Source organism: Rhodoferax sp. (assembly GCF_028689295.1).
Taxonomy (GTDB): domain Bacteria; phylum Pseudomonadota; class Gammaproteobacteria; order Burkholderiales; family Burkholderiaceae_C; genus Rhodoferax.
Genome location: NZ_JAQTWL010000001.1, coordinates 1 through 224134 on the forward strand (window position 1 = coordinate 1; position 224134 = coordinate 224134).

A 224134-nucleotide genomic window follows, 5' to 3' on the forward strand; every position below is an offset into this window, starting at 1 on the left:
ACTTTTTTGACTTCTGCGCCAGCACCGTCCAGCGGCTTCACGTCGGTGATGACGGGCAGGGCAGCTGGGGTTGCGCCGGGCGCAGCCTGGGCCGCTGGTGTCGTGGAGGTTTGGGCATGCGTCAGGCTGGAGAGCAGAGTGATTGCCAGCGCCGTAGCGCAGGCGCAGGACTTGAACATTCGAGCGATGTTGATTTGCATCATGGTTCCTAAAAAAGATGCTTTGGGGGGGCAACTGTCAGCAGTGTGCTGTCCATACCAAAGAAATGACCGCCACAATATGGAAAGGTTTCCATTTTATCCTGAAACAGGCATTGGACGTCATGGCCATGACCTCCGTGTTTACCCTATGCCACCAGCGCCAGCGCGCCAAAATCGCCCACGCGCTCGCCCAGGCCGGCACTGACCAGCTCGCAGCCATCGGTCAGTGCGGGCAACTTGCCATGCACCACGGCGCGCAATCGCGGCAAGAGGTAGTCGCGGTGATGCCAATAAACACTGCCGCCCATGCTGATGCGCTGCAGGTCGAGCGTGACGATCAGGTTGTAGAGCATGCGCCCCATCACCCGGCACAGGTCGTCGATCAGGTCGATGGCCTTGGCATCACCCGCGTAGGCCGCTTTGAAAAGCGCTGCGGCATCGGGGTAACCCAGGGGCTGAAAACGCCGCGCAATGGCGTTGCCGGCCACCAGCCCTTCCACATCGCCCACGTTGCCGCAGCCGCACAGGGCGTCCGAGTTATCGCTGACAAACAGGTGCCCGGCGTGGCCGGCATTGCCATTCTTGCCGCGCAGCACCTGGCCATCCACACACAACCCGGTGCCAATGCCGGTGCTCCAGGTCACGTAGGCACAGTTGGCCATCGGCTGGCCGTCAATTTGCAGTGCGCCCCAGCGGCGCTCGGCTTCCAGTGCGCCAATGCCGTCGTTTTCGACCCGCACCTGGGCAAATGTGGCGCGCAAGGGCGCTTCGAGCAGGGCGGTTTGCCAGTCGTTGGGCAGGCCGCGCGCCTTGCCCGCCAGGCCGCCGCAGATGTTGGGCGCGGCCAGCTCGACCAGGCCCTGCTTGAGCACGAAAGGCCCGCAGGAGGACACGCCCACGCGCGCTATTGCCGAGCTTTGAACCCCGGCCAGCGCGCAGCTCTGGCCGATCATCCGGATGATCTGCTGCGCCAGCGCATCGTTCTGGCCACGGGTGGCGGTGGGCTCGGTGAGCTTGCCGCGGCTGCCCCGCGCATCGACGATGTTGACGGCCACCTTGGTGCCGCCAATATCGACACAGGCGACTGGGGCGCGGCCGGCGGGCAGGCGAAAGCCATCGGTTAAAACGTGGGTTGTCATAGGAGGTGTTTCCATAAATGCATCGGTCCGGTACCTGCGCGTGAACCCAATATGCCGACCATGGGATGGAGTCTATACGGCGGTCGGTGACAGTTTTGCCATCAAACTATTTATTATTTGATTTTTGACGGCTGATGCTTCTTTGTAGTTCTCGTTCAAGTCCAAGGCCATGGCAAGGCTGATCAATTGATTGACACTGCTGATTCCGGTGGGCTTGAGACTTTGTAAATTCAATTTACTTGCATAGCCCCACCAAAACTCTGCAATGAAGGGCGAACACCATTGGCTCCACGGCTTTGTTTCTGCAATGAAATGAATAACAATGGAATTTCCACTTGAGACTATATTATTCCAGTCACTCCGCTTGGTGCGGTTAGGAAATACCTGACGATTCCATTTTGGATCAAGAGCAATTTTTCTCATTTCAGCATATTTATTAATAATGCATTGATCCATCAATGTTATTTCATTTTCGAATATCGAATAAATATCCCGGCATTTGGCTAGAAAAGCATCCTGCCGAAATCCATCAAGGTTCATCAGCATTACCCCGGAGTTGATATAACAATCCTCCTTTGCTCTTGGTATTTTGCTATTTTCTCCTTTATAAATATCTTCAACTCCCGCAATATAATTCCGCGTGACATCGATTTGATACAACGCCGACAAATCTCCCTGCACAAGGGTATCGGAGTCGAGGTAAATTATCTTGTCTTCTTTGACGAGGTCTGGTATCAACAATTTCAAGTAAACCGCTGGACTGAAGTGCTCTGTGATTTTCCAGTTGGTAAAATATTCATCACGGACGCCAATCAAAGAAATGTCGATTCCAAATTTTATTTTTATTTGATTGATCGAATTCATGCCCGCCAATGCGTCTGCTGGAACCAAGCAATAAATTTTTAATGGATGATTGGTGTGAAGAAAAAGTGAAAAAATGGATACTGCCGCATAATCCGCATATTTTGCGTCAAAACAATATACGACCGGTATAGGTGATTTCATTTTGGATTCAACGAATTGGTAACTGCCAGGGATAGTCTGAATAACATGCTACCACGCGCGGTAACAAGGCTCGCTTGACCCTACGGTCGAGATTGGGAATGTGCTCATTTGCTCTCGTGATGCGCATTCGCGGGCTAGAAAATGGGATGGTACATAAGCCACCAACGTCTGAATTCAGGGGCGACCGGCAGCTTTATCGCTGGGCGTCCCTTGAAATGATGGGTTAGCGCGTCTTTCGCTCAATTGACGTTCGACGAGCGGCCAATTGTTCTCAAACCGCAACAAGTCCTCAACCCCATACCGATTGTCCAGAGACTTGTAATTGACAGGCCTCACCCATCCCTTCGGATCCATCCAACGTGTATAGGAAGCAATGCACGCCTCTTGAATATCAGATTTCTGGCAAATGAAAAACCGATCTGCAGCGCTGGTTTTGCCAAGCACGATACAAATGTAGATCAAATCTGGATGCTCTATGTTCTTAGGGCCACCATTGACTTGTTTTTTCGTTACTTCATCCATTTCGATATGGAGCCACATATCCGCGCGACTAGGCCACGTACTTCCACGAGAAGTCTTTACCTGAATCGGAATCGTCTGCAATGTGTCATCGCACACAAGAAGGTCATATTCGGGAACGTTGCCGGTGAAGGTTGTAGCGATGAATCCCCTGCGTCCGAGCTCTGCGCAGGCAAGGTATTCCCCGATCTGACCCGCGAGCTTATTTGAGAGACCTGTCGCCATTTTGATGCGCTAACGTGGAGTTGATCGGCCTACGCGGCTTTTTGCGCAGGTCCGGTGGAATGATGGGCTAGCCATTTTTTGGCGAAATACCTTCAACCACTTCAACGCCCAGCATGTTTCGCATGGGAATAAGTGACTGAGGGAGCTTTGATTCCAGGACAAGTAATGCTCGTGCGTTTTGTGGCCGTGACTCGGTGACCAATACTGCTTCCATGACAGCCCGGTACTTAACGCACTGGAATAGCCCCCTGACAATATCGCCTTCAGCCGATATGGAGGACTTGACCTCCGCGGCTACCCAGACTTTTTTGCCATTAAATGAGACGTCCAGGCTGTCCCCAGACGGTAACGGAAATTCGGTGGTACCAGTTGGGGTGTTCGCGCCGAGCCCGATGACTTTTGGGTTCCGTGCGACATACGCCTTGAGAGCCTTGTGATCTTCGCTCTCGCCGCCACCGAAGCCGCCGGTAGCTTTGCTTACGAAAGGCGAGAAATCGGACGTTGTTGATTCAAGTTCGAGAGCATCGAGAACTTCATGCCATCGGGGGTACGAGAACACATGCTGAAGTTCTGCTTCAACGATTGCTCTCTTCTGTCGAAGCGGAAGCGTTGCAAAATCTTCTTTCTTCACGAGGAACCAACCGATGCCTTCTCCAGGCAGGCCCGTACTCTTGTTGACAACAAGGCATTGAATCGGTGGCACCTTGGATTTCCATGCTTTGGAAAGTCGCTCCAGAGACTGCCCGATGCTCCCAAGCACGTAGTTGAGGTTGCGCGGGTTAGGCATTCCCAACTCTTCAGCGAGACTGGAATAGAAAACTGGAGCACCGGCCTTCGCTTGGCGGACAAGCAAAGGGAGTGCTGCGCGAGCTCTCACCTGATATGCCTTGTCTCCCGAGATTGGTTCAGAAATTGTGGCAGTGCTCATGATGGCCTCGAACGTAGTGTTAGCAGTCTGCTTTTGTTTGACCATCAATAATCTCGTCGATTAGATGGGGCTTCCACACCACCCCCAACTGCGCTTCTAAAGATGACGCACCAAGCCGGCCCGAATATATGCCTGCGAACATGTCACCTTCGCCAAACCAATCATCATCTGCAATTTCTGTGGCCTGCGGATTGTTCTTATAGAACCCACGGTATCGAGAGATCACCGGAGAGCCAGACATGCCTGATCTCGTTGCTGTATCCACGAAATATTGTGGTTCAGATGTTCCTGGTTCGGACGCGACGCTCGCCCGCTTCCAAACTGGTAGGCCGTGGGAGTTCATTATTCCCAAAGGGTAACCAAGGACAAACACATCGTGGGAGACACGAAGACTCATCTTCTCGAACGGCATGTCATTTAGAACAATTGCTTTGAACTTTTCGCTTGGGGAAACAGGCAATGCTCCAATGTCTATCGCGCTGCCGGCAGTTGGATGGTGATACCACGCTGGGGTTCCATTTTCGATTAGCGATATGTCAAACCACTCGCGTTTGATGACTGGAGCGTTTAAGCACATGTAACAAGAGACGGCATCCGGAACCCCCCCATGATTTGCCAACGGCTTTCTGGTTATGGGATCTCTGCCGGAAAAGTTGTGCCAGTTAGAAATCAAGAACAGCCCACCATTTCGGCGATAGAAAAAGGCAGTCCCAACAGCAAGTTCAGTAACTCCGAACTTCATCTTGATGAAGACCGGAACCTGTGAGAACGGGTCAGTCGCGACGATGGCCATAGACTGCTAACTCAATATAAGGAGACAGCAACCTGTCTCCCTAACATGGCGCATGTCGCCGTAACACCGGAACAAAAAAACGACTGAAACCCGCATGGAATATAGGTCTCCGACGGCTTTCGTTCAATGGCAAGGGTCATAACAGTTCCAGAAATGCCAGCACGCGGATTTTTACGTCAACACGGGTGCCGGGTCAGTTGGGAGCAAATGTTTCGCCTGAACTATAGTCCATTGAGTGGCGCACCTGAATGACTCCCGCTGCAGCCCTTCGCGCGAACCAAGCTGACGATGTGAGCCAGAAACGTCGCCCGCAGAAATCGGGGACCATGCGCGACCCTCCGCCACAGAATTTGGTCCCCCAGCGTCCCAAAACCCCATTGGTGCGGTGCCTGAATCCCTGGTGGTCAGGTTTTATGATCAGACGCCGGGTGCCAAAGCGGTTGAAAGCTTTGGCATTGAATCTAAACTCGCACCATCTTTCTGAAACCAACTTTTCAAGCTGACGCATCATGACCCAATCCCAGGCAGCCCTGCACACCTCCAACATCACCTCACTGCCGCTGCTGGCGCGCGGCAAGGTGCGCGACAACTACGCGGTGGGTGACGACCGCATTCTGATGGTGGCCAGCGACCGCATCAGCGCCTTCGACGTGATCATGGGCCAGCCCATTCCGGGCAAGGGCGTGTTGCTGACCCAAATGGCGCTGTTCTGGTTTGACAAGTTGGGGCCGAAGGGCCTGAACATCTGCCCGATCCACCTCACCGGCGAGGCGCCCGAGAGCGTGGTCACGGCCGCCGAAATGCCGCAAGTGGCGGGCCGCTCGATGCTGGTCAAGCGCCTCAAACCCATTCTGGTGGAAGCCGTGGTGCGCGGCTACCTGGCGGGCAGCGGCTGGAAGGAATACCAGGACAACGGCGCGGTGTGCGGTGTCAAACTGCCCGCCGGTCTGAAAAACGCCAGCAAGTTGCCCGAGCCCATTTACACCCCGGCGGCCAAGGCTGAAATGGGCGACCACGACGAAAACATCACGTTCGAGAAGACCGTCGAGATGATCGGTGCTGACCTGGCCACGCGCATCCGCGACATCAGCATTGCGCTGTACAAGGCGGCCAGCGCCTTTGCAGCCACCAAGGGCATCATCATTGCCGACACCAAGTTCGAGTTCGGCCTGGACCGGGACGGCACCTTGATGCTGATGGACGAGGTGCTCACACCCGATTCGTCGCGCTATTGGCCCGCCGAGAGCTACCAGGAGGGCGTCAACCCGCCCAGCTACGACAAGCAGTTTTTGCGCGACTGGCTGGAAACCGCGCTGGTGGCGGGCAAGCCGTGGAGCAAAAGCCCGCCGGCACCGCACCTGCCGCGTGAGGTGATCGAAAAAACCGCGGCCAAGTACCAGGAAGCGCTGCACCGCCTGACGACCTGAGGTCACAACCCGATATCACCACGGATTTTTCGTGGCGTTTCATAATGGGCCTGTGTTCAACAACCCACAGGAGACCGACATGGCCGCGAAAAAGATTCTGATGATTTGTGGTGACTATTGCGAAGACTACGAAACCATGGTGCCGTTCCAGGCGCTGCTGGCCGTCGGCCACACGGTGCACGCGGTGTGCCCGGACAAAAAGGCCGGTGACGCCATCAAGACCGCCATCCACGACTTCGAGGGCGCGCAAACCTACAGCGAAAAGCCGGGTCACAACTTTGCCCTGAATGCCACCTTTGCCGACATCAAGGCGCAGGACTATGACGCGCTGGTGCTGCCCGGTGGTCGCGGCCCGGAGTACCTGCGCACCTACCCGGCGGTGGTGGCCATGGTGCGGCACTTTTTTGATGCCAACAAACCGGTGGCCGCTATTTGTCATGCTGCGCAATTGCTGGCTGGGGCCGATGTGCTCAAGGGCCGCTCCTGCTCAGCTTACCCGGCCTGCCAGGTCGAAGTCGAGCGCGCCGGCGGCACGTATGCCCAGATTCCGATTGACGCGGCGTTCACTGAAGGCAATCTGGTGAGCGCGCCCGCCTGGCCCGCGCACCCGGCCTGGATTGGGCAATTTCTGGCGCTGCTGGGCACCAAAATCACGCTGTAAAGCATGTCCACCCGCGTCCGGCGCGGGATCAGTTGAGCATCATGCTCAGCTGACGCCGGTACTGCGACACCAGCGCCGCCTGCGGGTCTTCCTGCACGGTGGTCTTGCCCAGCACCTCGATGCCGCCTGCGGTTTTGCCGGTGGCCTGCGCCGCCGCCTTGGGCTTGGGCGGGGTCAGCAGTTCCAGAATGGCGACAAAGGTTTTGCGCGGCGCCTCATCGCCCCACTTTTTGTCACGCATGATGATTTCCAGCAGCTCGTCCATGGCTGCGGTCCACTCGCCCACGGCCATCAGCAGGCGGGCCTTGGCAAAGCGGGTGTCGAAGTCGCGCTTGTTCAGGGCAATCTTTTCGTCAAACTGCTCAATTGTCCAGCTGGCATGGGGGCCGGTGGCTGCAAATTGAATCGCATTGAGCCACTGCGACAAGGCTTCAAAGCGCAGCTGGCGCGGAATCTCTGACAGTTTGGGGGCCAGCGTGGCCTCGGCTTCTTCCAGCCCGCCCTGTTCGATCAACAGTTTGATGTAGTCATAACGGGCGTCGTCGTTGCCGGGGTCGGCGGCCAGCGCGTCGGCCAGCTTGGCCAGCGCCGCCTCGGTGTCGCCCGCCTGCAGCAGTTCCTGGGCGGCATCGGCCTCGGCTTCTGCCATCAGTTCGCCCTCGCTGGGCAGGTGCTTGTCCAGGAAGGCGCGTACTTGAGTGGCCGTCTGTGCGCCCATGAAGCCGTCAGCCGGCTTGCCGCCCATCATCAAAATGCAGGTGGGAATGCTGCGGATGCCAAAGGCCTGGGCCAGTTGCTGTTCTTGGTCCGAGTCGATCTTGACCAGCGTGAAGCGGCCCTGGTAGTCCACTTCGAGCTGTTCCAGAATGGGGCCGAGCGACTTGCACGGGCCGCACCAGGGCGCCCAGAAGTCGATCAGGATCGGCTGGGTCATGGAGGCGGCAATGACCTCGGTTTCAAAATTTTGGAGGGTGACTTCAATCATGTTGTTTACTCGCAGGGGTCAAACGTAAAATTCGGGCATGAACTCAATACAAATCGGTGTGCTCATGGGCTCCAGCTCTGACTGGGACACCATGCAACACGCAGTCCACATTCTCCAACAGTTCGGCATCACCTACGAGGCCAGGGTGGTCTCGGCGCACCGCATGCCCGACGATATGTTTGCCTACGCCGAAACGGCGGTGGGTCGTGGCCTCAAGGCCATTATCGCGGGTGCTGGGGGTGCCGCACACTTGCCCGGCATGCTGGCGGCCAAGACCACGGTGCCGGTGCTGGGTGTGCCGGTGGCCAGCAAACACCTCAGCGGTGTCGATTCGCTGCACAGCATCGTGCAAATGCCCAAGGGCATTCCGGTGGCCACGTTTGCCATTGGCGCTGCCGGGGCTGCCAATGCCGCGCTGTTTGCGGTGGCCATGCTGGCCAATTCAGACATTGTGTTGCGCGCCAAGCTCGACGATTTTCGTGCTGAACAAACCCAGATGGCGCGCGGCATGACGCTGCCTCCCAAGTTATGACCGGGCCGATGTTGTTGCCCGGCGCAACGGGTTTGAATGGCAGCGGCCAGCAAACCACGCTCGGCGTGATGGGCGGCGGCCAGTTGGGACGCATGTTTGTGCAGGCCGCGCAAGCCATGGGCTATTTCACCGTGGTGCTCGACCCAGACGTGATCAGCCCCGCGGGTTTGGTGAGTCATTACCACATCAAGACCGGCTATCTCGACGAGCAAGGCCTGACGCAACTGATGCAGCGCTGTGCGGCCGTCACAACCGAGTTCGAGAACGTGCCCGCAGGTGCCTTGGCCACCCTGGGTGCCGCGCGCCCGACCGCTCCCAGCGCCGATGCCGTGGCCATTGCACAAGACCGCATCAAGGAAAAAGCGCATTTGGCGCGCTCTGGCGTGCCAGTGGCGCCCTATGCGGTGATCGAAACGGCGGCGCAACTGGCTGCGGTGGCCGATGACTTGCTGCCCGGAATTCTGAAAACCGCACGCTTGGGCTACGACGGCAAAGGCCAGATGCGCTGCAGCAGCCGCGCCGAGCTGGCGAGCGCTTGGGAGGCGCTGAAAAACGTACCCTGTGTGCTGGAGCAGATGCTGCCGCTGGCCGCCGAGTGCTCGGTGATCGTGGCGCGCGGTTGGGATGGCACGTGCGTCAATTTTGCGCCCCAGCTCAATCTGCACCGCGAGGGCATTCTGGCCGTCACCGAGGCCCATGCGGGCAATCTGCCGCCAGCGCTTGCCAGCCAAGCGGTGAAAGCAGCCCGCACGATTGCTGAAGAACTGAACTACGTCGGCGTGCTGTGCGTGGAGTTCTTCGTGTTGCAGGAGGGCTCGCCCGAGCGCGCCAGGCTCGGTGGCCTGGTGGTGAACGAGATGGCGCCGCGCCCGCACAACAGCGGCCACTACACGCTCGATGCCTGCGATGTGTCGCAGTTCGACTTGCAGGTGCGCACTTTGGCCGGCCTGCCCCTGGTTCAGCCGCGCCAGCACAGCGCCGCGGTCATGCTCAATTTGCTGGGCGACCTTTGGGTGGATGGTGCCACGCCGGCGTGGGACAAGGTGCTGGCCTTGCCGGGCGTTCACCTGCACCTGTACGGCAAGCTCAAAGCCAGCAAGGGCCGCAAGATGGGTCATTTGACCGTCACCGCTGCCACGCCCGAGCTGGCCCGCAGCATGGCGCTGGCTGCGGCCAAGATACTGGGCATTGCGCCATTTTGAGCCGCTGCACCAAACGCATCCCGTCATGGCGAGCGTAGCGCGGCCATCCATGCCATGATTTTGCCTGGTCATATACCTGAATCCATAGCACAAGCTGCTCATTGCATCAGGGCAGGTGGCTTGCTGGGCTTGCCCACCGAAACGGTGTACGGCTTGGCCGCCAACGCGGACGATGACGCGGCGGTCGCGCAAATTTTCAAAGCCAAGGGTCGACCCGCCGACCATCCGCTGATCGTTCATGTGGCCGATGCCAGCGCGGTGGCACATTACGCATCCGAGGTGCCGGAGTTTGCCAGGCAGTTGATGGCCGCCTTTTGGCCCGGCCCGCTGACGCTGATCCTGCCGCGCCGCTCCGGTGTGGCCAATGCCGCCGCCGGCGGCAACCCCACCATCGGCCTGCGCTGCCCGTCGCACCCCGTGGCCCAAGCGCTGCTGAAGGCGCTCATGGATTGCCGCGCTACGCTCGCAATGACGGCCAATTCGTCAGAACCCGTCATTGCGAGGAGCGAAGCGACGCGGCAATCCATGCCTTTGTGCGTTTGGGGCCTGGCTGCCCCGAGCGCCAACCAGTTCGGCCGCGTCAGCCCGACCACGGCCGCCCATGTGCAGGGCGAGTTTGGCGACGACTTGCTGATTCTGGACGGCAGCGCCTGTCGCGTCGGCATCGAGTCCACCATCATCGATTGCACCCGTGGCCAGCCAGTGCTGCTGCGCCCGGGTGCCATCACGCCACAGCAGGTGCAAGCGGTTTGCGGGTTGAGGGTGGTGTCGAAAGATGAGGCGCTCGCCCAGGAAACCCCGGCTCCCAAGGCCTCCGGGACACTGGAATCCCATTACGCGCCGAAAGCCAGGGTGCGGCTGATGACCGCCCAGGCCTTGCAGACGTCACTGGACCTGCTGGGTGCTGACATCGCTGGCAAAGCGTCAAAGGGGGGCTATCTGGTGGCTACCTATTCGCGCGCCATCCTCAAAACCGCCAATGCCCAGGTGTTATGCCGACGCATGCCCGATGACGCCGCCGCCACGGCACAGCAATTGTTTGCGGTGCTGCGCGCGTTCGACGCGCAAGGCGTCAAATTGATCTGGATCGAATCGCCGCCCGCCAGCCCCGACTGGGACGGCGTACGTGATCGCCTGCAACGGGCGTCAGCGGCCTGATCACCCGTGCATGCAGCCAGTTAGAGCCAGCCCGCCTGATGCAGGTTGGTGGTCACCAAGTCAGCCAGCAGTTTGTAGCCGTAGGGCGTGGGGTGGACGGTGTCGGCAAACAGGTACTTTGACACATCACCAGGATTCAGGTTGCTTGCATTGCACACCAGCGAGCTGCCAAGCGCGTTGGGGCTCGGAGCTGTCAAATTACAAGCCGGCTGCGTCACGTTGCTGAGCCCATAGCTGGATGGGTTGGCGACCTGATTGCGGTTGTCGGCAAAGGCATCGACCACGCGGACGCCAGCAACGCCTTGTAACTCGGAAGCCAACACCTCATTGAACCAAACGACCATGTTGAGGATGAGCCCCTGTGTTGCCTGGCTTTGAGCGAGGGCCGAGGGGGTCGAGCTGACATCGGGCAAATTCACCACCGCAACATACCTTGCACCTTTGCCGACGACCTGGGTTTTGATGTAGCCGGCAAGTTCCTTGGCGGCCACGCCCATGGGCAGAACAGCCTCGGCAGCGCCATTGTTCTGGCCGTAGGCTGCGCCTGCGGTTGCGCCTGCAGCCTGAGCGGTTGCGACCAACGGGCCATAAACAGCCGGGTTTGCCACGGCAGAATTGCCCGGTTGAACCGCCGCAGCGCCAACGGCTGCTCCAACCACTGAGGCATCAGTATGTGCAGGGTTTGCCGCTTCAGTTTGAAGCGCCAAACCGATCGCCTGTGCAGCAGACGCCGGGTCGGTCGCACCCGCGGCAAGCTGACCGATCAGTGAGCTCGCAAAGGCCTGAGAACCAGCGGCTGTTGCTTTGGCGACCAATGCATCCAGCAATCGCAACGCATCATTGCCACCGGCCATGACGGTCACCAGTTCGGTGCCGCTGAAGCTGCCCACTTTGCCCAGATGGGTGGCGATCTGCGTGATGATCGGCACTGTCAATTGGCCCAACGGGGAATTAACCGGCGCTGCGGCGCTGCCGGGGCCCACAGGATCGGTCACGCGGGCGCCACCCTGAGCGTAATTGGTGCACCCCGGATGGTCCACCACAGGAATGGAAAATCCTTTGGATGGGTCGCCTGTCAGGCCGGTTTGTGCCGGGCAGGGCGCGGCAACGCCAATTTGCGCCGCCATGAGTTCCGTCCAGTTGTTGCTTGGAATGGCTCCAATGATGCCATTGACGCTGTAGGTGCCACCTCCGAGCGCTGCAACGGTGCCCACTTTGTAGGTACCCACATCGCTCAAACTGTCGCCAAACGACACCAGCGCGGTGTACTGGATTGCTGGCGCCTGAACGACAGTATCGTCGCTGCCGCCACAAGCCACCACCAGCAGCGCCGCCGCCAAGGTGGCACCAAGAATTTTGAATTGCTTCATCTACTGTCTCCAAAAGATTAAAAGAACGACCGTACTATTTAACGCAAAGATCGTAACCGTTTGCAGCCGGAAACGTGACTCGGGTAAACCCGCGAGCGTTGCTCCAATATCTCAGCGATAGCGCAGTTTCATCACCAAAATGGCGCTCGCCAGTGCCAGGGTGATGCAGTTGGCAATCACCACCGGCCAGGCGCCCAACATCAGGCCGTAGATCAGCCACAGAGCCACGCCCAAGGTGAACGCGCTGTACATGCCCAGCGAGATGCCCCGGACATCCTTGGTGCGGAAAGTGTGCAGCGCTTGCGGCAAAAAGCTGACGGTGGTCAGCACGGCGGCCAGGGTGCCGATCAGGTCAGTCAAAGTCATGGTGTTCAGAAAGTGGGGGCAGCGCGCCGGTTGGCATCACCGGGCCAGATTGTCCATCACGGCCCAGTCGATGAGGGCATCCAGCGCCGGGCGCACCGCTGCGGCGTTGGGGTGATTGACGATGGCCACCAGCGCATAGCGCTTGCCGCTGGCGGCGTGCACATAGCCCGCCAGTGCGGTCACCTCCTTCAGGCTGCCGGTTTTCAGGTGAGCGCTGGCGCTGCTGGCCTTGCTGCGCTTGAGCGTGCCGTCCACACCCACCAGGGGCAGTGATGACATCAGCTCGGGCATATAGGGCGAGGCGTAGGCCAGTTGCAGCAGCTGCCCCAGCTGCTGCGCGCTGATGCGGTTTTGGCGTGACAGTCCCGAGCCGTTGTCAATGGTGGGGACATCGGTGGCGCTGATACGGCGCTGCCACCATTGGCGCACGGCTTCACGGGCTGACGCGGGGGTGGCGGGCGCGGGCAGGCCCAGGGTCAAAAACAGCTGCTGCGCCATCACGTTGTTGCTGAATTTGTTGATGTCGCGGATCACTTCGGCCAGCGTGGGCGAGGTGATCTCGAACGTGGCGGACTCGGCAGGTGCCGTGCCGCTGCGCACTGTACCGCTCAGCTGGCCACCCAAGCTGCGCCACAGGCCCTCAATGACGCGGGCGTTGTAGCTGGCGGGGTCGGCGTAGGCGACGGGCCACACTTTTTCGCCGCAGCTTGCGGGGTAGCCGCCGTTGAAGCGGATGCGTGTGGGTTCGGAAAAATCGGCTTTGAGGTTGGCGCGGTAGTCGCCACAGGCCCCGTTGCTTGCTGATTTGCCCTGGCTGAGCGGTACGCTTGTCTGCAGTTGCACGCCCCACAACGGCGGATCAAATTGCACGCGGGCACTGTTGGTCAGTGGGTCTGGCACAAATGTCATCACCACCGATTTGAAATTGATCAGCAAGGCATCGGGCCCAGCGTTGTACGGTCGCAGGGGCTCGCTGTCAAATTCGGCCGGATCCGTGGCGGGCGCCTCGAAAGCACTGTTATCCAGCAAGATGTCGCCAGCAATGGTGTGAATGCCCAAACTCTGCAGGCGGCGCAGCAGCAACCAGAGTTTTTCAAGCACCAGCTTGGGGTCGCCCTGCCCCCGGATGATCACGTTGCCTTGTAGCATGCCGTTGACCACCGGGCCATCCACCCAGACCGGTGTGGGCCAGGTGTAAGCCGGTCCGAGCAGATCGAGCGCAGCAGCGGTGGTAACCAGTTTCATGACCGACGCTGGGTTCATGGGCTGGTCTGCGCGGTGGCTGAGTCGTGGCTCGGTACGGCCGTCGGCGTCCCGTACCAGCAGGGCAATGGCGTCGGTCGGCACCTGGGCACGAGTAAAAGCTGCCTGCACCGCGCTTGGCAAGGCTTGCGCTAGGGCACTTGCGTCGCAAAGGCTGGTCAACACGCAAAGCAAGGTGTTTGCGAGGTAGCGTGTCAGGGGTTTGATAGCTTGCATTTTTCTATTATGAAGTGTCGGGTGGTCGCCGATCGGTTGTTGCACTATTCTTGAGTCTGTTGTTTGAAATGGAGCGTTGATCCCCATGGAAAAAATCATCCTCATCACGGGCGGCGGGCGTGGCATTGGCGCAGCCTGTGCGCAGCTGGCAGCCCGGCAAGGCTACGCCGTTTGCATCAGTTTCATAGCCGATGAGGTCGCAGCCACCCAAGTCGTTTCCGCCATTGAAAGTGGCGGCGGCAAGGCGTTGGCGATCCAGGCCGACGTGTCTGACGAGTCTGATGTTGAACGCTTGTTCGGCGCGGTGGACAAGCGACTTGGGCGCTTGAACGCGCTCATCAACAATGCGGGCATTTTGTTTCCGCAGATGCGCGTTGAGCAAATGGATGCGGCGCGCATCAATCGTCTTTTGGCAATCAATGTGACCGGCAGTTTTTTGTGCGCACGCGAGGCCGTGCGGCGCATGTCAACCCGGCACGGCGGTCTGGGCGGCAGCATCGTCAACGTTTCTTCGCGCGCCGCAGTCCTTGGTTCGCCGGGAGAGTATGTTGACTATGCGGCCTCAAAAGCCGCACTGGACGCCTTGACGATCGGCTTGTCGAAGGAGGTGGCCAATGAAAAGATACGTGTCAATGGCGTGCGCCCAGGTCTGATTCATACAGCCATACATGCCAGCGGTGGCGAACCGGGCCGCGTCAGCAGGCTGCAGTCGTCGGTGCCCATGGCGCGCGGTGGCGATCCGCTGGAGGTGGCAAGGGCCGCACTGTGGCTGCTCTCGGATGAGGCCTCTTACACCACCGGATCATTCATTGACGTGTCGGGTGGACGTTGACCGGGCAAACTACAGCGTGTGCCGAGGTGGTGGGTAAACCTGGATATTGGTGCCAGAAAGCAAAACGGGTTAGCAGTCGAAAACCGCTAACCCATTGATTTTATTGGTCGGAATGAGAGGATTCGAACCTCCGACCCCTTCGTCCCGAACGAAGTGCGCTACCAGGCTGCGCTACATTCCGATTTTTTGCCGTGGAACGTCAGGATTGACGCTCCAACAACTGAGCCGCCAATTGTATCAAACACTGCCTGTGCGCATTGTCTGGCAACTGCTCTGCGGCGGAGATGGCGCGGCGCGCTTCGTCTGCGGCCGCCTGGCGCGCCACATCGAGCGCGCCAGTGGCTTGCACAATGGCTACCACTCGGTCGATCAGCTCAAGCTTGCCGGTTTCGATAGCGCTTTGAATGAGTTCACGTTCGCTGGCACTGCCGCGTTGCATGGCGGCGATCAGGGGCAGCGTGGTTTTGCCCTCGCGCAGGTCATCGCCCAGGTTCTTGCCCATCACGGTGGCATCGCCGGTGTAGTCGAGCACGTCGTCTATCACTTGAAAGGCAGTGCCAAGTGCTTGACCATATTCGGCACAGGCGGCCTCTGTGCTTGCGTCTGCACCCGCCAGAATGGCGCCCACGCGCGCGCTGGCTTCGAACAGTTTGGCGGTTTTGGAACGGATCACCTGCAGGTAGCCCGCTTCATCGAGCGCTGCGTTGTGCATGTTCATCAACTGCATGACCTCGCCTTCGGCAATGATGTTGGTGGCGTCTGCCAGTACTTCCATGATGCGCATGCTTTGCGCATCGACCATCATCTGAAAGGCGCGGGAATACAAAAAATCGCCCACCAGCACACTGGCCGGATTGCCAAAGGTTTCGTTGGCAGTGGCGTTGCCCCGGCGCAGCGATGAGTCGTCCACCACGTCGTCATGCAGCAGGGTGGCGGTATGTATGAACTCCACCACAGCCGCCAGGTTGAAGCGCTGCGCGCCTTTAAAGCCGAGCGCGCCGCAAATCAACAGCAGCAGCGCGGGCCGCAGCCGCTTGCCGCCGGCCGAGATGATGTAGCGGGAAACCTGGCCAACCAGCGGTACGCCAGAGTCGAGGCGTTGCGCAATGACCGCATCAACCTCGCGCATGTCCTGCGCGATGATCGCCGTGGCGTTGTTATTTTTGGAGTGGGTGGCGTTCAAGACGGTGGCTCGGTTAGTTGCGCGCATTATAGAAAGCCCGTGCGCGACTTTTGTCTGCCTGAAACCTCAATTGGCTATGAATCGGTACTTTTCGAAACTTGTGTGATAATTACGGGCTCTGCGAAAATTCGTTTGCAGTGTTAATCTTTGAAGAGGTCAATATGTACGCGGTCATAAAAACCGGTGGCAAGCAATATCGGGTTGCTGCTGGCGAAAAAATTAAAGTAGAACAGATTGCTGCGGATGTAGGCCAAGAGATTGTGATCGACCAGGTTCTGGCAGTCGGTAGCGGCGCAGAACTCAAGGTGGGCACACCCTTGGTGTCCGGTGCAACTGTCAGTGTCACGGTGCTGGCACACGGCAAACACGACAAGGTCAGCATTTTTAAAATGCGCCGTCGTAAACACTATCAAAAACGTCAAGGTCATCGTCAACAATTCACAGAACTGCTGATTGGTGCGATTACGGCCTGACAATTTTGCGGGACAGATCTTTAGCTCTGTCCCCAACTGATTAAGAAAGAGAATCATGGCACATAAAAAAGGCGGCGGCTCGACGCGAAACGGGCGCGATTCCAAGCCCAAAATGCTCGGTGTGAAGATGTTTGGCGGCCAGCTGGTCGCTCCTGGTGCGATCATCGTGCGCCAGCGCGGCACCCAGTTCCACCCTGGTGCCAATGTCGGCATCGGCAAAGACCACACGCTGTTTGCATTGGCTGAGGGCCATGTGTCGTTCGCCATCAAGGGCGCTCTGAACCGGCACACCGTGAGCGTGACAGCAGCAGCTTAAGGGCTGACGTGCGTTCACACAAGACCCTGCGCGCGGCGCGGGGTTTTTTATTTATGAAACCTTGTTGGGCAAGCGCAGTGACGGAAAGCGTGCTGGCTCTGTACTCAACTAACCCGAGCCATTGTGGGACAGACCAACTTCGCTGAGCGCAGCGAAGTTGGTCTGTCCTCAGCTGATCAAGATGAAATTTGTTGACGAAGCCTACATTGACATCTCCGCCGGAGACGGTGGCGCTGGCTGCGTCTCGTTTCGGCATGAAAAATACAAAGAATTTGGGGGGCCTAACGGCGGCGACGGTGGTCGTGGCGGCCATGTGTTTGCGGTGGCAGATCCCAACCTCAATACCCTGGTCGATTACCGCTTCTCGCGTCGGCATGATGCCCAGCGCGGCCAGCATGGCATGGGTTCCGACATGTTTGGTGCCGCAGGGGATGACATCACGCTCAAAATGCCGGTGGGTACCATCATCTCTGATGCCGAAACGGGCGAGGTGCTGTTCGAGTTGCTCAAACCCGGCGAGGTCATCACCATTGCCAAGGGTGGCGACGGTGGCTTTGGCAACCTTCGCTACAAAAGTGCCATTAACCGCGCGCCCCGCCAAAAAACACCGGGCTGGCCAGGTGAAAAGCGCAACCTTAAGCTGGAACTCAAAGTGCTCGCCGACGTCGGGCTGTTGGGCATGCCCAACGCGGGCAAATCGACCTTGATCACGGCGATATCGAATGCGCGCCCGCGCATTGCCGACTATCCGTTCACCACGCTGCACCCCAACCTTGGCGTGGTGCGCGTCGGGCCTGAGCAGAGCTTTGTGGTGGCCGATCTGCCCGGTTTGATCGAAGGTGCCTCCGAGGGCGCTGGCCTGGGGCACTTGTTTCTGCGTCATCTGCAGCGCACACGTTTGTTGCTGCATGTGGTCGATATGGCGCCCTTTGACGACGCTGTCGATACCGTGGCACAGGCCAAAGCGATTGTCAACGAACTCAAGAAATACGATCCGGCGCTGTACAAGAAGCCGCGCTGGCTGGTGCTCAACAAGCTCGACATGGTTCCGCTGGAAGAGCGCGAGGCCCTGGTCAAGGATTTTGTCAAGCGCTTCAAGTTCAAGGGCCCGGTGTTTGAGATATCGGCATTGACGCGCGAGGGCTGCGAGTCGTTGATCAAGGCGGTTTACAAGCACATCAGCGCCCAGCAAAAGCTGGAACTGGAGCCTGAGGTCATCGACCCGCGCTTTGCCGGGGCGGTTGAACCCGGTCAAAAATGACTTGTCCAAGAAGGTCCAATGGCTCAAGAACAAGAGAACTTAGTATTGCGTGATGCGCATCGCGTGGTCATCAAGGTGGGTTCCAGCCTGGTGACCAACGAAGGCCGGGGGCTGGACGAGGATGCCATTGGCGAATGGTGTCGGCAAATGGCGGTGCTGGTGCATCAGGGGCGCGAAGTCATCATGGTTTCCAGTGGCGCCATTGCCGAAGGCATGAAGCGGCTGGGCTGGGTCAAGCGGCCGCATGAGATTCATGAATTGCAGGCTGCGGCGGCCGTCGGGCAGATGGGCCTGGCGCACATGTACGAGACCAAACTGCGCGAAAACGGCCTGGGCAGTGCTCAAGTGCTGCTCACGCACGCCGATCTGGCGGACCGCGAGCGCTACCTCAATGCGCGCTCCACGCTGCTCACGCTGCTCAAACTCGGTGTGGTGCCGGTCATCAATGAAAACGACACGGTCGTCAATGACGAAATCAAGTTTGGCGACAACGACACGCTGGGTGCCTTGGTTGCCAATCTGGTGGAAGCGGATGCGCTGGTGATTCTGACCGATCAAAAGGGGCTGTTCACGGCTGATCCGCGCAAGGACGCCAACGCAGAGTTTGTGCATGTGGCGCAAGCGGGTGATGCCACTCTTGAGGCCATGGCCGGTGGCGTTGGTTCCAGCCTGGGGCGCGGCGGCATGATCACCAAGATTTTGGCGGCCAAGCGGGCAGCGGGTTCGGGTGCTTCGACCGTGATCGCCTGGGGACGTGAGCCTAATGCCTTGTTGCGCCTGAGCCGGGGCGAGGCCATTGGCACGCTGTTGGTGGCGCCTACCCAAAAAACCCAGGCGCGCAAGCAGTGGATTGCGGACCATCTGCAATTGCGCGGTGCGGTGACCGTGGATGCCGGCGCTGTGGCCCGCCTGCAGGGCGATGGTTCGAGCCTGTTGCCCATCGGCATGGTGGCAGTCGAGGGCGATTTTTCGCGTGGCGACGTGATTGCCATCCGCGATCCCCAAGGGCTTGAAATTGCCCGTGGCTTGGCCAATTACGCCAGTACCGAGGCGCGCCTGATTTGCCGCAAGCCCTCCAGCGCGTTTGAGGGTCTGTTGGGATACTCGGCTGAGCCCGAAATGGTGCACCGCGACAACCTGGTTCTCAAACGCTGATCAGTGCTGCTGCCGGCATTGTTGAGCCGAGCTAATTGGCCGTGAGCTTTCTGAGGATGTCAGCCGCCGAGTTGGCACTGGCGTTCCCTTCGCAGGCGCCTTGACGGGCCAGTGCCAGTGCGTGTTTCGAGGGCTGCCTGTCATCGAGTCCACGCCACTCAGGCTCTTTCACGATCGTCCAAAAGCCGTTGGCGTTGGCTCGGGCATAAGTTTTGACCTCACCCGTGTTACAGCGAATGCCTTCATAAAACGCATTTAACGAGCCACTGGGGCTCATTGCCACCATGACATAGCGCACGATACCATCCGGCGTGATGGCCAGGGTGCCGGGATCAACGCCAAATTGCATGCTCACATAAGGCGGCATGTCGATGGCGATCCGACGGTTGGGGTCAAACTTGGGCGGCGCGGGAACTTCTGTTTCTTGCCAGTCGGGGTTATCAACCAGGCCTTGTGCATGCACACCGATAGAGCAGCAGACCATTCCCAAGACCAGCCAGCGTTTGCACCTTGAAGGCCAGAGTCTTGGGAACTGTGATTCACACATGCTGTTGTCCCGCCTGGGGATCGGATTCCAGGGTGGCCCCCGGCGGCATCTCGAAACTCGCATCGGGCATGTCGGCGCACGATTGCTCCAGATCAAGCGGCCGGATGCCCTGGCGAAGAAAACGGTTGCGGTAGTCATTGCGCGGCAAAAAGCGCGACAACTCGGTGAGCGCCGTCACATAGACCTCGCGCTTGAATTCCACCACGGCATCTAGCGGCACCCAGTAGTCGTTCCAGCGCCAGGCGTCGAATTCAGGGTGGTTGGTGGCGCGCAGGTTCAAATCCCAGTCATGACCAACGAGTTGCAATAAAAACCAGATTTGTTTCTGGCCTTTATAAAAACCGCGCGAGTCGCGGCGAATAAAACGGTCTGGCACCTCATAGCGCAACCAGTCACGGGTGCGGGCCACGATGCGAATATGTTCGCGCAGCAGCCCAACTTCTTCATGCAGTTCCCGAATCATGGCTTGCTCGGGGGTTTCACCCCGGTCAATGCCACCCTGCGGAAACTGCCAGGAGTGCGTCCGAATACGCTTGCCCCAAAACACCTGATTCTTCTGGTTGAGCAGGACGATGCCGACGTTGGGCCTAAAGCCGTCCCGGTCAAGCATAATCAAACCCCAATTTTTAAATTAGCTTGATTATGCACAGCATGAGCCGTGCGGCAAGCGACATAACCCTGACATATTGCCGGATATCCCTATGCGAGCCTCTCAATTTTTCATTTCCACCCTCAAGGAGGCCCCGGCTGATGCCGAAATCGTCAGTCACAAGCTCATGATGCGCGCCGGCATGATCAAAAAACTCGGCGCCGGCATTTACACCCTGATGCCCATGGGGCTGCGCGTGGTCAAAAAAGTGGAGGCGATTGTGCGCGAAGAGATGAATCGGGCTGGCGCCGTTGAACTGGCCATGCCGGTAGTGCAGCCAGCCGAGTTTTGGCAGGAAACCGGCCGTTTTGAGAAAATGGGCCCGGAGTTATTGCGCATTAAGGACCGCCACGGGCACGACTTCGTGATCCAACCGACCAGCGAAGAGGTGGTGACCGACATTGCGCGCCAGGAAGTCAGAAGCTACAAACAGCTGCCGAAGAATTTTTACCAGATCCAGACCAAGTTTCGCGACGAGCGCCGTCCGCGTTTTGGCCTGATGCGCGGACGCGAATTCATCATGAAGGACGCCTACAGCTTTGACCGTGATCAGAACAGCGCCAAAGCCAGCTACCAGGTCATGGCGCAAGCCTACCGGCGCATTTTCGACCGATTTGGTCTCACTTACCGCGCCGTGGCGGCCGACAGCGGCGCGATCGGGGGGGATTTGAGCGAAGAATTCCAGGTGATTGCCGCCACCGGCGAAGATGCCATCGTCTACTGTCCGGGCAGCGACTATGCCGCCAACATGGAAAAAGCAGAAGCGCTGGCACCCGCAGGCCCGCGCCCTGCTGCCGCACAAACCATGACCAAGACCGCGACGCCGGGCAAGAGCACCTGCGCTGCAGTGGCTGAACTGCTGGGTGTGCCGCTGAAAAACACCGTCAAATCCTTGGTGCTGGCCACCGACGCACTCAACGAACTTGGTGAGGTGGTTCAAACGCAGGTCTGGTTGCTGCTGCTGCGCGGCGACCACGACATGAACGAAGTCAAGGTCAACAAGTTGCCGGGCTTGCAGGCTTTCCGCTTTGCCAGCCTCGGTGAGATTGAAGAGCACTTTGGTTGCCTGCCTGGTTACCTAGGTCCGATCGGCCTGAAAAAACCGGTGCAACTCGTGGTGGATTGTGAAGTGGCGGTGATGAGCGACTGGGTCTGTGGCGCCAACGACGCCGACTTTCACATCACCGGCGTCAACTGGGGCCGTGACCTGCCCGAGCCAGCGCTGGTGGCCGACTTGCGCAACGTGGTGGCGGGAGATGCATCGCCCGATGGCCAGGGTGCGCTGGTGATCGAGCGCGGCATTGAAGTGGGCCATGTGTTTTATCTGGGCACAAAGTACAGCCGGGCCATGAATGCCACCTTTTTGGACCAGAACGGCAAACCCCAGTTCATGGAAATGGGCTGCTACGGCATCGGCATCACGCGCCTGCCCGCCGCCGCCATCGAGCAAAATCACGACGAGCGCGGCATCATCTGGCCCGACGCCCTGGCGCCTTTCACCGTGGTGCTGTGCCCGATCAATGCTGAGCGTTCGCCAGAGGTCAAAGCCGCTTCAGAGCAGCTTTATGCCGAGTTGCTGGCCGCCGGTGTCGATGTGTTGCTGGACGACCGTGGCGAGCGCCCGGGCGCGATGTTTGCCGACTGGGAGTTGATTGGCGTGCCGCACCGCATTAACATTGGCGACCGCGCCCTGAAGGAAGGCAATGTGGAATACCAGAACCGTCGAGACGCCGTTCCCAGCGCGGTGCCAGTCAGCGGTATTGTGGGCCAACTGCTGGCCAAGCTCAAGGCCTGAGGGGCGAAATCAATCAGCGGCGCAAGAAAGAAATGATGAATCTGACCCGGCGCGTTCTTCTTGGGAATGCCTTATCGATCCCGCCATGGTTCGCTGGGAGCGGCGCGCTTCTTTTTCAAGCGCCATCCTGGGCCGGAATGCAGGTTGAAGAGCCGCTGGCCGACTCGGTTCGCACGGCCTTGAGTTCGGCCATTTCCAACCAGGCGCCACCAGTGCCAGAGTTTCACGACACCGAGTCTCGGCTGCGCTATTTGCGCTGGCTGGGGGCCATGAGCGAACGATTGGTCAAGAAAAAATCGGACTGGACAACCCGCAAGGAATTTCTGCAAACGGTCTGGTACGAGTCCATGCGTTCAGGGCTGGATGTGTCGCTGGTACTGGGTTTGATCCAGGTGGAGAGCAACTTTCGCAAGTTTGCCGTGAGCAGCGCGGGCGCGCGCGGTTATATGCAGGTGATGCCCTTCTGGACGCGGCTACTGGCCGATGGCGATGCCGGAAAACTGTTTCACATGCAGACCAATCTGCGCTTTGGCTGCGTGATTTTGCGCCACTACCTGGACCGCGAAAGAGGTGACTGGTTCATGGCGCTGGGCCGCTACAACGGCTCACGGGGCAGGGCGCCTTACCCGCAGGCCGTGTTGACTGCGCAGAAGGTCTGGCTGGCTTAAGTCAGTGGGCCGGCGTGCCCAGCATGGTCTGCAATTCACCGTTTTCGTACATTTCCATCATGATGTCGGAGCCGCCGATAAATTCGCCCTTGTAAAAGAACTGGGGAATGGTGGGCCAGTTGCTGTAGTCCTTGATGCCAGCGCGAATGCCGTCGTCTTCGAGCACGTTGACGGTTGTGATGGCTTTGGGATCTACGCCGCAGGCTTTCAGGATTTGCACCGCGCGGCCCGAGAAACCGCACTGCGGAAAGCTGGCTGTGCCTTTCATGAAAAGCAAAATGTCGTTGTGTTTGACCAGGTCGTCAATGCGTTGTTGTGCGTCGCTCATGCTGGGTATTCCTAAGTTTAAAAACAGGCCGGATTATTTCACTTTTGAAGCGTCGTGGGGGTGAAACCCTGACGCGTTTAGGGCTGCTTGCGTCAATCAACATCAATAGTGGGGTGGTAACTCGTCGCGCAGGTTGCGCGGGGTGGCCATGTCTTCTGGCGGCGCTTGCTGGCGCAGCCAATGTACTTCGCGCTCCAGACGGTCGATCTGTTCCTGCTGGCGGATGATGATCTGGTCGAGCTTGTCGAGCAGGTCTTCGGCAAAACTGGCCTTGACTTCCAGTTGGGTCAGTCGGTCTTCGGTGTGAGTCGGTGCCATCATGGGTTGGGTTTCGGGTTGAGTTGTCCGCCGCTGCAGCGCTCGATGCCCGCCAGGTCCCGGCGAGACTGCACCGGTGCGAATCCTGCCTGTGTCAGCAAGTTGCGCACCGCCTGCGCCTGATCGTAGCCGTGTTCCAGCAGCAGCCAGCCGCCCCGTGCCAGATGTCTGGGCGCCTGGGTGATGATCTGGCGCAGGTCGTCCAGACCATCTTCACCGCTACTGAGCGCTTGTGCTGGCTCGAATTTGAGCGTCGCCAGGTGCTGGTCAAGCTCTGCAATATACGGCGGATTGGCGACGATGCATTTGAATGATTCGGAGGCGTCAGGCAATGCTGCAAGCCACGCCCCCTGATGGAAGTTGACGTCCAGCTTGAGCCGCTGGGCATTGGACTGGGCAACGGCCAGAGCGCCAGTGCTTAAATCGGTAGCGTGGACTTCAAGCGTGGGTTGGCTGGCCTTGAGCGCCAAGGCGATGGCACCGCTGCCCGTGCCCAGATCCAGCACACGGTGCCCGCCGTCCAGAGTCTCCAGCGCCCAACTCACCAGCGTCTCGGTGTCGGGCCGGGGCACCAGCACACGGGCATCCACCCGCAAGTCCAGCCCAAAAAATTCCTTGTGGCCTGTAAGGTAAGCCAGCGGCTCGCCGGCCAAGCGTCGTTGCACCAGGTTTTCCAGAGAAGCGGCACGCTCGGGCGGCAACGGATCGATGTCGTGCGCCAGCAGCCAGCCGCGTTGTGTTTCGGGTCGGTCCAGCACGTGCAGTGACAACAACTGGGCGTCCAGTCTATCCAATCCCCTGCTTTGCAGGCTGGCGAGCGTTTGCCCCACGGTGGGTTGAGCCGACTTGACTGTATTCATTGCGTCTCAGGCATTGAGTTCGAGTGCTGCCAGTTGCGCGGCAGCTTCGTGGGCCTGCAGCGCGGTCACGACATCGTCCAGATCACCTTCCATGATGGAGAGCAGCTTGTACAGCGTCAGGTTGATGCGGTGGTCGGTAAGCCGCCCCTGCGGAAAGTTGTAGGTGCGGATGCGGTCGCTGCGATCGCCGCTGCCGACCAGGCTTTTGCGCTGGGCAGCGTCTTTGGCGGCGCGTTCGCTACGGTCCTTTTCATGGATGCGGGCCGTGAGCACCTTGAGCGCCTGCGCCTTGTTGCTGTGTTGGCTGCGCCCGTCCTGGCATTCGGCCACGATGCCGGTGGGCAGGTGGGTGATGCGCACGGCAGAATCGGTCTTGTTGATGTGCTGACCGCCGGCGCCGCTGGCGCGGTAGGTGTCGATGCGCAGGTCCGAGGGATTGATTTTGATGGCCTCAGTATCATCGGGCTCGGCCAGCACCGCCACGGTGCAGGCGCTGGTGTGGATGCGGCCCTGGGTTTCCGTGACCGGCACGCGCTGCACGCGGTGACCACCGGACTCGAACTTGAGCGCGCCATAAACCTGGCCGCCTTCGACTTTGATCACCACTTCCTTGTAGCCGCCGAGCTCGTTCATCGATTCGCTCAAAATCTCGGCGCGCCAGCCGCGCCGGTCACAAAAGCGCAGGTACATGCGCGCCAGATCAGCCGCAAACAGGGCTGATTCGTCACCGCCGGTGCCGGCACGGATTTCAATAAAGGCATTGCGCGCGTCATCGGGGTCCTTCGGCAGCAGCATGCGCTGCAACTCGGCCTCGAGCTGCTGCAACTCGGCGCGCGCGGCCTCGATTTCTTCTTGCGCCATCTGCGTCATGTCCGCATCATCTGCTGAACTTTGAAGCAGATCCTGGGCGGCCGCCAGATCAGCTTCGCGTTGCTGGTAGCGTTGCCAGCGGCTCGCCACGGCGGCCACTTCGGTGTGCTCACGCGACAGCAGCAGAAATTGCGCCATGTCGTTCATGATGTCGGGGCGTGACAGCAAAAACTCCAGTTCTCCCAGGCGGTCGGTGTAACGGGCAAGTTGCTGGCGAAGAAAGGGTTTCATGAGGCAGTGGGCAAGGTGATGGGGCGACGATTTATTTGTATGGGCGATCTGATGGCTGTCATTGCGGTCGTCACCGCAATCAATGGATTTCTGCGACAGCCCCGACCCGGTCTGGGGGGTGCCAGGACAGCTATCGTTCTTTGCGCAAAAAGAAGTGCTGGATGGCGGTACTGGCGTGCTCGCGCGCCTTCGCATCGCCTGCGCGCAACTCGGCCATGGCGCCGTGCAGCATTTTTTGCGTCAGCCCCTTGGACAAGGCTTCCAGCACGGCGTCCACATCAGCGCCCTTGGCCAATAGCTTGCGGGCGCGGGCAATCTCATTTGCGCGCCACTCGTCGGCCTGGGCGTTGAGCTGCTGAATCAGGGGCACAGAGCCACGCTGGTCGATCCAGTGCATGAAACTCAGCACGCCGGCATCGACAATGGCCTCGGCCTGCGCCACCGCCGCCTGGCGGCTGGCCTGCGCGGTTTGCACCACGCTGGAGAGGTCATCGACGGTGTACAGGTAGATGTCTTCCAGCGCTTTGACTTCCACCTCGATGTCGCGCGGAACGGCCAGATCGACCATGAACATGGGGCGGCGTTTGCGCTTTTTCAAAGCACTTTCCACCGTGCCCAGGCCAATGATGGGCAGCGTGCTGGCGGTGCAACTGATGACGGCGTCAAACTCGTGCAAGCGATCGGGTAACTCGGCCAGGTGCATGACCTCGCCGCCGAAACGGCTGGCCAGCTTTTCGCCGCGCTCCAGGGTGCGGTTGGCGATCACCATGCACTTGGGCGTTTTGGCGGCAAAGTGGGTAGCGCACAGTTCGATCATTTCGCCCGCACCAACAAATAGCATTTTGACTTCGCCGAGGTCCTCGAACAATTGCCCGGCCAGGCGCACGGCGGCAGCGGCCATGCTGATGGAGTGCGCGCCGATTTCGGTCGAGGTGCGCACCTCTTTGGCCACAGCAAACGAGCGCTGGAACAACTGGCTCAGCGTGTTGCCCAATGCGCCGGCGGCTTCGGCGGCGCGCACCGCGTTTTTGATCTGGCCCAGAATCTGGGTTTCCCCCAGTACCATGGAGTCCAGCCCGCTGGTGACGCGAAACGCATGGCGAGCGGCGCGGCTGTCTTCGAGGGTATAGGAATGGGTACGCAACAGTGCAGGGGAGACACCACCGGTCTCGGCCAGCCAGTCGAGCGTGTGCTCCAGCTGGGGTTGTTCACCAGCGCAATAAATCTCGGTGCGGTTGCAGGTGGAGATCAGCGCGGCTTCGGGCTGGTTTGGCAGCGATTCGCGCAAGCCCCGCAAAGTGGGTTCGACCTGGTCGATGGCGAACGCGAAGCGACCGCGCAGGTCGAGCGGCGCGGTCGTGTGATTGATGCCTAATGCCCAGACTGCCATGACTGGATTATAAAATCTCCCGCCATGTGCTTTGACTTGCATCATTTTTTCTTTTTTCCTCAAGGTCTTTAATGAATCTGCTGGCACTGCTCAACCATGTCATCAACTTCGCGGCGCCCGCTGCGTGGCTGGCGTTGCTGCTGCCGTGGCTGGCCCGATTGCTCTTCAGCAAAAGATCGTCACGTTTTCCTCTGCGCAAGCAGGCGGTCGTCATTTTTGTTGCAGGTCTGCTGGTCTTGCTGATCGGCTTGGTGACGTTCGGTCAGGACGGCAAGATGATGACTTATATGGCCCTGACGCTCACTGCCGCCACCAGCCAGTGGGTCATGCTCAAAGGCTGGCGGGGCTAAACAAGTCCACCCGGTCGGTGATGATGCCATCCAGACCCAGGTCCAGCAGACGCCGGGCCGTGGTTTTATCGTTGACGGTGTAGCTCAGGGTCCTGAACCCGGCGCTTTTGGCTTGCGTCATGCTGGACTGGTCCCACAGGAGGTGGTCACAGATGATGGCCACACAGCCCAGGCGCAGCGCAGTTTTCAGCCAGCCGGGCCACAGCGCATCCAGCAGCAGACCCCGTGGCAGCTCCGGCTGCGCCTGCATGGCGGCTTCCAGCGCGGTCACGTCAAAGCTGCTCAGGAGTGGTGGCACGGCGGCGTTTTGCCACAGGCGGGCTGCCTCTCGGGCCACCACGTCACCGGTGTGGCGCTCCAGGCCGGGTGTGGGCTTGATCTCGATATTCAAAAAAAAGCCATTGCGCAGGCAATAGCGGGCAACGGCCTCAAAAGTGGGCAGCGGCTCGGCGGCAAAGGCGCGTGAATGCCAGCTTCCGGCATCGAGTTGGGCCAGCGTGCTCCAGGTATGGTCGCCAGCCGTGGCGCCGTGCTTCGCATCCAGCGTATCACCGGCATTGGTGGTGCGCGTCAGGGTGTCATCGTGCAGCAAAAAAGGCACGCCGTCGCTGCTCAGTTTGACGTCGCATTCGAACATGCGGTAGCCGTGGCTGGCGCCAAGAAGAAAAGCGGCCAGCGTGTTCTCGGGCGCCAGTTTGCCGGCGCCCCGGTGGGCGATCCAGCGCGGGTAGGGCCAGGGCCGGGGGGCTGGCATGGTTTATTTTTCCTGCGTTTCGCGACGCAGGGCAGGGAACAGGATCACGTCGCGGATGCTGCTGCTGTCGGTGAGCAACATCATCAGCCGGTCCAGGCCGACGCCGCAACCGCCGGTGGGCGGCATGCCGTACTCCAGCGCGCGGATGAAGTCGTGGTCATAGTACATGGCCTCGTCGTCACCATCGTCCTTGGCGGCCACCTGGGCCTGGAAGCGGGCGGCTTGTTCTTCGGCGTCATTCAACTCCGAGAAACCATTGCCGAACTCGCGCCCGGTGATGTAGAGCTCGAAACGCTCTGTGACTTCCGGACGGGTGTCGTTGGCGCGTGCCAGGGGAGAAATTTCGGTCGGGTGCTCCATGATGAAGGTGGGCTGCCACAGCTGTTCTTCCACGGTCTCCTCAAAGTACAGCACCTGCAGGCTGGCCAGGCTGCGCGTCGAGATGTGATGCTTGGCCTCGGTGATGCCCAGCTTTGGCAGCACCGAGCGCAACCAGGCAGCGCTGTCCACTTTCAGGCCCGAACCGTTGTCGAGCATCTGACCCGCTTCGGTGTACTTGCAAATGGCTTCATGGATGGTCAGGCGCTCGAACGGCGGGGACAGATCCACCGCCCTTCCGCCGTAAGTCAGCTGCAGCGTGTCCACCGCCTTGTGGGCGGCATCGCGGATCAGCGCTTCGGTGAAGGTCATCAGGTCCTGGTAGTCCCAGTAGGCCGCATAGAACTCCATCATGGTGAATTCGGGGTTGTGGCGCACGCTGATGCCTTCGTTGCGGAAGCTGCGGTTGATCTCGAACACGCGGTCAAAACCGCCGACGATCAGGCGCTTGAGGTACAACTCGGGCGCGATGCGCAGGAACATCTGCTGATCCAGCGCGTTATGGTGCGTGGTGAAGGGCTTGGCATTGGCACCGCCGGGGATCGGGTGCAGCATGGGCGTTTCCACTTCCAGAAAGTCGTGCGCCACCATGAATTCGCGTATGCCGCTGACCGCCTTGCTGCGCGCGATGAAGCGATTTTTGGTCTCTTCATCGGTCATGAGATCGACATAACGCTGGCGGTATTTGATCTCCTGGTCGGCCATGCCGTGAAACTTGTCGGGCATCGGCCGCAGGCTCTTGGTCAGCAGGCGGATGCTGCTGGCGTGAATCGACAGCTCGCCGGTTTTGGTCTTGAAGACCAGGCCTTCGGCTGCCACGATGTCGCCCAGGTCCCAATGCTTGAAGGCCGCATAGATGTCTTCACCCACATCGTCGCGCTTGATGTAGATCTGGATTCTTCCCGTGCTGTCCTGCAGCGTGGCAAAACTGGCCTTGCCCATGACGCGCTTGAGCATCATGCGCCCGGCCAACTTGGCTGTTGCGCCTTGTTCGATCAGACCTTCCGGGGTTTGCCCGGCGTGGGCGGCAAACAGGTCGGCGGCATGGTCGGTCGGCTTGAAATCGTTCGGAAAGGCGGGGCCCTTGCCCTCGGTCTGAGCCTGGCGCAGGGCTTTGAGTTTTTCGCGCCGCTCCAGAATCAACTGGTTTTCGTCCTGTGCCATCGGACTGGGTGCGGCGGCGGTGGTGTGGTCAGACATGTGGGGCAATCTATAAAAGCAGCCAAAGGATCGCCAGCAAGGCAGATAGAGGTTTGGCAAAGCCTCGTATTTTAAGAGCTTGAGGGCTCACCGTTATGCCGCCGCTATGATGCGCACTGCTTTACAACAGCGCATTGGTGCCATGCTTTATCAGATTGTTTCTTTGTTGCTCGAGGTGGTCGCAGGCATTGTCAGCGGTGCCTGCCTGCTGCGGCTGTACATGCAGGCGCTGCGCGTGTCCATGTCGGCGCGTTCGGGCAACCCGCTGGGGCGGTTTGTGTTTGCCCTGACCGACTGGATCGTCTTGCCGCTGCGGCGCGTGTTGCCTGCGCTCGGCGTGCTCGACAGCGCCAGCCTGGTGGCTGCCTTTTTGTTGCAACTGGCCAAGTTTGCCTTGCTGTGGCTGCTCGCCGGCGCGGGTGGCGGGCTGTTTGCGTTGCCCGTATTGGCGCTGTTCGGCTTGCTGGGCATGGCCATTTCTGGCATGACGGTGGCGGTGATTGTTTATGCCGTGCTGTCCTGGGTGCCCGCGCCATCGGTCCTCAGCGAGGTGATGGCGCGTCTGGTCGAACCCCTGTTGCGACCCATTCAGCGCGTGGTGCCGCTGGTGGGTGGCATTGACCTGTCGCCACTGGTGCTGCTGCTGGTGCTGCAAATGGCGGCGATCGTCCTGGGGAACCTGCAGGCGTTGGTCTTGCGTATGGGGTGAGCGCTGCCAGGGATAAAAAAGGCCCGCTGACTTTGCAATCAGCGGGCTTTTTCGGATGACGGGGTCAGTTAGCGATCGGTTTTGGAAAAGCGCTTTTGCGCGTCACGTGGCACGAACACCTTGCCACCACCGGCGGGTTTGGCAAACGCCGGTTTGCCGAACGCGGGTTTGCGGGTGGCAAAATCACCGCGCGGAGCGGCACTGGTGTTGCGGTCGCCGGCAAAGCGGTCGTTGAAGCCACCCTTGCGCTCGTAGCTGAAGCCTTCGCGAGGGGCGCTTTCACGCGGTGCAAAAGAGCGTTCTTCACGGCCAGCAAAACCGCCGCCGTTGCCCTGGTAGTTGCCTGCCCCGACCATGCGCGGTCCGCCGGCATTTCTGTCGGCGAAGCCACCACGCGGGGCATCGAAGTTGCCGCGAGGCGCATCAAAACCACCGGTGCGACCACCACCGCCAAATTTGCGGTCACGGCCGTTGAAATCACCGCCGCCACGGCTGTCGCGACCGCCAAAATTACCGGGGCGCGACTCGGGAGCACGTTGTTTGGGCTCCAGACCGGGAATGGTTTCGGCCTTGATCGGCTGGCGGCTGTAGGCTTCGATATCAAAAATCTTGCGGCGGTCGCGCAGCTCGGCAAACGTGACGGCCAGACCATCACGCCCGGCGCGGCCGGTGCGGCCGATGCGGTGGGTGTAGTCTTCAGCTTTCATGGGCAGGCCAAAGTTGAACACGTGGGTCACGGTCGGCACATCCAGGCCGCGGGCTGCCACATCGGTGGCCACCAGAATTTGCACTTGGCCCTGGCGCAATGCCATCAAGCGGCGGTTGCGCAGGCCCTGGCTCAAAGCGCCGTGCAAGGCGACCGCATCGAAGCCCTCTTGCTGCAGGTCGTTGGCCAGACCGTCACACTCGATCTGGGTGCTGGCAAAGACAATCGCCTGGTTGATGGTGCTGTCGCGCAGCCAGTGGTCGAGCAATTTGCGTTTGTGCTGGGCGTTGTCGGCCCAGAACAGCACCTGCTTGATGTTGGCGTGTTTTTCCTGCGGACTGTCGATGGTGATGCGCTGGGGCTCTCGCATGACGCGGGCGGCCAGTTGCTGAATGCGCGGCGCAAAGGTGGCGCTGAACATCATGGTTTGCTTGCGGCCAATGGTGAGTTGGTTGATTTCAGCCAGATCGTCCGAGAAGCCCAGGTCGAGCATGCGGTCAGCCTCATCGACCACAAGGAATTGCACCTGGTCGAGCTTGATTTGCATTGAGCGTTGCAGGTCGAGCAGGCGGCCCGGGGTGGCCACCACCAGATTGGCGTTTTGCAACTTGGCAATCTGCAACTGGTAAGGCATACCGCCGACGATGTTGGCCACGCGCAGGCCGCGGCAATGCTGCACCAGGTCGATGGCGTCGTGCGCCACTTGTTGGGCCAGTTCACGCGTCGGGCACACAATCAGGGCGCCGGGGGTGGGGGCACTGAAGTGGCGCGGGTTGGTCGGGTCCTTGCGCTTGGCGCGTTTCGGGGGTGCTTCACCCTTGGCAGCGGCTTCAGCCACAGCGCGTTCGTATTCGGCGCGGGCGTCGATTTCAACTTGTTCTTGCTGTTTGAGCAAGGTATGCAGCACCGGCAACAGGAAGGCGGCTGTTTTGCCGCTGCCAGTCTGGCTGGAGACCATCAAGTCGATGAAGCGGGCGCTGTTGCCGTCGTCACTGACACCTTGCATGGCCAGCGGAATGGTCTTGAGCTGCACCGTGGTGGGCTGGGTAAAGCCCAGGTCTTTGACCGCCTGGATCAGTTCCGGGGCCAGGCCCAGCGTGACAAAGCCGTTGGGAATGTCGGCTGCGACCGGGGCAGCAACTTCAGCGTCAGCCTCGGTGGCGTCAACGACGTCGTGGGGCAGCAGGTTGATGTCGTTGGAGATAACTTCGGCAGACGAGAGTTCGCCAGCCGCTAAAGTAGCGTCAGTCATGAAATATCCTAAAAAACGAAGAGCGCCGCAAGTTGTGCGGCTGCTCCGTTCATGGTTAAAAAACATCAACCATCAAACGGAACCGGCTCTGACTCAGCTAGGTGAGTGCGTCGAGAAGCTGGGAGGTCTTTTTAAGGCAGGTTGAAAACAACCTGGCACGAGACCCAGTGAATGTTGGGAGATGTACAAAATACGCTGTGATTTCAGCGAAGCCGCAAATTATGCCACAGATTCTGGTTTCTACTGCGTTGGCACGCCAAACGGTCATGGTTCAGTTTGAACGAAGGGTGTTACAAATTTGTTCGCGCGGGTTATGGCACCGTAATCTGCGTAAGGAGTCCTGAAAACAGAGGCAAGATAAATCTGGTGTTTTATCGTAAATTGACGCCGTTTTTCGATCTGAGTATTCTGGTGATCGTTAGCTATGTGAGTGAACCTGGCTAACGATCCCTACTTGATTTGTTGTTTGTTTATAGCGGCATCCATCAGAAATTCATGGCTTCTGCCATAAAATTCGTTGAAGTTCAAGGGTTAAGCCCCATAATTCGCAATATGGCCACTTACAGCACAAGCCTCGTCGCTAACGCCTTCTTATACAAGGCGCGGCAAAGCGGTGTCCAAATCTCACACATGAAGTTGCAGAAGATGGTTTTCTTCATGCACGCATGGAGTCTTGCTTCCATCGGTGCGAGTTATGTGAACGAACGGCCGGAAGCATGGCCCTATGGCCCCGTCTTCGATACTTTGTATCACGAGTTGAAGAGCTTCGGTTCGCGCAACATTGATGCATACCTGATGCAAATGAACTCCGAAACTGGAGAGCGGCAGGCTCTGGTTCCGGTCTTTTCAGACAGCGCATTTTGGGGGCTACTAGAACAAGTTTGGAATCGTTACAGCTCATTCTCAGCCCTCCAGCTATCTGCGCTGACGCATGAGGCGGGCGGCCCCTGGGATCAGGCGCGTCAGACATGTGCTGGGTGGCTTCCAGACGAAGCCGTTCGCGATTACTACAGGCCACAAATCCCGCATGTCAACTGACTCCGGATTGGGAGGCGAACCGGCCACCGCTCCCACTGGCGCAGCGCAAATAGTACCGCCCATCAAAGCACCGTCTAAAAAATTTTGGCAGTTTGGACAAGAGCGGGATGAGCGCAAGCAGATCGAAAAAGATGGCTCCCAAAGCCACAATGTTCGTCGCTTGGCAGCGTACGGCGGTGTCGTTGTCTCTGCGATCTTGTACTTGGCAGGCTTGGGAGTTATTGCTCTATTTCTCGGATTGATCCCCGGTCACGGAAGAGTTGACCCGTCGATGTGGCATATTGTTGTGGCCGTGCTGGTTGCGCTGTTCACCGTCCCCACGGTACTGGTGATTGCGATCCTCAAGGTGACATCGCCGAGCCATGCAAGTGAATTGCCGACAACGGCGCATGAGGCCCTCGGGAAGATGTTTGAAAAGGTCGTAGACAAGATATGCGGCTGAGCTAACCCGCCTAGGCGGGTTTTTATTGCCCCATCGTGTCCATCATCATCACGATGTCTTCCATATCCCAAAGGAAGTCAGCAACACCCGCCTCCATCGCTGGTGTCGTCTTGATCGAAGTGTGAATCTTGACAAAGTTGTAAACCATGAAATAGAAGCTGACTGCGTGCATGTGGTTTTGCAGCTTCTTGCTGAATGCGTTAGTCAGCCGCGTGAACCTGCGCATCCCCATCCGCATGGAAAGATTGGCCCGCTCCACATGCGATGTACTGATGTGGTCCGCGTCTGGATTGCCATAGACCCGGAGCTTTTCGCAGCTTGTCATCGTTGCCGGGCTGTAGCGGCGTTTTGATTCTTTCAAGCCTTCATCGGCATAGGTCTTGTTGAGCACGCCATAGTCCACCTTGCCCTTGAAAGCGTGCTCTACTGCTTCTGGATAGACCCTGAGACCATCGGTACTCAGTTGGACCCGAACAGCCAGGCGCGAAGCCAGGTCATCCATGAATTCATAGGCGCATTCGCGGCTGCGGGTACCCACCAGCCAGCAAGGCATCAGCTTGGTTTCCGGGTCAATCGCAGTGAACGTGTAGCAGTCACCGTTTCCATTTTCGTCGTCGGCAGGGACGTTCTTTTGCTTCATGCCGATGAAGCTCCAGATTTCGTCAACTTGAACTTTCTTGATCGTGAGTTTGCGCATGGTGCGATCTTGGTACAGAGCGCAGGCTTCGCCAGCGTCGGCCAGCAGTTTGAGGATGGTGTTCTTACTTTTGCCGGTGATGCGCGACGCTGCATTGATGCCTATACCCTCTGATAGAGCATTCAGGATTTGTACGCGGTCTTGGGTGGAGAGCTTGTTCATGTTACTGGCACCTTTATTAAAGTGAATTATATGCCAGAGTGAAAGAAAGTCAAGAAACAAACGAGAACAAAAGAGCCTCGTTAAATAAACGACTAAATTTATATGCGCGAAGCGGAACGCTCACCACAGAACGGGGTGAGCCTTAGCCGTAAAAGCAGGGCTTGACCGTAGCCAAGCCCTGATGTAGCATTCGAGAGCTACCTAGTCAGTCTAATAAAGTTCGCTGGATGCTATCCATGCTCCCTCCAATCTTTACTTAGTGCCCTTGTTCGGGCTTGGTTGCAAATTGAAAGCCTCAGTGTGTTGCGCACTGAGGTTTTCGCCTTTTATGGAAAGGGAATACCTATTTGGTGTACTCCCCTTCCCCTCAAAAGTTCTGACGATCTTCCCGTCTTCTACCAGCTTAGCCAACTCTGCGGAGATACGAGCTTTGGGAGATTTGCCAGCAACCTCATAACCGCTAGCCGCCATTACGTCATGAACCAGTGGTGCGGTGAACTCTTGAGAACCCAATTTAGAAACCACAGCCCAAACGTCACTCGGAAAAGTACTCGTAGTTGTTGTCACAGAAAATTTCGAAAGGTCGATGACGCCTTTCATATCTGTAGCTACTTGTGGCGCAGGGATGACACGTTGCGATTCAGCAACAACGGTAGATTTTTTCGCTTTTGAAACAAGGTATTCAAGGACGGCCTCTTCTTTAATGAGGTCTATGCGAGTCTTCTCAATTTTTTCTTTTAGTTCTTCAATCTCATTCTGGATAGAGCTATGAATTGCAGTCATTTGAACCGTCCTTGCCTATCGGCGTTGCTACTAATACGAAAATTATAGATGAAACACAAACGATACACAAGAGACTAAATACATTTAAATCGAAACGAAAAAGCAAAAGCCCGCACTTGGCGGGCTTTGCAATTGATTGCACCACAGTTATTTCTGCCATCGGGCCTGTGCTGCTTTCTTGGCTAACTCTGATCTCTCTTCCTCGGAAAGCTCGGCCATGCGCTTAGCGCCCCCTTTTAGCCCGCCCTTGCGGCTGTTCTCCTGCCTGGGCGTAGTCACAGGCTTAGGCTTCTCCCCCGTAGCTTGCTGAACCACGTCAAAAGCAACTTGGGTGAAATCTTTTTTAGTCATACCGCTACGATAGCAGACTGATCTGTTTCAGGCTATGGTTTGTAACTTTTGAGATTTTCAAAGTGAACCATGACCCGCCAAACTCGATCAGTCAGGCAGTTTTATGAAGTGTGTGCGGTAGTGTTCCAACTCGTCAATGGACTCATGCACGTCGGCCAATGCGGTGTGGCGCTGCTTCTTTTTAAAACTCTTGTACACCCCGGGCGCCCAGCGCTTGGAGAGTTCCTTGAGCGTGCTGACGTCCAGGTTACGGTAGTGGAAAAAAGCCTCCAGCTTGGGCATGTATCTGGCCAGGAAGCGGCGGTCCTGGCCAATGCTGTTGCCGCACATGGGTGTGCTGCCTTTGGGCACGTACTGGCTCAAAAATTGCAGCAGAATTTGCTCGACTTCAGCTTCGTCCATCGTTGATGCCTTGACCTTGTCGGTCAGTCCGCTTTTCCCGTGCGTGCTCGTGTTCCATTTGTCCATTTTGCCGAGCAGGTCGTCGTTCTGGTGGATCACCAGCACCGGGCCCTCGATGCGCCGGGTCAAATGGGCATCGGTGACGATGACCGCAATTTCAATGATGCGCTCGTGCGCCGGGTTCAAGCCCGTCATCTCGCAATCCAACCAGATCAGGTTGAGGTCCGATTTGGCCAGGGGCGCGGGTTCAGTGGGGGTGTTGGCATTGTGCATGGCCCGAATTGTCACCGATGGCCTAAACTTCGCGCTCATGACCGACATGCCATTATCCACTTCACTCGCTTTGATCTCCTTGTTTGTCGCCGCTCTGGGTTTCGGTTTGTTACTCAGGTTCTGGCTCAGTTCGCGCCAGATTCGCCACGTGGCACAGCATCGCGAGCAGGTTCCCGCCGCTTTTGCGGGCACCATTTCCCTGGCTTCGCATCAAAAAGCGGCCGATTACACGCTGGCCAAGGCGCGCCTCGGGCTGTTGGAGATGGCTCTGGGCGCAGCCGTGCTGCTGGGCTGGACACTGCTCGGTGGACTCTCTGCATTGAACCAGGCGCTGATGCAGTGGATCGGCGATGGCATGACCCAGCAATTGGCCTTGCTGGTGGCATTTGTGGTGCTCAGTGGTGCGATCGATCTGCCGCTGTCGTGGTACCAGACCTTTGTGCTGGAACAGCGCTTTGGGTTCAACAAAATGACGCTCAAACTGTGGCTGGTTGACCTGCTCAAATCCAGTCTGATCGGCGCTTTGATCGGCTTGCCGATTGCCGCCTTGATTTTGTGGATGATGGCGGCCATCGGTAACCTATGGTGGCTGTGGGCCTGCTTGTTCTGGATGGGTTTCAACGTGTTGCTGCTGGTGATCTACCCGACGCTGATTGCGCCGCTGTTCAACAAATTTGCGCCGCTGGAAGACGAAATATTGCGCTCGCGTGTGACCGCCTTGATGCAACGGTGCGGCTTTTCTGCCAAAGGCCTGTTTGTCATGGATGGCAGCAAGCGCAGCGCCCATGCCAATGCTTATTTCACCGGCTTTGGCGCCGCCAAGCGGGTGGTCTTTTATGACACGCTGCTGGCCAAGCTCAGTGCCCCCGAAGTGGACGCGGTGCTGGCGCATGAGCTGGGGCATTTCAAACACAAACACATCATCAAACGCATCGTTTCGATGTTTGCCCTGAGCCTGGCCGGTTTTGCGCTGCTGGGTTATTTGACTCAGCAAGTCTGGTTTTACACCGGCCTGGGGGTTCAGCCCAACGTGGCCTCTGCGAACGACGCGCTGGTCCTGCTGCTGTTCATGCTGGCCATGCCGGTGTTCAGCTTCTTCATTGCGCCGCTCTTCGCCCAGTTGTCGCGCAAGCATGAGTTTGAAGCCGATGCCTATGCGGTCAGGCAAACCAGTGCGCAGGATCTGTCGACAGCGCTGCTCAAGCTCTACGAGGACAATGCCGCCACGCTGACGCCTGACCCGCTGTACGTGCGCTTTTATTACTCTCACCCCGGAGCGACGGAACGCCTGGCGCGCATGCAGGGTGGTGCCTCGGCGGCAGTTTGAGTTTTTGAGTTAAACATGCCTTTAAACCAACACTCACGGGCCTTCACGGCGACTGAAATTGTGACCAAACTGGTTAAGCTGGAGGGCTGGCGCTTGAGCGGAGATGGCGCCGAGGTGGTGATCGAAAAAACCTTCCGTTTTGCCGATTACGCCCGGACTCTGCTGTTTGTCAACGCCGTGGCCTGGCTGGCCCAGGCGCGCAACCATCACCCCGAACTGGTCGTGCAGTTCGACCGCTGCGTGGTGCGCTACAGCACGCACGATGTGGCTGGGCTCTCGCAGGCAGACTTTGACTGTGCGGCCGCAGTGGACGCGCTGCCTGGCGCTGCCAAGCCAAAGCTTTTATGAACCACGCGCAACGTGTACCCGGCCTGATCGTGGCCAACTACGGGCGTCACTTTTTGGTTGAGAACGAGGCAGGTGAGCGCCTGATTTGCCACTCAAGAGGTAAAAAAAGCCAGGGCGTGGTGGGCGACCGGGTGTTGTGGCTGCCCTCGCAGGACGAGGGAACGATTGAAAAAATTGAGCCACGGCGCAACCTGTTTTATCGGCAGGACGATGTGCGCACCAAGCTGTTCGCCGCCAACTTGGATCAGGTGCTGATTTTGATCGCGGCCGAGCCCGAATTTTCCAGCAGCCAACTCTCGCGCGCCCTGATTGCCGCTGAAGAGCAACACATCACGCCGATCATTGCACTCAATAAAAGTGATCTGGCCGAGCCTTTTGCCCGCGCCTGGAACTGGCTGGCGCCTTACCGCCACATGGGTTATGACGTGCTGGCGCTGTCGCTCAAGGACGAAGCCGCAAGTCGTGCTGCCCTGAGCCAGCGCCTAGCCGACAAAACCACGCTGGTGCTGGGTCCGTCGGGGGCGGGGAAAAGCACGCTGATCAACTGCCTGATTCCCGGTGCACTGGTGCAAACTGGCGTTTTGTCACAAGCCCTGAGCAGCGGCAAACACACCACCACCAGCACCACCTGGTACTGGGTGGATGCGGAAAAAACCACGGCCTTGATCGATTCGCCCGGGTTCCAGGAATTTGGCCTGAACCACATCGACCCAGCGCAGCTGGCGGCCTACATGCCAGACCTCAAGCCCCATGTGAAAAACTGCAAGTTCTACAACTGCAGCCACTTGCACGAACCCGGTTGCGGTGTGATTTCTGCGGTAAATTCAGACAACAAGCCTGACAGCATCAGTGTGAACCGCTATCAGATTTATGGCGATCTTTATGCTGAGCTGAAGCAGATGCGGCGTTATTGATTTGGCAGGTCAGGCCTTGGCTGTGACCAATTTGGCCAACGCCGCAACCACCTGATCACATTGTTTGGGTGTGCCCACGCTGATGCGCAAATAGGCGTCGATGCGGGCTTGTTTGAAATGCCGCACCAGCACACCCTGGGCGCGCAAGCCAACAGCGAGATCAGCGCCCTCATGGTTGGGGTGACGGGTAAAGACAAAATTGGTTTGCGACGGCAGCACCATAAAGCCCAGGTCTTCCAGCGCCAGTACCATGCCTTCGCGGCTGCTCATCACTGCCTGGCGGGTTTGCTCAAAATAGCGCTGGTCTTCAAAGGCAGCGACGCCACCGGCCAGCGCCAGCCGGTCCAGCGGGTAGGAGTTGAAGCTGTTCTTGACGCGGTTCAGCGCCTCTATCAAGTGGGCCTGGCCACAGGCGTAGCCGATGCGCAAACCCGCCAGCGAGCGTGACTTGGACAGCGTGTGCACTACCAGCAGGTTCGGGTAGCGGTCGATCAGGGCCATGGCCGTTTGACCGCCAAAGTCCACATAGGCCTCGTCGATCAGCACCACCCGGTCCGGGTGCATTTGCAGCAGGGTCTCAATGTCGTTCAGTGGTAGGCCGATGCCCGTGGGCGCATTGGGGTTAGCAATCACCACGCCGGCGATGGCCTGGTCGGCCGCACAGGCGTAGTCGGCCACGTTCAGTTGCAGGCCTTCGCGCAGCGGCACGGTGCGCACAGCAATGCCGTACAAGCCGCAATAGACCTTGTAAAAGCTGTAGCTGATGTCGGGCATCAGCAGTGGGCAATCCTGCTGGAAAAAGGCAAAAAAGGCATGCGCCAGCACTTCGTCAGAGCCGTTGCCCAAGAACACCTGTTGTGGCTTGACTCCGAAGTTGTCGGCAATGGCTTGGCGCAGCGCTGTGCCATCGGGGTCGGGGTAAAGCTGCAGGCCCTGTTGCGCGGCTTGCTGAATGGTCGCTACCACGCGGGGCGACGGGGGATAAGGGTTTTCGTTGGTGTTGAGTTTGACCAGATTCGCCATTTTGGGTTGCTCGCCGGGCACATAGGGCACCAGTTGTCCGACGATGGGGCTGATGAATTGGGGGTTCAAGACAGGGTTCTCTTTAAAAGTTGTCGCGGTTGATGACTGAACAATGCAAGTTGGATTTTGAATTCAATCTCAGGCAATGAATCGTGCCAGCGTCAGGAGTGCCAACAGAACAAGCCACATGACCACGGCACGCCAGACCAGACCCACCAAAATGGCCAAGTGCGCCAGCTCAGGCGGCGGGCGCAGGATGAAACTATGGGCCGATGCCAAACCCTCCGTTGCGGGCGAACTGGCGGCGTTTGCTGCCAATATCTGAAGGTTTATGGCGCCGGCAGTGGCGGCCAGCACCAGGCCATCGTTGTCAGTGCCTGATTGCGCCGCGTAACGGCGCCATCCATCGATGGCCTCTTCGAAATTGCCGACCACGGCAAAGCCCAGTCCAGTGATCCGTGCCGGAAGGGCGTCGATCCATTGCCATGCCGCCAGTGCATTGGTTTGCAGGGCTTGGCTGATAGGCTGCTGCAAGGCCCGCCCTTTGTAATGCCAATATCGGGCGACAAATTCGGCCAATCGGTACAACACCGCACCCATGGGACCGAAACCAAGTGCCGCCAGCACTGAAAACCAAGCCAGCACCCCAAAGACATGGCGATGGGCGGCCAGTACGGACAGTTCGATGACCCGGGCAATGATGTCGCTACGCGACCAGGACTGGATGTCGATGTGTTGCCACTCGGCTAGCAGCGAGCGCGCCAGCGCGTCGTCATCGTTGGCCAAGGCATCGCGGACCTCGGTGAAGTGAAAACTGAACTGTCGAAAGCCAAGCGAGGCGTACAGCACCAGAGAACTCCAGAGCAGCGCCAGGGGCCAACCGACCCAGAAGGCCAGTGACCAATAAATCAACAAGGCCAGCCCGGATGGCCCGCCCACAGCGAGGCCCCAAGCCAGCCAGCCGTGCAGTGGCTTGCCGGCATCCAGATTACGGCTGCAGAAACGCACCCACGAACGCATGGCAGCATGGACGGGGTTGCCGCGGCCCAAGGGACGCGCCTGTTCCAGTAACAGGGCAAACAGCACAGAGATGAAGCTCATGTCTGAATCATAGCGGCTGCATGTCTCAGGCTTGCAAAAAACGGTAAAAGTTGCGCAACATGCCAGCTGTGGCACCCCAGATAAAGCGCTCGGTGGTCGCGTCGCGGTAGGGCATCGACAACCATTCACGCTGGACGCCTTGCCAATCCATCCGATGGTGGCGATGGTGAGCCGGGTTCATCAAATAGACCAGTGGCACCTCGAACACATCTGCGACCTCGAACGGGTTGGGGTGCAACACCATGTCGGGTGAAATCAGGGCCACTACCGGCGTGACATGAAAAGCCGAGCCCGTGACATAGACCGGCAACTGGCCCAGCACTTCCACAAATTGCGCCGCCAGACCAATTTCTTCCAGAGCCTCGCGCAGGGCGGTCGCAACCGCGTCCGTATCCGTGTCATCCACCTTGCCGCCCGGAAATGCGATCTGCCCAGAATGGGTCGACAAGTGCTGCGTGCGCAGCGTGAGCAACACTGTCGGCTCCGGGCGCTGCACGATGGGCAGCAACACTGCGGCGGGCATGGGCGTGCGCTCCATAAACTTTTTCTCATGCAGGAACTCGGCCTGCCAAGCGGGCGGCGCGGCAAACCGCGATCGCAAGGCGTCAGCTTGCAGTGCCGCGGGGTGCACGGCTGGCAGATGGCGGTCCACCTGGGTCACCGGCACTTTACGCGGGTCTAGTTTGGGCGCGGTCATGGGAATCTGGCGATAAAAAGTCGAAAAAAAACCGCCACAGTGAACTGAGGCGGTTTTCTAAGCGGCGTGCTGGCGTATCAAGCGGCGCTGGCTGCCACCGTTTTACGCGCTGGCAATTTTTCCTTGATACGTGCCGACTTGCCGCTGCGGTCACGCAAGTAGTAGAGCTTGGCACGACGCACATCACCACGGCGCTTGACTTCAATGCTGGCAATCAGCGGGCTGTAGGTCTGGAAAGTGCGCTCGACACCTTCACCGCTGGAGATTTTGCGTACCGTAAAGCCGCTGTTGAGACCGCGATTGCGCTTGGCAATCACCACGCCTTCGTAGGCTTGCAGACGCTTGCGGGTGCCTTCAACCACATTCAAGCTGACGACAACGGTGTCGCCCGGGCCAAATTCGGGGATGGTTTTGCCAAGACGAGCAATTTCTTCTTGCTCAAGGGTTTGGATAAGGTTCATAGTTTCTTTCAAAGATCATGTCAGCACCAGCGTCACTATGACGCATGCCACTGTGCAAAGCACCTTGGCGGTCTTACGGAGGATCGGGAAGCCCGCAATTATAGCTTGAGAGAACAGCCTCATCCGTTGTGTCTAAATAACCAGCATTGCGGGCCAGTTCAATCAGTTCAGGACGCAGGCGTTGCGTGAGCAGCAAGCGTTGGTTGCGGCGCCAGCGCTCGATGTTGACATGGTGGCCGCTGAGCAGCACGTCGGGGACGGCCCGGCCCTGCCAGATTTCGGGGCGGGTGTAATGCGGGCAATCCAGCAGTCCATCGAGGGCCGGGTTGAAACTGTCCTGGGCATGGCTGTCTGCGTCTCCCAGCACGCCGGGTTGCAGGCGGGCAACGGCGTCGAGCAGCGCCATGGCGGCAATTTCTCCGCCAGACAGCACAAAGTCGCCCAGACTGATTTGCTCGGTGACATGGGTGTCGATAAAGCGCTGGTCAATGCCCTCATAGCGACCGCACACCAGCACCGCACCACGACTGGCAGCCCAGCGGGTGACCATGGCGTGGTCAAGGGATTTGCCGACCGGGGAAAACAAGACGACGGGTACGTCATCCGGGCGCTCGCAGCTAATGCTGGACAGGCACTGCGACAGCGGTTCGACCATCATCACCATGCCGGGACCGCCGCCGAAGGGCCGGTCATCGACCCGGCGGTAATTGCCCTGGGCAAAATCGCGCGGGTTGTGTAACCGCACATTGACTTGTCCAGACTCGAAGGCGCGACGGGTAACGCCCGTGCTCAAAAATGGCGCAAACAATTCCGGAAACAGCGTCACCACATCAAATTGCATGGGGCTGCTCTTAATAATCAGCTTGCCAATCCACCAGAATGCGGCGCTCGCCCAAGTTCACATCATCAATGTAAACCGCGACAAAAGGAATCATGATTTCCACCGTTTTGCCATCGCGCACTTGGTCGATCACCAGCACGGTTTGCGGGCCGGTGGTCAACAGGTCGCGCACATGGCCCAGGGACACGCCTTCGCGGTTGATGACGTCAAGCCCGATCAAGTCGACCCAGTAGTACTCGTCTTTTTGGGCGCTGGGAAAGCTGCTGCGCGCAATGAAGATGCGGGCACCGCGCAGACTGTCGGCCGCATTGCGGTCGTCGATGCCGTGCGCGCAAGCGACCACCATGTCGGAGTGGATTTTCGCTTCCTTGATGCGTAACTTGCCCACGCCAGAAAAGGTTTCGACACCTTTTTCAGTGGGCAGCAGAAACCAGATTCTGGAAGAAAAAAGCGCCTCGGGGTCGGCGCTGTAAGGGAGAACCTTGAACCATCCCTTGATGCCCCAGGCATCAAGGATGCGCCCGACTTCGATGGCATCTGCCGGTAATTCGGCAGCCTCCAGGCCGGGCAGCATCAACAACAATCAGGCTGCTTTGGCAGCAGATTGTTTGATCAGACGTTCAACGGTGGGGGAAGCTTGCGCGCCAACGCTGCGCCAGTAAGTCAAGCGGTCCTGGGCAATACGGATGCTTTCTTCGTTGGCGGTGGCGATCGGGTTGTAAAAACCGATGCGTTCGATAAAGCGGCCATCGCGACGGGTGCGTTTGTCAGCCACCACAATATTGAAAAACGGGCGAGCTTTTGCACCGCCACGGGCGAGTCGAATGACGACCATGATGTATCCTTTGGGGAAGTGGAATGACTTCCACGAAAATTGGCATTTAACCTGGCGTTTGAGACACGCGACATAACCACCCGGTTATGCGACACGCCAGACAGCCGCACATTATATCGTTGACAAACGCCATGCCCATCATTCGCCCCTGTCAAACTGACGACATTGCACAAATTACCGCCATCTATGCCCATCATGTGTTGCACGGAACCGGCACTTTCGAGATCGATCCGCCGTCTGAGGCGGACATGGCGCAACGCCGCACCGATGTTTTGAGCAAGGCTTTGCCCTATCTGGTGGTGGTTGATGGCTCACAAACGCTGGGTTTTGCCTATTGCAACTGGTTCAAGCCGCGGCCGGCTTACCGTTTTTCAGCCGAGGATTCCATTTACCTTGCGCCAGCGGCAGTCGGGCAAGGCCTGGGGCGCACCTTGTTGGCCGAACTGATGGCTCAGGCTGAGCGCGCCGGTGTGCGCAAATTGATCGCAGTGATTGGCGACTCGAATAACCTGGGGTCGATCAATGTCCACCGCAGCGCCGGTTTTGATCATGTGGGCACGCTCAAGTCCTGCGGCTGGAAGTTCGGGCGCTGGCTGGATGTGGTCATGATGGACAAGGCTTTGGGGCAGGGCGACAGATCGGCTCCGGCCTGAGCGCTTGGGCAAACCTCAGAACACCTGCAAGCTGATCCAATAGGCCACTGCTGCGACAAACGCACTGGCTGGAATGGTCAATATCCAGGCCCAGATGATGTTGCCGGCCACGCCCCAGCGCACCGCGCTGGCGCGCCGTGTGGCACCCACTCCCACAATGGCGCCGGTGATGGTGTGGGTGGTCGAGACCGGTACACCCATGGCGGTGGCCAAAAACAAGGTGATGGCGCCGCCGGTTTCGGCACAAAAACCGCCGACGGGCTTGAGTTTTGTGATTTTTTGCCCCATGGTTTTCACAATGCGCCAGCCACCCAGCATGGTGCCCAGGCCAATGGCGCTGTAACAAATCAGGATGACCCAGGTTGGTGGGGTGCTGTCGGCCACGTTGGTGTAACCGGTGGCGATCAACAGCATCCAGATGATGCCAATGGTTTTTTGCGCATCGTTGCCGCCATGCCCCAGGCTGTAGGCGCCAGCCGACACCAATTGCCAGCGCCTGAACCATTTATCCACCTTGAGCGGTCTGAAACTGCGAAAACTCCAGGAGACCCCGATCATCATGGCGGATCCCAGTAAAAAACCCAGCAGGGGTGAGACAAAAATAAACACGACCGTTTTCAGAATGCCGGCAGAAATCAGCGAGTCAACGCCTGCCTTGGCGATGGCAGCTCCCACAATGCCGCCAATCAGGGCATGTGACGAACTGCTGGGGATGCCGTAGTACCAGGTGATGAAGTTCCAGGTGATGGCGCCGACCAGGGCGCCAAACACCACGTGGGTATCGACCACGCCGGGCAGCACGATGCCCTTGCCCACCGTGGCCGCCACGCTCAGGTGAAAGATAAAGATGGCGACGACGTTGAAAAATGCGGCAAAGACAACGGCTTGACCCGGTTTGAGCACGCCGGTGGAGACCACGGTGGCGATGGAATTGGCGGCATCGTGAAAGCCGTTCATGAAGTCAAAGACAACGGCCATCATGACCAGAACCACCACCACCCACAGCGCGGCTTGTACCGTTTCCATAGTCCAGAACCTCGCGCCAATCAGGAGTTCTCGAGGACCACACCCTCGATCAAATTTGCCACGTCCTCACAGCGGTCGGTGATGGTCTCCAGCAATTCGTAAATGGCCTTGAGCTTGATGAGTTCGCGCACATCGGGTTCCTCGCGGAACAATTTGCTCATGGCGGTGCGCATCACGCGGTCGGCATCGCTTTCAAGCTTGTCAATTTCGTCGCAGGTCTTCAGCGCTGCTTCGGCGGTGGAGGCCTCGGCAATTTTGCTCAACAACTGCACGGCATCGCGCACCCGCTCGCAGCACTTGACGCTCAAGTCGGTGAGCCGTGTGATCTCATCCGTCATGTGATGCACGTCGTAAAGGGCCATGGTCTCGGCTGAATCCTGGATCAGGTCGGCGACATCGTCCATGGTGTTGATCAAGCTGTGAATCTGCTCACGGTCGATCGGCGTGATGAAAGTTTTGTGAAGCGCCTTGTTGACCTCATGGGTGATGCGATCTGCTGCGCCTTCGGCCTGGTTGACCTCGTTGTGGAATTTTTGACGAAGCGGCAGGTCACCATAGTTGGCCACCAGATTCGAGAAAGCACGGGCCGCCGCAACGATGTGATCTGCGTGCTGGTTGAAAAGTTTGAAAAAATTGGTGTCGCGGGGGAGCAGTTTGCCAAAAAACACGGAGAACTCCTTGGGGATGTTTCAAAACCATGACGGTTTGAAGACTTGCCTGAGTTTAACTGTCGGCGCATGATCGCCAGAAACAAAAACGCCCCGTAGCGCAAGCCACGAGGCGTTTTTTAAATCTGAACGACATCATTCAGGATGCCGTCTGCTCAAGTCCCGTCAGGCTGTAGCAGTGTCTTTCACCAAAGCCGCGGCATCGGTGTAATCCTGCACCTTGTCAAAGTTCAGGTATTTGTAGATCTTGCTGCTGTCCGCCGTCAATACGCCCATGTCGGCCATGTACTCTGCTTTGGTCGGAATGCGACCCAGCTTGGAGCAGATGGCGGCCAGCTCGGCGCTGCCAAGATACACGTTGCTGTTCTTGCCCAGACGGTTCGGGAAGTTTCGTGTTGAGGTGGAGAACACCACCGCACCTTCTTTCACCTGCGCCTGGTTGCCCATGCACAGGCTGCATCCCGGCATTTCCATGCGCGCGCCAGCGCTGCCCAACACGCCGTAATGGCCTTCTTCGCTGAGTTGTTTGGCGTCCATCTTGGTGGGTGGGGCCATCCAAAGTTTGACCGGAATGTCGCGCTTGTTTTCCAGCAATTTGGAGGCGGCGCGGAAATGGCCGATGTTGGTCATGCAGGAACCGATAAACACTTCCTCGATCTTGGTACCGGCCACGTCAGACAGGGTTTTGACGTCGTCCGGGTCGTTCGGGCAGGCCACGATCGGCTCGTGAATGTCAGCCAGGTCGATCTCGATCACGCTGGCGTACTCGGCGTCATCATCACGTTTGAGGAGTTGTGGATTTGCCAGCCAGGCTTGCATGGCCTTGATGCGGCGGTTGATGGTGCGCACATCCTGGTAGCCGTTGGCAATCATCCACTTGAGCATGACGATGTTGCTGCTAAGGTACTCGATGATCGGCTCTTTGTTGAGGTGCACGGTGCAACCGGCGGCGCTGCGTTCGGCGGAAGCGTCTGAGAGTTCGAATGCTTGTTCGACCTTGAGGTCTGGCAAGCCTTCAATTTCAAGAATGCGGCCGGAGAACACGTTTTTCTTGCCCTGCTTGGCCACGGTAAGTTCGCCCGCCTTGATGGCGTAAAGCGGAATGGCGTTGACCAGGTCGCGCAGCGTGACGCCCGGCTGCAAGGTGCCTTTGAAGCGCACCAGTACGCTCTCGGGCATGTCCAGCGGCATGACCCCGGTGGCAGCGGCAAAGGCGACCAGGCCCGATCCCGCCGGGAAGCTGATGCCGATCGGGAAGCGGGTGTGGCTGTCGCCGCCGGTGCCCACGGTGTCAGGCAGGAGCATGCGGTTGAGCCAGCTGTGGATGATGCCGTCACCCGGGCGCAGCGGAATGCCGCCGCGGTTGCTCATGAACTCGGGCAACTCGTGGTGCATTTTGACGTCGATTAGTTTGGGGTAAGCAGCGGTGTGACAGAACGACTGCATCACCAAGTCGGCGCTAAAGCCCAGGCAAGCCAGGTCTTTCAGCTCGTCTCGCGTCATCGGACCGGTAGTGTCCTGTGAGCCAACGCTGGTCATTTTGGGTTCGCAATAAGTGCCAGGCAGCACGCCTTGGCCTTCAGGCAAACCGCAGGCACGACCGACAATTTTTTGCGCCAGGGTGAAGCCCTTGCCGGTGGCCTTTGGGTTTTGCGGCAGGCGGAACAGGGTGGACACCGGCAAGCCCAATGCCTCGCGAGCCTTGGCGGTCAGGCCACGGCCGATGATCAGCGGGATACGGCCGCCAGCGCGCACTTCGTCCAACAGCACGTCGCTCTTGAGCTTGAATTCGGCAATGACTATGCCATCTTTCAGGGCTTTGCCGTCATACGGACGCAACTCGATGGTGTCGCCCATGCCCATTTGGCTGACGTCGAGCTCGATCGGCAGGGCGCCGGCATCTTCCATGGTGTTGTAGAAAATCGGCGCAATCTTTGCGCCAAGGCAGACACCGCCAAAGCGCTTGTTGGGCACAAAGGGAATGTCTTCTCCGGTGAACCAGAGCACGCTGTTGGTGGCCGACTTGCGACTCGACCCGGTGCCGACCACGTCGCCCACATAGGCGACCAGGTTGCCACGGGCGCGCAGGTCTTCGATGAACTTGACCGGTCCGCGCTTGCCGTCTTCTTCAGGCGTGACGCCGTCGCGCTTGTTCTTGAGCATGGCCAGGGCGTGCAGCGGAATATCCGGGCGGCTCCAGGCATCAGGTGCCGGGCTCAGGTCGTCAGTATTGGTCTCACCCGTGACCTTGAGCACGGTCAGCGTGATGCTTTGCGGCACTTCCGGGCGGCTGGTAAACCACTCGGCATCGGCCCAGCTTTGCAGCACCGCTTTGGCGTGTGCGTTGCCTTTATCGGCTTTTTCCTTGACATCATGGAACTGGTCGAACATCAACAGGGTTTTTTTCAGGGCAGTGGCGGCCACCTGGGCCACGGCCGCGTCGTCGAGCAGGTCGATCAGCGGGGTCAGGTTGTACCCTCCGAGCATGGTTCCGAGCAATTCAGTCGCTTTTTCACGGCTGATCAGCGCGCATTTTTCGGTGCCGTGCGCCACGGCAGCCAGGTAGCTGGCCTTGACCTTGGCGGCATCGTCAACACCCGCTGGCACGCGGTGGGTGATCAATTCGACCAAAAAATTTTCTTCGCCCTTGGGCGGACTTTTCAACAGCTCAATCAGCGCAGCGGTTTGCTGCGCGGTGAGTGGCAGGGCGGGAATGCCGAGTGCGGCGCGTTCGGCGACGTGGACACGGTAAGTTTGCAACATGGGGAACTCCTTTAAATCAAAAAATGCGCTGGGCGGTGATAGGGGTGGCGTCAGTCGGTCAAGAAGAAATGACGGGCAAGGGTCTAAGGATGTTATTTGCCATCATCAGGCAGAGAAAAAAACCTGGGCAGGATCATGGTTTTGCAAACTGGCGGTTTGATGGGCGCGCACCAGCACTTGCCAGAAATAACGGTAACTGGCGCGGTCATGCAAATGGCCATCGACTGAAATCGGCGCCCAGTCTGCGGCATGCGCGGCACAGACGATGCGGCTGGCCTGATCCACCTCATGGGCCACCGGTGCAAAGGCTGCCAGAATCGGTCGAATCTGATCCGGGTGGATGCTCCACATCCGTCCAAAACCAAGGGCACGACTGGCGTAACTGGCAGCCTTTTCCAGTCTGGCAGCGTTCTTGAACTCGGTCACCACGCAGTGTGAAGCCACTTTGCCGAAGGCGTGACAAGCCGCTGAAAGAGCCAGCTTGGCGCGCACCACCAGCGGATGGCTGAATTGATCAAGATCCTCGGGCCGACTGAGTTCGGACGTGCCCATGGCGCTGGCCGGAATGGCACCGCCATGGGCTGAGACAAAGTCCATCAAACCAAAGCTGAGTGATTCAATGCGGGGGTGCGCGGCGATGGCCGCCACATGGTGCACTGCCAGCGGCGACTCGATCAGAACGTGAATCGGCAATTGGGTGGTGCGACCGCTGGAATTGGCCGCCTGATCAATGTGGATCAGGGCAAGTTCGAGGTCGGCTACACAATCAACCTTGGGGATCATCACATGGCACAAGGACTTTGCGGCGCGCCCCACAATGATCTCGACATCTTGCTCAAATGCCGGGTGATCGACAGCATGCACCCGCGCCGCAATTCGGGACAGACCATGATGAGGCGAATGCCGGCTCGCAGACCATGCGTTTTCAGCAAGCCCTGCGACCATCTCGGCATGGTCTCTTTCTGCGCCAATTGGCGCCCCGTCCTCGCAATCGAGCGTGACATCAAAAACACAGGTGCCGAACTCTTGCGCCAGTTCGGCCTGCAAGGCCAAACTTTTGACCATGCGCGACTGCACGCCGCAGTAGTGGTCGCACACCGGCAAGGGTGTAGCGGCTGCCGGGCCGAGCAGTACGTCGCGCGGGTGGGTCACGAGCCTGACTTTGGACTGGGGATTACAGCAGGTGGGCGACGCCGGCCTGCTCGTCCTGCAGTTCCTTGAGCGTCTTGTTGATGCACTCCTGGCTGAATGCGTCAATGGTCAAACCTTCGACCAGCTTGTACTCGCCACCTTCGCAGGTGACCGCGAAACCAAATAGGGTGTCCTTTGGAATGCCATATTGGCCATCCGATGGAATTCCCATGGTGACCCACTTTCCACTTGTTCCCAAGACCCAGTCGTGCATGTGGTCGATGGCGGCATTAGCAGCCGAAGCAGCCGAAGACACGCCGCGGGCTGCAATGATGGCTGCGCCGCGTTTGCCCACGGTCGGCAGGAAGGTGTTGGCGTTCCAGTCGGCGTCGTTGATCATGTCCTTGACGCTCTCGCCGTTGATGGTTGCGAATCGGTAGTCGGCGTACATGCTTGGAGAGTGGTTGCCCCAGACCGCCATTTTTTCAATAGCAGCCACCGCCTTGCCGGTCTTGGAGGCCAATTGGCTCAAGGCGCGGTTGTGGTCCAGGCGCATCATGGATGTGAAGTTTTTGCGGGGCAGATCGGGCGCGCTCTTCATGGCAATGTAGGCATTGGTATTGGCCGGGTTGCCCACCACCAGCACGCGCACATCGCGGCTGGCCACGGCATTGAGAGCCTTGCCCTGCGCGGTGAAAATTTCGGCATTGACAGCCAGCAGTTCGGCGCGTTCCATACCGGGGCCACGGGGGCGAGAACCGATCAGCAGGGCGTAGTCCACGTCCTTGAAAGCGGTCATCGGGTCGCTGTGGGCTTCCATGCCGACGAGCAAGGGAAAGGCGCAGTCTTGCAGCTCCATCATCACGCCTTGCAGGGCCTGTTGGGCTTTTTCAACCGGCACTTCAAGCAGGCTCAGCACGATGGGCTGATCTTTGCCCAGCATTTCGCCGGAGGCAATACGAAACAGAATGGCGTAACCAATTTGACCTGCTGCGCCGGTAACGGCAACGCGGACGGGCTTTTTGCTCATGGTGAAATCTCCAGAAGGGTTAAGAAAAAATTCAGTGAGTGCAGGGTGAACAGCTCGCAGTCACCTGTTTAGAGCGCCAAGTGTACTCTCGAAAACCCTAAATTTTCAATTTGTCTTATGTCTTATATAAGATATGATTCGGAAAAAACGACAACACCATCCATCGAGACAAAACCACCATGCAAACCTTTCCTGAACCTGTCACCGAGCCCGCCATGATGTCACCCGAGGTCGCCATTTCGCAGGCGTCCATGGCAACGCCGGCCTTCAGTCCCTTGTATCGGCAGATCAAGGGATTGATCCTCAACAGCTTGCGCGCCGGCGAATGGAAGCCCGGCGAACTGATTCCCAGTGAAATGGATCTGGCGGCGCGCTTTCATGTGAGCCAGGGAACGGTGCGCAAGGCCGTTGACGAATTGGCTGCCGAAAACCTGCTCCTGCGCCGGCAAGGCAAAGGCACTTTTGTTGCAACCCATGCCGAACAGCAGGTGCAGTTCCGTTTTCTCAAACTGGTGCCTGACAGCGGCACCCGGGGCAGTGAAGGTCCGGCGCAGCGCGACATCATCGAATGCAAGCGCAGCCGAGCCAGCGCCGACGTGGCGCGGGCGCTGGCTTTGCGCAATGGCGACAACGTTCTGCAGGTGCGCCGGGTACTGAGCTTTGGCGGTGCCCCGATCATTCTGGAGGATATCTGGTTGCCTGCAGCACCTTTCAAGGGCCTGTCAGCGGAACAACTGGCCAACTACCAGGGCCCCATGTACGCCCTGTTCGAGACCGAGTTCAATATGCGCATGGTGCGCGCCGAAGAAAAGATACGGGCCATTGCGGCAACAGCGCAGCATGAGCAACTGTTGAAGGTGGCGCCAGGAACCCCGCTGTTGAGTGTCGAGCGCGTTGCCTACACCTACCGCGATGAACCCATGGAACTGCGCCGTGGCTACTACCGGACCGACACGCATCACTACCACAACACGCTTGGTTAAATGGCTTCTTTCCTGGATGTCAGCTTGAAGTCCGTTTGACGTGTCATCCTTCCATATTAAAAGAAAATGTTTGACTGACATCAAACAACCGAGGGGTCTGGTGCTTGCTGCATTGCAATAGAATTTACGAGTTCTTATTTCACACGCGGTTATCCAGTCGTTAACTAACCAAGAAAGCATCGTATGTCTGAAACAACGGCTAGCACAGCAAAAAAAAATCCCGAGTTCTACAACATTGATGGCGCGTCGCTCATCAGCTACCGATGGCCACTGGCGTCGATCGCTTCCGGCATGCACCGGGTCAGTGGAGCCATTCTGTTTTTCCTGATGCCGTTCATCATCTGGATGTTTGACAACTCCATTTCCTCCGAGATTTCATTTTTGAAATTCAAGGCCGCCTTCAACGAGGGCATGCTGGGTTTGCCTGGTTTCATCTGGAAATTGGTGGCTTTGGGCATCATCTGGGCCAGCCTGCACCATTTCATCGCGGGTCTGCGCCACTTATGGATGGATACGCACCACGAGCAGGTCACCAAGGATTTCGGTCGCCAGACAGCGGTTACGGTGATGGTGCTGACCCTCACACTGACGCTTGTGCTGGGTGCCAAACTTTTCGGTCTTTACTAATCATTCTGGAGTCATTCATGTCTGTCAATTTCGGATCCCACCGCCTGGTCGTTGGCGCTCACTACGGCATGCGCGACTGGCTGTCGCAGCGTGTCACCGCCGTCATCATGGCTTTGTTCACTGTGCTGGTGCTGGCGCAACTGGTTTTCAGCAAGGGCCCGATTGGCTACGAACTTTGGGCTGGCATTTTTTCTCCGCAATGGATGAAGTCGCTGACCTTCATGGTCATTCTTTCCATGCTCTACCACGTGTGGGTTGGCATGCGCAACATTTTTCAGGATTACGTCAAACCTTACGGCGTGCGTTTTGTCATGCACGTGTTTGCCATCGCCTGGCTGGTCGCCTGCACCGGCGGTGCCATCGAAGCCCTGTGGCGTCTGTAAGCCTGCGGCAAAACGACAGGTCTTTGTGCGCCCGGCTTACGTCAGTGCGTGCAGTATTTCATAACCAAGACAAAACTTATCATGACTGCAACTTCCAAAATTTCTACGCGTAAATTTGACGTCGTCATCGTCGGGGCCGGCGGCTCCGGCATGAGCGCGTCGCTGCAACTGGCCAATGCCGGCCTGAACGTGGCGGTGCTCTCCAAGGTGTTCCCAACGCGTTCGCACACAGTGGCAGCACAAGGCGGCATTGCCGCATCGCTGTCCAACATGAACGAAGACAACTGGGACTTCCACTTTTACGACACCATCAAGGGCGGCGACTGGCTAGGCGACCAAGATGCGATCGAGTTCATGTGCCGCGAGGCACCCAAGGTGGTTTACGACCTTGAGCACTACGGGATGCCCTTTGACCGCAACCCGGACGGCACGATTTACCAGCGCCCGTTCGGCGGCCACACCAGCAACCATGGTGAAAAGGCCGTGCAACGCGCTTGCGCTGCGGCTGACCGCACCGGGCATGCCATGCTGCACACGCTGTACCAGCAAAACGTCAAGGCACGCACCAACTTCTTTGTTGAATGGATGGCCCTCGACCTGATTCGCGACGCCGACGGCGACGTGGTCGGCGTGACCGCGCTGGAAATGGAAACCGGTGAATTGCACATCCTGCAGGCCAAGAACGTGCTGCTTGCCACGGGCGGTGCCGGGCGCATTTTTGCCGCATCGACCAACGCGTACATCAATACCGGCGACGGCCTGGGCATGGCGGCGCGCGCCGGCATCCCGCTGCAGGACATGGAGTTCTGGCAATTTCACCCCACCGGCGTCTACGGCGCCGGTGTGCTGTTGACTGAAGGCTGTCGCGGTGAAGGCGCCATCTTGCGCAACAGCAACGGCGAGCGCTTCATGGAGCGTTATGCGCCGGCCTACAAAGACCTGGCAACGCGGGACTTTGTCTCGCGCTGCATGGACCAGGAAATCAAGGAAGGTCGCGGCTGCGGACCTAAAAAGGACTACATCAACCTCGACATGACGCACTTAGGGGCCGACACCATTGCCTTGCGGCTGCCGAGCGTGCAGGAAATCGGCCACAACTTCGCCAATGTGGACATCACCAAAGAGCCCATTCCCGTGGTGCCCACCAACCACTACCAGATGGGCGGCATCCCCAGCAGCATTTCCGGTCAGGTGGTTGCGCCAAAAAATGGCCAGCAAGAAATCGTCAATGGTCTGTATGCGGTGGGTGAATGCTCATGCGTCAGCGTTCACGGCGCCAACCGTCTTGGCTGCAATTCCTTGCTTGACATCATCGTGTTCGGTTTTGCGGCGGGCAATCACATCATCGAGCAATCCAAGAAGACCGCCAGCCACAAGCCGCTGCCGGAAGATGCCGCAGCCCGGTCCCTGGATCGCTTGAATCAACTTGACAAGAGTACTTCGGGTGAGTACTCGCAAGTGGTGGCTGGCGACATCCGCGCCGCGATGCAGTTGCACGCTGGTGTGTTCCGCACGCAGGCCAGCATGGACGAAGGTGTCAGGAAGATTGCAGCGCTGCGTGAACGCGTGGCGGGCATGGGTCTGAAAGACAAGTCAAAGGTGTTCAACAGCGACCGCATCGAAGCGCTCGAAGTGGACAACATGATCGAAGTCGCGCAGTCCACCATGGTCTCAGCGGCCGCCCGCAAGGAATGCCGCGGTGCCCACAGCGTGCTCGACTACGACCGCCCGGCCGACGACCCCACATGCCCGCTGGGCCGTGACGACGTCAATTGGCTCAAGCACACGCTCTGGGACAAGGCCACCAACAGCCTGAGCTACAAGCCGGTGGTGCTCAAGCCTTTGACCGCCGAGTCGATCGCCCCCAAAGTCCGCACATTCTGATCCGGAACAGTCAAGGAGAATTCATATGGCCAAACGTACCTTCCAAATCTACCGCTACAACCCAGACACTGACAGCAAACCCTATATGCAGACGCTGGAGTTGGAGCTCGACGGCAGCGAACGCATGTTGCTCGATGTGCTCGTCAAGCTCAAGGCACTTGATCCGACCCTGTCGTACCGGCGCTCCTGCCGCGAAGGCATTTGCGGCTCGGATGCCATGAACATCAACGGCAAGAACGGTCTGGCCTGCCTGATCAACATGCGCACCTTGCCCGACACCATTGTCTTGAAGCCGCTGCCGGGTCTGCCGGTGATCCGTGACCTGATCGTTGACATGACGCTGTTCTTCAAGCAATACCATTCGATCAAACCCTACCTCATCAACGAGACCAGGCCTCCTGAAAAAGAGCGCCTGCAAAGCCCCGAAGAGCGCGACGAGCTCAATGGCCTGTACGAGTGCATTCTGTGTGCCAGCTGCTCGACCAGTTGCCCGGTGTTCTGGTGGAACCCAGACAAATTTGTCGGCCCCGCCGGGCTGCTACAGGCCTACCGCTTCATTGCCGACAGTCGCGATGAGGCCACCAGCGAGCGCCTGGATAACCTCGAAGACCCGTACCGACTGTTTCGCTGCACCACCATCATGAATTGCGTCGATGTCTGCCCCAAAGGCTTGAACCCGACCAAGGCGATTGGCAAGATCAAGGAACTCATGGTGCGTCGCGCCATCTGATATGCAAACACCGGGCATGGCTGCAGGCGATGAACTGATCGACGAACGGGTTTTAAGCAAGCTCAGGTGGCGGTGTCGCCGGGGCTTGCTCGAAAACGATATTTTCATCGAACGTTTTTTCAACAGGTTTGCCACCACGCTCACTGTCAAGCAGGTGCAAGGTCTGAACGCTCTAATGGACTTGAGCGATGCAGACCTGCTCGATTTGCACCTTGGGCGCAAAACATTGGCTCAAGTCGATGCCAACCTGGTGCAGGACGAAGTTTGCGAAGTTTTGGAAATGTTGAAACAACCACTTGAAAGGTCACTATGAAGCTAGCTGAAAATAAAGCCACCCTGTCGTTTAGCAATGGCAGCCCGAGCGTCGATTTGCCGGTTTACCAGGGCACGGTTGGCCCGGATGTGATCGACATCCGCAAGCTCTATGGCCAAACCGGCATGTTCACCTACGACCCCGGCTTTCTGTCCACCGCCTCGTGCCAGTCCGCCATCACCTACATCGATGGCGACAAGGGTGAATTGCTGTACCGCGGTTATCCCATCGAGCAGTTGGCCAGGCAGTGCGACTACCTCGACACCTGCTATTTGTTGCTCAAAGGTGAATTGCCCGATCTGCAACAGCGCCAGGACTTTCACAAGCTCATCATCAGCCACACCATGGTCAATGAGCAGATGCAGTTTTTCCTGCGTGGCTTCCGCCGTGATGCACACCCCATGGCCGTGCTGACCGGTCTGGTCGGCGGCCTGTCGGCTTTCTACCATGACAGCACCGACATCACCAACCCTGAACACCGCGAGATTGCGGCCATTCGCCTGATCGCCAAAATGCCCACGCTGGTGTCCATGGCCTACAAGTACGGCATAGGCCAGCCCTACATGTACCCGCAAAACGACCTCAGCTACGCGGGCAACTTCCTGCGCATGATGTTCGGTACGCCGTGTGAAGAGTTTGTGGTCAACCCGGTGCTGGAACGCGCCCTGGACCGCATCTTCATCTTGCATGCAGACCACGAGCAAAACGCCTCCACCTCGACCGTGCGCCTGTGCGGCTCGTCGGGCACCAACCCGTTTGCGGCCATCGCTGCCGGTGTTGCCTGTCTGTGGGGCCCGGCACACGGCGGTGCCAATGAAGCCTGCCTGAACATGCTCGAAGACATTCAGCGCCAGGGCGGCATTGCCAAGGTGGGCCATTTCATGGAGCAGGTCAAGGACAAGAATTCCGGTGTCAAACTGATGGGCTTCGGCCATCGGGTTTACAAAAACTACGATCCGCGCGCCACCCTGATGCAGGAAACCTGCAATGAAGTGCTGCAAGAGCTCGGTCTGGAAAATGACCCCTTGTTCAAGCTGGCCAAACAAGTCGAAAAGATCGCCCTCGAAGACGATTATTTCGTCTCGCGCAAGCTCTATCCCAATGTTGACTTCTACTCGGGTATCGTCCAGCGCGCCATCGGCATTCCGGTCAACCTGTTCACCGGCGTCTTTACCCTGGCGCGTACAGTCGGCTGGATTGCCCAACTCAACGAAATGATCAGCGACCCCGAGTACAAAATCGGCCGTCCGCGTCAGTTGTTCACTGGCTCCGTCACGCGTAACGTGTTGCCTGTGGCTGAACGCTAAAAATACCTAGCGCTTCAAAAGCCCGCCGGCTGGCAACACCGGCGGGCTTTTTTTGTAGTTCTGAGTTGGCCTGCCAGCCGTTTAAAATCCGCGACTCACCTAGGAACCACCATGGGACGCACCCTTTACGACAAACTCTGGGACGAGCACGTCGTCCATACCGAAGAGGACGGCACCGCGCTGCTCTATATTGACCGCCATCTGGTGCACGAAGTCACCAGCCCTCAGGCGTTCGAAGGCCTGCGCCAAACCAAGCGGCCGGTTTGGCGCGTCAGCTCGATTGTGGCCACGGCCGACCACAACACGCCCACCACCGGCTGGGAACTGGGCTATGACGGCATCACCGACCCGACCAGCAAGGAGCAGGTGATGACGCTCGACGCCAATATCAAGGAATATGGCGCAGCCGCCTACTTTCCCTTCATGTCGCAGCGCCAGGGCATCGTGCATGTGATCGGCCCCGAGAATGGCGCCACGCTGCCTGGCATGACCGTGGTATGCGGTGACTCGCACACGTCCACCCACGGCGCTTTTGGCGCCCTGGCGCACGGCATCGGCACCAGCGAGGTCGAACACGTCATGGCCACGCAAACCTTGCTGGCCAAAAAAGCCAAAAATATGCTCGTCCGGGTCGAGGGCGCCATACCGCGCGGCTGTGGCGGCAAGGACATCGTGCTGGCTGTCATCGGCAAGATCGGCACTGCTGGCGGCACCGGCTTCACCATTGAATTTGGCGGCGCCGCCATCCGCGCCCTGAGCATGGAAGGCCGCATGACGGTGTGCAACATGGCCATCGAGGCGGGTGCCCGTGCTGGCCTGGTGGCGGTGGACGACAAAACCATTCAGTACGTCAAAGGCCGTCCCCTGGCCCCCGGCTACAACTCGCCCAGCGCGGCCGCTGCGGCGGTGGAGTGGGACCAGGCGGTGGCCTACTGGAAAACCCTGCATTCCGATGCCGATGCCCACTTTGACGCCATCATCGACATAGACGCCTCGCAGCTGGTGCCGCAAGTGACTTGGGGCACCTCGCCCGAGATGGTGCTCGGCGTCAATGATCGGGTGCCTGATCCTGATCGTGAAAAAGATGCCAACAAGCGCGGCGCCATGGAGCGCGCGCTGGCCTATATGGCGCTGGCGCCCGGCAAGGCGCTCAACGACCTGTATGTGGACAAGGTGTTTATCGGTTCATGCACCAACGGCCGCATCGAAGACATGCGCGAGGCGGCCGCCGTGGTGAAAATATTGGGCCGCAAAGTGGCCCCGAACATCCGCTTGGCAATGGTTGTGCCAGGTTCCGGCTTGGTCAAGGCGCAGGCCGAGCGCGAAGGCTTGCACGAGATATTTCTTGCGGCAGGCTTTGAATGGCGCGAACCTGGTTGCTCGATGTGTCTGGCCATGAACGCCGACCGTCTTGAGCCAGGTGAGCGCTGTGCCTCCACCAGTAACCGCAATTTCGAAGGCCGCCAGGGCGCCGGCGGCCGCACCCATTTGGTCAGCCCCGCCATGGCAGCGGCAGCCGCCATCCATGGTCATTTTGTCGATGTGCGCAAGTTTGTCTAACCCAACCCGTAGAACTTCACCATGAAATCATTGAGCACCATGTTGATGACAGCCGCTTTGCTGGTCATGGTCGGTTGCAACACCGTCAAGGGCGTTGGCCAGGACCTGCAAAAAGCAGGCTCAACGATCGAAGACGCAGCCAAGAGCAAATAAAGGCACACCATGCAAAAATTCACCTTGCACAAGGGCCTGGTGGCCCCGATGGACCGGGAAAATGTGGACACCGACGCCATCATTCCGAAGCAGTTCCTCAAGTCGATCCGCAAAACCGGCTTTGGCCAGAATCTGTTCGACGCTTGGCGTTATCTGGATGCGGGCTACCCCGGCCAGGACCACGACAGCCGCAAATCCAACCCCGACTTTGTGCTGAACCAGCCGCGCTATCAGGGGGCTTCCATCCTGCTGGCGCGCAAGAACTTTGGCTGCGGTTCCTCGCGCGAGCATGCACCCTGGGCGCTGGACCAGTTTGGTTTTCGCGCCATCATCGCCCCCAGCTATGCGGACATTTTTTTCAACAACAGCTTTAAGAATGGCCTGTTGCCAATCGTACTGCCAGAATCTCAGGTGACTCAATTGTTCAATGAAGTCATGGCGTTTCCCGGCTACACGCTGACCATCGACCTCGAGCGCCAGGTAGTCATCAAGTCCGATGGCGCCGAGTTGCCTTTCGAGGTGCAGGCCTTTCGCAAATATTGCCTGCTCAATGGCCTGGACGACATTGGCCTGACGTTGCGCCATGCTGACAAAATCAAGGCCTTCGAGGCCGAACGCCTGACCCAGAAACCCTGGCTCGCGCACACCATGCTGGCCTGAGCCATTTCTTCTGGATCGCAAATAATGACTATGAAAATTGCAGTTTTGCCCGGTGACGGGATTGGTACCGAGATCGTCGCCGAGGCGGTCAAGGTTTTGCACGCGCTGGATCTGAATCTTGAAATGGAAAGTGCCTTGGTCGGCGGTGCCGCCTTTGAAGCGCATGGCCATCCCTTGCCAGAGTTCACCCTGTCACTGGCCAAGCAAGCCGACGCCGTGCTGTTTGGCGCGGTGGGCGACTGGAAATACGACACGCTCGACCGCCCGCTGCGCCCTGAACAAGCCATTTTGGGACTGCGCAAGCACCTCGGGCTGTTTGCCAACTTTCGCCCGGCCATCTGCTACGAGCAACTGGTGGCATCGTCCAGCCTCAAACCGGAACTGATCGCGGGCCTCGACATTTTGATCATCCGTGAATTGACCGGCGACATCTACTTTGGCCAGCCGCGCGGCCGTCGCGTCGCCGTCGATGGACATTTTCCGGGCAGCGAGGAAGCCTTTGACACCATGCGCTACAGCCGCCCTGAGATCGAGCGCATTGCCCACGTGGCATTCCAGGCGGCGCGCAAGCGCAAGGCGGCCGGTTCCGAGGGTCGCGTGACCAGTGTTGACAAAGCCAATGTGCTGGAAACCTTCCAGTTCTGGAAAGACATCGTGACAGAGGTCGGTTTGCAGTACCCTGACGTGGCGCTCGACCACATGTACGTGGACAACGCCGCCATGCAACTGGTGCGCGCACCCAAGAAGTTCGACGTGGTGGTCACCGGCAACCTGTTTGGCGACATCCTGAGCGACGAGGCGTCGATGCTCACCGGCTCGATCGGCATGTTGCCCTCGGCCTCCATGAATGCCAACAACCAGGGCCTGTTCGAGCCCAGCCATGGCAGCGCGCCCGACATTGCCGGCAAGGGCATCGCCAACCCGCTGGCCACCATTTTGAGCGCGGCCATGATGTTGCGTTTCAGCCTGAACCAGGCGCAGGCGGCAGACCGCATTGAGACGGCAGTCAAGGCCGTGCTGGCGCAGGGCTTGCGCACTGCCGACATCTTCAGCGCTGGCAGCATGCGTGTCAGCACCCGTGAAATGGGCGATGCGGTGGTCAGGGCATTGCAATCGACGTGAAGCCGGGCACATGATTTCCTGTTTGTCCTGAATACTTGTAAAAATTTAATTGATCTGAAAAGGGTTTGTGATGAAAGTAGGTAACTTGGTGGGTTTGGTGGGCTGGCGTGGCATGGTGGGCTCGGTACTGATGGACCGAATGCAGACCGAGGGTGATTTCGCACTGATCGAGCCAGTGTTTTTTTCCACCTCCAACGCGGGTGGTGCGGCGCCGTCATGGGCCAAAAACGAAACCATGCTGAAAGACGCTTTTGACATCGACGCGCTCAAGAAATGCGACATCGTCATCAGCGCCCAGGGCGGCGACTACACCACGGCAGTCTTTCCCAAGCTGCGTACCGCAGGCTGGAACGGTCACTGGATCGATGCCGCCTCGACCCTGCGCATGAAAGACGACGCCATCATCGTCCTCGACCCGGTCAACCTGCCAGTCATCCAGACCGCGCTGAAAAAAGGCGGCAACAACTGGATTGGAGGCAACTGCACCGTGAGCTGCATGCTGATGGGCGTGGGCGCGCTTTATAAAGCGGGTCTGGTGGAATGGATGAGCACCCAGACTTACCAGGCTGCCAGCGGCGGCGGCGCCCAGCACATGCGCGAATTGCTGACGCAATTTGGTACTCTGAACGCCGAAGTCAAGGCGCTGCTGGACGATCCCAAGTCGGCCATTCTGGAAATCGACCGCAAGGTGATTGCCAAACAGCGCGCCCTGAGCGCCTCTGAGACCGCCAACTTCGGCGTGCCGCTGGGTGGCTCGCTGATTCCGTGGATCGACAAGGACCTGGGGCTTGGCAAGCAGTCCGACGAGCCCGGTTGGGGCATGTCGCGCGAAGAGTGGAAAGGCATGGCCGAGACCAACAAGATTCTGGGCCAGGGCGCCGCTTTTGGCAGTGCCGAGACCCCGGTGGACGGCTTTTGCGTGCGCGTTGGCGCCATGCGCTGCCACAGCCAGGCGCTCACCTTCAAGCTCAAAAAGAACGTGCCTTCGGCGGACATAGAAGCCATGATCGCCGCCGACAACGCCTGGGTCAAGGTGGTGCCCAACACGCGCGAGGCCACCATCCAGGATTTGACCCCGGTTGCTGTGACGGGTACGCTCACCATCCCTGTGGGCCGGATCCGCAAGCTGGCCATGGGGCCCGAGTATGTGGGCGCGTTCACAGTGGGTGACCAACTGCTGTGGGGCGCTGCCGAGCCGCTGCGTCGCATGTTGCGTATCTTGTTGCAAACCTGATACGCCGGGAGCCGCAAGGCCAGCGTTTGTTTCATTCAAGGCATGATTTGGGCAATGGATCGTCCGGTTTCACCATATAGAATCATCAGCTGTCAGCAGCCTTGCCGTCTGATGCCACGATGGCGGATCAGTACGAATTGATTGATGGCATGGGTGCAAGGGTGCGTTCCTGTTTTTTGCAGGTTGAAAACTGGAGTCAGAAAATTGATTGCAAAGTCTTATCGACGTGAACTCACCGCTGTGGCATTTGCTGCGCTCCTGGCTTTAGGAGGCACCAATGCACAGGCGCTTTCGCTGGGGCGGATTACCGTTCAATCTGCCCTGGGCGAGCCCTTGCGCGCAGAAATCGACATCCCGGAAATCAATGCCGATGAGGCCGCCACGCTGAATGCCAAGATCGGTTCGCCGGCGGCTTTCAAATCGTCGGGCATGGAGTACAGCTCGGTGCTGCCGAGTGTCCGGATAACATTACAAAAGCGTTCTGATGGACGCGCCTACCTGCGCTTGAGCGGCGAACGTTTGGTTCAGGAGCCCTTTGTCGATCTGATTCTGGAGGCCAGTTGGAGCGCGGGCCGCGTGGTGCGCGACTACACCATGCTGTTTGATCCGCCCGGTCTGCGCGCGCCGGCACAACCGGTCACGGTTCCCTTGACGGAGTCCAAGGCGGCTCCAATGCCACGTTCGGCACCGCGTTCCGAACCACTGTCCGCGCCGCCAGCGGCCCAGCCTGCCGCCCGCCAACGTGCCGCGGACGCTGGCGCCAAAGCAGCTCCGGCGACTGCTCGCGGCAACGGACAGAAGGTGACAGTTCGACCTGGTGAAACGGCTAGCAAAATTGCCATGGCGCACAAGTTGTCCAATGTTTCATTGGACCAAATGCTGGTGGCAATGCAGCAGACCAATGCCACGGCTTTTATTGAGGGCAACGTCAACCGCATCAAGGCCGGGGCGATTCTGGCTTTGCCGACGGCGGAGCAGGCCCGGCTGATCACGCCAGTGCAGGCCAGCCAGATCATCACGGCGCAAAGCCAGGATTTCAATCGTTTCCGCCAAACGCTCGCCGGCAATTCGGCGCTTGTCAAGCAGGTGCCAGCCGAGCGCGGTATCAGCGGCACCATCCAGGCGACGGTAGAAGACAAGAAGTCTGCAGTGCCAACACCCGACAAGCTGACCCTGTCCAAGGGCGCTGTTCAAAGCGCTTCCGATTTGGAAAAATTGGCCCTGGCGCGCAATGCCGAGGCCAGTGCCAGCCAGGCAGCCCAGAACATCAAAAACACCGAAGACCTCAACCAATTGGCCAAAACGGCTGCATTGATGGCGGCCTCTGGCGCCGCCTCCGCCAGCGAGGCTGAATCAACTGCGCCCAATGTCCCTGCATCGGCCCCGCAGGTCGCTGTTGCTGCGCCTGCAGCCCAAAAGCCGGCTTCTGCGGATGTGGCAGCACCCCCGGTGACCGTTCCGACACCCACATTCGGTTTTCTTGATGAACTGATTGCCGCCCCTTTGTTGCCCGCGGGTGCCGCTGCGTTGATTTTGCTGTTGGTCGGTCTGGGGTTTTATAAAGTCCGTCAGCGCAAGGAAAAAGAGCTTGCTGACAACTCCTCCTTTATGGCAAGCGGTTTGCAGGCAGAGTCATTCTTTGGCCAAAGTGGTGGGCAGGATGTTGACACTGAAGAGAGCCAGGCCCCCGGTTCTGCATTTCCGTCTCCAGCCAGTCAGTTCGGTGAGGAGGAAAATGTTGACCCGTTGGCACAGGCCGATGTTTATCTGGCTTACGGCAGGGACGTCCAGGCCGAGGAGGTTTTGAAAGGGGCACTGCTGGCCCAGCCTGGGCACCTTGCAATTCATCAAAAATTGCTAGCGATTTATGCCAAGCGTCAGGATGCCAAAGCTTACGCGGCGTTGGCGGCCCTGGCCTATCCATTGACCCAGGGCGCTGGCCCGCAATGGTCCCAGATTTGCCGGACGGGCCTGGAACTGGAGCCGGGCAATGCTTTGTACCTTGCAGAAGCTCAGTCGGCTTCTCCGCCGGGCGTACCCCCGCAGGCGACCTTATCGACCGTTGCTTCGACCGTGCCGGCGAATGTGGGGCCGGGTGATGCCGCACGGCCTGCCGGTGACAGTGTGGTCGATTTGGACCTGGATCTGGATTTTTCCATCGATGACTCAGCTTCCGCTGCTGCCAAGGTGCCCTCGGGCATGATGGCGTTTGACTTGGACTCTTTCTCGCTGGATCTGGGTGACGGCAGCTCGGACGGCAATGAAGTACCGTCAGGCGCGAGTGCCAATCCTCTGGAATCGAAACTGGCGCTGGCCGAAGAGTTCAAGGCAAGTGGTGATGATGACGGTGCGCGTGACCTGATCAAGCAGGTCATCGCCGAGGCTGATGGCGCCATCAAAGCCAAGGCACAACAGGCGTTGAGTCGAATCTAATGGCGTGCGCGGATGGGAAGTGATCCGCAAGCACTTGTCCGTGTTGCATTAGGCATCAGTTACCACGGCGGCCATTACCAGGGTTGGCAAAGCCAGTCCTCGCGGCAGACAGTGCAGGACCAACTGGAGAAGGCCTTGGGACGCTTTGCCAACCACCGGGTCTCCACCCTGTGTGCCGGGCGCACCGACGCCGGTGTCCACGGCCTGATGCAGGTGGTGCACTTTGACACGCCGCTGGCTCGCCCTGAACCCTCCTGGGTGCGTGGCCCCAACGCCTTGCTGCCGCGCGACATCGCGGTGCAATGGGCCAAGGTGGTGCCAAAGCGATTCCATTGCCGGGCCAGCGCCGTGTCGCGCCGGTATGTCTATGTGGTGTTGCAGTCGTCGGTGCGCCCCAGCCTGGATCAGGGCCGGGTGGGTTGGGTTTATCGCCCTTTGCGGCTTGAGCCCATGCAGCAGGCCGCGCAGCAACTCGTCGGTGAGCATGACTTCACCTCGTTTCGGGCCAGCGCCTGCCAGGCCTTGTCGCCGGTCAAGAACATGCTGCGCATCGCCATTTCCCAACGCGGTGCCTACTGGCGCTTTGAATTTGAAGCAAATGCGTTTTTGCACCACATGATTCGCAACCTCATGGGCTGTCTGATCGCCATTGGCGACCAGCGCCACCCGCCTGAGTGGATCAACACCGTGTTGGCCGCGCGCGACCGCGATGCGGCTGCGCCCACATTTTCACCCGATGGCTTGTATTTTTTGGGTCCGCGCTACGAGCCACATTGGGGCTTGCCGGAAGATTCTCCCTTGCTGGATGGATTGCCATGACAACACAGAATGGAAAGGTTGAGCCAAGCTGGGTTCGGACCCGCATCAAGATCTGCGGCCTCACGCGCGAGGCCGATGTCGATGCGGCGGTAGCAGCGGGTGCCGATGCGATCGGTTTTGTGCTTTACGCCAAAAGCCCGCGCCATGTCGCAGTGCAACGCGCTGCAGAACTGGCGCGACGCTTGCCGCCGTTTGTCGCGCCGGTGCTGCTGTTTGTCAATGAAGAGGCGCAAAAAATCAGCGCAGCCTGTGCCCAGGTGCCCGGCGCTGTGCTGCAGTTTCATGGGGATGAATCGCCGCAAGCCTGCTGGGCGGCCAGCGAACAAGGCCAGCGCCCGTATCTGCGCGCGGCGCGTATTCCTCTGGGAGAAGCCGGCCGCGCCTTTGATCTCGTAAAATTCGCGCAAGATTATTCACAGGCCCAGGGCCTCCTGCTCGACGCGCAAGTGGACGGGTATGGCGGCGGCGGGCACGCCTTCAATTGGTCACTGCTACCTCCAAACGTCAACGCTCACCTCGTCTTGAGTGGTGGGCTCAGCGCTGCCAACGTGATCGACGGCATCCTGCAACTGCGACCGCGATGCACTACGCTGGCGGTTGACATCAGTTCCGGGGTCGAGGTGCCGGGGCAAAAAGGCATCAAGGACCCCGAGAAAATTCGTCAGTTTGTCGCAGCCGTCCGGCAGGCAGACCACCACATCAACAATTTGAGATAAGCATGTTTGACTACCAGCAACCCGACCTGCGCGGTCACTTCGGCATCTATGGCGGCAGCTTTGCCTCCGAGACGCTGACCCACGCCATCAACGAACTCAAGGCCGCTTACACCAAGTACCAGTTCGACCCTGAATTTGTGGCCGAATTTGAGTACGAATTGGCGCATTTTGTTGGCCGCCCGTCGCCCGTTTACCATGCTGCGCGCATGAGCCGGGAGCAGGGTGGGGCGCAAATCTTTTTGAAGCGCGAAGACCTGAACCACACCGGCGCCCACAAGATCAACAACACCATTGGTCAGGCCATGCTGGCCAAACGCATGGGCAAGCCGCGCATCATTGCCGAAACCGGCGCCGGCCAGCACGGTGTGGCCACTGCCACCATCTGCGCCCGTTACGGCATGGAATGCATGGTTTACATGGGCAGCGAAGACGTCAAGCGTCAGAGCCCCAATGTCTATCGCATGAAACTGCTCGGCGCCACTGTGGTGCCGGTCACCAGCGGCAGTTGCACCCTCAAGGATGCGCTCAACGAAGCCATGCGCGACTGGGTTGCCAATGTTGACAACACTTTTTACATTATCGGCACCGTCGCCGGCCCGCATCCCTACCCGATGATGGTGCGCGATTTCCAGAGCGTCATCGGCAAGGAGTGCCTGGTGCAGATGCCCGAGATGCTGCAAGCGGCGGGCTGCAAAACCGAGCAGCCCGACGTGGTGATGGCCTGTGTCGGTGGCGGCAGCAATGCCATGGGCATTTTTCACCCTTACATTGCGTATGAAGCCACGCAACTGATTGGTGTGGAAGCAGCGGGTGAGGGCATGGACAGTGGCAAACACTCGGCCTCGATCCAGCGCGGCAGCCCCGGTGTATTGCACGGCAACCGCACCTATGTGCTGCAGGACGACAACGGCCAGGTGACGGAAACCCACAGCATCAGCGCCGGGCTGGACTACCCCGGGGTCGGCCCCGAGCACGCCTTTTTGCACGACATTGGCCGCGCGCAATACGTCGGAATTACTGACACCGAGGCGCTGTCGGCTTTTCACTACCTGTGCCGCACCGAAGGCATTATCCCGGCGCTCGAATCCAGCCACGCCGTGGCCTACGCCATGAAACTTGCCAAAACCATGCGCATTGACCAGTCGATCCTGATCAACCTGTCAGGCCGGGGTGACAAGGACATTGGCACCGTGGCCGACCTCAGTCACGCCGATTTTTACTGCCGCCCGAGTTGCCAGGGCCAGTCGGTCAAGGGTGGCCTGGCCGCTGATGAAGCCATTGTGAAGGTTGTCAAATGAGCCGCATCGCCGCCACGTTTACCCAATTAAAAGCTCAGGGCCGCAAGGCGCTGATTCCGTTTGTTACTGCCGGGTTTCCGTTTGCTGACATCACGCCTGAGCTGATGCACGCTTTTGTAGCAGGAGGCGCCGACGTGATCGAGCTCGGTGTGCCATTCTCCGACCCCAGCGCCGACGGCCCGGTGATCCAGAAAGCCGGTGACAAGGCCCTGGCTGCCGGTGTCGGCATGGTGCAGGTGCTGGCCATGGTGCGCGAGTTTCGCCAACGCAACGCCGCCACGCCGGTGGTGCTGATGGGCTACGCCAACCCGGTGGAACGCTACAACCAGAAGCACCCGCATACGAATGCCGCCGTTGCGGGCAGCAGTGCCTTTGTGCAGGATGCAGCAGCGGCCGGGGTCGATGGCGTGCTCATCGTTGACTACCCGCCCGAAGAATGCGAAGACTTTGCCGCCGAGCTCAAGGCGCACCAGATGGACCTGATCTTTTTGCTGGCCCCCACGTCCACCGACGAGCGGATGCAACAGGTCGCGCGCATTGCCAGCGGCTATGTCTATTATGTGTCGCTCAAGGGCGTCACCGGATCCGGCGCGCTGGACACCGACGCGGTCGAGGCCATGCTGCCGCGCATTCGCCAACACGTCAGCGTGCCCGTGGGGGTGGGTTTTGGCATCCGTGATGCTGCGACCGCGCACGCCATCAGTCGGGTGGCCGACGCGGTGGTGATTGGCAGCCGCATCATTCAGCTCATTGACGCGCAGCCGCGCGACCAGGTCGCCGCCACGGCCGAAAAGTTCTTGCGCGAAATCCGCACCGCGATCGATTCATAATCCTTTTATCGGTCATGCCGGACCTGATCCGGCATCCATGCCACCGCCGACAAACGACGGCTTACGGAGAATTCACATGAGTTGGCTCGAAAAACTGCTTCCCCCGAAAATCCAGCACACCGACCCCAAAGATCGACGGGCCGTGCCTGAAGGTCTGTGGATCAAATGCCCCAGTTGCGACACGGTGCTTTACAAGACCGATCTGGAGCAAAACCAGAACGTCTGCCCGAGCTGCAGTCACCACCACCGTATCGGGGCTCGGGCGCGGCTGAATGTTTTTCTCGACAACGAAGGCCGTTATGAAATCGGCCAGGAAGTGTTGCCGGTGGACGCCCTCAAGTTCAAGGACAGCCGCAAATACCCCGAGCGCCTGAAAGAGGCGCTGGAAAACACCGGCGAAACCGACGCCTTGGTGGTGATGGGCGGCTCGGTGCTGGGCATCGGCCTGGTCGCAGCCTGTTTTGAATTTGAATTCATGGGCGGCAGCATGGGTAGCGTGGTGGGCGAGCGCTTTGTGCGCGGTGTGCACACCGCCATCGAGCAAAAAGTGCCGTTTGTCTGCTTTACCGCCACCGGCGGCGCGCGCATGCAGGAGGGTCTGCTCTCGCTGATGCAAATGGCCAAAACCAATGCCGCCTTGACGCATCTGGCCAAGAAGGGCCTGCCCTTCATCAGCGTGCTGACCGACCCCACCATGGGCGGCGTCAGCGCCGGCTTTGCTTTTTTGGGCGATGTGGTCATCGCCGAGCCCAAGGCCCTGATCGGGTTTGCCGGGCCACGCGTCATTGAATCGACGGTGCGCGTGACGCTGCCAGAGGGCTTTCAGCGCGCTGAATTCCTGCAGACCAAGGGTGCGGTGGATTTGATTTGCGACCGCCGGGAATTGCGCAAGACCATCGCCAACACGCTGGCCATGCTGACGCGTCAGAGTGCCGATGCGGTGGTTTGAGACACTGCTGGTCCGCCAACAGGAATCATAAACCAGGCTGTAGGCCGCATGAATCCTAGCTTTTCGTCGTGAGGTGGCAAAATGTACCCCTAAATGTACCCCCAACTCGCGAAGGATACCCCCATCATGGCCCTAACTGATGCCCAACTGCGCAACCTGACCGAACCCGGCAAACACTTCGACGGCGGGGGCCTTTATTTAGATTTGACCAAGGCGGGCGGGCGTTACTGGCGGTTGAAGTACAGATTCGGCGGAAAAGAAAAACTCTTAGCCTTTGGGACCTACCCGGCAGTTAGCCTGAAGGCAGCCCGCGACAAAGCCAACGAAGCCCGAAAGACCTTGCTCGACGGCCGCGACCCCGGCGCACAACGCAAGGCCGAAAAAGCCAAGATCGTTCACGAAACCGCGAACACCCTTGAAGCGGTTTCCCGTGACTGGCTGGCGCACCAGGCCGCCCGCTGGGCAACGATCACACACGACCGAATCGAGGCATCCCTCAAGGCGGACATTTTCCCGGCGCTGGGTGCCCGGCCTGTTGCCGGCATCAAGCCCGGCGAAATCATGGCAGCCGTCAAAAAAATCGAAGCCCGTGGCGCTGCTGAACAGGCGGACCGGGTTTTGAAACGGATCAAAGCCGTTTACCGCTGGGCAGTGACCCACGAGCGCATCGAATCAAACCCGATGGTTGACCTGATGCCGTCTGAAATCTTGAAGCCCCGGCACGTCACGCACCGGGCCGCCCTGGCTGATAGCGACCTGCCCGCGTTCCTGGCCAAACTGGCAGCCTACCAAGGCGACCCCAACACGGTTCACGCTTTGCGGCTGTTGATGCTGACAGCAACCCGGCCGGGCGAAACACGCGGGGCACGGTGGGCAGAATTTGACCTTGACGCGGCGCTTTGGATCATCCCGGCAGAGCGCATGAAAATGAAAATCGAGCACCGGGTGCCACTTTCAACCCAAGCCCTTGACGTGCTGCGCACCATGCAAACCCTGAGCGGCGGCCGTGAGCTGGTGTTCCCCAGCCCAACCTACCCCAGCAAGCCCCTGAGCGAAAACACCTTCAATTCAGCCCTGGCAAACATGGGTTTCAAAGGCACGGCAACCGCCCACGGTTTCCGGGCGCTGTTTTCCACGGTGGCCAATGAATGCAACTGGAACCCCGACGCGATAGAACGCCAGCTTGCCCACTTGGAAAAAAACGGCGTGCGGGCTGCCTACCATCGTTCGACCTACCTTGAAGACCGCGCCAAACTGATGCAGTGGTGGGCGAACTACCTTGACGGCCGCAAGACTGGCAAGGTGTTGAAAATGAAAAAGCGGGCCGCCTGATGCCCACTCCCGGCACGCTTTGCCACGTTTCCAGGCTGCTGAATCCTGAAAACACTGGGACACTGAGGACAAACGGCCGAAACCCAGCAACCATGCGGGTTAGCGGCCGAATGGTGACTGCGGACAAAGTGCGGACAAACTGAGGACAAAGTGAGGACACTTTTATATGATGAAAGAATTCATTCAATCATTCATACCCTTTACCCCCTTGCCCTGCCCCCCTTTCCGGGCCGCCCTGGGCTTTGCCGGGCCGCTGCGAGCTTTTGCAAAAATGAGCGCAAAGGGTTTCCCCCTTGGAACCATCCCCGGCGGCGGTGCAGCGCCAGCAAAGGGCGGTTTTCTGTCAATCGAACGCCTGTGGATAACTTTTGCAGCGCCAGCATTCTGCCAACTGCCTAAAAAGTGGGCACAGTGGATAAGGTTTGCAAGTGCATGAAATCATTGAATATTCCCGTTAATGTGCGTAAAGTTGTTCATTTTCTCTACTTCATACGACGGGTGTTATGTTAAATAGTGTGCTTTTTTATACGTATATTGCACATTAACGGGAATAACGCTACACTCCAAACCATGCAAACAAAGGACAAGCAAATGACCCTTGATGAACTGGATACCGCATTGCTGGCGCTGGGCTGGAAGGTAAGCGATTTTTGCCGGGCAACCGGCCTGCACCGAAACACCCCTAGCCGCTGGCGTAATGAAGGTGTTCCGATACCGGAATGGGTGTTCAAGCACTTGACCCTACTACTTGAAATAAAGCGCCTGAGTGCTGCCTATCTGGTCCCGCCGAAAGACAGCGCCAGCAAGGAATAACGCGAACCCCTGGCGCGATCTGACCAGGGCAAAAAGACGGGGCCGGGCAATGGTGACACACTGCCCGACCCCTGACCAATCACAATCACCAAAGGATTGAAAATGGCTGCTGTGGAATCTACACCAAAAACACCCCGCCGGGCACGGCGTGCAAGCCCCAAGGCCAGCGAATGCATTCCCGCCTATGGTGCGGGCGCTGGTGTGCTGTCATTCCGGCACGGGCTGCGAGTGCGTGAGCGCAACGCGATTGATAAGGCGCTGGCCATTGTGGGACGCTGCCTGGCAACGAACCGGGCAACGTTCGCCACGCCTGACGCGGTGAAAACCTACCTTCAGTTGCAAATGTCGGGCGAACAAACCGAACGCTTCGCGGTGCTGTTTTTGGACGTACAAAACCGCTTCATTGCGTTTGAAGTCATGTTCACGGGCACGCTGTCACAAACGAGCGTTTATCCCCGTGAAGTCGTCATGCTTGCCCTGGCGCATGGTGCCACGGCCGTGATACTTGCCCACAATCACCCCAGCGGTTCGGTACAACCCAGCCGGGCCGATCACGACCTAACACAAACCCTAAAACACGCGCTGGCGCTGGTTGATGTGCGGGTGTTGGATCACGTCATAGTTGGCCCCAGTGAAGCCCTGAGCATGGCCGAACGGGGCTTGCTGTAACCTGCAAAAGTTTTGCCACGCCTAGCCCGACGGCTGACCCCCAAGGGCGAAAAGCGGGACACCCACACCGCGCCCCGATCACCTAGCCTGAACTGTTGCCCGGCGTGAGTCGATGGCCAGCGACACCGCTTCGACCACCCGGCGCGTCGTGGTCAGTGTCAAAAGGTGCGAAGCCTCCACCGTGGCACCTCGACCAGGTGCACCCCCCGCATGTTGGAGCGGCGACACCCACACCGCGCCCCGATCACCTAGCCTGAACTGTTGTCCGGCGTGAGTCGATGGCCAGCGACACCGCTTCGACCGCCCGGCGTGTCGTGGTCAGTGTCAACAGGCGCAAAGCCTCCACCGTGGCACCTCGACCAGGTGCACCCCCCGCATGTTGGAGCGGCGACACCCACACCGCGCCCCGATCACCTAGCTTGAACTGTTTCCTTGCGTGAGTTGGTGGGCATAGAAGATCCAAAAAACCACATAAAGGGGTTTTAAGTCACAGAGATTTTTGGGACAGTGTGATCCGGCAAGACCATGAAAGGCCAAGCGAATCCAAGCGAATCCAAGCAATCCAAGTTTGAAAAATATTCCAGCTTTTTTGCTTAAAGACTGGACACCTCCAATTGCATCATACCGAAACCCAAACAAAGGAAACCCATGAAAACCCAAGTAAACACACCCGCACGACCTCCCGAAACCCTGCTACGCCTGCCCGCTGTGGTGGCACGTGTTGGGCTTCAAAAATCCGCGATTTACGAGATGATGAATCGCACCCCGCCCGCGTTCCCGCGTGCCTTAAAAATTTCCCGTAGAGCGGTAGTTTGGCCAGCTTCGACCATAGAACGCTGGATTAGCGAACGCATGGCGGACGCGAAGGGCCAGTCATGAACCACGGTCTTGAACACCTCAAAGAACAGGCTTTGAAAGGCGCTGTGATTCGCTTGCGTTCGGCGGCGACCTTCGCTCGGCTGCACATCAAAAACCCCCTGTTTCAAAAGCGCATGGGCACGGGTAACACTGCCGTTTTGGTGCGGCTGGAATGGCCCGGCGTGTTGTCGGTAATCGACCCTGAAACGGGCGAACTATTGGCGGTGTCTGAACCAGGCCAGCCCGGCGATTTGCGCAAAGCCTTTGTGCCCCCTGTACCTGCCTTGGCTGGTGTTGAAAGTGGTGGCACTTCGCAAGGTGCGATCTGATGGCGCCTCAAAACGATCTACTGGCCGCCAGCCGTGAAGCCCTGGCCAAAAGCCTGCCAACCGTGCTTGAAGCCAATGAGCGCACGTACTTTTTGCGGTTCTCTATCGTCGTGGGTTTCGTTGAAATTTTCGACACCCCGGCACCGAGCTATCCCTTGATTCAGGGGTTTTTTGACTGCCTGCCAACCGCGCCAGATGGTGCTTTGCTTTCGCAAAACCGCACGTACCGAATCACCCCTTTGCCCCTGAAGTCCACTCGTTAATTTTTTAGAAAGAACCATCATGTTTGACTTTTCATTCCTCACGAAATCCATTCAAAAAATCCAAGAGCAACACCGCATCCTGACCGTTGAATATCAGCAAATTCAGACTGAAATTACCCGTGAGAAAAACGCCCGAACCAACCGGAAAGATGTTTTGGCAACCGTTGGCCCCTGGGTCAAAGAATCTGCCTCGAAATTTGCGCCGGCAATGCAAGACCGCTTATTGAATCACTTCAATTTAGGCGAAATCCCGCCCTACAAAGCCGGGTTTTTAGGTGTTGTCCGGCACGAATCCGGCGACGTTGGAATCGGTCAAATGGACAGTGCCCTTTGTGCACTTTTTGGCGACCAAATTGAAAAACTCCTTGTTGAATCAATCGAGCAAATGCCCTGGCCCGAAGAAGGTTTGCCGCGTGCCGAACGGACTGCAAAAATTGATAAATTGACCGCCCGTGCCAAAGATGTTCAAGGGCAAATCCAAGCGCTGCAAAAAAGCGCCGAAGAGGCTGGCATTGAGCTTTGAACTTTCGTGATGACGACCACCATCACCCCCGACTTGATCCGGGTCGCCCTGCAACATGTCCCGGCAAACCTTGCCCGCGATGAATGGGCACGGGTGGGCATGGCGATCAAGTCAGAATTCCCCGATGACACGGGCCGCGAACTGTTCACCGAATGGAGCGCCACAGCGGACGGTTTCGACCCAAAGGCCACGCGTTCAACCTGGCAGAGCATCAAGGCGGGCGGCGGCGTTGGCATCGGCACGCTGTTGCACCTAGCCAAATCAAACGGGTTCACCCTGCCCAAGCCTGACCAAGCGCCAGCAAAACCAGATCCCGCGACCGTGGCACGGCTGGCCAGCGAACGGGCCGCAAACCAAAAGGCCGAACAAGCCCGACAGCAAGCCGCCCACAACCACGCCAGCAACGAAGCCGCGCTACTGTGGCAGGCTGCCAGCGAAACGGGTTCAAGCCCCTACCTGACCCGCAAAGGCGTTCAAGCCTATGGCGTGCGTTTTGCGCCCGATGGCTGCCTGCTGATCCCGATGATTGACGCGCCCGGCGTGCTGTGGAACGCGCAACGCATTGCGCCAGCGAAGCCCAAAGGCGGTGGCCCTGACAAACTGTTTTTGAAGGGTGGCCGCAAATCCGGGCTGTTTCATTGGTGCGGTGAACCGGCGGCGGCATCCGTGCTGCTGGTGGCTGAAGGTTACGCCACGGCTGCCAGCGTGCACCAGGCCACGGGCCGCCCGGTGGCGGTGGCGTTTGACGCGGGCAACCTGCCCCATGTGGCAAAGGCATTGCACCAGGCGCACCCGGCCGCGCTGATCGTGATCTGTGGCGATGATGACACCGACACCCACGCCCGCACTGGCCACAATCCCGGCCGTGACAAGGCCACGGCGGCCGCCCGTGCGGTGGCTGGCCTGGCAGTGTTCCCCGATGGCCTGCCCGCTGGTGCCAGCGACTTCAACGACAAACACGCGGCCGCCGGGCTTGACGCGGTGCGGTTGCAAATCGAGGCCGCCATTCAATCGCACCAGGCGGCAAAAGCGACGGCGCAAACAACGGCGCAAACGGCCGCACAGTCAACGCAAGCCCCAAAGCAAGGCAACCGCACCACCCCGAAGCCAAACAAGGCCAGCGGGCCGAATGCTGGCCAGCCTGGCCACGCCCCCGGCGATGGCGGCCGGGCCTATGAACCCTTCACGGTTGACGCTGAAGGCGTGTGGTTTACGGGTGCTGATTCGGACGGCCGCCGAAAACCGCCCGAATGGATTTGCAGCCCCTTGACCGTGGAAGCCTGCACCCGTGACACGGACGGCGGCGGCTGGGGTTATCTGCTGGGCTTTGCTGATCCGCTGGGGATTCAAAAGACCTGGGCCATGCCCGCCCGGCTGCTGGCCAGCGATGGCGGCGAACTCCGAGCCACGCTGCTGAATTTGGGTTTACGAATCTCGACCACTCCCCGCGCCCGAAACTTGTTGACCCAGTTTCTCCAAACCCGAAACCCTGAAGAATTTGCAGTTTGTAGCGATGTCATCGGGTGGCACGGCCGCGCCTTTGTGCTGCCCCGCGAAACCATTGGGGACAGTGCAGATCGTGTTGTTTTTCAGAGTGCCCACGCTATCGAAAACACGTTCCGAAGCAAGGGCACGCCCGAACAATGGATTGAACGTGTCGGGCTGGCGTGTATTGGGAATTCCCGGCTGGTGTTTGCGGTGGCCTGCGCTTTTGGCGGGCCGCTGCTACGCCCGGCGGGCATGGAAAGCGGCGGGTTTCATATTCATGGCGATGGCAGTTCCGGCAAATCTACCGTTCAAAATGTGACCGCCAGCATCTACGGCGCACCCAGTTTTAAACGCTCTTGGAAAGCGACAGATAACGGGCTTGAAGGTGTTGCAGCCCTGCACAATGACTGCATCTTGATCCTTGACGAAATCTCGCAAGTCGAACCACGCGTGATCGGCGATGTTGTTTACATGCTTGGAAACGGCGAGGGTAAGCAGAGATTAGGCCAAACTGCTTCACTACGCCCACTGCAACGGTGGAAGCTGATTTTTCTTAGCACTGGTGAAAAGAAACTGTCCGACATCATGGCAGAGGCGCAAAAGCGAACCAATGCCGGGCAGGAAACCCGCCTGGCGCACATTCCGGCCGATGCAGGGGCCGGGCTGGGTGTTTTTGAAAACCTGCACAGCGCCCCGAACGGTGCAGCGTTTGCGAAACACTTAAACACGCAAGCCCAAGCGGTTTACGGTGCCACGGGCCGCGCCTGGCTGCAATGGTTGACCGAACACGCGGACACCCTGAAAACCACCATCCGCACCCATGCGGACGCGATAGCCGCCCGCCTGATCCCGCCCAACGCGAGCGGGCAGGTTGAACGGGTGGGGGCACGCTTTGCGCTGGTGGGCGCTGCGGGTGAGCTGGCCACGGCGGCGGGCCTGACAGGCTGGCCAGCGGGGGAAAGCGAACGGGCGGCCGCTGTCTGCTTCAATGCCTGGCGTGCTGCCCGTGGTGGCGATGGCAACGGCGAAATTTTCGCCATGCTGCGACAAGTGCGGCGGTTTCTTGAATTGCACGCTGAAGGCCGCTTTGCCATGTGGCACCGTGGCAGTGATGACCACGCCCCCAAGACCTTGCAACGGGCAGGCGTGCGGCGCATGTTGAACGCGGACGGCGAACCCATCAAGACAAATAACCAATTTGGAACCGAGTACGGCGACCGGATGCCCGCTGCCCTTGGTGAAGGCGTGAGCTTTGAATATTTCATCCTGGCTGAAACGTTCCGGGCTGAAGTGTGCCAAGGCTTTGACTACAAGGCAGTTGCCCGCGTGCTGTTGGATCATGGCTGCCTGACCCCTGACAGCGGCCGTTCGTTTGACTGTAGGGCACGCCTGCCCGGTGTTGGCTTGTCGTGGTGCTACCGGGTAACTCCCGCTATCTTTGATCTTGATTTATGAACGCCTGGCCACTGCCCAACACATACCCAACGTGTGACCGCATAGCCCGCGTGAGCGTGTGCCGGGCCGCGTGTGGGCGGCGGGCGGTAGAACTCTTTTCGCGCTGCAAAAACTGGCTGAATTCAGGCACCAGACACCAGACAAGCCCCCGACTGAACGACGGCGGACGTTATCAAAAATGAGTGTCCCAGTTGTCCCAGTTGCAATATGCCCGACTGGGACAAAAAAACCCAATGAAATCAACGGTGTCCCAGTTGTCCCACTTGTCCCAGTCAAAAAACACACCACCCGAATGAAAATACAAGTCATACCCGCCCCAAATCCCAACTCATTGAAGCGCTGCTGGCCCTGGCAAACCTACCCGGCACCGCTACCCGACGTTCAAAAACTTGCCCACCACGAGGCCGGGCATATCGTTATGTTTGAGTGGCTGGGTTTCAGTGAATCGAATGCCACTATCACCCCGACTGGTGGCCTGGCGTACTTCGGCACCAATCCCGGCCGGGCCACAGTTGGGCCGCTGGATGAATCAAGCGAAATCACAGCAATGGCCGCGAGTCTGTTCCATGGCGGTGTGATCGCCGAATTGATCTTTGCGGGCGGCGTATGGACTGGCCCTTTGTTCTATCCATGGGCATCCGACTATCAACGCGCAAACGATATGCTTCGCGCCGACTTTGGAAACCATTCAAGTGCTGGCCATGCGTTCGCCCAACGGACGGCGCTAAACATCCTGAGCGAGCGGTGGCCACGCGTGCACGAGATAGCCAAACACCTCGTTCGTCATGGCGTTTGGCCTGCATCCACCCTGTGAGTGAGAATCGTTCGCATTCAATAAAAGGTACTCCCAGGGGGTTTCGTACCGGGGGTGAATTCGGCGTCGAGCGCCCGCTATTTCCAGTCCTGCCCTAAGGGGTTATGAAGCCTGACCAAGTGCCGGGCTTGTCACTTGTGCCCCCAGTTATGCCGATTGATGCTCCCAAAAATGGGGGCACATGGCGCGATCCAGTGCAAACGCCTGCATCGTGGCACCACGACCGCCCGGCGTGATCTGGCCAGCGACAGCGCACCAGGTGCGAAGCCCCGGCAGGCGATCTTCACCATTTCACACGTTGGCACGTGTGCCCCATCTTGACTGCCTGGCGTGAACTGGTGGCCAGCACCATGCCCCTGATGTGAGTGGTTTGCCCCGTGTCGTTGCACTGCCCCTGCCATGACCGTGACCACCCGGCACAGTCACACCACCTCGACCCACTGCGCAGCGCCCGGCCTGAGCTGGTGGCCAGCATGAGCGAACCAGGTGCGAAGCCCCGGCCGGCCTGATCTGGCCACTTGTACCCCCATTCACCCCGGTTCATACCCCCAAAAGTGGGGGTATATGGCGTGCTGATTTGAAGCCCTTGCCATTGGTGAAACGGGTATCTTCAAAAATATACCCCCAAATTCAAAAAATCTACCCCCAGATGTACCCCCCGATATTGCTGGAACGTGGCATACTTACCCGAACGCTACCGAACGACAAAACGCGGTTTCCCTAGGGAAAATGAAAAAAGCCGGACGATAAAAAATCGTTCCGGCTTCAAATGTGGTCTCGCCAACAGGAATCGAACCTGTATTTCACGCTTAGGAGGCATGCGCACTATCCGTTGTGCTATGGCGAGAAGGCGTGATTTTAGGCGGTGAATCCACCCGCGGTAGTCCTGATGACACCGCCGGGTTCCTTACTTTGAAAGCGAATCGCGAATCTGCCGCAAAAGCACAATATCCTCCGGCGTGGCCGGTGCTGGCGCAGGTGGCGTTGCTTTCTTCATGCGGTTGATCTGGCGGATCATCAGGAAAATGATGAATGCCAGGATCACAAAGTTCACGGCCACTGTGATGAAGTTTCCATAAGCGAAGAGCGGAACGCCAGCCTTTGTCAACGCTTCATAGGTCATCGGTCCGGCGAAGGCAGCGGGCGGGTCGGAAAGCAGTACAAAGTAGTTGGAAAAATCGAGACCGCCCACGGCCTTGCCAACCAGCGGCATGATGAGATCTTTGACGATTGAATCGACAATTTTGCCGAATGCGGCACCAATGATGACACCGACCGCAAGATCGACCACATTGCCTTTCAAGGCAAACTCTTTGAATTCAGATGTGATACTCATTTGAGCCTTTCGCTAAGTGAAGTGGACAACAGATTTTGTGGTAACTCATCCCAAGCGAAAGCATACACCAGAACCCGGAAGCCACCGGCTGGGCCGTCACTGCGCGCGTATCAGAAAGTGCCCGATCTGCGGATGGCGTGGATTTTCAGTCGTAGCGCCGAGTCCAGATCAAATCCATTGCGCTTTGCTCGCCGGTCCGGGCGCGCAATGTGAGGTTTCTGGTCAAGTCATAAAAGATGGTGAAGACGCCCATGGTGCCAGCCAGGCCGCTCTCATATGCCACGTAAAAGTCGTTGCTGAGCCGTTTGCCCAGGGTAACAGTGGCGCCAGCGGCGCTGTCGTCACCCCCATTGCCTTTCAAGCTCAACTCATCCAGGCCCAGGCTCTCCATCAGACTTGTGCTCGGCCCCTTGCCCTTGCCACCGAGCAAGGCCAGCGCCGCCTGCTGTAGCAGGGCGGCCTCGCCACCGCTGCCACTGGCTGAGCGGCCCAGCACCAACCAGGCCAGCTTTTCGGCCTCCGGCAATTCGGGTTCGGCATAGAGCCGAATGACCGGCGACAGCGCCGTGCCGCTCACCTGGACGCCCACGCGCTGGGCGAGTTTGGGACGAATCGCCAGAATGTCGAGCATCGGGTTATCGAACGCGCCGACAAAGTGCAGCACGCCTTGCTCGATGTCCAGGCGCTGGCCATACGCGCGGAAAGTGCCGCGCACCGTGCGAACGGTGCCGGTCAGGTTGGGCGGCTCGTTGTCGATGGCATGCAGCGACAACTCGCCTGCCAGGCGTGTGTCGAGGCCACGGCCGCGCAACTGAAAGTCTTGCCCAAGATCAAGCGTGACCAGCAGGTCGGAAACAAGGCGGGGCGAACCAGCTGTGCCGGTCTTTTTTGCCGGCACGACCTGTGGCTGCGCGGTCGCCGTGCTGGGCAGGCCCCGCACAACCACGTCATCGCCCAGCTGCGGGGCGCTGTCGTCGGGCAAGGTGATCAGGGCTTGGTCGGCGGCAAGCGCGCCGCGCAGGGTCAGGCGCGCATCCTTCAGTTGCGCGGAAACCTTGCCCGATACCACCACGCGCCGGTCGGAACGGCTGCTCAGGCGCAGGGCCTTGGCCTGCACCTCGAAAGCCATCGACAGGTGCGACAAAAAATCGGCTTCGGTGTTGCCGGGCAGCCAGAAGATCGACCCGCTCGTGACCAGTTGATCGCTTCCGCTGCCCTTGCCGCTTGATGCCCCCTGCAGGGTGAAATCCTCGATGTCGATCTGCTGCCCGTGCAGCCGGGCGTTCAGGGTCCCTTGGCTGAAATCAATGCCGTCCACCACCGAGCGCAGCGCCAGGTCGCGCGCCTGCAGGCGACCCGACCATTCGGGCAGATCCAGCGTTCCGCTAAGGGTGATGTCGGCATCCATGGTGCCGCGCAGACGCCAGCCGGGCGGTGCCAGCGCCGACCAGGCATCGACCGGCGGCATCTGAATCTTCAGGCTGCCGCCAATCGGCACATTCCCGGCCAGGGTCCAGCCCTGCGCCTGCGGTGCAAGCCGGGTGCTGAATGCCGCCAGCGCCTTGCCAGCTCGCGCGCTGTCCCAGCGCAGGCTGCTCGACAAGTAGCCATCGTCCAGATTGACTTCGAGCCGGGCCTCGCGCATCTCGGCCGGCAGGTCTTGCTGGAGGCTGTCGGCTGCATGCACGCGCAAGTCACCCGAGCTGCGCTCGAGCATTACGCTCAGGTGCAGGGCATCGGTCTGCTTGGCATCCCAACTCCCGCTCAAAATCAGGTCGCTGCTCAGACCCAGATCGGCCAGCGTCTTGCTGCTGATGGCATCCAGCCAGGCCAGCGGCAGGTTGATGATCTGGCCCCGGCTTTGCCATTGGGCTGGGGATGGCGTTGCTGCAGCTGTTTTGACGTGGCGCCGGGTCCACGCGACAGGCTCCCAGCTCAGGATGGCCTCACCCTTCTGCGGGCCAAGCAGCCGGGCGCTGCCCGCCGACACGGTCAGCGTGTTGCCCAAACCAGTGGACAGCCAGTCCAGCAGGATGCCTTGGCTGGACGCAGTGCCAGTTTGCAGCGACCATTGGCCGGGGCGGGCGCTGTCCTGGGCAGTGAGTTCGAGCTGGCTCAAGCGGCCTTGCCACTGGCCGGTCTGGCGCAGTCCGCCGCTGGCCTGTGCTTGCCAGTCGATTTGCCGGGTGCCGAGGTCAGCCCGGCCCCGGGTGCTGAATTCGAGCGCGGGCAGGGTGCCGGACAGTGTCACTTGCAGGTCCCGCAGACGCCCATCAACGGGCGCGCTAGCCTGTACAGCCTGACTGCTTTGGCTGTTGCGCCAGCCGAGTTGTGGTGCGCGCAAGCTGGCATCGATGCGCAGGGCGCGGCCCTGCTGCTGCCAGCCGCCCTGCCAGCGGGCTTCCAGCCGGGAACTGCCTTGCAAGCGGCGGCCTTGCAGCGCCGAGTCAACAGCAGGCCAGCGCTTGAGCCACTGGCTGGCAAGCGTGGCATCGCTGAGGTCGAGCGTCAGCGTGCCTTGTCCGTCGTTGCGTGCCAGTTGGCCGTCGATCGCGCCCTGCAAGCCGGGCAAGCTCATCGCCAGGTGACCGTCGGCAGCCTGGGTGTTGAGGTTGTAGGCCAACTGGCCTTCAACATGGGCGTCCAGCGCGTCGATGCGCAACTGCGTGAACGTCAATATGGGGGCCGCCCACACGCCTTCAGCCTGCAGGCTCTGGAGTTGCAGGGTTTGCAGGCTGTCAGGCGGCGGGCTCGATTGGCGCAGCTTGCCTTGCTTGGGCGCGTCTGCCAGTCGCGCGCTGAAACTCAGGCCTTGGGGCGTTTGCGTGGCTTTTAGCTCACCCGCCATGGCGGCGCTGGCCAAGCGCGAGTCAAGGGCCGCCGGGTTGATGCGGTGCAGGCTGGCCTGGCCCTGCCACTGGCCGGCCTGGTATTGGCCCGCGCCGGCGATGCTGCCGCCAGCGCCGGTGGCCTGCACGGCTTGCAGCGTCCACTGGGCCTGCTCAAAAGTGACATCGGCCTGCAAGCTGTCGAGTGGCAGTCGTTGCTGGTTCCACGGGCCGGCCAGGGCGTTGGCCAGCTTGACCTTGCCCTGCCAGCCCTGGCCTGCAGGGGCTACGCTGGCTTCTCCACTGAGCTGTGTTTGCGGTGCTTGAGTCCAAAGCGCGGCCAGATTCAATGCCTGCCAGCGGGCGTTCGCCTGAGTCAGCGGCTGGGCTTGCCAGGGGGCAATTTGCGCCGATACATCCGCTTGCATGGCTTCAGATTGACTGCCTCGCGAGGCCGGACCAGCGGCTCTTTCGGGCTTCAAACTTGCCGTTAGCGTCAGCGTGGCATCAGGGCTGGCCAGCGCACCCGTGAGTTGCGCATCGGCTGCGACCGTCAAGGGCTGCTGACTGGACGCCAGGGTGGTCTGCACCACGCCATGAAGCTGCAGCTTCAGCGCCATCGGCGCCACGGCCTGGAGTTCAGTGTCGATTTGGTAGCTCCCCGATGCCATCCGCAGCTGGCCTTTTTCCAGGCGATGCAGATCGTTCTCAAAAATGTAGTGACCGCTGACCTCCGAGGCTTGCAGCGGCACGGCGCCGGTGGTGCGGAGGCTGGCCACCGCGAACGGCACATCCACCGTGATCGGCAGCCGCAGGCTATCGGGCGCCGTGAGTGGTGCCGTGCTGGACTGGCTGCGCTGGTCATCAATGAGCAATGATCCGACGCTGAGTTCGCTCAAGCGCAGCTGCTTGTTGAACATCGGCGCCAGTGTCCAGGCCACACCGATGTCGTTGGCTTCCACGCTGAGCTCGCCCTGGCGCCAGCGCAACCAGTCAATATGGCCGCCGGTGCGCAGCGAGCCCTGCACGCCTTTGGCCTCCAGCGTTTGCCCGGCCGGCAGAAAACGCTGCAGCCGCATCAACAGGGTGGCCAGCGAGCTGTCACTTCCGGTCCACAGCCACAACGCTCCCGTGAGCGCCATCAGGGCGATCAGTGCAGCGATCAGAAGTTTCAGGCTCAGGCGCAGGGCGTTCATCGGTGCAACAGTTCGTCAGAAAGTGAAACCCAGGTTCAGGTGCAGGCGCAAGCGCTCTGTATCGATACCGTAGGCCAGGTCAACTTGCAGTGGGCCCACCGGGCTTTTCCAGCGCGCACCGACCCCCACGCCCACTTGGGCTGTGAGATCAGATGGCTTGTTGGCGACGGCGCCCGCATCGACAAACACGGTGCCTTCCCAGTCGCTCAGGTTGCCGTTGATGCGGATGGGGCGTTGCCACTCGATGCTGCCGGTGGCCAGGTAGCGGCCTGCCTCGACGCTGCCATCGGCCAGCGCGACACCGATGTCGTTCAGGCCGTAGCCACGCACGCTGTTGTCGCCACCAGCCAAAAAAAGCTGGGTGCTGGGCAGGCTGATGCCCTCCCTGGCGATGACGGCGCCGGCCGAGGCCCGCATCGAGAAGCGGCCCGCTTGACTGTTGCCAAGCGGCAAAAAGCCCTGCCAGCGCGTCAGCAGGCGCGAGTACACCTGGTGCTGATCGCCCAGCGTGGTGCCGCCACCCATTTCCGCGCCCCAGCCCCAGCCAGCCGAGGGAAACGGCAGGGTGTCGTAGTAACGCACGGCAAAGGCATAGTTGGCGCTAAGGGATTGGGCAATCTCGGACTGGTTGGTGATTGGGTCGGAGGCGTCGGAACGGTCGTATTGCACATACATGTTGCGATCGATGCGCTGGCTGCGCTGGTTGCGCCCGCCGCGCAACTGCTGGCTGGTGACATTCTGGGTGCCCAGCAACTGGTCTTCCAGCAGCGCAGAAATCGCCCAACGCCAGTTGGCCGCGTCTGGCGGCGAGGTCAGTTCAGAGCCGATTGAGCTGTCGTCGCGCTGTAGCAGCAATTTGCTCACTGCGCGCCAGCCAATGCCGGGGACCTTGTGGTGGGTGTGCTCCGCCGACAGGCGCGCCCCGCTGTCGGTGCTGGCGCCGATGCCGAGCACCAGCTTTTGCCGCCGTGCTTCGCGCAGGTTCACCAGCAGCGGGGCTGACTCGGTGCTGGCGCTGGTGTCGAGCGTGATGAACGCCGAGTCAAAGTAGCCGCTGTCGGTGAGGCGCTGCTGGGCCGCCACCAGTTCGGCCTGGCTGTACTCGGCGCCCGGACTCAGGCGGGCCAGTCGCTGCACCAGCTCGGTGTCATAGTTTTTCAAACCCTGAATGACCAGATCGCCCTGGCGATACAGGCGGCCCGAATCGAGCGTGATCTGCAACTGCGCCTGGCCGGTTTCGGGGTCGATGTCGGCCAGCGAGCTGCTGATACGCCCGGTCGGATAGCGCTGGGTGGTGAGTTGGCGCAGCGCCTGCTGTTTGGCGGCATCCCAGGCGTTTTGGGTGAATCGGCTGCCGGCGCGCAGCGACCAACTGGCCTGGATCTGCGCGCGTTGGGCTGCTGCCGCCTCGTCGCTGGCGATGGCGCCAGTGAACGCGATGCTGACTTGCTGGATGCGCGTGGCTTCGCCTGGATTGACGATGATTTTGACCACCGGCCAGGGCGTGTCAGCGCTGGCGGCCTGGCGCGCCATGGTGATCTCCGGGGAAAAATAGCCCAGCGTGCCGATCAGTTGGCGCGCATCCTGATCGGCCTGTCGCATCAGGCGCGACAGCTCGTCATCGCTCAGGTCGGTGAGTTCGCGATAGCGCTGCAACTCCAGGTGGCGTGTCAGCAGTTCCTGAATGTCATCGGGCGCCTGGATGTTGATCACAAAGGCGGCTCTGGGCTGCGCCGTGCCTGGCGCTGGCGTGACAGCCTGCTGGGCCATGACCCAGGGCAAGACACCGAGCAGGACGACCGCCAGTAAGTAGCGTTTCATTTGCTCAGCAGCCGCATGGTGTCTTCGAGCCCCTTGAGAGTGAGCGGGAACATGCGCTGTTGCACGAGTTGCTGCACCAGGCTGATGCTCTGGCGGTATTGCCACACGCCTTGCGGTTCGGGGTTGATCCAGGCAAACCGGGGGAAGGCACTGGTCAGGCGCCCGAGCCATTCGACACCGGTTTCCTCGTTGTTGTATTCGACGCTGCCGCCAGGCTGCAAGATCTCGTAGGGGCTCATGGTGGCGTCGCCAATGAAGATCAGCTTGTAGTCCTTGTTGTACTTGCGGATGATGTCCCAGGTGGCAAACTTTTCGGCATAACGGCGCCGGTTGTTTTTCCACATGAAGTCATAGACGCAGTTGTGAAAATAATAGAACTCCAGGTGCTTGAACTCCGACTTGGCGGCCGAAAACATATCCTCGACCCGCGCAATGTGTTCGTCCATGGTGCCACCCACGTCCATCAGCAACAGCACCTTGACGTTGTTGTGGCGCTCGGGAATCATCTTGATGTCGAGCCAGCCGGCGTTGGCGGCGGTGGCACGGATGGTGTCTGGCAGGTCGAGCTCTTCGACATGGCCTTCGCGGGCAAACTTGCGCAAGCGGCGCAGCGCCACCTTGATGTTGCGCGTGCCCAACTCCTGGGTATCGTCGTAGTCCTTGTAGGCGCGCTGTTCCCACACCTTGACTGCGCTTTTGTTTTTGCCGGCACCGCCGATGCGCACGCCCTGCGGGTTGTAGCCGCCATGACCAAAGGGCGACGTGCCGCCCGTGCCGATCCACTTTGAGCCGCCCTCATGGCGCTCTTTTTGTTCTTCCAGACGCTTCTTCAAGGTTTCCATGAGCTCGTCCCAGCCCATCTTTTCGATCGCCGCTTTTTCTTCGGGGCTGAGGTTAAGTTCGAGCGTTTTCTTGAGCCAGTCCAGCGGAATGTCCTGGGTGAAATCGGTCACCAGCTCAATCCCCTTGAAATAGGTGGCAAAGGCACGGTCGAACTTGTCGTAATGCTTTTCGTCCTTGACCAGTGTGGCGCGGGAAAGAAAATAAAAGTCGTCAATTTTGTAGCCGCTGGGTGCCGCTGAGTCGTCGTCGGGCTGTGCTGTTTTGGGCCCGACCACGCCAAGCTTCAAGGCTTCGAGCAGGGTCAGGAATTCCTTGACCGAGACCGGCAGTTTGGCGGCGCGCAGGGTGTAAAAAAAGTCGATCAGCATGGTATTGAGACAAGGGGCTCAGAGCCAGTTTTCGACCCGCAGCCCCTGGACGCGCGAGAACTCGCGCACGTTGTCGGTGACCAGCACAAGCTTATGGTGCAGGGCTTCGGCGGCAATCCAGGTGTCGTTGGGGCCAATCGGGGTGCCTGCGGCTTCGAGCTGCGCGCGCAGCTGACCGTAGCTGTCAGAGACGCGGCTGGTGATGGAGAGCACTTCCGAATGCAGGCGGATGGTGTCAATGACCGTCAGCCGCCTGGGCGTTCGGTCACCTTTGTAATAGCCCAGCTGCAATTCACCCAGCACGATGGGCGACAGGGCGATGCGACCCCGTTCCAATGCTTCAAAGCGTTTGATCAGCGCTGCACTGGAGCGACGAATCAGCGCGCTCCAGATGTTGGTGTCCAGAAGGTAGCGGTCGGTGGTGTTTGTCATGGAAGTCACCATGCTTCGACTGGCTCTGCCGGGCCTTCGTCGCTGATGTCAGGCCAGTCTTCCACGACGGGCAGCTTGTCCAAAAACTCTTTCATGGTTTGTGGTGCTTCACGCAACACAATTTCGTCACCCCGGCGTTCGATGGTGACGCGTTTGCATTTGAGTTGAAAACCCTTGGGCAGGCGCACGGCCTGGCTGTTGCCCGACATGAAAACGGCGGCGGTGGTGGTCATGGTGCGCTCCTGGGATTGCAATATACAAATTGTATATGGTGACTAATTTTTGTGCACGGCTGCAAGACAGGATGCGAGACAGGCGATTAACGGGATTTGTCCAGCAGGTACAGTAAGTGCGCCTTGACCTCGGGCCATTCGCCGCTTCGCAGGCTGTACATCACGGTGTCGCGGATGGTGCCGTCGCGGCGCAGCGCATGGCCGCGAATGACACCGTCTTTTTTGGCACCCAGGCGCTCGATGGCTGCCTGCGATGCAAAGTTGAAGTTGTCAGTGCGCCAGCCCACCACACGGCAGCCCAGCACCTCGAACGCGTGCGTCATCATGAGCAGCTTGCAGGTGCTGTTGACATGGCTGCGCTGCGCGCTTTTGGCATACCAGGTGTAGCCAATCTCGACGCGTTTCACGGCGGGAAGAATGTCGTGAAAACTGGTGCTGCCCAGCACTTTTCCTGAGTCGGTTTCTGTGACACAGAAGGCAAAGCGGTTACCGGCCTCGCGCATGGCCAGCGCGTCTTCGATGTATTGGCGGGTTTGCTCAGGCTCGGGCACCGATGTGACGCGGATGGTCCATAGCTCACCATCGGCTGCTGCAGCGCGCAGACCAGCTTCGTGGTCAAGGGACAGCGGCAGCAGTGTGATACCACGCGCGTTCAGGGTAGTGGGTTGAATAAAAGCCATGGGTCTCTCCTCGGGTTCAGCGGTTGCGGCTCTGCATGAACACCAGTTTTTCAAACAGCGTCACGTCCTGCTCGTTTTTCAGCAGCGCGCCCACCAGCGGCGGCACGGCCACCTTGTCATCCTGGGTTTGCAGGGCGGACAGGGGAATGTCTTGCGCCATCAGCAGCTTGAGCCAATCGAGCAGCTCGCTGGTGGAGGGTTTCTTTTTCAGGCCCGGCAGGTTGCGCACGTCAAAAAACGTCTTCATGGCGGCACTCAGAAGTTCGGCCTTGAGACCCGGAAAGTGCACATCCACAATCTGCTTCATGGTGGCCGCGTCGGGGAACTTGATGTAGTGAAAAAAGCAGCGCCGCAAAAAGGCGTCGGGCAGTTCCTTTTCATTGTTGGACGTGATGAAGACCAGCGGCCGGTGCTTGGCCCGGATCAGCTCCCGTGTTTCATAGCAGTAGAACTCCATGCGGTCGATTTCACGCAGCAGGTCGTTGGGGAACTCGATGTCGGCCTTGTCGATTTCATCAATCAAGAGCGCCACCGGCTCGTCGGCGGTAAAGGCTTGCCACAGCACGCCCTTGACGATGTAGTTGTGGATGTTCTTGACGCGCTCGCCGCCATCGACATCGGCCAACTGCGAGTCGCGCAGGCGGCTCACCGCGTCGTATTCGTACAGGCCCTGCTGCGCCTTGGTGGTGCTTTTGATGTGCCATTGCAGCAAGGGCAAATGGAGCGCGCTGGCCACTTCTTCGGCCAGCATGGTTTTGCCGGTGCCGGGCTCGCCCTTGACCAGCAGCGGGCGCTGCAGCGTGATGGACGCGTTGACCGACAGCATCAGGTCGTCGGTGGCGATGTAGCTTTGGGTGCCTTGGAATTTCATGGTGATGGTCTGGAAAATGGGAGGTCAGGGGGCTTTGCAGCTTTAATTTTTTGGCGGTTCAGGGGTAAATATCGGGTTTACGCCATACGGAGAGGGTTCGCTGACTTTCTATAATTCGTTTGATCTTTATCAATTCAACAAATGTCTTTTACAGATTGTCTTAGCAAAATGAACAAATTTCTGTTGACCGTGTCGGCCTTGGCTTTGAGCTTTGCAAGCACCTTGAGCGCACATGCGCAAGACATCCATGGCGATGCGACAGCAGGCTCCAAAAAAAATGCGCTGTGTATCGGCTGTCATGGCATCAAAGGCTACCACATCGGGTTTCCCGAGGTGCACCAGGTGCCCAAAATTTCAGGCCAGGGTGCGGGCTATATCCGGGCGGCCCTGCATGCGTACAAGGCAGGGGAGCGCAAACATCCGTCCATGCGCACGCTGGCCGCCAGCCTGAGCGACCAGGACATTGCCGACCTGGCGGCCTACTACTCGTCAAATGGCCTCGGCGTCAGCTTGCCCGCCACTGCGGCCGAAGGCCCGGCCAAAGCGGCTGAACTGGTCACCAAAGGCGGCTGCACCTCATGCCATGGTCCTAATTTCAGCAAACCCATTGATCCGTCCTACCCCAAAATTGCGGGCCAGCACGCTGACTATCTGTATGTGGCGCTACGCTCTTACAAAACCAACGACAAGCCGCTCATCGGCCGCGGCCACCCGATCATGGGTGGCATTGCCAAGCAGTTTTCCAATGCCGATCTGAAAGTGCTGGCCGATTACGTGGGCAGCCTGCCCAGCGAGCTGCAAACGGTGCAGCGCGCACGCATCAAATAATCAGCTTCAGTCGCGTGTGGCGTGGCGCTGCACGCTGGCCACATAACTCTGGCCGTCGGGCGGCTGGCCGCTCTGCTGGCTGTCCCAGAGCATCTGCCCCAAAGACTCCATGACCACGTGGTGCGCGTCATGCAGCGAATCGAGCCGGTGGGTGAGCAATTCCACGGCTTGCCGGATGCCACGCGGCTGGTCGATGCTGCACTGTTCGGTGATCGACAAGTGCATCGACAAATGTAAAAAACAACTGGTCTGGCCGTCTTCTGGCTGATCCATGGCGGCCAGCGCGGCCTGCACATTGGCAAGCTCGGCGTGGTATTCGGGGTGCTCGTCGATCCACAGGCTGGCGATGGTCTCGATCGCCTCCATGGCCTGACCCGATTGGGACTTGGCATAAACAGCGCAAAAAAATCTGCGAACGTCGGCTTTGGATGGGGTGAACATGATGACGCGAATTGTCGCCTGCGCCGGCTCAATCCACCTGCCAGGCCGGCAATTGCCAGTTGCGCCACACTGCCAAACCACGCAAGCCGACGGTGATCGTGACACAGGCCAGCAAAGCCAGCCAGCCCGGTGCGCCCAGTTGCCACAAGCCCACATAGGCCCAACCACCGGCAAAAGCACAGACTGCATAGGGCCGGTGGTCGCTGAAGGCGGTCGGAATCTCGTTGCAGACAATGTCGCGCAGCACGCCGCCAAAGACCCCGGTGATCAGCCCCATCAGCACGGCAACCAGGCCCGGCAGGTCGCTCGCCAAGGCCTGGTGCACGCCAGTGGCGGTAAACAGGCCCAGCCCCAGCGCATCGGGCCACTCGATGGCTTTGCGCGTCAACGCAAAATGGTGGCCGCGCATGAACAGCATGGCGACCATGCACAGGGCCAGCACGCCCCACAGCATTTCCATGTGGCGCACCCAGAAGAACGGCCGCGCATCCAGCAACAAGTCACGCAGCGTGCCGCCACCAAAGGCGGCCAAAAAACCCACCACGCACACGCCCACGGCATCCAGGCGCTTTTGCGCGGCCACCAGAACCCCCGACAGTGCGAACGCTGCCGTGCCGGCCAGTTCCACCAAAAGCCGCAGGGTTTCACCCCACTGTTGAATGTTGTCGATATTTGCGCTGTTCATCTCCGAATTGTCACACCATGGTGTTGCCTGGAAACCTTCACTTCATCACTGCTCCTTTTGGTGTTCTTCTGCCGATTGCACCGATTGGCGACTAGCTGGGCGTGCGGCTGGCGCGACGCATCAGCCAAGTGCTGTTTTACTGGTTCTTGTACGCCGAAATGTTGCTGACCGGGGTCAAATTGCTGGCGGATGCGCTGGGTTAAACCAAGAAAATCCAGTGTTTGAGACCCATCGACGAACAACTTTCGGCGTTTCGTCGTCAGGAACGCGGTGGATGCCGACATTCGAGGACGCGGTCTACTGGACTACACATTGCACCCAGTCGTCGGACTACATCTTTGGAGTTGGGGCTGTAAACGGGCTGGGATGAAGCTGTGGTTCGCATGGCCGAAAGCGCTGCGGTTAGGAATGGAGTTTGGGAGGAATTCATGGGCGGCATTGATCGGTTCTGTCGCCTGAAATTTCAACCTCACGTAGGTTAGCTATTGACAATTATTTACGTACTGCTATACTGCGCACGTATCAGCACTAATTATCTATAGGAGCCACCTATGCCACAGATCGCCATCCCTCTCGACTCAGAAATCATCGGCGAAATGTTTTTGAGGGTCGGCCCCGCTGTCGATATCAGCAACTGGATTGAAAACGTTGTACGCGGCTACTTGGAGCGCACAGCCGACGATACAGGAAAATGGTCCGATGCCTACAACGCCTATCGAGAGTCCCAAGTCGCTCCAAATGACTTCACAGCGGAATTCGGCGACCCGAAAGGCGGGTACCACTGGGCACCCTTGTTTCTCCCCAATGGCACTCTCATTCGCATGGAGTACAAGAAAAAAGTCTCCCAGGCCGCTGTCAAACACAACAAAATTGATCTAGATGGGGCAAGTTACTCGCCTTCTGAACTCGCTAGTTTCATTGCGGCAGGCACCAATCGCAATGCTTGGCGAGATCTGCTAATAAAACTTCCGGGAAGAACAGATTGGTGTTTGGCTGAGCAACTGCGCCGCCAATTGCCCAAGTAAACACGATATTAAAACATTACCAGCCGACCCACACCCATCGCCCGCTCTTGACCGAACACCATTGGAGAATGCATGAAAAACGATAGCGTTACTACCGCATTCGAGATCATCCTCGAAGAGATTGACTCGGTTGTCACTGAGGTCAACTTGCAGGGAGCTGCCTTCCTGACAAACAATGAATACCCCAAGGCCAAAGCCTCAATGGAGGTCGGCACAAAACTCAATGCATTTCATCAGAAGCTCGAACTACTGAAGAAAGAATGGCTCAGTGGCCTAGATGAGACCACCAGAAGGCAGGTGAATGTCGAAACAAGCGCTGCTACCAAAACCATTGTCTCTGGCTCAAAGGCTCCAAAGACTGTGCTCGTTGTGAAATTTGATGATGGAACCGTGCTCTCGGGTGGTAATGCCGCAGAGACATTTTCGAAAGCATTGAAAAAGTTTGGCTTCCAGCGAGTCATCGAGTTGGATGAAAAAGTCAACTATTTATCATTGGTATCCAAACAACGATTAGGGAAATACCACCAAACCGAAATTGATGGATACCATGTTTCGACCCATAGCAGTACCGACGATAAACGCGACAAGCTATTGAAAATTGCTGCTGCACTGCGGGAAATAATTACTGTCGATATCGTCCCTGCCTAGCAGCTGATTCCTAAAGACTATGATGGTCAAGCTTGAACGTCTTCTAGAGTCGGGGACGACGACGAAATTGAATTAGGCATCAGAGGAACTCATATGGTACGCACCCCCTTTGGTCGCAGTCTCCCCGATCCGCGTAGAACAAGCACGTTCTTGGATTCGTGTGCGTTTGACCCGAAATACCAGCCCGAACATGAGGCTGCTCAGCGAATTCGCTCACTTCGGCAAAGTGTGAGAATCAGTATTCTCATCGCGCACTCAAATCAGAAGGAAATTGAGCACCCAAATACGCCCGCAGACGTGAAGGTTGAAGCAACTGACATGAGTTACACCAATGAAACGGCACTGACGCCAGACGAGGTCCGTCGTCGAGCCCAGATACACGAAGCGATCACTGGCGACGGTAACCCAGCCAAATACCAAGCCGACGCATACCATGTATTCGAAGCCGGGAAGTACGGCGGCGGGTACTTCGTAACCACGGACAGGCGGATTCTTGCCCGCAAGGTTCAGCTAGAAGCCATATCCCGCGCGATTATCCTGAAACCGAGCGAATGGCTCGGCATCTATGAGGCTGAGGCTGATGCCTAACCCTACCGGAGTCGGCCAAGGTCACTAGTCAGCGATCAAAGCACTTGTTGAGTTGCTTTGAAAAACGATGCGAGCTTCCTTCAATTGTTAATTGGGATCAACATATGTCAGAGAATGTTTTTTGGGAATACAACGGATGGGCGGTCCTAATAACGATTCTCGGCCCAATATATTCCATCATCCAAGCTGAGTCGAAAATGTATGGATTCCATTTACGCAGTTGGCTTCCGCTTTTCTGGTTTGTGTCAATCGTTCTCCTGTTTGTTCTAAGTAACTGGATACCTGCTGTTCTATATATCCCATGCTGGATTCTCGGCATTTTGCTGGCGTCGATAGTGAAGCACCGGGGTCTCGGCTAGTTCTGAGCGAAAGGGTGCATGCGTGAGAATGGTACTTGGGTGTTGCCAACCCGTCAGTTCAAACGGACGCTGCGTGATAAAGCCGCGCAGCGCCGGTGATTTCTACGTTGAAAGTCTGCAGTCTGGAAATTTGAAAGTCGGCAACGGGTCTCTTGCGGTCAACTGCCATGCATTCCAAGTCTTCGCCTAAATGGGGACTACAAAAATTTCCTGGATCAACAGCATGGGAAAGCCATTTCGGGCATAAAAAAGGGCACCCTCAGGTGCCCTTTGACTGGTTGGTCAGGACTCAAGCTTCTTCGGTCTGCTCAAAAGGAAGTTTCTGCTCGCGCAGGTCGCGCTTGGTTTCCACCAGCACCAGTGGTTTTTCGTCCAGGACCGGTAGCGAGGGACGCGAGCGCGGCACGTGGACTGGCTTGGGCGCCGCTGCAATCGTGGCTTGCACCGAAGCCACTTTGGTTGCATCCGATTGCACCCATTGCAGACCGGATTGTTCGGCGACTTGCGCCAACTCGTCCAGCGGCAGCGCAAAGGGCTGCACGGCGGGCATAGCTGCCTGCTTTGGCTCAGCCCTAACCGCAGGGGCGGGTGTGGGCGCTGGCACTGGAATCGGAGTGGCCACGGCCTGGGGTGCCGGTGTCAGGGGCTGGGCCGCCTCTGGCATCGCCTCGACGGCAGCCTCTGCCGGCGCAGTCGGTGCGGGCAGCACGGGCGCCGCTGCCACGGGTTCTGGCTGGCTGCTGGGCGCTGGCACGCTGAAGTAAGACTTGCGTACAGGTTCCTGTTCCGTGGCCGTCTCAGCTTCAGTGGCTTGGGGTTCCTGGCTTGTCAGATTGGCCGAATCGCTGCGTTCACCGCGGTCGCTGCGAGGTTTGCGGTCGCGGCCATAACGGTCACGCGAGCGTTTTTCCCTCTGGCCGTTGCCTTCCTCGCGGGGTGCGTTCTCCGCGCCGGCCTGATCGGTCATGGCGGCTGAATCTTCTGCGCTGCCTGTTGCCAGATTTGCGCCACTCTCGTCGGTGCGGAGTTCTTCCTCCGGTCGGGGTGCGCGTTCCGGACGCCGTTCATTGCGGCCGCCGCGGTCGCTGCGGGGCGGACGATCACCGCGGTCGGTATTGCGGCCACCGCGTTCGGGGCGCTGTTCTGCGCGTCCCGTTGTTTCTTGCAGGTTGGCCGAAGCCTGGTTATCAGGACTTGCACTGCCAGCGTCAAGCGCGTTTTGTTGCTCTGACCTGTCTTTTCCGGCGCTGTTGCGGTCCGGGCGACGATTGCCGCCGCGACCTTCACCTCTGCCTTCGCCGCGACCGGTGCGGCCGTCGCGTCCTTCAGGGCGTGGGCCGCGTCCTTCGGGGCGGCCTTCGCCTCGGCCATCCGGGCGGCGGGCGCCGTCCCGGCCCGGGCGGCCTTCGCGCGGGGCGCGGGTTTCGTCTTTGGCCATTACCGGCTTGGGCGTTAAAGTCGGCGCGGGTGGCGTGCCAAACAGGTTTTTGAGCCAGCCGAAAAAGCCCGTTTCAGCCACTGCAGGAGCCGCAGGCACCGGTTTGGCTGTGTGGTGAACTGGTGCTGCCTTGGCGGGTTCCGGTTTGAGCGGGGCCACCGGTGCCGGCACATCGGGCAACACGCCCTTGATCACCGGAGTTTGCCGGTTGGTGGGCTCTTGTGAACGTCGCGTGACGGCAGTGGCCTCTTCGATCTCGTCGGCCATTTTGTAGCTGGCTTCGATGTTGTCCAGGCGCGGGTCGTCGTGCTTCAGGCGTTCCAGCCGGTAGTTGGGCGTTTCCAGTGATTTGTTGGGCACCATGATCACGTTGATACGCTGCTTGAGCTCGATCTTGGCGATCTCGGTGCGCTTTTCATTGAGCAGGAAAGACGCGACTTCCACCGGTACCTGGCACAAGACTGACGCCGTGCTGTCTTTCAGGGACTCCTCCTGGATGATGCGCAGAATTTGCAGCGCACTCGATTCAGTGTCACGGATGTGGCCCGAACCGCCGCAGCGCGGGCAGGGGATGGAAGCGCCTTCGGACAGCGCCGGGCGCAGCCGCTGGCGGCTCATTTCCATCAGACCGAACTTGCTGATGGTGCCAAACTGTACGCGGGCGCGGTCTTGCCGCAGGGCTTCACGCAGGCGGTTTTCCACATCGCGGCGGTTGCGGCTTTCTTCCATGTCGATAAAGTCGATCACGATCAGACCGCCAAGGTCGCGCAGACGCGCCTGGCGTGCCACTTCGTCAGCGGCTTCCAGGTTGGTGCGGGTGGCGGTTTCCTCGATGTCGCCGCCTTTGATGGCGCGCGCCGAGTTCACATCGACAGACACCAAAGCCTCGGTGTGGTCGATCACGATGGCGCCGCCGCTGGGAAGCGTGACAGTGCGGGCGTAGGCCGACTCGATCTGGTGCTCGATCTGGAAGCGGCTGAACAACGGGGCATCGTCGCGGTAGCGCTTGACGCGTGCCGCATGCTCGGGCATGACGTGCGCCATGAACTGCTGGGCTTGGTCATAGACGTCGTCGGTGTCGATCAGGATGTCGCCGATGTCGTGGTTGAAGTAGTCGCGAATGGCACGAATCACCAGGCTGGATTCCTGGTAAATCAGGAACGCGCCCTTGCCGCCCTTGGCAGCGCCGTCAATGGCGGCCCACAGTTTGAGCAGGTAGTTCAAGTCCCATTGCAGCTCGGGCGCGGCGCGGCCAATGCCGGCGGTGCGGGCAATGATGCTCATGCCGTTGGGGTATTCGAGCTGGTCGAGGGCTTCCTTGAGCTCGGCGCGGTCTTCGCCTTCGATGCGGCGCGAAACACCACCGCCGCGCGGGTTGTTGGGCATCAAGACCACGTAGCGGCCGGCCAGCGAGACGAAGGTGGTCAGCGCAGCGCCTTTGTTGCCGCGCTCTTCTTTTTCGACCTGCACCAGCAGTTCCTGGCCTTCCCTGATGGCGTCCTGGATGCGCGCCTGGCTGGCGCTGACACCGGGCTGGAAATACTGCTTGGAGATTTCCTTGAACGGCAAAAAGCCATGGCGTTCTTCGCCGTAATCGACAAAGCAGGCTTCCAGCGACGGCTCGACGCGCGTCACCACGGCTTTGTAAATGTTGCCCTTGCGCTGCTCGCAGCCTTCAATTTCGATTTCGTAGTCGAGCAGTTTTTGGCCATCGACAATGGCGAGGCGGCGTTCTTCGGCCTGCGTCGCGTTGATCAGCATCCTTTTCATGGGTAGCGTTCCTTCAATTCAAATATCAACAAACAAGCTCATGACGAGCATGGATACACGAACTGACGCTTTGAGCCGAGGGGAAAACAGCCGGAGAACGCAGACTCAGGTTTTGGGTCTGCGTGTAGGCGCGTGGAGGGGAGCGATCGGGATGGGTGTTAAATTTGCTATTGATCTAATAGCTGTATGCGTCCGATGAACGGGCGCTGATGCCAGATGCATGCCAAAGAACAGCGCGGTTGCGCGCTGCAGGCAGTTACACATCAGGTTTATCAACACAAACATATCGCTTCATTCCATTCACAGCACGGGTCTGTGAATTTTGGGTATTCCAATTTCAGGGTTTCAATGCGTCATTTTGACCCTTCACCGGTCCTGCCATGGCTGACGAGTGGTCAGTCATTTGCAGGCAAAGTGTCGGGCGGTATCGACTTTACTGGCGGGGCGGGAGGCGCGTGAACTAAACTTCACCGACTTGAAGAATTAACATTTAGTTAAATCAACCACTTACAGCGCACCACCAGTGAAAGTCATTATAGAGGGCAAACCTTCCGCCCCCGCTCCCGAGGTGAAAACCGTTTGCATCGATGAGGACAGCGCAGGGCAGCGGGTGGATAATTTTTTGATCCGCCACCTCAAGGGGGTGCCCAAAACCCACATTTACCGCATGATCCGTAGCGGCGAGGTGCGCGTCAACAAAGGCCGCATCAAGGCCGACACCCGGCTCAACGCTGGCGATTTGCTGCGCGTGCCACCGGTGCGCATTTCCGAGCGGGTGGCTGAAAAGGCGCAGGCGATGGCCCAGGGCAGCCTGCGCGGAGTGCCAGCGCGCGACTTTGCGGTGCTGCTCGAAGACGACTCCCTGCTGGTGATCAACAAACCTGCCGGCGTGGCGGTGCATGGCGGCTCGGGCGTGAGTTTTGGTGTGATCGAGCAATTGCGCATGGCCCGCCCGCAGGCCAGGTTCCTGGAATTGGTGCATCGGCTGGACCGTGAAACCAGCGGCATTTTGCTGGTGGCCAAAAAGCGCAGCGCCCTGAAAAACCTGCAAGACCAGTTCCGCGAGCGCCAGACCGGCAAAACCTATCTGGCCATGGTGCGCGGTGCCTGGCCGGCCAAACTCAAGGTACTGGACAAGCCCCTGCACAAGTATTTGCTGGACAGCAAGGACAACCAGGCGGGCGAGCGCCGCGTCAAGGTGGTGGCGCGCGACGACGCCGATGGCATGCCGTCAGTCACGCTGGTCAAGGTGCGCGAACATCTGCCTGAAGGCAGCTTGCTGGAGGTGACCATCAAAACTGGCCGCACCCACCAGATCCGGGTGCATCTGGCCAGCGAAGGTCATCCGATCCTCGGCGATGACAAGTACGGCGACTTCGATCTCAACAAGCAACTGGCCAGCGCCGGCGCGAAGCCCGGCCTCAAGCGCATGTTTTTGCATGCCTGGCGTTTGCAGTTCAGTCACCCGGCCACGGATGAGCGCCTGGAAATCCTGGCTGAGTTGCCACCCGAGCTGGCTCAATTTGCTTCACATTCTTCTTCACATTCAGCGCCATAACGCGCCCATTTATGACTTCCCGACGTTTTGATTTGATCGCCTTCGACTGGGATGGCACCCTGTTCGATTCCACCGCCATCATTGCCCGCTGCATCCAGGCTGCCGTGCTCGACGTGGGCGGCCAAAAGCCCAGCGACGAGGCGGCTTCCTTTGTCATCGGCATGGGCTTGATGCAGGCGCTGGCCCACGCCGCCCCGGACGTGCCCAAGGAACGCTACCCGCTGCTCGGCGACCGTTACCGCCATCATTATTTTGCGATTCAGCACGAAATCAATCTGTTTGAAGGTGTGCTGCCGATGCTGGCCGAACTCAAGGCACGCGGCCATCTGCTGGTGGTTGCCACTGGCAAAAGCCGTCGCGGACTCGATGAGGCGCTGGCCAACTCGACGCTGGCGGGTACTTTTGACGCCTCGCGCACGGCCGATCAAACCGCCGGCAAGCCCGATCCGCTGATGCTGCGCGAACTGATGGCCGAGTTCGACGTGCCGACCGAGCGCACCCTGATGATCGGCGACACCACGCACGACCTGCAAATGGCGCTCAATGCCGGCTGCGCCAGTGTTGGCGTGAGCTACGGCGCGCACGAGCCCGAGGCTTTTGTTGAGCTCAAGCCGCTGGTGGTGGCGCATGACGTGGCGCAACTGCATGACTGGCTGCTTGTGCATGCCTGAACGCCAGGTATGACGACGAAGGTGATTTCCCTTTGTCATTCGGACGCGCTGCTGGACAGCGGGCTGGCGGTGCCCTTTGAGGTGCGCTATTTCGGACATGACAACGCTGCCTTTGCGGTGCGCTACCAGGGCCAGGTATATGCCTACCTGAACCGTTGCAGCCATGTGCCGATGGAAATGGATTACCAGCCCAACCAGTTTTTTGACCAGACCGGGCACTGGCTGGTGTGCGCCACCCACGGTGCGACCTATGCACCGCAAACAGGCCATTGCCGCATGGGGCCGTGCCGGGGTGGTTTGGTGAAAATCGAGGTGTCGGAAACGGGTGGCATGGTGTACTGGCATACTTCAAACCATATTCAACCCGCAATTTAATCCATGAACGACCCCGTCTATGAAGGCACCGAGCCTGCCGCAGCAGCTGATGCTGCCCTGAAAGAAAACCGCAGTTGGGAGCGCGCCACGCTGGAAAAGCTCGCATTTGCCTCCTTGCATGAGCAGCGCCTGGCGCGCCGCTGGCGCACTTTTGTGCGCTTGGCTTGGCTGCTGTTTTTTGCGGCCCTGGTGTGGCTGGTTCTCAACCAGGGCGTGGCCAATCAGAATGTCTCCACCCCGCACACCGCCGTGATTGAAATCAAAGGCGAAATTGCCTCTGACGCCGAGGCCAGTGCCGAACTCATCCTCGCCTCGGCGCGCACCGCGTTTGAAGATGCCGGCGCCCAGGCGGTGGTACTGCTGATCAATTCACCGGGCGGCAGCCCGGTGCAGGCGGGCATCATCAACGACGAGATCAAACGCCTCAAGACGCTGCACCGCAAACCGGTGTACGCCGTGGTGGAAGAGTCGGCAGCGTCGGCCGCCTACTACATTGCAGTATCGGCCGACAAGATCTTTGTTGACAAAGCCAGCATCGTGGGGAGCATTGGCGTGTTGATGGACGGTTTTGGCTTCACCGGCTTGATGGACAAGCTGGGCGTCGAGCGCCGGCTTATGACGGCGGGCGAGAACAAGGGTTTTCTGGACCCGTTCAGCCCCCAGACCGACACGCAGCGGGCGTTCGCCCAGGCCATGCTCAATCAGATTCACCAGCAGTTCATTCAAGTGGTCAAGGAAGGGCGCGGTGAGCGCCTGAAAGAAACGTCCGATACCTTCAGCGGTTTGTTCTGGAGCGGCCAACAAGCTGTGGAGATGGGCCTGGCCGACCAGTTGGGCAGCCTGGACTATGTGGCCCGTGAAGTGGTCAAGGCCGAAGAAATCATCGACTACACCCGCCGCGACAACGTGGCCGAGCGCCTGGCCAAGCGCTTTGGGGTGGCCGTGGGTGCGGGTGCCATGCATGCCTTCCGGTCCGCCGCAACCCTGCGTTGACGCTTTGCCCCGTCAACGCCCGATGGCGAACACGGCCGGCGTCGCGTTATCGAGCGGCGCGGACAGGTGCTTCCAGTTTTTGATGCTGTCGCTGGTGATGCTGGTGCCAGCCAGCGTCAGCCCGCTGCTGATGGCCAGGCGGGTGTTGAGCTGCAGGGTGTGCAGCAGCGACTGCAGCATGACCAGGTTGCGGTAGGGCGTCTCGATGAAAAGTTGGGTTTGGCCGGTCTTGAGTGCCAGCGCTTCCAACTCACGGATACGCTGCACGCGCTCCTGCGGGTCTTGCGGCAGGTAGCCGACAAAGGCGAAGTTCTGCCCGTTCAGGCCACTGGCGGCCAGCGCCAGCAGGAGCGACACTGGCCCCACCAGCGGCACCACGGTGATGCCCAGCTCGTGGGCGGCGCGCACCACCGACGAGCCGGGATCGGCCACAGCGGGCATGCCGGCCTCGCTGACCAGCCCCATGTTGTGTCCGTCAAGCGCGGGTTGCAACAGGGCTCGGGCGTCGAAGTTGCCGTTGTGGTCGCCCTTTTTGTGCACTTCGCGCGGCAGTTCCACCAGCGATTGCGCCTGAATCGGCTGGCACAGCGGCGTGATTTCGTTGACGCGCTTGAGGTAGGCGCGCGCCGACTTGGCGTTTTCGCACACCCAGTGCGCCAGGCTGGCGGCAATGGTGATGGTGCCCATGGGCATGGTGGTTTCCAACGCTGCGCTTTGGGCACAGCCAAAGTCGAGTGGTGCGGGCACCAGGTAGAGCAGGCCTTTCATAGCACCTTGAGCCCGGCGGCTTCGAGCAGACGACAGGTGCGAATCAGCGGCAAGCCAACCAGCGCGGTCGGGTCGTCGTTGTCGATGCGCGCCAGCAGGGCAATGCCCAGCCCCTCGCTTTTGGCGCTTCCGGCGCAGTCGTATGGCTTCTCGGACATCAGGTAGGCCTCGATTTGCGCGTCGGTCAAATCCCTGAATAGGACTTTGACCGGTGCCAACTCGGTTTGGGCAAACCCGGTGGCCTGGCACACCACCGCGACGGCGGTTTGAAAGACAACCGTTTGTCCGCGCATGCGCTGCAATTGCGCCACGGCGCGTGCATGGGTGCCAGGTTTGCCCAGAGCCTGACCGTTGATATCCGCCACCTGATCGGAGCCGATGACCACGCTTTCGGGGTGTTGGGCGGCCACCGCTTGCGCCTTGGCCAACGCCAGCCTTCTTGCGAGGGACTCTGGCGATTCATGGGGCAAGGCGCCTTCATCGACGTCGGAGGCGATCACGTCAAAAGGCACGCGCAGCCGCTCCAGCAAACGGCGGCGGTAAACCGAGGTGGAAGCCAGGATCAACTGGCGGGGTAGGAATAGCGTCATGCCCTGATTCTCTTACACTGCGCGCATGAGTGAATTCCAACGCCCCCCCAAAATCGATGTCATGCAGGCCGGCCTGGCTTCGCAAGAGTTCGCCGGCCAAGATCTGCTCTTGAATTACGAGCGTTTGATGGCTGAGACCAATGGGCTTGGCGCGCAGAATGGCCTGGACTGGTCGGTGCGCGGCGCGTTGCAACCTGGCCAGACTGGGCAACCTCAGGCCTGGCTGCACCTAAGCGTGCGGGTGAGCCTGCCCTTGACATGCCAGCGCTGCCTGGGCCTGGTGGATGTTCCGCTGCAGATTGAGCGATCTTTCCGCTTTGTCGAGACCGAGGCGCAAGCCGAACTCGATGACGACGCCTCGCCCGAAGATGTACTGGTGCTGAGCCATGACTTTGACCTGGCTGCCTTGATTGAGGATGAAGTGTTGATGGACTTGCCGGTGGTGCCGCGCCACGAATCCTGTCCGTTGCCCGTCAAATTGACAGCGGTGGATGCCGATTTTGAAGAGGCCCAGCCCAAGCCCAACCCATTTGCGGTGCTGGCCGGCCTGAAAGTTTCCAGCGAGCACTGAGGGCCCGAAAACCTGCAGTCATGGGTTATACTCTACAGCTTTTGCGCACATCGACGTGCGCTTTTTAATCATCCCCCATTCGCTGCCGCTCTGGCAGCTTATAGCTTTAAGGAGCGGAACATGGCCGTCCAACAAAACAAAAAGTCACCTTCCAAGCGCGGTATGCACCGTTCGCACAACGCTTTGGTGGTTCCCGGTATCGCTGTCGAAGCGACCACCGGCGAAACGCACCTGCGTCACCACATCAGCCCCAATGGCTTCTACCGTGGCCGTCAGGTGATCAAAAGCAAGTCTGAAGCTTAAAGCCGTTCAGTCACCCAAGGCCCGGGGCTACCCATCGCGTAGCCCCGGGCCTTTGTTTTTTTAGGTCTGATTCGCGTTGGACTTGTCATTGACGTTTGTTGGGCGACCAGTTATTCATGATCACTATTGCTGTTGACTGCATGGGGGGCGACCATGGTCCCGAGGTCACATTGCCTGCGTGTTCCCTGTTCCTGGATCAGCACCCCGATGTGCAATTGATCCTGGTGGGTTTGCCGCAAAGCATGGCCGGCTACGCTCATGAGCGGGCGACGGTGATGCTGGCCAGCGAGGTGGTCACCATGGACGACCCTCTGGAAGTCGCGCTGCGGCGCAAGAAAGACTCGTCGATGCGCGTGGCCATCATGCAGGTCAAGGACGGCGCTGCACAGGCAGCCGTGTCGGCGGGCAATACTGGCGCCTTGATGGCCATTTCGCGCTACCTGCTGAAAACCCTCGATGGCATCGACCGCCCCGCCATCGCCGGACAAATTCCCAACGCCCGGGGCCATGCCACGACCGTACTCGATATGGGAGCCAATGTCGATTGCACGGCCGAACACTTGCTGCAATTTGCGGTCATGGGGTCGGCACTGGTGTCGGTGCTCAGCGGTGAAGACAATCCCACTGTGGGCTTGCTCAACATTGGCGAAGAAGCCATCAAAGGCAACGAAGTCATCAAGAAGGCTGGCGAGTTGCTGCGCGCAGCCGGCAAGGCGGGCGACCTGAATTTTTATGGCAACGTTGAAGGCAATGACATCTTCAAGGGCACGGCCGACATTGTGGTGTGCGACGGTTTTGTCGGCAATGTGGCACTCAAGGCCAGTGAAGGTCTGGCTGGCATGATTGTGGATTTCCTGAAAAAAGAGTTTTCGCGCAATATCCTCACCAAAATGTCCGCCATCGCCGCCTACCCGGTGATTGCCGCGCTCAAGAAGCGCATGGACCACCGGCGTTACAACGGTGGCGCCCTGCTGGGCCTGCGCGGCCTGGTGTTCAAGAGCCATGGTTCGGCCGACCAACTGGCTTTTGGCTTCGCACTGACGCGGGCGTATGATGCAGCCCGCAATAATCTGTTAGATCGTGTTCGGGTTCGGATCGCCCATGCCGCCCCCCTTTTGACGGCTGATGACGTGTCCATTTAATCGCAGACGACTTCCTCGATTTGATCCATGAAAATATATTCTCGTATTGCCGGCACCGGCAGTTATTTGCCGCCGCGACGCCTTACCAATGCCGATCTGGTCGCTGAGCTTGCCGCTCAAGGCGTCGAGTCCAGCGACGAATGGATCGTCGAGCGCACCGGTATCCGTGCCCGCCATTTTGCCGATGCTGGTGTTTTCAGCAGCGACCTGGCGCTGGTGGCGGCCCGCAATGCCTTGCAGGCGGCAGGGGTCGAGGCCAAGGACCTCGACCTGATCATCGTGGCCACCTCCACACCCGACATGGTGTTTCCCTCGACGGCTTGTATTTTGCAAAACAAACTGGGCAATCATGGGGCTCCTGCGTTCGACGTGCAGGCGGTGTGCTGTGGCTTTATTTATGCCCTGACGCTGGCCGACGCCATGATCCGCACGGGGGCGGTCAAAAAAGCCTTGGTGGTCGGCGCCGAAGTGTTTTCACGCATTCTGGACTTCAAGGACCGCACCACCTGTGTGCTGTTCGGTGACGGTGCCGGGGCGGTGGTGCTGCAGGCTTCCAGTGCGCCGGGCATTTTGGCCACCGACATCCATGCCGACGGTCAACATGCCGATATCCTGTGCGTGCCAGGGCATGTCTGCGGCGGCCAGATTTTGGGCGACCCGCTGTTGCGCATGGACGGGCAGGCGGTGTTCAAGCTGGCGGTGGGCGTGCTCGACGAAGCCGCCCGTGCAGTGTTGGCGAAAGCGGGCATGGCGGCCACCGAAGTGGACTGGCTGGTGCCGCATCAGGCCAATATCCGCATCATGCAAAGCACCGCGCGCAAGCTCAAGTTGCCGATGGACAAAGTGGTGGTCACGGTCGACCAACATGGCAACACCTCGGCGGCGTCGGTGGGGCTGGCGCTCGACTCTGCCGTGCGCAGTGGCCAGGTGCAGCCCGGCCAAACGCTGCTGCTGGAAGCGGTGGGCGGTGGCTTCACTTGGGGCGCGGTGCTTCTCAAACTGTAGCTGTGATGCATTTGGCATCTGAAAATCATTTTTATCCATTGATAACACGTTCATGAAACCGTTTGCTTTTGTTTTTCCGGGCCAAGGCTCGCAGTCGGTGGCCATGCTGGCCGGCTGGGGCGACCACCCCCAGGTGCTGGCTGTTTTGCAGGAAGCCTCTGATGCGCTGGGCGAAGACCTTGGCCGCCTGATCCAGGATGGCCCCAAGGAAGCGCTGGCGCTAACTACCAACACGCAACCGGTGATGCTGGTGGCGGGTGTGGCTGCTTACCGGGTCTGGATGGCAGAGGTCGGTGTGGCCCCGCAGGCCGTGGCCGGGCATTCTCTGGGTGAGTATTCGGCACTGGTGGCCTCCGGTGTTTTGACATTGAGCCAGGCCACGCCGCTGGTGCGCTTTCGGGCCCAGGCCATGCAGGACGCGGTGCCCGTGGGAATGGGCGCCATGGCGGCGATTCTGGGCATGGACGCGGCCAAAGTGATGGCTGGCTGCGCCGAGGTGACGGCCTCATTCGGTGCTGGCTCTGCCGAGGTGGTGGAGGCGGTCAATTTCAATGATCCCGGCCAGACCGTGATCGCAGGCTCCAAAGTCGCCGTCGAGCAGGCCTGTGTGGCGCTCAAGGCACAGGGTGCCAAACGCGCCTTGCCGCTGCCGGTGTCGGCACCTTTTCACTCCAGCCTGATGAAGCCGGCGGCGCTCAAGCTCAAGGAAAAGCTGGCGGCCACTGAGTTTGCAGTGCCGCAAATCCCCGTCATCAACAACATCGACGTGGCTGTCGAGCAGGAGCCTGAGCGCATCCGGGATGCGCTGTTTCGTCAGGCTTTCGGCCCGGTGCGCTGGGTCGAGTGCGTGCAGGCCATTGGCGCGCGCGGTTTGTCCAACGTGGTCGAGTGCGGCCCCGGCAAGGTGCTGGCGGGCATGACCAGGCGGATCGATGCCGAGATGCAGGGCCTGCCATTGTTCGATCTCGCCAGCCTGGCTGAAGTCAAAACTTTTGTACTGGATGCAGACCACCATGAGTGAAATCAAGTTTGAAGGCCAGGTGGCGCTGGTCACCGGCGCATCGCGTGGCATTGGGGCTGCCATTGCACATGAGCTGGCGCAATGCGGCCTGAAGGTAATCGGCACCGCCACCTCGGATCTAGGCGCTGGCAAAATCAGCCAGACGCTGGCAGCCTTTGCCGGTTGCAGCGGCAAAACTCTCGATGTCAACGACGCGGCGGGGGCGCAGGCCCTGATCGACACCATCGTCAAGGAGCACGGCGGGCTGCAGATTCTGGTGAACAATGCAGGCATCACGCAGGACAACCTAGCCATGCGCATGAAGGACGAGGAGTGGGATGCCGTACTCGACACCAACCTCAAGGCCGTATTCCGCATGAGCCGCGCCGTCATGCGCACCATGATGAAACAGCGCTACGGTCGCATCATCAACATCACCTCGGTGGTGGGCGCGTCGGGCAACCCGGGTCAGGCCAATTACGCCGCCGCCAAGGCCGGTGTGGCCGGCATGACGCGCGCGCTGGCGCGTGAACTGGGCTCGCGCAACATCACGGTCAACTGCGTGGCCCCCGGTTTCATCGAGACCGACATGACGGCCAAACTGGCTGACGAACAGCAAAAGGCCCTGCTCACGCAAATCCCGCTGGGCCATCTGGGCAAGCCGTCAGACATTGCGCATGCGGTGGCTTACTTGGCATCGCCACAGGCTGCTTACGTGACGGGGCAGGAATTGCACGTCAATGGTGGTATGTTCATGGCCTGAGCTTGAGGCCAATTTGATGACAAAATAAAGCCGCGTTGTCCGTACGGCCGTCGGGTTTGGAAACACATTTCAGGCCCGGCTAAAATCACGGATCTTTTCACAACCCTCTGAGGGAACCCATGAGCGATATTGAAGCACGCGTTAAAAAAATCATTGCCGAACAACTCGGTGTTGAAGAATCCCAAGTGACCAACGAAAAAGCCTTTGTGGCTGATCTCGGTGCCGATTCCCTGGACACGGTCGAACTGGTGATGGCGCTCGAGGACGAATTCGGCATCGAAATTCCGGATGAAGACGCCGAAAAAATCACCACAGTGCAAAACGCTGTTGACTACGCCAATACACATAAAAAAGCGTAATCGCCTGCAGCGCCCTCTTGTTGGGCCTCGCAAGTTTCAGCACGGCAACCCGGTCCCTGATCAGATGTTGTGTGCTGAGTCACCCCAATCCGGATCCCAGCCTGTGAAGGAGTGGGGTCTCATTCGGACGAACCACTGACTGCTTATGAATATGCCTCGTCGTCGCGTTGTCGTTACTGGTTTGGGTTGTGTCAGTCCCGTGGGCAACACGGTTGACACCACTTGGGCCAATCTACTGGCTGGTCAGTCTGGTGTGGGTTTGATCACCAAATTCGATGCCTCCACCTTCAATTGCAAAATTGCTGGTGAAGTCAAGGGCTTTGATGTGGAGTCCTACATGAGCGCCAAAGAAGCGCGCACCATGGACACCTTCATTCACTATGGCATTGCCGCGGCCGCCCAAGCCGTGGCTGATGCCGGTTTGCCCACGGGCGAAGCGCTGGAAGAAGAGCTGGCCACCCGCATTGGCTGCGTGATCGGCTCGGGCATTGGCGGGCTGCCCATGATCGAGCACATGCACACAGAGTATGAGCAACGTGGCGCGCGCCGGATTTCTCCCTTTTTTGTGCCGTCCACCATCATCAACATGATTGCCGGGCATGTCTCGATCCGGTTTGGTTTCAAGGGCCCCAACCTGGCCATCGTGACCGCCTGCACCACGGGCCTGCATTGCATCGGCCAGGCCGGCCGCATGATCGAGTACGGCGATGCCGATGTGGTGGTGGCCGGTGGCTCCGAGGCTGCGGTGTCGCCCTTGGGCGTCGGCGGCTTTGCCGCCATGCGTGCCCTCAGTACCCGCAACGATGATCCGGCCACCGCGTCTCGCCCGTGGGACAAGGACCGCGACGGTTTTGTTTTGGGCGAGGGTGCAGGTGTCATGGTGCTCGAAGAATACGAGCATGCCAAGGCGCGAGGCGCCAAGATTTATGCCGAACTGGCGGGTTTTGGCATGAGCGCCGACGCCGGCCACATGACTGCTCCCAACATGGATGGCCCGCGGCGTGCCATCGTCAGCGCCTTGCGCAACGCCGGGGTCAATGCCGACCAGGTCAACTACGTCAATGCCCATGGCACGTCCACCCCGCTTGGCGACACCAACGAATCCAACGCCATCAAGGCGGCGCTGGGCGACCATGCCAAAAACGTGGTGGTCAATTCCACCAAGTCCATGACCGGCCATTTGCTGGGTGGCGCTGGCGGGCTGGAGTCGGTGGTCACGGTGCTGGCCCTGCACCACCAAAAGAGTCCACCAACCATCAACATCTTCAACCAGGACCCCGACTGCGACCTTGACTACTGCGCCAACACGGCGCGCGATATGAGAATCGACCTGGCCATCAAGAACAACTTTGGCTTTGGCGGCACCAATGGCTCGCTGGTTTTCAAGCGGGCGCCCTGACGTTTAACGCCCGTCGCCCAAGATCATGTACAACGCCCCAGCGGTGACTTACCCGGTGGGGCGTTCGCGTTTTCAGACGGGCTTGACGATGGCTATTGTGCTGGCGGGCGGCGTGGCGCAAGCCGCTTGGTGGCTGCTGTCGACCGCGCACAGCGCTGGTCATCTGCTGGGGCTGTCGCTTTGGCTCGTGGCCGGGAGTTGGGCGCTTTGGTGCCTCAGTCAGACGGTGCTGGCGCAACTGGTTTGGGATGGCCGGGATTGGTCGTGGTGCTCGGGCAAGACCCATCAGGTCGTGGTGCCGCAGGTCATTGTTGACACGCAGCACAGTTTGCTGCTCTGTTTGCATCCCGCAACCGGGGCCACAAAGTGGGCATGGCCCGCACAACAAGCTCAGCCTGAGCGATGGCTGGCCTTGCGCCGCGCCCTGTTTAACCCCTCTGCAGAACCGGTTGAGCCTGATCCGGCGCGCCTGACAGCGATGCCAGAAGCCTGATGCCGGCCGAACAAAAACCGGGGCTGGATACACAGTCGCAATCCGGCAACAGCGATGCCCTGCTGGTGGAGCGAGCCGTTGCGGGTGATCAGCGCGCCTTCGAGTTGCTGGTGATCAAGTACCAGCGCCGCATCGAGCGGCTGATCGGGCGCATGGTGCGTGATACCAATCTGGTCGAAGACATTGCTCAGGAAACCTTTATTCGGGCTTACCGGGCGCTGCACCAGTTTCGCGGCGATGCCCAGTTCTACACCTGGCTCTACCGTATTGCCGTCAATACCGCCAAGCGCTTTCTGCTCACGCTCAAGAACGATCCTGCCGTTTTTCACAGCAGCCTGCAATCCAGTGACGAAGATGATGAAACTTTTCAGCGCAGAAGTGAACCAAGCACAGATGAAACACCCGAGTCGGTGCTGGCGGCCAAGGAAATTGGTCAAGCTGTGAATGCCGCGCTGGAGGCACTGCCTGACGACCTGAAACAGGCGCTGACGCTGCGCGAAATAGATGGATTGAGCTACGAGGAAATTGCTGACGTGATGAATTGCCCATTGGGAACCGTGCGCTCGCGCATTTTCAGAGCACGCGAAGCCGTCTCCACCAAGATCAAACCCATGCTGGACAAACAAGGCGGCAAGCGCTGGTAGTTATTGCTATTTTCAATCAGCAGCGAACCAATCAAGAGGCGAGGACAAACATGACTGACAAATCAATGGCAAACACCGAGCTGCTTTCGGCGCTGGTCGATGGCCAGTTGAGTGGTGATGAATTTGTCCGGGCGATGGCGCTTCTGGAACGCAGCAGCGAGGCACGCCAGAGCTGGTACGCCTACCATGTGGTGGGTGATGCCCTGCGCACCGGGCAGGCCGATGTGAGCGCGCATGAGGCTGATTTTGTGCTTGGACTGCGCGCCAGGCTGCAACAGGAGACGTTGCCATCGCGCCTGCAAGCTGCACCAGATTCAATGATTCCAGATGCCGCCCTGCCAGGTGCCAGAGACCGACAGGGCGAGCAACGGCCCAGCGCCAATGACCGCTACTGGCGGCTGGTCGTCGGGCTGGCTTCGGTGGCCATGGTCGGGGTGATTGCGTGGCAGGGTTTTCAGGGTTCCGGCTCGACGCGGGCACAACTGGCCTCTGCGCCCGTTGCGACGCCTGCAAGCACCCCGCAACTGGCCGTGAGTCCGGCGCCCGTCATGCTGCGTGATCCGCAACTCGATGCTTTGCTGGCGGCGCATCGACAGTTCGGCGGCACCTCGGCGTTGCAAATGCCAACAGGATTCTTGCGCAATGCCACGTTTGAGGAGGGTGCACGTTGAGACGCTTGCTGACTGGCGTGCTGAGTTTGGGCTTGCTGGTCTGCGCCAATGCGGCTTGGGCGCAAAGCGCAGGCAATCTGGCCGCAAACAGGGCGCAGTCCCCCCATGAAGGCGCGTCGATCAGTCACTGGCTGCTACGTCTGCACGACGCTGCCCGGTCGCGCTCCTATGTGGGCACCTTCGTGGTAACCACCGCCGACAGCATGTCGTCGTCGCGCATCTGGCATGTGTGTGACGGCCAGCAGCAAATCGAGCGGGTTGATGCCTTGACCGGAGCAGCGCGCAGCACATTTCGTCACAATGACAAGGTGATGACGTTTTTGCCGGAACGCCGTGTGGTGATCTCTGAAACCCGTGACGCGCTCGGGTTGTTTCCCAATTTGCTGAGCCGGGCCGACTCGTCGATTGCGCAGCAATACAGATTGAAAGTCTTGGGGCGTCAGCGTGTCGCGGGCCTCGACTCGGATGTGGTGCAATTGGTGCCGGTGGATGCGCTGCGTTTTGGCTACCGGGTCTGGACCGAGCGTGAAACCGGTGTGGTGGTCAAATTGCAAACCCTGGACGCGGCCGAGGGCGTGCTGGAGCAGGCCGCCTTTTCAGAATTGAAACTGGGCGAACCCGTCAGCATGGCCAAGCTGGCTGCGCTGATGGACGATACCAAGGGTTACCAGGTCAAAAAACCAGAATTGGTCAAGACCACGGCGGCTCAGGAAGGCTGGCAGTTCAAAGGTCAGGTGGTCGGCTTCAAACCCATGGCCTGCCATAAACGGGCAAATTCAGACGCTTCAGCGCGGCAAGGCAACACCTTGCAGTGGGTTTTTTCCGACGGACTTGCTTCGGTGTCGCTGTTCATTGAGGACTTTGATGCCTCGCGGCACAGCACCATGGTGCACCACGACCGGTTTGCCATGGGCGCGACCCACATGGCGACGCGTCGTCTGGGCGCTTGGTGGATCACTGCCGTGGGTGAGGTGCCCGTGCAGACCTTGGCCATTTTTGCCCAGGGTCTTGAAAGAAAACAATAAGTCTCTATTTCTGTATCTGAATTTTTAAAAGGCCGAAGATGATTCAACTTAACTTTAAAAGCTTGCATGCTGGCGTCCTCAGTGTGGCCATGGCGGTCACGGCATCCACCTTGTTGTTGCCAGTGTCGCCAGCCGTCGCCCAAGTGCGTGCCTTGCCTGACTTCACCGATCTGGTGGAGCAGGTCGGCCCCTCCGTGGTGAACATACGCACCCTTGAAAAGGTGGGTCCGCGGCAAAACCAAACGGGCCAACTGGACCCGGATATGCTGGAGTTTTTCCGCCGCTTCGGCCTGCCCATCCCCAGCGTGCCCAACGGTCCGCGGCCAAATCTGCCACCCGGGCATGGCCAGCCCAACCAGCAGGAGCAGCCGCGCGGCGTGGGTTCCGGCTTTATTCTGACTGCAGACGGCATGGTCATGACCAACGCCCATGTGGTCGATGGCGCCGACGAAGTCATCGTCACCCTCACCGACAAGCGTGAGTTCAAGGCCAAAATCATTGGTGCCGACAAGCGCAGCGACGTGGCCGTGGTCAAGATCGAGGCCACCAGCCTGCCAGCAGTCAGGGTGGGCGACGTGAGTCGCCTCAAGGTGGGCGAGTGGGTGATGGCGATTGGCTCGCCATTCGGCCTGGAAAACACTGTGACGGCCGGCATCGTGAGTGCCAAGCAGCGCGACACAGGCGACTACCTGCCCTTCATTCAGACCGACGTGGCCATCAATCCGGGCAATTCGGGTGGGCCGCTGATCAATATGCGCGGCGAAGTGGTAGGCATCAACAGCCAGATTTATTCGCGCTCGGGCGGCTCCATGGGCATTTCGTTCGCCATCCCGATGGATGAGGCGGTGCGCGTGAGCGAACAACTGCGTGCCACAGGTCGCGTCACGCGCGGGCGCATTGGCGTTCAAATCGAGCCTGTCAGCAAGGAGGTGGCCGAGTCCATCGGCCTGGGCCAGCCTTATGGGGCGCTGGTGCGGGGCGTCGAGACTGACGGCCCGGCCGACAAGGCGGGCGTCGAGGCCGGCGACGTCATTATCAAGTTTGATGGAAAAAAAGTGGAGAAATCGAGCGACCTGCCGCGCATGGTGGGCGGCACCAAGCCGGGTGCCAAGAGCGCCTTGACCGTGTTTCGCCGTGGCGCCAGCAAGGAATTGGCGGTGACTGTGGCCGAGATCGAAGCTGAAAAGGCAGTCGCCAAGGCCCCTGAAAAGGCACCTAAAGCCTCGGAGTCCAAAACGGGGCTTGCCTTGGGCCTGGACTTGATCGAGCTGACCGATGCGGTCAAAAAAGAACTGCGCATCAAAGGCGGTGTGCAGGTCAATGCCAGCAGTGGTGCTGCGGCACGCGCTGGTTTGCGCGAGGGGGATGTGATCATGTCCGTGGCCAATGTCGCTGTGAACAGCGTCGCCGGGTTCGAGAAAGTCGTCTCCGATCTGGATAAAGCCAAACCGATCAACATCCTGTTTCGTCGCGGTGAGTGGGCTCAGTACACCGTGATCCGATTCAATTCCTGACCCGCAAGGCATCTCATCTGGCGGTGCCTGACTTAATTACAATCGGGCACTTAACTTTGGTGTAGCCCATCCGTTTGGTCCGGGGCGCGTCTCTTTGAAACGCGCCCTTTTTTCTGTGGCTCACTTACTCTTTGAATCGGTTTTCCTGGATGCAACACATCAGAAATTTTTCCATCATTGCCCACATCGACCACGGCAAGTCCACGCTGGCCGACCGCCTGATCCAACGCTGTGGCGGTTTGCAGGAGCGCGAAATGGAAGCGCAGGTGCTGGATTCGATGGACATCGAAAAAGAGCGCGGCATCACCATCAAGGCGCAGACGGCGGCGCTGCACTACCAGGCGCTTGACGGCAAGGTGTACAACCTGAATCTGATCGACACGCCCGGCCATGTGGACTTTTCCTATGAGGTCAGTCGTTCCCTGTCGGCCTGCGAGGGCGCGTTGCTGGTGGTCGATGCCAGCCAGGGTGTGGAGGCGCAAACCGTGGCCAACTGCTACACCGCGCTGGATCTGGGCGTGGAAGTGGTGCCGGTGCTGAACAAGATGGACTTGCCCAACGCTGATCCCGACAACGCTCGCTCTGAAATTGAGGACGTGATCGGGATCGATGCCTCGCATGCCATTCCCTGCTCAGCCAAGAGCGGCATGGGCATCGACGACATTCTGGAGGCCGTGGTGGCCCGCATTCCTCCACCCAAAGGCGACCCGAGCGGCCCCCTGCGTGCCATGATCATCGACAGTTGGTTTGACTCTTATGTCGGCGTGGTGATGCTGGTGCGCGTGGTCGATGGTCGCCTGGCCAAGGGAGATCGCATCAAGCTGATGGCCACCGAGACCACCTACAACGCCGACAGCCTGGGCGTTTTTACCCCCGTCAACGAGCCTCGCAGCGCGCTGGAAGCGGGCGAGGTGGGCTACATCATTGCCGGCATTCGGGAATTGCAGGCGGCCAAGGTGGGCGACACCATCACCCTGATCAAGCCCGGCACCGGCGGTGCTGCCTTTACGGCCACGCAGGCGCTGCCCGGCTTCAAGGAAATTCAGCCACAGGTATTTGCCGGGCTGTATCCGACCGAGGCCAACCAGTACGAGGGGCTGCGCGACAGCCTGGAAAAACTCAAGCTCAACGATGCTTCGCTGCACTATGAACCCGAAGTTTCGCAGGCGCTGGGTTTCGGCTTCAGGTGCGGCTTTTTGGGACTGTTGCACATGGAAATCGTGCAGGAACGCCTCGAGCGCGAGTTCGACCAGGACCTGATCACCACCGCGCCCAGCGTGGTCTATCAGGTGGTGCAGGCCGATGGCACGGTCAAGATGGTGGAAAACCCCTCCAAGATGCCTGACCAGGGGCGTCTGGAAGAAGTTCGTGAGCCCATCGTGACCGTGCACCTTTACATGCCACAGGAATATGTCGGTCCGGTCATGACGTTGGCCAACCAGAAGCGCGGCGTGCAGATGAACATGGCCTACAAGGGGCGCCAGGTGGTCCTGACCTACGACATGCCACTGGGCGAAATCGTGATGGACTTCTTCGACAAGCTCAAAAGCGTGTCGCGCGGCTATGCCTCGATGGACTACGAGTTCAAGGAATACCGGACCGCCGACGTGGTCAAGGTCGATATCTTGCTTAACGGTGAGAAGGTCGATGCGTTGTCGATCATCGTGCACCGTTCCCAGTCGGTGTACCGCGGGCGTGCCGTGGTTGCCAAGATGCGCGAGGTCATTTCGCGCCAGATGTACGACGTGGCGATCCAGGCGGCCATCGGTGCCAACGTGATTGCCCGTGAGACAATCAAGGCGCTGCGCAAGAACGTGATTGCCAAGTGCTACGGTGGCGATATTTCACGCAAGCGCAAGCTCCTGGAAAAGCAAAAGGAAGGTAAAAAACGCATGAAACAAATTGGCTCGGTCGAAGTGCCGCAAGAGGCCTTCCTGGCCATTTTGAAGGTGGATGCATGATGCAGGCATTAACAGCTGTGATTCTGGCGGCTTTTGTCGCTTATGTGGGTGCCTGGTATTTTGGCGTGCTCGAGGGCAACTTCGCCTTGCTGCTGTTTTTGGCCTCGGTGGTCACCGGCATTTATTGGCTGGCCGAGCGTTTCTACTTCTTGCCGCAGCGGCAAAAAGCGGCTGCCGCTCTGGAGGCGCAAACCAAAGCGCGCAACGCCGAACTCGGCAAAATGGGCATCAGCAAGGTGGATGGCGACATCGCCGAGGCAAAGCACCGCATCCTGGCTCAGCCCTGGTGGCTGGACTGGACGGCGGGCTTGTTCCCGGTGATCATCGGCGTCTTCATCCTGCGCTCGTTCCTGTTCGAGCCCTTCAAGATTCCGTCGGGTTCCATGATTCCGACGCTGTGGGTGGGCGACCTGATTCTGGTCAACAAATTTCATTACGGGCTGCGCCTGCCGGTGCTCAACACCAAGATCACCGAAGGCACGCCGCCGCAGCGCGGCGATGTGATGGTGTTTCGCTATCCGCCAAAGCCCAGCCTGGACTACATCAAGCGCGTGGTGGGGGTGCCAGGCGATGAAGTGGCCTACCTGAACAAGCGCCTGACCATCAACGGACAGCCGTTGCCAACCAGCGCGCTGCCCGAGTTTTTTGACGAAGACACGATGCGCTACTTTCCCCAGTTTGACGAAACCCTGGGCGGACAACCGCACCGATTGCTCAACGACCCGGGGCGGCCCGCCTTCATTCCGGGTGCCGATGAATTTGAATTCAAGGCCAATTGCCGCTACAGTATTGAAGGCGTGGTGTGCAAGGTGCCCGATGGGCATTACTTCATGATGGGCGACAACCGTGACAACTCGCTGGATTCGCGTTACTGGGGTTTTGTGCCGGACAAAAACATCGTGGGAAAGGCCTTTTTTGTCTGGATGAATTTCGGCAATCTCAAGCGCATCGGCTCTTTTCATTGACCAGGAGACTGACATGACTTTCTCTTCCAAATCCGGCCAACGCGGCTTCACTTTGTTCGGTTTGCTTTTTGTGGGGGGGCTGGTCGCCGTAACGGGTGTGCTTGCCGCGCAGGTGGTGCCCACGGTGATTGAATACCAAACCATTCTGAAAGCGGTGAACAAAGCCAAAGATGGCAATACGGTGCCTGAAGTCCGCATGATTTTTGACCGGGCCGCGAGCATTGACGCCATCAGTTCGATTACCGCCAAAGACCTGGATGTGACCAAAGAAAACGACAAGGTGGTCGTCAGTTTTGCCTATCAGCGCGAATTCAAACTGGTGGGCCCCGCCTTTCTGACCCTCAAGTACAGTGGCCAATCGAATTGATAGTCCAGGCGAAGGTTTGAACGCGGGGCTGGTGACCCTGCAACAGCGCTTGCAACACCATTTTGCCGATGCGGGTTTGCTCAAACGCGCGCTCACGCACCGCAGCTTTTCAGTCGACCATAACGAGCGCCTGGAGTTTTTGGGCGACTCGGTGCTGGGCGTGGTGGTGGCCGACATGCTGTACCGGCGCCTGCAGAGTCTGCCCGAAGGTGATTTATCCAGGGTGCGGGCCAACCTGGTCAAGCAGGACACCTTGCACCAGCTGGCGGTGTCGCTGGGCTTGCCTGAGGTGATTTTGCTGGGCGAGGGCGAAATGCGCTCCGGCGGCCAGAAGCGGCCGTCCATTCTGGCCGATGCCCTTGAGGCCGTGATTGGCGCAGTCTATCTGGATGCCGGCTTTGCCGCGGCGCAAGCGCTGGTGCAGCGGCTTTACCAGGCGGTGCAGATCAACCCCGAGATGGACGCCATCGGCAAAGATCCCAAGACCGAGTTGCAGGAATGGCTGCAGGGACGCCGCCTGAAACTGCCAAGCTACCGGGTGGTGGCAACGCTCGGTTTGGCGCACAAGCAAAGCTTCGATGTGGAATGCGAAATTCCGGAACTCAACCGCGCCGAACGCGGTATTGGCGGCTCGCGTCGGGCTGCCGAGCAGGCCGCAGCGACGGCCATGCTGCAAATTTTGAAAGCGACAGTAAACTCATGACTACCCCTAAAAAGACAGCTTCCAATGCCGACGCTCCGGTGGTCGAGGTGCAATCTAACCTGGAAGACCTGTTGGCCGGCATGCGCCGCGACATGCGCCCCGCGGGGGCCGCCGAGGCGCCGGTCGCGGGTCAGCGTTGCGGCCTGATTGCCATCGTGGGCAAACCCAATGTGGGCAAATCCACGCTGCTCAATGCACTGGTGGGGCAAAAAATCAGCATCACCTCGCGCAAGGCGCAAACCACGCGCCACCGCATCACCGGCATGCACACCATGGGCGCGACCCAGTTTGTGTTTGTCGACACCCCGGGTTTCCAGACCCTGCATGGCAATGCGCTGAACAAGTCGCTCAACAAGACCGTGGTCGGTGCAGTGGCGGATGTGGACCTGATCCTGTTTGTGGTGGAAGCCGGCAGCTTCACCCCGGCTGACGCCCGCGTGCTGGCGCTGCTGGACAAAAAAATCCCGACGCTGCTGATTGCCAACAAGCTCGACAACGTGCACCGCCGCGGCGACATTGCGCCCTGGCTGCAGACCATGCAGGAAAAACACGCCTTTGCCGAGTTTGTGCCGATGTCGGCCAAGAGCGCCAAGGATGTGGAACGCCTGCTCGACATCTGCGCCAAGTACCTGCCCGAGCAAGCTTGGTGGTACGCCGCCGATGAACTCACCGACCGCAGCGAACGCTTCATGGCCGCTGAGATGGTGCGTGAGAAGCTGTTTCGCCTGACTGGCGACGAGCTGCCCTACACCTCGACCGTCATCATTGACAAGTTCGAAGAAGAACCGCCCCAGAAAAAAGGCCAGAAGCGGCTGCTGCGTATTGCCGCCACCATCGTGGTCGAGCGCGACGGCCACAAGGCCATGGTGATTGGCGACAAGGGCGAGCGCATCAAGCGCATCGGCATGGAGACCCGCGTCGAACTTGAAAAGTTGTTCGATTGCAAGGTTTTCATCGAGATGTGGGTCAAGGTGCGCTCCGGCTGGGCGGATGACGAAGCGCGCGTGCGCTCTTTTGGCTACGAGTAAGCGCTGAGCTGACGCTTTCACCATTCTCAGGTTTTGGGGTGGCAGGGGATGGGTTGGGGCGGCAGCCTCATACTGTCAAAGGCCCAGAAATCGGCCGCCACCCCAACCCATCCCCTGCCGGGGAGTGCTGGTTGAACTCGAACGGCGGAGGTCAAAAATGCAAATTTGGTGCGTCAACGCGGGTGACTGTATTGCAGCTGAGATTCATGACACCAGGCTACTGAGTGCATCCAGCGGGCTGGCCGTGCCGCCCGCTGCCACCTTGAGCACATGGGTGTAAATCATGGTGGTGCTGACATCCGAGTGGCCCAGCAATTCTTGAACGGTGCGGATGTCGGTGCCAGCTTGCAATAAATGGGTGGCAAATGAGTGGCGCAAGGTATGAACCGATACCCTCCATCAGCCGCATACCCGTGCCGTACAGCAGCCGGGCCAGCAGTGCAGCGACGCCGTCCAGTTGGGCCAAAAGGCCTGCCACTTCATCCTTGGTCAACACCGAAGGAATGCGCTTGGTCTGTTGGGGGCGCCCGATGTTGCTCAGCCAAGGCAAATCGATGACCAGCACTTCGCGATACAGAAACAGCAATGCACTGAGCGCCTGGTTGTGCGTGGACGCAGACACCTTGCGCTCATTGGCAAGCATGACAAAAAAGCCTCCACATCCGTCACACCCAACTCGCGCGGATGGCGCATGCCACCAACTTGCACAGCATTCCAGCGGATGAAAAAACGTATCCAATACAGATAAGCTTTCTCGGTTTTGAGGCTATAGTGCAAATACCGAACCCGCTCTCGCACCTGATCGAGCAAGCGGGTTGACTGCAACAAGGGAGCACCGGGTTTCATGGATAATTTATACCTGTGTTTGTGTACAGTGTACACATCGCAATCCCAATGTGCAAGCGACTTACAGCACGATTTTTAAAAGATGTATCGTCAGTCCCAAGATGTATCAATCGGGGTTTGCCGTCTACATTACGTTAACCAAAGGAGTCCTTCATGGCTGATAAGAAAGTCGTTTTCGTTGCCTTCGCAATTGAGGACGTGCGCATCCGCGACATGATCAAGGGGCAGTCTTTGCATACCGACTCGCCCTTCGAGTATGTAGACATGTCGGTCAAAGAAGCCTATGACGAGGAGTGGAAGAAGAAAGTGCGGACTCGCATTCTTCGGTCCGATGGTGTCCTTGTAATTGTCACCAAGAACTCCCTCAACTCTAGTGGGCAGAAGTGGGAGATTCAATGTGCCAAGGAAGAGAAGAAGAAAATGCGCGGCATCTGGGCTTACAAGGAGGACCGCACCGACCTCGTCGGTGTGAATACGATGGTCTGGACTTGGCCCAACATCGCAGCCTGGATTGATAGCCTCTGATGCGAAAAGCACTCGTCGTCGGTATCGACTACTACACCAACGTTTCGCCGCTCTATGGTTGCGTGAACGATTCGTTTGCGGTTAAGGCCATGCTTGATCGGCACGCCGATGGGTCAGTGAACTTTGGCGTGAAGCATCTAACCGCCACTGGACCAAGTGATCCTGTTGAGCGAGACGAGCTTCGGCAGGCTATCGAAAGCCTCTTCGCCGGTGATGGTGAAGTTTCGCTCTTCTACTTTGCAGGGCATGGTCACATCGAAGCAACTGGCGGCTACCTTTGCTCGTCCGACGTGAAGACCGGTAACGACGGCGTGCCATTGGCTGAGATCATGATCATGGCCAATCAGTCGAGGATTCAAAACCGCGTGATCATTCTCGATAGCTGTCACAGCGGCGTCGCGGGAGGAAGCGCGTTGCAGCAGAAGGTGACCGAGATCAGCGATGGGGTAACGATCCTCACAGCATCAACAGCGGAACAGTATGCAACCGAGGAAGATGGTGCCGGTGTCTTTACCAGCTTGTTAGTCGATGCGCTCGGCGGTGCTGCCGCAAACCTAGTCGGAGATGTGACGCCGGGTGGTGTCTATGCACACGTAGACCAGTCGCTCGGACCATGGGCGCAACGGCCTGTCTTTAAGACTAACGTCAAGCGGTTCGTTTCCTTGCGCAAGATACCCCCCCCCTTCGAGCTTGCTGAACTTCGCCGGATTTCAGAGTTTTTCCCGACTCCCGGCTTCCAGTTCCAACTCGACCCCACATATGAGCCGGAGCGGCACGAATCCTGGGCCACGAACCCGCAAGGCATTCCACCCCCGGATCCTGATCACAATGCAATCTTCAAGATCCTGCAAAAGTACAACCGCTTTGGGCTTCTCGTGCCTGACGATGCTCCGCACATGTGGCATGCCGCCATGGAGGGCAAGACCATTCACCTCACAGCTCTCGGCGAGCACTACCGGCGGCTAGCAGCGAAAGGGCTCATATGAGCAGCCGATTGTTTTTCAGCACTCTGAGCGGGAATTGGCATAACAAGTCGTTCCAGCGGACCGTGAAAAAGCTGCGCCTTTCGCCGCCCGCTGAACTCCAACGTCGACCCTCATAAGAACCTAAAGAGACTCTGCTATGCCATTTGAAGCCAAAGCGTATCGCGTGTTGATTGCCTCGCCAGGCGATGTTGGTGATGAGCGACTAGTCATTCCAGAGGTAATAAACGAATGGAACGCCGTATCCGCGTTTCGTGCAAAGTCGATATTGATGCCCGTTCGGTGGGAAACCCACACTTACCCAGCAATGGGGGACCGACCGCAAGCGATCATCAACGAGCAGATCGTCAAAGACTGCGATCTCTTAGTGGGCATATTTTGGACGCGTATCGGCACTCAAACAGGCGTCTCAGTTAGTGGGACGGCGGAAGAGATAGAGCAATTCGTTGCGCAGAAAAAACCAGTAATGCTTTACTTTTCGCAGACTCCAGTAGACCCTGAAAAACTTGATATTGACCAATTTAAAGTCATGCGGGAATTCCGCGACAAAATGCGCCGTAGCGGGCTTACAGAGTCTTACGCTGGAACGGCTGACTTCCGACAGAAGTTTGTCCGCCAGCTAAGCTTCAATGTTGATAACCTGCTCAGCTTAGCTCAGAAACCCACTCGTCCGGCATCCCGTCCATCGTCTGATGCCAAGGCTGGACCCGCTGCTCTATCCCCTTCAGCGGCATTTCTCGGAAAAGAGGCCATTGCGACGAGGGATCAGGTCTCAGACTATGTTGTTAAAGCTATTCAGAGTACAGCGGCTGAGGACGGCTGGGCAAACATTGCTGCAGTGGGCCAGTATCTGAGCACATACACACCTATAAAGTACAAGTTACTCGGCTACGAGACGCTCAAGTCATTCTTGGTTTCCACCAAACTCGTTGAGCTCAAGGCAGAAAAGAAGTCTCCTCGTGCCCAGACTTTGGACTCGGCCTCAGTCCGGCTAATCGTCAAGTAATACTGATGCTGTCTAAGTGAGGGTTAACAGGTTGCTCGTCGCGGACACACAGCAGCAGAATGCCGCTCCGCGGCGAGTGCTGCGTGCCGGACAGCGCCAACGTTGGGCAACACAAGAGCGCTTCCGAAATGCTTAGCGTTGCTGTTCATTTTGCCGTCGGGTCGGGTGCTTCACTGCTCATGTTTCTGGGCTTCACTTGGTTATCGGGGGCGCGGAGCTTCTCTGCACCGTTCGCAGTCCTGTTCATCGGTTTCACATGCGGGTTGCTCTCGCACTTCGTTTCGCCGTGGGCGACCCCTGTGGTTCTTGTCCTGTACGGCGTAGCATCGGCCATTGAGTATCGCAATGACCGCATTACCGCAAACAAGCATGCCTCGGAGACTGCCCGCCAATGATTGACGTTGTGTCGCCCAACAGCACGCCCCACCCGGACGCGCGGGAAACACCGCACCTTGGTCAAGTAGCGCTGCCGCGCGCCGGTGGGCGTGAACGTTGGGCCTAACCAATGTCACTACCACGGATGACTAACCGCTTCCAAAGGCACTTTGCAAGTCGAAAGGCTTTGCGAAAGGCCCACCCTACAGCTCGGGGAAACAATAGCCCAAGGTTGACTATCGAGACGGTCAGTCACGTGGCTCAGATAGCCTTGGCTGTGGTTGCAATATTCGGTTACTTCTACACTGTTTTACCCGTCTATCAGAAGGAAAGACTTGCTGAACAGGTTGCCGAATACGAGGGCATTATCAAGAAGCAAGCGCCTAAGATCGCCGAAGCCGAAGGGCGTTTGGCCGAGTTGGAGCAAGAACGCTGGCGGCTGACGCAAAACCTAAAGAATATTGAAGGGCAATTGTCGATAGCGCGCGATCAGAAGAGCAAGATTGAAGGTCAGGTTCAGTACATGACCTTCCGCTATCGATTACCCGACGGGACTCCCGCAACAACTCAACAACAGGTACGGACGGCACAGACCCTTGAATTGCGGCGATCATTTTTGTCGACCCTTAATATGTCATGTACCTTGGGCTTGGGTGGTGATGTGTTCCCCTCCTATTCGCATCTCAAGGAAGATGAGAAGAGCAAGTTCTGGCCGTTTACCGAAAAGGAACTCGGTATATGGAAGGAATATGGCCCAAAGTATCCGCTAAAGCGAGCGACTGAATGCATCGACTCTGTTGCTGCCAGCTTTTCGCAACGCTACGGGAGTGATGGCCCTACTTCGGATATCGAAGAACTTCGCAAAGAGGCTGTTCAATACGCGAACACTGCTGGATCAAAACAATGGGCACCACCATTTGAACCGGCAGACCTGTTGCAAGAATTGGGTGCCAAACGGTCCGCAATAGAGTCTGATATGAACGCCGCACTCAATAAGGTAGAGGATGAATACGGTGATTGGGAGTCTGTCTTCGGAGAATCTCGACGCGCTATCTTTAAGCATAACTACGAGGTCAGAAAACAAAACGCAAAAACTCAAGCCCTCAGTAGCCGCTTGTCCCTGGCATACAGCACGCAAGAAAAAGCAAACGTATTTAGAAAAGGCATTAACCAAGAAGTTAAACGTTTGATCATCAATGAAGACAAGAGAGGTTCAAGGTAATGAAGCTCTTGCCCAACCCATCATTCCACCGGACCTGTGTGAAATGCCGCGCAGTCCGGTGAATTCAAACGTTGGGCATGTGTAACCCCGTGATAACGAAATCAAAGAATCGATAACTATGTATTACAAGTACAGAGGCAACTCAAAATACACGGATATGATCTTTTCCACGGGGAAAGTGCGTTTATCGACAGCGCATGCACTTAACGATCCGTTTGAATGTTCTCTCCAAGTAATTGGCGCAAATTGGATAAAAAAAAAACTCTTGAGATGAAAAGCGCCGGAATTGCTGGTTTTGTTATTGCGGTTCATAAATCTATAAAGGAAAGAACTCCATTTTTTGGGGTAAATCCAGATGAGCTTCCGCATATCCTTGAAATACTTTCCCAAAAAACCGACATAGCAAGCTCGTATGAGTATTACAAGGATGTAATGTTGAGAGTAAACGGACATCCATCTTCCAACCCTGATACGTTATTCGAAAACCTAGATGATCAGCTGAATCAGGTCGGAATATTCAGTTTGTCTTCAAGTTGCTCAGTTCAGTTGCTTTGGGCGCACTACGCTGAAGATCACAAGGGAATTTGCATCGGGTTTTCACCAGAAGAAGGTAAGAAATTTTGTAGCACAGAAAATTTTATGAAGGTGATTTATTCGGATGAAATACCAAGAATGTCTGATGAAGGGTTTAATGTTCAGATGAGTATGAGTGTTGATGAATCAGGCAGGCCGTACACTTCTTCTTTTAAGATCGCCTTTTCAGATAAAACGTTTCAATCTGCAATAAGAACAAAGCCAACTTGTTGGGCGTATGAAGAAGAATGGCGTTACGTTGAACCATTGGGAGGAGACTACGAATGGCCAGGCAGAATATCAGAGATTGTTTTTGGCCTAAAATGTCCTCAAAAAGTACGGGAACATTATATAAATCTAGCCACTAGAAACATTCCAAATGAAGTTCTTCTTTATGAAATGGTAAAACAAGAAGGGGGAAACAAGGTTGTACGCACCCCCTACAAAATCGAGAAAACAACACCCCCCATTTCGCTCGCAAGCGGGAAAACAGTAGATCAAGACGGAAATAAGATAAAGCAGCTGAGTGTTGAGCAATTTGCTCATGAAGTAATGAGACTGCTAGAAAAACGTGATTTCGAAGAGGCTTTGTATCAACTTGACTCCAATTCAAGTGATTCACCTGATTCACCACACCTTCTAAATTTAAAAGCAATGGCCTTGGGGATGAGTGGAGACCATGAAGGCGCTCTTGATGTGTTTAGCAAATTAAATAATATGTTCCCCGATCAACCAGATATTTTATATCAACAAAGTTGCGCTTTAAGCGCGCTGCTTAGAAACTCTGAGGCTATTGAACTGCTCAAAAAGGCTAACGAATTAGATCACAATGATCCAAGCATTCCTTTCAACCTCGGCGTAGAGATAATTAGGGGCGGTGGCGATATTGAATATGCGAAAGGCGTTCTTAATACTTCGAGATTAATGGGGCACCCAAGAGCGGCCTTGGTGTTAAAAAGTTTGAATGAACAAGAACTACTTAAGCCCAACAGTCAGGTCAACAAGGACGCTTCGCGCTGACGCGCTCGCGCCTGTTACCTGAAACGTTAATGCACCAAATCCGATGAATTGGATGACCGCTGTCTGGAAATTTGGCTGTCGGCTTCGGGTCTTTTAAACTTAATCGGACCTCCAAAACCCCAAAAATGATGAATTTTTATTAATGGCCACCAAGCGCATTTCTGACGAACCGGCCTATGTGCTGCATCGCTACGACTGGAGCGAAACCAGCCTGATTCTGGACGTGTTCACCCGCCACCATGGCCGCATGGCGCTGGTGGCCAAGGGCGTCAAGCGGCCCAGTTCCAGCTTTCGACCGATTTTGTTGCCATTGCAACCGTTGCACCTGGCTTTTGGTGGCGAGGCTGAAATCAAAACCCTCAAAGCTGCCGAGTGGCAGGGCGGTCACGTCATGCCGACCGGTGACGCGTTGATGTCGGGTTATTACCTCAATGAGCTGCTGATGCTGCTGCTGGCGCGTGAAGACCCACATCCGGTTTTGTTTGATGTTTATGCCAGCGTGGTGCAGATCATTGCCAGCGAGCACGGCGAGGTGCTCGAAGCAGCCCTGCGTGCCTTCGAGCTCTTGCTGCTGCGTGAAATTGGCCTGCTGCCCTTGCTCGATACCCAAACCATGACGCTGCTGGCGCTGCACCCGGATGAACATTACAGTTTGGTGCCCGAAGGCGGTTTGCGACTGGCCAACGACGCTGACCGCAGCAGCTTGAGTGGAGCCCAGTGGACGGCGCTGCAACTAGCCCTGGGGGACCGCGTGTCCCTCACGACAGTGTTGCGCGCTTGTGCTGAAGTGGCCAGCGCGCTCAAGCCCCAATTGCGCACCCTGCTCAATTACCATTGCGGGGTGCCCACCCTGCGCACCCGGCAAATGATGATTGATCTGCAAAGCTTATGAACACTACTTCCTTGTCTGTCAACCTCAACAAGGTTGCGCTGGTGCGCAACACCCGGCACCTGGGCATCCCCAGTGTTACTCGCGCGGCCACGCTGTGCCTGCAAGCCGGTGCCAACGGCATCACCGTGCACCCGCGTCCCGATGAGCGCCACATTCGCGCCAGCGATGTGCCCGAGCTGGCCAAATTGCTCAAGGACTGGCCGGACCGCGAGTTCAACATCGAGGGCAACCCCTTGCACAACCTGATGGACGTGGTGGGTGCGCTGGTGGCGCGGCAGCTGCCGGTGCACCAGGTCACGTTTGTGCCCGACGCGCAAGGCCAGTTCACCAGCGACCATGGCTGGATGTTCCCGGCCGATGCAGCGGTGCTGAAGCCCTTGATCGATCAGGCACACGCGTGGGGTTTGCGTGTCAGCCTGTTCATGGATGCCGATGCCTCCGTCATGGCGGCGGCCAAGGCCGTGGGCGCGGACCGCGTCGAGCTCTACACCGAACCCTACGCCGCCGCTTGGGGCACGCCCGGTCAGCCAGCGCAACTGGCGCGATTTGCCAAAGCCGCCCAAGCTGCGCTGGACGTGGGGTTGGAAGTGAATGCCGGCCATGACCTGAACCGCGACAACCTGACCGCCTTTATCGCTGGCGTGCCGGGCGTGAGCGAAGTTTCGATTGGTCACGCGCTGATCGCCGATGCGCTGGAGCTGGGTTACAGCGCCACCGTCAAGGACTACCTGCGGTGCATTCGTGAAGCCGCATGATCTACGGCATTGGCACTGACATTTGTGACGTGCGCCGCATCCAGGCCAGCCTGGATCGCCACGGGGAACGCTTTGCGCAAAAAATCCTGAGCGATGCCGAACTCGCCACCTGGCGCCAGCGCAGCCAGCGCTGGCCCGAGCGTGGCGTGCGCTACCTGGCCACGCGTTTCAGTGCAAAGGAAGCGTTCAGCAAAGCCATCGGCCTGGGCATGCGTATGCCCATGACCTGGCGCCTGTGCGAGGTGGGCAAGCTGCCCAGCGGCCAGCCGCACATCGTGTTGCACGGCGAACTCAAAACATGGTTCGAGGCCAAAGGCCTGAGCGCCCACATCAGCGTGACCGATGAAACCGACTACGCGGCGAGCTTTTGCGTGGTGGAAGGCAAAAGCGACAATGCGCTGTCATCTTTTTCATAAGGTACATCATGACCCTGCACGCCCCCCTGATCATCGACATCGCCGGTTTGACCCTCAGTAAACAAGACAAGCGGCGCCTCAAGCACCCGCTGGTGGGCGGCATGATCCTGTTTGCCCGCAACTGGCAAAGCCGTGACCAGCTCACCGCGCTGTGCCACAGCATCAAGAAGCTGCGCAAGGATTTGCTGATTTGTGTTGACCACGAGGGCGGTCGCGTGCAGCGTTTCAAGACCAATGGTTTTACCCATTTGCCGCCCATGCGCGCTCTGGGCGAACTGTGGCTGAAGGATGGCAAGGCCGGCGAGGGCAGCGGTGCCATGCGTGCCAACCGCGCCGCCACCGCTTGTGGCTACGTGCTGGGTGCCGAGCTGCGCGCCTGCGGCGTTGACCTGAGCTTTACCCCGGTGCTGGACCTGGATTACGGTGAGAGCAGCGTGATTGGCGACCGCGCCTTTGCCCGTGACCCGCGCGTGGTGAGCCTGCTGGCCAAAAGCCTGATGCACGGTATGCTGCAAAGCGGCATGGCCAACTGCGGTAAACATTTCCCGGGTCACGGCTTTGTCAAGGCCGATTCACACACCGACATTCCGGTTGACAAGCGCAGCCTCAAAGCTATTCTGGCCGACGATGCCCAGCCCTACGACTGGCTCGGCACGGCCCTCGCCAGCGTCATGCCGGCCCATGTGATCTACCCTAAGGTCGATGCCCGGCCGGCTGGTTTCTCAAACAAATGGCTCGGTGACATCCTGCGCGGTCAACTCCACTTTAGCGGCGCGGTATTCAGCGACGACCTGTCCATGGCCGGTGCCCGCGTGCTGGACGGCCAGCCGGTCAGTCCGACCCAGGCGGCCGTGGCGGCACTGAATGCCGGCTGTGACCTGGTGCTGCTGTGCAACCAGTCAGCAGGCGAGGGCGCCGAGCTCGACGCCCTGATCAACGGCCTGACCGAAGCACAACTCAAGGGTCAGTGGCAGCAGCTCGACGCCAGCGAAGAACGCCGTCTGGCCTTGTTGCCTGCCGGGCACGCCACGCCATGGGACGATTTGATGGTGCAGCCAGCCTACATGCAGGCGCTCGACCTGCTGCCCTGAACTCAGGGCGAACGGTGCAGCCGTGGCGCTGACAGCTCGGCGATCATGTCGTTGGTCGCTGCGTCCACATCGGGGTGCAGCTTGAGCAGATTGCCCGCCATGAGCAGCTTGCGCAGGTCCTGCAGGTCTTTCACGGTGGGTGCCACCTTGATCTGCGCAAGGGCAGCCGAGCTGTTGCCGCCCTTGATCAGACCGACTATTTTGGGTGCCCAAACGCTGGGACGTGACATGTGCAATTTCCTTTGAGTGGGGTGGCTATTTTGGCTGGTCTTGCGTCGCCATGCGAGAAAATTCAAATCTTTAAAAACTTGCAGGCCAGACTATGAAAGACAAACTCCTCAGCAGTGGCCTGGTGTACAGCACCGACAGTGGCCGGATGTGCCCGCAATGCCGCCAGCCACAGGCGCAGTGCAGTTGCCGCTCGGCCGTCAAGCGTCCGGCGGGCGACGGCATCGTGCGCGTGTCGCGCCAGACCAAGGGGCGGGCCGGCAAGGGCGTGACGCTGGTCAAGGGCTTGGACCTCGATGACGCGGCCCTGATCGCTTTGGGCAAGCAACTCAAGACCGCCTGCGGTTCGGGCGGCACGGTGAAAGACGGCGTGATCGAAGTGCAGGGTGACCATGTCGAGCGTGTCATGGCGCTGCTCAAGGCCCAGGGCCACAGCGTCAAGCGTGCCGGGGGCTGAGGTAAGTCCCTAAGGCTCACCCGCAGCTTCCCACAGCCGGGCGCCCGAGGTTTCCAGATGCGTCAAGTACACCCGCACCTCAAATTCGAGCTGGTGGTAGCCGGGCTCCATGTGTTGGCAGAGCTGGTAAAAAGCCTTGTCGTGGGCTTTTTCCTTCAGGTGCGCCAGTTCGTGCACGGTGATCATTCTCAAAAATTCATCGGGAACGTTTTTGAACAGCGACGCGATGCGGATTTCGCGCTTGGCCTTGAGCTTGTTGCCCTGCACGCGTGACACGCTGGTGTGTGTGCCCAGCGCGTTTTTCACCACATGCAGCTTGCTGTCAAACAGCACCTTGTTGACCGGTTCGGCGCCGCGCAGGTAATCGGATTTAAGCGCTTGCACATAGTCAAACAGGGCGCGGTCGGTGCGCACCGTGTGCGCCTGCGGGTATTTTTGCAACAGCCAGTCGGCCACCTTGCCGTGCTGCAGCATGTGCGCCACCTGCGCCAGCGTGGCGGCGGGGTAGCCTTGCAGGTATTTCAAACCAGCGCCGTGTCTTGGGTCAGCACCTCGCCGCGCAGCGTGAAGGTGCGGGTGTCGGTGATGGTCACATCGACCATCTGGCCGACCAGGCGCGGCTGGCCGACAAAATTCACCACCCGGTTGCACTCGGTGCGGCCCATCAGCTCGGTAGTGTCGCGCTTGGACGCGCCTTCGACCAAAATGCGCTGCACCGTGCCCATGCGGCTCTCGGAAATGCGCTTGATGCTGTCGTTGATGACCGTTTGCAGGTGCTGCAGCCGGCGCAGCTTGACCTCGTGGGGCGTGTCGTCTGCCAGGTTGGCCGCGGGTGTGCCCGGGCGCGGGCTGAAAATGAAGCTGAAACTGTTGTCAAAACCCACGTCGTCGATGAGTTTCATCATCTTGCCAAAGTCGTCTTCGGTCTCGCCCGGAAACCCCACAATGAAGTCGCTGCTCATCGCCATGTCGGGGCGGATGGCGCGCAGCTTGCGCACCGTGCTCTTGTATTCCATGGCGGTGTAGCCGCGCTTCATGGCCATCAAAATGCGGTCGCTGCCGTGTTGCACCGGCAGGTGCAGGTGGCTGACCAGTTTGGGCAATTTGTCGTAGGCGGCAATCAGCGAGGGCGTGAACTCGTTGGGGTGGCTCGTCACATAACGAATGCGCTCTATGCCGGGAATGTCCGACACGTATTCCAGCAGCGTGGCAAAGTCGGCCATTTCCGACGTCTCTCCCATCGGTGCGCGCCAGGCGTTGACGTTTTGCCCCAGCAGGGTGATTTCCTTCACGCCCTGGTCGGCCAGGCCGGCTACCTCGATCAGCACGTCCTCAAACGGGCGGCTCACTTCTTCGCCGCGCGTGTAGGGCACCACGCAGTAGCTGCAGTATTTGGAGCAGCCTTCCATGATCGACACAAAGGCGCTGGCGCCTTCCACCCGCGCGACGGGCATGTGGTCGAACTTTTCGATCTCGGGAAAGCTGATGTCCACTTGCGAGCGGTTCAGGCGCGCCCGTTCATCGAGCATTTGTGGCAGCCGGTGCAGGGTTTGTGGTCCAAAGACCACATCCACATAAGGCGCGCGGGCAATGATGGCTTCGCCCTCCTGGCTCGCCACGCATCCGCCGACGCCGATCAGGGCGCCTTTTTTTTTCAGGTGTTTGACGCGGCCCAAATCCGAGAACACCTTTTCCTGCGCCTTTTCGCGCACCGAGCAGGTATTGAACAGGATCAGGTCGGCCTCTTCCACATTGTCGGTTTGCGTATAGCCCTGGGCTGCACCGAGCACGTCGCTCATTTTGTCCGAGTCGTACTCGTTCATCTGACAGCCGTAGGTTTTGATGAATACTTTTTTGCTCATGGTGAAACTGGTGTTGTGTGTTTTTTTGCCACCGTCACCGGCAGGGCGAGCAGCCCACAAAAAAGCCCTTGAGGGCAAAGAAGCAGCGGTTCATGGTGTTCATCCAGAGGCTGTTGAAGAAGGCGCAATTTTAAAGCACGGGCGTTTTTCCCGACGCCGCCAGCGCGCGCAGCTTGTCTTTTTTGCTTGGGCGCATGCCCTTGATGCCGCCGTTGCCGGGAGCCTCGGGGGCGCTGGAGGCGGGCGGTGCGGCCTCTGTCGCCTCGAACCCCGGGATGCTCTCCAATTCAACCTCAAGTCGCTGGCGCTTCGCAATCAGCCGCCAGTGCGCCAGCGTGGCAGCACTGACAAAGCTCAGCGCCAATCCCGGTTCACCCGCGCGGCCGGTGCGGCCCACGCGGTGGGTGTAGTCGCTGGCCGAGCGCGGCAAGTCGAAGTTCACCACCACCGGCAAGCCCGCAATGTCCAGCCCGCGCGCCGCCACATCGGTGGCCACCACCACACCCAGGCGATCGGCCTTGAAGTCGGTCAGCACCTGCGTGCGCTTGCCCTGGCTCAGCTCACCGTGAAAGGGCTCGGCCGTCAAGCCGGCCTTGCGCAGCTTGTCGGCCACAATTTCTGCCGCAAATTTGGTGGCCACAAAAACCAGCACCCGTGTCCAGGCGTTCTGCCGGATCAGGTGGCGCAGCAATTGGGTGCGTTTGGGCGTGTCCACGGCAATGGCGCGCTGAACGATGGCCGTGGGCGGTGCGGCGTCGGGGCGCACATCCACGCGCACCGGGTCATGCAGCAGGGTGTTGGCCAGGGACTGCACGGCTGGCGCGAAAGTGGCCGAGAAAAACAGGCTTTGGCGTTTGGCGGGCAGCAGTGCCAGCACTTGGTTCAGTTCTTCGGCAAACCCCAGGTCGAGCAGGCGGTCGGCCTCGTCGAGCACCAGCAGACGCACGCCAGAGAGCTTGAGGGCGTTGTGCGCCACCAGGTCCAACAGCCGCCCCGGCGTGGCCACCAGCACCTCGGTGCCGCCACGCAAGCCCATCATTTGCGGGTTGATCGAGACCCCGCCGAACACCACGCTGACCCTGGGCTGCTGGGGCAAGTGCTGCGCCAGGGCACGCAGGGTGTCGCCCACCTGGGTGGCCAGCTCGCGCGTGGGCACCAGCACCAGAGCCTGCGCCTGCCTCCCCGTGGAGCCTGTCAGGCCATGCAGCAGTGGCAACGCAAACGCCAGCGTTTTGCCCGAGCCGGTGTGCGCGCAGCCCAGCACATCGCGGCCCTGCAGTGCCGGCCCAATGGCTCCCAACTGGATGGGTGTGGGCGCGTCGAAACCCATGCCGCGAACGGCCTCAAGAAGCGGGCTGGACAAGCCAAGTGTGGAAAAGGACATAGGAATGGTGCGGGGTGAAGTCAGGGGCGGCAAGGAGGAGCGGCAATATAGTGGGGCAGTTTACGTGTTTCGCATCAGCCAGCAGTGGCAGACGGCGGCCATGGGGCGGGACGCATAATCACCCCCACTCGCGGCCGCCGTCAGCAGGCGGCACACAGCAGACTCAAAGGACAACATGAAAAAAACATTCCAACTCAACATCGAAGGTAAAAACCGCGACCGCGTGCTCGATGCCACCAAACACGAAGTTCGCCAGTACATCAAGCGCGAGCGCCGCAAAACCCTGCCCGAGGGCGTTGACTTTTGGGACTTTGACTGCAAGTTTGGTACTAACCCGGACAACGCCCAGGGGGTGCATTTTGCCACCCTGACCGCCTTGATCGACGCTGTGGCCAAAGAGGGCGGCGATGCGTTTTACCTGGAACTGCTGGCCAAACCGGGGCACCGCACCGCCCGCATTGGCGCTGATCCGCAAGCAGACGATAGCCTTTAATTGAAAAACCCGCAAAGGCCGTTGACCGATGCGGGTTCTTGGTTTTTGGTGGTGGTAGGTGGACTTGAACCACCGACATCAGCATTATGAATGCTGCGCTCTAACCAACTGAGCTATACCACCGACAGGGCGAGATTATAGCGATTCGCCAGCCACTTTTTGGCTGGCTGCGTGTCATTGGTGGGTAAAAACGGCCTTGCGTTTGTTGACAAACGCGTCCATGCCTTCTTTTTGATCGGATGTGGCAAACAAGGCGTGAAACAGCCGGCGCTCGAACATGATGCCGTCATTCAAGGTGCCTTCAAACGAGCGGTTGACCGATTCCTTGACGGCCATGACGGCCACTTGCGAGAACTCGCTGATCAACAGGGCGGCGCCCAGCGCTTCTTCCATCAGTTTATCCAGCGGCACCACGCGGCTGACCAGCCCGGCGCGTTCGGCTTCATTGGCATCCATCATGCGCCCGGTCAGCGCCAGGTCCATGGCCTTGGCTTTGCCCACCGCGCGCGGCAGGCGCTGCGTGCCACCGGCACCGGGAATGATGCCGAGCTTGATCTCGGGTTGGCCAAAGCGGGCGTTGTCGGCGGCGATGATGAAGTCGCACATCATGGCCAGTTCGCAGCCGCCGCCCAGCGCAAAACCGCTCACCGCGGCGATCACGGGCTTGCGCACGGCGCGAATTTTTTCCCAGTTGCGGGTGATGAAGTCGTCTTTGTAGACATCGGCAAAGGTGTAATTGGCCATGCCGCCAATGTCGGCGCCGGCGGCAAACGCTTTTTCGCTGCCGGTGATGATCATGCAATGGATGCCGGCGTCAGCGTCGAAGGCGTGCAGCGCGGTGCCGAGCTCGGTCATGAGCTGGTCGTTGAGCGCGTTGAGCTGCTTGGGTCGGTTCAGCGTGATGATGCCCACCTTGTCGGCTTCGGTGCGCACGGTGATCAGTTCGTAAGTCATGGGGTCTCCTGTTGGTGAAAATTTGAGAAATCAAGCGGCGACTTCGCCATTGAGCCAGGCGTTGACAGGCTTTGTGTCGGTCACCGAGAGTGTGGCATTGCGCACGGTGTCCGGCAAGTTCAATGACAGCGTCAACAGGCGCTGGTCGCGGGCAATCAGCGCCCGGCAACGGGTGTCGCTGCCGAGGTAAGTGGTCAGGTCGTCGAGTTTGTTGAGTCGCCAGCGGTGGCTGGTTTTGCCCTGGCCCGTGGTCACGCCCAGCCACTCGTCGCCCGCGGCAAAACCAGCCAGTTCGGCGGCGCTGCCGCGCAGCACGCTCTTGACGCGGATGCCTTGCTGCTCATTGAGCTTCAGGCCCAACTGGTCTGGCAGTGGGGCACGCTCTTCCTCAACGTGAATGCCGTGCTGTTTCAGCAGTTTCTTGAGCGGCAGGTCAGCCGTGCCATGTACCCATTGCTGCAGCTCCGTCGCATACGATTTGCCCGACAGCTCGGCCAACACCGCCAGCAGGTCGTCCTGCGTCATGGGGCCGCCCTGGCAGCGCAGCCACAGCGCGCGCATCACCGCGTCCAGGCTGGTCTTGCCACTGTGGCGCAGGCTCAAATCCAGGCACAGTGCCACCAGCGAGCCCTTGGTGTAATAGCTCACCGTGGCGTTGACGGTGTTTTCGTCCTGCCGGTAGTACTTGACCCAGGTGTCACGGCTGGATTGGGCCACGCTTTGCACTTGGCGCCCGGGCGTTTGCAACACCTGATGGATGGTCTTGGAAAGCAGCTTGAGGTAATGCGCGTTGTCGATCAGCCTGGCACGGCGCAGCAAGAGATCGTCATAGTAATTGGTGAAACCTTCAAAAAACCACAGCAGTTCGGTGTAGTTTTCCTGTGTGTAGTCGTAGCGGGAAAATTCAGCCGGGCGCAGCCGTTTGACGTTCCAGGTGTGAAAGTACTCGTGGCTGATCAGGCCGAGCAGTGTGGTGTAGCCATCCGACGGCGCGCCCGATTTGGCTTGGCCATGACGCGGCAAATCGGCGCGTTTACAGATCAGCGCGGTCGAATTGCGGTGCTCCAGCCCGCCATAACCCTCATGTACGGCGTTGAGCATGAACAGATAGTGGCGCTGTGGCGCCTGCTGCGGCTGGCGACCATGCCAAAAGCTGATTTCGGCCTCGCAAATGGCCTGGGTGTCGGCCAGCAGGCGCGCGCCGTCAAAGCTGGCAGGCGCACCCGAGACGATGAACTGGTGCTTGATGCCGGCGGCGACAAATTCTCCGCGCCAGAAGGGCCCAAGCTCGACCGGACTGTCCACCAGTTCGTCGTAGTTGGCGACCAGGTAGTCGCCAAAGCCGCGCTTGGTGATTTTGCTTGGATTCAGAGCCGTGGCGGCTTGCCAGTCCTTGGGCAGACCCTCGTCGGCCAGCGTCAACTGATGTGGCGTGTCTTCCTGGCCGTGCACGCGCAGGCACAGGCTGGTGCCGTTGAAAAAGCCGCGCTGGGTGTCGAGCCAGGCGGTGCGCACCGAGTTGTCAAACGCATAGACCTGATAGGTGAGCACCAGCGCCTTGCCGGCTTTGGCGTCGATTTGCCAGCTGCACTTGTCGCGCTGGGTGATGACCACCGGTTTGCTGCCTTGCCGCGCTTGCAGGCCTTGCAGGTGTTTGGCGAATTCGCGCACCAGATAGCTGCCCGGAATCCAGACCGGCAAACTCACCACCTGATCAGCAGCGGCTTGGGCGACGGTGAGCGTGACTTCGAACAAATGCGCGTGCAAATCCAGCGCGCGCACCAGATAGCCCACGGGGGCTGGAGTGGCAGAAGGCGTCAGCGCGCCCATCAGTTCAGGCGTTTTTCAACCTGATCAGCACCAATGGCGCCAGGCACGCGGCTGCCATCGGCAAAGACCAGTGTGGGGGTGCCGGTGATTTTGAACTTGCGCCCCATTTCCACATTGCGGGCAATGGCCGTGCTGTCGCAACTGGCGGCGGCTGGCGTCACATCGCGCACCATCCAGTCTTGCCAGGCTTTGGTCTTGTCTTTGGCGCACCAGATGTTTTTGGACTTTTCAGTCGAGTCAGGGCTCAGGATCGGATACAAAAACAGGTAAACCGTCACGTTGTTGATCTTCTGCAGATCCTTTTCAAAGCGCTTGCAGTAGCCGCAGTTGGGGTCTTCAAATACCGCCAGTTTGCGACTGCCGTTGCCGCGCACAATGGTGAAGGCGTCCTTGAAGGGCAGCGCAGCAAAATTGATCGCGGTGAGCTTGTCGATGCGTTCTTCGGTCAGGTTGCGCTTGAGCCGGGTGTCGATCAGGTTGCCCTGCACCAGGTAATTGGCTTCCGCGTCGGTGTAATAAATCTCGGCGCCATTGACACGCACCTCGAACAGGCCCGGAATCGGCGTTTTGCTGACTTCGTCAATTTGCTGCAGCTGCGGGATGCGCTCACCCAGGTTTTTGCGGATGGCGGCTTCCTGCGACCAGGCCGAACTGGCCAGCAGCAAGGCGCAAGCGATCAGGGGGGAGAGGAGTCGTTTCATGGGTGTCCAGTGTGGATGAGTTAAGCGCTGTCTGAGCAGTCGGCGTGAAATAAGTTCTAGATGCCCATGGCCCGGCGCGCCGCCCAGTGCTTGGAGAAGCCCAGACGCTCAAAGCCCGACAAGCCCCAGTTGCGGACCTTTTGCCAGCCAGGGCCGGGTTTGTCGAACAACTGCTGCAAGGCCGTCATGGCGGCGTCAGTCGCGGTGACTTCGGTTTTGCGGGCGCGCTCGTACTGGCGCATCAGTTTGGCATCGTTGACCGGACGCCAGTAGGCCCGGCTATGCAATATCCGGGTGAGCTCGGCCACATCGCCCAGACCCAGATTCAGTCCCTGGCCGGCCAGCGGATGCACGGTGTGTGCCGCATCGCCCGCCAGCGCCCAGGCCTGGCCGTTCATGACCCCGACCCAGCGGCTGGCCTGCGCCGACTGCAGTGGCCAGGCCTTGCGCGGGCTGATCAGGGTGAGCTTGCCCAAAACGCCTTCGCTGATCTGCTCAAGCTGTTCGCAAAAGTTGTCTTGCGCCTCGACCAGCATGTCTTGCGTGCGGCCATCGCGCACCGACCAGACCATGGCCACGGTGCTGCCTTGGGCGCCGTCGAGCGGCAAAAAGGCCAGGATTTCACCTTGGGTGAACCACTGGCGCGCCACCTGGGCGTGCGGTTTTTCGCACTGCAGACGCGCCGCAATGGCGTGCTGCGGGTAACGCGTGGCCACAAACTCAACGCCAAATTCTTCCCGCGTGCGGCTGGCCTTGCCTTCGCACACCACTGTCAGCGCGGCCGGGCAGGGGGCATCCAGCAGCTCGATGTGCGGCTGAAAGCGCACTGCATCGCGCAACTGGGCCTCCAGCGTGGGCACATCGACAATCCAGGTTAGCGCCGGCACGACCAGCTCGGTCGCGGAAAAATTGACCGCGCCACCGTCGTCACCCTTGACCTGCATGTCGATCACTGCAGTGGCGTGCGCTTCATCGGGCCAGCAGCGCACCGATTCGAGTAGCGCCCTGGACTTGGCGTTGAGCGCATAAGCCCGCACGTCAGGCTCGCTCGTGGCTGGCATTGGGGGGGCATAGAGACCGATGCGCAGCCGGTCGCGCGCCAGCAGCAGCGCCAGCGCGTGCCCCGCAATGCCGCCGCCGCGAATGCAAATATCCAAATGATGTGTCATGGCGCGGATTGTAGAAGCGCGCCAAAAAGCCGCATCGCATACACTCACCCCCTTGATTTTGCAGGTTTTCAGGGCATTTTTCGCGGCCTGACCTCATTGAAGTTTGTTTTAGGATTTGTTATGAAATGTGGCATCGTGGGCTTGCCCAACGTCGGTAAATCGACCCTGTTCAATGCGCTGACCAAGGCCGGCATCGCGGCTGAAAATTACCCCTTTTGCACCATCGAGCCCAATGTGGGCATTGTTGAAGTGCCCGACGCCCGACTCGACGCCCTGTCGGCCATCGTGCATCCGGAGCGCGTGCAGCGCGCCATTGTCGAATTTGTCGATATTGCCGGTCTGGTGGCGGGTGCCAGCACCGGTGAGGGCCTGGGCAACAAGTTTTTGGCGCACATCCGCGAGACCGACGCCATCATCAACGTGGTGCGTTGTTTTGAAGACGACAACGTGATCCACGTGTCCGGCAGGGTGGACCCGATCTCGGACATCGAGGTGATCCAGACCGAACTCTGCCTGGCCGACCTGAGCACGGTGGACAAGGCGCTGTCGCGTTACCAGAAAGCGGCCAAATCGGGTGGCGACAAGGAAGCGGCCAAGCTGGTCGGCATCCTGGAGCGCTGCCAGGCCGCCCTGAACGAAGCCAAGCCGGTGCGCGCACTGGACTTCAGCAAGGAAGAGCAGCCACTGTTGAAACAGTTCTTCCTGATCACGGCCAAGCCCGCCATGTTTGTCGCCAATGTGGCCGAAGACGGGTTCGAGAACAACCCTTTTCTGGACCGCCTGACGGCCTATGCCACCGCGCAAAACGCGCCGGTGGTGGCCATTTGCGCCAAGCTGGAGGCCGAAATGGCCGACATGAGTGATGAGGACCGGCTGATGTTCCTTGAAGAGCTCGGCTTGCATGAGCCGGGTTTGAACCGCCTGATCCGCGCGGCCTACGATTTGCTGGGCCTGCAGACCTACTTCACCGCCGGCGTCAAGGAAGTGCGCGCCTGGACCATCCACAAGGGCGACACCGGCCCGCAAGCCGCCGGCGTGATCCACACCGATTTCGAGAAGGGCTACATCCGCGCCCAGACCATCGCCTATGACGACTTCATTGCCTTCAAGGGCGAACAGGGCGCCAAGGACGCCGGCAAGATGCGCGCCGAAGGCAAGGACTACGTGGTCAAGGACGGCGACGTGATGAACTTCCTGTTCAGCTCGTAAGACATTGCCGCCTAGGCGCCAAAAGCGCCCATCAGCGCGGCCGTCATGGTGATGTAGCGCGCACATTTTCCGATGGCCATGTAACCCAGGCAAGGCCAAAAGGGCAACTTTAGCCAACCTGCCACCGCGCACAGGGGGTCGCCCACCACCGGCAGCCAAGCCAGGAGGCAGGCCTTGGGGCCGAGCCGTTCCAGCCAGGCCAGCGCGCGCAGGTGGTGTTTTGAGTGCCGGTATTTGTCCACCACCTTGTGCGAAGCCAGTCCCATCCACCAGGTGACTGCGCCGCCGAGCGTGTTGCCGACCGTGGCCACGGCAATCGCCGGCCAGAACAGCGACGGGTTGAGTTCCACCAGGCCGAACACCACCGGCTCCGAACCCAGGGGCAGCAGGGTGGCCGACACGAACGACACTGCAAACACGCTGCTGAGTCCAAATTTTGGCAGCGCCAGCAAGGCGAGAAGGTGATCGATCCAGAGTTCCATGGGTGCCGCAGTATAGGTTTTGCGGGGTGACTGCAAGGATCGTGCTTTATTTCATTTGCTGAAATTTTGGGCAGCTAGAATCCCTTATCCCCAAACACTGTGTTGCTTATTTTTCTCCAGGCATTGCCATTTGCTGTGAACGTTTTTGCATGAACATCGGTCCCTACGTTTTGCCCAACCGCTACTTTGTCGCCCCCATGGCGGGGGTGACGGACCGGCCGTTTCGCCAGTTGTGCAAGCGCCTCGGCGCGGGTTACGCGGTGAGCGAAATGGTGACCAGCCGGCCCGACCTGATGCGGTCACTCAAGACCTCGCAGCGCGCCAACCATGACGGCGAGCCCGGCCCCATCGCCGTGCAGATTGCCGGCACCGATGCGCCCATGATGGCCGATGCAGCGCGCTACAACATCGACCGGGGCGCCCAGATCATCGACATCAACATGGGCTGTCCGGCCAAAAAAGTGTGCAACAAATGGGCTGGTTCTGCCCTGATGCAGGACGAGGCGCTCGCCTTGAGCATTGTGTCGGCCGTGGTGCAGGCCTGTGCCCCGCTGGGCGTGCCGGTCACCCTCAAGATGCGCACAGGCTGGTGCAACAGCGCCAAGAACGCGGTGCAACTGGCCAGGGCGGCCGAGTCGGCCGGCGTGCAGATGGTCACGGTGCACGGCCGCACCCGCGAGCAAGGCTACCGCGGGCAGGCCGAGTACGACACCATTGCGGCCGTGAAAGCCGCGCTGCGCATTCCCGTGGTGGCCAATGGCGACATCGACAGCCCCGAGAAAGCGCGCCACGTGCTGGCAGCCACCGGTGCCGACGCCGTGATGATTGGCCGCGCGGCGCAGGGGCGGCCCTGGATTTTTCGGGAAATCGCCCACTTTCTGGCCACCGGCGAGCCGCTGGCGCCGCCGCTGGTGGCCGAGGTCAAGCACCTGTTGCTGGACCATCTGCACGACCACTACAGCCTGTACGGCGAATTCATCGGCGTGCTCAGCGCGCGCAAACACATTGCCTGGTACGTGCGGGCGCTGCCCGGTGGCGAGGCCTTTCGCACCCACATGAATACACTGACGGATTGCCAGACGCAATGGGACGCGGTGGCCGATTTTTTTGATGAACTCAATGCGCGCATGGATCGCCTGCCTCAGCCCGCGCGCCAGATGCATGACCTTGATCGCGAACTGAATAACAAGATGGAGACCGTTCAATGAAACCCCTGCATATTGCAGATTGTGTGCGCAGCAATTTGGAGAATTACCTGACCGATTTGGGCCACAGCGAACCCAATGGCATGTACGACATGCTGCTGGCCGTGGTGGAGAAACCCTTGCTCGAAGTGGTGATGCAGCGCGCTGACAACAACCAGTCCAAAGCCGCCCAATACCTGGGTCTCAACCGCAACACCCTGCGCAAGAAACTGCTGGAGCACAAGCTCATCGATTAAGCCTGATACGTCATTGCGAGCTTGGCATCGTCACTGCGAGGCCGCAGGCCGTGGCAGTCCATGCCCCCTGGATTGCCGCGTTACGCTGGCAATGACGAATTCATGAACCTGCCACCCACTCTCAATTAACTTACCCCATCCCCATGAACGCTTTAATTTCTGTTTCCGACAAAACCGGTATCGTTGAATTTGCCCGGGCCCTGCATGCGCTGGGTATCAAGCTCATCTCGACCGGCGGCACCGCCAAATTGTTGGCCGACCAGGGCCTGCCCGTGACCGAGGTGGCACAGCTCACCGGTTTCCCGGAAATGCTCGACGGCCGCGTCAAAACCCTGCACCCCAAGGTGCACGGCGGCCTGCTGGCGCGGCGCGACCTGCCCGAGCACATGGCCGCGCTCAAGGCGCACGCCATCGACACCATCGACCTGGCTGTCATCAACCTGTACCCGTTCGAGGCCACCGTGGCCAAGCCCGGCTGCACGCTCGAAGACGCCATCGAGAACATCGACATCGGCGGCCCGGCCATGGTGCGCAGCGCCGCCAAAAACTGGAAAGACGTGGGCATCCTGACCGACGCGTCGCAATATCCGCAGGTGCTCGCCGAGCTCAAGGCTGGCGGCGCGCTAACCCTGGCGACCAAGTTTGCGTTGAGCGTGGCGGCATTCAACCGCGTGGCGCAATACGACGCGGCCATCAGCGACTATCTGTCCTCACTCAACTTTGAAGAGGGCAACAACACGCCGTCGTGCAAGCTGTTCCCGGACCAGTCCAACGGCTGTTTCGTCAAGCTGCAAGACCTGCGCTACGGCGAAAACCCGCACCAAAGTGCCGCCTTCTACCGCGACCTGCACCCGGCACCAGGCTCGCTGGTGACCGCCGTGCAACTGCAGGGCAAGGAACTCAGCTACAACAATATCGGCGATGCCGACGCCGCGTGGGAATGCGTCAAGAGCTTCAACACCCCGGCCTGCGTCATCGTCAAGCACGCCAACCCGTGCGGTGTGGCCGTGGGTGCCGATGCGCTGGCGGCTTACAGCAAAGCCTTCCAGACCGATCCCACGTCAGCCTTTGGCGGCATCATCGCGGTCAACTGCACGCTCGACGAGCGCGCGGCGCTGCAAATGTCCAAGCAGTTCATCGAAGTGCTGATGGCCCCTGACTACACGCCCGAGGCGTTGGCGGTGTTCAAGAGCAAGGTCAACGTGCGCATCCTCAAAATCGCCTTGCCGCCGGGTGGTGGCAGCGACTGGGACAACGGCCGTAACGCGGTGGAGAGCAAGCGCGTGGGCTCGGGACTGCTGCTGCAGACTGCCGACAACCACATCCTCAAGCTGGCCGACCTCAAGGTGGTCACCAAGCTGCAACCCACGCCAGAGCAATTGCAAGACCTGATGTTTGCCTGGAACATTGCCAAGTTCGTCAAGAGCAACGCCATCGTGTTTTGCAAGGACGGCATGACTTACGGCGTGGGCGCGGGCCAAATGAGCCGGCTCGATTCGGCGCGCATTGCCAGCATCAAGGCCGAGCATGCGGGCCTGAGCCTGAAAGGCACGGCAGTCGCCAGCGATGCCTTCTTCCCGTTCCGCGACGGCCTCGATGTGGTGGTGGATGCCGGCGCCACCTGCGTGATTCAGCCGGGCGGCTCGATGCGCGACCAGGAGGTGATCGACGCCGCCAATGAGCGCGGCGTCGCCATGGTCTATTCGGGCGTGCGCCATTTCAGGCATTGAACTGGTCAAAAGAAGCTTTTGCCAGGCTTTGAGTTCTGGCCGATTTTGGTGATGGCACAGATCGGGGCATGGACCCATGCCCTCAATTTTGGCGGGTGACCGCTGCGCTGAATGAAGCAAGTCTTGATGCTTGCGGAGGATCGGTTTGCAGCGTCACGAGTCATTGGGGTTTTGGCTATGAATGACTTGTTAAAGGTTGGTAGAGGACTTTGAAATCTCCAAATTACTCATTCCAGACCCGACATCGAAGTGATTGCCTTTGCTGTCGTGGTAACGTCACGGATGAAATGTAAAGGGAGATAGCAAGTGGCACTATTTGGCAGCAAGACTTCAACAGCAGTTGCATCAGAGGTCGTCAACGTAAAAATCACGTCTACTGTCAAATATGACAAACCAAAAATCCTCCTTATAGACGTGGAGTCGAGCGCCCTTGACACCCTGGCCGAAACTGGGTTCAACGTCAAAGCCGGTACGTTTGGGCAACCTTACAAAGTTCAGATGGCCTCTGGATTTCAGCCGCTCATTTCCGATCCACTGTTGCCGAACCACACCGAGCAAGAAATCGTAATCGTTGATCTTCACTATGAAGTTGCAGATCAACCCGTTGGCAAAAAGAAGCGACCAGACGGCGAGGTTGATTTGTGGGGAAAGTGTGATTGCGGGTTCATTGATCCGCGAATGAGGTGCGCGGCAATGGTACGAAGTGACTTCGACAGAATATTGGCGGCTGGTGGAGTGTTCGTGGTTTTTGCGGCTGCCAAGACACGGGGCTCAATTCAAGCCGCCAGAAAGGGCTATCACGGACTTGAAGATCAGCGACCCTGCAATTGGAGCGAATGGAGTTTCGTATCTGACTTACAAGATATGGATGTATCCCAATCTCACGGCGAAGAAATGAATGTTGTCGATCAAAACACCCCTCTTGGGAAACTCATCAAATCGCATCTTTCAGGTGGCTCTTATGACTGCACCCTATCAGGGGGATTTCGACGTGCAGATCCTTGGATAGCACTTGTTAAAAATAAATTTAACGAAGCTGTCGCGTTGTTTCGTCCTCATGGACCAAAAGGTTTTGTCATTGTTTTACCGCAACTCAAGGGCAAGACAGGCTTCTTGAATTCCCTTTTTACGGATGTGTTGCCAGAGATGGCTCCACATCTCTTTCCCGGAATTGAACAAGGCAGATGGACACATTTGCCGGACTATGAACTGCCAGAGGTTGTCCAACTGCACGCTCAACGTAGCCAACTCGAAGCGAAATTCCAGGCAGATTTGACTGCCTTGGATGAGCAGGTGTTGCAGGCACGAAAACAAGACGGTTGGATGCACGATTTGTTAACGCAAACAGGCGATCCACTTGTGGCTGCAGTGCAAATGGGCTTGAAAACTCTCGGCTTCAAAAGCGTCATTGACATGGACAAAGTGAGAGACAAGGAGGGGAAAAGTCGGCGTGAGGATTTGCAGATTCAGGATGTCAGTCCAACACTCGTTGTTGATGTCAAAGGTATAGCTAGCTTTCCTGGCGACGAAGATGTACTTCAAGCCAACAAGCACGCAACGCTTTTGATGCGCGAACAAAACAGAACAGATGTTTTTGGACTGTCTTTGGTTAACCACCAACGGCATATTCCTCCTATGCAGCGGGACAATGAAATGCCATTTAGGCAAGAGCTTCTCCATGTCGCATTGGAAAGCCAGCTAGGTTTGTTGACGGCGTGGGATTTTTACAGGTTGGTAAGGAATGCTTGTCTGAATCAGTGGAAATTTGAGCACGTACAGCCAGTTCTCTACCAGCACGGGCGCTTTGAAATCGTTCCCGCACATTACAGCTACCTTGGCAAAGTAACCAAGGTATGGAAAGACAAATTTGGCGTTGATATTGAGTCTGGAGCAGTTGCGGTTGGGGAGGGAGTTGCTATTGAATTCAGCGTTTTGTTCGAAGAAGCAGATGTCGCAGAACTCATGGTCAACAACAATAAAGTCCAAGTTGCGAATGTGGGCGACAAAACGGGAATACCTTGGCCAACGACAAAACCCAAGTTGCGTGAGGGCTTGAGAGTTTTTCACGTTGCAAATTGAATTGTTTCTTTGAAATTGTTAATTACTGGAAGGTATTTTTTGAAGTTGAGTTTTCAAAAAACTGGCACTTCTGAACGACAGCTTTCGCGCGCGTACTTGACTCACGGAAATTCCGTATGAATAACCGCAATGGGTCTTGAAGAGTCATAAGCGAGCCATTCACTCCAGCCGGACTAACTGCCTAAAATCTGTGAATCGCGCTTTGTAGGCCCACCTCATTCCCTCTGGTAACCACCATGTCCAAACTCAAACTGACCTATTTCGATTTTCATGGCGGTCGCGCCGAGCCCGTGCGCCTGGCCCTTCACATTGGCGGAGTTGCATTTGAAGACTACCGCTTTGCGTTCCCTGAATTCGCCGAGGTGCGCAAGTCCACTCCCTTTGGCCAAGTACCCACCCTGCAGGTGGATGGCGTTCAGGTCACACAGTGCGACTCGATCCTTCGTTACGCGGGCAAGCTGGCAGGCTTGTACCCTGCCGATGCATTTCAGGCGCTGCTGTGCGACGAGGTCATGTATGTGGTGGAGGAAGCCGGCGTCAAGCTGGGTCCGAGCTTTCGTATGACGGGCGATGCTCAAAGGGAAGCCCGCACTGCCCTCGTCAACGGCTCCATGCCCGTGTATCTTGCCTGGCTGCAAAGCCAGTTGCAGGCGCATGGCGGAGAATACTTTGCCGACCATCGTCTCACCGTTGCTGATCTGAAGGTGTTTGTCGACGTGCGCGCCCTCAATTCCGGTCGCCTGGACCACGTTCCCACCGATCTGGTGGAAAAAGTTGCCCCTGCACTGAATGCCCACATGCAGCGTATCGCCCAAACCCCGACCGTGGCGCAGTATTACGCCAAGTTCGGTGCTTAGGAATTCTTTTGGCCGGCAATGCGACGTGATGAGGAACGGGTTCTCGCGGGTCGAAAGCGATTGCCGTTGACAATCTCTCTCCAACCGAGCCATTCCAATCGCCTACCTGATGCAAGTTCCGCATTCCCCTGAAACGTCTCTCGCTCACAGTCAACAGCTTCCGAGGCCGCGCAAGCCGGGCTGGCGTGTTTTCCTTGGCAGGGCAGCCTGGTCCAGGTATACCTATGAACGGCCCGTAGGTGGTGATCTGAAGCTGCTCGGCAGCGTGAGCAAGGGCTCGCAGGTTGGCGCGCTGGCCATGACGGCTGAAGGTGAGTATGTTCAGGTTGTTGGCGACTATCTGGTGCCTCTGAAAGCAAAGGAGATAGCGAAGGCTGTCGCCAATGCGCCCAAGGAACCGAACCCGGTTTTGTCGGGAGAGACCCCGTCCTGGCTAGCCTCCCGCAAGGAAGCCCCAGCTCCGGTGGTCGTCGTGAAGAAGCGCCGGGTTGCGGTGATGCCGTAGCCTGTTGGAGAGTGTTTTTTTTATGAACTGCTTTTGCCGGTTTGCTGGCAGCAAGGCAGCGGCTGCTGACATAGGTCTGCACGAAATGCTCGCTCCAGACCCGACATTCACCCCTGAAGCCTGACCGTCAGCAATGTGGAGTGGGTTTCGCGGATAGCTGCACCGGCTGCCGACCAAGTGCAGTCATCCATCAATGTCAGGTAGGGAGAATTCCAAATTCATTCAAATTAATGGCCATAGCCACTAAAGCCTGGGTGACTGAATATCCTCAGGTCTGTAGTGGCATCCGGATGAACTGGAAATGGCTTGATCCTTTTGACACATATAGTTTTCTTCTTTATGGTCGGCAACGTACTCGTTTCCGTCAGAAATTAAGCAATTCATTTGCCTTGACAATTCTGTTAGCGATGGACTCAATGCTTTCACGCTTTTGCATTGCTTGGGATCGGAGAAGTTTGTACGCATCTGACTGATCAACGCTTCGACTCTCCATGACGATTCTTGTCGCTTTTTCAATCAGCTGGCTGTGGGCTTGCTTCTGTTCCAAGCGATCTATGTAGCGCTCAAGGGCACGCCTTGTTCGGTATTGGCTGAGTGTTACCGCGATAGCTGTGAGAAGACCCGCCGAGCGCACTGGGGAGGCTATTGTGGCGAATGCATCAAGTTGTAAAACAGCTGTTATCGTGATCGGATTTTCAAACGTCAAGACGGGAATCAAGGCTGGAGTTGAAGGCTGTCCAATCCATCGATACTTCAGTGACAAGGTTTCTGGCCTAACGGCGAGAAGGACCAAATCTGTTCCTTCAGGCAGCACATCCAATTCCGGCCAAAACATCTGGTACTTGCAACCTAGCCGACGCAACTGACCGCAGATTTCTTCACCATCCTGATCGTCGGGATGAACAACGACCACGTTAAGTTCGCGAATGTCTTTGAGCACCGAGAGTGTAATTTCGGGTTTAATCACGGCGTCACCCCTGGCAAAAGCCTATCCAAATTTGAATTCTTTTCGGCGGTCCAAAGTGGGGATGTATGCGCGATCACGAACGGGTCGGCACGTACCAGCTCAGAGGCACTGGCCAGCACATCAAATTGACCATTGCTGTTACATCGACCGATTCGAGGATTCAGATAAGTATGATTGTTTTGCTCATCAATTTTTACAAGCCCTTGCGGGGCGTCAAATTCGAGACCAGGCAAAACGTGAGCCAGCAATGTTGGGTCGTCACTTTCGCAAATTGAGATCGCCTTGGCGAGCAAGTGCATCTGAAAATAGGCAGCTTCCCAACAAACATTTGTGCTGCCACTGTCGCCGAAGCGCGCTTTTTGCAAGGCCACTACCCGATGGTTTTCGATCGTTGGCAAGCTTTGAAAATATCCGGCACAAGTTATCAGGCCCTCCGCCAGATCAGCACCAATGGCAGCGATTTCGGTTTCGCTGCTCATATGACTGGCCACTGGCGTTTTAAATGGGTCCAGACCTGCATCTGCAAGGGCTCGGTGAAGGTGAGCATTGCCCGCACCCACTACGGTTGAAAAAATGAAATCCGGGCTAAGCGCCTGGAGTCGTGACGCCACGGATTTGAAATCGTCCAGCGTCGCGTTCAGTGGCAAGTATGTTTCATTGACTTTCTCTCCACCGCGCTCCTGAATCAACTCGTTCATGATCCGATTTGATTCGTAAGGACAAACGAAATCAGATCCCACCATGGCCACGCGCATGCCATGATGAGACAACATGTAGCTGGCCAAAGGCAAAATATTCTGGTTAGGTGCAGCGCCAGCATAAAAAACATTTCGGCTGTACTCGAACCCTTCATATGGCGTTGCGTAAAAGAGCAGAGCGTTTTGACGTTCGACGATCGGAATCACTGCCTTGCGAGCGCTTGACATGTAGCAGCCCATGATGAGCCGCACCCCATACTCACGAATCAGCTTTTCAGCCATGCCAGGGTAGTTGCCTGGCATGCACGCTGGATCCAGGGAGATCAGTTGGATTTCACGACCGTTGACACCGCCTGTTGCATTGATTTCCTCGATAGCAAGTTGTGTGGCCTGCAATTGAGTTCGCTCTACCAGCGAGGTCACGCCAGTAGTTGAGTAAAGAACACCTATCTTGATAGGCATGGAAGTTTTTGACTGCATGTAGGTGACGTTCTTAAATTTGAGCAATGACTGTGGTGGGCCGGAACGCACTGGAATTGAGCTTCTTTTCCCTGATTCGGTGCATTTAAGCCCACCCTTGAGCCGATGAATGCAAGATTCGTGCATTGAACAAGCATCAATGCCGACTATTGATTGGCATGCATTTTGCTCAGAGTAATTGACCGCGACCAAGGCTTCAATGCCAGTCGTCGTGGACACGTTACCGAAGACAAAAGCGTCAACGGTGACAACGGCAAAAGAGCCCGCAACCATATGCATTGGTGCGGGCTTTTTTTTTGAACTTTCAATTCAGACGGAGTCATGCAATGAAAAGACGTAATTTCCTATCGGCAGTCGGGTCGGGTGTGGTTGTAGCTTCAACATCGTCCTTGCCATCAATGTCCATGGCAGCAGAAGAAAAGGGCCCCATCAAGCTTGGCCTGTTGTTTTCTCAGTCCGGTGCGATGGCCAACAACGAGTCTTTGCTCAAGGACATCTCATTGATGACCATTGATCAGATCAATGCCAAAGGTGGTGTTTTGGGTAGGGAGGTTCAGGGTGTGGTCGTCGACCCAGGTTCTGACTGGCCGATGTACGCGCAAATGGGAAAGCAGTTGATTCAGAGCGACAAAGTGTCCGCGTTGTTCGGTTGCTGGACTTCAGTGTCACGCAAAACGGTCTTGCCTGTCGTCGAGGCGCAAGACAGCTTGCTCTTCTATCCTCTGCACTTTGAAGGCGAAGAGCAATCAAAAAATGTGGTCTACCTGAACTCGCCTCCCAGCAGCTCGGTTTTGCCCGCAGTTGAGTATTTGATGAGTGCTCAAGGCGGCGGCGCCAAGCGCTTCTTCATGATTGGCAGCGATTACGTATGGCCACGCACGATCAACAAGATGCTCAAGGGTTACCTCAAGACCAAAGGCATTCCTGATTCGGCCTTGCGCGAGCAATACGTGCCTTTCGGGCACTCGAATTTCCAGACGATCATTCGTGAAATCAAGGCCTTTGCAGCACAACCTGGTGGCCAGGCCATCGTGGTGATGACCGTGGTGGGTGATTCGGTGCCAGCCATGTTCAAGGAGGCCATCAACCAGGGCGTGAAAGCCACTGACATCCCGATCCTGGGTCTTGACGTTGTTGACAGCGACCTGGAAGGCCTTGACACCACCCCGCTGGTCGGCCATCTGAGTTGCTGGTGCTACTTCCAGAACGTTGACACGCCACTGAACAAACAGTTGAAGGCTGAGTGGCGCCAATATGTGGAAGCCAAGAAGCTGAAACATCGCCCCGATATGGTGATTGACCCAATGGTGAGCACCTACATGGGGCTGAACCTCTGGGCCGCTGCAGCCACAAAAGCGAAATCAGTCGCGCCCGCCGCTGTTCGCAAGGCGCTTCCGGGCATGACGGTGGCCGATCCAGCTGGCTACATTGCCAAGATGGACCCAAGCAACCAGTACCTCTGGCGCGGCAACATGATTGGCTCCATCAATGCCAAGCAGGGCTTTGACATTCTCTGGAAAGCCAAGGGATTGGAAAAACCCATTCCGTTCAGTCCCTACATCAAGGCCTGACGGCCAAGTGTGCTCTGAGTCCGGGCTGCGGCCTGGCCTCAGAGCTGCATTGATTCTTCAACCGTGAAAAATTTTTCAACCATGAAACATTTCTGGCGATTCCTGGTGGCTACAGCTTTGGTTGCACTGACCGTGCAAGCAAATGCAGCGCCATTGTCAAGCGCCCAGCGCTTGTCTTTGCTAAATGGGCTTTGTGGTCCCGAGCAGGTCACCGCGTTAAATCTTCTGGTTGAAGCAGCGGCAAGTGAAGAACGTGTTTGGGCATCACGCATTATCGAATCTCTGAGCAATGGCACCTTCATCTGCAGTTCTGAACGCGGTCCTTTAATAAGCGGCAGCGACGCTGTCCTTGACGCTGCGACGTTGGCACCAGCTGTTGGCGTTGCAGCTTCTGAGGAGCTTCCACTGGTGCCCACGATTGTGCTGCGCCGGGCACTGAGCATCGTGACAGCGCAACTTGACCTTACCAGTCCGGACCTAAAGACGCGTCGCGCCGCTGCCACACAGGTCAACGATTCTTTCGCCAGCCTCAATCCGACTGTGGTGGCGCGCGCACTGGCCGCTGAAAAAGACACAGAGATCAAGGCTTCATTGTTAATGGCGCTGGCCAAACGAGGTCTTCAAAGCGATGTGCCGTCTGAGAGACTGAAAGCGATCGCGGCAATTGCAGAGGTTCCCAGCGAAGCTGGCCGCACTCTGCTGATCAATTATTTGGACAGCAAAATAGACACACTTGACGCTGAATCCGTCAGCGCGGCGCGGTCGGCGCTTCAATCAATCAATGACATGCTCCGTCTCGGACACGTTGCATCGGTAATCTTCAGTGGTCTCAGCTACGGCAGCATTTTGCTCATTTCAGCATTAGGTCTATCCATCGTTTTTGGCCTGCTCGGCGTCATTAACCTGGCGCATGGCGAATTCATCATGATTGGTGCCTACAGCACCTATGTTGTCGAGCAATTGATGCAGTCTTATGTGCCAGGCCTGTTTGACGCCTACATCTTTGTCGCCATTCCCGTCGCATTCCTGATATGCGCATTGCTGGGCGTCGTGCTTGAAGTATGCGTCATTCGACACTTGTACACACGTCCTCTTGAAACCTTGCTTGCGACATGGGCCGTCAGTATTGCGCTGATCAAACTTGTGCAGTTGACTTTTGGCTCCCAGAACGTTGAGTTCATCACACCTGAATTTTTGAATGGTGGTATGCGTGTCTTCGCCGGATTTTTCATTACCTGGAACCGCATTTTTGCCATCGCGTTGGCGCTGCTGATTTTTGGGATGACTTACTTCCTGATAAAACGCACACGTTTCGGCTTGCTTGTGCGTGCCACCACGCAACGACGCGATACGGCTCGAAGTCTGGGTGTGGCAGCGGAAAGTATTGATCGTCTCGCCTTCGGCCTTGGTGCGGGACTTGCGGGTCTGGCGGGCGTGGTACTCACGCAGATCACCAGCGTCAATCCATCTATGGGCACGAGCTTTGTTATTGACGCTTTCATGGTTGTGGTGCTCGGGGGCGCTGGCAGTTTGGTGGGCACTGCAGTCTCATCACTTTTTCTAGGTCAAATTAATCAGTTCATTGAACCTCTTTATGGCGCAGTAGCGGCCAAGGTGACTGTGTTGTTACTCATTGTTTTGATCATCCAGCGCCGACCACAAGGTTTGTTTGCGTTGAAGACAAGGACTTGATGCCATGAAAACATTCACACTATTCACCCAACGCAGCCGACCGTTTGCATTTTCCCTTCTGTTTTTGGCCCTTGCAGCCTACCTGCCGATTTCCCATTTGGTATTTGCTCCTGACAGTGCCTTTCACTTATCGCTGTTCCTGGTCAACCTGATTGGACAGATTGTGTGCTTTGCCTTGTTGGCACTGGCACTGGATTTTGTCTGGGGCCTACTTGGCATTCTCAGCCTGGGACATGGGGTTTTCTTCGGGATTGGCGGCTACGTCATGGGTTTTTATCTGCTGAATGCAGCCTATGGTGACACGCAGGTTTTGCCTGACTTCATGTTGTTCATGGGGTGGGATAAATTTCCGACGGTCTTGGAGTTGTTTGCACACCTGCCAGTTGCCGTGATTCTGGCCATTGTTATGGCCGTCGCAGTGGCGGCTGTATTCGGCTTTGCCACATTCCGCTCGCGCATCAACGGTGTGTATTTTTCCATCATCACACAGGCGCTAACCTATGCATTGATGCTGCTGCTCTTCAACAATGACTTGGGGCTTGGTGGTAATAACGGCTTGACAGGTTTTACCTCAGTGGCAGGATTTCCTTTGGCCCAGGCTTCAACTCAGGTCTGGCTTGCTTGCGCCGCATGTCTGGTGTTCTCTGCGGCTTATCTGTTGCTGCGCACCATTGCCGATTCAAGCCTGGGCCAGGCGATGGTCGGAGTTCGAGACGATGAACCGCGACTGCGCTTTCTGGGCTACCGTACCGACCGCATCAAGCTCGTCGCCTGGTGTCTCTCTGCAGCAGTTGCTGCCGTGGCGGGCATGCTCTATGTGCCTCAGGTCGGCATCATCAACCCCGGCATCGTGTCGCCACTTTTGTCAGTGGAAATTGCGGTCTGGGTTGCCATTGGCGGACGCGGGACCTTGATTGGCGCAGTGTTAGGCGCTGTGCTGGTCACTAGTCTGAAATTCTGGTTGAGTGCCAGCATTCCCAGCTTGTGGCCATTTGTGTTGGCTGCGACCACGCTATTTATTACCGTGGGCCTGAAAAATGGCTTATGGAGCGTCGGTTCATTGATCCGTGGCAAGCGCGGGGAATATGTATGACAACTTCCATCGCTCTTTATGTCAATGGTCTGAGCGTCAATTTTGGCGGCTTTGCCGCGCTGACTAATTTGACCCTGGAGATTCCCTACGGTCAGACGCGAGCCATCATTGGTGCCAACGGTGCTGGAAAAACGACGTTTATGGATGTGATAACCGGCAAGACGCGCCCGACCAAGGGTGAGGTCTTTCTCGATAAATCGGTTGATCTGACTGCACTTGATGAAGCCGCTATCGCCAGAAAAGGCATTGGCCGCAAGTTCCAGAAGCCAAGTGTCTTTGAGGCATTGCCGGTGGAACAGAACGTTGAGCTGGCTGTCCGCAAAGGACAGGGATTTGCCGCCATGCTGACGTCAAGCCTGAAGACCAGTCAGCGCCGACGCATCGAAGAGGTGCTGGTCACCATTGGATTGGTCGAGGAGCGCAGGCGCTTGGCTGGCACTTTGTCGCATGGCCAAAAACAATGGCTCGAAATCGGTATGTTATTGGCCGCCGAACCCAGAGTTTTGTTGCTGGATGAGCCCGTTGCGGGGATGAGCGATGAAGAGACTGAACGCACTGTTGGACTCATCAAGCAGCTGGCATCACCTGATCGAGCCATTGTTGTTGTTGAACACGACATGGATTTTGTCAGCCGTGTTGCTGATCTCGTCACGGTCTTGCATGAGGGGCAATTGCTCGGCGAGGGCTCCATGGACTCTGTCCGCACTGATCCACGCGTGATTCAGGTTTATTTGGGGCGGAGCTGAACATGTTGAATATCACAGGACTTAATCAGTATTACGGTGGCGGCCACGTATTGCGAAACATTGAGCTTTCGGTGCCTGACGGTTCTTGCACTGTGCTGCTGGGTCGTAATGGCGTTGGTAAAACAACCTTATTGCGCTGCCTCATGGGCTTGCTGCCCATACGTTCTGGCAGCATCAGTTTTGTCGGCCGCGACATAAGCCGCGACTCGCCGCAGACACGCGCTCGGGCGGGAATGGGCTATGTTCCCCAGGGAAGAGAGGTGTTCCCGGACCTTACCGTGGATGAAAATTTGCGCATTGGAGCCCTCACTGGAGAGCGACGTCTGGCATCTGCCCAAAAGGTGTTTACATATTCCGACGTCAATCAGCTATTCCCGGTACTTAAAACAATGAGCTCCCGTGTGGCGGGCAATCTTTCAGGCGGGCAGCAGCAACAGCTGGCCATTGCCCGCGCACTGCTGACTAATCCGACTTTGTTGATCCTGGACGAACCCACAGAGGGGATCCAGCCATCCATCGTTCAGGAAATTGAAGCTGTGATTCAGTCGCTCAAAGGACAGATGTCGATCCTGCTGGTCGAGCAGTTCTATGACTTTGCCGCAGCCGTTGCCGATCAGTATGTCGTCTTGGTGCGCGGTCAGGTGGTGGCTCATGGACTTGGTCGAAACATGGAGACTGACAAGGTGCATGAACTCATCACGTTTTAAGCAAGTTTGTATTTTTTTAAAGGAGATTGAAATGACATGGCTTTCGCAATCGATCATGCACACACGCGGCGTAGCCCGTGGCGCAATAGGCACTACGCACGAACTCAGTGAGGCTCGACAAGGGACGTTTCACTACACCATTGGTCCTTACTCGCAACCTGTGATGCAGATTGCGCCGGGAGACCGTGTGGTGGTAGACACACGCGATGCGTTTGACGGCAAGATTCAGACTGAGCAGGACCTCCCAAGCGCCAAATTGCGTGTTCCGTTCTTAAATCCGCAAAGCGGTCCAATAATGATTGAGGGTGCCGAAAAAGGCGACGTTGTGGCAGTCCACATTGAGTCAATGTACCCGCGAGGTGCCAATCCGCGTGGCACCTGCTGCTTGATCCCTCGTTTTGGCGCCCTTACTGGAACCCACTTCACTGCGCTTTTGAATGATCCCCTGCCCGAAATTACCCGCAAGATCGATATTGATGAAGAAGGTGTTTACTGGAGCCGACGCGTCACGTTGCCCTACCGGCCTCATATCGGCACCTTGAGTCTGTCGCCAGAGATTGATTCGATCAATTCGTTGACCCCTGACAACCACGGAGGCAACATGGATGTGCCCGACATGGGGCCGGGGAGTGTGACGTATCTTCCTGTGCGTTCTCTTGGCGCCCGCCTTTTTATTGGTGATGCACATGCATGCCAAGGGGATGGTGAAGTCTGCGGAACGGCTGTTGAATATGCCAGTCGCACCACGATCCACGTTGATCTCATCAAGGGTTGGGAAATTGACTGGCCAAGACTGGAAACCGAACATCAAATCATGGCCATCGGCAGCGCTCGCCCGCTTGAGGATGCCACACGTATTGCGTATCACGAGCTTGTCATGTGGATGGCCCAAGAATACGGCTATGACAAATGGGATGCCTACATGATGCTCAGCCAATGCGGCAAGGTCCGGCTTGGTAACTTTGTTGACCCCAAATACACAGTGGCAGCCGGGGTTGAAAAGAAATATTTGGTCATGCCTTGAGCATCGAGTCATTCATTTACAACTAGGAGTACCGCATGGATCTTGGTCTTAAAGACCTCAAGGCTGTTGTCACCGGTGGAACCAAGGGCATTGGCCGGGCCATCGTGGAAACGCTTTTGAGAGAGGGTGTGCAAGTCGCGTTCTGCGCCCGCAGCCTTGAAGAAGTGGCTGCAACAGAGGCGGAATTCTCGCGCTTTGGCGTCAAAGTTACGGGTCGGTCAGTAGATGTGGGAGATGGGCCAGCCCTCGCCACTTTTGTTGATGAGGCAAGCAAAACCTTGGGCGGTCTTGACATCGTGGTTGCCAACGTCAGTGCTCTTGCGATCAGCAACGATGAAGCCGGTTGGAAGAGCGGCTTTGACATCGACATGATGGGAACTGTGCGCCTGGTCAATGCTGCATTGCCAAGTCTTGAAAAAAGCACAAACGCGGCAATTGTCACGATCTCCAGTGTTTCCGCCCGCGAAATTGACTTCGCGGCTGGACCTTATGGAGCCTTCAAGGCGGCAATCGTTCACTACACGCAGGGACTGGCTTTGCACCTTGCTACAAAAAAAATCCGCGCTAACTCCGTGTCGCCTGGCAACACCTATTTTCAGGGCGGCGTGTGGGACAAGATTGAAAAAGGTAACCCGACGCTGTTCAAAGAAGCATTGGCGTTGAATCCAACGGGAAGAATGGGAACCCCGCAGGAGATTGCCAATGCAGTGGTATTTCTTGTCAGCCCAGCGGCTAGCTTTGTCACTGGCACTAATTTAGTGGTTGACGGTGCTTTAACAAGGGGTGTTCAACTCTAAGTCACTATCTACGAGAAAATATAACCTCGGCCGCATGTGGTGTTCAGCTGTTATGCGAGTGACCGGTTATTACACTCGGCAATACAAAAGCCACTGACTCCTTTGGGCACGTTGACGTCCGCCACGAACGCCTTGTGACGGATAATGAATTGGGCAACCCGTAAGCTGACCGTCGTGACCGGCGGGAACGGGTCTGAAGCCGTCAGCGTTTTCTTGCATCGCCAAGTCGTGAGGGTCTTTCTCAAGCAGGCCTTTAGACCCTTTAATACTTTGGCAATAAGGTATTACTTTGGAAGCAGTTTAAAGATTTCACGTGCTGCCGCCACGGATTCGGCAATGTCGGCATCGGTGTGCGCGTTGCTGACAAAACCGGCCTCGTAGAGCGCTGGCGCAATGTAAACGCCACGGTCCAGCAGTCCGTGGAACAACTGGTTGAATTTGGTGCCATCGGTCCTCATCACCTGGCTGTAGGTGCTGGGCAGGGTGTCGAGCAAATAAAAGCCCATCATGCCGCCCTCAGAGTCGCCACAAAACGCCACGCCTTCAGCCTTTGCGGCTTGACTCATACCGTTGATCAGAGCGCGGGTCTTGCGGCCCAGTTCGTCGTAAAAGCCGGGCTTGCTGATCTCGGCCAGCGTTGCCAGGCCGCAGGCCGTGGCCACCGGGTTGCCGCTCAGTGTGCCGGCCTGATAGACGGTGCCCAGCGGCGCCAGGTGTTCCATCACCGCGCGTTTGGCGCCAAAGGCGGCCAGCGGCATGCCGCCGCCAATCACCTTGCCCATCACCGTCATGTCGGGCTCGAAGCCGGGAATTTCTTTGGCATAGACGCTTTGCGCGCCGCCCAGCGCCACCCTGAAGCCAGTCATCACCTCGTCAAACACCAGCAGCGCGCCGTATTGCGTGCAGAGCTCGCGGCAGCGTTTGACAAACGGCACGCTGGCGCGCACGAAGTTCATGTTGCCGCAGATCGGCTCCATCATCAGGCAGGCGATTTCATTGCCTTGTTCGGCAAAAGCGGCTTCGAGCTGCTCGATGTTGTTGTACTCCAGCACCAGCGTGTGCTGCACCACCTCGGGCGGCACGCCGGCGCTGGTCGGGTTGCCAAAGGTGGCCAGGCCCGAGCCGGCTTTCACCAGCAGCGCGTCAGCGTGGCCGTGGTAGCAGCCCTCGAACTTGATGAACTTGCTGCGCCCGGTGGCACCACGCGCCAGACGGATGGTGCTCATGGCAGCCTCAGTGCCGGAACTCACCAGTCGCACCATGTCCATGCTCGGCATGATTTTCAGGATGGCTTCGGCCAGTTCCACTTCGCGCTCGGTGGGAGCGCCGTAAGAGAAACCTTCGAGCACCGCTTTTTGCACTGCTTCCACCACCGCCGGGTGGCCGTGGCCCAGAATCATCGGGCCCCAGGAGCCGATGTAGTCGGTGTAGCGCTGGCCGTTGGCGTCCCAGATGTAGGCGCCTTGCGCGCGGCTGATAAACCGTGGTGTGCCGCCGACGGCGCGAAAAGCGCGCACCGGAGAGTTGACCCCGCCCGGGATCACTTTTGAGGCGCGGGCAAACAGGGTGGCATTGCGGTCGATGGAGGATGTCATGGTCTTCTTCAGGCAAAATTGGGGGATGGGTACCGAGGTTGATTGCTGAAATCAGCCTGAGGTGCATGGAGATGGATATTCTATTGGAAGGCCTTGGACGCTGTGACGCAATCGACAACCTGGATGTGCCTGATTTGTGGCTGGATTTATGACGAGCAAGTGGGTGATCCCGAACATGGTGTGCCAGCTGGCACGGCCTGGCGCGATGTGCCGCTCAATTGGACCTGCCCCGAATGCGGGGCACGCAAGGAAGATTTCGAGATGGTTCAAATTTGAAGTGTCGGTGGGCCTGACTTCTTGACCATCGCATAACGCTGCAATGTTTTTGTCCGAGCCTCGTCGTGCGCCACGATCGGGTGAGGGTAGTCCCGGCCCAGCACCACGCCCGCCATTTGCAACTCGAGCGGTTTGGCCGCCCAGGGCGCGTGGATAGCTTTGTCTGACAGCTTGGCCAGTTGCGGCAGGTAGCGGCGGATGAACTTGCCCTGCGGGTCGAACTTTTCGCTCTGACTGACCGGGTTGAAAATGCGAAAGTAGGGCTGTGCGTCACAGCCGCTGGACGCCACCCATTGCCAGCCGCCATTGTTGGCCGAGAGGTCGAAGTCGTTGAGCTGCTCGGCAAAGTAGCGCTCGCCCCGGCGCCAGTCGATTCCCAGGTCTTTCACCAGAAAGCTGCCCGCCACCATGCGCAGGCGGTTGTGCATGTAGCCGGTCTGGTTGAGCTGCGCCATGGCGGCATCCACCAACGGGTAGCCGGTGCACCCTTCGCACCATGCCTTGAACAGTTCTTCTGCGTGCAGGCCGCTTTCCCATTCAATGGCGTCGTATTCGGGCTTGAAGGCCTGGTTCGCCACATGCGGAAAATTGGCCAGAATGGCAAAGTAAAAATCGCGCCACACCAGCTCGCTGAGCCACACGGCCGCGCCCGCGCTGCCTGCGGCCTGGCGCTGCAGGGCACTACGCACCAGCTGGCGGATCGACACGGTGCCAAAGCGCAGGTGCGCGCCCAGGTAACTCGGGCCTTTGACCGCCGGAAAGTCGCGCGTGGTGTGGTAGTCGTCCATGCGTTCAAAGAAACTTTCATACAGGGCATGACCACCGCGCTCACCGGTTGGAATTTTCAGGCCGGCCAGGTTGGTGACCTCGAAGCCGATGGCGCCCAGGCTGGGCACGGGCCGCTGGAATTCTGGTGGGCGTTCGCTCAATTGCGAAGCCAGCGCAGCGCTGTCGTGACACGCCAGATGTTCAGGCGCCACGCGTGACAGCCAGTTGTTCTTGTAGGGGGTGAAGACACCATAGGGCGTGCCGGACTGGGTGAGGATGTCGCGGCCTTCAAAAATCACCTGGTCCTTGCAGGTGAAGAATGCACAGCCAACTTGCGCCAGCGCCTGGCGCACCGCTTCATCGCGCGCCAGCGCTTGCGGCTCGTAGTCGCGCGCGGCAAAGACCGCCTGCGCCTCTAATTGGACCGCCAGGCGCGGGATGTCTTCGCTGGCCATTGCATGGCGCACGATCAGGCCCGCGCCCGCCTTGCCGCTGAGTTGGCGCAAGGCCGCGTCCAGGTCCACCAAAGATTCACGGATGAATTCCACGCGCCGGTCAGCCCGTGGCAGCCCCGTCAGAATGGCCTCGTCGAAGACAAAAACACAGTGCAGCTGGCGGCATCGCGAGAGCGCCAGTTGCAGTGCCGCGTTGTCGTTGACGCGCAAATCGCGCCGAAACCACATCAGGCCGGTGTCAAAACTTTGGGTCATGTTCATCGCTAAAATTGTTCCATGTCATCTGATTCTGCGCCCATCAACCTGACGAATCATTTTCTGATCGCCATGCCCGGTCTGCAGGATCCGCTGTTCGGGCAAAGTGTCGTGTATCTGTGCGAGCACAGCCCGCGCGGGGCCTTGGGACTGGTCATCAACAAGCCCTGCGAGATCAATCTCAAGGGCCTGTTCGACAAGGTCGAGTTGCCCTTGACTCGCCCGGACCTGCAGGCGGCGCCCGTGTTCTATGGCGGCCCGGTGCAGACCGAGCGCGGCTTTGTGCTGCACGAGGCCACTTTTGCCGATGACAAGCAGCCCGAACAGCCGGTCTATACCAGCACCATGATCATCCCGGGCGGCCTGGAGATGACCACCTCGCGCGACGTGCTGGAGGCTATCTCCACCGGGAGCGGGCCGCGCAAGGTGCTGATCTCTTTGGGCTATGCGGCCTGGGGCGAGGGCCAGCTGGAGTCCGAACTGAGCGAGAACAGCTGGCTCACAGTGGAAGCCGATGCCCGCCTGATCTTCGAGACGCCGGTGGCCGAGCGTTATACGCAGGCGCTCAAGTTGCTGGGCCTGGAGCCCTGGATGCTGGCACCCGATGCCGGACACGCATGAGCACCCTGACCGACAGTTCAAGTGTCAACGCACAGCCGCTGGTGCCGGCCCATTTGCAGACTTTCATGGCGCTCGACTTCGGCCTCAAGCGCACCGGCTTGGCGGTGGGGAACCGAATTTTGCGCACGGCCCAACCGCAGGGCACGATCAGCGCCGAGGGCCAGGCCCGTTTTGAGAAAGTTGCGCAGCAGCTCAAGACCTGGCAGCCCGACGCGCTGGTGGTCGGTGTGCCGTTTCACCCCGATGGCGCCGCCCACGAAAACACCGTGCGGGCGCGCCGCTTTGCGCGCCAATTACATGGCCGTTTCAACTTGCCGGTGTTCGAGGTGGACGAGCGCTACACCACCACCGAGGCCCACTCGCAGGGTGCGCGTGACGCCGATGCCGCCGCGGCCTGCATCATTCTGGAACAGTTTTTAAGGAGTCTTCCATGAGCACACTGGCACTCGATGCCGAGGCGCTGTATGCCGATCTGGCGGGCAAGCTGCGCCCGCTGCTGCAGCCGGGAACGCAACTGCTGGGCATCGCCTCGGGCGGCGTCTGGCTGGCCGAGCGCCTGCAGCAGGACCTTGGCATGGCGCAGCCCTTTGGCGTGATTTCGTCGGCCATGCACCGCGACGACTATGCCCGCCGCGGCATGACAGTGTCGAAGCAGACGCAAATCCCCTTTGACGTCAATGGCGCCCATGTGCTGCTGCTCGACGATGTGCTGTTCACCGGACGCACGGTGCGCGCGGTGCTGAACGAACTGTTCGATTTTGGCCGCCCGGCCAGCGTCAGGCTGGCGGTGCTGGTGGACCGCGGCGGCCGCGAGCTGCCGATCCAGGCCGACCTGTGCAGCGCGCGCATTCACCTGCCCGCCAGCCAGTCGCTGGCGCTGCTGCGCGCTGATGACGGCCGCTTCAGTTTTAACGTGAAAGACATTTAGCCATGCTGTACCAGCGCAATCCGCAGCTCAATAAAAACGGCGAGCTGATCCATTTGCTCTCGACCGAGGGCCTGCCCAAAAGCATCCTGACCCAGGTGCTCGATACCGCCGCCAACTTTGTCTCGGTGGGCAACCGCGAAGTCAAAAAGGTGCCCCTGCTGCGCGGCAAAAGCGTTTTCAACCTGTTTTTCGAGAACTCCACGCGCACCCGCACCACCTTCGAGATTGCCGCCAAGCGCCTCAGCGCCGACGTGATCAACCTCGACATCGCCAAGTCGTCCGCCGCCAAGGGGGAATCGCTGCTCGACACCATTGCCAACCTGAGCGCCATGGCAGCCGACCTGTTTGTGGTGCGCCACAGCGAATCGGGCGCGCCCTACCTGATCGCCCAGCACGTGGCGCCGCATGTGCACGTGGTCAACGCCGGCGACGGCCGCCACGCCCACCCCACGCAGGGCCTGCTCGACATGTACACCATTCGCCACTACAAGGGCGACTTTGCCAACCTGACGGTGGCCATTGTGGGCGACGTGCTGCACTCGCGCGTGGCGCGCTCCGACATTCACGCGCTCACCACGCTGGGCTGTGCCGAGGTGCGCGTGGTCGGCCCCAAGACCCTGGTGCCCTCCGACATGGCGCCCATGGGTGTGCGCGTCTGCCACACGCTCGAAGAAGGCATCAAGGACGCCGACGTGGTCATCATGCTGCGCCTGCAAAACGAGCGCATGAGTGGTGCGCTGCTGCCGTCGAGCCAGGAGTTTTTCAAGAGTTTCGGCCTGACCCCCGCCAAGCTGCAACTGGCCAAGCCTGACGCCATCGTGATGCACCCGGGCCCGATCAACCGCGGCGTCGAAATTGACTCGGCGGTGGTCGATGGCCGCCAGAGCGTGATCCTGCCGCAGGTGACCTTCGGCATCGCGGTGCGCATGGCGGTCATGAGCATCGTGGCCGGCAACGAAGCCTGAATCGTTTAAGAGACAAACAGATGAACAAGCAAAAACGTGTGCTCATTCAGGGTGGCCGGGTCATCGACCCCGCCAGTGGTTTTGACGCGCAAGCCGACGTCGCCCTGGCCAACGGGGCCGTCCTCGCCATTCAAAATATCCCAGCAGATTTCCAGCCCGAGGTCACGATTCAGGCCGATGGCTGCCTGGTCTTGCCGGGTCTGGTGGACCTGGCGGTGCGCCTGCGCGAGCCGGGCAACGAACATGCCCGCATGCTCGAATCCGAAATGGCGGCAGCCATGGCCGGGGGTGTCACCAGCCTGGTCTGCCAGCCCGACACCGACCCGGTGCTGGACGAGCCCGGCCTGGTTGAAATGCTGCGCTTTCGCGCCGAAAAACTGGAACAGGCGCGCGTCTATCCGCTGGGCGCGCTCACGCGTGGCCTGAAAGGCGAAACGCTCACCGAAATGGTGATGCTGACCGACGCCGGTTGCGTGGCCTTCAGCCAGGCCGAGGTGATGCTGGGCAATACCCAGGTGCTGCAGCGCGCTTTCCAGTACGCCACCACCTTTGGCTACGCGGTCTGGCTGCGTCCGCAAGACTATTTTCTGGGGCAAGGCGTGGCGGCCAGCGGCCCCCTGGCCACGCGCATGGGCTTGAGCGGCGTGCCGGTGATGGCCGAGACCATTGCCCTGCACACCATTTTCGAACTGATGCGAGCCACCGGGGCTCGCGTGCACCTGTGCCGCATCAGCAGCGCCGCCGGCGTGGCGCTGGTGCGCCAGGCCAAAGCCGACGGCCTGAAAGTGACCTGCGATGTCAGCATCAATTCACTGCACCTGACCGACGCCGACATCGGCTACTTCGAAAGCCGCGCGCGACTGAACCCGCCCCTGCGCCAACAGCGCGACCGTGACGCGCTGCGTGCCGGACTGCTGGATGGCAGCATTGACGCGCTGGTGTCGGACCACACGCCGGTGGATGAAGATGCCAAGAACTTGCCGTTTGCCGAAAGCGAGCCCGGCGCCACCGGGCTGGAGCTGCTGTTGAGCCTGGCCTACAAATGGCATCAGGACAGTGGCGTGGATTTGATGCGCGCGCTGGCGGTAGTCACCACCGGCCCGGCCAATGTGCTGGGCTCGGCGCTCGGCCACAGGCTGGGCCGTACCGGTCGCTTGCAGGTGGGTGGTCTGGCGGACGTCTGTGTCTTCGACCCGCAGGCCGCCTGGACGGTGCAGGCCGACACCCTGGTCAGCCAGGGCAAACACACGCCGTTCTCAGGCTACGAGTTGCCCGGGCGTGTGCGCTGCACGCTGGTGGGCGGGCGCGTGGCGTATCAGGCAGGGTGATCTGACCCACAGCCAGGCCGCTGGATCAAAATCAGTGACTTTGCTGAACCCGATCAATCAGCCGTTGTTTGACCCAGTGGGCAACAATTTTCAAGGCCGATGCTTGTGTCACGGGAAGGGCTCTAAGAGACCCGAAGCGGAATTCGATGGCTCCAGATGGGATGCCACAAAGCTGCCATTGACGGCGAATTGACAAGCGGTGAGTGATGTAAGGTCAAGTACTGCAACCAAGATCTTTGACCAATTCACCCATTTGGGGGATAAGCATTCGTTCACCGAATAGACAGAATGCGGCTTATGGGGCCAAATTTCTGAGATTCAATCAGTCTCACGCGACCGCAGCTTCGCAGCGATTGCGTTCGCTGGGCAATAATCAGCAACAACACGTGACAATTCGTCTCATGCGTAAAGGCAACAATGGATCTGCAGCACCTGGCGATTTCTCGCGCAATTCTTTTTGACATTTTGCCCGACAAGGAAGATAAGACGCCAAACGATCCAACCGGAGGAGCGGCCCTTTCCGCACTGCCGAATTCTGCGAAGTTGATGGTGGCTAGCCGCATTGCAGGCGCTCTGGGTAAGAACGCAAACGGCTTAGAAGTTGCGATTACCAATTCCGGGCCAACCAGTTTCTTTCAGGCTGCCTGCAAGGCCATGGATAGCAGCGATGCAAATTTTTTGGTACAAGCGCGCGAGATTGCCGTGATGCTGGCGGCTGCTCAAACGAACAAACATCTCGCGCACAGCAAGTTGATGCTTATACAAGCTTCTGTCACGGCGGGGCAACTTCCCTGTTTGATCGCGGTGAAAGCAGAACTTCAGGATGGGTTGGCAGATAGACCCGCTGCGGGAGAATTGGGAATGGATGTTCAGCATTTGAAGGACATCTTTATGACGGACAGCCAGCGGCTTTTCAAGATCGGTTACATGCAGCGCACTGTAGCGACCGCGACTTTCAATCAGGGGCAATACGAGGCAAACGAACATATCGTTCATCTCTTTGACCATTTGATGAGCGCCACTGAGACGCGGCACGCTGCTTTCTACTTCTACAACAGTTTTTTGGGATGCAACACCGCGCACTCGGCCCGCGCTCGTACCAGAGATTTCTTCGAGAACACTATGGCCTTCATCAAGGCCTCTGGGCTTCCGGTAGACGGAAAACTTGATCTCATGGAAGCGCTCCGAACTGAGTTGAAAAGTACCTCCAATGTCGTCAATGTCGTTGCCTTTGCTTCTGCGCACATGGCCCCAACGGTGAAGCAGGCATACGAGGGGTTCATGATTGAACAGAAAGGCTTCCCAAACCATGCAGTGGAAAAGGACACTTTCTACGTGAACGCAAGACTCAAACGCCGCCGAAAGATTACGTTCTCGAACGACATCTGGCTATCTACGCCGCCCGATCTTATGGCGAGTGTCATCACGGTTGAAAACGACGACGGATCGACCACCGTGACCGTTCCAGGTCTAGTGGAGAAGCGTGAATGACGCCAGAGGCTTTTGGCGCTCGGCTTGATGAGCAGCGTCCGAGTCTCAATGCTTACGGGCAATATGTAATCGAAAAGGTCACGTCTTCGCTGCGAGCAAATTTATCCACAGAGAAGTTCAATGAACTGCTTAAAGTGACGCCGTCGTTCCGCGTGAAGGACACGGCCTCTGCACTGCAAAAAATCACCAAAAAGGGCTATAAAGATCCCGTTTCCATGATGACTGACGTAGTCGGCGTGCGATTCGTAGTTCTATTGGAAGCCGACATCGACCTTGTGGAAAAAGCTATCATAAGTTGCAGTGGGGCATGGACGCCGCGCAAGGATCGCTTTCCACTGTTTGAGATCCAAGAGAACCCTGAGGCTTTTGAGTATCAGTCGACACACTTCGTTATTCGCCTCAATCAAGACACACAAGCTGGGAACCTTACGATCTTGGCGGACACGCCGTGCGAAGTACAAATCCGCACACTGGTGCAGCATGCCTACGCGGAGTTTGTGCATGACCGCGTTTATAAACCCGGAAAACATGTGCCCGCTAGCGTCAGACGCCTCGTTGCTCGTGCAATGGCCATGCTGGAATCCACAGATCTGATTTTCGCTGAAGCTGCCGAAGAGCTGGCATGCGTCAACCTGTCTTTGGATCAGTGGATGGAACTATCGGTCACCGTTTACAACAGACATTGCGGGCAGCATATAACGAGCGTTGCCGAGGGTGAGGCTCGCTTATTCTTTGAGACCTTCAGAGACCTTTTGCCCAGTGCCAACAGCCGTGAAATTGAAGCGCATTTTCGAGATCACGCTGCGACCATTACGCAGTATCGAGATGATCAAAACGTATTTGGTCATCCGTTCGTAGTGGTCTTAATGTGGGTAGTAGCGCGGCACGATCAAGTTGTAGCAGCCCGATGGCCAATGGGAAAATATCGGGCCGACTTGTCGGCAGCGGCGAGCTTGTTGGGTATTGCTCTTTAACACGCCTCGGAGGCTCATTAGCCCCGTCCGAGTGGGCTCATTATCTTGGCTAGATGCGGACCGTCAGCATACCCATGGTCAAAGGCTGCCACCAACCTACAGCCGGATTCTGATTGGCTCAGTTTTCGGTCGGCGGCAACACTGCTTTCCAAAATGGCAGTTGTTGTCGATCTTGGAGCCTAGTTTACGGCTCAGATGATCGCTATCCCTCACCCGCTTACATCAGCCGAACGATTGATGGAGTGTCCGTCTTACTAGGCACGCAAACGCCGAGAGGCATGACGTCGATTTCACAGGCCGAATGAAACATGAGGTCCGACGGAACGAAATTAACTTCGGCATCGGCATTGCCTGGCACTGTCTGAAGAGCACCATCGACTACGCAGACATGAAAGTGCACATGTTCATTCAGACTGGAGCGGTAAGCGGCGCAAGGGTCCACCACGTTTGACGGCTTTTCAGCAGTGCGATACTGCGGCTCATGTGGTCGAAAGGTCCAAACGTGGTGGCCGCTATTGCTGATGGCTCGGATGGTGAGTAAAACGGAAAGAGACTACATGACTGCGAATAAATCAAACCCCATCATCGGCATCATGCTGGAAGGCTTTCAGGTCTTTGAAAAGCCCACGTACATTCCGCTGGATCGGTTGACGTTGCTGTTCGGGCCGAACTCGGCGGGCAAAAGTGCGGTTCAGGATGCTATAGATTTATACGCGGCATTGATGTCTAGAGAAACTGCCGGGTCCTACATGCAGTTTTATGAGGCAAAGGCGTTGCTTGCCCGCCATTGGCGCCGAACTGGTTGCAGTGATGATTCCCGTGTGGATAAGTTGAGCATCGGGGTCGTTCATACAACCCAAGTCGATATCCATTCGGTCCTTGAGTATCAGCTCGAACGGAAAATATGGGGTGAATTTCTTGCTAGAAATGGCCATGCATGGGAATTAGAAAATCGCTGGTATTTTGAACGTTACGAACAAGAGGGAGAGGACATAGAATTTACAACTCGTTTTGAATTTTTAATTGAATCAGTAATGCTCGTTAAGCACAGCAATACCGAACTTCAGCTGAACTTGAAACATCCACTTTTAAGTCAAACTGAATTGAAGGTGGATTTTGCTGCGCTAGCGAAGACCTATCCCGATGAAGTGACCTTGGACAATGGTCAATTGATTATTCGTGGACTTTTTTTGGATTTTCACCCGCGAGGGGCTCGGAATGGGCAACACCATGACAGATGGATGACATATCACACGAGCCAAGGTCTAAAGCATGTTTCAAATGATAAGTCAACTTTTTTCTCTGCTGCCATTGTGGAGCTGAATGTTGTTCTTGATTGCATATTGGACACTGCCATTGGTAATTCCAGATTCATACCATCAAAGGTCGATGCATCGCGTTTGGTGCCCTCTCGGCAAGCTCTGACTTTTCAAATCGGCAATTTGTATGACGCAATGCAGCAAATGCCATTTCCCGAGGAGCCAATTTATAGAAAGCTGGCGGAATCGTTGGCAAGCGAGTTAACAAATGTACAGGTAGCTTTTTCAAACCCAGCGGATCGACGGAAGTATGCAGATGCGGTCAATCACGCGCTGGCAGATCACCTTTTTTTAGAACAGGGATATCGGCTTGATTTTGATTTTCGGCTATTGATGTCAGAAGCGAACTCAAAGGCTGGATTGATAGAGGGCATGGGTCTGGACCCGAGCGAATTCGGCTTTTTGGTTGAAATTCATCTTCGCGATGGGGCTGGGCGTAAGCACCTGTTTCAAGATGTCGGCAGTGGAATCGGATATCTATTGCCCGTGCTGTGCGCTGTGTATGAAAAGAGACCTGGGGTCGAATCTACGTGCTTCATTCAGCAACCAGAGTTACACATTCATCCTGCCCTGCAAGCGGCCATGGGCGATGTTTTCATAGAAGGCTGTGATGATGATAGCCAGATACTGATCGAAACCCACAGCGAGCATCTTCTTCTGCGCATCCTCAAACGTATCCGCCAAACCCACCTGCAGGTGGCTATCGCGCCCGAACTCAAAATCAATGCCGACGATGTATGCGTGCTGTACTTTGATCCATCCCCCGACGGAACCACAACCGTAAAGCACCTAAGAATCTCAGAAGACGGTGAATTCATGGACCGCTGGCCACGCGGTTTCTTTAGCGAGCGTGATCAGGAGCTGCTTGATGAATGAGTTGTTTGCCGCTGACCCATTGGTCTGCACCAGTGCCAGTGACTTGAAATTGCTGTTCGCATCTTTTGGGCCATACGCGGGGCGCTACCTGGCCAATTACCCCAGTGATTGGGCGACTCAAGTACAGCGTGGTCTGGACCCGGTTGGTGAAATAGAAGCGGCCAGAATTCAGACACTTTTGCGACGCGCCAAAGAAAATTTGACACTGGTGAATCGGTTAAACCTGCCCTGGAAGCCTGACCAGGCATGGCTGGCGAATGCATCTCCATTGCTGGAGGGAAGCAGCTCTGTGTTTGAAGGACTGATTGCCAACGGGGGGACGCCGCCAACGGTCCACGAGTTACATGATGTTGACCTACCACCGACAGCGGAAGAGCGTGTTGCGGGCACTGCTAACGAGTACGCCAGAATTTCAAAAATTCTGTTGCTGTTAAGTCCCGAAATCGCATTTATTGACCCTTACCTGAATCCACAGAAACGTGCGTGTTCTGCTGTCCTTGGGGCATTGTTCGATTTGGTAGGCAGGGGTAAGTGCCAAAAAATCACACTCTGGACTCGGGCGGCAGATGTTCTGGGTGCCGGAAATACCAATGCTGTAATGGCAGACATGAAAGAAACATTGCAGCGCTTGGCGGTAACGGCCAACTTTAAGTCTGGTCGCGAAATAGAAATGAATTTGGTTGAGGATGAATCCCGGCAAACCAAGATGCATGGTCGGTATGTGCTGTCTGTTAAAGGCGGTGTTCGTCTGGATCAGGGCTTTCAGCAGCTACCTAATGGGCGACAAGTGGATGTAGGGCCAATAGGAAAAGTCATTCACAACGAACTGTTGGACATTTTTTTCGATGGCAGGCACGATATGCGAGTTGTCGAGAGAATAGCATTTAAGGTATGAGCATTCGGCCCTTTTGAGGACTAGTTTCGGGACACCACCCCGATGTGCTCCAGAATCCTCCTGATCTTCGCGCCTTCGGTATCCGCCTTTGCCCACCGCACTATGTGTATAGCAGCGGCCAACGTAAGGGGGAAAACGTTGGATGAAAGAATTGGGCTTCCATATAGCGGGTATTCATGAAGGACTCTTTACGCTGCATATCTGACAGAAAAATAGCATATTGCAATCTCAAATATTGGCAATAACGCTACGCTGAAACACGCGTGAACCCCAAATTTCAAGCGCTGGTCAACTTGACCAAATTCTCATCGAATCCCTTAGCTTGGCCGGTTGAAAGTCACCACATGATCGACCTGGGGGCGAATGCCGATCCACTCGCCCAGGGAATGGTCGTGGTGGCTGGGCACCAGCGCCATCACGGTCTCGCCCGTGGCCAGGCGCAGCGTGTACAGGAATTCGGCGCCGCGAAACGCCTTGCGCAAAATCTGCGCCTTGACCTGTGCGTGGTCGTCGTGCACGATGTCGTCGGCGCGCAGCAGCACATCGCAGGCGCCGTCCGAATAGGCGCTGGGCAGCGGGCATTCGCTCATGTCAGTCAGGTTGCCCAGCGGCGTTTGCACCACCACCTCGCCTGCTACCTCGCGGATCACGGCCGGGGCAAAAACGCCATGGCCAATGAACTCGGCGACAAAGCGCGAGGCCGGCCGGTGGTAGAGCGTGTAGGCGTTGTCCCACTGGTGTAATTCGCCCAGGTGCATGACGCCGATGATGTCGCCCACCGCAAAGGCTTCCAGCTGGTCGTGGGTGACAAACAGGGCGGTGGCGTTGGCCGCCTTCAGGATGCCGCGCACCTCGTAGGCCAGCCGTTCGCGCAGGTCCACGTCGAGGTTCGAGAAGGGTTCGTCGAGCAGCAGCAGACGCGGTTTGGGGGCCAGCGCTCGCGCCAGCGCCACGCGCTGTTGCTGGCCGCCCGAAAGTTCATGCGGAAAACGATCTTCCTGCCCCTCCAGCCCCACCAGCGTCAGCACCTCGGCCACTCGGGCCTGGCGCTCGGCGCGCGGTAAATGATCGATGCCGAAGGCCACGTTGCGGCCAATGCTCAGGTGCGGGAACAGCGCGTAGTCCTGAAACACCATACCCACCTGGCGCGACTCCGGCGGTAGCGAAACGCCGGCCTGGCTCACCACCTCGCCGCCCAGGCGGATGGCCCCGGCACTGGCGCGCTCCAGCCCGGCCACGGCGCGCAGCAGCGTGGTCTTGCCGCAGCCCGACGGACCGATCAGCACGCCAATGTCGCCGGCGTGCAGGCCAAAGGACACGTCACGTACGGCGGGCGTGCTTTGGCCGTCATAGATGACGCTGAGTTGGGAGACTTCGAGGAACATGGAAAATATTCTAAATGATTACAATTCTCATTTGGTTTTTAACTTCCTTGCCCTTACATGCTCTTGCCCAGGCTGCGTCAGTTGTTGTTTTTACTGTTGACCGCGGTCTTCATGCTGCCGGTGCTGGCGGTGATGGCGTCCTGGCTGGCGCTGGGCGAGGCTGACGGTGCCGCCTGGCAAATTTTGCACGAGATGGCGCAAACCGTGCTGCCCGACTACCTGGGCACCACGCTGCAGCTGAGCGCACTGGTGGGCGTGGGTGTGGTGGCGGTGGGGCTGTCCTGTGCGGCGGCGGTGACGCTGTTTGACTTTGCCGGCCGGCGTTTCTTCGAGTGGGCGCTGCTGCTGCCACTGGCCATGCCGGCCTACGTGGTGGCTTATGCTTACACCGATTTTTTGCAGTTCAGCGGGCCGTTTCAAACCCTGGTGCGCGAGCTGACCGGCTGGGAGGGCAGGGTGTTCCCCGAGGTGCGCAACCTGGGCGGTGCCGCCTGGGTCTTCATTTTTTCGCTTTATCCTTATGTGTATCTGCTGGCGCGCACCGCCTTGAGCGAGCGCGCCGCGCACTTGATGGAGGCCGCCCGCCTTCTGGGCGCGCCGATGCGCCGGCGCATGTTCGAGATTGCCCTGCCCTTGGCGCGACCGGCGGTGGCCGCTGGCACCGCGCTGGCCTTGATGGAAACGCTGGCCGACTTTGGCGTGTCGAGCTACTTCGGCATACAAACTTTTACCGCCGGCATCTACAAGGCCTGGCTCTCGATGGACAACCGGTTGGCTGCCGCCCAATTGGCCACCGTGCTGCTGGCACTGGTGGCCCTGCTGCTGTTCCTGGAGCGCCGTTCGCGGCAAAAGCTGCGTTTTGCCGCCAGCCGCGGCGCCCGTGCCGGGTCAATGGAGGCGCGGCCCTCGTGCTTGACGGGCACCCGGCAATGGGGCGTCTGGCTGCTCTGTGGCGTGCCGGTGCTGGCCGGGTTTGTGCTGCCGGTGCTGTTCATGCTGCGCCCGCTCGTTGCCGACTGGTCGGTGCTGTCCTGGGGCTCATTTTTGAGCTGGACCTGGAACAGCGTGCGCCTGGGCGCCATCAGTTCGGTGATGGCGGTGGCGCTGGCCTTGGCGCTGGCTTTCAGCGTGCGCCGCCGCCCCGATGCGCCGACCCGCTGGGCGGTGCAACTGGCGGGTTTGGGCTATGCCGTGCCGGGCGCGGTGATCGTGGTCGGCTTGCTGCTGCCGGTGGGCTGGCTGCAGGCCAGGTGGCCCGAGAGCGGCGTGGGTTATCTCATGACCGCCACGGTGATGGGCCTGGTGTGGGCCTACCTGGTGCGCTTTAGCGCGGTGGCGTTGCAATCGGTGCAAAGCGGCTATGCGCGCATTCCGGCCAGTTTTGACGACTCGGCGCGCATGCTCGGCAGTGGCGAATGGGGTTTGTTGCGGCGGGTGCACTGGCCGCTGCTCAGGCGCTCCACCGCCGTCGCTTTGTTGCTGGTGTTTGTGGATGTCATGAAAGAATTGCCAGCAACCCTGGTGCTGCGTCCGTTTAACAGCGACACCCTGGCGGTGGTGGCCTACCAGCTGGCGCGCGACGAGCGCCTGGGTGAGGCGGCGCTGCCTTCGTTGGCCTTGGTGCTGGCGGGGCTGATCCCGGTTATCCTGATCAGCCGAACACTTCGGTCGCACAATGGCTGAACATCAAATTACAATTTGATCCGTCAAGCCCGACGTGCCCCCATCGAAGCAATGATAAGGACTCCCTTCATGCCAATTCAGTCGTCCACCACTGACACGCCAAAAACGGTCAAAACCGACCAGACATTTGAGTCGGCCGCTGACTTGTTTCGTGTCATGTCGGCACCGATGCGGCTCAAGATCATCAATTGCCTGTGCGATGGCGAAAAGAATGTGAGCTACCTGCTGACGCAGGTCAAGACCACCCAGCCCAACATGTCGCAGCACCTCAACACCTTGTACCAGGCCGGTATTTTGGGTAAACGCCGTGAAGGCGTGCAAATTTTTTACCGTGTCATCGACCAGCGCATTGTCTCGATCTGTGAGGCGGTGTGCCATGAAATCGACAGCAAGACGACCAGCCTGCCAGCTTGACTGATCTCGCGGTCACATAGCCCATATGGGCTACCTGGCCCCACCCTTTGCGGTGATAGACGCTGGTGTCTGGGTCAACAAAAATCAATAGACTGCAACCTGCCGTCCTTTTCGGGGAATGGCGTTTGGATCTATATTTCGGCTGCAAGCCATTAACTTACGGAGATATCCCATGGAATTTAACAAAGAATTTGACGCGTCCGGCCTGTCTTGCCCGTTGCCCATTGTCAAAACCAAAAAAGCGCTGGCTGACATGACTTCGGGGCAAATCCTGAAGGTGATCGCCACCGACCCTGGTTCAGTCTGCGACATGGCTGCTTTTGCCGAGCAAACCGGCAATGACCTGCTGGAGCAGGGCAGCGAAAACAGCAAATTCGTGTTTTTCCTCAAGAAAGCCTGATCTCCAGGATCACCCTAGAACTTTATTTGGAGCTCACGCATGGCAGCTAAAAAAATGGCCCTGATCGCCACCAAGGGTACCCTGGACATGGCTTACCCGCCGTTCATTCTGGCCTCCACCGCTGCAGCGCTGGGCTGGGAAGTGCAGATTTTTTTCACTTTTTACGGCTTGCAGTTGCTGCGCAAGAATCTGGACAGCATCAAGATCAGTCCCCTGGCCAACCCGGCCATGCCGATGCCGGTGCCGATGCCCGTGATGGTGCAAATGTTGCCGGGCATGGAGTCCATGGCGACCATGATGATGAAAAACAAGATGAAGTCCAAGGGCGTGGCTTCACTGCAGGAATTGCGCGACATCTGTCTTGAATCCGATGTCAAGTTTGTGGCTTGCCAGATGACTGTCGATTTGTTTGAATTCGAGACCAGCGAGTTCATCAAGGAAGTTGAGTACGGCGGTGCTGCCACGTTCATGAAGTTCGCCGGTGAATCCGACGTCTGCCTGTTCATTTAAGCCATGCTGAAAAAACTGTTTTTGGGCGCAGCCCTGGTGTGTGCGGCGCAGCTCAGCCTGGCCCTGTCGCCTTATACCCACGCCAACAAATTACCGGCGGCCGACCTGCCGACCCAATTGGCCCAGGTCGAGAAAAAGCTCCAGGCCGAAGGCTTTACCGTGCTGGGCCAGCACACGCCCAAGGCCATCGCCGGACGGGCCAGCATAATCGTGTCAGACCCGGCTTTGTTGGCTGCCATTCGCGCCTCCGGTCCCGGCAGCGGCATCGTCGCGGCAGGTATTCGCGTCGGCATCAGCAGCGACGGCAGCGTGTCTTACATGAATCCTGACTACTGGTACCGGGCTTATCTGCGTGGCAAGTTCGCCGGGGCGCAAGATGCGGTCAAGTCGGTGCAGCAACGACTGGTGAAGGCGCTGGGCGAAGGGACTGGTTTCGGTGGCGATGTGCCGCAGGAGCAGTTGACCGACTACCGCTATATGTTTGGCATGGAGCGCTTTGATTCCGCCAATTCCGAAGTTGGCAGCTATGCCACTTTTGACGATGCGCTCAAGGCGGTGCAGGGCAACCTGGCACAAGCCTTGGGCGATACCCGCAAAGTCTATGAAGTGCTGATGCCAGCGCAGAAAATGGCCGTGTTCGGTGTCGCCATGAACAGCGCCAGTGACGGCGAAGGCTGGTGGGTCAACAAGATCGGCACCGATTTTCCGGCAGCCTTGCCTTATGAGCTGTTCATTGTTGACAACAAGGTCTATGCCCTGTACGCCCGCTACCGCATTGCCCTGGCCTGGCCCGCTTTGGGCATGGGGCAATTCATGACCATCATCAATGCACCTGAGGCAATCCGCAACACGATGGTGCGTTTGGCAACAGCCAGTGCATCAGGTAAATAAACAAACTGCCCCGGGAGTTTCTGATGACAGAAGCAACGAATCTGGCTAGCGTGGTGGTTTGGGGCGGTCTTGCGCTGGGGATTTTTTTTGGCGCTATCGCCAACAAAATCAACTTTTGCACCATGGGCGCCATTTCGGACGTTGTCAACATGGAGCACTGGGGCCGCATGCGCATGTGGCTGCTGGTCATTGCCGTGGCGCTGATAGGTAGCAGCCTGCTGCACTACTTTGGCCAGGTCGATTTGAACAAGTCAATTTACCAGCGTCCGATCCTGCCCTGGCTGTCCCTGCTGCTGGGCGGCACCTTGTTTGGCGTCGGCATGACGCTGGCTGGCGGCTGCGTCAACAAGAACCTGATTCGGGTTGGCGGTGGCAATTTGCGCTCCCTGGTGGTCCTCATTTTTGTCGCCATTTCTGCCTATATGACGATCAAGGGCTTGTTCGGTCAGTGGCGCGCCGCTTACCTTGACCCAGTCAATATCGACCTGTCAACACTTGGCTTGCAGAATCAATCCCTGCCAGCCCTGGTGAGCAAACTGACCGGCATATCAGACGGCGCAGCGTTGCTGACCTGTGCCTTTGTGATCGGCTTGGCGTTGCTGGTGTTCGTGTTCATGAACGCTCGCTTTAGAAGCAAGCTGGCGCCGATATGGGGTTCAGTCGTTTTGGGCTTACTCGTCGTCGCGGCCTGGTATCTGAGCGGGCACATTGGCTACGGTGAAAACCCGGACACGCTGGAGACGGTCTATTTTGCAACCAATACGCGAACCATCGAGTCACTCAGTTTTGTCGCTCCCACCGCCTATAGTCTCGAGTTGTTGATGCTGTGGACCGATCAATCGCTCAAGGTGACTTTCGGCGTGGCCACGGCCATCGGTGTCGGATTGGGCTCATGGGCCTATGCCTTGACAACGCGCAAATTCATCTGGAAAGGTGAGGGATTCGCATCATTTGATGATTTGCGAGCCCAGCTCTTCGGGGCCGTGCTGATGGGTTTTGGCGGCGTGACCGCCATGGGGTGCACCATTGGACAAGGCTTGTCAGGCATTTCGACGCTTTCCATGGGTTCCTTCATTGCGTTGTTCGGCATCATCTGCGGTGCTGTGGCAACGATGAAATACCAGGTTTGGCGTGCCTGAGCCGGGCGCCCCATGGTGATCAGTATCAATGGCGTTCATTGAAGATGTCACCGAGGGCAACTTTGACGAGCGGGTGCTCGCCGGCTCCCACCAAGTTCCGGTCGTGCTTGACATTGGCGCTGACTGGTGCAGCCCATGCCGGATGTTGACCCCTTTGCTTGAGCGATTGGCCAACGACTACGGCGGTCAGTTTGTATTGGCGAAAGTGGATGCGGATGAAAACATGCGCATTGCAGGCAGGCATCAAGCCAAAGGCTTTCCAACCGTGATTGCATACAGCAAAGGGGCGGTGACCGACCGTTTTCACGGCATGCAGACTGAAGGGTTTTTGCGCCGTTTTCTTGACCAACTAATGGCGCATCATGCGTCCCAACCCCATTCTGGCAAGCCAGATGGACCCGACTGAAAAGTCAATGACACCTGCACTTAAGAGACTCCCAAAATGAACTTACCTGAACGCGACGGCGACGGTTATCTCACCGACATGGGCGCCTGGACTGAAGAAATAGGCCGAGCCATGGCGGCTGCCGACGGCTATGAGCTTGACGATGTGAAGTGGTCGCACATCCTCAAGGCGCGCGCTTATTACGACGAGTTTGGCAGCGTGCCGCCGATCCGGAAATTTGCCAAATATATCGAGGAAGAGCAGAACAGCGTCTTCAAACTCTGGATGACAGGTCCGATGAAACCCATCACCAAGTACGGCGGTCTGCCCAAGCCCACGGGCTGCGTTTAGGTTTATGGGCCTGCCGGTGCCCGGCGCCGGATTTGCCACGCGGCGATATGTTCGACAACGGTCTGCCAGGGTAGATCGAGCAAACTCTCAAACCGGCTGTGTGCCAACTGCACCATGGCGTGCACATCGGCGTCGGGCGCTGCCAGCGCTGCTTGCAGTCCCTGGAGTCCGCCACAGCTCAGCTTCATCGCTTTGATGTGAGGAATCTCTGCAGCCGGGCGCGGCAGCCGCAAGGCAAAGGTGGCGCGCTCGTAAAACAGGTCTTTCAAGGTGCTGCAATTGATGTGGGCCACCGCCAGCGTGCAGGCCACCACCTCGCGCTCGGCCAGCGCTTGGCGCCGGGCCAGGCTGCAACTGGCGCAACCCGCCAGAATCGCTTTGGCAAAGACGCAGGGGTTGGGATTGAGCCGCTCGCGTGAGGCATGGAAGGCCGCTTCATCGACCACCGCGCCGCCTCAGTCGTCGCCCTTGGGGCCGGCCGTGCGCACCTGGCACAGCAGGTCTTCGGCCTGCAGCGGGTTGTCGGCAAAAATCACCTTGACTTTTTCCGAGGCTGGCAAGTCGAGCTCCAGCCGCAGCACCTTGGCTTGTTTGGACGCCTCGGCAAAACTCGCGAAGACGCTGAGTTGCTCAAACTGGGCAAAAGGTTTGATGCGGTAGATGTAGTAAGGCATGGTGCAAATGGGGTGAGGTTGATCGCGGCGACTTCAGATGTAATGCTTGGAAGCGCGGCGGCGCCCGGGTAGCGCCTTTTGAATGATGACGCCGCGCACCGGCGACAGATCTGCGATGGGGTCATCGGCAAAGGCCGGATTCAGGGCGTGCAGCAGCCAGCCTGCCTCGGTGCGCAGCAGTTGCCTGAAGGTCCACTGCTCCTGATGCCAGGCCAGCACGTAGGAGCCGTCACGTGCGAGACCTTCGGGCTCGATGAGGATGATCTCGCCTTCCAGAAACTCCGGTGCCATGCTCTGGCCCTGCACCATCAGCGCAAAAGACTCGCCACCAGCGCAATCGGGCAAAACCGCGTCGAAGGCCGTCTGGGAGGCCTCGGCATGGCTTGCCGCGACTTGGCTGGGTCGGATGGTTTCATAAGTTTGCGCTTGCATGCCGAAATCAGTCAATGGGTTGTAAAAATCAAAGCACCAACGATGAAATCTGGGCTTCGGCGACCCCCGCAGCGCGCAATTCATCGTGCAGTGTCATGACGAATTCGGCCGGCCCCGCCAGGTAAAAGTCGCAGTCGATGTCAAACAAATCGGCGCGCATGGCCTGGGCCATTTGCCACGCCCCCAAGGCTGCATCGGGGTGGGTGATCAGCTCGTACTCGAATTGATCGAGGGCTTCCGACCAGGCACGGCACTGGTTGCTGTAAAAATGACCATCAGGCCGGGTGGCCAGCCAGAACAGCGACAGCGACGGCGCGGCATCGAGCGACAAGGCGTGCTCGATCAGGCTCTTGACCGGACCAAAGCCGGCATCGCAGGCGGCAAAAACCAGCGGGCGGTGGCCCTCTGCCAGCACGAATTCGCCGCTCGGACCCAGCACTGTGACGGTGGCGCCTTGCTTGATGTCACCGGCAAAAAGGCGTTGGGCAAAACTGTCGGTCTCGTTGCGGGTGATGAAGAACAGCAGATTGCGTTCGTCGCAGGGACAACTGGCCAGCGGATAACTGGCAGACACGTCGTCATGCCCCGGCAAGGTCCAGCCCAGTTGCACCGACTGGCCGGCCAGAAAGCGCAAGCGGTGGCTGCGCGGGGTTTGCAGGTGCAGCAACAGCGTGTCGGGGGCCAGTCGCGTGATGGCGCGCACCTGGGTGGCGATCAGTTGCACGGGGATGTCACGCGGGTCGCTGGCTTCGAGCAATTCCAGCGTGAGCTCGCTGCTGGCTGCGGTATGGCAGCACATCAGGGTGTAGCCTTGGGCTTTTTCGGCTTCGGACAGGGGGTAATCAAAGTGCTGGGTCTTGGCCACTTCACCCGAGATGACGCGCACCTTGCACATGCCGCAACTGCCGTTGCCGCAGCCGTAATTGAGTTTGAGCCCGGCGTGCAGGCCGGCCTGCAACAGGTTGGCGCGGCCTTCCACGGCGAACTGGTGTCCGCTGGGACGCACCGTGACCTCGGCGGTCATCACTTTGAGCATATCGTCCATCACTTCCAGTAGGTCAACCGACTCGGTGGCCAGCACCTTGGCCAGCCCATGCGTGATTTGTTGTTCCAGTGCCAGCCAGCTGGCGGCGCCGGGGTGCTGGCTCAGTTGCTGGCGGATTTCCTGTTGCAGGGCCACCACCAGCTCGTGGTAACGCTGCAGGTGTTTGCGCACATCGGCGAGCTCCTGGCTTTGCGCGAACAGGCGTTGCGCCAGCACTTCCTGGCTTGGCAGCATGCGTTCGCGCACCCGTTTGCCAAAGGCCTCGTCGCGAATTTGCGAGACCCGCTCCAGCAGCCCCGACTCTTCGAGTTTTGCATCCGGGTATAGCTTCAGCAACACGTCGGTCGAAACCCAGCCGTCGTTCAAGACCAGAGTGCCGTCACGCACTTGTTGCTGCAGCGCGCCGCGCGCCACGCCCAGTAACTGGGCGGCACGCCAAATGCTGACCTTGTGACTCATGGTGCGACGGCTCCTGAAGTGGGCCGGGCCAACCGGTCGAGATAACGCGCCCGGTAGAGCAAGCGGGGCTGCTGCGGGTCGTCGGTAAAACCGGCGCGGTCGTGCAGCACGTTGTTGCACACCAGGCCCATGCCGGCTTCGAGCGTCAAGCGAAAAATATGGCGGCTGTTGCTGGCCAAAAAATCAGCCAGGAAGGTCACGGCCTCACGCGTGGCGGCATCGTCCTTCCAGACAATGCTGCGCGTCCGCGCCGTGTAGCGCATGTTCAATTGGCCGCTGGTGGTATCGACCATGAACACCGGCCCGGCTTGCTCGGGGCGGGCTATGCCGTCATCATCAATCCGTTCTGGAATGGTCATGGCATCCGGCGCCATCAGCGCGCGCACCCAGTCGGGGTTGGCTTCGCGCAGCGCAACGTAAGCCATTTCGTGATTCATCAGCGCAGTTTCGCCACCCTGGCGCGCCGGACGCACGCAATGCAGCACCATGGCACGGATGGGGCGGGTCTCGGGTTGGTAGTAACCGTCAGTGTGCCACTTGATGGGGCGGTTGGTGTAGGGGATGAAGGCCGGGCGGTCGCCCACAGGAGCGGCCACGGCAATCGGCGAAATGCCGTCTTCGTCGGCGAGCCAGTTGCCGTCGAGCTGGTGCAGGCCAAGCTGGCGCGCCAGGTGCACCGGAATGGCCTTGTCTTCGGCGATGACCGGGCTGCGGTAGATGGCCATGTTGGCCACGGCGCAGCGCTGCAACAGCGCGTCGCGCTCGCTGGCGGACAAGGCCCGGGGATCGGCCACATCGACAACCAGGTCGGCCGCCTGGCGCGGCTGACTGGCCAATTTTGCGTCGCGCCAGCGCTGGTAGGCGCCGGCTTGTGTCAGGTCAAAAGGATGACTCATGGCAGCTCAATCACCCGTGTTCGCAGCGCGGGACGCGCGCGCCGGCCGGGGCTCGGTGGACAACACCCCGTCCATGCCGCGCTGGATCATGTCGAGGGCGTCGGGTACTTCGCTGGCCATGATCTGGTCAACCACCCAGCGCTGGTCCTTTTGCGGCATCAGCGCTTCGATGCGGTGCCCGAGGTAGCGTACAAAGGCAAAGTCCGGCCCCTTGGCATCAAAGCCAAAGTCGGCATAGTGCTCTGACAATTCGTTGAACAGGTCGATGAACTGCTCGTAGTGGCTGGCTTGTCCGGCGGCTGGCTCACCCATCAGGCCGTCTTCGTTGTCTTGCAAAATCTGCGCCACGCGCTGCACCAGCGCAGTCATGAATTCGCCGCGCTCGGCGTCAACCATGCGCGCATGCGCCATGCGGTCGAGCACCTGGGTCAAAAATACCAGCACCTCGCGGGTGAAATCAAAATACTGCGGCCCGACCTCGATGTCAAATCGCGCGCTGCGCATTTGCTTGAGCATGTTTTGCGCCACGCGCCAGGTGATGAAGGCCATGGCGCTGGCGTTTTGCTGCGGCGTCTTTGCGGCGCTATCGTGAAACCACTGGCTCTTGATTCTCAACTTGGCCATAGGTCGCCCCGAAGGTGGCAGGGCTGCGAGGACGGCAAACGCAGGGGCATATCAGTAACCGCCCTTGCCCAGGGGTTGCGGCAGTGCCGCCACTTTGGGGCCTTGCTTGGCGGGACCAATGGGGAACAAGTCGTAGAGGTACTTGCTGTCAACGCCCGGATGAACTTCGGCAAAGCTTTTCAGCATGTTGCGGAAGTTGGGGGTATGGCCGTGCTCGCGGTATTGCTCGCGCAGGTAGTTGATCACTTCCCAATGCGCATCGGTCAGGCTGATGTTTTCCGCAGCGGCAATGACGCGGACCGCGTCATCTTCATACAGTGGCTCCAACAAAAAACCTTGCTCGTCGGTTTCGTATTCAGTGCCATTGATGGTGTAGCTCATTGAATCTCTCCTTGTTTCAGTTGATGAATTTGGTCACACCGCGGCGGCGGATTTGTGCGGAATGAAAATGCCGCAGCCCAGCAGCCGGTGCGGGCCGATGCCGTGCTGTTGCAGGTGCAGCGAGGGCTCCGGGGCCAATCCGTGCAGCATCAGGCTGAAGGTGGTCACCACACCACTGGCAAGCGTCATGCGCTGGCGCTTGCCGCACACGCGCTCGCCGCCGATGCCCAGATCAGTCAGCTCCCGGGTGACGGCAGCCATGAAAGCCACCTCGTCGGTGTCGGCCGCCACCACGTGGTAGGCATAGAGCGTGGTGTGCGGCACCAGCTCGCGCACATGCGGCGCGTCCAGATGCAGGGCGTGGCCCGCCACGTCGATGTCAAGGCCGGGGCCGTCCAGCAGTTCGCTGGCGCGCGGGCGTGACAAGCGCAGCAACAGTTTGGTCCGGCGCGACAGCATGGCCTGCGGCTCGGTGCCGGGCACCAGCTTGATGCCCTGCACGCCGGCCAGCGGCTCGCCTTCCAGCCAGGGCCAGGCGCTGCACAAGGCGTCTCTGAGTGGCTGGGCATGGTCGCGCGGCAGAAATCGCCCGCTGATGGGGAAAATCAGATCGACCGTGGAGCAGAGTTCAGGGGCTGCGGTGGTCATACAGGTTCTTGCGAAGGGGTTTGGTTGTCAGGCTGTTCCGATGCCCAGCGCAGCAAGGCCTCGCCCCATTGCCGGGCCGACTGGGGGTCGATGTCAAACACGGTGAAGCGGCTTTTCTCACGGATGCGGGTGCGCAGCAGGCTCATGCCGCCGCCTTCATAGTCCAGTTGTTGCAGCTCAATGACCTGCGCACTCACGGGAATGGTGAATTTAGCCAACGGTGTCAGGGTGGTCATGGTGTGGGTGGTGGCTCAATAAGAAAACTGAAAAACAAACTGGCAGGCGGTGTTGCCATGGGGCCATGGGCCCGCATCGCCAGGCAACGCGCATACCGCTATTGGGCGCAAAGTGGGCCCCGGTCGTCTATTACCGGGACGGGTGGGGTGATATAGCCCAAATGGGTAGCCCCAAATACCCAACGAGGGGGATAGCAGAGGGGGCAGCGCCAATCGTACTATTTGCCTCACGGTTGACGCAGTAGCCCGGCATGCAGGCCACTGAGTAACACACCCGGTTCGACGATACAGCGCAAGACTTGCGCACCCTTGACAGGAGACACTCTATGAGCATTAAGCAACACGATACCCCCATGCTTGACCAGCTTGAAAGCGGTCCATGGCCCAGCTTTGTCACCGGTCTGAAACGACTGGCCAAGGACAGCGAGTACATGACCGACCTGATGGGTCAGCTGGAGCACTCGTACAAAACCCGCAAGGGCTACTGGAAGGGTGGCACGGTGGGCGTGTTTGGCTACGGCGGTGGCGTTATTCCCCGTTTTTCCGAAGTCGCTGAAATGTTTCCGGCTTCCAAGGAATTCCACACCCTGCGCATCATGCCGACTGCGGGAATGCACTACACCTCTGATTTGCTGCGAAATATGTGCGACATCTGGGAACGTCATGGCTCCGGTCTGATCGCCTTTCACGGCCAGTCGGGCGACATCATGTTCCAGGGTGCCAGCACGGCCAACGTGCAGGGTGCTTTTGACGAGCTCAATGAACTCGGCTTCGACCTCGGTGGCGCCGGCCCGGCCGTGCGCACCAGCATGTCCTGTGTCGGTGCGGCACGCTGCGAGCAGTCCTGCTTTGACGAGGCGCGTGCCCATCGCCAGGTGCTCAACACGTTCCTGGACGACATGCACCGTCCGGCCTTGCCCTACAAGTTCAAGTTCAAGTTCTCGGGCTGTCCCAACGACTGCATGAACTCGATCCAGCGCGCCGACATGGCGGTCATTGGCACCTGGCGCGACAACATCCGCACCGACGAAGCCCTGGCGCGCAAATGGTTTGAGAAACACGGCATGACCGAGTTGGTCAACGACGTGGTCAGCCGTTGCCCGACCAAAGCCATCATGCTCAAGGAAATCAAGGATGTCGCCACTGGTGACAAGATCTCCAGCGTCAAGCTCAGCGACAGCCATTGCCTTGAAATCGACAACGGCAACTGCGTGCGCTGCATGCACTGCATTAACGTCATGACCGGCGCGCTGGCCACCGGCGTTGACAAGGGCGTCACGGTGCTGATGGGCGGCAAGCGCACCCTCAAGATCGGCGACCTGATGGGCACCGTGGTCATTCCATTCATGCCCATGAAGACCGACGAAGACTACGAGGCGCTGGTGGAGCTGGGCCAGAAGTCGATCGACTTCTTCGCCGAAAACGCGCTGGAGCACGAGCGCACCGGCGAGATGATCGAGCGCATCGGTCTGATCAATTTCCTCGAAGGCATCGGCGTCGAGATTGACCCCAGCATGGTCGCCACGCCACGCACCAACCCCTACGTCCGCACCGACGGCTGGGATGATGAAGTGGCCAGGATCAACGCCCGCAAAGCGGCCTGAAGCCGGCTAGTCCTCAACTGATTAAGAAAGATCACCATGGCAACTATGCGCACCCCCATTGAGAGCGGCGTCCCGGATAACAAGCCGTTCCTGCACCCCCTGATGGCCAAAAATTATGGCAACTGGAAGTACCATGACCGGCCGCGTCCGGGCGTGCTGCACCATGTGGCCCACAGCGGCGACCAGATCTGGACGGTTCGTGCCGGCACGCAGCGGCAAATGGACCTGTTCACCATCCGCAAGCTGTGCGACATTGCCGACACTTATGCCGACGGCCATGTGCGCTTTACCATTCGCTCCAACATCGAGTACATGGTGTCGGATCCGGCGCGCGTCGAGCCGCTGGTGGAGGCGCTGACCAACAGTGGTTTCCCGGTTGGCGGCACCGGCAACTCGGTGTCTTCCATTGCCCACACCCAGGGCTGGCTGCACTGCGACATTCCGGGCACCGACGCCTCGGGCGCCGTCAAGGCCCTGATGGATGAATTGCACGCCGAGTTCATCAAGGAAGACATGCCCAACCGCGTGCACCTGTCCACTTCCTGCTGCGAGATCAACTGCGGCGGCCAGGCCGACATCGCCATCGTCATGCAGCACACCAAGCCGCCCAAGATCAACCACGACCTGGTGGCCAACATGTGCGAGCGCCCGACCGTGGTGGCGCGCTGCCCTGTGGCAGCCATCCGCCCGGCCATGGTCAACGGCCGGCCTTCGCTGGAAATTGACGAGTCCAAATGTATGTGCTGCGGTGCCTGCTTCCCGCCCTGCCCACCGATGCAGATCAATGACCCCGAGCACAGCAAACTGGCGATCTGGGTGGGCGGCAAAAATTCGAATGCGCGCGGCAAGCCGACATTCATGAAGATGGTGGCCTCGGGCCTGCCCAACAACCCGCCGCGCTGGCCTGAAGTGTCAGCCATGGTCAAGAAAATTCTCTACACCTACAAGGAAGACGCGCGCTCCTGGGAGCGGGTGTCGGACTGGATCGAGCGCATCGGCTGGCCCGCATTTTTTGAAAAGTGCGACCTGCCGTTCACCAAGTACCTGATCGACGACTGGCGCGGTTCGCGTTCCAGCCTGAACGCATCGACCCACATCCGTTTCTAAACAGTTGAGGATAGAGCTAAAGATCTGTCCCGCAAAGTATCAGGAGTACCATGAAATTCGGCATCCTCGTGAACGAAGGCCCCTACACGCACCAAGCGTCCGACACCGCTTACCAGTTCGTGGTGGCTGCTTTGGCCAAGGGCCACACGATCCAGCGCGTGTTTTTTTACCATGATGGCGTCAACAACGCGACCCGGCTCACCGAGCCGCCGCAGGATGACCGTCACATCGTCAACCGCTGGTCGGCGCTGGCGGCAGAGCACAAGGTCGACTTGGTGGTGTGCGTCGCCGCCGCCTTGCGCCGCGGCATCAAGGACGAGGTGCTGGCCCCCGGCTTCCGTATTTCGGGTCTGGGACAACTGGTGGACAGCGGCATCAAGGCGGATCGCCTGGTCACGTTTGGCGATTAATCCAGTAAAGAGAAGAACACACCATGAGTGAACAAGCAACAACTGTAGCCAGCGGCCCCAAGGTGAAGAAATTCATGTTTGTCAACCGCAAAGCGCCCTACGGCACCATCTACGCCCTGGAAAGTCTGGAGGTGGTCTTGATCACCGCTACCTTTGACCAGGACGTGAGTCTGGTGTTTATGGACGATGGCGTTTATGAACTGGTCAAGGGCCAGCAGACCAAGGGCATCGGCATCAAGAACTTTTCGCCGAGCTACCGGGCACTGGAAGGCTATGACATCGAGAAGCTGTACGTTGATCAGGCGTCGCTCGATCAACGCGGTTTGTCCGAGGCCGATCTGTTGGTTCCGGTCGAGGTGCTCGACGATCAGCAAATGGGTGAGCTGATGGCGCAACAGGATGTGATTCTGAGCTTTTAAGAAACAAGGACCAACCATGTTGCACATCATCAACAAATCCCCTTTCGACACCAACGCGCTCGACACCTGCCTGCGAATGGCGCAGCCGGGCCAGGCGGTGCTGCTGATCGAAGACGCCGTTTACGCTGCCACGCAGGGCAGCGCCACGGCCGCTCGCATGCGTGAAGCTGGCGCCAAACTCAGCCTGTATGTGTTGCAGCCCGACCTCGATGCCCGTGGCATGACGGCCAAACTGCAGGACGGCATCACGCCGGTGGACTACGCCGGCTTTGTCGATCTGGTCGAGAAATACCCCACCTCCCAATCGTGGCTTTGAGCCGATCCTGGCAAATCAATTATTTTTAACTGGAGAACACTATGAGCTTTGAAATCAACGGCAAGACCTACGACACCGACGAAGAGGGTTATCTGCTGAACCTGGCCGAATGGACCACCGAGGCGGCCGCGCATCTGGCCGAAGAAGAAAAAGTGCCGCTCACCGACAACCATTGGGAAGTGATCAACTTCCTGCGCGAGTACTACAACGAGTACCAGATTGCTCCGGCGGTGCGCGTACTGACCAAGGCCATTGGCAAAAAATTTGGCGAAGAAAAAGGCAACAGCAAATACCTGTACGACCTGTTCCCCTATGGCCCGGCCAAACAGGCTTGCAAGATTGCCGGTTTGCCCAAACCCACCGGCTGTATCTGATTTGACGTGAACCTTTAACGAACTTGCAGGCTCGCCCATGTCCACCTTGACGGTCATTTATGCACTGCTGTTTTATGTCGCTACTGCGGTGTTGGTGCTGGGTGTGGCTGGCAAAATTCGTACCTATGCAAAATCTCCGGCACCGCTGAAGATTCCCACCACGCCAGCGCCCACCACTGCTTCTGGCGTGGTTTGGCGCATGGCGCGTGAGGTGGTCTTTTTCGAGAGCCTGTTCAAGTCCAGCAAGTGGACCTGGATTTTTGGCTGGCTGTTCCATGTGACGCTGTTAATGGTCACTTTGCGCCATTTGCGCTACTTTCAGGAACCTGTCTGGTTGCCGGTGCAATTGGTGCAGCCGTTTGGCGTGATGGCTGGTTTTGCGATGGTCGCAGCCTTGGGCGGTTTGTGGGCGCGGCGCCGGTTGGTGGACCGGGTGCGTTATATCTCCACGCCCTCAGACCATCTGATGCTGGCACTGCTGCTGGCGATCGGGCTCAGCGGTCTGACCATGCGTTTCGTGGCGCACACCGACATCGTCGCCCTCAAGGCTTTTGTGCTGGGCCTGATGCGTTTTAACTGGCAGCCCTTGCCCGCTGATCCGGTGCTGCTGGTGCATCTGGCGCTGGTGGCCCTGCTCATGATCATTTTTCCGATCAGCAAACTGCTGCATGCGCCCGGACTGTTTTTCAGCCCGACCCGCAATCAGGCTGACAACGCCCGTGAAGTTCGCCATATTTCGGCCTGGGCAGCCGCGCTGGATAAAAAAGCCTGAGCACACACCATGGCAACTGCTGCGTTCGAAACCCCCAAGCTGAAGAGTTATCCGGTCATCCCCCTGATCCAGGTCGGGGCGATGTCGCACATCAAGTCGTTTCCTGCGGCGAGTCCGATCCAGAAATCCCTGGGGTTCCCTGAAGAACTGGTGGCAGACTGGCAGGACAAGGCGATTGCCAAAATGGGCGAGTTGCTGGGCAAATATCGCTCACTGCAGGTGTACATGGATGCTTGCGTGCATTGCGGTGCCTGCTCTGACAAATGCCATTATTTCCTCGGTTCAGGCGACCCCAAGAACATGCCGGTGGCACGCCAGGACCTGATGCGCAAGGTCTATCGCCGTTACTTCACCTTTGCCGGCAAGCATTTTCCCAAGCTGGTGGGCGCGGTGGACCTGACGCGCGAGGTGCTCGACGAGTGGTACAGTTATTACAACCAGTGTTCCGAATGCCGCCGCTGCTCGGTGTTTTGCCCCTACGGCATCGACACCGCCGAGGTCACCATGGCGGCGCGCGAGATCATGGACTCGATTGGCTTGGGGCAGAAGTACTCCAACGAGATCATCGGCAAGGTGCACCGCATCGGCAACAACCTGGGCCTGCCGGGCCCGGCGCTGATCAACACACTCGAAGGCCTGGAAGAAGACACCAAGGACGATACCGGTGTCGATGTCAAGTTTCCGATCGACGTCAAGGGTGCCGAGGTATTGCTCGTCACGCCTTCGGCCGACTTTTTCTCGGAGCCGCATGTGGAAAGCCTGATTGGCTACGCCAAGGTTTTCCATGCCGCAGGCATCAGCTGGACGCTGAGTTCGCACGCCTCGGAGGCCGGCAACTTTGGCATGTTCATCGGCAATTACGAGCAGATGCGCTCGATCTCGATGCGTGTCAAGGAGGCGGCGCTGGAACTCGGCGTGAAGCGCATTGTGGTGGGCGAATGCGGCCATGCCTGGCGCGTGGCCTACAGCTTCTGGAACACCCTGATCGGGCCGTTCGACTACCTTGACCCGCGCTATCCGGTACCCCAGCACATTTGCGAGTTCACCGACGACCTGATCCAGCGCGGCGCGCTGCAGTTCGACAAGGAAGCCAACGACAATCGCATCGTCACCTTCCACGATTCGTGCAATGTGGCGCGGGCCTCGCGCATGGGTAACATGCCGGGCGGCCAGTTTGTCATTCCCCGGCGCATCATCACCTCGGTGGCCAATCATTTTTACGACATGGCGCCAGAGACGATCAAGGAAGGCACGTTTTGCTGCGGTGGTGGCGGCGGCCTGCTGACCGACGACCTGATCGAACTGCGGGTCAAGGGCGCGCTGCCCCGCATGGAAGCCCTGAAGAATGTCGTGGACGATCACGGCGTCAATTTCATGGCCACCATTTGCGCCATTTGCAAGGCCCAATTTACCAAAGTCCTGCCGTATTACGGCTTCGACATGAGCATGGTGGGCGGTGTCCACCAGTTGGTCAGCAAGGCGATTCGCCTGGGTGACAAATAGCCCTGCCGTTCATATTTTCAAGCATAAAACCAGGAGACTCCGACATGTCTGCGAATCCAGAGGCCATTTCCGCCAAACCCATGAACTTCCGCCGCTACAAAGACGGCGATACCAAGGTCAAGACCTGGCAAGCGCAAATTTTTGATGCCGGTCATTCGCACAAATGCCCCACCTATATCCAGAGCACGCCGCCCTGCCAGGGCAGTTGCCCCGCTGGTGAAGACATTCGCGGCTACCTCAACATCGTGCGCGGCATCGAGAAACCACCGGCCGGAATGGTCTGGCAAGAGTACGCGTTTCGCCGCCTGACCGAGGCCAATCCGTTTCCGTCGGTGATGGGGCGGGTCTGCCCGGCACCTTGCGAGTCAGGCTGCAACCGTAACCAGCTTGAGGACTTTGTCGGCATCAACTCGGTCGAGCATTTCCTGGGCGACTATGCCATCAAGAACAAACTGGCCTACATCAAGCCGGCGCAACTCACCGGCAAAACCGTTGCGGTCATTGGCGGCGGCCCGGCCGGCATGTCAACCGCCTACCAGTTGGCCCTCAAGGGCCACTCGGTCACCATTTTTGACGAGCGTGCAGAGCTCGGCGGCATGATGCGTTATGGCATTCCGGGCTTTCGCACACCGCGTGATGTGCTTGACGCCGAGATCCAGCGCATTCTGGACCTCGGGGTCAGCGTCCGCATGAATTGCCGCATTGGCACCGACATCACGATGGCGCAGATTCGCGAGCAGTTCAACGCGGTGTTCCTGGGTCTGGGCGCGCAGGCCGGCCGGGCCTTGCCGGTGGAGGGTGCCGATGCGCCCAACTGCGTCACCGCCACTTCGTTCCTGAAGGCCTTCAATGACGGCCGTCTGCGCCATGTGGGCAAGCGCGTGGTGGTGATCGGCGGTGGCGACACCTCGATCGACGTGGCCACGGTGGCGCGTCGCCTGGGTCACATCGACAAGATCAACGAGTCTGACCGCCCCGAGCACGCCATTGCCGGCCATGTGGCCCACGACGTGGCAGCCGCTTCGGTACGCCAGGGAGCCGAGGTCACGTTGACCACCATTTTTGACATCGAAAAAATGCAGGCCTCCAGACACGAGGTCGAGCACGCCTTGTCCGAAGGCATCACCATCCGCGGTGGGATGGCGCCGGTGGCCGTGATCCGTGGCGAAGACGGCCGTGCCGTGGCCTTGCGCATCATGCGCTGCGAGGCCAAGATAGTGAGCGGACGACTTGAGATCAAGAACATCGAAGGTACTGAAGAAGACATCCCTGCCGATTTGATCGTCTCGGCAATTGGTCAGGCGGTGGACTTTACCGGCCTCGAAGAGTTCAACAACGGCAAGGGCGCCATCAATTCCGACAAGAACTACCAGGTGCAGGGCCAGCCCGGCTTCTTCGTCGGCGGCGATGTGGTGCGCCCGCATTTGTTGACCACGGCCATTGGCCATGGCGCCATTGCGGCCGATGGCATTGACCGCTTCCTTCAGCATGAAGCGCTGGAAAAGCGTCCAAAAATCGACGTGCACACCTTTGATTTGACGCGCAAGTTGATCGAAAAGGGTCTATCCCTCACCGAGGTTCATGAACCCACTCGTGGCACTGACAAGAGCACTGCGGCCATTCATAATTTTGACAACCGCTCGGATCGCTATGTAATCTCGCACAAGGAATTGTTCTTGGGGCATTTCGGCTTTGCACCGCGAAATAAGCGGGGCATCGTGTCGCTGACTGCTGAAGAAGCGCTGGACAACTTCGAGGAACGCCTGCAACCCCTGCTGGAAGCGCAGACGGTGGCCGAGGCCAAGCGCTGCATGAGTTGTGGGCAATGTTTCGAGTGCGACAACTGCGTGGTGTATTGCCCGCAGGTGGCGGTGTTCAAGGTGCCCAAGGCCAAGGCCACCATCGGCCGCTATGTGGATACCGACTACAGCAAGTGTATTGGCTGCCACATCTGTGCCGACGTCTGCCCCACGGGTTATATCCAGATGGGCTTGGGGGAATAAGCTCATGTTGCGGCGCACATGGTTTTCCTTTGTTCGCCTGTGTCTGGCGCTTACTGTCGGCCTGGTTTTAGGCGCGGGTTTGACGGCCGTCGCACAGACATCCCCGGCTGGCGCCAGTCAAGGTTTGCAACCCATGATCGAAAAAGCGCGAGGGGGGCAATGTGTGGAAGAACCCGCGTTCATGCGCCGCAATCACATGAAACTTCTGATACATCAGCGTGATGACACGCTTCGCGGTGGCATTCGCACCGGCAAGCACTCATTGAAAGCGTGCATTACCTGTCATGCCAGCCAGACCAGTCAAAGCGTGAATGCCGAACCAGGCAATTTTTGTCAGAGTTGCCACAGCTATGCGGCGGTCAAAATTGACTGCTTTCAGTGTCATGCCAACCAACCAGCGGGCATCGTGGCACAGCAACAGGTCAAGCCATGAAGCACGATCACAACACCCCGCAGTCTGAAACCGTCACAACGCCTTCGAGCCGTCGTGGCTTTCTGGGCGTTGCCGCGGCTGGGATGGCGGGCATTTTGTTGGCGCCGGGCGTTCGCCTGTTCGAAATTGCCCAGGCCGCACCGACAACTGGCAGTGCCAGTTCAGGCGCCAGCAGCAAGGTTCGCTGGGGCATGCTGATCGACAGCGGCAAATGCGCCAGCGGTTGCACCGATTGCGTCACAGCCTGCAACACTGAAAACGGCCTGTCGGGTGGCACGCTGCCCACGGATTCGCAATGGATCCGCAAGCTTGAGATCAAGGACGTGCGCACCGGGCATACCCAGTCCCTGCCCATGATGTGCCAGCACTGCGCCGAGCCGCCTTGCGTCGATGTCTGCCCGACAGGGGCCTCTTTCAAACGAGCCGATGGCATCGTGCTGGTGGACAAGCACATCTGCATTGGCTGCCGCTATTGCATCATGGCCTGCCCCTACAAGGCACGTTCTTTTGTCCATGAACCCTTAACCCGGCAAAAGCCGGATGTACCCCGGGGCATGGGCACGGCCGAAGCCTGCACCTTGTGTGTTCACAGGGTTGATCGGGGTGAGCAGCCTGCCTGTGTGAGCGCCTGCGCGGACGCAGGGCACGGTGCGATCATCTTTGGCAACCTCAACGATCCCGAGAGCGAAATCTCGAAGCGGGTCGCCAGCTACCCCTCCCGTCAGATTCGTGAAAACCTCAATCTGAACACCGGTGTGCGCTACATCGGTATTTGAAGAAAGAACGACGCATGAAAATCGTTTTGCGCGAATTGCAAGCTACCACGCGCGGCTACTTTCAGCTGCTCGCTGTTCTGGCGGTGATCATCCTGCTGTTTGGGGCTACCGTGCTGTACATAGAGCACCATGGTCATATTGTCACCAGCATGAACAATCAGATTGTCTGGGGGCTGCCGGATGTGTTTGCGGTATTTTTGCTGCTGTCCGCCACCGGGGCGCTCAGCATCGCACTCATGGCTTCGTTTTTCGGCAAAGCCGAGTACCGGCCTGTGGCGCCGCTGTCGGGTTTGCTGGCCATCGCGATGCTGCTCGCGGGGGTGATGATGCTCATGTTCGATCTGGGACGACCCGACCGGGCAAATCTGGCCATGATGAATTTCAACTTCAAGTCGGTCTTGGCGTGGAATCTTTTCCTCTATTCCGGTTTTGCCGGTTTTACCGCTTTCTATCTGTGGACCCTGATGGCGCGTGGCATGCAGCGCTTCACCCTGTTGGCCATTTCCCTGGCTTTTGTCTGGCGCATTGGCTTGACGACAGGCACCGGCTCCATTTATGGTTTTCAGGTCGCCCGTCAGGCCTTTGACACGGCACTGATGGCACCCATGTTCATCGCGGTCTCCCTCAGCTATGGTCTGGCTGTCTTCGTACTGGTGTTGATGCTGGCCTGCCGGAGCAATGCTTGTGCGATAGGGGACGCCATGATGGCACGCCTGGCGCGTCTTCAAGCGATCTTCATCGCTGTCGGAATGTACTTTGTGCTGGTGTATCACCTGACGAATCGTTACTTCACCAGGCACCATGATTTCGAAGATTTCATTTTGTTCAGCGGTGGCATTTACCCCCTCTTGTTCTGGTTGGGTGTGGTTCTGCTGGGTGGCATCCTGCCGTTGCTGTTGCTGTTGCAGCCAAAGATTGGTCAAATGCGCCAGCGTATCGTCGCATCAATGTTCCTGGTCATCGTTGGCGCTTTTGCGATGCTGTATGTCATCATTATTGGTGGTCAGGCTTTCCCATTGGTGCTGTTCCCCGGCCGACAGGTGACCAGCACTTTTCACGACGGAGTGATCAACCTCTACACACCCTCCCTGCTGGAGTGGATGCTTGGCTTCGGCGGCCTGGCCATAGCGGGTCTGATCGTGATGATTGGCCTCAAATTGCTTGGCTTCCTGCCGAATCGACTTGATGACACCGCGATTGAAATGAGCTTGACCAAACCAGCCGTGGCGGCGACCTGAAACTGTGCAGTGCCTGTCACGTTTTCTGGTTTCGGCCGCGCACAAGTCGTCAGGCAAAACTACCGTCACGATCGGCCTGTGTGCCGCCCTGTCAGCGCGGGGACTGGTCGTGCAGCCGTTCAAGAAAGGTCCGGATTACATTGATCCGATGTGGCTGAGTCAGGCCAGTGGGCGCGATTGCTTCAATCTGGATCCGTACCTGATGACGCCCGAGCGACTTGTCGCCGGTTTTGCGCACCGTGCCGCTGCGGCCGACATCAGCATCGTGGAAGGCAATAAAGGTTTGTACGATGGGCTGGCGCTGGATGGCAGTAACAGCAATGCTGCGCTGGCACATCTGCTGGGCCTGCCCGTGGTGCTGGTGCTGGACGTGCGTGGCATGACGCGTGGCATTGCCCCGCTGATTCTGGGCTATCAGGCTTTTGATCCCAACATTCGCATTGCCGGCGTCATCCTGAACCAGCTCGGCGGCAGTCGCCACGAGGCAAAATTGCGCGCGGTGATCGAGCATTACACCGACGTCACCGTGCTCGGTGCCATCGCCCATGACCCGCAGTTGGCGCTGGTCGAGCGCCATCTGGGGCTGATGCCGAACCAGGAATGTGATGATGCCACGCAGCATGTGCAGATCATCGGCCAGCGCATTGCCGGGCAGGTCGATCTGGGCAAAATCATCGACCTGGCCAACAACGCACCCGCCTTGACTGAGCCGCCAGCCAGCATGCCGGTGGCCGCGGATGCCCTGGGCACAAGCTCCAGCCCGACACTGCGCCTGGGCATCATGCGCGACAAGGCGTTCGGCTTTTACTACCCCGACGACCTGCTGGCGCTGCAGGCGGCCGGGGCCGAGCTGGTGCCGGTGAACGCCTTGCAGGACAGCGCCTTGCCGTCTTTGGATGGCTTGTTCATTGGCGGCGGATTCCCTGAAGTCTTCATGCCGGAGTTGCAGGCCAATGCCGCCTTGCGCAGCAGCATCCGCAGCGCCATCGAGGCAGGACTGCCGGTCTATGCCGAATGCGGTGGCCTGATGTACCTGGCGCGCACGCTGCGCTGGAAAGATACGCAGGTGAACATGGTGGGTGCGCTGCCGGTGGATGTGCTGATGCACGATCGCCCTGTGGGCCGGGGCTATGTCACGCTGCAGACCACTCCCGATGCGCCCTGGCGGGACGCAAGTGACACGACGGATCAAACATTGCGCGGCCACGAATTTCACTATTCCAGCCTTGAAAACGTGCCGGCGGACCTCAAGTTTGCTTACAAGATGCTGCGCGGTCATGGCGTTGACGGCCAGCATGACGGTGTGATCCATCGCAACGTGCTGGCCTCTTATGCACACCTGCGCACGGGCGCCGCCTCGGACTGGGCGCACCAATTTGTCAACTTTGTGCGACGAAAGAAAATGGCAAATCAAACGCAACTTCCCGGCGCCGCCCGCACCCTGTTGGTCAAAGGCCAGCCGGTGGCGACTGACGTGGAAGGCTATCTGAAGCATCTGGACGACTGGTCGGAAGATTTTGCCCGAGCGCAAGCCCAGTCTGAAAACCTTGTCCTGACCGAGGCCCATTGGCAAGTGATTCATTTCTTGCGCGCCTACTTTGATGAGCACCGGGTGCAGGCGCAGGTGCGCGCCATGATCCAGCACTTTTCCAAAGCATGGGGGCCCGAATTGGGCAACAATCACCATTTGCATGAACTTTTTCCGATCGGTGGGCCACAAAAGCAAGGCAACCGATTGGCCGGTCTGTTAAAGACCAAGGGCGAACATTGATTTTTTTACAGGAGCAGAACCCATGTTTAACTTGACCCCCGCCGCCGCCCAGCAAATCCAGCAGGCCGCTCAAGCCAGCGGTGCGTTGGAACTGGCCTTGCGGGTTGCCGCCAAAAGAGACGCCGATGGAGAAATGCAGTATGGCATGGGCTTTGACGACCCGAAGGACGAAGACATGAAGCTTGAGCTTGAAGGCGTTGCGGTGGTCATTAACGGCGAGTCCCAGGAATTGCTGTTCGACACCGTGCTCGACTTTGTCGAGCTCAATCCCGGCGAATTCAACTTCATCTTTATCCCTACCAGCCACCCATCCTGCGGTTCAGGTTCGGTGACCACCGGTGGTTGCGGCGGTGGCGGTTGTGGCGGCGGTGGCTGTGGCGGCAAGGGAGCCACCCATTGAAAGCCGATGTGAAAAACTTTACTCCTGATATTGGGCGCGTTTACCTGGTCGGTGCCGGCCCGGGCGACCCCGAATTGCTCACGCTGCGAGCCGTGCGCTTGTTGAAGCAAGCCGATGTGATCGTCTATGACAACCTGGTGTCCGATGGCGTGCTGGCGTTTGTGTCGCCCAGCGCCGAGCGCATTTACGCCGGCAAGCGGCGCAACGAGCACACCCTGCGCCAGGAGCAGATCAACACGCTGCTGGTCAAGCTGGCCAGCGAGGGCAAGCAGGTGGTGCGTCTCAAGGGTGGCGACCCGTTCATCTTTGGCCGTGGCGGCGAAGAACTGCAAACGCTGGCGGGGTCCGGCGTGGCGTTCGAGGTGGTGCCGGGGGTGACAGCGGCCTCGGGCGTGTCGAGCTATGCCGGCATCCCGCTCACGCACCGCGATTACGCGCAGTGCTGCCTGTTTGTCACCGGCCACCTCAAGGATGGCACGGCCGACCTCGACTGGCCCAGCCTGGTCCGCTTGAACCAGACCGTGGTGATCTACATGGGGCTCGGCGGTCTGCCGGAAATCTGCAGGCAGATGGTGGCGCATGGCGCCTCGCCCGAGTTGCCGATTGCCGTGGTGCAGGACGGCAGCCTGCCAACCCAGAAGGTGGTGACCGGAGCGCTGTCGAATATGGCAGAGCGGGTGGCGCAGGCTGGGCTCAAGTCACCGTGCCTGACGATCATCGGCGAGGTGGTCAAACTGCACCAGGAGTTGGCCTGGTTTGAGCAGGTCAAAAGTACGGTAGCGTCCTGACTGTTCTGGCTGGGGTGCTACGTCCCATGGGTTGTCACCAGGCTACAAAGCTGGGGTCCCATTGCCGGGGTGCCGTCTTCATTGCTGACATCGGCTCAGCCTCGTCGGTTATTTGTTTGAGTCCGAGAATGGCTCATAACCAGGCTTTTCGCCGCACGTTTGATCTCGTCGGATGTCGTCATGCGTCCAACAGACAGTCGCACTGCTCCGGCGGCACGCGCGGCATCCACGCCCATCGCCGCCAACACTCCGCTGACCGTATCATGTTCAGAATGACACGCTGATCCAACGGATGCCGCCAAAACGTCAGCGACCTCCGCTAATAAAAGACGCCCGCTAACACCCGGAAAGGAAACGTGCAGTGTATTTGGCAGTCGCTGTTCTGGGTGCCCATTGAGTTGTACCCCCGGAATTGCAGCGATCAGTTCTTGATGCAGCTGGTTTCGCAAGGTCAGCATGTGCGCCGCCATGGTTTCCAGCGAGGTGTTGGCCAGTGCCGCAGCTGCCCCGAGCGCCACAATCGCAGCCACATTCTCGGTGCCAGGTCGCAAACCGTGTTCCTGATCCGCGCCGTGCAGCACAGAGAGAATCGGTGTGCCTTCACGCACGTACAAGGCACCAATGCCTTTGGGTGCATAAAACTTGTGACCCGCCAGCGTCAGCAAATCCACACCCAGGGCATCGACATTGAGCGGTACTTTGCCTGCAGACTGGGCGGCATCGGTATGAGAAAGGATGCCACGCTGGCGGGTCACGCTTGCGATTTCCGGGATGGGCTGCAAAGTGCCGACCTCATTATTGGCATGCATGATCGAAACGAAAGCGGTGTCGTCTCTCAACACCTTGACCAGCTGTTCCGCGGAGACTTGACCAAAGGCATCGACCGGCAACACCGTCACGTGCCAGCCTTGTGCGCGCAACTGCATGGCCGGCGCCATCACCGCCGGATGTTCGACGGCGCTGATGACGATATGGCGCTTGGACGTTCCGTTCTCGATCATCGCCCGAGCAGTGCCAAGCAATGCCAGATTATTGGACTCGGTGGCACAGCCGGTAAAAACGATTTCGTGAGGCTTGGCACCGATCAGGTCGGCGACCTGGCGTCGTGCATTTGCAACCGCTTGCGCAGCACGTCTGCCGTACGCATGCGTGCTCGACGGGTTGCCGAATTGCTCGCGCAACCAGGGCAGCATCGCATCCAGCACTTCTGGTGCGACAGGGGTCGTGGCGTTGTAATCGAGGTAGATGGGATCAGTCATGCTGGAGTCTTCTTTAAGTTCTTGGTTGCTTGTTCATTGAGCGCTTGGCCACCCCTTGGCGTGCCAGGCAGTCATACCACCCCGCACGGGCTGTGCGTCAATGAATCCGGCAGCGGTGAGCAGTTGAGCGGCTTGTGCTGAGCGCCGATCAGTGCGACAAACCAGTCGAATGGTACTTTGCTTGTAGTCTTCCAGTTCAGCCATGCGTTTTGGAAAATCCTCCAGAGCCAGGTTTAACGCACCAGAAATGTGTCCACCTTCACCTGTGAATTCTGACGCGCCACGAACATCCAGAACCAGCACTTCCTCCCCGGCGTCAAGCTGACGTTTCAACTCGGCAACGTCTGGCATGGGCTTGGCCCTGAACTTGCGTATCCAGCGTGGCAGGAATGCCATGGAAGTCACCAGGGCCAGCGCGATCAGAATGGCGCGCACCGTCCCTTCTCCACCGCTGAGGGCTTCTCGCCCGGCGTAGCCCAGCCAGGTGAACGCCAGCGCGCCTGGCAGCATAAAGAGTGCACTGGCCAGCACGTAAGGCAGGAACGCAATGCGCGTGAGGCCAAGCGCGTAATTGAGCAAATTGAAAGGAAACAAAGGAACCAGTCGGACAAACGCAATGAAGCGCCACCCTTCGGCAGCGACGCCGTCATTAAGACGACTCAAGCGCGGACCCGCACGCCGTGCGATCCAGTCGCCCCCAAGGTACCTGGCAATCAAAAAGGCCAGTGCAGCGCCCAGCGTGGCACCCGTGAGGCTCCACAACGTGCCCCAGATCGGGCCAAACAGTACCCCTCCGGCCAGCGTGATGACTGAGCCGGGCAGGAACAGCACGGTTGCGGCTGCATACAAGGCGATGAAGACCAAAGGTGCTGCCGAACCGGCGCTTTCCACCCATGTTTGCAGGGCTGCAACGTCAAAACGGTCGCGCCATGCGACAGCCAACCCGATCACGCTCACCAGTGCCAGACCCAGCAGCCAACGCACGGTATTTCTGTTCATGATGATTCCTTGCTCCCAGACCAAGTGCGGCGGTTGATGGCGTAACCGTCCACTTTGCCCCTGAACGGCATCAAGAGCATGCCGTCCAGTCGCGCCACCTCGCGCGGATCGGTGTGGCCGTGAATGCCGATGGTCATACCCAGTTGGCCAGCGCGGGGTTGCTCGCGGTAGGTGCCTAGCAGCCGGTCCCACCAGGGCAGGTTGAAGCCAAAGTTGGAATTGGTCTCGTCCTCTTCGACTGAATGGTGCACGCGGTGCATGTCGGGTGTGACGATGACCCAGCGCAGCACCCGGTCAAGGCCAATAGGCAGGCGGATGTTGCCGTGGTTGAACATGGCTGCCGCATTGAGGACCACCTCGAAGATCACCACCGCCAGCACCGGCGGCCCGAGCACCGCGATGGTGGCGATCTTGATCAGCATGGACAGCACGATCTCGATGGGATGAAAGCGCGCACCGGTGGTCAGGTCGTAGTCGGGGTCGGCGTGGTGCACCCGGTGCAGTCGCCACAGCACAGGCACAGCGTGCACCATGACGTGTTGCAGCCAGATCACGAAGTCCATTACGATCACGGCCAGAGGCACGGCAAGCCAGAACGGCACATTGAAGTGATTCAGCAGACCCCAGCCGTTGGCCGCACTGAACGCGGCCATGCCCACCGCAGCCAGAGGGAACATCAGGCGCAGCAACACGGTGTTGAGAATGACCAAACCGAGGTTGCTGGCCCAGCGCATGGCCTTGGATGCGGTCAGCGCGCGCTGGGGTGCCACCAGCTCCCAAAGCGCGACGAGCGCAAAGACACCCACAAAGAAGCCTAGCCGGATCGCAGGCTCGTTTGAGAGTACAAACTGTTCAAATTCCATGTTGTCTCCATTAAATCAACGCAAACTATTGCGCTGGATCAATATCATTCAATCCAACGGACGTTAGAATATACACCATGAACAACCGATCACTCAAAGACCTTCTGTACGAACAGGTCGCCCGTGTGGGCAAAGCGCTCTCCAGCCCCAAGCGGCTGGAAATACTGGAAATGCTGGCCCAGGGTGAGAAGGCGGTCGAGACCATTTCCACAGATGTGACCATCGACAACAAGCTCGCCAGTGCGCACCTGAAGGCACTCAAGGAAGCCCGGCTGGTGCAAACCCGCCGCGACGGCAAGCGTATTTATTACAGCCTCACCGGTCGCGATGTAGCACAGTTGGGTGTGAACTTGCGCCAGGTGGCCGAGGAGCACCTGATCGAGTTGCGCATGGCGCTGCAAGACATGATGGCGGACCCGGACCGCATGGTCAGTGTCGGGCGCAAGGAACTGATGGCGCAGGCCAAGCGTGGCGAGGTCATCGTGCTCGATGTTCGTCCAAAGAACGAGTTCGATGCGGCGCACCTGCCCAATGCCCGTTCATTGCCCTTGTCCGAGTTGGCCAGGCGCCTGGCCGAGTTGCCACGCGACGTGGAGATCGTTGCCTACTGCCGTGGCCCGTTTTGCCTGATGTCTGATGAGGCGGTGAAGCTGTTGAAGGCGCATGGCTACCAGGCCCGCAAGACCTTCGACGGGGTGAGCGAGTGGCAGGCAGCAGGATTGCCGATTGCCAAAAACTGATTAACCAAGGAGAAACCTATGACATCCATGCTTTTTATCATCAATGATGCGCCCTATGGCAACGAGCGCGCCTACAACGCCCTGCGCGTGGCTGCGGCGGTTGCCGGCAAGGAAGGCCAGCAAGTCCGGGTGTTTTTGATGGCCGATGCGGTGGCCTGCGGCAAGGGCGGCCAGAAAGTGCCCGAGGGTTACTACAACATCCAGCTGATGCTGGGCAAGATCATTCGCAAGGGCGAGGTGCTGCTGTGCGGCACCTGCATGGATGCCCGCGGATTACGGGCCGAGGAACTCATGGACGGAGCGCTGCGTGGCACTTTGGCACAACTGGCTGACTGGACCGTCGAGGCAGACAAGGTTTTGGTGTTCTGACATCGTCCGGGCGTTGAAGCCCGGTCCATCATCATGTTCACACCTTTAAGATTTCAATCTGCATTAGCCTCTGGCGGCGTCGCGTTGATGCCGTTTGTGTTGATGCAATTCACCTTTGCGCACACGGACAAGCTGATCAGCATCAATGACTTTGCCAGCGGATGGGATGTGGCCAGCCTGTTTTTGGTGACCGTGATGCTGCTGAGCACCCTGATGCATTTTTTCCTGATTCTGAAAATTTCCATCGAGTTCGTTCACTGGGCCCGTCAGGGGGATGCGCTGAAGGTTTTCCTGTCGGATGCGGCCATCAACATTGGCATTTTTTCGCCCATTGTGGCTTTGGGAATGACGGCGAATGTCTTGCTGGGCCCGGTGGCGTTTTTCTGGCCGGACTTTTCCAGGGCGGTCCCAACGCTGATGGGCTACGGCATTTACCCCTACGCCTTGCTGTTTCTGGCGCTGGGGGCGCTGTCGTTGGCGGTTGCCAAAACCTGGTTCTTCCGGGACGGCAAAGCCGTGGTTTTTACCTTCAACTGGCTGCTCGACGTGTTTGCGTGGGGCATGGTGGCTCTGGCCGGGGCGGGCATCACCATGGCCGCAACCGATTTGCAAGTGGCCAAAGTTGCCAGCATCCTGACGCTGATTGCCATCAGCATGGGTCTGTTGATTTACGGCATCAAAGGCATTTATCTGCTGGTTTGCCAGCTGAACCATGGGGCCAGCATGGCCGAACCCATGAAGCCGGCGCATTTTGTGGTGGTGCCCATCAATTGCCTGTTTGCCATTGCGATTTACAAAATTGCCGGATACACAGGCAAGTCTCTGGGTGTGGATATCTCGTCGCTGGCATTTGTCTCGGTGGTCATCCTGTTTTCAATCTCCATTTTCTGGATCTTGTTTTGCGCCGTGGCTTTCAAGGACTGGTTCCGTTACCAGTTCATCAAACCCGAGTTTTACCCGAGCCAATGGGGCTTGGTGTGTGTATTGGTTGGTCTGGAGGTGTTGGCGGTTTATAGCCACAGCAATTACTACGCATCGGCTTTGCTGCTTGGGTTTTCTTATCTGAGCATTGTTCTGGCGGCTGCCATCTACACCTTTGTCTATTTGAAATTTATGGGTGTGATCAAACCAAGCGCTCCCCGTTAGCCCTTCGATTTCCATTGAACTACCTGAACCATCCGAGCAAAAAATGAAACGTTCACTACTGACTGCGAGCCTGCTTGCACTTGCCGTGCAATTCACCTCCTTGCCAGCTGCCTCCGAAGACAAAGCCGCCGTGGAGGCCATGGAGTCCTACCTGGATTTCGTCGACTACGGAGGTGCCACGATCTTCCCGGAGCAAGTTTCAAAGGATGACTGGAAGAAGTTTTTTGTCATTGACGCCAGAGACAAGGACCAGTTCGCCAAAGAACACATTCCTGGCGCGGTCAATATCGAATGGCGCCGGGCACTGGCTGAGCGCAGTCGCATTCCCAAAGACAAGCCGGTGCTGCTTTATTGCAATACTGGGTCCTTGTCGGCTCAGGCCGGCTTTGCGCTGCGCGTAGCCGGTTACGAAAATGTGCGCATCCTGCAAGGGGGATTTGCCGAGTGGAAAGCCAATGGCGGGATGGATGTTGCTGAAAAGGCAGCTGCTGCGGTAAAGCACTGAAACGCGTGACCTGAAATACAGGGCTGAATTTTTGATGATCAGTGCGGTGGCATCTTGGGCTTGGGGTTGTGGTCGGCAACCACCTTGGTGCCGTCGGCCGAGTTGCGGTACTCGAACGAAAATACCGCGGCTTCCACCCGGGAACGCAGGTTGAGCTTGTCCATGATGTGGCGCACATGCAGCTTCACCGTGTTGTGGCTGATGTCGAGCGCCCGGGCTATGACCTTGTTGCTCTGGCCGCTGGCCACATGGTCCAGCACCTGGCGCTCGCGTTCGGTCAGCGTGGCCACCAGGTCGCCCATGGCCGAGCCCTTGGGGCCTGATTGCAGAATCTGGGCAAATTTGAGCATCATGGCCGACGCCACCACCATCTCACCGCGGGCGGCACGGCCAATGGCGTCGATCACCTCTTCGGGATCCATGTCCTTGAGCAGATAGCCTTTGACACCGGCACGAAGCGCCGCCGACATGTCGTCCTCGCTGTCGCTCATGGTGAGGATCACCACCGGCACATCACAGCCCCCGGCGCGGATCATGCGCAACACGCTCAGGCCGTCGGTGTGTGCCAGGCGCAGATCCAGCACCAGCAAATCAGGATGATGTTCTTGCAGCAGCGGTGCCACCAGGTCAGGATCTCCAGTGGTGCTTACCACCGACATGCCGCCGCGGTGCTCCAGCAACTCCTTCAGACCATTGCGGCAGAGCGAATGGTCGTCCACCAGCATGACGCGTATTTTTTCTGTCATGATGCCTCGCATCCTTTGTCTGTCACGAACGGAATGCGCAGCAGAACCCGTGTGCCCACGCCGTCTTTACTCGCGACTTCAAGGCTGCCGCCGAGCCGTTTGGCGCGGCCTTGCATGATGTCCAGGCCGAAATGGGTGGACGGCACCAGCGGTCGGGCCGAGGTGACGATGGTTGATACATTGGGCTCATCCATGCCGAGGCCGTCGTCTTCGATCACAAATTCCAGGTGTTGCGGCGTCTGGCTGATACGCACCACAGCATGGCGCGCCATGGAGTGCTTGGCAATATTGGCCAGCGACTCCTGGATGATGTAGAAGATTTGCACTTCCTGTTCATCGCTAAGGTCCAGGTGGGGCACGGCGTTGCTGATTTCAAGCGTGATGGCATTGCGGCTGAAAAAACCGTCCGCCAGGGTGGTGAGGGCGTGGATCAGTCCGAGCGGATCCATGCGGGTGCGGAAGTAGGTCATGACTTCACGCAGGTTGTCATGCACTTCTGTCACGGCTGTTTTCAGGTCTGAAAAATACTTTAGCGCCTGGGGTTCGTCATGCGCGTGAATGGCATCGCTGAGCAGCGGCAGGCGCATGCGGGCATAGGCCAGGGTTTGCGCTAACGCATCGTGCACTTCATTGACCATGTCCTGGCGCTCTTTCATGACCGTGAGCCGCAGGCGCTCGCGCTCGATGTGCGCATTGTGCAGGGTCAGCCCCAGCAATTGGCCCACCAGGCGCAGCAGCGTCTGGATCGAAACATCAATCTTGGTCGTGTTGTCGAAGAACAGGTTGTAAATGCCAAGAATTTGCTGATTGTGGTGTAGCGAGATGGCCAGCATACTCTTGCACTGGGAGCCAAAGTACAGGTTATGCCCCTTTTTGGCACAGGTTGCCAAGTCGTCAACCCAAACCAGCACATCGGCGCTGGAGGCCGTGCCGCATGCGCCGCAATGTCGCTCAACCAGCCGCTCGTTCTGCACCACCTCATCGGGCAAACCCTGCTGTGCCAGCAAGCGCATGAACTTGCCATCATCCGTCAAGACCCGCACCGCGCCCGCCTTTGCGCCTGCCAGGCCAATGATGGCGCTTAAAAAAAGCGCCAACAACACCTCCAGGTCTTCGGGCTTGCCCGAATTCATGGTCAGCAAATTGGCAAGGCTCGCCGAGTCCGCCGAAGTGGAATGAATGATGGATGCAGTGGCTACGGTCATGGCAAGAAGAATTTCGCACCATCGTAAAACATTATTCGAAACTTATGTATTGCGGAAAACCATTGTTTCATAAGAATTATTTCTATGCTACCCATTTGGGTTACTGCCAACCACCCTTGTCGGTGATAGACGCGCTCTGAGACCTTGTTTTTAATAGGGTCACTTTATCTTTGTGTGAAGGTCCATGGGCTCAACACAGTTTGCAAGCCTTGTTTGTTGACCTTTCCAGCGAAAAATTCCGCGTCACCGCATGTCTGTCATACCGATTCACAACCCTCTCAGCCCGCCGTTGTCTGGCGCCACGCTTGAGATGCGCAACACCACATGCTACATGTGTGCTTGCAGGTGCGGTATCCGGGTGCATTTGCGCAACGGTGAGGTGCGCTACATCGAGGGTAATCCCGACCACCCCTTGAATCAGGGCGTGATCTGCGCCAAAGGTTCCTCCGGCATTATGAAGCAGTATTCGCCAGCGCGGCTGACCAAGCCCCTGCTGCGCAAGCCGGGCAGCGACCGCGGCGATGGCCAGTTTGAAGAAATCGAGTGGGATGTGGCGTTTTCAATGCTGCAGGAGCGGTTGCAAAAAATTCGCGCTACCGACCCCAAGCAGTTCGCCCTGTTCACCGGACGCGATCAGATGCAGGCGCTCACCGGCCTGTTTGCGCGCCAGTTCGGCACCCCCAACTATGCCGCTCATGGCGGCTTTTGCTCGGTCAACATGGCCGCCGGCATGATCTACACCATTGGCGGCTCATTCTGGGAATTTGGCGGCCCCGACCTGGAGCGTGCCAAGCTGTTTGTCATGATGGGCACCGCCGAAGACCACCACTCCAACCCGATGAAAATCGCGATCTCGAAATTCAAGCGCGATGGCGGGCGTTTCATTTCGATCAACCCGGTGCGCACCGGCTACTCGGCCGTTGCCGACGAGTGGGTGCCGATCAAGCCCGGCACCGATGGCGCGCTGCTGCTGGCGCTGATCCACGAACTTATCGAACTGGGACTCTATGACCGGGAGTTCCTGGTGCGCTGCACCAACTCCGGGCAGTTGATCAACATGGACAGCGCCAACGACGAGTTCGGCATGTTCGTGCGCACCGAAGTGCCCGAAGAAGAAGGCTGTTTTGATCCGCAAAACAAGCTCTGGTGGGACCGCGTGAGCAACCGCCCCGTCGTGACGCACGCCGAGGGCTGCGACCCGTTTCTGTTCGGCGAATTCAAGCTGTCGGACGGTACGGTGGTCAAGCCCGCGTTCCAACTCCTCAAGGAGCGGGTTGCGGCTTACACCCCCGAGTGGGCGGCTGGCATCACGGGTATTTCGGCCGAGGTGATTCGTCGTCTTGCCCACGAGATGGGCGTGACCGCCCGCGACCAGAAAATTGAACTGCCGATTTCCTGGACCGACTCCTGGGGCAAGGAACACGACACGGTGACCGGCAATCCGGTTGCTTTTCACGCCATGCGCGGGCTGGCCGCGCACTCCAACGGTTTTCATACCGTGCGTTCGCTGGCGATCCTGATGTCGCTGCTCGGCACCATCGACCGTCCGGGCGGATTCCGCCACAAGGCGCCTTTCCCGCGCCCCATTCCGCCTTGCGCCAAGACGCCGAACACGCCGCTTGCCGTCAAGCCCAATACGCCGCTCGACGGCCTGGGGCTTGGCTGGCCTTCCGAACCAGACGACCTGTTCGTGGACGACGCCGGCAAGCCGGTGCGCATCGACAAGGCTTTCTCCTGGGAATACCCGCTGTCGGTGCACGGCATGATGCACAACGTCATCACCAATGCATGGCGTGGCGATCCCTACCCGATCGACACGCTGATGCTGTTCATGGCGAACATGGCCTGGAACTCGACCATGAACACCTCGGAAGTGCGCAAGATGCTCAACGACAAGCGCGAGGACGGCGAATACAAGATTCCGTTCCTCGTCGTCTGTGATGCCTTCCAGTCGGAGACCACCGCGTTCGCAGATCTGGTGCTGCCCGACACCACCTACCTTGAACGCCACGACGTGATGTCGATGCTGGACCGGCCCATTTCGGAGTTCGACGGTCCGGTCGATTCTGTGCGCATCCCGGTGCTGCCGCCCACGGGCCAGTGCAAGCCGTTCCAGGAAGTGCTGATCGAACTGGCCAGCCGCTTGAAATTCCCGGCTTTCGTGCGACCTGACGGCACCCGGAAGTTTCGCGATTACCCCGATTTCATCGTCAACTATGAAACCGAACCCGGCTCTGGCATCGGCTTTCTTTCCGGCTGGCGCGGCAAGGGTGGCGAGAAGTTCATGCGCGGCGAGCCGAATTCACGCCAATTGGAAATGTACGCGCAGAACAATTGCGTCTATCACCACAAACTGCCACTGTCTTACCAGTACATGCGCAACTGGAACAAGGGCTATCTGGAGTGGTCGCAACGCACCCGGATTACGCGTTACGCCGAGCCCATCCTGATTCACATCTATTCGGAAGTGCTGCAAAAATTCCGTCTCTCAGCGCAGGACAAGGGCATGTCACGCAAGCCGCCGGAGCATCTCAAGAAGAACATTGCGGAATACTTCGACCCACTGCCTTTCTACTACGAACCACTTGAAGCGCAAAAAACCGACCGCACCAAATATCCGCTCAGTGCGATCACGCAGCGCCCCATGGCGATGTACCACTCGTGGGATTCGCAAAACGCCTGGCTGCGCCAGATTCACGCGCACAACCACCTTTACGTCAACCCGAAAACAGCGCGCGCGCAGGGGATTGATGATGGCGGCTGGATGTGGGTCGAGTCCCAGTGGGGCAAGGTGCGCTGCCTCGCCAAATACTCCGAAGCGGTTGAGCCTGGCACGGTCTGGACCTGGAACGCCGTCGGCAAGGCTGCCGGCGCATGGCATCTTGAGCCCGATGCCAACGAGTCGCAGCGCGGCTTTTTGCTCAACCACCTGATTTCAGACGAGTTGCCGGGCACGGCATCCGGCGCTCCGATATCCAATTCCGACCCGATCACCGGGCAGGCCGCGTGGTTTGACGTTCAGGTGCGAATCTACAAGGCCGGACCCGAAGAGCCGGCAAGCACCTGGCCGCAATTCAAGGCGGTACCTGCGGCACCCGGCACAGGGGGCGTCAATCCGGGCTGGCTGGCCTATTTCGCCGGCAAGGGGGCGCGCAAATGACGCAGCTCGCGCTGGTGATCGATCTGAATGTATGCGTGGGTTGCCACGCCTGCGTGACCAGTTGCAAGCAGTGGAACACCTCGGGCACGGCCGGCCCGCTGGCTGACTTCAATCCCTATGGCGCCGAGCCCACGGGTACCTTTTTCAACCGGGTGCAGACCTTCGAGGTCGGCGAGTTCCCGAACACGCAAACGGTGCACTTCCCCAAATCCTGCCTGCATTGTGAAGATCCGCCGTGCGTGCCGGTGTGCCCCACGGGGGCCAGTTACAAGCGCGCCGAAGACGGTATCGTCCTCGTTGATTCCGACAAATGCATTGGCTGCAAGTACTGCTCGTGGGCGTGTCCCTACGGCGCACGCGAGCTCGATGAAGGGCGCAAGGTGATGACCAAGTGCACACTCTGCGTAGACCGGATTTACGACACGGCGCTGTCCGAGCGTGAGCGCAAACCCGCGTGCGTCCTGGCTTGCCCGACCAGCGCCCGCCTGTTTGGCGACATCCACGACGCCGAGTCGGCAGTTTCGCTGGCGATCCGTGAGAAGGCGGGGTACACGCTCATGCCCGAATGGGGCACCCATCCGTCGAACCACTACTTGCCAAGGCGCAAGACCGAGATCAACCTCCATAAGGACGAACTCATTCGTGCCGATAACCCGTTGAAGATAGACGGCCTCCTGCCCAAGCCGGACATGTCTGAACCTTCACTCGACGATGTGTTGTCCTGGTAGGCAAACAACATGAAACCAGCCTTCTCCGTTATCTTCCTGACCACCCTGATCGGTGCCGCGCAGGGCCTTTTTCTGGCGTTGTTCACAGCGCAGTCGTACGCCTTGTTCAGTCTCCTGCCAGTGCAGGACAGCCAGTCGTTTTATGCCGTCGGCGTGTTGCTGGTGCTCATCATCAGCGCCTTGGGGTTGGCCAGTTCTTTCTTGCACCTCGGGCGTCCCGAGCGTGCCTGGCGATCAGCCGCCATGTGGCGCACCTCGTGGCTGTCGCGCGAGGTCATCGTGCTGCCGGTATTCATGGGCGTAATGCTGCTCTACGGTCTGGCGCATTACACCGGTTGGAAACCGATTTTGGTGACATTGCCGGATGGCGTTGCGATCGACGTCAGCGTGATTCTGGGTGTCATCGGGACCGTGCTCGCCTTTGCACTTTTTATCGCCACCGGCATGGTCTATGCCTGCATGCGTTTCATGCAGGAATGGCACAGCCCGTTGACGGTGATCAACTATATTCTGCTGGGTGGTGCTTCGGGCTTCACACTCGCAGCCGCCTTTGCCACCAGCCAGGCACCTGAACTCACAGGTTTTTTCGCCGGTTGGGCCCTGATCATCACGCTGCTTGCGTTCGCAAGCCGTGGCGCCTCGCTGATTCGCAACAGTCGCCTGCGTCCAAAATCAACGCTGCAGACCGCCATTGGCATCAAGCATCCGCGAATTGTCCAGAAATCGGCGGGATTTCTGGGCGGCGCATTCAACACCCGGGAGTTCTTCCACGGCAGCTCGCAGTCCACCTTGCGCTCAGTGAAATGGACCTTCCTCGGAACTGTATTTTTGGCGCCGGTGCTGCTTCTGATGGCCGGTCTCTGGTTGGATTTTCCCGGCGCGCTGATACTGGCTTTCACCGTCCAGTATCTGGGCTTGCTTGCTGAACGGTGGTTCTTTTTTGCCCAGGTGAACCATCCGCAGAACCTCTATTACCAGGCGATCAGTTGAATCTGCTCATGAATTCTTTTTTTAATCAACGCTGTATCTGCGACGCGATTGCCATCAATCACACGTCTGGATATATCAAAACCAAGAGGAGCTGATACTATGTCTCTCGTTGAACCCCATGGCGGGCACGGCCTGCTGGAATTATTGCTAGAAGGCGATGCACTTGCTGCCGAGCTGGCACGCGCTGCCAGCTTGCCCAAGGTCCGCGTCAGTTCGCGCGAAAAGGGCGACATCATCATGTTGGGCATCGGTGGCTTTACGCCGTTGGATGGATTCATGTCGCATGCCGACTGGATTGGCGTCTGTGACGGCATGAAACTGGCCAATGGCCTTTTCTGGCCTATTCCCATCACCCTGTCGACCGACCCGGCTACGGCCGGGACCATCAAGATCGGTGGCGATATCGCGCTGACCGACCCGGACAACGGTGAAATTCTCGCGACCATGCGCGTGACGGAAAAATACGCAATCGACAAGGCGCACGAATGTGCGACCGTGTTCAAGACCACCGATGCCAAGCATCCTGGCGTCAAGCTGGTCATGGAGCAGGGCGACATTAACCTGGCAGGCCCGATCAAAGTATTGTCCCAAGGTGATTTTCCGCAAAAATACGGTGACCTTTTCATGTCGCCCAGGCAGACGCGGGAACAGTTCGAGGCCCTGGGGTGGAGCAAGGTGGCGGCCTTTCAGACCCGTAATCCAATGCATCGGTCGCACGAGTATCTGGCCAAAATTGCGATCGAAACCTGTGATGGCGTCCTGATTCACTCGCTGCTTGGCAATCTCAAACCGGGCGACATTCCCGCCGAAGTGCGGGCCAAGGCGATTGGCACGCTCACCGAGAATTACTTTGTCAAGAAAACCGTCATCCAGGCCGGCTACCCTCTGGACATGCGTTATGCCGGTCCGCGCGAGGCGTTGCTGCATGCGCTTTTCCGGCAAAACTACGGCTGCTCGCACCAGATTGTCGGACGCGATCACGCCGGCGTCGGCAGTTATTACGGCCCGTTCGACGCACATCACATCTTTGACACCATTCCTGAAGACGCGCTGCAGACACAGCCTCTCAAAATCGATATCGCATTTTGGTGCTACAAATGCGGCGGCATGGCTTCCGGGCGAACCTGCCCACACACCGATGCCGACCGCCTGCAGGTCTCGGGCACCCAGTTGCGCAAATCGCTGTCCGAAGGTTCGGATGTGCCGCCCGAATTCAGCCGCCCCGAAGTGCTCGCCATCCTGCGCGAGTACTACGCCACTCTGGCTGAGAAATGATTCCCGTTAACCCCAACCCCAAGAAGGAGAAGTGAAATGCCAACCTATGTGAGAACCGAAAAATGTGATGGATGCAAAGGTCAGGACAAGACTGCTTGCATGTACATCTGCCCCCACGATCTGATGGCGCTGGACAAGGATGGCTCGCAAACCGGCCATGCCATGAAGGCGTGGAACCAGGAGCCTGACCAGTGCTGGGAATGTTATTCCTGTGTCAAGATCTGCCCGCAAAACGCGATCGAAGTACGACACTACGCCGACATCGTGCCTTTGGGCGGCTCGGTGCAGCCGATGCGCGGCTCCGACTCCATCATGTGGACCATAAAGTTCCGCAACGGAACGCTCAAACGCTTCAAGTTTCCGATTCGCACCACCGCCGAAGGCGCCATTGATCCCTACGGCAACAAGCCGATGCCCACCATGGCGGACCTCGCCACGCCAGCCATGTTTACCCAGAACATGATGGGCGGCTACCGTACCGGCCAGGCGGCAGAACTGATCCGTGTCAAATAACCCAACCCATTCAAAAGGTGAATCGAATGTCTCAAGCTAGTTTTGAAAATCCAAAAATCGTCCAGGAAGACCTGGATATCCTGTTCATCGGCGGTGGCATGGCGAGCTGCGGTGCTGCCTATGAAGTGATGCGCTGGGCAGATGCCGTCAAGGCCGAAACCGGCATCGAACTCAAAATCAAACTGGTCGACAAAGCTGCCCTGGACCGCTCCGGTGCCGTGGCGCAGGGTCTGTCCGCCATCAATACCTACATCGGCCCCGACCTGGACCCGGCCGACTACGCGCGCATGGTCTCCAACGACCTGATGGGCATCACCCGCGACGACCTGACTTACGACATGGGCCGTATCGTCGATGACTCCGTGCATTTGTTCGAAGAGTGGGGCCTGCCGATCTGGAAAACCGATGCCGAGGGTGTCCGTCACGACGGTGCCGAGGCGCTGAAAGAAGGCATCCCGACGCTCAAGGACGGTGGCAAACCGGTACGCTCGGGCAAGTGGCAGATCATGATCAACGGCGAGTCCTACAAATGGATTGTGGCCGAAGCAGCCAAAAAGGCGCTCGGTCTGGCGCGGGTCGAAGAACGTATCTTCATTGTCAAACTGATCAATGACAAGAACGATCCTTCCCGCATTGCCGGCGCCGTGGGCTTCTCGGTGCGTGACAATTCAATCCATATCTACAAGGCCAAGTCAGTCCTGCTGGCTGCCGGCGGTTGTGTCAACCTGTTCCGTCCGCGCTCCGTGGGCGAAGGTCAGGGCCGCGCCTGGTATCCGGTCTGGAATGCGGGCAGCACTTACGCGATGGCGGCCGAGGCCGGCGCCGAGATGACCATGATGGAAAACCGCTTCGTGCCGGCGCGTTTCAAAGACGGCTATGGCCCGGTCGGTGCCTGGTTCCTGTTGTTCAAGGCCAAGGCCATCAATGCCTACGGTGAAGACTACATGGTCAAGAACAAGGAAATGCTCAACGACTATCCGCCCTACGGTCAGGCCGCTGTTCCCGCTTCCTGCCTGCGCAATCACCTGATGCTCAAGGAAATGAAAGACGGCCACGGCCCGATCTACATGGACACCGTCACGGCGCTGGCCAAACTGCGCGAGGCGCTTTCGCCCAAGGAGGTCAAGCACCTCGAAGCCGAGGCCTGGGAAGACTTTCTTGACATGTGTGTCGGCCAGTGCGGCATCTGGGTCGGCGAGAACATCGAGCCCGAGAAGAAAATGTCCGAACTCATGCCCACCGAGCCCTACCTGCTCGGCTCGCATTCCGGCTGCTGCGGCATCTGGGTATCGGGTCCGGAAGATCTGGGCGCACCGACGACCGAAGAGTACGACGGTGTCCCGGCCCATCTGCCCAAGGGCTGGAACTGGGGCTATCGCTCCATGACCACGGTCAAGGGGCTGTTCAGTGCTGGCGATGGCGTGGGCGCATCGGGCCACAAATTCTCTTCAGGCTCGCATGCCGAAGGGCGTATCGCCGCCAAGGCCATGGTCAAATATGCGTTGGATAACAAGGCATGGACGGTTGAACTCGATACCTCGGTCGAACAACTGGCCGCAGAGATTTACCAACCTGTGCGCACTTTCCTGGAATTCAAGGATTTCAGCACGGCCATTGATGTCAACCCGAACTACATCACACCCAGGATGCTGCAGATCCGTTTGCAGAAAATCATGGACGAGTATGTGGCCGGTTGTAGCACCTACTACAACACCAATGACAAGATGCTGGCAGTCGCCGAAGAGAAACTGGCATTGCTCAAGGAAGATTCGCTGAAAATGCGCGCCAAAGACCTGCATGAGTTGCTGCGGGCCTGGGAAAATTATCACCGCATCATCACGGCTGAAGCGCACATGAAGCACATCCAGTTCCGCGAAGAAAGCCGCTACCCCGGTTTCTACTATCGTACCGACAAGAACTTTGTCGACGAGGAAAACTGGCACTGCTTCGTCAATTCAATCTACGACAAAAACACCAAGCAGTGGACTTGCTTCAAGCGCAAGCACGTTGACCTGGTGGACAAGTCCAAGCTGTTCAAGGTAGCCGCACCGCACTGATGCGCCGCTCACTCTGAGCCGTGTAAGATAGCGAAGGCCGGGCACCGCAAGGTGTTCGGCCTATTTTTTAGGTTCACAAGGTTGCAACGATGCAAGACAACAATACACAAGATCTGCCCTTTCTCACCAGTCCGGTGTTGCCCAAGACCTTTGATGCCAGCAAGGTGATCCAATTTCAATGCCGCAAAGGCATTGCTTGCTGGAACGCCTGCTGCAGCAACATCGACATTTCTCTGACACCTTATGACATCCTGCGACTCAAGCGCCGTTTTGGGACCAGTTCCGGCGAGTTCCTGAAAAAATATACCGTCCCCTTCGAATTCGAACAAAACAGCATCGCTGGCGTCAAGCTGCGCCCGGTTGCGAATGGCACAGCCTGCCAGTTCATGACGCCCGAGGGCTGCAGCGTCTATGAAGACCGCCCGACCGCATGTCGCTACTACCCGGTTGCGCTGTTGTCGCTGCGGCGCCAGGATGAAAGTACCGACCATACCTCCTACGCCCTTGTCGAAGAGCCGCATTGCCTGGGTCACAAGGAGCCGCGCCCGATCAGCGTCGGCGACTACCGCAAGGAGCAGGGCCTGGAAGAATATGACGATCAGGCACGCGGCTGGCGCCAACTGATCCTGAAGAAAAAATCATCCGGACCGAGCATTGGTAAACCCTCCAAGCGCAGCCTGGAGCTCTTTTTCATGGTCTGCTATGACATCGATCGTTTCAGCCAGTTCGTGGCCAGCGAAGGGTTTAGCGATATCTACGATTTGCCGGCGCAAGAGCTGAAAAACATTCTTTGCGACGATCTTGAACTGATGCAGTTCGGTTTTCGCTTTCTCAGGCAAGTCCTGTTCGGCGAGGAGTCCATCCCGCTGCGCAAGGAAGCGGCGCAGGAGCGCCATCTGCGACAACAGGAGAGACGGCAACGCCTGGAGACCGAAGCCGCGGCGAAGCGCGCGCTGGAGCAGGATGAAATGTACAGCGATCCGGAGGAGTGAACCCGGATTCAGAGCTGCCGCCAGGGCAAACCATGAAAGCGCCAGCCGCCCTTCGTACCCCGATGGTGTTCCGGGTCCAGCGGACCTTCAAAACCTTCGAGCACGTTGCTCACATCTGTGAAGCCGAATTTTTCAAGTGCCAACCCGGCATCGACTGACCGATTGCCACTGCGGCAAATCAGAATGACGGGCCGTTCCTTGCGCCCGGCGATGGACAGGGCAGCATCGCAAAAATGCGGATTGATCTCGAAATCAGGTTCAGTATTCCACTCGATGTTGACGGCATCGGTGGGATGGCCGACGTAATAGAACTCGGCCTCGGTGCGGCAATCGATAAACAGCGTATCGGGATTGGCACTGAGAATTTCAAGTGCCTGTTTGGGATGAAAATGTTCCATGCTTGTCTCCTTGGGCGCATTGTGCCGCAATAAAACAAGGTCACAAAAGACATCCTTGTCATATCTATATTCCACCCGGCTACAGCGTGCCGACGCTTGCCAGGCATGAAGGGAGGTAAATCCTAGGCGCTCCAGTAGGGCGTGGCGATTGGCTCACCCAAATCTGACTCGATCAGGCGGCGCCGCACTTCGAGCAGGTGGGCAATGAGCGCGCTCTCGCGAGCGGCGTAGGCCTGCGTATCCGGAATGCGATTCACCACCACACCGAGCAGCTCGGTGATCGCATTGCCAATTGAATTCTGGCTGATCGTGACAATCAGTTTGCCGGCATCATTGCGGTAGATCAACTGCTTGAAGGCCGGTTGCCAGCGGATGGCATTGGCATATTTGGCATCGACGATGCAGTGGTCGCGGACTTTCTTCGCGGTCTTCATGAAATCATTGTTGAACAGCAGCACGCTTTCCACCTCATCCGGGAAATAGACATCCTTCAGCATGGGTGCATTGCGGGACGAGACCTGGGAGAAAAAAGTGCGGTAAAAATCGATAAAACCTTTCAGGAGTTCATCGTATTCTTTCCAGAAATGAACGTCCTTGAGTGCGGCTGCTCCGCCCTGTATTTCCCAGCTTGGCAAACCCTGGGGATAGCCGGTAAGCTCGATGCGGGCTTCGGTCTCAGGGGCCGGTTTGAGAATCTTCAGATGCAGCGCCCGCTCGAAAAACTCGCGATACACCTCGCGCATGTAGGCCTGGAACAGGCTGTTCTGGCCACCATCGGTCAAATTGGGATTCTTGTCGTCAGCCAGCTTGGCAGGGCGCAGTTCTGCCTTGGGGAAGACAATAAAGTGGTTATGCAGCATGCGAATGCTGGGCACACCGGGCGAGGTCAAGGGCCAGGTCGCATCCAGACTGGCTTCGCCGGCCAGAATCAGGGCTTCGCCCGGATCGGGATATTGCTCCAGCATGTAGTCAATGATGACTTGATTCATCCGGTTCCACACATGCTTGACATTGTCGGTAACCTGCGTGCGCCGTACCGGCCGTCCCAGCGGGTTGAGAATGGTCTTGGAGGTGTTGTAAATGATGGAGCAATCAAACTCGTTGCTGTGGCCCAGGGCCTTGCGATACAGCAGCAGGTTTTCCGAATTGGTCAGCAAACCGTTATTGCTCATCAGGTCATTGAGATTTTCGGTGCTGTTGAAAAACTCGTTGTGCACCATCCCCTGTGGAATTTCGAGCGGAATCGGCCGGAAGGGCGTGTAAATTTCACGCGGACCAAACTGCATCGTGACGTTCCTCAAGTTGCGCGTTGGCCGAGTGATTGCCCGGAAAATTTACTTTTTCCCGGTCTCGGCCTTGCTGGCAATCTCCTGCAGCTTTGTCGGCTTGATGATGTGACCGTCCAGCCCCGCTTCTTTCATAGAGCTGCCGTAAGCCACGCTCATGACTTGGGAGTAGTACATCACCGGCATGTTGAGTTTGGTGCCATGGATGCGGTTGATCTCGGACTGATAGACTTCCACATTGGCCTGGCACAGGGGGCAGGGCGTGACAATCATGTCGGCGCCGTTGTCGTAAGCTGACTCGACAATCTCACGAATGAGCTTCTGACTCTTTTCTGGCTCTGGAAATGCCAGCGCCCCACCGCAGCAACTCACTTTGTGCTCCCAATTCTCAATGGCTTCGCCACCCACTGACTCGATCAGTTTGTCCAGGTACAGGGGATTTTCGAACGACTCACCGGCAATGCCAAACGGGCGGTTGGTCTGGCAACCCACGTAGCCGGCAAACTTGAGACCTTCAAGCGACTTCACCACCGGCTTCTTCAAGGCATCGTAGCCAAAGTCCTCGATCAGGACCTCAACCATATGGCGCACCGGCGCGCTGCCCTTGTAGCTGAGCCCTGCTTCCTTCAATGCCGTGTTGGTGTCAGCCAGCAGTTTTTCACTACCGTCAATTTTTTCCTTGCACTCGCGCGCATTCAACCAACAGCCAGCACAGGTGGCAACAATGTCTTTTCCCGGCAGGTGTTTTTCGGCCAACACCAGGTTACGCGCATTCAAGGCCAGGCGTTCAAGTTGCCCGCCGCCCGCATAACTGATGGATGCGCTGCAACAGTTCCAGTCCGGAATCGGCGTCAGTTCGATATCCAGTGTTTTGCACATTGAATTGACCGACACCACGTAATTGGAGGCAGACGCCTTGGGCTGGGATGAGCAGCCGGGATAGAACGCGTATTCTTTTTTGGACATGATGGTTCCTAATCAGGTGAGCAAGATTTCACGATGCTGCACGGTGTTGCTGCTCTTCAATCTGGCGGGCGGTCTTGAGCATCGCCGTGATGCCCTTTGCGTCCTTGCAACGGTGCCCGCCGAACAATTCAAACGGGTTGAGCCGCTTGGCCATCATCAACTGGCGGCCGGAGTCGCGCATGACCCAGGCTTGTTTGATACCTGCCATCAGACCATCCTTGAAGTACAGTCTCATGGTCAATTTGAGTTCATTGAGCCGGCCGGTCTTGACGCAGTTGTTCCAGAACAGGACAGAAAAAAACCGGGTTGACTGCTTTTTCGGCGCCAGGCCGACCTGGTGCGCGTAGGCGGCCAGCCCGTGCACGATGTGCGTGATCGGGAGTTTGCGCGGGCAGCGCGCCATGCAGTTGTAGCACGAGGTGCACATCCACATCGAGTCCGACTTGAGCACTTCCTCGCGCTTGCCGGCACGGATCATCATGAATAACTTTTGCGGCGTGTGTTCCCAATGCGGTCCGAGCGGACAGGAGCCGGCGCAAACGCCGCACTGCATGCACATCTTGACCCATTCGCCGTCCTCGACGTTGGCCTCGACTTCCTTGAGAAAGTTGTTGTGGTAGCGCGCGCTGGCTGCCGTGTTGCCAGTGCTCGTTGACATGGTGGTTGTTTGCAGCTTTTCCATTAGTTGAACCCCTTCATGGGCGACATTCCCAATTCCTTGATTTTTGCCGCATAGTCGTTGATCAATGCGGCCACACGTTGATGGTCCGTAATGGCAACCTCGTAGCTGGCCACGCGCTCGGGCTCCAGCCCCATCCCCTTGAGCGTGTCGTCGATCTTGCTCATGCGGTAATGGGCCAGTTCCGAACCCTTGACAAAGTGACACTGGTAGTCATCACCCTTCTTGCACCCCATCATCATCACACCGTCCCAGCCGCTATTGAGCGCATCGGTGATCCAGATGGCATTGACCGAACCAAGACAGCGCACCGGAATGGCGCGCACAAAAGCAGAGTAGACGGTGCGCGACAGGCCAGCCATGTCGAGTGCCGGGTAGGCGTCGTTCTCGCAGGCCAGCAACAAAATGCGTGGTCGTTCGGAAAACTCGTCGGGCATGTCAAGCGACTTGATCTGACTGCCCACCGTGTCCACCGAATAGTTCTCGAACGAGATCACCCGTACCGGACAGGCGCCCATGCAGGTGCCGCAGCGTCGGCAACGCGATTCGTTGAACACCGGAAAGCGCCGCTCGTCCTCGTCGATGGCACCAAAAGGACATTCGACCGTGCAGCGCTTGCACTGGGTACAGCCCTCAAGCCGGACAATGGGGTACGACAGGTCGCCAGAGCGCGGATGCGCGGCCCGACCCAGCATCGCGTTTTCCACCGTCTGAATGGCCTTGAGTGCTGCGCCGGTGGCGTCATCGGTGGCTTGCTGCATGTCCATGGGACGGCGCACCGGGCCCGCCGCATAGATGCCGGTACGCCGTGTTTCGTAGGGGAAACAGATGAAGTGCGAATCCGTCAAGCCGGCTTTGAGTTGCGGCAAATCCTTGCCCTGGCGGTAGGTCAGATTCAGGATGGAGACCGGCTTGACCTCAGGCTGTTGATCTTCAGGAATATCAATGTTCACCCCGGAATTGGGTACCTGTCCGGTCGCGAGCACGACCAGATCAGCGTCAACAGTTGCGTCTTCGTCAAGAATCAGATCGCGGAAGTTCACCGTGCAACCGGCGCCTTGCGCCTGGACCTGGCTCACCTTGCCCTTGGTGAAGGTCACGCCCTTGCGTTGCGCACTGCGGTAAAAGTCCTCACTCATGCCGGGCAAACGCAGGTCGGTGTAAAGCACCACGGTGTCAATGTCAGGATTGGCATCCTTGAAGTACATGGCCTGTTTGACACTGGTGGCACAGCAGTGGCCGGAGCAATACGGCAAGTGCGCGCCGGTCGCATCGCGCTGCCCCGCACACTGGACAAACACCACGCTTTGCACCACCTGGCCATCGGCGCGCTGGATGGTGCCGCCATGGGCAGCCTGGGCGAGCGCTTCCAGTCCGGCCTGGTCCACCACACCCGGCAAGCCGGCGCCGAGTTCAGGCAGGCGTGCCATGTCGTAGGTCGAAAAACCGCTGGCCTGAATGATCGCACCCACCATCTCCTGCACCACGGTGCCGCTCTCCTGGGCAATCTTGACCGCAAACCGGCCCGGTGCCCCGGCCGTTTCAGCCAGCGTGGCATTGAGGTGAACGTTGATGGCCGGATGCAACATCACTCTGGCAATGAGTTCCTCGATGCCGGTGGCCTGAGGCTCGGCGTAGGGTTCACGGAACGGCACCCGCTTCCAGAGTTTGGCCGCCCAACCGCCCAGTGCCGACGTTTTTTCAACCAGCACCACCTGGTAGCCGGTTTCTGCCGCTTCGATGGCCGACGTCAGACCCGACACACCGCCACCCACCACGAGAATGCGCTTGTTGGTGCCGCGCTCCGTGCTGCCAGCGGGCAACAGCATCTTTTTCAGTTCGGCGCAGCCCATGCGAATGTAATCGTCGGCCATCTCCTGGCGCACTTCATCATGCGCTGCCCCTTCGGCCACGATCCAGATCACGCCTTCGCGCAAATTGGCGCGCGCCATTGAAACGCCGGGAAAATTGAAGGCCTCGGTCTTGGCCCGACGCGAGCAGGCGCCGATCAGCAGATGGCTGATGCCCTCGTTCGCAATATCGTCGCGGATCATCTGCACGCCAGCGGCGCTGCAAAGGAAGTCGTGGTGCTTGACCACCTGCATCTTGCCTTCCCTCTTGGCAATTTTCTCCAGCCCGTCGATATCGAGCACATCACCCAAACCACAGCCAGCGCACAGGTACGCGGCAAATTTATTGTCAGCCACTTTAAGCTTCCTCCCCAACGGTCTGATGAATAACCTTGATGGCGCGCAGCGCCGCGCCGGTGGCGCTTTGCACTGAACGATTCACATCAAGCGGACTGGCTGCAGCGCCGGCACCCACCATGCCGCCGTCTAACGTGCCCTCGATGAATCCGGAAGAATCCGTGATCAGATCATCCGGCAAGGTGAGGCCGTTGGATTCCGGCTCCATGCCGATCGCCAAGACCACCAGATCATGCGTGCTCGCATAGCGGTGATAGCCCTCGGTATCAACACCGTTCAGTACCAGATCCTGATTCCTGGCCTGATCGATGCTCGCCACCTTTGATTTCACAAAAGTAACCGATGCATCCTTTTGGACCATCTGATAAAAATCCTCAAAGCGGTCTATCGCACGAATATCGATGTAGTACACCGTTGATTTGGCCGCATCACCCTGGGACTCACGCACGTACTGCGTCTGTTTCAGCGTGGCCATGCAACAAATGCGCGAGCAATGCCGCAAATGGTTTTCGTCGCGTGAGCCGGCACACTGGATGAAGGCAATGTTTTTGGCTTCCTGTCCGTCCGACGGGCGTAGCAGCTTGCCACCGGTCGGGCCGGCCGGATCAGCCATGCGCTCAAACTCAACGCTGGTGACGACATTGGGAAAGCGCCCGTAGCCGTAGGGTTGAATCTTGGCTGCGTCATAGGGTTTCCAGCCGGTCGCCCAGACCACAGCGCCCACCGCAAGCTCGACCGTTTCTTCCTGCATCGCAAGATCGATGGCACCGACCTTGCAGGCGGCTTTGGCCTTGTCGGCATCTTCGGTGCCAATAAGGGACGGGTCCAGCACATAGCGCTGAGGATAGGCCATGGCAAACGGCAGGTAGGCAGCCTTGATCTTGTCCTGGCCATAGTTGTGCGGATTGGGGATTTCAGCCCCAACCGCAGCGGCGCAATCGCCGCAGACGGTGCAGTTCTCGTTAACGTAGCGCGGACGTATCTTCAGGGTGGCGGTATAGGCACCGCGCTTGCCCTCGATGCGGACGACTTCGACCATCGTCATCACGCGCACGTTGCGATTGCCCTTGAGCCGTCTCAGATTGATCTCGAGCCCGCAGGTCGGGTGGCACATCTTGGGGAAATAGCGGTAAAGCAGCGCGGTACGCCCACCCAAAGTAGGGCTGCGTTCGACGAGTACAACGTCCCGTCCGCATTCGGCCGCTTCAAGCGCCGCCGTCATGCCGCTGATGCCACCGCCAACCACGAGTATGGTCTGACTGGTTGCGATAGGTGCTGTCATGAAATCTCCACTGCGTTACAAAGTAAAAAAATGGTGTTGGCAAGCTTGCCGATTCATATGGACCGGGCTGGTCATTGCAGGCTCCGGATCTCGAAATCGAAACTGGCAAGATCGGCCAGCAGCCAGGTCGCCGGCGCACCGAGCCCGCCTACGCTGCCCGGATTCACCAGCCACGTCATGCCTCCCGCAATGGTCGGCTGCTGCGCCACGCTGGCCACATGCGAGTGGCCATAGCAGACAATATCGTAGTCGCCGGTGCAGGCCATGCCGCGCCCATAGTGCGGGTAATGCGTCGCAAACAACTTGCGTCCAGCAAAGGCCTTGTCAATGTCGGCGCCGTGGTAAGTGATCAGCCCGCCGGAAGCAGCGCACAGTGTCGATAAAGCCAACAGGTCGCCCAGGTTGTTGCCATGGACGACATGGACCGGCAAACCGATTTCAAGCAGCGGACGCAAGGTCATGGCACCGATCAGGTCTCCGCAGTGGATGACAGCCTCGGCCCCGGCCTCTTTGGCCGCCATGACCGCTGATGCCAGCATGGGGGCGCGGTCATGGCTGTCCGAGACGATGCAAAGTTTCATGGTGTTGGCGTCATATCACCAGTGGACCGTGATAGTCGTCATCCGTGGAACCGGCGGGCAGATCAATCGCCGTGGCCCCGCTCGAAATGCCGGCACTCTGGCTTGCATGATCCGCCTGGACGCGCAACAGTGTCAGAACGCAGCGCCGCAAATCGGTGTACTCGTCATGGCCAGTGCCATATTGGTCAGCATCGGCATAGAAAAACTGGCACTTGTAACGCCCCTGCGCTATTTTGCAAAGGACAAAATGAGCCCCGCGTTCGCTCCAATAGAGCGTTGGGCAAACCGTCAATTCATCGCTGGCAGGGTCAAGCTTCAGTTCGCTGTCTGCAAGTTCAGGGGACATGTGCTTGCTGTAGCGTTGCTGCAAAAGCTCGGCCACCAGTTCAAGTTCTTGCCCAGTGAAATCGGAAACAGTGGTGTCCACGGCGCTCTTCATTTTTTAAAAGACCCTTCATCAAAGGGTGCGAATTTTGAATTATTGTTAGCGATGCCACGCCATAAGTCACCTACCCACTTGGACTATCACCCGGGCTATCCGTTTGGAGTATGGTCTGGCCAGACGTTATGTTTTGTAATTCTTTCCAGCCTGCAGGCCACCTGACACAGAACGTGTCCGACCTTGATCTCCCTTGCAAAGTCTTTTTAGAAATTTTTTTGCGCAAAATGCTGCTCCCTATTTTTCTGCCCGTCGGCCTGGATGCACTCGCCGACGATGTTGCGACTCTGACCGAAGCACGCAAGCTCGCCGGTTCGGTACCCTCAGAACAGAGCGTCTGCGCGATCTGGCGTGTATGACTCAGGTTAATCCCTTGCAAAATTCCTGCTGTCAGCCAGGCGCCCGCAGTAAATCTGCTGTCGGACGGTGGCTTGGTTCAACACTGTAATGCTTCACCACTCGCGCAAATACTGGCTCTACCATCTGTTTCCATTCATGCAGTGGAAACATCTGGTGGACCGCAACACCATTCGCGCCGACCTGATCGCCGGGCTCAGTGGTGCCCTGATCGTGTTGCCGCAGGGCGTGGCTTTTGCCACCATCGCCGGGATGCCGCCTGAATACGGTTTGTACGCGGCCATGTTGCCGGCCATCGTTGCCGCCCTGTTCGGCTCAAGCTGGCATCTGGTTTCCGGCCCCACCACCGCCATCTCGATCGCAGTGTTTGCCGCCATCAGCCCGCTGGCCGAGCCCGGCTCGCCGCAATTCATCAGCATGGTGCTTACGCTCACTTTTCTGGCCGGTCTGTTTCAGTTGATTCTGGGCCTGGCGCGCATGGGCGTGCTGGTCAATTTCATTTCACACACGGTGGTGATCGGATTCACCGCCGGTGCGGCACTGCTCATCGCCGCCAGCCAGGTCAAGAATTTTTTTGGTCTGGACATTGCGCGCGGTGTGCCCTTTCATGTGGTGATCGAGCAGTTTTTTCTGCAAATGGGCAACGTCAACCCTTATGTCTGCGCGGTCGGGGCGATCACGCTGGCGGTGGGTATCGCTGCCAAGAAATTCATGCCCAAACTGCCGTACATGATCGTCGCCATGGTCATCGGCAGTGTGGTCGCCTATCTCATCAATGCCGAATTCGGCCCATCGGTCACCCAGATCAAGACCGTGGGCGCGTTGTCGGCCAGCCTGCCGCCCTTGTCGATGCCTGATTTTTCCTATGCGACGCTCCACAAGGTCCTGTTCCCGGCCTTGATCGTCACCATGCTGGCGCTGACCGAGGCCGTCTCCATTTCGCGCGCCATCGCGGTGAAATCCGAACAGCACATCGACGGCAATCAGGAATTTATCGGGCAAGGCTTGTCCAATCTGGTCGGCAGTTTCTTTTCCGGTTACGCCTCCAGTGGCTCATTCAACCGCAGTGGTGTCAACTTCGAAGCGGGCGCCAAGACCCCGCTTGCCACGGTGTTCGCCTCGATTTTTCTGCTGCTCGTTTTGCTGCTGGTCGCGCCACTGGCGTCGTATCTGCCAACAGCGGCCATGGCGGGCATTTTGTTTCTGGTGGCATGGGGCTTGATTGATTTTCATCACATCGGCGCCATCGGCAAAATCAGCCGCGCCGAGACGGTCATCCTGTGGGTCACGCTGTTGGGGACACTGGTTGATCTGGAAAAAGGCATCTTCTTTGGCATCCTGCTCTCGTTGGCGCTTTACCTGTATCGCGTGTCAAGGCCCTCTGTCGTACCTTATGTCCCCGCCATGGAGCAGGGGGCGTACCACTTTGTCAATGCATTGGGACGTCCGGAATGTCCGCAGTTCCGCATCGTGCGCATCAATGGCTCCATCTTTTTCGGTGCGGTGGACTTCGTGCGCAACGCACTGCTGCAGATCGACGAGTCCAACCCGCGCCAGAAGACCGTGATGATCCTGGCGCGCGGCATCAATTTCATCGATGTGGCGGGCGCAGAAATGCTGGAGCAGGAAGCGCGGCGTCGCCGCAAACTCGGTGGTGGCCTGTATTTTTATCGGTGCAGTAAAACCATCTATCAGTTTCTGCGCAAGGCCGACAAACTCGACGATATCGGGGTGGGTGCATTCTTTCCAGCGATGTCGAACTGGATCAAGCCGATCTATTCGACGCTGGATTCAGAGATTTGCCGCAACTGCAAGGCGCGCATTTTCACTGAATGCAACGAACAGCTGCCTAACGGCGAAGCCAGATCATCATGAATAAGAGTATTGCGCGCTTCTTCCCCTTTATTTCATGGTGGCCGCTGCACGGCAAGACACTCCGCGCCGATCTGATGGCCGGCATCACCGTTGCGCTGGTCCTCATTCCGCAATCCATGGCCTACGCGCAACTGGCCGGGATGCCGGCTTATTACGGACTGTATGCGGCGTTTCTGCCGGGCATGATCGCGGCGCTGTGGGGATCGTCCGCGCAACTGGCCACCGGTCCGGTGGCCGTGGTTTCGCTGTTAACGGCGTCGGCACTCGCGCCGCTGGCGGCAACCGGCTCGGAACAATTCATCGCGCTGGCGGTGCTGCTGGCCTTAACGGTCGGTGTCATCCAGTTGACCCTGGGTATCTTCAAGTTGGGGGTGGTCGTCAGTTTTCTGTCGCATCCAGTCATTGTTGGCTTTACCAACGCCGCTGCCATCATCATCGGCCTGTCGCAAATGAACAAGCTGTTTGGCATTTCGATGGGGCGCAGCGAGCATTTCCTGCAGGACGTATGGGGCGCCCTGCAACTGATCGGCGAGACCCACTTGCCGACACTGCTGATGGGGCTGACGGCCTTCGTCATCATGGTCGGCATGAAGCGATTCACGCCCAAGCTGCCCAATGTACTGGTCGCTGTGACACTGACGACCGTGGTGAGCTGGTCCATTGGCTTCGAGCACAACATCATCGGCAGGCCCGATCAAATCATGGACATTGAGGTTAAAAGCCTTGCCAACGAGTTGACTCAGGCAGAATTGAAAATCACAGAATTGAGCACCAAGCTTGGTCATAAGTCAGCTGAATTGAAGCAGCTTAAAGTGAATCAGGAAGGAGGCCGTCAACACTCGGCCGCCCTCAACTATGAAATCGAGCTGCTTAAACTCGAACTCAAAGACCTGGAAGATCAAAATCGCAAGGCAGCCCGTTTCCTGCGCAAATTCATATTCGAGCAAATCCCGGCCAACGCCACGCAACCCGCCCGACTCTATTTGCTCGGTCAGCTACCGCAGGGTGAAATATCTGACGGCTACCGCTGGCGCATCAAAAAGATGAACAAGGGGGAGCTCCAATTGGTCGGTGGCGGCGAAGTAGTGGGCAGCATTCCATCGGGCTTGCCGGGGTTGGCGCTTCCGAGCGTTCACTGGAGTGATTTGAGTATGCTGTTTTCCAGTGCACTGGTGATCTCACTGGTAGCTTTCATGGAAGCCATCTCCATCGCCAAGGCGATGGCCGCCAAAACCAAACAACGCCTCGACCCCAATCAGGAATTGCTCGGCCAGGGCCTGGCCAACGTCATGGGCAGTCTGACCCAGGCATTTCCGGTCAGTGGCTCGTTTTCGCGCTCGGCTGTCAACCTCAATGCTGGCGCGAAGTCGGGGATGTCTGCCGTATTTGCCAGCATCGTGGTGCTGTGCACCTTGCTGTTCCTGACCCCGCTGCTGTACCACCTGCCGCAGGCCGTGCTGGCGGCCGTGATCATCATGGCGGTGAGCGGTCTGATCAACTTTGTTGCCATCAAGCATGCCTGGCAAGCGCACAAACACGATGGCATCGCCGCGGGTGTGACGTTCGTGGCCACGCTCGCCTTTGCGCCGCATCTGGATAGTGGCATTCTGCTGGGTGCGGTTGTGGCCATTTTGCTGTTTTTGTACCGTAGCATGAAGCCACGTGTGGCCCGCTTGGGGCGCTACACCGACGGTACCTTGCGCGACGTCAAGGTCTATCCCGAGATACCCACCAGCGAGCAGGTGATACCGGTGCGCTTCGACGGCCAACTGTATTTTGCAAACGTCGCATATTTTGAAGATGCCGTGCTGGAAGCCGTGGCGGCGAAACCGAACGCGCCCTATGTGTTGTTGGTTGGAAACGGCATCAACAATCTCGATGCTTCCGGCGAAGAAGTCATCAAGGCCTTGTTTGAGCGGCTGCGCGATAACGGCATCACACTGGTTTTCTCCGGCCTCAAGAAACAGGTGCTCGATGTGATGCATCGCACCGGACTGTTCGAAGAGATCGGTCAGGAACGCATCTTTGCCCATGAGGACCTGGCACTCGCGGCGATTTGTGCATGGCTCGGTGAAACCGGCAAGCATGATCCCCTGAATCCTGCCAACAAGCCGCAGCCATCATTGGAAGTCCTGCAACAATAATGAAATCAAAACACTCTTTCGGGCGGCAAACAACACACTTTTCTCAACCTTGAATGAAAGCACTGACACCATGAGTGACGCATTGAACTATCTGCTGAAAGCCCGGCCCGAAACCCTGGGCCACTACTTTGCCTTTCTGAAAGACAGCGGCAAATACCTCGATCCCAAGACCCGCAATTTGATTTCTGTGATCACCAAGGTCCATGCGCAAACCGACCGTGGTTTTCGCCAGTATCTGGGCCGTGCCTTGCGCGAAGGCTGCACGCCGATGGAGGTGCTCGATGCGCTGCTGATGGCTTTTCCGGCGCTGGGGCTGGCCAAAATTGTCTGGGCCGTGGACATCATCCTCGACATGAACATTCCAGGCTTTGCCCCCGAAGTCATCACGCAACTGACACCGGTAGCCGGCGAGTGGCGCGACGTCATGGCCGCCAGGGATGTGCCGGACGGCGAGGTCACGCGCACCGAATGCCAGGGCCGCGGCCTGTTCATCTACCGCGACAAAAAAGCTTACCAGGTGTATGACAGCCACTGTCCGCATCAGAGCACCGATATTCCCGAGCTGGCTGTCAAAGGTACCACCTTGACCTGCCCCAAACACCAATGGCAATTCGATGCCAAAAGTGGCGACTGCATCAAGAAAGGCAATAGTCCGCTCAAACGCATCGAAGCCAAAGTGGTCAAAGGCCGCCTGCTGGCTTTCTGGTAAGCCAGCCAGGCGCTTTTGGCCATCACCCATCACCCCAAAGTGAACCCCAGAGTAATCATTGACAACCACCAACCGGAGACAACCATGAAAGCAACCCGCAAACTTTTTTACCTCACCCCCCTGTGCGCGCTGCTTGCCGCCGGGGCCGCGCATGCCACCAATGGCATGCTGATGGAAGGCTACGGCCCCATCTCCACCGGCATGGGCGGGGTCTCGCAAGCCATTGACCACGGCAACGCCGGCATGGCGCAGAACCCGGCCACGCTGGGCATGATTGCCGACGGCACGGCACGCCTGGATGTGGCGTTCGGCATTCTGGGGCCGGATGTCACCAGCAGCATTCCTGCCTATGGCATGACTGCCGAATCAGGCGGTACGTCCTATTTGATGCCCGCTTTTGGCTACACCCGTCGCAGCGGTGCGCTGACCTATGGTCTTGGCATTTTTGCGCAGGGCGGCATGGGAACCGAATATGAAGCGAATTCGTTTTTGGCCATGGGGTCCGGTTCGGCGGTACGCTCGGAGCTCGGGGTGGGTAATGTGATCTTACCTGTTGCTTACCAGGTCAATCCAGACCTGACGGTCGGTGCCACCTTGAAATTCATGTG

The 224134-nt window shown here is 58.6% G+C and carries 233 protein-coding genes, 3 tRNA genes and 3 pseudogenes (1 of these 239 cut by a window edge); 148 read left to right on the forward strand and 91 right to left on the reverse strand.

All coding sequences use genetic code 11. From position 1 onward, the window contains the following. The 6 genes and pseudogenes from PHF15_RS00005 to PHF15_RS00030 form a co-directional block, all read right to left on the reverse strand. A pseudogene (locus tag PHF15_RS00005) lies at positions 1-200 on the reverse strand (MotA/TolQ/ExbB proton channel family protein); the annotation flags it as partial. A gap of 146 nt (positions 201-346) precedes the next feature. After that, positions 347-1339, reverse strand: a complete 993-nt coding sequence (locus PHF15_RS00010) for an ROK family protein (RefSeq protein WP_300117667.1) — start codon at positions 1337-1339, stop codon at positions 347-349. Between the two features lie 72 nt (positions 1340-1411). Next, positions 1412-2344 carry a glycosyltransferase family 8 protein gene (locus PHF15_RS00015; protein ID WP_300117669.1) on the reverse strand — a complete coding sequence of 311 codons (933 nt, stop codon included), beginning with the start codon at positions 2342-2344 and terminating at the stop codon, positions 1412-1414. A gap of 174 nt (positions 2345-2518) precedes the next feature. Then, entirely contained in the window at positions 2519-3088 is a 570-nt protein-coding gene (locus PHF15_RS00020; RefSeq protein WP_300117670.1) for a hypothetical protein, read from the reverse strand. A gap of 67 nt (positions 3089-3155) precedes the next feature. Then, positions 3156-4016: a hypothetical protein gene (locus PHF15_RS00025; RefSeq protein ID WP_300117672.1), complete on the reverse strand. Its 861-nt coding sequence runs from the start codon at positions 4014-4016 to the stop codon at positions 3156-3158. Positions 4017-4035: 19 nt separating this feature from the next. Continuing rightward, positions 4036-4809 carry a trypsin-like peptidase domain-containing protein gene (locus PHF15_RS00030; protein WP_300117674.1) on the reverse strand — a complete coding sequence of 258 codons (774 nt, stop codon included), beginning with the start codon at positions 4807-4809 and terminating at the stop codon, positions 4036-4038. A gap of 509 nt (positions 4810-5318) precedes the next feature. On the opposite strand from PHF15_RS00030, the gene PHF15_RS00035 reads away from it, so the two are divergent. Together PHF15_RS00035 and PHF15_RS00040 are read left to right on the forward strand one after the other, a co-directional pair. Next, positions 5319-6236: a phosphoribosylaminoimidazolesuccinocarboxamide synthase gene (locus tag PHF15_RS00035; protein ID WP_300117676.1), complete on the forward strand. Its 918-nt coding sequence runs from the start codon at positions 5319-5321 to the stop codon at positions 6234-6236. A 79-nt stretch (positions 6237-6315) separates the two neighbouring features. Continuing rightward, positions 6316-6897, forward strand: coding sequence for a DJ-1/PfpI family protein (locus tag PHF15_RS00040; RefSeq protein WP_300117678.1), 582 nt, complete (start codon positions 6316-6318; stop codon positions 6895-6897). Positions 6898-6925: 28 nt separating this feature from the next. Here the strand turns inward: PHF15_RS00040 and trxA are convergent, their stop codons facing one another. Next, positions 6926-7882, reverse strand: a complete 957-nt coding sequence (trxA, locus tag PHF15_RS00045) for a thioredoxin (RefSeq protein WP_300117680.1) — start codon at positions 7880-7882, stop codon at positions 6926-6928. A 37-nt stretch (positions 7883-7919) separates the two neighbouring features. Between trxA and purE the strand changes: the two genes are divergently transcribed. The 3 genes from purE to PHF15_RS00060 are packed head-to-tail and all read left to right on the forward strand — an operon-like array spanning position 7920 to position 10774. Beyond that, positions 7920-8414 (forward strand): 5-(carboxyamino)imidazole ribonucleotide mutase, encoded by a 495-nt coding sequence (purE, locus tag PHF15_RS00050; RefSeq protein ID WP_300117682.1) that lies wholly within the window; start codon positions 7920-7922, stop codon positions 8412-8414. Beyond that, entirely contained in the window at positions 8411-9616 is a 1206-nt protein-coding gene (locus PHF15_RS00055; RefSeq protein WP_300117684.1) for a 5-(carboxyamino)imidazole ribonucleotide synthase, read from the forward strand. The genes purE and PHF15_RS00055 overlap by 4 nt, the downstream gene beginning before the upstream one ends. Positions 9617-9670: 54 nt before the next feature. Next, positions 9671-10774, forward strand: a complete 1104-nt coding sequence (locus tag PHF15_RS00060) for an L-threonylcarbamoyladenylate synthase (protein ID WP_300117686.1) — start codon at positions 9671-9673, stop codon at positions 10772-10774. Positions 10775-10794: 20 nt separating this feature from the next. Here PHF15_RS00060 and PHF15_RS00065 read toward each other — a convergent pair whose 3' ends face one another. The 3 genes from PHF15_RS00065 to dacB all read right to left on the reverse strand — a co-directional run bounded on the left by PHF15_RS00065 (position 10795) and on the right by dacB (position 13989). After that, entirely contained in the window at positions 10795-12144 is a 1350-nt protein-coding gene (locus tag PHF15_RS00065; protein ID WP_300117688.1) for an SGNH/GDSL hydrolase family protein, read from the reverse strand. 111 nt (positions 12145-12255) lie between these two features. Next, complete coding sequence (locus PHF15_RS00070) at positions 12256-12510, reverse strand: SemiSWEET transporter (RefSeq protein WP_300117690.1); 255 nt, start codon at positions 12508-12510, stop codon at positions 12256-12258. A 36-nt stretch (positions 12511-12546) separates the two neighbouring features. Next, complete coding sequence (dacB, locus tag PHF15_RS00075; RefSeq protein WP_300117692.1) at positions 12547-13989, reverse strand: D-alanyl-D-alanine carboxypeptidase/D-alanyl-D-alanine-endopeptidase; 1443 nt, start codon at positions 13987-13989, stop codon at positions 12547-12549. 85 nt (positions 13990-14074) lie between these two features. Between dacB and PHF15_RS00080 the strand changes: the two genes are divergently transcribed. Beyond that, positions 14075-14821, forward strand: a complete 747-nt coding sequence (locus PHF15_RS00080) for an SDR family oxidoreductase (RefSeq protein ID WP_300117694.1) — start codon at positions 14075-14077, stop codon at positions 14819-14821. 104 nt (positions 14822-14925) lie between these two features. Here the strand turns inward: PHF15_RS00080 and PHF15_RS00085 are convergent. Together PHF15_RS00085 and PHF15_RS00090 are read right to left on the reverse strand one after the other, a co-directional pair. Further along, a tRNA-Pro gene (locus PHF15_RS00085) sits at positions 14926-15002 on the reverse strand. A gap of 18 nt (positions 15003-15020) precedes the next feature. Further along, a complete protein-coding gene (locus PHF15_RS00090; RefSeq protein WP_300118583.1) occupies positions 15021-15950 on the reverse strand; it encodes a polyprenyl synthetase family protein in 930 nt (309 codons plus the stop codon). Positions 15951-16165: 215 nt separating this feature from the next. Here PHF15_RS00090 and rplU point away from each other — a divergent pair, with 215 nt between their 5' ends. From rplU to proB, 4 genes are all read left to right on the forward strand, one after another. Continuing rightward, entirely contained in the window at positions 16166-16477 is a 312-nt protein-coding gene (gene rplU, locus PHF15_RS00095) for a 50S ribosomal protein L21 (RefSeq protein WP_296490065.1), read from the forward strand. Between the two features lie 55 nt (positions 16478-16532). Beyond that, positions 16533-16793 carry a 50S ribosomal protein L27 gene (gene rpmA / locus PHF15_RS00100; protein ID WP_300117697.1) on the forward strand — a complete coding sequence of 87 codons (261 nt, stop codon included), beginning with the start codon at positions 16533-16535 and terminating at the stop codon, positions 16791-16793. 181 nt (positions 16794-16974) lie between these two features. Continuing rightward, positions 16975-18054 (forward strand): Obg family GTPase CgtA, encoded by a 1080-nt coding sequence (gene cgtA / locus PHF15_RS00105; RefSeq protein WP_300117699.1) that lies wholly within the window; start codon positions 16975-16977, stop codon positions 18052-18054. Between the two features lie 18 nt (positions 18055-18072). Next, positions 18073-19209 carry a glutamate 5-kinase gene (gene proB, locus PHF15_RS00110; protein WP_300117701.1) on the forward strand — a complete coding sequence of 379 codons (1137 nt, stop codon included), beginning with the start codon at positions 18073-18075 and terminating at the stop codon, positions 19207-19209. Positions 19210-19240: 31 nt separating this feature from the next. On the opposite strand, the gene PHF15_RS00115 is transcribed toward proB, so the two are convergent. Together PHF15_RS00115 and PHF15_RS00120 are read right to left on the reverse strand one after the other, a co-directional pair. Then, a complete protein-coding gene (locus PHF15_RS00115; protein ID WP_300117703.1) occupies positions 19241-19693 on the reverse strand; it encodes a CNP1-like family protein in 453 nt (150 codons plus the stop codon). Between the two features lie 55 nt (positions 19694-19748). Then, a complete protein-coding gene (locus tag PHF15_RS00120; RefSeq protein ID WP_300117705.1) occupies positions 19749-20366 on the reverse strand; it encodes an RNA pyrophosphohydrolase in 618 nt (205 codons plus the stop codon). Positions 20367-20457: 91 nt separating this feature from the next. Here PHF15_RS00120 and PHF15_RS00125 point away from each other — a divergent pair, with 91 nt between their 5' ends. Then, on the forward strand, positions 20458-22200 hold the full coding sequence (locus PHF15_RS00125) for a proline--tRNA ligase (RefSeq protein WP_300117707.1): 1743 nt from the start codon (positions 20458-20460) through the stop codon (positions 22198-22200). A gap of 35 nt (positions 22201-22235) precedes the next feature. Further along, on the forward strand, positions 22236-22868 hold the full coding sequence (locus PHF15_RS00130) for a lytic transglycosylase domain-containing protein (RefSeq protein ID WP_300118584.1): 633 nt from the start codon (positions 22236-22238) through the stop codon (positions 22866-22868). Between the two features lies 1 nt (position 22869). On the opposite strand, the gene grxD is transcribed toward PHF15_RS00130, so the two are convergent. From grxD to hemA, 5 genes are all read right to left on the reverse strand, one after another. Further along, complete coding sequence (gene grxD / locus PHF15_RS00135; RefSeq protein WP_300117709.1) at positions 22870-23196, reverse strand: Grx4 family monothiol glutaredoxin; 327 nt, start codon at positions 23194-23196, stop codon at positions 22870-22872. A gap of 102 nt (positions 23197-23298) precedes the next feature. Beyond that, positions 23299-23517, reverse strand: a complete 219-nt coding sequence (locus PHF15_RS00140; protein WP_300117711.1) for a SlyX family protein — start codon at positions 23515-23517, stop codon at positions 23299-23301. Further along, entirely contained in the window at positions 23514-24374 is an 861-nt protein-coding gene (gene prmC, locus PHF15_RS00145; RefSeq protein ID WP_300117713.1) for a peptide chain release factor N(5)-glutamine methyltransferase, read from the reverse strand. The genes PHF15_RS00140 and prmC overlap by 4 nt, the downstream gene beginning before the upstream one ends. 6 nt (positions 24375-24380) lie before the next feature. After that, a complete protein-coding gene (gene prfA, locus PHF15_RS00150) occupies positions 24381-25475 on the reverse strand; it encodes a peptide chain release factor 1 (protein ID WP_300117715.1) in 1095 nt (364 codons plus the stop codon). Between the two features lie 130 nt (positions 25476-25605). After that, positions 25606-26865: a glutamyl-tRNA reductase gene (hemA, locus tag PHF15_RS00155; RefSeq protein WP_300117717.1), complete on the reverse strand. Its 1260-nt coding sequence runs from the start codon at positions 26863-26865 to the stop codon at positions 25606-25608. 71 nt (positions 26866-26936) lie between these two features. On the opposite strand from hemA, the gene PHF15_RS00160 reads away from it, so the two are divergent. Then, complete coding sequence (locus tag PHF15_RS00160) at positions 26937-27215, forward strand: hypothetical protein (protein ID WP_300117719.1); 279 nt, start codon at positions 26937-26939, stop codon at positions 27213-27215. Here PHF15_RS00160 and ugpQ read toward each other — a convergent pair. Both ugpQ and lysS read right to left on the reverse strand, forming a co-directional pair. Next, entirely contained in the window at positions 27196-27969 is a 774-nt protein-coding gene (gene ugpQ / locus PHF15_RS00165; protein ID WP_300117721.1) for a glycerophosphodiester phosphodiesterase, read from the reverse strand. The genes PHF15_RS00160 and ugpQ overlap by 20 nt on opposite strands. A gap of 3 nt (positions 27970-27972) precedes the next feature. Beyond that, positions 27973-29547: a lysine--tRNA ligase gene (lysS, locus tag PHF15_RS00170; RefSeq protein ID WP_300117723.1), complete on the reverse strand. Its 1575-nt coding sequence runs from the start codon at positions 29545-29547 to the stop codon at positions 27973-27975. A gap of 142 nt (positions 29548-29689) precedes the next feature. On the opposite strand from lysS, the gene PHF15_RS00175 reads away from it, so the two are divergent. Then, complete coding sequence (locus PHF15_RS00175; RefSeq protein WP_300118587.1) at positions 29690-30256, forward strand: YggT family protein; 567 nt, start codon at positions 29690-29692, stop codon at positions 30254-30256. Between the two features lie 68 nt (positions 30257-30324). On the opposite strand, the gene PHF15_RS00180 is transcribed toward PHF15_RS00175, so the two are convergent. Then, positions 30325-32214, reverse strand: a complete 1890-nt coding sequence (locus PHF15_RS00180) for a DEAD/DEAH box helicase (RefSeq protein ID WP_300117725.1) — start codon at positions 32212-32214, stop codon at positions 30325-30327. Positions 32215-32709: 495 nt separating this feature from the next. Between PHF15_RS00180 and PHF15_RS00185 the strand changes: the two genes are divergently transcribed. Further along, positions 32710-33252, forward strand: coding sequence for a type II toxin-antitoxin system antitoxin SocA domain-containing protein (locus tag PHF15_RS00185; RefSeq protein ID WP_300117727.1), 543 nt, complete (start codon positions 32710-32712; stop codon positions 33250-33252). Next, entirely contained in the window at positions 33242-33694 is a 453-nt protein-coding gene (locus PHF15_RS00190) for a hypothetical protein (RefSeq protein WP_300117728.1), read from the forward strand. The genes PHF15_RS00185 and PHF15_RS00190 overlap by 11 nt, the downstream gene beginning before the upstream one ends. Before the next feature lie 22 nt (positions 33695-33716). On the opposite strand, the gene PHF15_RS00195 is transcribed toward PHF15_RS00190, so the two are convergent. The 4 genes from PHF15_RS00195 to orn form a co-directional block, all read right to left on the reverse strand. Further along, positions 33717-34553, reverse strand: a complete 837-nt coding sequence (locus tag PHF15_RS00195; protein ID WP_300117729.1) for an IS1 family transposase — start codon at positions 34551-34553, stop codon at positions 33717-33719. Positions 34554-34805: 252 nt separating this feature from the next. After that, positions 34806-35336 carry a hypothetical protein gene (locus tag PHF15_RS00200; protein WP_300117730.1) on the reverse strand — a complete coding sequence of 177 codons (531 nt, stop codon included), beginning with the start codon at positions 35334-35336 and terminating at the stop codon, positions 34806-34808. 147 nt (positions 35337-35483) lie between these two features. Then, positions 35484-35687 carry a hypothetical protein gene (locus PHF15_RS00205; protein WP_300117732.1) on the reverse strand — a complete coding sequence of 68 codons (204 nt, stop codon included), beginning with the start codon at positions 35685-35687 and terminating at the stop codon, positions 35484-35486. Positions 35688-35774: 87 nt separating this feature from the next. Next, positions 35775-36362 carry an oligoribonuclease gene (gene orn / locus PHF15_RS00210; protein ID WP_300117734.1) on the reverse strand — a complete coding sequence of 196 codons (588 nt, stop codon included), beginning with the start codon at positions 36360-36362 and terminating at the stop codon, positions 35775-35777. 46 nt (positions 36363-36408) lie between these two features. Between orn and PHF15_RS00215 the strand changes: the two genes are divergently transcribed. From PHF15_RS00215 to rsgA, 3 genes are read left to right on the forward strand one after another with little or no spacing between them, the layout of a single operon-like run. Then, positions 36409-37689, forward strand: a complete 1281-nt coding sequence (locus PHF15_RS00215; protein WP_300117736.1) for a M48 family metallopeptidase — start codon at positions 36409-36411, stop codon at positions 37687-37689. 15 nt (positions 37690-37704) lie between these two features. After that, entirely contained in the window at positions 37705-38037 is a 333-nt protein-coding gene (locus PHF15_RS00220) for a 4a-hydroxytetrahydrobiopterin dehydratase (RefSeq protein ID WP_300117738.1), read from the forward strand. Next, positions 38034-38951, forward strand: a complete 918-nt coding sequence (gene rsgA, locus PHF15_RS00225) for a ribosome small subunit-dependent GTPase A (protein WP_300117741.1) — start codon at positions 38034-38036, stop codon at positions 38949-38951. The genes PHF15_RS00220 and rsgA overlap by 4 nt, the downstream gene beginning before the upstream one ends. Positions 38952-38960: 9 nt before the next feature. Here the strand turns inward: rsgA and hisC are convergent, their stop codons facing one another. From hisC to rpsP, 7 genes are all read right to left on the reverse strand, one after another. Then, on the reverse strand, positions 38961-40043 hold the full coding sequence (gene hisC / locus PHF15_RS00230) for a histidinol-phosphate transaminase (RefSeq protein WP_300117743.1): 1083 nt from the start codon (positions 40041-40043) through the stop codon (positions 38961-38963). Positions 40044-40112: 69 nt separating this feature from the next. After that, a complete protein-coding gene (locus PHF15_RS00235; protein WP_300117745.1) occupies positions 40113-41075 on the reverse strand; it encodes a cobalamin biosynthesis protein in 963 nt (320 codons plus the stop codon). A 25-nt stretch (positions 41076-41100) separates the two neighbouring features. Then, on the reverse strand, positions 41101-41772 hold the full coding sequence (locus PHF15_RS00240; protein WP_300117747.1) for a CoA pyrophosphatase: 672 nt from the start codon (positions 41770-41772) through the stop codon (positions 41101-41103). Between the two features lie 77 nt (positions 41773-41849). Beyond that, positions 41850-42233 (reverse strand): 50S ribosomal protein L19, encoded by a 384-nt coding sequence (gene rplS, locus PHF15_RS00245; RefSeq protein ID WP_300117749.1) that lies wholly within the window; start codon positions 42231-42233, stop codon positions 41850-41852. 73 nt (positions 42234-42306) lie between these two features. After that, positions 42307-43074 (reverse strand): tRNA (guanosine(37)-N1)-methyltransferase TrmD, encoded by a 768-nt coding sequence (gene trmD / locus PHF15_RS00250; RefSeq protein WP_300117751.1) that lies wholly within the window; start codon positions 43072-43074, stop codon positions 42307-42309. Between the two features lie 10 nt (positions 43075-43084). Next, a complete protein-coding gene (gene rimM / locus PHF15_RS00255) occupies positions 43085-43648 on the reverse strand; it encodes a ribosome maturation factor RimM (protein ID WP_300118590.1) in 564 nt (187 codons plus the stop codon). A gap of 9 nt (positions 43649-43657) precedes the next feature. Beyond that, the gene (gene rpsP, locus PHF15_RS00260; protein WP_296159431.1) at positions 43658-43909 is read right to left on the reverse strand and encodes a 30S ribosomal protein S16; all 252 of its coding nucleotides are present in this window, start codon (positions 43907-43909) and stop codon (positions 43658-43660) included. A gap of 131 nt (positions 43910-44040) precedes the next feature. Between rpsP and PHF15_RS00265 the strand changes: the two genes are divergently transcribed. Further along, positions 44041-44562, forward strand: coding sequence for a GNAT family N-acetyltransferase (locus PHF15_RS00265; protein ID WP_300117753.1), 522 nt, complete (start codon positions 44041-44043; stop codon positions 44560-44562). A gap of 15 nt (positions 44563-44577) precedes the next feature. On the opposite strand, the gene PHF15_RS00270 is transcribed toward PHF15_RS00265, so the two are convergent. From PHF15_RS00270 to PHF15_RS00290, 5 genes are all read right to left on the reverse strand, one after another. Then, complete coding sequence (locus tag PHF15_RS00270) at positions 44578-45588, reverse strand: inorganic phosphate transporter (protein ID WP_300117755.1); 1011 nt, start codon at positions 45586-45588, stop codon at positions 44578-44580. Positions 45589-45608: 20 nt separating this feature from the next. Next, positions 45609-46256: a DUF47 domain-containing protein gene (locus PHF15_RS00275; RefSeq protein ID WP_300117757.1), complete on the reverse strand. Its 648-nt coding sequence runs from the start codon at positions 46254-46256 to the stop codon at positions 45609-45611. A gap of 165 nt (positions 46257-46421) precedes the next feature. Further along, positions 46422-49019, reverse strand: coding sequence for a bifunctional aconitate hydratase 2/2-methylisocitrate dehydratase (acnB, locus tag PHF15_RS00280; protein WP_300117759.1), 2598 nt, complete (start codon positions 49017-49019; stop codon positions 46422-46424). A gap of 105 nt (positions 49020-49124) precedes the next feature. Beyond that, entirely contained in the window at positions 49125-50171 is a 1047-nt protein-coding gene (locus PHF15_RS00285) for an aldolase/citrate lyase family protein (protein WP_300117761.1), read from the reverse strand. A 22-nt stretch (positions 50172-50193) separates the two neighbouring features. Then, a complete protein-coding gene (locus PHF15_RS00290; protein WP_300117763.1) occupies positions 50194-51180 on the reverse strand; it encodes a malate dehydrogenase in 987 nt (328 codons plus the stop codon). A gap of 215 nt (positions 51181-51395) precedes the next feature. On the opposite strand from PHF15_RS00290, the gene PHF15_RS00295 reads away from it, so the two are divergent. The 28 genes and pseudogenes from PHF15_RS00295 (at position 51396) to PHF15_RS00430 (ending at position 77725) form a co-directional block, all read left to right on the forward strand. Continuing rightward, complete coding sequence (locus PHF15_RS00295) at positions 51396-52163, forward strand: GntR family transcriptional regulator (protein WP_300118593.1); 768 nt, start codon at positions 51396-51398, stop codon at positions 52161-52163. 183 nt (positions 52164-52346) lie between these two features. Beyond that, positions 52347-52790 (forward strand): succinate dehydrogenase, cytochrome b556 subunit, encoded by a 444-nt coding sequence (gene sdhC / locus PHF15_RS00300; protein ID WP_300117765.1) that lies wholly within the window; start codon positions 52347-52349, stop codon positions 52788-52790. Positions 52791-52807: 17 nt separating this feature from the next. Next, positions 52808-53173: a succinate dehydrogenase, hydrophobic membrane anchor protein gene (gene sdhD, locus PHF15_RS00305; RefSeq protein ID WP_300117767.1), complete on the forward strand. Its 366-nt coding sequence runs from the start codon at positions 52808-52810 to the stop codon at positions 53171-53173. Between the two features lie 81 nt (positions 53174-53254). Continuing rightward, entirely contained in the window at positions 53255-55057 is a 1803-nt protein-coding gene (sdhA, locus tag PHF15_RS00310) for a succinate dehydrogenase flavoprotein subunit (RefSeq protein ID WP_300117769.1), read from the forward strand. Positions 55058-55082: 25 nt separating this feature from the next. Next, positions 55083-55787, forward strand: coding sequence for a succinate dehydrogenase iron-sulfur subunit (locus PHF15_RS00315; protein WP_296540933.1), 705 nt, complete (start codon positions 55083-55085; stop codon positions 55785-55787). Positions 55788-55803: 16 nt separating this feature from the next. Further along, entirely contained in the window at positions 55804-56100 is a 297-nt protein-coding gene (locus PHF15_RS00320; RefSeq protein ID WP_300117772.1) for a succinate dehydrogenase assembly factor 2, read from the forward strand. Further along, complete coding sequence (locus PHF15_RS00325) at positions 56097-57407, forward strand: citrate synthase (protein ID WP_300117774.1); 1311 nt, start codon at positions 56097-56099, stop codon at positions 57405-57407. Before PHF15_RS00320 ends, PHF15_RS00325 begins: the two co-directional genes overlap by 4 nt. Before the next feature lie 111 nt (positions 57408-57518). After that, entirely contained in the window at positions 57519-58967 is a 1449-nt protein-coding gene (gene leuC, locus PHF15_RS00330; protein ID WP_300117776.1) for a 3-isopropylmalate dehydratase large subunit, read from the forward strand. Between the two features lie 21 nt (positions 58968-58988). After that, complete coding sequence (locus PHF15_RS00335) at positions 58989-59120, forward strand: entericidin A/B family lipoprotein (protein WP_300117778.1); 132 nt, start codon at positions 58989-58991, stop codon at positions 59118-59120. Between the two features lie 9 nt (positions 59121-59129). Beyond that, positions 59130-59780, forward strand: a complete 651-nt coding sequence (leuD, locus tag PHF15_RS00340) for a 3-isopropylmalate dehydratase small subunit (RefSeq protein ID WP_300117780.1) — start codon at positions 59130-59132, stop codon at positions 59778-59780. A gap of 30 nt (positions 59781-59810) precedes the next feature. Next, the gene (gene leuB / locus PHF15_RS00345) at positions 59811-60902 is read left to right on the forward strand and encodes a 3-isopropylmalate dehydrogenase (protein ID WP_300118596.1); all 1092 of its coding nucleotides are present in this window, start codon (positions 59811-59813) and stop codon (positions 60900-60902) included. A gap of 70 nt (positions 60903-60972) precedes the next feature. Continuing rightward, entirely contained in the window at positions 60973-62136 is a 1164-nt protein-coding gene (gene asd, locus PHF15_RS00350; protein WP_300117781.1) for an aspartate-semialdehyde dehydrogenase, read from the forward strand. A 204-nt stretch (positions 62137-62340) separates the two neighbouring features. Then, entirely contained in the window at positions 62341-64569 is a 2229-nt protein-coding gene (locus PHF15_RS00355) for a FimV/HubP family polar landmark protein (RefSeq protein ID WP_300117783.1), read from the forward strand. Positions 64570-64581: 12 nt separating this feature from the next. After that, positions 64582-65388, forward strand: a complete 807-nt coding sequence (gene truA / locus PHF15_RS00360; protein WP_300117785.1) for a tRNA pseudouridine(38-40) synthase TruA — start codon at positions 64582-64584, stop codon at positions 65386-65388. Continuing rightward, the gene (locus PHF15_RS00365) at positions 65385-66104 is read left to right on the forward strand and encodes a phosphoribosylanthranilate isomerase (RefSeq protein WP_300117787.1); all 720 of its coding nucleotides are present in this window, start codon (positions 65385-65387) and stop codon (positions 66102-66104) included. Before truA ends, PHF15_RS00365 begins: the two co-directional genes overlap by 4 nt. A gap of 2 nt (positions 66105-66106) precedes the next feature. Beyond that, entirely contained in the window at positions 66107-67402 is a 1296-nt protein-coding gene (trpB, locus tag PHF15_RS00370) for a tryptophan synthase subunit beta (RefSeq protein WP_300117789.1), read from the forward strand. Then, on the forward strand, positions 67399-68232 hold the full coding sequence (trpA, locus tag PHF15_RS00375) for a tryptophan synthase subunit alpha (RefSeq protein ID WP_300117791.1): 834 nt from the start codon (positions 67399-67401) through the stop codon (positions 68230-68232). Before trpB ends, trpA begins: the two co-directional genes overlap by 4 nt. A 76-nt stretch (positions 68233-68308) precedes the next feature. Then, the gene (accD, locus tag PHF15_RS00380; protein ID WP_300117793.1) at positions 68309-69181 is read left to right on the forward strand and encodes an acetyl-CoA carboxylase, carboxyltransferase subunit beta; all 873 of its coding nucleotides are present in this window, start codon (positions 68309-68311) and stop codon (positions 69179-69181) included. 126 nt (positions 69182-69307) lie between these two features. Further along, a complete protein-coding gene (locus tag PHF15_RS00385; RefSeq protein ID WP_300117795.1) occupies positions 69308-70513 on the forward strand; it encodes an integrase arm-type DNA-binding domain-containing protein in 1206 nt (401 codons plus the stop codon). 166 nt (positions 70514-70679) lie between these two features. After that, the gene (locus PHF15_RS00390; RefSeq protein ID WP_300117797.1) at positions 70680-70949 is read left to right on the forward strand and encodes a hypothetical protein; all 270 of its coding nucleotides are present in this window, start codon (positions 70680-70682) and stop codon (positions 70947-70949) included. Positions 70950-71083: 134 nt separating this feature from the next. Further along, a complete protein-coding gene (locus PHF15_RS00395) occupies positions 71084-71326 on the forward strand; it encodes a hypothetical protein (protein WP_300117799.1) in 243 nt (80 codons plus the stop codon). Positions 71327-71620: 294 nt separating this feature from the next. Then, a pseudogene (gene radC / locus PHF15_RS00400) lies at positions 71621-71995 on the forward strand (DNA repair protein RadC); the annotation flags it as partial. 648 nt (positions 71996-72643) lie between these two features. Next, positions 72644-72874, forward strand: coding sequence for an AlpA family phage regulatory protein (locus tag PHF15_RS00405; RefSeq protein WP_300117801.1), 231 nt, complete (start codon positions 72644-72646; stop codon positions 72872-72874). After that, positions 72871-73182 (forward strand): hypothetical protein, encoded by a 312-nt coding sequence (locus PHF15_RS00410; protein ID WP_300117803.1) that lies wholly within the window; start codon positions 72871-72873, stop codon positions 73180-73182. The genes PHF15_RS00405 and PHF15_RS00410 overlap by 4 nt, the downstream gene beginning before the upstream one ends. Further along, positions 73182-73445, forward strand: a complete 264-nt coding sequence (locus tag PHF15_RS00415; protein WP_300117805.1) for a hypothetical protein — start codon at positions 73182-73184, stop codon at positions 73443-73445. Before PHF15_RS00410 ends, PHF15_RS00415 begins: the two co-directional genes overlap by 1 nt. A gap of 19 nt (positions 73446-73464) precedes the next feature. Beyond that, positions 73465-73968 carry a hypothetical protein gene (locus PHF15_RS00420; RefSeq protein WP_300117807.1) on the forward strand — a complete coding sequence of 168 codons (504 nt, stop codon included), beginning with the start codon at positions 73465-73467 and terminating at the stop codon, positions 73966-73968. Positions 73969-73977: 9 nt separating this feature from the next. Beyond that, complete coding sequence (locus tag PHF15_RS00425; RefSeq protein WP_300117809.1) at positions 73978-76911, forward strand: DUF927 domain-containing protein; 2934 nt, start codon at positions 73978-73980, stop codon at positions 76909-76911. Between the two features lie 292 nt (positions 76912-77203). After that, positions 77204-77725, forward strand: coding sequence for a hypothetical protein (locus tag PHF15_RS00430; protein WP_300117811.1), 522 nt, complete (start codon positions 77204-77206; stop codon positions 77723-77725). A gap of 772 nt (positions 77726-78497) precedes the next feature. On the opposite strand, the gene PHF15_RS00435 is transcribed toward PHF15_RS00430, so the two are convergent. The 9 genes from PHF15_RS00435 to PHF15_RS00475 all read right to left on the reverse strand — a co-directional run bounded on the left by PHF15_RS00435 (position 78498) and on the right by PHF15_RS00475 (position 88333). Then, positions 78498-78572: transfer RNA gene (locus tag PHF15_RS00435), tRNA-Arg, on the reverse strand. A 60-nt stretch (positions 78573-78632) separates the two neighbouring features. Further along, positions 78633-79061: a large conductance mechanosensitive channel protein MscL gene (mscL, locus tag PHF15_RS00440; protein WP_300117813.1), complete on the reverse strand. Its 429-nt coding sequence runs from the start codon at positions 79059-79061 to the stop codon at positions 78633-78635. A 145-nt stretch (positions 79062-79206) separates the two neighbouring features. After that, the gene (locus PHF15_RS00445) at positions 79207-83085 is read right to left on the reverse strand and encodes a translocation/assembly module TamB domain-containing protein (protein ID WP_300117815.1); all 3879 of its coding nucleotides are present in this window, start codon (positions 83083-83085) and stop codon (positions 79207-79209) included. Positions 83086-83100: 15 nt separating this feature from the next. After that, positions 83101-84906: a BamA/TamA family outer membrane protein gene (locus PHF15_RS00450; RefSeq protein WP_300117818.1), complete on the reverse strand. Its 1806-nt coding sequence runs from the start codon at positions 84904-84906 to the stop codon at positions 83101-83103. Beyond that, positions 84903-86117, reverse strand: coding sequence for a VWA domain-containing protein (locus tag PHF15_RS00455; RefSeq protein WP_300117820.1), 1215 nt, complete (start codon positions 86115-86117; stop codon positions 84903-84905). Before PHF15_RS00455 ends, PHF15_RS00450 begins: the two co-directional genes overlap by 4 nt. Before the next feature lie 18 nt (positions 86118-86135). After that, positions 86136-86549 (reverse strand): PIN domain-containing protein, encoded by a 414-nt coding sequence (locus tag PHF15_RS00460; protein ID WP_300117822.1) that lies wholly within the window; start codon positions 86547-86549, stop codon positions 86136-86138. Positions 86550-86554: 5 nt separating this feature from the next. Beyond that, a complete protein-coding gene (locus PHF15_RS00465) occupies positions 86555-86782 on the reverse strand; it encodes an AbrB/MazE/SpoVT family DNA-binding domain-containing protein (RefSeq protein ID WP_300117824.1) in 228 nt (75 codons plus the stop codon). An 86-nt stretch (positions 86783-86868) separates the two neighbouring features. Continuing rightward, positions 86869-87462 (reverse strand): GNAT family protein, encoded by a 594-nt coding sequence (locus tag PHF15_RS00470; protein ID WP_300117826.1) that lies wholly within the window; start codon positions 87460-87462, stop codon positions 86869-86871. Between the two features lie 16 nt (positions 87463-87478). Continuing rightward, the gene (locus tag PHF15_RS00475; RefSeq protein ID WP_300117828.1) at positions 87479-88333 is read right to left on the reverse strand and encodes a MoxR family ATPase; all 855 of its coding nucleotides are present in this window, start codon (positions 88331-88333) and stop codon (positions 87479-87481) included. 168 nt (positions 88334-88501) lie between these two features. On the opposite strand from PHF15_RS00475, the gene PHF15_RS00480 reads away from it, so the two are divergent. After that, on the forward strand, positions 88502-89161 hold the full coding sequence (locus PHF15_RS00480; RefSeq protein ID WP_300117830.1) for a c-type cytochrome: 660 nt from the start codon (positions 88502-88504) through the stop codon (positions 89159-89161). A gap of 6 nt (positions 89162-89167) precedes the next feature. On the opposite strand, the gene PHF15_RS00485 is transcribed toward PHF15_RS00480, so the two are convergent. The 3 genes from PHF15_RS00485 to PHF15_RS00495 are packed head-to-tail and all read right to left on the reverse strand — an operon-like array spanning position 89168 to position 90571. Further along, positions 89168-89602, reverse strand: a complete 435-nt coding sequence (locus PHF15_RS00485) for a DUF1841 family protein (RefSeq protein ID WP_300117832.1) — start codon at positions 89600-89602, stop codon at positions 89168-89170. Positions 89603-89630: 28 nt separating this feature from the next. Continuing rightward, positions 89631-90287, reverse strand: coding sequence for a trimeric intracellular cation channel family protein (locus PHF15_RS00490; protein WP_300117834.1), 657 nt, complete (start codon positions 90285-90287; stop codon positions 89631-89633). Beyond that, on the reverse strand, positions 90284-90571 hold the full coding sequence (locus PHF15_RS00495) for a hypothetical protein (protein ID WP_300117836.1): 288 nt from the start codon (positions 90569-90571) through the stop codon (positions 90284-90286). Before PHF15_RS00495 ends, PHF15_RS00490 begins: the two co-directional genes overlap by 4 nt. A 267-nt stretch (positions 90572-90838) precedes the next feature. On the opposite strand from PHF15_RS00495, the gene PHF15_RS00500 reads away from it, so the two are divergent. The 3 genes from PHF15_RS00500 to PHF15_RS00510 all read left to right on the forward strand — a co-directional run bounded on the left by PHF15_RS00500 (position 90839) and on the right by PHF15_RS00510 (position 92548). Then, entirely contained in the window at positions 90839-91312 is a 474-nt protein-coding gene (locus PHF15_RS00500; protein ID WP_300117837.1) for a hypothetical protein, read from the forward strand. A 72-nt stretch (positions 91313-91384) separates the two neighbouring features. After that, complete coding sequence (locus PHF15_RS00505) at positions 91385-91960, forward strand: hypothetical protein (RefSeq protein ID WP_300117839.1); 576 nt, start codon at positions 91385-91387, stop codon at positions 91958-91960. Positions 91961-92053: 93 nt separating this feature from the next. Next, positions 92054-92548: a hypothetical protein gene (locus PHF15_RS00510; RefSeq protein WP_300117841.1), complete on the forward strand. Its 495-nt coding sequence runs from the start codon at positions 92054-92056 to the stop codon at positions 92546-92548. A 648-nt stretch (positions 92549-93196) separates the two neighbouring features. On the opposite strand, the gene PHF15_RS00515 is transcribed toward PHF15_RS00510, so the two are convergent. Continuing rightward, entirely contained in the window at positions 93197-96115 is a 2919-nt protein-coding gene (locus tag PHF15_RS00515; protein WP_300117843.1) for an Rne/Rng family ribonuclease, read from the reverse strand. A 523-nt stretch (positions 96116-96638) separates the two neighbouring features. On the opposite strand from PHF15_RS00515, the gene PHF15_RS00520 reads away from it, so the two are divergent. Genes PHF15_RS00520 through PHF15_RS00535 form a run of 4 tightly spaced genes read left to right on the forward strand, consistent with a single transcriptional unit; the run spans position 96639 to position 99712 of the window. Continuing rightward, complete coding sequence (locus tag PHF15_RS00520; protein ID WP_300117845.1) at positions 96639-97673, forward strand: RluA family pseudouridine synthase; 1035 nt, start codon at positions 96639-96641, stop codon at positions 97671-97673. Between the two features lie 11 nt (positions 97674-97684). After that, positions 97685-98344 carry an HAD-IA family hydrolase gene (locus PHF15_RS00525; RefSeq protein WP_300117847.1) on the forward strand — a complete coding sequence of 220 codons (660 nt, stop codon included), beginning with the start codon at positions 97685-97687 and terminating at the stop codon, positions 98342-98344. Between the two features lie 9 nt (positions 98345-98353). Further along, complete coding sequence (locus PHF15_RS00530) at positions 98354-98719, forward strand: Rieske 2Fe-2S domain-containing protein (RefSeq protein WP_300117849.1); 366 nt, start codon at positions 98354-98356, stop codon at positions 98717-98719. Between the two features lie 3 nt (positions 98720-98722). Then, positions 98723-99712: a S49 family peptidase gene (locus PHF15_RS00535; RefSeq protein WP_300117851.1), complete on the forward strand. Its 990-nt coding sequence runs from the start codon at positions 98723-98725 to the stop codon at positions 99710-99712. A gap of 12 nt (positions 99713-99724) precedes the next feature. Here the strand turns inward: PHF15_RS00535 and PHF15_RS00540 are convergent, their stop codons facing one another. Beyond that, positions 99725-100480 (reverse strand): SAM-dependent methyltransferase, encoded by a 756-nt coding sequence (locus PHF15_RS00540; protein WP_300117853.1) that lies wholly within the window; start codon positions 100478-100480, stop codon positions 99725-99727. Next, complete coding sequence (locus PHF15_RS00545; RefSeq protein WP_300117855.1) at positions 100477-101070, reverse strand: Maf family nucleotide pyrophosphatase; 594 nt, start codon at positions 101068-101070, stop codon at positions 100477-100479. Before PHF15_RS00545 ends, PHF15_RS00540 begins: the two co-directional genes overlap by 4 nt. A gap of 25 nt (positions 101071-101095) precedes the next feature. Between PHF15_RS00545 and PHF15_RS00550 the strand changes: the two genes are divergently transcribed. The 18 genes from PHF15_RS00550 (at position 101096) to era (ending at position 116983) form a co-directional block, all read left to right on the forward strand. After that, a complete protein-coding gene (locus PHF15_RS00550) occupies positions 101096-101641 on the forward strand; it encodes a YceD family protein (RefSeq protein WP_300117857.1) in 546 nt (181 codons plus the stop codon). 120 nt (positions 101642-101761) lie between these two features. Further along, positions 101762-101944: a 50S ribosomal protein L32 gene (rpmF, locus tag PHF15_RS00555; protein ID WP_296490040.1), complete on the forward strand. Its 183-nt coding sequence runs from the start codon at positions 101762-101764 to the stop codon at positions 101942-101944. Positions 101945-102060: 116 nt separating this feature from the next. Next, complete coding sequence (plsX, locus tag PHF15_RS00560; protein WP_300117860.1) at positions 102061-103086, forward strand: phosphate acyltransferase PlsX; 1026 nt, start codon at positions 102061-102063, stop codon at positions 103084-103086. A gap of 27 nt (positions 103087-103113) precedes the next feature. Next, positions 103114-104091 (forward strand): beta-ketoacyl-ACP synthase III, encoded by a 978-nt coding sequence (locus PHF15_RS00565; protein ID WP_300117862.1) that lies wholly within the window; start codon positions 103114-103116, stop codon positions 104089-104091. Between the two features lie 52 nt (positions 104092-104143). Further along, positions 104144-105112, forward strand: a complete 969-nt coding sequence (gene fabD, locus PHF15_RS00570) for an ACP S-malonyltransferase (protein ID WP_300117864.1) — start codon at positions 104144-104146, stop codon at positions 105110-105112. Continuing rightward, a complete protein-coding gene (fabG, locus tag PHF15_RS00575; RefSeq protein WP_300117865.1) occupies positions 105105-105854 on the forward strand; it encodes a 3-oxoacyl-ACP reductase FabG in 750 nt (249 codons plus the stop codon). Before fabD ends, fabG begins: the two co-directional genes overlap by 8 nt. Before the next feature lie 119 nt (positions 105855-105973). Then, positions 105974-106213: an acyl carrier protein gene (gene acpP / locus PHF15_RS00580; protein WP_300087285.1), complete on the forward strand. Its 240-nt coding sequence runs from the start codon at positions 105974-105976 to the stop codon at positions 106211-106213. A gap of 151 nt (positions 106214-106364) precedes the next feature. Next, positions 106365-107612, forward strand: a complete 1248-nt coding sequence (gene fabF, locus PHF15_RS00585) for a beta-ketoacyl-ACP synthase II (RefSeq protein ID WP_300117867.1) — start codon at positions 106365-106367, stop codon at positions 107610-107612. Between the two features lie 25 nt (positions 107613-107637). Beyond that, on the forward strand, positions 107638-108105 hold the full coding sequence (locus PHF15_RS00590) for a hypothetical protein (protein WP_300117869.1): 468 nt from the start codon (positions 107638-107640) through the stop codon (positions 108103-108105). Beyond that, a complete protein-coding gene (gene rpoE / locus PHF15_RS00595) occupies positions 108105-108749 on the forward strand; it encodes an RNA polymerase sigma factor RpoE (RefSeq protein WP_300117871.1) in 645 nt (214 codons plus the stop codon). Before PHF15_RS00590 ends, rpoE begins: the two co-directional genes overlap by 1 nt. 50 nt (positions 108750-108799) lie before the next feature. Then, positions 108800-109420, forward strand: coding sequence for a sigma-E factor negative regulatory protein (locus tag PHF15_RS00600; RefSeq protein WP_300117873.1), 621 nt, complete (start codon positions 108800-108802; stop codon positions 109418-109420). Next, complete coding sequence (locus tag PHF15_RS00605) at positions 109417-110445, forward strand: MucB/RseB C-terminal domain-containing protein (RefSeq protein ID WP_300117875.1); 1029 nt, start codon at positions 109417-109419, stop codon at positions 110443-110445. Before PHF15_RS00600 ends, PHF15_RS00605 begins: the two co-directional genes overlap by 4 nt. 38 nt (positions 110446-110483) lie before the next feature. Continuing rightward, positions 110484-111959 carry a Do family serine endopeptidase gene (locus tag PHF15_RS00610; RefSeq protein WP_300117877.1) on the forward strand — a complete coding sequence of 492 codons (1476 nt, stop codon included), beginning with the start codon at positions 110484-110486 and terminating at the stop codon, positions 111957-111959. Between the two features lie 149 nt (positions 111960-112108). After that, positions 112109-113920, forward strand: a complete 1812-nt coding sequence (gene lepA, locus PHF15_RS00615) for a translation elongation factor 4 (protein ID WP_300117879.1) — start codon at positions 112109-112111, stop codon at positions 113918-113920. Beyond that, positions 113920-114885: a signal peptidase I gene (lepB, locus tag PHF15_RS00620; protein WP_300117881.1), complete on the forward strand. Its 966-nt coding sequence runs from the start codon at positions 113920-113922 to the stop codon at positions 114883-114885. Before lepA ends, lepB begins: the two co-directional genes overlap by 1 nt. Before the next feature lie 13 nt (positions 114886-114898). After that, positions 114899-115252, forward strand: coding sequence for a DUF4845 domain-containing protein (locus PHF15_RS00625; protein ID WP_300117883.1), 354 nt, complete (start codon positions 114899-114901; stop codon positions 115250-115252). Positions 115253-115268: 16 nt separating this feature from the next. Further along, a complete protein-coding gene (gene rnc, locus PHF15_RS00630; protein WP_300117885.1) occupies positions 115269-115955 on the forward strand; it encodes a ribonuclease III in 687 nt (228 codons plus the stop codon). An 80-nt stretch (positions 115956-116035) separates the two neighbouring features. Then, positions 116036-116983: a GTPase Era gene (era, locus tag PHF15_RS00635; protein ID WP_300118598.1), complete on the forward strand. Its 948-nt coding sequence runs from the start codon at positions 116036-116038 to the stop codon at positions 116981-116983. Between the two features lie 204 nt (positions 116984-117187). Here the strand turns inward: era and PHF15_RS00640 are convergent. Next, positions 117188-117829, reverse strand: a pseudogene (locus tag PHF15_RS00640) (phage integrase N-terminal SAM-like domain-containing protein). 153 nt (positions 117830-117982) lie between these two features. Here PHF15_RS00640 and PHF15_RS00645 point away from each other — a divergent pair. The 9 genes from PHF15_RS00645 to nagZ all read left to right on the forward strand — a co-directional run bounded on the left by PHF15_RS00645 (position 117983) and on the right by nagZ (position 126687). Then, positions 117983-118354 carry a hypothetical protein gene (locus PHF15_RS00645; protein WP_300117887.1) on the forward strand — a complete coding sequence of 124 codons (372 nt, stop codon included), beginning with the start codon at positions 117983-117985 and terminating at the stop codon, positions 118352-118354. After that, positions 118354-119340, forward strand: a complete 987-nt coding sequence (locus PHF15_RS00650; RefSeq protein ID WP_300117889.1) for a caspase family protein — start codon at positions 118354-118356, stop codon at positions 119338-119340. Before PHF15_RS00645 ends, PHF15_RS00650 begins: the two co-directional genes overlap by 1 nt. A 136-nt stretch (positions 119341-119476) precedes the next feature. After that, complete coding sequence (locus PHF15_RS00655; protein ID WP_300117891.1) at positions 119477-120343, forward strand: OST-HTH/LOTUS domain-containing protein; 867 nt, start codon at positions 119477-119479, stop codon at positions 120341-120343. A 631-nt stretch (positions 120344-120974) separates the two neighbouring features. Further along, positions 120975-121940, forward strand: coding sequence for a hypothetical protein (locus tag PHF15_RS00660; protein WP_300117893.1), 966 nt, complete (start codon positions 120975-120977; stop codon positions 121938-121940). A 219-nt stretch (positions 121941-122159) separates the two neighbouring features. Next, entirely contained in the window at positions 122160-123533 is a 1374-nt protein-coding gene (locus PHF15_RS00665) for a DUF2971 domain-containing protein (protein WP_300117896.1), read from the forward strand. Between the two features lie 142 nt (positions 123534-123675). Then, positions 123676-124425, forward strand: a complete 750-nt coding sequence (gene recO, locus PHF15_RS00670; RefSeq protein WP_300117898.1) for a DNA repair protein RecO — start codon at positions 123676-123678, stop codon at positions 124423-124425. Beyond that, entirely contained in the window at positions 124422-125180 is a 759-nt protein-coding gene (locus tag PHF15_RS00675; protein WP_300117899.1) for a pyridoxine 5'-phosphate synthase, read from the forward strand. Before recO ends, PHF15_RS00675 begins: the two co-directional genes overlap by 4 nt. Continuing rightward, positions 125177-125596 (forward strand): holo-ACP synthase, encoded by a 420-nt coding sequence (acpS, locus tag PHF15_RS00680; RefSeq protein WP_300117900.1) that lies wholly within the window; start codon positions 125177-125179, stop codon positions 125594-125596. Before PHF15_RS00675 ends, acpS begins: the two co-directional genes overlap by 4 nt. An 8-nt stretch (positions 125597-125604) precedes the next feature. Then, positions 125605-126687, forward strand: a complete 1083-nt coding sequence (nagZ, locus tag PHF15_RS00685; RefSeq protein WP_300117901.1) for a beta-N-acetylhexosaminidase — start codon at positions 125605-125607, stop codon at positions 126685-126687. A 2-nt stretch (positions 126688-126689) separates the two neighbouring features. Here the strand turns inward: nagZ and PHF15_RS00690 are convergent, their stop codons facing one another. Beyond that, positions 126690-126917, reverse strand: a complete 228-nt coding sequence (locus tag PHF15_RS00690; RefSeq protein ID WP_300117903.1) for a hypothetical protein — start codon at positions 126915-126917, stop codon at positions 126690-126692. Between the two features lie 92 nt (positions 126918-127009). On the opposite strand from PHF15_RS00690, the gene PHF15_RS00695 reads away from it, so the two are divergent. After that, positions 127010-127372 (forward strand): translation initiation factor Sui1, encoded by a 363-nt coding sequence (locus PHF15_RS00695; protein WP_300117905.1) that lies wholly within the window; start codon positions 127010-127012, stop codon positions 127370-127372. 9 nt (positions 127373-127381) lie between these two features. On the opposite strand, the gene PHF15_RS00700 is transcribed toward PHF15_RS00695, so the two are convergent. The 3 genes from PHF15_RS00700 to PHF15_RS00710 form a co-directional block, all read right to left on the reverse strand. Further along, complete coding sequence (locus PHF15_RS00700) at positions 127382-127897, reverse strand: YgjP-like metallopeptidase domain-containing protein (protein WP_300117907.1); 516 nt, start codon at positions 127895-127897, stop codon at positions 127382-127384. Then, entirely contained in the window at positions 127894-129234 is a 1341-nt protein-coding gene (gene miaB / locus PHF15_RS00705) for a tRNA (N6-isopentenyl adenosine(37)-C2)-methylthiotransferase MiaB (protein ID WP_300117909.1), read from the reverse strand. The genes PHF15_RS00700 and miaB overlap by 4 nt, the downstream gene beginning before the upstream one ends. A 130-nt stretch (positions 129235-129364) precedes the next feature. Continuing rightward, the gene (locus PHF15_RS00710) at positions 129365-130618 is read right to left on the reverse strand and encodes a DEAD/DEAH box helicase (RefSeq protein ID WP_300117911.1); all 1254 of its coding nucleotides are present in this window, start codon (positions 130616-130618) and stop codon (positions 129365-129367) included. Between the two features lie 175 nt (positions 130619-130793). Here PHF15_RS00710 and PHF15_RS00715 point away from each other — a divergent pair, with 175 nt between their 5' ends. Continuing rightward, positions 130794-131111, forward strand: a complete 318-nt coding sequence (locus PHF15_RS00715) for a DUF6172 family protein (protein WP_300117913.1) — start codon at positions 130794-130796, stop codon at positions 131109-131111. 46 nt (positions 131112-131157) lie between these two features. On the opposite strand, the gene PHF15_RS00720 is transcribed toward PHF15_RS00715, so the two are convergent. The 5 genes from PHF15_RS00720 to PHF15_RS00740 form a co-directional block, all read right to left on the reverse strand. Continuing rightward, positions 131158-131234 (reverse strand) — tRNA-Met (locus tag PHF15_RS00720). A gap of 51 nt (positions 131235-131285) precedes the next feature. Beyond that, the gene (locus PHF15_RS00725) at positions 131286-132065 is read right to left on the reverse strand and encodes an enoyl-CoA hydratase (RefSeq protein WP_300117915.1); all 780 of its coding nucleotides are present in this window, start codon (positions 132063-132065) and stop codon (positions 131286-131288) included. Between the two features lie 30 nt (positions 132066-132095). Continuing rightward, complete coding sequence (locus PHF15_RS00730; RefSeq protein WP_300117917.1) at positions 132096-133895, reverse strand: peptidase M61; 1800 nt, start codon at positions 133893-133895, stop codon at positions 132096-132098. Beyond that, a complete protein-coding gene (locus PHF15_RS00735; protein ID WP_300117920.1) occupies positions 133895-134596 on the reverse strand; it encodes a DsbC family protein in 702 nt (233 codons plus the stop codon). Before PHF15_RS00735 ends, PHF15_RS00730 begins: the two co-directional genes overlap by 1 nt. 56 nt (positions 134597-134652) lie before the next feature. Next, positions 134653-135765: an FAD-dependent monooxygenase gene (locus tag PHF15_RS00740; protein ID WP_300117921.1), complete on the reverse strand. Its 1113-nt coding sequence runs from the start codon at positions 135763-135765 to the stop codon at positions 134653-134655. A gap of 120 nt (positions 135766-135885) precedes the next feature. Between PHF15_RS00740 and ychF the strand changes: the two genes are divergently transcribed. Beyond that, on the forward strand, positions 135886-136974 hold the full coding sequence (gene ychF, locus PHF15_RS00745; protein ID WP_300117922.1) for a redox-regulated ATPase YchF: 1089 nt from the start codon (positions 135886-135888) through the stop codon (positions 136972-136974). Between the two features lie 11 nt (positions 136975-136985). Here the strand turns inward: ychF and PHF15_RS00750 are convergent, their stop codons facing one another. Beyond that, positions 136986-137456, reverse strand: a complete 471-nt coding sequence (locus PHF15_RS00750; RefSeq protein ID WP_300117923.1) for a YqaA family protein — start codon at positions 137454-137456, stop codon at positions 136986-136988. Between the two features lie 149 nt (positions 137457-137605). On the opposite strand from PHF15_RS00750, the gene dusB reads away from it, so the two are divergent. From dusB to PHF15_RS00780, 6 genes are all read left to right on the forward strand, one after another. Then, entirely contained in the window at positions 137606-138664 is a 1059-nt protein-coding gene (gene dusB, locus PHF15_RS00755) for a tRNA dihydrouridine synthase DusB (RefSeq protein ID WP_300117924.1), read from the forward strand. Continuing rightward, the gene (locus tag PHF15_RS00760) at positions 138661-138897 is read left to right on the forward strand and encodes a helix-turn-helix domain-containing protein (protein ID WP_300117944.1); all 237 of its coding nucleotides are present in this window, start codon (positions 138661-138663) and stop codon (positions 138895-138897) included. The genes dusB and PHF15_RS00760 overlap by 4 nt, the downstream gene beginning before the upstream one ends. Before the next feature lie 137 nt (positions 138898-139034). Further along, positions 139035-140627 (forward strand): bifunctional phosphoribosylaminoimidazolecarboxamide formyltransferase/IMP cyclohydrolase, encoded by a 1593-nt coding sequence (gene purH, locus PHF15_RS00765; protein ID WP_300118600.1) that lies wholly within the window; start codon positions 139035-139037, stop codon positions 140625-140627. A gap of 306 nt (positions 140628-140933) precedes the next feature. Beyond that, entirely contained in the window at positions 140934-142706 is a 1773-nt protein-coding gene (locus tag PHF15_RS00770) for a hypothetical protein (RefSeq protein WP_300117945.1), read from the forward strand. Between the two features lie 236 nt (positions 142707-142942). Then, the gene (locus PHF15_RS00775) at positions 142943-143563 is read left to right on the forward strand and encodes a glutathione S-transferase (protein WP_300117946.1); all 621 of its coding nucleotides are present in this window, start codon (positions 142943-142945) and stop codon (positions 143561-143563) included. 109 nt (positions 143564-143672) lie between these two features. Next, a complete protein-coding gene (locus tag PHF15_RS00780; protein WP_300117947.1) occupies positions 143673-144068 on the forward strand; it encodes a hypothetical protein in 396 nt (131 codons plus the stop codon). Between the two features lie 364 nt (positions 144069-144432). On the opposite strand, the gene PHF15_RS00785 is transcribed toward PHF15_RS00780, so the two are convergent. Beyond that, a complete protein-coding gene (locus tag PHF15_RS00785) occupies positions 144433-145035 on the reverse strand; it encodes an ANTAR domain-containing protein (RefSeq protein ID WP_300117948.1) in 603 nt (200 codons plus the stop codon). Further along, positions 145032-146492, reverse strand: coding sequence for a transporter substrate-binding domain-containing protein (locus PHF15_RS00790; protein ID WP_300117949.1), 1461 nt, complete (start codon positions 146490-146492; stop codon positions 145032-145034). The genes PHF15_RS00785 and PHF15_RS00790 overlap by 4 nt, the downstream gene beginning before the upstream one ends. A gap of 125 nt (positions 146493-146617) precedes the next feature. Here PHF15_RS00790 and PHF15_RS00795 point away from each other — a divergent pair, with 125 nt between their 5' ends. The 7 genes from PHF15_RS00795 (at position 146618) to PHF15_RS00825 (ending at position 153843) form a co-directional block, all read left to right on the forward strand. Further along, the gene (locus PHF15_RS00795; protein WP_300117950.1) at positions 146618-147784 is read left to right on the forward strand and encodes an urea ABC transporter substrate-binding protein; all 1167 of its coding nucleotides are present in this window, start codon (positions 146618-146620) and stop codon (positions 147782-147784) included. A gap of 63 nt (positions 147785-147847) precedes the next feature. Continuing rightward, on the forward strand, positions 147848-149476 hold the full coding sequence (gene urtB / locus PHF15_RS00800) for an urea ABC transporter permease subunit UrtB (RefSeq protein WP_300117951.1): 1629 nt from the start codon (positions 147848-147850) through the stop codon (positions 149474-149476). A 4-nt stretch (positions 149477-149480) separates the two neighbouring features. Beyond that, positions 149481-150569, forward strand: a complete 1089-nt coding sequence (urtC, locus tag PHF15_RS00805) for an urea ABC transporter permease subunit UrtC (protein WP_300117952.1) — start codon at positions 149481-149483, stop codon at positions 150567-150569. Then, entirely contained in the window at positions 150566-151315 is a 750-nt protein-coding gene (gene urtD / locus PHF15_RS00810) for an urea ABC transporter ATP-binding protein UrtD (protein WP_300117953.1), read from the forward strand. The genes urtC and urtD overlap by 4 nt, the downstream gene beginning before the upstream one ends. 2 nt (positions 151316-151317) lie before the next feature. Continuing rightward, positions 151318-152022, forward strand: coding sequence for an urea ABC transporter ATP-binding subunit UrtE (gene urtE, locus PHF15_RS00815; protein WP_300117954.1), 705 nt, complete (start codon positions 151318-151320; stop codon positions 152020-152022). Between the two features lie 31 nt (positions 152023-152053). Next, on the forward strand, positions 152054-153046 hold the full coding sequence (locus PHF15_RS00820; protein WP_300118602.1) for an acetamidase/formamidase family protein: 993 nt from the start codon (positions 152054-152056) through the stop codon (positions 153044-153046). Positions 153047-153081: 35 nt separating this feature from the next. Beyond that, the gene (locus tag PHF15_RS00825) at positions 153082-153843 is read left to right on the forward strand and encodes an SDR family oxidoreductase (RefSeq protein ID WP_300117955.1); all 762 of its coding nucleotides are present in this window, start codon (positions 153082-153084) and stop codon (positions 153841-153843) included. 284 nt (positions 153844-154127) lie between these two features. Here the strand turns inward: PHF15_RS00825 and hemL are convergent, their stop codons facing one another. After that, positions 154128-155438: a glutamate-1-semialdehyde 2,1-aminomutase gene (hemL, locus tag PHF15_RS00830; protein ID WP_300117956.1), complete on the reverse strand. Its 1311-nt coding sequence runs from the start codon at positions 155436-155438 to the stop codon at positions 154128-154130. 123 nt (positions 155439-155561) lie between these two features. Here hemL and PHF15_RS00835 point away from each other — a divergent pair, with 123 nt between their 5' ends. Next, on the forward strand, positions 155562-155714 hold the full coding sequence (locus PHF15_RS00835; RefSeq protein ID WP_296276371.1) for a rubredoxin: 153 nt from the start codon (positions 155562-155564) through the stop codon (positions 155712-155714). On the opposite strand, the gene PHF15_RS00840 is transcribed toward PHF15_RS00835, so the two are convergent. Continuing rightward, a complete protein-coding gene (locus PHF15_RS00840) occupies positions 155705-157192 on the reverse strand; it encodes a deoxyribodipyrimidine photo-lyase (RefSeq protein WP_300118606.1) in 1488 nt (495 codons plus the stop codon). The two genes, PHF15_RS00835 and PHF15_RS00840, sit on opposite strands and share 10 nt — an antisense overlap. 21 nt (positions 157193-157213) lie before the next feature. Here PHF15_RS00840 and PHF15_RS00845 point away from each other — a divergent pair, with 21 nt between their 5' ends. From PHF15_RS00845 to PHF15_RS00890, 9 genes are all read left to right on the forward strand, one after another. Continuing rightward, positions 157214-157813, forward strand: coding sequence for a YqgE/AlgH family protein (locus tag PHF15_RS00845; RefSeq protein WP_300117957.1), 600 nt, complete (start codon positions 157214-157216; stop codon positions 157811-157813). After that, on the forward strand, positions 157810-158247 hold the full coding sequence (gene ruvX / locus PHF15_RS00850) for a Holliday junction resolvase RuvX (RefSeq protein WP_300117958.1): 438 nt from the start codon (positions 157810-157812) through the stop codon (positions 158245-158247). The genes PHF15_RS00845 and ruvX overlap by 4 nt, the downstream gene beginning before the upstream one ends. Further along, positions 158244-158741 carry a bifunctional pyr operon transcriptional regulator/uracil phosphoribosyltransferase PyrR gene (gene pyrR / locus PHF15_RS00855; RefSeq protein ID WP_300117959.1) on the forward strand — a complete coding sequence of 166 codons (498 nt, stop codon included), beginning with the start codon at positions 158244-158246 and terminating at the stop codon, positions 158739-158741. Before ruvX ends, pyrR begins: the two co-directional genes overlap by 4 nt. Positions 158742-158743: 2 nt before the next feature. Then, positions 158744-159706 carry an aspartate carbamoyltransferase catalytic subunit gene (locus tag PHF15_RS00860; protein WP_300117961.1) on the forward strand — a complete coding sequence of 321 codons (963 nt, stop codon included), beginning with the start codon at positions 158744-158746 and terminating at the stop codon, positions 159704-159706. 20 nt (positions 159707-159726) lie between these two features. Continuing rightward, on the forward strand, positions 159727-161034 hold the full coding sequence (locus PHF15_RS00865) for a dihydroorotase (protein WP_300117963.1): 1308 nt from the start codon (positions 159727-159729) through the stop codon (positions 161032-161034). 417 nt (positions 161035-161451) lie between these two features. Further along, positions 161452-162525, forward strand: a complete 1074-nt coding sequence (locus PHF15_RS00870) for a nucleoid-associated protein (protein WP_300117965.1) — start codon at positions 161452-161454, stop codon at positions 162523-162525. Further along, a complete protein-coding gene (locus PHF15_RS00875) occupies positions 162522-163499 on the forward strand; it encodes a RelA/SpoT domain-containing protein (RefSeq protein WP_300117967.1) in 978 nt (325 codons plus the stop codon). The genes PHF15_RS00870 and PHF15_RS00875 overlap by 4 nt, the downstream gene beginning before the upstream one ends. Before the next feature lie 557 nt (positions 163500-164056). After that, complete coding sequence (locus PHF15_RS00885; RefSeq protein WP_300117969.1) at positions 164057-165694, forward strand: DUF3696 domain-containing protein; 1638 nt, start codon at positions 164057-164059, stop codon at positions 165692-165694. Beyond that, the gene (locus PHF15_RS00890; protein ID WP_300117971.1) at positions 165687-166589 is read left to right on the forward strand and encodes a hypothetical protein; all 903 of its coding nucleotides are present in this window, start codon (positions 165687-165689) and stop codon (positions 166587-166589) included. Before PHF15_RS00885 ends, PHF15_RS00890 begins: the two co-directional genes overlap by 8 nt. A 317-nt stretch (positions 166590-166906) precedes the next feature. Here the strand turns inward: PHF15_RS00890 and PHF15_RS00895 are convergent, their stop codons facing one another. Continuing rightward, positions 166907-167974 (reverse strand): ABC transporter ATP-binding protein, encoded by a 1068-nt coding sequence (locus tag PHF15_RS00895; RefSeq protein ID WP_300117973.1) that lies wholly within the window; start codon positions 167972-167974, stop codon positions 166907-166909. Positions 167975-168031: 57 nt separating this feature from the next. On the opposite strand from PHF15_RS00895, the gene PHF15_RS00900 reads away from it, so the two are divergent. The 8 genes from PHF15_RS00900 to PHF15_RS00935 all read left to right on the forward strand — a co-directional run bounded on the left by PHF15_RS00900 (position 168032) and on the right by PHF15_RS00935 (position 173747). Beyond that, positions 168032-169657 carry an iron ABC transporter permease gene (locus PHF15_RS00900; protein ID WP_300117975.1) on the forward strand — a complete coding sequence of 542 codons (1626 nt, stop codon included), beginning with the start codon at positions 168032-168034 and terminating at the stop codon, positions 169655-169657. Positions 169658-169726: 69 nt separating this feature from the next. Then, positions 169727-170071, forward strand: coding sequence for a metalloregulator ArsR/SmtB family transcription factor (locus PHF15_RS00905; protein ID WP_300117977.1), 345 nt, complete (start codon positions 169727-169729; stop codon positions 170069-170071). 172 nt (positions 170072-170243) lie between these two features. Further along, complete coding sequence (locus PHF15_RS00910; RefSeq protein WP_296540658.1) at positions 170244-170471, forward strand: sulfurtransferase TusA family protein; 228 nt, start codon at positions 170244-170246, stop codon at positions 170469-170471. 39 nt (positions 170472-170510) lie between these two features. Then, a complete protein-coding gene (locus PHF15_RS00915) occupies positions 170511-170981 on the forward strand; it encodes a DsrE/DsrF/DrsH-like family protein (RefSeq protein WP_300117980.1) in 471 nt (156 codons plus the stop codon). A 3-nt stretch (positions 170982-170984) separates the two neighbouring features. Further along, positions 170985-171872 (forward strand): hypothetical protein, encoded by an 888-nt coding sequence (locus PHF15_RS00920; protein ID WP_300117982.1) that lies wholly within the window; start codon positions 170985-170987, stop codon positions 171870-171872. Between the two features lie 23 nt (positions 171873-171895). After that, positions 171896-173011: a YeeE/YedE family protein gene (locus PHF15_RS00925; RefSeq protein WP_300117984.1), complete on the forward strand. Its 1116-nt coding sequence runs from the start codon at positions 171896-171898 to the stop codon at positions 173009-173011. A 28-nt stretch (positions 173012-173039) separates the two neighbouring features. After that, positions 173040-173417 (forward strand): thioredoxin domain-containing protein, encoded by a 378-nt coding sequence (locus tag PHF15_RS00930; RefSeq protein ID WP_300117986.1) that lies wholly within the window; start codon positions 173040-173042, stop codon positions 173415-173417. 36 nt (positions 173418-173453) lie between these two features. Continuing rightward, positions 173454-173747, forward strand: coding sequence for a TusE/DsrC/DsvC family sulfur relay protein (locus PHF15_RS00935; RefSeq protein ID WP_300117988.1), 294 nt, complete (start codon positions 173454-173456; stop codon positions 173745-173747). Between the two features lie 2 nt (positions 173748-173749). Here the strand turns inward: PHF15_RS00935 and PHF15_RS00940 are convergent, their stop codons facing one another. The 9 genes from PHF15_RS00940 to PHF15_RS00980 are packed head-to-tail and all read right to left on the reverse strand — an operon-like array spanning position 173750 to position 179142. After that, positions 173750-174193, reverse strand: a complete 444-nt coding sequence (locus PHF15_RS00940) for a hypothetical protein (protein ID WP_300117990.1) — start codon at positions 174191-174193, stop codon at positions 173750-173752. A 9-nt stretch (positions 174194-174202) separates the two neighbouring features. Further along, complete coding sequence (locus tag PHF15_RS00945) at positions 174203-174421, reverse strand: hypothetical protein (RefSeq protein ID WP_300117992.1); 219 nt, start codon at positions 174419-174421, stop codon at positions 174203-174205. A 33-nt stretch (positions 174422-174454) separates the two neighbouring features. Further along, complete coding sequence (locus PHF15_RS00950; protein ID WP_300117994.1) at positions 174455-174853, reverse strand: S24 family peptidase; 399 nt, start codon at positions 174851-174853, stop codon at positions 174455-174457. 28 nt (positions 174854-174881) lie between these two features. Next, positions 174882-176357, reverse strand: a complete 1476-nt coding sequence (locus tag PHF15_RS00955) for a 2Fe-2S iron-sulfur cluster-binding protein (protein ID WP_300117996.1) — start codon at positions 176355-176357, stop codon at positions 174882-174884. Further along, complete coding sequence (locus tag PHF15_RS00960) at positions 176354-177253, reverse strand: TauD/TfdA family dioxygenase (RefSeq protein WP_300117998.1); 900 nt, start codon at positions 177251-177253, stop codon at positions 176354-176356. Before PHF15_RS00960 ends, PHF15_RS00955 begins: the two co-directional genes overlap by 4 nt. Before the next feature lie 6 nt (positions 177254-177259). After that, positions 177260-177877: a hypothetical protein gene (locus PHF15_RS00965; protein WP_300118000.1), complete on the reverse strand. Its 618-nt coding sequence runs from the start codon at positions 177875-177877 to the stop codon at positions 177260-177262. A gap of 51 nt (positions 177878-177928) precedes the next feature. Then, the gene (locus PHF15_RS00970) at positions 177929-178258 is read right to left on the reverse strand and encodes a TusE/DsrC/DsvC family sulfur relay protein (protein WP_296540646.1); all 330 of its coding nucleotides are present in this window, start codon (positions 178256-178258) and stop codon (positions 177929-177931) included. A 33-nt stretch (positions 178259-178291) separates the two neighbouring features. Next, complete coding sequence (cas6, locus tag PHF15_RS00975) at positions 178292-178906, reverse strand: type I-MYXAN CRISPR-associated protein Cas6/Cmx6 (protein ID WP_300118002.1); 615 nt, start codon at positions 178904-178906, stop codon at positions 178292-178294. Beyond that, positions 178903-179142 (reverse strand): hypothetical protein, encoded by a 240-nt coding sequence (locus PHF15_RS00980; protein WP_300118004.1) that lies wholly within the window; start codon positions 179140-179142, stop codon positions 178903-178905. The genes cas6 and PHF15_RS00980 overlap by 4 nt, the downstream gene beginning before the upstream one ends. Positions 179143-179468: 326 nt before the next feature. Between PHF15_RS00980 and dsrA the strand changes: the two genes are divergently transcribed. From dsrA to cobA, 15 genes are all read left to right on the forward strand, one after another. Continuing rightward, positions 179469-180746, forward strand: coding sequence for a dissimilatory-type sulfite reductase subunit alpha (dsrA, locus tag PHF15_RS00985; protein WP_300118006.1), 1278 nt, complete (start codon positions 179469-179471; stop codon positions 180744-180746). Between the two features lie 36 nt (positions 180747-180782). After that, positions 180783-181853 carry a dissimilatory-type sulfite reductase subunit beta gene (dsrB, locus tag PHF15_RS00990; RefSeq protein WP_300118008.1) on the forward strand — a complete coding sequence of 357 codons (1071 nt, stop codon included), beginning with the start codon at positions 180783-180785 and terminating at the stop codon, positions 181851-181853. 50 nt (positions 181854-181903) lie between these two features. Then, positions 181904-182263 (forward strand): sulfurtransferase complex subunit TusD, encoded by a 360-nt coding sequence (tusD, locus tag PHF15_RS00995; protein ID WP_300118010.1) that lies wholly within the window; start codon positions 181904-181906, stop codon positions 182261-182263. 23 nt (positions 182264-182286) lie between these two features. Continuing rightward, a complete protein-coding gene (gene tusC / locus PHF15_RS01000; RefSeq protein WP_300118012.1) occupies positions 182287-182682 on the forward strand; it encodes a sulfurtransferase complex subunit TusC in 396 nt (131 codons plus the stop codon). A gap of 16 nt (positions 182683-182698) precedes the next feature. Next, complete coding sequence (gene tusB, locus PHF15_RS01005) at positions 182699-182998, forward strand: sulfurtransferase complex subunit TusB (RefSeq protein WP_300118014.1); 300 nt, start codon at positions 182699-182701, stop codon at positions 182996-182998. 41 nt (positions 182999-183039) lie between these two features. Continuing rightward, entirely contained in the window at positions 183040-183372 is a 333-nt protein-coding gene (locus tag PHF15_RS01010; RefSeq protein WP_300118016.1) for a TusE/DsrC/DsvC family sulfur relay protein, read from the forward strand. A gap of 37 nt (positions 183373-183409) precedes the next feature. Next, positions 183410-184144 (forward strand): respiratory nitrate reductase subunit gamma, encoded by a 735-nt coding sequence (locus tag PHF15_RS01015; protein ID WP_300118018.1) that lies wholly within the window; start codon positions 183410-183412, stop codon positions 184142-184144. Between the two features lie 9 nt (positions 184145-184153). Further along, entirely contained in the window at positions 184154-185647 is a 1494-nt protein-coding gene (dsrK, locus tag PHF15_RS01020; protein ID WP_300118020.1) for a sulfate reduction electron transfer complex DsrMKJOP subunit DsrK, read from the forward strand. A gap of 44 nt (positions 185648-185691) precedes the next feature. Continuing rightward, entirely contained in the window at positions 185692-187650 is a 1959-nt protein-coding gene (locus PHF15_RS01025) for an NAD(P)-binding protein (protein WP_300118022.1), read from the forward strand. Between the two features lie 133 nt (positions 187651-187783). Beyond that, entirely contained in the window at positions 187784-188083 is a 300-nt protein-coding gene (locus PHF15_RS01030; RefSeq protein ID WP_300118024.1) for a hypothetical protein, read from the forward strand. Continuing rightward, a complete protein-coding gene (gene dsrO, locus PHF15_RS01035) occupies positions 188080-188859 on the forward strand; it encodes a sulfate reduction electron transfer complex DsrMKJOP subunit DsrO (protein ID WP_300118026.1) in 780 nt (259 codons plus the stop codon). Before PHF15_RS01030 ends, dsrO begins: the two co-directional genes overlap by 4 nt. Positions 188860-188873: 14 nt before the next feature. Further along, on the forward strand, positions 188874-190097 hold the full coding sequence (gene nrfD / locus PHF15_RS01040; protein ID WP_300118028.1) for an NrfD/PsrC family molybdoenzyme membrane anchor subunit: 1224 nt from the start codon (positions 188874-188876) through the stop codon (positions 190095-190097). Between the two features lie 4 nt (positions 190098-190101). Next, positions 190102-191868 (forward strand): cobyrinate a,c-diamide synthase, encoded by a 1767-nt coding sequence (locus PHF15_RS01045; RefSeq protein ID WP_300118030.1) that lies wholly within the window; start codon positions 190102-190104, stop codon positions 191866-191868. Between the two features lie 22 nt (positions 191869-191890). Beyond that, positions 191891-192268 (forward strand): iron-sulfur cluster biosynthesis family protein, encoded by a 378-nt coding sequence (locus PHF15_RS01050; protein ID WP_300118032.1) that lies wholly within the window; start codon positions 191891-191893, stop codon positions 192266-192268. 8 nt (positions 192269-192276) lie between these two features. Continuing rightward, positions 192277-193056, forward strand: coding sequence for a uroporphyrinogen-III C-methyltransferase (gene cobA / locus PHF15_RS01055; RefSeq protein ID WP_300118034.1), 780 nt, complete (start codon positions 192277-192279; stop codon positions 193054-193056). 95 nt (positions 193057-193151) lie between these two features. Here the strand turns inward: cobA and PHF15_RS01060 are convergent, their stop codons facing one another. The 3 genes from PHF15_RS01060 to PHF15_RS01070 are packed head-to-tail and all read right to left on the reverse strand — an operon-like array spanning position 193152 to position 196177. Then, the gene (locus PHF15_RS01060) at positions 193152-194315 is read right to left on the reverse strand and encodes a cysteine desulfurase family protein (protein ID WP_300118036.1); all 1164 of its coding nucleotides are present in this window, start codon (positions 194313-194315) and stop codon (positions 193152-193154) included. Positions 194316-194348: 33 nt separating this feature from the next. Beyond that, positions 194349-195314 (reverse strand): VTT domain-containing protein, encoded by a 966-nt coding sequence (locus PHF15_RS01065; protein WP_300118038.1) that lies wholly within the window; start codon positions 195312-195314, stop codon positions 194349-194351. Next, a complete protein-coding gene (locus PHF15_RS01070; protein WP_300118040.1) occupies positions 195311-196177 on the reverse strand; it encodes a sterol desaturase family protein in 867 nt (288 codons plus the stop codon). The genes PHF15_RS01065 and PHF15_RS01070 overlap by 4 nt, the downstream gene beginning before the upstream one ends. A 77-nt stretch (positions 196178-196254) precedes the next feature. Between PHF15_RS01070 and PHF15_RS01075 the strand changes: the two genes are divergently transcribed. From PHF15_RS01075 to PHF15_RS01090, 4 genes are read left to right on the forward strand one after another with little or no spacing between them, the layout of a single operon-like run. After that, on the forward strand, positions 196255-196917 hold the full coding sequence (locus tag PHF15_RS01075; RefSeq protein WP_300118042.1) for a metalloregulator ArsR/SmtB family transcription factor: 663 nt from the start codon (positions 196255-196257) through the stop codon (positions 196915-196917). An 18-nt stretch (positions 196918-196935) separates the two neighbouring features. After that, on the forward strand, positions 196936-197286 hold the full coding sequence (locus PHF15_RS01080) for a DsrE family protein (protein WP_300118044.1): 351 nt from the start codon (positions 196936-196938) through the stop codon (positions 197284-197286). Positions 197287-197319: 33 nt separating this feature from the next. Beyond that, positions 197320-198432: a hypothetical protein gene (locus PHF15_RS01085; RefSeq protein WP_300118046.1), complete on the forward strand. Its 1113-nt coding sequence runs from the start codon at positions 197320-197322 to the stop codon at positions 198430-198432. A gap of 43 nt (positions 198433-198475) precedes the next feature. Beyond that, positions 198476-198937 carry a rhodanese-like domain-containing protein gene (locus tag PHF15_RS01090; protein WP_300118048.1) on the forward strand — a complete coding sequence of 154 codons (462 nt, stop codon included), beginning with the start codon at positions 198476-198478 and terminating at the stop codon, positions 198935-198937. A gap of 38 nt (positions 198938-198975) precedes the next feature. On the opposite strand, the gene PHF15_RS01095 is transcribed toward PHF15_RS01090, so the two are convergent. Together PHF15_RS01095 and PHF15_RS01100 are read right to left on the reverse strand one after the other, a co-directional pair. Continuing rightward, positions 198976-199683 carry a response regulator gene (locus PHF15_RS01095; protein WP_300118050.1) on the reverse strand — a complete coding sequence of 236 codons (708 nt, stop codon included), beginning with the start codon at positions 199681-199683 and terminating at the stop codon, positions 198976-198978. Beyond that, positions 199680-200888: an ATP-binding protein gene (locus tag PHF15_RS01100; protein ID WP_300118052.1), complete on the reverse strand. Its 1209-nt coding sequence runs from the start codon at positions 200886-200888 to the stop codon at positions 199680-199682. The genes PHF15_RS01095 and PHF15_RS01100 overlap by 4 nt, the downstream gene beginning before the upstream one ends. 250 nt (positions 200889-201138) lie before the next feature. Between PHF15_RS01100 and PHF15_RS01105 the strand changes: the two genes are divergently transcribed. From PHF15_RS01105 to PHF15_RS01135, 7 genes are all read left to right on the forward strand, one after another. After that, the gene (locus PHF15_RS01105; protein WP_300118053.1) at positions 201139-204048 is read left to right on the forward strand and encodes a molybdopterin oxidoreductase family protein; all 2910 of its coding nucleotides are present in this window, start codon (positions 201139-201141) and stop codon (positions 204046-204048) included. Further along, positions 204045-204776 (forward strand): 4Fe-4S dicluster domain-containing protein, encoded by a 732-nt coding sequence (locus PHF15_RS01110; protein WP_300118055.1) that lies wholly within the window; start codon positions 204045-204047, stop codon positions 204774-204776. Before PHF15_RS01105 ends, PHF15_RS01110 begins: the two co-directional genes overlap by 4 nt. A gap of 9 nt (positions 204777-204785) precedes the next feature. After that, positions 204786-205766: a DmsC/YnfH family molybdoenzyme membrane anchor subunit gene (locus PHF15_RS01115; protein WP_300118057.1), complete on the forward strand. Its 981-nt coding sequence runs from the start codon at positions 204786-204788 to the stop codon at positions 205764-205766. Positions 205767-205865: 99 nt separating this feature from the next. Then, a complete protein-coding gene (sat, locus tag PHF15_RS01120) occupies positions 205866-207041 on the forward strand; it encodes a sulfate adenylyltransferase (protein ID WP_300118059.1) in 1176 nt (391 codons plus the stop codon). Between the two features lie 36 nt (positions 207042-207077). After that, positions 207078-207554, forward strand: a complete 477-nt coding sequence (gene aprB / locus PHF15_RS01125) for an adenylyl-sulfate reductase subunit beta (RefSeq protein WP_300118061.1) — start codon at positions 207078-207080, stop codon at positions 207552-207554. Between the two features lie 26 nt (positions 207555-207580). Next, the gene (gene aprA / locus PHF15_RS01130; protein ID WP_300118063.1) at positions 207581-209611 is read left to right on the forward strand and encodes an adenylyl-sulfate reductase subunit alpha; all 2031 of its coding nucleotides are present in this window, start codon (positions 207581-207583) and stop codon (positions 209609-209611) included. An 89-nt stretch (positions 209612-209700) separates the two neighbouring features. Further along, positions 209701-210603, forward strand: coding sequence for a YkgJ family cysteine cluster protein (locus PHF15_RS01135; protein WP_300118065.1), 903 nt, complete (start codon positions 209701-209703; stop codon positions 210601-210603). An 8-nt stretch (positions 210604-210611) separates the two neighbouring features. On the opposite strand, the gene PHF15_RS01140 is transcribed toward PHF15_RS01135, so the two are convergent. From PHF15_RS01140 to PHF15_RS01175, 8 genes are all read right to left on the reverse strand, one after another. Further along, positions 210612-211001 carry a rhodanese-like domain-containing protein gene (locus PHF15_RS01140; RefSeq protein WP_300118067.1) on the reverse strand — a complete coding sequence of 130 codons (390 nt, stop codon included), beginning with the start codon at positions 210999-211001 and terminating at the stop codon, positions 210612-210614. 122 nt (positions 211002-211123) lie between these two features. Next, the gene (locus PHF15_RS01145) at positions 211124-212287 is read right to left on the reverse strand and encodes a hypothetical protein (RefSeq protein WP_300118068.1); all 1164 of its coding nucleotides are present in this window, start codon (positions 212285-212287) and stop codon (positions 211124-211126) included. Between the two features lie 48 nt (positions 212288-212335). Continuing rightward, entirely contained in the window at positions 212336-213253 is a 918-nt protein-coding gene (locus PHF15_RS01150; RefSeq protein ID WP_300118070.1) for a CoB--CoM heterodisulfide reductase iron-sulfur subunit B family protein, read from the reverse strand. Between the two features lie 28 nt (positions 213254-213281). Beyond that, the gene (locus PHF15_RS01155; protein ID WP_300118072.1) at positions 213282-213911 is read right to left on the reverse strand and encodes a 4Fe-4S dicluster domain-containing protein; all 630 of its coding nucleotides are present in this window, start codon (positions 213909-213911) and stop codon (positions 213282-213284) included. A gap of 23 nt (positions 213912-213934) precedes the next feature. Then, positions 213935-216139: an FAD-dependent oxidoreductase gene (locus PHF15_RS01160; RefSeq protein WP_300118074.1), complete on the reverse strand. Its 2205-nt coding sequence runs from the start codon at positions 216137-216139 to the stop codon at positions 213935-213937. 1 nt (position 216140) lies between these two features. After that, a complete protein-coding gene (locus PHF15_RS01165) occupies positions 216141-217421 on the reverse strand; it encodes an FAD-dependent oxidoreductase (RefSeq protein ID WP_300118076.1) in 1281 nt (426 codons plus the stop codon). A 71-nt stretch (positions 217422-217492) separates the two neighbouring features. Beyond that, entirely contained in the window at positions 217493-218002 is a 510-nt protein-coding gene (locus tag PHF15_RS01170; protein ID WP_300118078.1) for a metallophosphoesterase family protein, read from the reverse strand. 10 nt (positions 218003-218012) lie between these two features. Then, a complete protein-coding gene (locus PHF15_RS01175) occupies positions 218013-218429 on the reverse strand; it encodes a hypothetical protein (protein ID WP_300118080.1) in 417 nt (138 codons plus the stop codon). A 185-nt stretch (positions 218430-218614) separates the two neighbouring features. On the opposite strand from PHF15_RS01175, the gene PHF15_RS01180 reads away from it, so the two are divergent. From PHF15_RS01180 to PHF15_RS01200, 5 genes are all read left to right on the forward strand, one after another. Continuing rightward, entirely contained in the window at positions 218615-218800 is a 186-nt protein-coding gene (locus PHF15_RS01180; RefSeq protein WP_300118082.1) for a hypothetical protein, read from the forward strand. 88 nt (positions 218801-218888) lie between these two features. Beyond that, complete coding sequence (locus PHF15_RS01185) at positions 218889-220673, forward strand: SulP family inorganic anion transporter (protein ID WP_300118084.1); 1785 nt, start codon at positions 218889-218891, stop codon at positions 220671-220673. Next, on the forward strand, positions 220670-222817 hold the full coding sequence (locus PHF15_RS01190) for a SulP family inorganic anion transporter (protein WP_300118085.1): 2148 nt from the start codon (positions 220670-220672) through the stop codon (positions 222815-222817). The genes PHF15_RS01185 and PHF15_RS01190 overlap by 4 nt, the downstream gene beginning before the upstream one ends. Positions 222818-222887: 70 nt before the next feature. Next, positions 222888-223526, forward strand: coding sequence for a Rieske 2Fe-2S domain-containing protein (locus PHF15_RS01195; protein ID WP_300118087.1), 639 nt, complete (start codon positions 222888-222890; stop codon positions 223524-223526). A gap of 84 nt (positions 223527-223610) precedes the next feature. Beyond that, positions 223611-224134, forward strand: partial view of a DUF5723 family protein gene (locus PHF15_RS01200; protein WP_300118089.1) — the beginning only. 802 nt of this gene lie beyond the right edge of the window; only the first 524 of its 1326 coding nucleotides appear in the window; it begins with the start codon at positions 223611-223613; the stop codon falls past the right edge of the window.

What these genes read in the sequence shown, in the direction of transcription:
- PHF15_RS00010 (WP_300117667.1), bottom strand. Translation starts at nt 1,339, where the DNA reads ATGACAACCCACGTTTTAACCGATGGCTTTCGCCTGCCCGCCGGCCGC.
- PHF15_RS00015 (WP_300117669.1), bottom strand. Translation starts at nt 2,344, where the DNA reads ATGAAATCACCTATACCGGTCGTATATTGTTTTGACGCAAAATATGCG.
- PHF15_RS00020 (WP_300117670.1), bottom strand. Translation starts at nt 3,088, where the DNA reads ATGGCGACAGGTCTCTCAAATAAGCTCGCGGGTCAGATCGGGGAATAC.
- PHF15_RS00025 (WP_300117672.1), bottom strand. Translation starts at nt 4,016, where the DNA reads ATGAGCACTGCCACAATTTCTGAACCAATCTCGGGAGACAAGGCATAT.
- PHF15_RS00030 (WP_300117674.1), bottom strand. Translation starts at nt 4,809, where the DNA reads ATGGCCATCGTCGCGACTGACCCGTTCTCACAGGTTCCGGTCTTCATC.
- PHF15_RS00035 (WP_300117676.1), top strand. Translation starts at nt 5,319, where the DNA reads ATGACCCAATCCCAGGCAGCCCTGCACACCTCCAACATCACCTCACTG.
- PHF15_RS00040 (WP_300117678.1), top strand. Translation starts at nt 6,316, where the DNA reads ATGGCCGCGAAAAAGATTCTGATGATTTGTGGTGACTATTGCGAAGAC.
- trxA (WP_300117680.1), bottom strand. Translation starts at nt 7,882, where the DNA reads ATGATTGAAGTCACCCTCCAAAATTTTGAAACCGAGGTCATTGCCGCC.
- purE (WP_300117682.1), top strand. Translation starts at nt 7,920, where the DNA reads ATGAACTCAATACAAATCGGTGTGCTCATGGGCTCCAGCTCTGACTGG.
- PHF15_RS00055 (WP_300117684.1), top strand. Translation starts at nt 8,411, where the DNA reads ATGACCGGGCCGATGTTGTTGCCCGGCGCAACGGGTTTGAATGGCAGC.
- PHF15_RS00060 (WP_300117686.1), top strand. Translation starts at nt 9,671, where the DNA reads ATGATTTTGCCTGGTCATATACCTGAATCCATAGCACAAGCTGCTCAT.
- PHF15_RS00065 (WP_300117688.1), bottom strand. Translation starts at nt 12,144, where the DNA reads ATGAAGCAATTCAAAATTCTTGGTGCCACCTTGGCGGCGGCGCTGCTG.
- PHF15_RS00070 (WP_300117690.1), bottom strand. Translation starts at nt 12,510, where the DNA reads ATGACTTTGACTGACCTGATCGGCACCCTGGCCGCCGTGCTGACCACC.
- dacB (WP_300117692.1), bottom strand. Translation starts at nt 13,989, where the DNA reads ATGCAAGCTATCAAACCCCTGACACGCTACCTCGCAAACACCTTGCTT.
- PHF15_RS00080 (WP_300117694.1), top strand. Translation starts at nt 14,075, where the DNA reads ATGGAAAAAATCATCCTCATCACGGGCGGCGGGCGTGGCATTGGCGCA.
- PHF15_RS00090 (WP_300118583.1), bottom strand. Translation starts at nt 15,950, where the DNA reads ATGCGCGAGGTTGATGCGGTCATTGCGCAACGCCTCGACTCTGGCGTA.
- rplU (WP_296490065.1), top strand. Translation starts at nt 16,166, where the DNA reads ATGTACGCGGTCATAAAAACCGGTGGCAAGCAATATCGGGTTGCTGCT.
- rpmA (WP_300117697.1), top strand. Translation starts at nt 16,533, where the DNA reads ATGGCACATAAAAAAGGCGGCGGCTCGACGCGAAACGGGCGCGATTCC.
- cgtA (WP_300117699.1), top strand. Translation starts at nt 16,975, where the DNA reads ATGAAATTTGTTGACGAAGCCTACATTGACATCTCCGCCGGAGACGGT.
- proB (WP_300117701.1), top strand. Translation starts at nt 18,073, where the DNA reads ATGGCTCAAGAACAAGAGAACTTAGTATTGCGTGATGCGCATCGCGTG.
- PHF15_RS00115 (WP_300117703.1), bottom strand. Translation starts at nt 19,693, where the DNA reads ATGGTCTGCTGCTCTATCGGTGTGCATGCACAAGGCCTGGTTGATAAC.
- PHF15_RS00120 (WP_300117705.1), bottom strand. Translation starts at nt 20,366, where the DNA reads ATGCTTGACCGGGACGGCTTTAGGCCCAACGTCGGCATCGTCCTGCTC.
- PHF15_RS00125 (WP_300117707.1), top strand. Translation starts at nt 20,458, where the DNA reads ATGCGAGCCTCTCAATTTTTCATTTCCACCCTCAAGGAGGCCCCGGCT.
- PHF15_RS00130 (WP_300118584.1), top strand. Translation starts at nt 22,236, where the DNA reads ATGAATCTGACCCGGCGCGTTCTTCTTGGGAATGCCTTATCGATCCCG.
- grxD (WP_300117709.1), bottom strand. Translation starts at nt 23,196, where the DNA reads ATGAGCGACGCACAACAACGCATTGACGACCTGGTCAAACACAACGAC.
- PHF15_RS00140 (WP_300117711.1), bottom strand. Translation starts at nt 23,517, where the DNA reads ATGATGGCACCGACTCACACCGAAGACCGACTGACCCAACTGGAAGTC.
- prmC (WP_300117713.1), bottom strand. Translation starts at nt 24,374, where the DNA reads ATGAATACAGTCAAGTCGGCTCAACCCACCGTGGGGCAAACGCTCGCC.
- prfA (WP_300117715.1), bottom strand. Translation starts at nt 25,475, where the DNA reads ATGAAACCCTTTCTTCGCCAGCAACTTGCCCGTTACACCGACCGCCTG.
- hemA (WP_300117717.1), bottom strand. Translation starts at nt 26,865, where the DNA reads ATGGCAGTCTGGGCATTAGGCATCAATCACACGACCGCGCCGCTCGAC.
- PHF15_RS00160 (WP_300117719.1), top strand. Translation starts at nt 26,937, where the DNA reads ATGAATCTGCTGGCACTGCTCAACCATGTCATCAACTTCGCGGCGCCC.
- ugpQ (WP_300117721.1), bottom strand. Translation starts at nt 27,969, where the DNA reads ATGCCAGCCCCCCGGCCCTGGCCCTACCCGCGCTGGATCGCCCACCGG.
- lysS (WP_300117723.1), bottom strand. Translation starts at nt 29,547, where the DNA reads ATGTCTGACCACACCACCGCCGCCGCACCCAGTCCGATGGCACAGGAC.
- PHF15_RS00175 (WP_300118587.1), top strand. Translation starts at nt 29,690, where the DNA reads ATGCTTTATCAGATTGTTTCTTTGTTGCTCGAGGTGGTCGCAGGCATT.
- PHF15_RS00180 (WP_300117725.1), bottom strand. Translation starts at nt 32,214, where the DNA reads ATGACTGACGCTACTTTAGCGGCTGGCGAACTCTCGTCTGCCGAAGTT.
- PHF15_RS00185 (WP_300117727.1), top strand. Translation starts at nt 32,710, where the DNA reads ATGGCTTCTGCCATAAAATTCGTTGAAGTTCAAGGGTTAAGCCCCATA.
- PHF15_RS00190 (WP_300117728.1), top strand. Translation starts at nt 33,242, where the DNA reads ATGTCAACTGACTCCGGATTGGGAGGCGAACCGGCCACCGCTCCCACT.
- PHF15_RS00195 (WP_300117729.1), bottom strand. Translation starts at nt 34,553, where the DNA reads ATGAACAAGCTCTCCACCCAAGACCGCGTACAAATCCTGAATGCTCTA.
- PHF15_RS00200 (WP_300117730.1), bottom strand. Translation starts at nt 35,336, where the DNA reads ATGACTGCAATTCATAGCTCTATCCAGAATGAGATTGAAGAACTAAAA.
- PHF15_RS00205 (WP_300117732.1), bottom strand. Translation starts at nt 35,687, where the DNA reads ATGACTAAAAAAGATTTCACCCAAGTTGCTTTTGACGTGGTTCAGCAA.
- orn (WP_300117734.1), bottom strand. Translation starts at nt 36,362, where the DNA reads ATGCACAATGCCAACACCCCCACTGAACCCGCGCCCCTGGCCAAATCG.
- PHF15_RS00215 (WP_300117736.1), top strand. Translation starts at nt 36,409, where the DNA reads ATGCCATTATCCACTTCACTCGCTTTGATCTCCTTGTTTGTCGCCGCT.
- PHF15_RS00220 (WP_300117738.1), top strand. Translation starts at nt 37,705, where the DNA reads ATGCCTTTAAACCAACACTCACGGGCCTTCACGGCGACTGAAATTGTG.
- rsgA (WP_300117741.1), top strand. Translation starts at nt 38,034, where the DNA reads ATGAACCACGCGCAACGTGTACCCGGCCTGATCGTGGCCAACTACGGG.
- PHF15_RS00235 (WP_300117745.1), bottom strand. Translation starts at nt 41,075, where the DNA reads ATGAGCTTCATCTCTGTGCTGTTTGCCCTGTTACTGGAACAGGCGCGT.
- PHF15_RS00240 (WP_300117747.1), bottom strand. Translation starts at nt 41,772, where the DNA reads ATGACCGCGCCCAAACTAGACCCGCGTAAAGTGCCGGTGACCCAGGTG.
- rplS (WP_300117749.1), bottom strand. Translation starts at nt 42,233, where the DNA reads ATGAACCTTATCCAAACCCTTGAGCAAGAAGAAATTGCTCGTCTTGGC.
- trmD (WP_300117751.1), bottom strand. Translation starts at nt 43,074, where the DNA reads ATGCAATTTGATGTGGTGACGCTGTTTCCGGAATTGTTTGCGCCATTT.
- rimM (WP_300118590.1), bottom strand. Translation starts at nt 43,648, where the DNA reads ATGCTGCCCGGCCTGGAGGCTGCCGAATTACCGGCAGATGCCATCGAA.
- rpsP (WP_296159431.1), bottom strand. Translation starts at nt 43,909, where the DNA reads ATGGTCGTCATTCGACTCGCCCGTGGCGGTGCAAAAGCTCGCCCGTTT.
- PHF15_RS00265 (WP_300117753.1), top strand. Translation starts at nt 44,041, where the DNA reads ATGCCCATCATTCGCCCCTGTCAAACTGACGACATTGCACAAATTACC.
- PHF15_RS00270 (WP_300117755.1), bottom strand. Translation starts at nt 45,588, where the DNA reads ATGGAAACGGTACAAGCCGCGCTGTGGGTGGTGGTGGTTCTGGTCATG.
- acnB (WP_300117759.1), bottom strand. Translation starts at nt 49,019, where the DNA reads ATGTTGCAAACTTACCGTGTCCACGTCGCCGAACGCGCCGCACTCGGC.
- PHF15_RS00290 (WP_300117763.1), bottom strand. Translation starts at nt 51,180, where the DNA reads ATGAGCAAAAAGCCCGTCCGCGTTGCCGTTACCGGCGCAGCAGGTCAA.
- PHF15_RS00295 (WP_300118593.1), top strand. Translation starts at nt 51,396, where the DNA reads ATGATGTCACCCGAGGTCGCCATTTCGCAGGCGTCCATGGCAACGCCG.
- sdhC (WP_300117765.1), top strand. Translation starts at nt 52,347, where the DNA reads ATGTCTGAAACAACGGCTAGCACAGCAAAAAAAAATCCCGAGTTCTAC.
- sdhD (WP_300117767.1), top strand. Translation starts at nt 52,808, where the DNA reads ATGTCTGTCAATTTCGGATCCCACCGCCTGGTCGTTGGCGCTCACTAC.
- sdhA (WP_300117769.1), top strand. Translation starts at nt 53,255, where the DNA reads ATGACTGCAACTTCCAAAATTTCTACGCGTAAATTTGACGTCGTCATC.
- PHF15_RS00315 (WP_296540933.1), top strand. Translation starts at nt 55,083, where the DNA reads ATGGCCAAACGTACCTTCCAAATCTACCGCTACAACCCAGACACTGAC.
- PHF15_RS00320 (WP_300117772.1), top strand. Translation starts at nt 55,804, where the DNA reads ATGGCTGCAGGCGATGAACTGATCGACGAACGGGTTTTAAGCAAGCTC.
- PHF15_RS00325 (WP_300117774.1), top strand. Translation starts at nt 56,097, where the DNA reads ATGAAGCTAGCTGAAAATAAAGCCACCCTGTCGTTTAGCAATGGCAGC.
- leuC (WP_300117776.1), top strand. Translation starts at nt 57,519, where the DNA reads ATGGGACGCACCCTTTACGACAAACTCTGGGACGAGCACGTCGTCCAT.
- PHF15_RS00335 (WP_300117778.1), top strand. Translation starts at nt 58,989, where the DNA reads ATGAAATCATTGAGCACCATGTTGATGACAGCCGCTTTGCTGGTCATG.
- leuD (WP_300117780.1), top strand. Translation starts at nt 59,130, where the DNA reads ATGCAAAAATTCACCTTGCACAAGGGCCTGGTGGCCCCGATGGACCGG.
- leuB (WP_300118596.1), top strand. Translation starts at nt 59,811, where the DNA reads ATGAAAATTGCAGTTTTGCCCGGTGACGGGATTGGTACCGAGATCGTC.
- asd (WP_300117781.1), top strand. Translation starts at nt 60,973, where the DNA reads ATGAAAGTAGGTAACTTGGTGGGTTTGGTGGGCTGGCGTGGCATGGTG.
- truA (WP_300117785.1), top strand. Translation starts at nt 64,582, where the DNA reads ATGGGAAGTGATCCGCAAGCACTTGTCCGTGTTGCATTAGGCATCAGT.
- PHF15_RS00365 (WP_300117787.1), top strand. Translation starts at nt 65,385, where the DNA reads ATGACAACACAGAATGGAAAGGTTGAGCCAAGCTGGGTTCGGACCCGC.
- trpB (WP_300117789.1), top strand. Translation starts at nt 66,107, where the DNA reads ATGTTTGACTACCAGCAACCCGACCTGCGCGGTCACTTCGGCATCTAT.
- trpA (WP_300117791.1), top strand. Translation starts at nt 67,399, where the DNA reads ATGAGCCGCATCGCCGCCACGTTTACCCAATTAAAAGCTCAGGGCCGC.
- accD (WP_300117793.1), top strand. Translation starts at nt 68,309, where the DNA reads ATGAGTTGGCTCGAAAAACTGCTTCCCCCGAAAATCCAGCACACCGAC.
- PHF15_RS00385 (WP_300117795.1), top strand. Translation starts at nt 69,308, where the DNA reads ATGGCCCTAACTGATGCCCAACTGCGCAACCTGACCGAACCCGGCAAA.
- PHF15_RS00390 (WP_300117797.1), top strand. Translation starts at nt 70,680, where the DNA reads ATGATGAAAGAATTCATTCAATCATTCATACCCTTTACCCCCTTGCCC.
- PHF15_RS00395 (WP_300117799.1), top strand. Translation starts at nt 71,084, where the DNA reads ATGCAAACAAAGGACAAGCAAATGACCCTTGATGAACTGGATACCGCA.
- PHF15_RS00405 (WP_300117801.1), top strand. Translation starts at nt 72,644, where the DNA reads ATGAAAACCCAAGTAAACACACCCGCACGACCTCCCGAAACCCTGCTA.
- PHF15_RS00410 (WP_300117803.1), top strand. Translation starts at nt 72,871, where the DNA reads ATGAACCACGGTCTTGAACACCTCAAAGAACAGGCTTTGAAAGGCGCT.
- PHF15_RS00415 (WP_300117805.1), top strand. Translation starts at nt 73,182, where the DNA reads ATGGCGCCTCAAAACGATCTACTGGCCGCCAGCCGTGAAGCCCTGGCC.
- PHF15_RS00420 (WP_300117807.1), top strand. Translation starts at nt 73,465, where the DNA reads ATGTTTGACTTTTCATTCCTCACGAAATCCATTCAAAAAATCCAAGAG.
- PHF15_RS00425 (WP_300117809.1), top strand. Translation starts at nt 73,978, where the DNA reads ATGACGACCACCATCACCCCCGACTTGATCCGGGTCGCCCTGCAACAT.
- PHF15_RS00430 (WP_300117811.1), top strand. Translation starts at nt 77,204, where the DNA reads ATGAAAATACAAGTCATACCCGCCCCAAATCCCAACTCATTGAAGCGC.
- mscL (WP_300117813.1), bottom strand. Translation starts at nt 79,061, where the DNA reads ATGAGTATCACATCTGAATTCAAAGAGTTTGCCTTGAAAGGCAATGTG.
- PHF15_RS00445 (WP_300117815.1), bottom strand. Translation starts at nt 83,085, where the DNA reads ATGAACGCCCTGCGCCTGAGCCTGAAACTTCTGATCGCTGCACTGATC.
- PHF15_RS00450 (WP_300117818.1), bottom strand. Translation starts at nt 84,906, where the DNA reads ATGAAACGCTACTTACTGGCGGTCGTCCTGCTCGGTGTCTTGCCCTGG.
- PHF15_RS00455 (WP_300117820.1), bottom strand. Translation starts at nt 86,117, where the DNA reads ATGCTGATCGACTTTTTTTACACCCTGCGCGCCGCCAAACTGCCGGTC.
- PHF15_RS00460 (WP_300117822.1), bottom strand. Translation starts at nt 86,549, where the DNA reads ATGACAAACACCACCGACCGCTACCTTCTGGACACCAACATCTGGAGC.
- PHF15_RS00465 (WP_300117824.1), bottom strand. Translation starts at nt 86,782, where the DNA reads ATGACCACCACCGCCGCCGTTTTCATGTCGGGCAACAGCCAGGCCGTG.
- PHF15_RS00470 (WP_300117826.1), bottom strand. Translation starts at nt 87,462, where the DNA reads ATGGCTTTTATTCAACCCACTACCCTGAACGCGCGTGGTATCACACTG.
- PHF15_RS00475 (WP_300117828.1), bottom strand. Translation starts at nt 88,333, where the DNA reads ATGAAATTCCAAGGCACCCAAAGCTACATCGCCACCGACGACCTGATG.
- PHF15_RS00480 (WP_300117830.1), top strand. Translation starts at nt 88,502, where the DNA reads ATGAACAAATTTCTGTTGACCGTGTCGGCCTTGGCTTTGAGCTTTGCA.
- PHF15_RS00485 (WP_300117832.1), bottom strand. Translation starts at nt 89,602, where the DNA reads ATGTTCACCCCATCCAAAGCCGACGTTCGCAGATTTTTTTGCGCTGTT.
- PHF15_RS00490 (WP_300117834.1), bottom strand. Translation starts at nt 90,287, where the DNA reads ATGAACAGCGCAAATATCGACAACATTCAACAGTGGGGTGAAACCCTG.
- PHF15_RS00495 (WP_300117836.1), bottom strand. Translation starts at nt 90,571, where the DNA reads ATGTCGGCATCCACCGCGTTCCTGACGACGAAACGCCGAAAGTTGTTC.
- PHF15_RS00500 (WP_300117837.1), top strand. Translation starts at nt 90,839, where the DNA reads ATGCCACAGATCGCCATCCCTCTCGACTCAGAAATCATCGGCGAAATG.
- PHF15_RS00505 (WP_300117839.1), top strand. Translation starts at nt 91,385, where the DNA reads ATGAAAAACGATAGCGTTACTACCGCATTCGAGATCATCCTCGAAGAG.
- PHF15_RS00510 (WP_300117841.1), top strand. Translation starts at nt 92,054, where the DNA reads ATGGTACGCACCCCCTTTGGTCGCAGTCTCCCCGATCCGCGTAGAACA.
- PHF15_RS00515 (WP_300117843.1), bottom strand. Translation starts at nt 96,115, where the DNA reads ATGAAAAGGATGCTGATCAACGCGACGCAGGCCGAAGAACGCCGCCTC.
- PHF15_RS00525 (WP_300117847.1), top strand. Translation starts at nt 97,685, where the DNA reads ATGACTTCCCGACGTTTTGATTTGATCGCCTTCGACTGGGATGGCACC.
- PHF15_RS00530 (WP_300117849.1), top strand. Translation starts at nt 98,354, where the DNA reads ATGACGACGAAGGTGATTTCCCTTTGTCATTCGGACGCGCTGCTGGAC.
- PHF15_RS00535 (WP_300117851.1), top strand. Translation starts at nt 98,723, where the DNA reads ATGAACGACCCCGTCTATGAAGGCACCGAGCCTGCCGCAGCAGCTGAT.
- PHF15_RS00540 (WP_300117853.1), bottom strand. Translation starts at nt 100,480, where the DNA reads ATGAAAGGCCTGCTCTACCTGGTGCCCGCACCACTCGACTTTGGCTGT.
- PHF15_RS00545 (WP_300117855.1), bottom strand. Translation starts at nt 101,070, where the DNA reads ATGACGCTATTCCTACCCCGCCAGTTGATCCTGGCTTCCACCTCGGTT.
- PHF15_RS00550 (WP_300117857.1), top strand. Translation starts at nt 101,096, where the DNA reads ATGAGTGAATTCCAACGCCCCCCCAAAATCGATGTCATGCAGGCCGGC.
- rpmF (WP_296490040.1), top strand. Translation starts at nt 101,762, where the DNA reads ATGGCCGTCCAACAAAACAAAAAGTCACCTTCCAAGCGCGGTATGCAC.
- plsX (WP_300117860.1), top strand. Translation starts at nt 102,061, where the DNA reads ATGATCACTATTGCTGTTGACTGCATGGGGGGCGACCATGGTCCCGAG.
- PHF15_RS00565 (WP_300117862.1), top strand. Translation starts at nt 103,114, where the DNA reads ATGAAAATATATTCTCGTATTGCCGGCACCGGCAGTTATTTGCCGCCG.
- fabD (WP_300117864.1), top strand. Translation starts at nt 104,144, where the DNA reads ATGAAACCGTTTGCTTTTGTTTTTCCGGGCCAAGGCTCGCAGTCGGTG.
- fabG (WP_300117865.1), top strand. Translation starts at nt 105,105, where the DNA reads ATGAGTGAAATCAAGTTTGAAGGCCAGGTGGCGCTGGTCACCGGCGCA.
- acpP (WP_300087285.1), top strand. Translation starts at nt 105,974, where the DNA reads ATGAGCGATATTGAAGCACGCGTTAAAAAAATCATTGCCGAACAACTC.
- fabF (WP_300117867.1), top strand. Translation starts at nt 106,365, where the DNA reads ATGCCTCGTCGTCGCGTTGTCGTTACTGGTTTGGGTTGTGTCAGTCCC.
- PHF15_RS00590 (WP_300117869.1), top strand. Translation starts at nt 107,638, where the DNA reads ATGTACAACGCCCCAGCGGTGACTTACCCGGTGGGGCGTTCGCGTTTT.
- rpoE (WP_300117871.1), top strand. Translation starts at nt 108,105, where the DNA reads ATGCCGGCCGAACAAAAACCGGGGCTGGATACACAGTCGCAATCCGGC.
- PHF15_RS00600 (WP_300117873.1), top strand. Translation starts at nt 108,800, where the DNA reads ATGACTGACAAATCAATGGCAAACACCGAGCTGCTTTCGGCGCTGGTC.
- PHF15_RS00610 (WP_300117877.1), top strand. Translation starts at nt 110,484, where the DNA reads ATGATTCAACTTAACTTTAAAAGCTTGCATGCTGGCGTCCTCAGTGTG.
- lepA (WP_300117879.1), top strand. Translation starts at nt 112,109, where the DNA reads ATGCAACACATCAGAAATTTTTCCATCATTGCCCACATCGACCACGGC.
- lepB (WP_300117881.1), top strand. Translation starts at nt 113,920, where the DNA reads ATGCAGGCATTAACAGCTGTGATTCTGGCGGCTTTTGTCGCTTATGTG.
- PHF15_RS00625 (WP_300117883.1), top strand. Translation starts at nt 114,899, where the DNA reads ATGACTTTCTCTTCCAAATCCGGCCAACGCGGCTTCACTTTGTTCGGT.
- era (WP_300118598.1), top strand. Translation starts at nt 116,036, where the DNA reads ATGCGCCGCGACATGCGCCCCGCGGGGGCCGCCGAGGCGCCGGTCGCG.
- PHF15_RS00645 (WP_300117887.1), top strand. Translation starts at nt 117,983, where the DNA reads ATGGCTGATAAGAAAGTCGTTTTCGTTGCCTTCGCAATTGAGGACGTG.
- PHF15_RS00650 (WP_300117889.1), top strand. Translation starts at nt 118,354, where the DNA reads ATGCGAAAAGCACTCGTCGTCGGTATCGACTACTACACCAACGTTTCG.
- PHF15_RS00655 (WP_300117891.1), top strand. Translation starts at nt 119,477, where the DNA reads ATGCCATTTGAAGCCAAAGCGTATCGCGTGTTGATTGCCTCGCCAGGC.
- PHF15_RS00665 (WP_300117896.1), top strand. Translation starts at nt 122,160, where the DNA reads ATGTTCTCTCCAAGTAATTGGCGCAAATTGGATAAAAAAAAAACTCTT.
- recO (WP_300117898.1), top strand. Translation starts at nt 123,676, where the DNA reads ATGGCCACCAAGCGCATTTCTGACGAACCGGCCTATGTGCTGCATCGC.
- PHF15_RS00675 (WP_300117899.1), top strand. Translation starts at nt 124,422, where the DNA reads ATGAACACTACTTCCTTGTCTGTCAACCTCAACAAGGTTGCGCTGGTG.
- acpS (WP_300117900.1), top strand. Translation starts at nt 125,177, where the DNA reads ATGATCTACGGCATTGGCACTGACATTTGTGACGTGCGCCGCATCCAG.
- nagZ (WP_300117901.1), top strand. Translation starts at nt 125,605, where the DNA reads ATGACCCTGCACGCCCCCCTGATCATCGACATCGCCGGTTTGACCCTC.
- PHF15_RS00690 (WP_300117903.1), bottom strand. Translation starts at nt 126,917, where the DNA reads ATGTCACGTCCCAGCGTTTGGGCACCCAAAATAGTCGGTCTGATCAAG.
- PHF15_RS00695 (WP_300117905.1), top strand. Translation starts at nt 127,010, where the DNA reads ATGAAAGACAAACTCCTCAGCAGTGGCCTGGTGTACAGCACCGACAGT.
- miaB (WP_300117909.1), bottom strand. Translation starts at nt 129,234, where the DNA reads ATGAGCAAAAAAGTATTCATCAAAACCTACGGCTGTCAGATGAACGAG.
- PHF15_RS00710 (WP_300117911.1), bottom strand. Translation starts at nt 130,618, where the DNA reads ATGTCCTTTTCCACACTTGGCTTGTCCAGCCCGCTTCTTGAGGCCGTT.
- PHF15_RS00715 (WP_300117913.1), top strand. Translation starts at nt 130,794, where the DNA reads ATGAAAAAAACATTCCAACTCAACATCGAAGGTAAAAACCGCGACCGC.
- PHF15_RS00725 (WP_300117915.1), bottom strand. Translation starts at nt 132,065, where the DNA reads ATGACTTACGAACTGATCACCGTGCGCACCGAAGCCGACAAGGTGGGC.
- PHF15_RS00730 (WP_300117917.1), bottom strand. Translation starts at nt 133,895, where the DNA reads ATGGGCGCGCTGACGCCTTCTGCCACTCCAGCCCCCGTGGGCTATCTG.
- PHF15_RS00735 (WP_300117920.1), bottom strand. Translation starts at nt 134,596, where the DNA reads ATGAAACGACTCCTCTCCCCCCTGATCGCTTGCGCCTTGCTGCTGGCC.
- PHF15_RS00740 (WP_300117921.1), bottom strand. Translation starts at nt 135,765, where the DNA reads ATGACACATCATTTGGATATTTGCATTCGCGGCGGCGGCATTGCGGGG.
- ychF (WP_300117922.1), top strand. Translation starts at nt 135,886, where the DNA reads ATGAAATGTGGCATCGTGGGCTTGCCCAACGTCGGTAAATCGACCCTG.
- PHF15_RS00750 (WP_300117923.1), bottom strand. Translation starts at nt 137,456, where the DNA reads ATGGAACTCTGGATCGATCACCTTCTCGCCTTGCTGGCGCTGCCAAAA.
- dusB (WP_300117924.1), top strand. Translation starts at nt 137,606, where the DNA reads ATGAACATCGGTCCCTACGTTTTGCCCAACCGCTACTTTGTCGCCCCC.
- PHF15_RS00760 (WP_300117944.1), top strand. Translation starts at nt 138,661, where the DNA reads ATGAAACCCCTGCATATTGCAGATTGTGTGCGCAGCAATTTGGAGAAT.
- PHF15_RS00775 (WP_300117946.1), top strand. Translation starts at nt 142,943, where the DNA reads ATGTCCAAACTCAAACTGACCTATTTCGATTTTCATGGCGGTCGCGCC.
- PHF15_RS00780 (WP_300117947.1), top strand. Translation starts at nt 143,673, where the DNA reads ATGCAAGTTCCGCATTCCCCTGAAACGTCTCTCGCTCACAGTCAACAG.
- PHF15_RS00790 (WP_300117949.1), bottom strand. Translation starts at nt 146,492, where the DNA reads ATGCATATGGTTGCGGGCTCTTTTGCCGTTGTCACCGTTGACGCTTTT.
- PHF15_RS00795 (WP_300117950.1), top strand. Translation starts at nt 146,618, where the DNA reads ATGGCAGCAGAAGAAAAGGGCCCCATCAAGCTTGGCCTGTTGTTTTCT.
- urtC (WP_300117952.1), top strand. Translation starts at nt 149,481, where the DNA reads ATGAAAACATTCACACTATTCACCCAACGCAGCCGACCGTTTGCATTT.
- urtD (WP_300117953.1), top strand. Translation starts at nt 150,566, where the DNA reads ATGACAACTTCCATCGCTCTTTATGTCAATGGTCTGAGCGTCAATTTT.
- urtE (WP_300117954.1), top strand. Translation starts at nt 151,318, where the DNA reads ATGTTGAATATCACAGGACTTAATCAGTATTACGGTGGCGGCCACGTA.
- PHF15_RS00820 (WP_300118602.1), top strand. Translation starts at nt 152,054, where the DNA reads ATGACATGGCTTTCGCAATCGATCATGCACACACGCGGCGTAGCCCGT.
- PHF15_RS00825 (WP_300117955.1), top strand. Translation starts at nt 153,082, where the DNA reads ATGGATCTTGGTCTTAAAGACCTCAAGGCTGTTGTCACCGGTGGAACC.
- hemL (WP_300117956.1), bottom strand. Translation starts at nt 155,438, where the DNA reads ATGACATCCTCCATCGACCGCAATGCCACCCTGTTTGCCCGCGCCTCA.
- PHF15_RS00835 (WP_296276371.1), top strand. Translation starts at nt 155,562, where the DNA reads ATGTGCCTGATTTGTGGCTGGATTTATGACGAGCAAGTGGGTGATCCC.
- PHF15_RS00840 (WP_300118606.1), bottom strand. Translation starts at nt 157,192, where the DNA reads ATGACCCAAAGTTTTGACACCGGCCTGATGTGGTTTCGGCGCGATTTG.
- PHF15_RS00845 (WP_300117957.1), top strand. Translation starts at nt 157,214, where the DNA reads ATGTCATCTGATTCTGCGCCCATCAACCTGACGAATCATTTTCTGATC.
- ruvX (WP_300117958.1), top strand. Translation starts at nt 157,810, where the DNA reads ATGAGCACCCTGACCGACAGTTCAAGTGTCAACGCACAGCCGCTGGTG.
- pyrR (WP_300117959.1), top strand. Translation starts at nt 158,244, where the DNA reads ATGAGCACACTGGCACTCGATGCCGAGGCGCTGTATGCCGATCTGGCG.
- PHF15_RS00860 (WP_300117961.1), top strand. Translation starts at nt 158,744, where the DNA reads ATGCTGTACCAGCGCAATCCGCAGCTCAATAAAAACGGCGAGCTGATC.
- PHF15_RS00865 (WP_300117963.1), top strand. Translation starts at nt 159,727, where the DNA reads ATGAACAAGCAAAAACGTGTGCTCATTCAGGGTGGCCGGGTCATCGAC.
- PHF15_RS00870 (WP_300117965.1), top strand. Translation starts at nt 161,452, where the DNA reads ATGGATCTGCAGCACCTGGCGATTTCTCGCGCAATTCTTTTTGACATT.
- PHF15_RS00875 (WP_300117967.1), top strand. Translation starts at nt 162,522, where the DNA reads ATGACGCCAGAGGCTTTTGGCGCTCGGCTTGATGAGCAGCGTCCGAGT.
- PHF15_RS00885 (WP_300117969.1), top strand. Translation starts at nt 164,057, where the DNA reads ATGACTGCGAATAAATCAAACCCCATCATCGGCATCATGCTGGAAGGC.
- PHF15_RS00890 (WP_300117971.1), top strand. Translation starts at nt 165,687, where the DNA reads ATGAATGAGTTGTTTGCCGCTGACCCATTGGTCTGCACCAGTGCCAGT.
- PHF15_RS00895 (WP_300117973.1), bottom strand. Translation starts at nt 167,974, where the DNA reads ATGTTCCTCGAAGTCTCCCAACTCAGCGTCATCTATGACGGCCAAAGC.
- PHF15_RS00900 (WP_300117975.1), top strand. Translation starts at nt 168,032, where the DNA reads ATGCTCTTGCCCAGGCTGCGTCAGTTGTTGTTTTTACTGTTGACCGCG.
- PHF15_RS00905 (WP_300117977.1), top strand. Translation starts at nt 169,727, where the DNA reads ATGCCAATTCAGTCGTCCACCACTGACACGCCAAAAACGGTCAAAACC.
- PHF15_RS00910 (WP_296540658.1), top strand. Translation starts at nt 170,244, where the DNA reads ATGGAATTTAACAAAGAATTTGACGCGTCCGGCCTGTCTTGCCCGTTG.
- PHF15_RS00915 (WP_300117980.1), top strand. Translation starts at nt 170,511, where the DNA reads ATGGCAGCTAAAAAAATGGCCCTGATCGCCACCAAGGGTACCCTGGAC.
- PHF15_RS00920 (WP_300117982.1), top strand. Translation starts at nt 170,985, where the DNA reads ATGCTGAAAAAACTGTTTTTGGGCGCAGCCCTGGTGTGTGCGGCGCAG.
- PHF15_RS00925 (WP_300117984.1), top strand. Translation starts at nt 171,896, where the DNA reads ATGACAGAAGCAACGAATCTGGCTAGCGTGGTGGTTTGGGGCGGTCTT.
- PHF15_RS00930 (WP_300117986.1), top strand. Translation starts at nt 173,040, where the DNA reads ATGGCGTTCATTGAAGATGTCACCGAGGGCAACTTTGACGAGCGGGTG.
- PHF15_RS00935 (WP_300117988.1), top strand. Translation starts at nt 173,454, where the DNA reads ATGAACTTACCTGAACGCGACGGCGACGGTTATCTCACCGACATGGGC.
- PHF15_RS00945 (WP_300117992.1), bottom strand. Translation starts at nt 174,421, where the DNA reads ATGCCTTACTACATCTACCGCATCAAACCTTTTGCCCAGTTTGAGCAA.
- PHF15_RS00950 (WP_300117994.1), bottom strand. Translation starts at nt 174,853, where the DNA reads ATGCAAGCGCAAACTTATGAAACCATCCGACCCAGCCAAGTCGCGGCA.
- PHF15_RS00955 (WP_300117996.1), bottom strand. Translation starts at nt 176,357, where the DNA reads ATGAGTCACAAGGTCAGCATTTGGCGTGCCGCCCAGTTACTGGGCGTG.
- PHF15_RS00960 (WP_300117998.1), bottom strand. Translation starts at nt 177,253, where the DNA reads ATGAGTCATCCTTTTGACCTGACACAAGCCGGCGCCTACCAGCGCTGG.
- PHF15_RS00965 (WP_300118000.1), bottom strand. Translation starts at nt 177,877, where the DNA reads ATGGCCAAGTTGAGAATCAAGAGCCAGTGGTTTCACGATAGCGCCGCA.
- PHF15_RS00970 (WP_296540646.1), bottom strand. Translation starts at nt 178,258, where the DNA reads ATGAGCTACACCATCAATGGCACTGAATACGAAACCGACGAGCAAGGT.
- cas6 (WP_300118002.1), bottom strand. Translation starts at nt 178,906, where the DNA reads ATGACCACCGCAGCCCCTGAACTCTGCTCCACGGTCGATCTGATTTTC.
- PHF15_RS00980 (WP_300118004.1), bottom strand. Translation starts at nt 179,142, where the DNA reads ATGACCACCCTGACACCGTTGGCTAAATTCACCATTCCCGTGAGTGCG.
- dsrA (WP_300118006.1), top strand. Translation starts at nt 179,469, where the DNA reads ATGAGCATTAAGCAACACGATACCCCCATGCTTGACCAGCTTGAAAGC.
- dsrB (WP_300118008.1), top strand. Translation starts at nt 180,783, where the DNA reads ATGGCAACTATGCGCACCCCCATTGAGAGCGGCGTCCCGGATAACAAG.
- tusD (WP_300118010.1), top strand. Translation starts at nt 181,904, where the DNA reads ATGAAATTCGGCATCCTCGTGAACGAAGGCCCCTACACGCACCAAGCG.
- tusC (WP_300118012.1), top strand. Translation starts at nt 182,287, where the DNA reads ATGAGTGAACAAGCAACAACTGTAGCCAGCGGCCCCAAGGTGAAGAAA.
- tusB (WP_300118014.1), top strand. Translation starts at nt 182,699, where the DNA reads ATGTTGCACATCATCAACAAATCCCCTTTCGACACCAACGCGCTCGAC.
- PHF15_RS01010 (WP_300118016.1), top strand. Translation starts at nt 183,040, where the DNA reads ATGAGCTTTGAAATCAACGGCAAGACCTACGACACCGACGAAGAGGGT.
- PHF15_RS01015 (WP_300118018.1), top strand. Translation starts at nt 183,410, where the DNA reads ATGTCCACCTTGACGGTCATTTATGCACTGCTGTTTTATGTCGCTACT.
- dsrK (WP_300118020.1), top strand. Translation starts at nt 184,154, where the DNA reads ATGGCAACTGCTGCGTTCGAAACCCCCAAGCTGAAGAGTTATCCGGTC.
- PHF15_RS01025 (WP_300118022.1), top strand. Translation starts at nt 185,692, where the DNA reads ATGTCTGCGAATCCAGAGGCCATTTCCGCCAAACCCATGAACTTCCGC.
- PHF15_RS01030 (WP_300118024.1), top strand. Translation starts at nt 187,784, where the DNA reads ATGATCGAAAAAGCGCGAGGGGGGCAATGTGTGGAAGAACCCGCGTTC.
- dsrO (WP_300118026.1), top strand. Translation starts at nt 188,080, where the DNA reads ATGAAGCACGATCACAACACCCCGCAGTCTGAAACCGTCACAACGCCT.
- nrfD (WP_300118028.1), top strand. Translation starts at nt 188,874, where the DNA reads ATGAAAATCGTTTTGCGCGAATTGCAAGCTACCACGCGCGGCTACTTT.
- PHF15_RS01050 (WP_300118032.1), top strand. Translation starts at nt 191,891, where the DNA reads ATGTTTAACTTGACCCCCGCCGCCGCCCAGCAAATCCAGCAGGCCGCT.
- PHF15_RS01060 (WP_300118036.1), bottom strand. Translation starts at nt 194,315, where the DNA reads ATGACTGATCCCATCTACCTCGATTACAACGCCACGACCCCTGTCGCA.
- PHF15_RS01065 (WP_300118038.1), bottom strand. Translation starts at nt 195,314, where the DNA reads ATGAACAGAAATACCGTGCGTTGGCTGCTGGGTCTGGCACTGGTGAGC.
- PHF15_RS01070 (WP_300118040.1), bottom strand. Translation starts at nt 196,177, where the DNA reads ATGGAATTTGAACAGTTTGTACTCTCAAACGAGCCTGCGATCCGGCTA.
- PHF15_RS01075 (WP_300118042.1), top strand. Translation starts at nt 196,255, where the DNA reads ATGAACAACCGATCACTCAAAGACCTTCTGTACGAACAGGTCGCCCGT.
- PHF15_RS01080 (WP_300118044.1), top strand. Translation starts at nt 196,936, where the DNA reads ATGACATCCATGCTTTTTATCATCAATGATGCGCCCTATGGCAACGAG.
- PHF15_RS01085 (WP_300118046.1), top strand. Translation starts at nt 197,320, where the DNA reads ATGTTCACACCTTTAAGATTTCAATCTGCATTAGCCTCTGGCGGCGTC.
- PHF15_RS01090 (WP_300118048.1), top strand. Translation starts at nt 198,476, where the DNA reads ATGAAACGTTCACTACTGACTGCGAGCCTGCTTGCACTTGCCGTGCAA.
- PHF15_RS01095 (WP_300118050.1), bottom strand. Translation starts at nt 199,683, where the DNA reads ATGACAGAAAAAATACGCGTCATGCTGGTGGACGACCATTCGCTCTGC.
- PHF15_RS01100 (WP_300118052.1), bottom strand. Translation starts at nt 200,888, where the DNA reads ATGACCGTAGCCACTGCATCCATCATTCATTCCACTTCGGCGGACTCG.
- PHF15_RS01105 (WP_300118053.1), top strand. Translation starts at nt 201,139, where the DNA reads ATGTCTGTCATACCGATTCACAACCCTCTCAGCCCGCCGTTGTCTGGC.
- PHF15_RS01110 (WP_300118055.1), top strand. Translation starts at nt 204,045, where the DNA reads ATGACGCAGCTCGCGCTGGTGATCGATCTGAATGTATGCGTGGGTTGC.
- PHF15_RS01115 (WP_300118057.1), top strand. Translation starts at nt 204,786, where the DNA reads ATGAAACCAGCCTTCTCCGTTATCTTCCTGACCACCCTGATCGGTGCC.
- sat (WP_300118059.1), top strand. Translation starts at nt 205,866, where the DNA reads ATGTCTCTCGTTGAACCCCATGGCGGGCACGGCCTGCTGGAATTATTG.
- aprB (WP_300118061.1), top strand. Translation starts at nt 207,078, where the DNA reads ATGCCAACCTATGTGAGAACCGAAAAATGTGATGGATGCAAAGGTCAG.
- aprA (WP_300118063.1), top strand. Translation starts at nt 207,581, where the DNA reads ATGTCTCAAGCTAGTTTTGAAAATCCAAAAATCGTCCAGGAAGACCTG.
- PHF15_RS01135 (WP_300118065.1), top strand. Translation starts at nt 209,701, where the DNA reads ATGCAAGACAACAATACACAAGATCTGCCCTTTCTCACCAGTCCGGTG.
- PHF15_RS01140 (WP_300118067.1), bottom strand. Translation starts at nt 211,001, where the DNA reads ATGGAACATTTTCATCCCAAACAGGCACTTGAAATTCTCAGTGCCAAT.
- PHF15_RS01145 (WP_300118068.1), bottom strand. Translation starts at nt 212,287, where the DNA reads ATGCAGTTTGGTCCGCGTGAAATTTACACGCCCTTCCGGCCGATTCCG.
- PHF15_RS01150 (WP_300118070.1), bottom strand. Translation starts at nt 213,253, where the DNA reads ATGTCCAAAAAAGAATACGCGTTCTATCCCGGCTGCTCATCCCAGCCC.
- PHF15_RS01155 (WP_300118072.1), bottom strand. Translation starts at nt 213,911, where the DNA reads ATGTCAACGAGCACTGGCAACACGGCAGCCAGCGCGCGCTACCACAAC.
- PHF15_RS01165 (WP_300118076.1), bottom strand. Translation starts at nt 217,421, where the DNA reads ATGACAGCACCTATCGCAACCAGTCAGACCATACTCGTGGTTGGCGGT.
- PHF15_RS01170 (WP_300118078.1), bottom strand. Translation starts at nt 218,002, where the DNA reads ATGAAACTTTGCATCGTCTCGGACAGCCATGACCGCGCCCCCATGCTG.
- PHF15_RS01185 (WP_300118084.1), top strand. Translation starts at nt 218,889, where the DNA reads ATGCTTCACCACTCGCGCAAATACTGGCTCTACCATCTGTTTCCATTC.
- PHF15_RS01190 (WP_300118085.1), top strand. Translation starts at nt 220,670, where the DNA reads ATGAATAAGAGTATTGCGCGCTTCTTCCCCTTTATTTCATGGTGGCCG.
- PHF15_RS01195 (WP_300118087.1), top strand. Translation starts at nt 222,888, where the DNA reads ATGAGTGACGCATTGAACTATCTGCTGAAAGCCCGGCCCGAAACCCTG.